Here is a 230,686-nt window from a genome sequence, read left to right on the forward strand (position 1 = left end):
GGTTGTGCCATCACTTACGGTTACAGTACCATTACCATTATCGGTTACCGTTACTGAGGTGCCGTCTACTCCATCTTCACCATCTGTTCCGTTAGTAACTATTACATCGTTTGTACCATCGCTTACAGTTATAGTACCATTACCATTATCGGTTACTGTTACAGAGGTTCCGTCAATACCGTCGGCACCATCTGCACCTACTAATGAACCTAAAAAGTCTTGTTCTGATCCTGAGTGCCCTGCTGCTAACCATTCTTCGTATGCTGATGTTCCATCTTGACCTGCTGGTCCTGCCGATAAACTAATAACAGTTTCATTACCATTTTCATCTCTATAGGTAATGGTACCGTCACCATTATCTTGAATTGAAGTTATTGTTTCAAGATTACCAATGTCTATTATGGTTGTGCTTCCTGCTTCATCTGTAAAAGAAAATGTACCGTCATTATTTTCAACAACAGTCGTTAGTGTTTCTAGATTCTGTACGATTTGCGTTAAATCTAATTGTGTAACTGTACCATTCTCATCGGTATAATCGATATGCGTGTTATCTGCGTTAAGTGCTAAACTCGTTATAGTTTCTAAATCACTAATATCTATTACAGTTAGATTGCCTTCTTCATCTGTAAATGTAAAAGTACCATCACTGTTAGCTACAATCGTAGTTAAGACTTCAAAATGTTTAATTACATCTTCAAGATCTATACTCGTTACCACACCATCTTCATCCGTGTATTCTAATGTGAAATCTTCTGTATTAAGCCCAAGGTATGTTAAATTTTCAAGGTCAGACATATTAATTACATGATCATCTCCATTTTCATCTGTATAGGTAAATTCATTATTTTGAATATCCCAAAACACAATATTATCTGGCAAATCATCTTCTACCATTAACTTATTCCAACGCCCTTCAAACCAATAATAATATCCAGGACTTAGCGTTGAAGAAGTATTTGTGTTATACACCAATAAGCTTTCAATATTCCCTGCTGAAATGGTTGTTTGATCGGTAACACTAGTTAGTGGCAATTGCGGTATTAAGATCCCACGATTTCCAGATACAATTTCTAATTGAGTGGATGGATTAGGCATATCGGTACCAATACCTACTTGCGAATAAATAAGATTACTTGTAATTAAAATAAGTAGTAATAATAGTTTTTTCATGAATTCTGATTGTTTTGCCTTAAGGCTTAAATACTTCTATTTTTAAAATGAGAGTTATACTGTTTAGGTTAAAAAATTGAAAACAAATGATAAAAAACGAAACAGTATATTAGAGGGATACGCATTAATTATGCAAAATTAGATTATCAATGAAGGTTATACGAATTGTACAATAGCCATTTACCGTAAAACAGATAGTGTGCAAACAATTGATTTTGTTACAGTTACATATTTGTTCAGGAAAATGATGTATTGCACTCTAATTTTGAAGGCAATTCATAAAAATAATGAGGATACAGGTAAATTATTTTAACTATGAAGAATATACTCCTATTGAGAAAGGAGCATTATACACCTGACAGTATGGAAGAAAAATTAGTCCGTATTAGCTTTTAAGTCTTCAATGAATTTTGAAGGACAAAGCCCTGTAATATTCTTAAAACTAGCAGAAAATTTACTGTGCGAAGAAAAACCAGACTCTTCAGCTAGATAACTTATCTTATAATTTAAGTACTCGGGATTGGTTTTTAACTTTTCGACAATATACTTAATACGCAATTCATTGATATAACTATTGTAATCCGTATGTTTCTCAAATTTAAGTATCGCTCTCAAATATTTAGCATTAGTATTTAACTCACCGACTAAAGTTGATAATGACATATTTTTATCTAAAAACTGATTTGATGCTTCAAAGACTTCTAATTTTTTTAGAAGTTCTTTTTTTGTTTTTTTAGACAAAAGAACTTCTGCAGAGTTATCATTACCGTCAGCAGTATTAATCTTAAGGCTGTGAAATATGTTTTTTCTATTATGATATACACCAAGAATTAATAGTAAACATAACCCTCCAATAATAACATAAAACTTAATATTAGAAGTCACCTGTTTAGGCTCTCCTTTTAGCATATTATAAGCACTATTTATCATGTGCTTTTTTTTAAGCGTGTTTTCAGTTAAAACAGCATCATATTTTGCATTGTAATAAACAACACTATCTAAGTTTTGTTTTTGTTTATAATAATCACCTAAATCCTTATATATTTTCTCTTTTAAAGACCCATGATTGCTTTTTTCAGAAATAACTAAGGCTTTATTGAGAAAGACACCAGCACTGTCTATGGCCTTAGATTGTAGAAATGCAAAACCTAACCTTCTATAAATTAAAGCTGCCCATAAAGAGCTCCCAGCGTCTGCTTTATTTATTAGCATGTTAGCTCTAGACAAATGCATCATTTCTTTTTCTACTTCTCCAAGTTGGTTATAGGAGCGTGCAATCATTTCTTCTACATTAGCTAAAGTGAAGTGTTTGAGTTGGATATTGTCTTCTTTTTGATAAGCATGGGTCGCCAACTTAAGATGTTCAATTGCTTTTTTATAATTTTCATCAACCAAATCGTATTCTGCCATTTCCTGATAACCCAAAGCCCTGTACTTTATGACTTGTTCTTTATCTGACATTTGCTCACTGGCCTCTATGCCTTTATTTAGGAATTTTTTTCCCTTATCTAAAAAACCAATTAGTCGATATTGGGTTGATAAAAACCCATATATTCTAGATTTAAAATTATAATCTTTTTCAGCTATAGCAATTTCAAGCGCTTGTTGTGCATACATAATAGCTTCACCTCGTTTCTCTTGTTTCGCTAAAATATCTGCAGTAAGCATAAGCGATTTTAACTTTTGCTTTACATTTTTAGAATTAATGAATAAAGAATCCGACAAATGCAGCGCTTTAATCGGATTGGAAGAAGAAATATTTATGGCAATGTCATAAAATATAGAATCAAATGCCTTAGATGACGTTTCTTTTTGAGAAAAAAGAACTAAAGGAACTAAACACAGGAAAAAGAACCGTTTTTTCATTAGTGATTATTTGAAAATCTAAAATTTTCAGCAAATGTAAAACAAAATCAGGTTTAATTAAAGGTTTTCCTACAAACAATACTGTATGCTTACTCCAGAACAAACTGCTGTAAATCAGCACTATTTAAGACTTATTCATAAGACTGTCTAGAGTTACACCTGACTATAAATTCAATTATAGAAAACAACTTTCAATAATTTGAGTTATCATTCTAGCAAGAACCCTATAAACCACAAAAAAGCCACTACTTTCGCAATAGTTTTGTTTGCTTTAGTTTTTCTTGTTTATTCTTAGAGAAAAGCATCCTCCTCCATTTAAAAAATCACTATTACCTGAATGTAACACTAAAACTATTCAACGGTTGAACTTTTATAATTTTTTAATCCTGCTTGCATCCATTCAAAATAGTCATCGGCATTTGGAGTGTAGCCTACCGGGTTTACAAGATTTTCCTCATCGTGATCCATCAGCACATAGAAAGGCTGGGTGTTGGCTTTATATTTTATGGTTTGCATCTCACTCCATTTCTGCCCAATGTATTTAAGCTGCTTTCCTGGGCGCAACTGAGACTCCACGATATCGCCTTCTTCCAACTTCCGTTTATCGTCGACATATAATGAAATCAGCACGACCTCATTCTTCAAGACGCTCAAAATCTTAGCCTTTGGCCAAACGTTCTGTTCCATTTTTCTACAATTCACGCACGCCCAACCTGTAAAATCAATCATCACTGGCTTATCCACTTTTTTGGCATAGGCCAAGCCCAGGTCATAGTCGTTGAACGCCATGATATCGTGCGGTGCTAAAAGGTGAGCTCCTTCTGGAAGCTCCTCATGGTTTGCAGCGGAACCTGCCGCTACTTTAGAATAACCAACACCATAAGGTGATTCGCTATACTCCAATGGTGGTGGAAACGCACTGATTAAGTTCAGCGGCGCTCCCCATAATCCTGGAATCATGTAAATGGTAAAAGACGTCACTAGCAATGCCATCATCAAACGTCCCACCGAAATATGAGCGAGAGGCGAATCATGCGGTAATTTGATCTTCCCAAAGAGGTACAATGCCAAAGCCCCAAATATAGCAATCCAGATGGCTATGAACACTTCTCTTTCAAGGATATGTAGTTGCAGTACTAAATCTGCCTGTGATAAAAATTTAAAGGCTAGTGCTAGTTCTAAAAACCCTAGGACGACTTTGACCGTGTTCAGCCAGCCTCCAGATTTTGGTAACGAATTCAACCAACCCGGAAATGCTGCAAACAAAGCAAAGGGCAGTGCAATGGCCAATGAAAACCCGAACATGCCTACAATAGGTGCCATCCCTCCTTTTGAGGCGGCTTCAACCAATAAAGTTCCAACGATTGGTCCTGTACATGAAAACGAAACGATAGCAAGGGCAAGGGCCATAAAGAAAATGCCAACAAGTCCACCTCTATCAGCTTGCTTGTCCACTTTATTAGCCCATGAATTGGGTAGCATGATCTCAAAGGCACCCAAAAAGGATACTGCAAATACCACTAACAATAAAAAGAAGATGACATTAAACCATACGTTGGTGGCCAATGCGTTGAGCGCATCTGCCCCAAAAATAGCGGTTACACCTGTGCCCAACAGCACATAAATAACTATAATGGCTAATCCATAGATAATGGCATTCTTAATCCCTGCCGCCTTAGACTTGCTCTGTTTCGTAAAAAAGCTAACGGTCATCGGAATCATAGGGAAGACGCAAGGAGTCAATAACGCTGCAAACCCTGATAGAAAAGCCAAAATAAATATAGCCCAAAGCCCTTTGTCCGATTCTTCCTCGCCTTGTGGTGTGTAAGTGTTATCAAGGGTGGTCTCAGAAAAATCAAGATCGCTATTAGCGTCTTCCTTATCTGCGCCCTCTGTGTTCTGGATGTTAAAATTAAAATCAATGTATGTTGGCGGTAGGCAGCGTTGGTCATCACAGACCATAAACTCTACTTCACCTTTTACCATTGACAGTTCAGCATTTAAAACTTTGATACGTTGTCTAAATTGAGCCTTGTCCTCAAAGAATTTGATCATCATGTTGAAGACAGGATCATCGACGGTATGCCCTTCGCCTTCCAAGGTCTTGCCGACTAATTCAAAAGCTTCTGATTTGGCGAATGTAAAGGTAGTGGGTATTGGTCCGTCCTCAGGAACCACTTGCGAATAGAGGTGCCAACCACGGTCTATGGTCGCGGTCATAATCAGGTCGTATTCTGTATCTGAAATTTTCTCAATAGTGGTGAACCATTTTACGGGCTCCAATACTTGGGAATAGACAGTGACAGATAAAGTCAATGTTAATAATGTAAGTATATATTTCATTGGGTTATGTTTGAATTTAATCTAATGAACAAATAGATAAAAGGAAATAGTTGAAATAAAAGTTGATGTTAAAAAAAATCACCTCAAAATAAAACTGAGGTGATTTTGAAATTAACTCAAATAATAATTAAAAAAAACAAACTATATTTTTATTGCAGGCTGATTTTTGGCTACTAGAATATAATCCATATAAATGGATAAAGCCTCTAACTGGTTGGTTAATTCGATAATTGTGAAGTCACTATTCATCTGATCTTTTAGGATAGAATAAAAATCTTTCCAGGGTGTTTTGTTTTGGACTTCATTTAGAATAATTTCCTCTTCATAATTATCTCCCCATTGTCCTGAATCCTCATGCAAAATAACTCCCGATATTAAATTTAAAGAAGTCTCTTCTTTTAATAGTTTTGCCATTCTGGGATTGTCGTCGTATAACGGTTTATAATATAAATGATCTCTTCCTACAAGCATTAAAAAATTCCTTTCTTCCGAACTGTTTAGGTACTGAACAATATTCTGTTTTATGTCTTCTTCCCTTGTTCCACCATAACCTTCAGCTCGATTTAACATGAGTTGACTCAACACTTCACCATCCTCCTTTTTAAGCAGTCCAAATAACTCCGTTTTTTGTTTTTTCAGTAACTCCTTTGTGCTTTTCACAAAAGCTTTACCTTCTTCAGATGGATGGCCTATGGTATATGTTTTAAAAAAACTTTGATCTTTTATTACAGACAATAATGAATCAATTGACTTTGGCAACCCTTTTTCTTTATGTGGTTTTAAAATATTGTACAAACTATAACCGAAGGTCCGTGTTCTATCAAAATCAACTCCAACGACTTTCAGAGGCACTTCCTTTGTGGAATTAAAGGCGTATATCTCTTTCCATGCTTCCTTCCATGATGTATAAAATCCGCCATAAATTGTATATGCTAAATATTTTTCATCTCCTGATTCTAAATATTTATTATAAAAATAGGCTTCGGCAGGTCCGAATTCAATAAACAACGTTCTCAAACCTTTGTTTTCATACAGCGATTTGATTAGCTCGGGGTAAATGGTTGAAGCTACAGAAGAAGAGTGATTTTCTCCTAACAACAATAAATTTTTACCTTTCTCATTTTTGAAAAATGAATCAAAATAGTGTTGATTCTCAATTGTAACTTGACCAACTACTAAACTGGTTGACAAGATGAAAATGAATCCTATAAAAAGTCTTAAATACATCGCAATAGGGTTAAAGTTGGTGTTTGTCAAACAATTTTAAAAGCATAGGATCTGATGGAAATGGTGCCGTGGCATCAATAACTTTTCCTTCAGGATCTAAAAAAATAAATCTCGGAATCATTTTTATATTATAGGTTTCTGAAAGTATATCGTGTGTTTCCTTACTGGCAATTAATTGATGACCAGTAAGAGATTTTTCTTTAACAAAATTCAACCATTTCTCATGATCTTTTGCCTTGTCAAAAGATATACTAACAAATTGTATATTCTTACCATGATATTGCTTTTCAACCTTTTGAAGACTCGGAATTTCCTTAATACAAGGACCACACCAAGTTGCCCATAAATCAATATAAGTATACTTACCTCTAAAATCTGATAAAGAAACACTTTCTCCTTTAGTATTTTCAAATTTAACATCAGGTGCCTCACTTCCTTCGAGCATACCTTCTAAATGTGTGAATTTTTCCCGAACTACCTTTGCCATTTCTGGATAGGGCGAAGAAGCGTCAAAAGCATTGTAAAGTCTATTTGAAAAATCACTAGATAAAGAATAAGCCATATACTCATACCTTACCTTTTCTGGAAGTTCATTTTCTAACCAATCATAAAACTCTTCAGGTTCGGATTCCTTCTCTATATATAGGTCATACTTTTTCTTCAAAAACGCTTTAAGAGAATAAAAGTATCCAATGCCATTTTCACTAATACTGTAGTCTAAATTCACATCTTTTAAAAAGTCAAAATAATCTTCTGGCAAATCAGGTTCCTTATTATTGTTGTAACTCGAGTTTATACTTGGATAATTGATTTTAGAACTAATTAATGTTGCATAGTTATTGATTTCATAAAACCTTATTAATTCTTCACTGAGATTATATTTGGATTTATAATCATTGAGAAAATCCATTTTTTCATTATATAGCCTCTCTGCATTTTGTTTAAAATCATTTGGTTCTCTTTGACTAACATCATACCAATTTTTGAGATATTTATGTTTATAATCGTTAAATGTTTCTTCTTCTGCAATTGCAAATAGAATATCATCTGTGGAGTCTCCTGTAATATTTAAGGTCTCTTTTATATCATCAGCATCCACAGCCACATTCATACTATCACCTTGTTTTAAATAGAGATACAACATCTTAGAATCAAAAGTTCCTGTTTTAACAATAGAGTCTTTTCCGTCTTTAGTAGTGAAACTAAATTCTTCAGTTATAGGTGTTCTTCCAAAAGAAAACCAACCTTTGAGGGGTTCTTTTGACTCCAACCTCATTTTAAACTTCCCTACACTATCAAACTCAACAGGATGTTGCGTTAAATTTTGTAAAAAATCATAGGCATAATATGAAAAATTCAAAGTTGTGTCCTTTACGTTTTCAACCTGTCCGGTTACAACTATTGCGTTAGATTTTATTGCTTTTTTCTCCTTCTTTTCACAAGACACGATTAATATCAATGTTAACACAAGAAAAAATAAGTTGTTTTTCATTTTTAAATTATTCATAAATTAGTTGTTTTCAGGATTATAAGGGCTCTCCTCCCAATTTGCATTAACAATATCCAAATCAACACCTTCTTGTCTAAACATCGCATCTACGAGATCGTATTTTTGTCTTACCATTGGATAAAGATTAAAGATGCTATCTTTCGTACTATTTGGGGTTGTTGCGGCCCATGCTGCAAATAGGTCAAAATCTTGTTGGTGTGATTTGATTAGGTTTTGGTTATCCGTTAAAAACCCTTTTTCATAGGCTGAATCTAAAGAGTTGACTTGCCAATAATAAACAGCTGCATCCGTCTTTATATCTACAAATGGTTGATAAAAGGAATTGGTGTTTGTTGCATCATTACGGAATATGTTAGAAAGCCCATAGTAGAACGTTTGTTTAAGTTTTGTGCTATCCATTTCTTCATTTTTTAAGCCTCCAACGGTCAAATCTCCATTGGAATTATACCAAAGCTTTGATATGTATTCATAGCTATTATAAGAACTAGTTCCTACAATTAAATCATTTTCAAATAAATAGAAATTTCGTGGTACGAGGTTTCTGTTGTCAAGGGGAAGTTCATTTATAAATTCATCTTCAATCATATTGATATAGATTATTGCAGCAGTGGTATCAGCAGGCAATCTTTCTGCTGAAATATTCAGACCTTCTTCTGAAACTAAATCTTCATACATCCTAGGGTTTGTAATATCGGTATACACCACAATACCAAAATCATCGTATAAGCTTAAAATTCTATCATTTAATGGACTTCCTGAAACAAGATTTGCAGGCAACTCATTTGGAGCTACATAGTCTGCTTCAAGAGGCCCTTCTTTGCTGCACGCAACGATACACGCCACTACGACGACGAGTAGAGATAAACGAGTAATATTTGTAATATTTTTCATAATGAATATATTTTATCTTGGATTTTTTTGCATCAATGGATTATAGTCAAGTTCTATTTGTGGGATCTGTAATATATACCGTGGATCATTATCAGAAAGGATATAGGTCTCATTATCATAACTGTGGATAATTTCAGGCATACCATAACGCCTCAAATCATACCATCTATGGAATTCGCCAAAGAGTTCTCGACGTCTTTCATCCCTAACTACATTTATAACTTCTTCTTGACTGTCATAAACTTGAGTAGTATATTTATAATAATCTGGATTTGCATCAAATGACGCATCAAATTTAGTTCTTCTAATAGTGTTAAGGTCTGCCAATGCTTGATCTTGCTGGTTTAACATTGCGTAAGCTTCTGCTCTATTTAAAAAAGCCTCCTCTACCCTGAATCCACGAATAGGTTCTCCCAAACGATTTGGAAACGGTCTGTTTTTAAAATAAGCTCTTCCCAAAGGTCCTTTCACATACGTAAAATAATATAACCTTAAATCGCCTGGTTCATATAAATCTGTGAGATCATCTGAAATTGCAAGTGCTCCTGGGAAAAAGACATAATAGTACATTTCATTTGAACCATATTTAAATAACAGATTTGAATTTCCATCATTAAAATAATGTGTTCCTTGACCATATCCCCAACTTGTTTGGGCAAAATTTATAGAGTTTGTTGAAAGATCAAATAATGTATTATTAAGTCCTATAGTTTTATCTGCAAACAAAATGACATCTTGATACCTTTGTTGGTATAGCGCAACCCTAGATGCCAATAAATTAGCAGCAACAGGTGTTATTTTGTAAACAGATGTGACACGTTGATCATTCTCTTCCATTAATTGAATACCTGCTAAAAGGTCATTATTAATTTGATCATAAACTTCCTGTACTGTGTTTCTTACATAAGACTCTGCCTGTACTGTGGGATCCAATTTGAGAGGCACCCCCAAATCAGAACTAGCTGTACTCTCACTATATGGCGCACCATAAAGATTAACAAGTTTAAAATAAGAAAACGCCCGTAGCACCATTGCTTCACCTTTAGTATAAGCTATTTCCTCAGCATTTCCATCTGCACCATCCACATTGTCTATAACAACGTTGGTATAATATATTGTTTGATAAAAGTTTTTCCAAGCCTGATCGTAGCCATTTAGCATGGAACTATGCTCATGGGTATCCTCGAATGTGAAGGGGTGCAACGCATATTCTCCTCGATCAATGTTTAAATATCTTATGTCTTGATCGTCAGTCATCATTTCCACATAATAATCTAAAGCTACAATGGTTCCATAATCTTTCGTAGTAGGATATGCAAAATTTAATAATTCTACATAATCACTAATTGTTTGTGGCTTCAATTTATTTTGAGGCTCCTCCTCTAAAGCCTTATCGCAGGAAGTCATTAATAGGACTAATACTGGTATAATTTTCTTTAAAATAGATTTCATAATATTATGTTTAATTAAAATGTCACATTAAAACTCATCAAAAATGAAGTTGGGATAGGTAAAGATTTGTATGGGAAAGTTTCTGGATCATACCCATCTAAACCTTCATCAGCAAACAGCAATAAATTGTTACCTTCAATTTGAATATAACCTCTTGTTAACTTTAAACTTTTGAGCATATTTTCTGGTAAATTGTATTGAAGTGTCACATTACTTAAGCGTAAATAGTCTCCTTTAATCACTCTAATATCACTCTTGTTCCAATAGTACTTATGATTATTAGCTCCTGTTTCATTTTGAATATGCGGAATATCAGTAAAGTTTTCATCTCCTGGCTCTCTCCAAGCGTTAAGAAGTTCCCTATTCAAATTTTGATCCGGAGAATACATCCATGACGTTAAAATTTCTTCTTTTCTGAAATAATTACCAAATCCATAGGTCATGAGCGCTGAAAGTCGAAAATTTCGAAATTCAAAGAGATTGCTAATTCCTCCTTGGTATGGAGCTTCTATTGGACCATTATACACCAGGTCTTCCATACCAAATTCTAGATCTCTTGAAGAGGTTGTTGTCTCACCATTCGCAAGATTAAAATGAGCGATTCCATTTTCATCCAAGTGACTGTAAGAAACTGAATAAAGCGCATTTAAAGGTTTTCCAACAATGGCTGCATCAGGTTTATAAGGAAATGGGGATAACATTCTTGACACATTTGGATCTATATTTACTTTCTTAACCTCATTTTTATTATAGGCAAAATTTACTGTGGTACTCCAATTAAAGCCAGGTTTAGCATTACGAATATTCCTAGTTGTTAACCCAAATTCAACTCCTTTATTAGAGACATCAGCAAAATTAATAGGCAATGATGAAAAACCGTTGACTTCAGAAATTCTAGTATTAGTAATCAAATCTTTACTATACCGATCATATACGTCAATTGCTCCCTGAATTCTATTATTTAATATTGCAAAATCTAACCCAATATTGGTACTATATGTTTTCTCCCATCTTAGATTGGGATTCGCTGGAGAAGCTATTGTCAATAAATCTAAGTCTGACCAATATGCAGGATTTAAAAATGACGCTACAATTTGAGGCGTATTTTGCGAATTGGTGGACCCTTGTAACCCATATGAAGCACGGATTGATAGATTATCGAATACACTTTCTTTAAGAAAATTTTCTTCCATCACATTCCACCTTCCTGAAACAGACCAAGCAGGCTCCCATCTATATTCTGGACTTGAACCAAATAAATTTGACCCATCGAAACGCACATTACCATTGATGACATACTTATCATATAGAGAATATGTTAATACACCAAAATATGACGCAGATTTAGTAGTATAGTCTCTAATTTTCAAATAAGGTGAACCAGCCAACTCTTCACCGATATTCTCACTGGTAGCAATGACACGTCCTCTATCATGCAAATAGCCCCATCCAACTGTATTATCACCTCTGTAATTATTAACGCGGTATTCTCCTCCTGCGTAAAATTTAAAATAATTCACATCAGTTTCAACTGGAGTATATTCCACAGCCATTCGCGTCATATAATATTCCTGAAAATTAGAATTAGAAAAAATAACACCGCCTCTAGGCAAATTACTATCTTCTGGCGCAGGTTCTCCATAATTAGACCTTCTTATCCCAGCGACTTGATTTGTCTCTTCTGTATAGTATGTCTCATTTAACTGATTACTATTGGTAAAATTAAATACTCCAAAAAATTTAAGGTTATCAAGAGCATCATAATTAATGGATAGTCTAGTAGTATTACTGTTTGTTTTAGTTTCTTGGTTAGAATTATCATATTCATTCATAATATTGAACAAATAAAAATCACTGTGCCCTCGGTACATGTTATAGCTTCCATCATTATTATAAAGCGGGAATGTTCTACTGGTGTTTATAGCATAGTTAAAAGGGGTCGGAGTAACTCTCGTAAAATTCGATATTCCTGCAGGAACATAGCTATAAGGATATGAAGATCTGTTTGTATTAAAAGTAGATAAATATAATTCTACATTCAATTTCTCGGACAATTTTGCATTTAACTTAACTGAACCGTTGTAGCGTCTATTTGTAGTCAAAACATCTGTTCCTTCTTGATTCAAATAAGATAATGACGCATAATAATTAACATTCTTACCACCACCTGAGATATTAAAATCAGTTGATAAACTTACGGCATCTCTAAACAGCTCCTTAAACCAATCTGTATTAGACGTTTGCGCTAAACGCACTTCATCTTCAAATTGTTGCCAATTTTGTAAATCTCTATTTTTATACCGTGCATATGCCCCTGCAAGTCCAACAGAATTGATATTGGCATCAGCGTTATAATATTGTAATCCAGAATCAAAGTAATACTGTTCTATGCCAATCCGCTCTTTAGAATTCATGAGGTTAAAGTCACTATAGCGCGGTCTCTGAGTAACGCTTGTACCGATGTTAATATTAATTACTGGTTTCCCTTCAATGCCTCTTTTAGTTTTAAGTACAATAACACCACCTGCTGCTCTAACTCCATAAATTGCTGATGCAGAAGCATCTTTTAGCACCGTTATAGACTCTATATCTTGGGGATTTATACCTGACATGGAGTTTCCAATACGATTTACTAAGTCTGGAGTATTCAATTCTGCTGGCGTTAATGGCACTGGATCTTCCAAAACTACACCATCAACAACCCACAAAGGAGACGTGTTTCCCGTTAATGTAGATGTTCCTCTTATTTTAACAATAGGCACAGAACCAACCTCACCCGAGGTTTTTGCAACTGCAACACCGGCGATTTGACCTTGGATCATATTATCAATTTGAGGATTCCATGCTGGGATATCCTTTGTTTTCACAGTACTTATTGCCCCTGTGTTTTTTTTCTCAACAATAGTATTGTACCCTGTTATGATAACTTCACTCAAAGACGCAACATCCTCCACTAGAATTACGTCAATGTTATGCTGGTCCTTCACTTCGATAGTTTGAGTAAAAAAACCAATAGAAGAAAAAACTAAAGCATCATTAGAATTCGCTTTTATAGAATATTCACCATTAAAATCAGTTGAAGTTCCTATATTCTTATTTTTTACCAAAATAGTAACTCCCATCATCGGAACCCCATTTTCATCTACTACTTTTCCTGTTACCGTCACAGCTTGTCTCAAGTTAGAAGAACTCTTCTCTCTCTTTTTTACAATCACTGTACTCTTAGAAAACTCAAAAGTCAAATTACCTGGAGTCAAACTTTTCTCAAGTAGTATGCTTACTTTAATGATGCCTTTTTCGAGAGGTACTTGAGGAACATTTTTTATAAGATCATTTCTATAAACAAATTTTAAATCCGTTTGTTTATTTATTAACGAAAAAATCTTTTCAATGGATAACGATTGATCGGAATCTATAACGATATCAACATCTTGAGAAAATCCTAGTTTCGGACTTAAACTAAAGACTGTAGTACAAAACAGAAAGATAAACGTTTTCATCATTACCGTTAAAAATCTTCGTTTATGACAAACGAAGAGGTTGGTCATTTTAATTTTCATAAATTTGCATGGAGTTAGTTAAACATTATTTTAATTAATTCTCTTTAAAGGGATTTAGCTACTGCTGTGGAAGGTGCTGGCTTTATTCCTTTTTTATTTTATGATTATCTTTTTATCATCTATTTTAAAATCCATTTCTCCTGTTTTCTTAATGTTATTTAGTAATTCTTCAATATTATCACTTCTGTTTAAAATTCCAGAAAACACAATATCTCGGTTGTTTTCATTTTCAAATAACACTTCTACATCGTACCATCTCGATAAGGTCTTCATCATATGTCCCAAGGACTCCTTGTCAAACATGAAATAACCGTTTCGCCACGATGTTTCATAGGCAACATCTACATTTTTTACCGTTAAGCTATTGTTTTCTATATTTATTGCACATTGTTGCCCCGGATTCAATAATTTCTCTCCAAATTCTGACGTCACAGCTACTTTGCCTTCTACCAACGTACTGTATATAGTATTTTCATCTTCATAAGCCTTAACATTAAACTCTGTACCAAGTACAGTGATTTCCTGAGATTTTGTAAGCACATTGAAGGTTGCCCCCTTATGTTTACTACTTGGTGACACATCAAAATATGCCTCTCCATAAACTAATTCGATATTACGAGGTTTGCCCTCAATAAAACGCACAGGGTATTTTATTTTTGATTCCGAGTTCAACCATACTTGGGTACCATCAGAGAGTTCAACGAAATATTGACCACCTCTTGGAATTGTAAGGTAATTATATCTGATTTCAGCAACATTTGCTTCTTTTACAGGTGTATTATATGATACTTTTTCGCCTTTTACGACCATATTGCCTTTTGAAAATTTAGAATCCTTTTCCAAGGGCATTTGTGTACCGTCTTCCAATGTTAAAATCGCCTTATTTGATCCTGGTTGTATATTGGAAGTCACTATATGATGTTCCAATGATTTTTCAGAGGAAAGTTGCTGCGTTACAAACGGAATTGAAATAAGAAGGACAATAGCCGCTGCCACTGCATATTTCCAATTGGAATTCTTCTTTTTCCTTACTAATAACTTAGTTGAAAGTTCGTTCCAAGCTTTTTCAACATCAATATCAATATCCTCTATATCTTTTGAGTAATTATTTTTGATTCTGCTAAAATACACCCTATGAAGGTCAGACTCCTTGAGCCATGAATCGAAAATAGCCTCTTCCTTTTTTGAAAGCGTATCGTTTAGTTTTTTGATAAGAATTTTAAACTCCATAATGGTCTATTTATTCGGGGCTTTACTATAAAGACAACGAAAATTTAAAAAAGGGTGACATTTTTGTTAAAAAAATGTGAAGTTATTATTAAGTAAGACTATTTGTAGTGAATTTATAGGTATAAATCTAATAATACAAGCACACACATGATAGATTCGCTAATTTTCAGTTTAGCTCTTTTTAACTGTGTTTTTACGGTATTAATGGAGATATCCAATTCGGCAGCAATTTCTTTGTACTTGTAACCATGCAAAAATTTAAGCCTTACAATTTGCTGCATTTTATCAGGAAGTGAATCTACTATTTTGAGAACTTGATGATAAACAATTTGCTTGTCCTGATCTGAAGTAGTATCAAAAACATGTTCAGTTATGAGTGCAATATTAAAATCCAGAAGGTCAAAATTATCAGTAATTTTCAAGGATTTTAAATAGTTTAGACATCGGTTTCTAACCATTCTATATATATAACCCTGAAGTGAGGATTCTATATTTATCTTTTCAGGTTTTTCCCAGATGTAAACAAAAACATCCTGAACCACATCTTCACTTGCCTGTTTGTCAAACAAATACCCATTGGCATATATAACTAAATCTTCATAATTTTTATTGAAAAAAATTTTAAAAACCTGACGGTTTCCTTTTTTTATTTCATTTATGATAAGATTCATTAGTTCAGAGGGGATTTTGGAGTGTAAAACAAATCTATAAAAAAGAAATTTAATGATGTCTACCCTTTATGAATAACAACAAGCCTTATATAATTATATCGGAGTTTATTTCATAACCTGTAAGGTTGTTTTAAGACATTTTGAATCTTAAGCCACTGACCTAACAGACAACTGTCTGTCAATAATATCATTTATATTTGAAAGACAAACCCTAAAAATCGCACAACAAAACAAACTATGAAACTCGTTCTTACTCTTACATTTTTACTGTCTATACTAATTATAGATGCACAAGCGTATATTAGAGAAGGCAAAGGCGATTATAACCGAGTAGTTTACACTTGGGACGGCAAATACTTAAGGCAAGGTAAAGGCAGTTACAATACGGTTCTATTCACTTTTGATGGTAAATACCTCAGACAAGGCAAAGGTGATTACAACACCGTTTTAGCCACTTGGGATAACAAATATCTACGCCAAGGAAAAGGCGACTATAATACAGTGCTTTACACATGGGATGGCGAATACATAAGGCAAGGCAAAGGCGACTATAATACCGTTTTATATACTTGGGACGGCAAATACATACGTCAAGGCAAAGGAAAATACAACACGGTCTTATATACGGCAACAGACGTAATCCCTATTGCAATATTGATATTTATTCAATAGTGTTGTTCTTAACTACTTTGTGTATATCACCTTTTAACCACTAGAAAGCTAGTTGTGTCTTTTTAAAACATAGCATAGATTGCTCTGGTTGTTTTTGTTGCTTTAATAAGTACCACACCCAATTGTGGTAGCACTCACTATAGATACAAGTATAGCTGATCACTTAGCAGCTATTAGTTTTACACCTGAAGAAATTGCCAAAAGTATTAAGGCCGAAATGCTATAGTTTAGTATGACCTATCACCCTGACTTTAGACAAGCCATTGCAAGAAGTTACCAACCTTTGTAACGATAGCATCGTACAAAACGATTTTAACTGGCCTCACGATTTTGATCTTAAAAAATGGCATCAGAAATGTTAACGTAGTTAATGGAAGAACCTATCATTCTAAATGATAAAATTTTTTAGCCTAATAGCTAGGCCAAGCACAATTATTCCCCCTAAAAAAAAGCAATCACTATTTTGGTGTTGTCACACCTAATAATGATTGCAAGATAAATACACCCTAATTAATCCCCTAAAAAGTATCTATCAATTTATCTTATTTAGAGTATTTCGTACAAATTACGATCACGAAATTTCTAATATGTATATCCATAATTCAGTCTCCTTTGACATCTCAGCAATTTACTACCACATAGATGTATCTATAAAATAGGTACGTAAATGACCTCAACCTGTAAACTTAATAGCCGTCTTATTATTTTTTTTGGCGAGATCAAAAGTCCATAACACTCGTAAAATTTCCTAAAATTAACGAGGTAGTAAAAGGGTAGTTTTGAAAAAAAACCAGCCCTCAATAACCACTACCCACTAGGTAGTAGAACATTAAAATACTGTATATCTGACACTTATTCATTAGCTGTTTCTTTTTAAAAAGTGAACGGTTTTAGCTTTAAAAATTATGGTGTCAAAATTTTAATATTAGAATTACTTATAAGAGCTAAATAAAAAACAACACATCCGTTATTAGCCCATCCATTTTGTAGGTATAAGATGACGTAATTTTATGAATAGGTTATATCTTTGCAGCTCATCCCCAAGATAATTAACCCATTTGATACGTTATATTTTATTAATATTTTCGTTCGTGTTATTTCCTATTCAAAGCGGAAATAGTCAAAATAAGTTTCAGGACGACCAATATCATTTAGCGGAAGAAGAACTTACAGCAGAGGATCAACGCATTCTTAAATGTGAGCATATTATCTATAATCCGGAGTCTTCAAATAAAGACATCTACAACGCATATTTAGAAAAGTATATTATATATAAAGGCTTATTTAACTACACGCAAGCCATAGAAAATCTAGAGCTAGCTCGAAATGTAGGATTATTAACCAACGACAAAGAAAAGGTTGAAACACGATACAAAGTTGAACGCTTGTTAGTACACTTTGATTTACTTGAATTTGACAAGGTTATTGAGATGATGCCAACAATTTCTGAAAGCAACATAAAATATCTCGATGTAGAAACCCAAGGCTTTTACTACTCCGCTTTAGCTTATATGGATATTCGCCAGGAAAACTATGTGGAAGGCGACCAATATTTAAACAAAGCTTTAAAAATTTTAGAAAAAGGTGCTCCAAAACACCTACCGTTAGTATACAGAAAAAAAATAAGCCTCTACAAAAAACAAGGATTACACGATAAGGTTATTGAAAGTTTTGACAAGGGTCTGTATTATGCCGAAAAGTATAAAGTAGATATCTATATCATTGCGATGTACGATGACATTTCTTTTTATTATTCTGAAATAGGTGATTTTGAAAAAGCCCTTGAAGCGACACGTGAAGTCGGAAAATTAGCAACTAAATTTAACGGCAACAATAAAAGCGGAAGGCTTCAACTATTAGAAAAAAAATTACTAGAACAACGTCGTAATCGCGAAAATGAAAATCAAAATAAAATTCGAAAGATTTATGGCGTGCTCATCACTACACTTGTCATTACTTTGTCCTTACTCTTTTATTTTTATAGCGTCGCAAAACGCAAGCGAAAAATTGCTGAATTAGAAATTAACAGCATTCGCAGCGATTTAGAACGGGTAACCCAAGAGTTAAATGAATCCGGACAGAATAAAATAAATCTCAACAACTACGACTTAACCGATCGGCAAAATCAGATCATTGCATTGGTAAAACAAGGCAAAACAAATAAGGAAATTGGAGCAGATTTATTTATTTCAGAAAACACTGTAAAGTATCACCTAAAAATTATTTACGATATTTTGAAAATTGGAAGTCGTACAGATCTGTAGGTTTTCCTACCTAAAGATGAACACATCCATTGTCAGTACTATAAATACTAAACCAGATACCGTAACAATTTATGATTTTAAAAATTTTAATAAACAGATGTAAAAGCATAAAAAAACTGCCTTTAAAAAGCAGCTAAAAAAAACGACTCTATAATGACCTAAAAAATTATATATCAAAACTTTAGATATTTATTAGAGTCCAATTATTTTAATACTTATATTAGTTGAAAAATACTGAGTTTAAATGATGCCATCGTTTGCAAAAAAAGAACTTGCATTTTCTTTTTTTTCTTTTATTATCCTCAACGTAATTATTCTAGCCATTTGGAGTATATCTATCAACGTTCAAAAGTTAGCTTTAAAAAATCAGGTTCAAATTACGGGAGAGATTTTAACTAAAAAATTCAATTCTATTGTAAATCGTGACATTCAGCGCTTAGAAAACCTAAAACATCGTTTAGAAAAAACCGATGGCCGATATTTTGAATACTGGGAGCATGATGCCGAAATGATTTTAGAACAAAATCAGTCCTTTAAATTTATTGAATGGATTGATAGTTCCATGATTATTAGAAAAATAAATCCACTTAAAGGTAATGAACCCGTTATCGGATTAGACATTTCTAAAATAGAGTATCGAAAAGATGAATGGCTAAAACACAGTAAAGATAGTTCTACCAACATAACCCCTTGGGCAAAACTTACGCAAGGAGGAGATGCTTTTTTAGTGGATGTTCCCGTCTTTTTTAAGGACAAATTTCAAGGAACTATCACAGCCGGAATGGATTTTGAGAAAAATCTAGACGACTTCGCTTATAATATGCAAGATTATGGTATTCAAATTACAGACGGTAAAGGCTCTGTATTTTACAATCACAATACAGTTTTAGAAGATAATTTAACTTTAGATTACCACTATTCTAGTACACTTACTATAGACCAGCTAGATATGCAGGTATGGGATATAACAGTAACACCAACATCATCGAGTTTTTTTTTAGATAAGAGCACTTCCTTATTAAACATGCTCTATTTTGGTATTGTTTTATCAACACTAATGAGCCTTATTATTTATTTCTACTTAATAGCAAAAAAAGAAGCCAAACGCACTATTGCTATTAATGAAGAATTAACAAAAACTAATAAAAAACTCTACAAGGAACGAAATAGAGCAGAAAAAGCATCACAAGCTAAAACTGCATTTTTATCCAATATGAGTCATGAAATACGCACGCCTTTAAACGCTATTCTAGGTTTTATACAATTATTAAAACACAACAATCTAAAGGACACCAATCAAGCCTATTTAGACTTAATGGATAAGTCGTCTAAAAACTTGCTCGCTTTAGTGGATGATGTCTTAGACATTGATAAAATTGAATCTCAAGAAACAAAACTCAATATTGTCTCCTTCAAACCTTCAGAGGAATTAAAAGCTATTGTCAGTCAGTATGCTTCTGATTATAAAGAAAAGAATTTGTACTTAAATTTAGAGTATAGCGCTAATCAAAATATGACCGTAATCGGAGATGAAGGAAAATATAACCAAATCATAATAAACCTCTTAAAAAACGCCTTAAAATTCACAGGCACAGGTGGCGTTCATATTCGTTATAAAGAACATCTCGATAACAAAATATTAAAGGTTTGTATTACCATTAAAGACACAGGAATTGGCATTCCGAAAGAAAACTTGTCACGCATTTTTGAGCGCTTTACACAAATAGATTTTGGATTAAAGAAAAAACATTCTGGAAGTGGCTTAGGACTTTATATAAGCAAAAGTCTTGCAAAACTTATGGGTGGAAACATCACTGTAGAAAGTGAATTAGAAGTTGGGAGTGAATTTATCTTTAAAATTCCTTTTCCTATTTCTGAAACAATCAAAGAAAACGAGGTATCACTTAACCTTAGTACTGAAGTACTAGAACGCATTAAAGTTTTAATTGTTGATGATAATAAGATTAATAGACTAGTTCTCACAAAAATTTTAGAGCAATTAGGAATTACACCCGATGAGGCTAATAATGGTGAGGAAGCCATAGACAAAGCCACACACAATGATTACCAATTAATTTTAATGGACATTCATATGCCAGTAATAAATGGTTATGAAGCAACAAAAAAGATTCGCAACACAAATAAAGATATATTAATCATAGGTTTATCTGCCAATGTCACTAAGGAAGCAATCAGTCAGTCTTTAAATGTTGGTATGAATGACTATTTAACAAAACCGTTATCTAAACAAAAGCTGATTACATTATTAAATCACTATTTTTCAAAACGCTGAAAACGGTAATTATATAAATTCAAAAAACATAACTTATAAAACACAAAAAAGCCACTATTTCTAGTGGCTTTGTTTGCTCCTCTTCTAAGACTCGAACTTAGGACCCTCTGATTAACAGTCAGATGCTCTAACCAACTGAGCTAAAGAGGAAGGTTATTTTTCGCGTTAGCGAGCGCAAATATATATACTATTTTCATTTCTACAAAACGAAATATTATTTTTTTTGTTAAAATCTAAAAAACAATCAATTTGTCATGGCTTTAAAAATATCATTACCATTGGCAAACAGCACTAAAGCGATTAAAATAAAGAATCCAATAACTTGTGCACGCTCTAAAAATTTTTCGCTTGGCTTACGTCCCGAAATCATTTCATACAATAAAAACACAACGTGTCCGCCATCTAATGCCGGAATAGGCAATAAGTTTAATATCGCTAACATTATAGATAAAAAGGCTGTTAAACTCCAGAAGTCTTGCCATATCCATTGGTCAGGGAACACATCGAAAATAGCTTTAAAGCCACCAACGCCTTTGTAAGCTCCTGTACTCGGTGTAAAGATTTTTCCTAATTGATCGAAGTAACCAGAAACTTGCTCACTAAACTTATCTACTCCACCTCCAAAACTTTCTAAAAACGTATAATCCTTATGAATAATATTAAAATAACCTAACTCTGCAAATCTTGAGTTATGTGATGCAGGGAAAATTCCAACTTTACCATTCGCATCAATCTTTAGGTCTCTATTTATTTTTTCGTCATCTCTCAAAAATGTAGCGTTTACAGATTGATTTTTATAGTCATCTAATCGCGATTCTACCTGATCAAAATAACGTAATTCACGTCCATTAACAGACAACAGAATATCTCCTTCTTTTAAGTCTGCACCAGCATTTACTGATGAATCTGGTACACTACCAACCATAAACGGAATTCTTAACTTAAAGGTTCCATTTTTTCGTTCTGCTGAGGATAGCTGACCTAAGAAATCTTTTGGTAGTACAATTTCTTTCTGTTTACCATCTCTTTCAATAGAATACTTTTCTCCATTTACTAAGTTTTTTCTAACGTCATAATAGGTATCAACTTTTTCGTCGTTAATTGCTAATATTTTATCTCCATTTTTAAAACCGACATCTAAAAGTAGTTTGTTCTCTATCCAAAAACCATCTTTCATACTATCTGAAGTAACATCGGTATCTCCATAAGTAAATGAAATAGCGACGTAAATAAAGTAGGCCAAGATAAAGTTCACTGTAACACCACCAAGCATAATTATTAAACGTTGCCATGCTGGTTTAGAGCGAAACTCCCATGGTTGTGGTGGTTGTGCCATGGCTTCCTTATCCATGCTCTCGTCAATCATTCCCGCAATCTTTACGTAACCTCCAAGCGGTAACCAACCAATACCATATACAGTATCACCTATTTTCTTTTTGAAAAGTGAAAACTTCACATCAAAAAAGAGGTAAAATTTTTCGACTTTGGTCTTAAAAAGTTTTGCAGGTATAAAGTGTCCAAGCTCGTGCAGTACAATAAGCAAAGATAAACTGAGTAAAAATTGAGATATTTTTATAACAAATTCCATGTAATTATTTTCAAATTTCGATTTGCAAAAGTAAGATATTTATATCAAACACATATTTAAATAAACCTTAGCATTCAGTTAAAAGGCTAACGTTTCTAATTTTTTATAATTCTTCTATTAATGATATTGTCTTTTGTTTGAATTTGCACGAACAATACACCTGATGCTAAGGATTTTAAATCCACTTCAGTTGCCCAACCTTGTTGCAGCAATAATTGGCCTAAACTATTGTAAATTTTAATCGTTTCAATCGCTATATGTTCGGGTTTTTCAATGTGTATAGAAGACGATGTAGGATTGGGATATATAGTAATACCTGTATTAAAATCTAAATCTGAGGTTCCTAAGGTTACGGCATTATTTTTTGAAATTAAATGATAATCCGGATCAAATAACACCTCTTGAACCGTGAAATTTACAGTTTCAAAAAATTCCTCATTATTAACAGTGTGGTCTAAAACTACATCTAAAGTTTCATCTAAAGTTCCTAAAATCCGAATAGGTACGCCAGCTTCAAAAAACGAAACAGATGAATGGCTCTGCGTTTGCGAAAGTGTTAATTGCAATTGATTAGCATCCTGATTCCAATTTACCGAATAACTTGGATAGCCTTGATTATAAATCCAATCGTTAAAGAATTCATCCAAATTTTGACCTGTAGACAATTCCATAACATCAATAAAATCTTGGGTTTTAGCATAATCGAAAGCTAATTCTGGTGCGCTTAGATAGTCTTGTAATCCTTGATAAAAATCAGTATCACCAAGTTTTCGACGCAATTGATGTAGCACCATCGCTCCTTTATTATAACTTAGTCGACTACTAAAAATCCTGCTAACACTTGTAGTATCTTGATCTGTAAGATATACAGCGCCATCTGGCTGCGACGTAATATTACTTACCGTCTGCTGTCTCCATGTTTTAAAACTTGCCTCACCATCCATATCTTCTATAACCAAACCCGCTAAATAGGTTGCAAAACCTTCATTTAACCAAATATCTTTCCAACTGCCACAGGTAATTTTATTCCCAAACCATTGATGTGCTAACTCGTGTGCAATAAGTCCTCTAGTAAAAGAACCCATAAACGAAACAGTAGTGTGCTCCATACCTCCTCCCCAACTAAATTGCGCATGGCCATATTTTTCGTCTGCAAACGGATAGTCTTCAAATAAATCTATAAAAAGGTTCATAATATCAACGGTAACGCCTGTATTTGACTGTGCGTAAGCTAAATTTTCTGGGTACACATAATTTACAATATCAAAAGGGTTTCCATTATTAGTCACTTCATGCGAATACACATCATAATTTGTTACTGCGATAGCAATTAAATACGCCGGAATTGGATGTCTATGTTTAAAATGAGTTGTTTTCTGTCCGCCTACAACGTTTTGGCTCTGTTCTAAACCATTAGATACTGCTACATATGTTTTATTCGATGGATTTAATTCTGGTGTGGTAATGTAAACATCAATAGAATCTATTTTATCAATTAAATCTTGTTTACATGGCCACCAACCCTTGGCACCATAAGGCTCAGAAAGTGTCCATATAATAGGATCATTATCTCCACCATGAGTCGTTTGTTCAAAAGACCCAAAACCAGAACTTATAGGATTCCCAGTATAACTGACGGTTAAGGAATCTAATACTCCTTGCGACTGTGTTATTGGTAAGGTAATTACCAATTCGTCATTAGTATTTTGAAGATAACTTAAACTTGTACCACGTTGTAAAACTTGTGAAACCGTCATATTATCAGCCAAATCAAACGTAATTTCTGTCATGTCTTCTTTGGCTTCAAAATAAGTAGTAATATCACCCGAAATTTCAACAATAGAAGGATCTACATTCAATTCTAGTCGGTGATATTTTACATCGTAATTACCTGTATTAGCATTCTGATTATTCATCATTTGACGTAGCGCTGTTTCAGCTTCAGAATTACGAATTGCGTTTAAAGTTTCACTATAATCTTGAGCATGTAATTGCACAGCACAGATTACGGTTATACATGCCAATAATTGTTTCATAACGATTCCTTTTAATGTTAAAAATAAAGCTTTTATTGAGATTCAATCGTATTTTTGTATTTCAACTTAATTATAAATATTTATAATGTCATTTCTTTCTTTTTTTAAAGGGTATAAAAAATTCGGAATATTCTTCGCTATTCTTTGTGTAGTCATCCTGACTATAATTTATAATGTTTTAAACGTTAAGCAACCATTAGCAGTGTATCAACCTGGAATGGTAAGTGAAGAATTAGTAGATAGCGCTATTCAATATCAATTAAAATACCATAAAATAGCTGATTTCAGTTTAACCAATCAAAACGGTGAAATAGTAACGCAAAATAATTATAAGGATAAAATTTATGTTGCAGATTTCTTTTTCACTACGTGCCAAACTATTTGTCCAATAATGACAGATCACATGGTGAAAATACAAAATGAAATTATTAATGATGACGAGGTAATGCTATTATCACATTCTGTAACCCCAAAAATCGATAGTGTTGCTCAATTAAAAAAATACGCTAAAGAAAAAGGTGTTATTGATAGAAAATGGAATTTAGTAACAGGCGATAAAAAGCAAATTTATGAACTCGCTAGGAAAAGTTATTTAGCAGTTAAGACCGATGGTAATGGCGATGCCTATGATATGATTCATACAGAAAACTTTATGTTAATTGATAAAAAACGTCAAATTAGAGGCTTTTACGATGGTACAAATCCAGAAGATATTGACCAATTATTAGAGGATATTGAAACCCTAAAATATTTTGGCGGTTCTTAGAAAATCATCCTACTTTCAAATATTCATCGACTAGCTTTATACACTAAAAAAAATCACTTACTTTTGCTTCTTTAAAATTAATCTAAATAAGAATAAGGTTGACTTTAGCTGATTTAAAACGCGGACAACAAGGTATAATTACAGATGTATCATCTATACACATTCCATTAAAGCTTCTCGAAATGGGTTGTTTACCTGGTAATTTGGTAGAACTTGTTCAGGTTGCACCTTTTGCAGACCCCATGTATCTTAATATTAATGGTAGTCATTTAGCTATTAGAAAAGAAACCGCTATTCATATTTTAATTGAAACTACAAATGAGTAAGCAAATCAATGTAGCCTTAATTGGGAATCCAAACACTGGAAAAACATCTGTTTTTAATGCGCTTACTGGATTAAACCAAAAAGTTGGAAACTATCCTGGAATTACAGTCGAAAAGAAAGAAGGCATTTGCAAATTGCCACGAGGTGTTAAAGCACATATCATAGATTTACCAGGAACGTATAGCTTAAACGCCTCTTCTTTAGATGAAAATGTAGTTATAGAATTGCTTCTCAATAAAAATGATAAAGATTATCCTGATGTTGCTGTTGTTGTAAGTGATGTTGAAAACTTAAAGCGAAATCTGTTACTATTCACTCAGATTAAAGACTTACAAATTCCTACAATTTTAGTTATTAATATGTCTGATAGAATGGCATACAAGGGCATTTCGTTAGATATCGAATATTTAGAAAAAGAATTAAACACTAAAATTGCCTTAATAAGTACTCGGAAAAACAAAGGTATTCAAGAGCTTAAAGAGTTAATTACACACTATAAAGAGCTTTCTTCAGAACCTTGTTTAAACGCGTCTACTATTGATAAATCGTATTTTGACAACTTACGTAAAGCATTTCCTAATCAATTGTTGTACAAGCTTTGGTTAGTGATTACCCAAGATGTCAACTTCGGAAAAACAGACCGAAAAACCATTGAAGCTGTTGAAGACTTTAAAACCAAATCTAATGCAGACTTAAAACGACTGCAACAAAAAGAAACCATAAAACGGTATCAATTTATAAATGAAACCTTAAAAAAAGGGCAAACTATTGACCTAAATTCGGCTAAAGATTTACGAATAAAACTAGACCGTATTTTAACGCATAAAGTTTGGGGTTATTTAATTTTTGGAGTCATTTTATTATTAATTTTTCAAGCCATTTACGATTGGTCTAGCGTACCCATGGATTTTATTGATAGTTCTTTTGCTTCCTTAAGCGAGTGGACTAAAAACACTTTGCCAGAAGGTGCTTTTACCAACCTATTAGCAGAAGGTATAATTTCTGGGCTTGGTGGTATCGTTATTTTTATTCCACAGATTGCGTTTTTATTTCTGTTTATTTCTATTCTAGAAGAAAGCGGCTATATGAGTCGTGTGGTATTTTTAATGGACCGCATTATGCGACGGTTTGGTTTGAGTGGAAAAAGTGTAGTGCCTTTAATTTCGGGTACTGCTTGTGCCATTCCTGCGATTATGGCAACACGTAATATTGAAAGTTGGAAAGAACGCTTAATCACCATTCTAGTTACTCCATTCACTACGTGTTCGGCTAGATTACCTGTTTACCTTATCATCATTGCGTTGGTTATTCCTGAGGGTCGTTTTTTAGGGTTTATAAGCTACCAAGCACTAACTTTAATGTTGTTATATCTTATTGGTTTTGGTGCTGCCGTTGGCTCTGCGTGGATCTTAAACAAGATCATGAATTTTAAAAGTAAGAGTTTCTTCGTTGTAGAAATGCCGAACTATAAATTGCCTTTATTTAAAAACGTAGCATTAACGGTTATAGAAAAAACAAAAGCATTTGTCTTTGGTGCTGGTAAAATTATATTAGCAATTTCAATTATACTTTGGTTTTTAGCATCTTATGGCCCAGGTGACAACTTCAATAAAGCCGAAAGCATTGTCACTGAAAAATTTGCTTCCGAAAACTTATCTGAAGACGAATTACATCAAAAAATAGAATCTCACAAACTAGAACATTCCTTTATTGGTATCGCAGGTCATGCGATTGAACCAGCCATTAGACCTTTAGGTTACGATTGGAAAATTGGTATAGCCATAGTGAGTTCTTTTGCTGCACGTGAAGTGTTTGTTGGTACACTAGCCACCATTTACAGTGTGGGTAGTGACGAAGAAGAAACCATTAAAAATAGAATGGCTGGCGAAGTCAACCCAATTCTTGGTGGTCCTTTGTTTAACTTTGCTTCTGGTATTTCGTTGCTGTTATTTTATGCCTTTGCGATGCAATGTATGAGTACACTTGCGATTGTAAAAAAAGAAACTAACTCATGGAAATGGCCAATGTATCAATTAGTAATTATGAGTGCTTTTGCTTATATTGTAGCATTGGTGGCTTATCAAATTTTGATATAGACCTAGCAGGTTTTAAATTATGTATATATGAATACCATTATTCAAAACATATTAGTCTTTACAGCATTGGCATTGGCCGTACTATTCTTAATTCGAAAGTTTTTTTGGTCGCCTAAGAAAAAGTCGTCAAAAGCTTGTGGTGGAGATGATGGCTGTGGGTGTCACTAAAAAGGACGCAGTGCTATACTCTATTTAAGCGACTGTATTATCTAGATCTTCTTCAAATACAGATTTTTAGCGACACTTTGAGACACTACAATTTCAGAATCGCCTAAAGCTAACTTTAGAGAATTATCAAATGGCTCTTTGTGTATCACTTTAATTATAGTACCAAGCCCAATATTATTACTATCTAAATATTTTAAAAATTTTGAAGATGTATCATCCACTCCAATACATTTATAGGTCGCACCAACTTCACTTTTAGCTAAAACAATTTTTTCAATATAGGTAAATTTACCTTCCTTATCTGGTATAGGATCACCATGAGGATCGTAAGTAGGATACCCTAAAAACGCATCTAATTCGTCAACCAACTTATCGGAATTAATGTGCTCTAAATGCTCAGCAACTTCATGAACCTCATCCCAAGAAAAATTTAATTTTTCAACTAAAAACACCTCCCATAATCGATGACGTCTAATCACTTTTACCGCACAAATTCGACCAGCTTCAGAAAGGGTAGCTCCCTGATAAGGAATATGTGTTAACATGTTTTTATCAGCTAATTTCTTTACCATGTCAGTAGCCGACGATGCCTTGGTATTCATTTCCTCAGCTAAGGCATTTGTAGATACACCATTTTTAAATTGCTGTTCTAAATGATAAATCGCTTTTAGGTAATTTTCTTCTGCTAAAGTCACAAGTTTTTAATTTACACAAAGATATATTTTTTTTATTAAAAACATATTTTTAGCTTTGCCTAAAATTTTAATTATATAACGCTAAATAAAAAATTACAACTACATGAAATACTTTACCCTCATAAGCTTATTTATGGTCACTTTAGTTTCTGCACAAGATGATAAAACAACAATTTCTGGTCAGATAACAACTGAAGGAGTACCAGTTCCCTACGCTAGTATTTATGTTAAAAATGGCACTCAAGGAACCGATGCCGACGAAAACGGTAACTACAAAATGACCATTAAGTCTGGAGACTTAACATTAGTAGTTAAATCTCAAGGTTACCGTACACAAGAAAAACAAATTACCTTAGTTGCAGGTACTGACCAAAACATCAATTTTGAATTAACTGAAGATGTTCTCGGTTTAGACCAAGTTGTCGTTAGTGCCACAAGAAATCGCATCAGTAAGAAAGAAGCTCCTGTGATAGTTAAGGTGTTAGGTCCTAAACTTTTTAATGCCACACAATCAGCAAATTTAGCAGACGGTTTAGGTTACCAACCTGGTGTGCGTTTAGAAACCAATTGCCAAAACTGTGGTTTTACACAAGTGCGTATGAACGGTCTAGAAGGACAGTACACACAAATCCTAGTGAACAGTCGCCCTGTATTTAGCGCCCTCAATGGCGTGTATGGTTTAGAGCAAATTCCTGTTAGTATGATAGATCGCGTAGAGGTTGTCCGTAGTGGTGGCTCAGCATTATTTGGCTCAAATGCTATTGCAGGTACGGTTAATGTTATTACGAAAGAACCTGTAAATGACAGCTGGGAAATCAACTCTTCTTTAGCATTAATAGATGGCGAAACTGCAGACAGAAGCGTTAATATCAACGGTTCTGTGGTGAGTGAAGATTTAACGAGTGGTGTAACTGTATATGGTATTTTACGTAGTCGTGATGCTTATGATGCCAACGGAGATGGTTTTAGTGAAATCACCGAATTAACCAACAACTCGTTAGGAATGAAAACCTTTTTAAAACCTAATGACAACAGTAAAATTGGTTTAGATTTTTCGGCTATACACGAATATAGACGTGGTGGCGACAAATTAGAATTATCACCGCAATTTACAGATGTTACAGAGGAGCTTGAGCACAACACTGTTTTTTCGGGTATAGATTACGAACTTTTTAATGATGAGCGTACACAAAATTTAAGCGTTTACTCATCTATACAATATACGGATAGAGGTAGTTATTACGGCGGACTTGGTGGCGGAAGAACCGCAGAAGATTCTATCGCAGCAAATAACGCCTTTGGAAACACTAAAGATATAGCCTTTGTTGCTGGCGCTAAATACAACCATACGTTTGGTAACAATGATGTGATCACCACTGGAGTAGAATATCAATTAAACGACACTGATGATGCTATTATTGGCTATAATCGTCTTGTGGACCAAAAAGTAAATAGCCTTGGAGTTTACGGCCAATACGAATGGAAACCTACAGATAAATTTTCTGCACTTCTTGGAGCACGTTTAGACCATGTCAACGTAGATGGGTATTACACCATTGAAGCTATTGAAAGTACTTCAGATGTTTCAGAAACGGTTATCAGTCCAAGACTTACTATCCTTTACAACTTTACAGATGCGCTTCAATTTAGAGGTGGTTACGCTCGTGGATTTAGAGCACCTCAAGCATTTAATGAAGATCTTCATATTTCTTCAGTTGGTGGTGAACAACGTTTCGTCATATTATCAAACGAACTAGAAAGTGAGTATTCAAATGCCTATACAGCTTCATTTGATTATTCAAAAGATTTCAATAAAACACAAACCAACGTATTAGTTGAAGGCTTCTATACCACATTAGAAAACCCATTTACTATTGTAAGTACAGGTGCTTCTTTATCTAACGGTTCTATTTTAGAAGAAACTAGAAATGGAGCTGGAGCTTATGTTGCAGGAGCTAATATTGAATTGAGTGTGTCACCAAGTTCAGAATTGTTTTTCCAAGCAGGTGTTACATTACAAAAATCAATTTATAAAGAAGATCAAGTACTGTTTGAAGCCGATGGCAGCATTCCTGGAGAACAAGATGTGATTCTTGATGAATTTGTAAGATCACCTAATACCTATGGATTTCTAACTACTAATTGGCAAATGAGCGAATCGCTTAAATTAGATGTCACAGGAAATTATACAGGGTCAATGATTGTACCGCTTGTAGTAAGTGATTCTGGATTTGTAACCTTAAATGATACCGAATCGTTTTTTGATATGACCACGAAACTAACCTATCATTTTGATCCCATCGATAATTTTCATGTAGAATTAAGTGGAGGTGTTCAAAATATGTTTGACAGCTACCAAAGTGATTTTGATAGTGGTGCAGGAAGAGATTCAACTTATATCTACGGACCTAACCGACCAAGAACATTTTTTATCGGACTTAGATTTGGCGACTTTTAAAACCCGTGAGTATGAAACATGCGTTTTTAACATTAGTATTCTTCCTTATTTCTCAGATGGTATTATCTCAGGATAAAACAGAAATTCAGTGGAAAACATGGACAGAACTAGAAAAAGCAATTGAGCAAGAACCAAAACCAGTATTCATTTATTTTAATGCTGAATGGTGTGTCTATTGTAAAAAATTAGATCGCGAAGTCTTTACAAAGACCGCGGTTATAAAACAGATAAACCGTGATTACTACGCCTTAAAAATGGATGTTGAATCCTTAGAAACTATTGTTTTTGATGGCGTCACCTTCACCAACAAACAAGCGAAAACAAAACGCAATGGCATACACGAGTTGCCATTGCTTTTAGCATCTCAAGATGGTGAACAAGTAACACTGCCTGCAACTTTAATCTATAATAAAGATTTCGGTATAGAACAACAGGTTTACAATTATTATACCTCTAAGCAATTATTAAATATGCTTAATTAAACCTATCAATGTTACGTTAAACAGTGGCATTAACAGCATAGTAACCAAGTAACTGTTACTATTTTTTTTTCATATTCTAAGAGTTAGACAGTACCGCTTTTTTTAATCAAAAAGCGGTTTAGCTGTCTATCAATTAAAACATATTACTCATGAGCGACATTTCCCTCAACGATATTGAAAATTACTGGAAGACTAAAACAAAAACTTCTAATAAACTCTTTGAAGAAAAACAATTCAAAAAAGCATTAATAGGCTATAAAAATGCGCTATACAGGTCTGAAATTTTAAATAACCACCCATCAAACTGTAAAAAACTAAAAATTCCCTTTACTCAAATATATCTCATATCCTGTAATAACCTTGTAAACACTTACAAAGCATTAGGGAATCTATTAGAAGCCGAAAACATCTTAAAACGAAAAGTCATTTTTCTATTACATTTTAAAAACTCAAAATATACAGATAATGACATACTAGAATCAGAGTTGAGACGAGCTTCTATAGCCTACTTTAATTTTGTAGAACAACTAGACCCATCTAAAAATAAGCAAACGCAATTCTATAAAACACTACGCTCTAAAATTATGCCCTAAAAATAATATGAGAGTATAAGGCCATAAATATCCAAACGCTATTAATTCCGATTTATCTGCATTTTAATTTTTTGAAATTGCTTCTAAAGTTAATCTCAAGTATTTCTATTTTTAGTACTTTCGCAATAAATATTTAGATGTATGAAAAAAATAATTTTCCTATTAGCTATCACATTCACTTTCACAGCTTGTAAAGACACACCTAAAGCAAATGGAAAACTAAATATAGTAACTACAACAACCATGATTACAGATTTGGTACAGAATATTGGAGGAGATGTAGTTAATATTCAAGGCTTAATGGGAAGTGGTGTAGATCCACACTTATATAAAGCAAGTGCTGGCGATGTTACTAAATTGGTGGATGCAGATGTTATTTTTTACAATGGTTTACACTTAGAAGGTAAATTAGTTGAGGTTTTTGAAAAAATGGGAGATCAGGCTAAAACACCTATTGCATTAGCAGACGAGCTCGATAAAAGCACACTTATAGGTTCAGATTATTTTGCTTCAAATTACGATCCACATGTCTGGTTTAATATTGAATACTACAAACAATTTGCAGAAAAGGTCAGTTCTATTTTAACTCAAAAAGAACCCGATTATGCGACAACTTTTGAAGACAACAAAAAAGCTTACATTGTTAAACTTGAAGAACTTCAAAATAGGATAATACGGATAATTGAATCACTTCCTAAGGAAAAAAGAGTTCTAGTTACCGCACATGATGCGTTTAATTATTTCGGAAAATCTTATGGATTCGAAGTGGTCGGTTTACAAGGGTTATCTACAGCTACTGAAGCAGGAGTGCAAGACGTTCAAAAATTAGCCGCATTTATTATTGAGAAAAATATCAAAGCGATATTTATAGAAAGCTCAGTACCCAAACGAACCATCGAAGCGTTACAAGCTGCGGTAAATTCGAAAGGTCACGATGTAAAAATTGGTGGTACCTTATACTCCGATGCACTTGGAAACGCTGGCACAGTAGAAGGTACCTATATTGGAATGTTTGAATATAATGTGAATACTATAGTGAATGCCTTGAAATAAAATTCCTGCGAACGCAGGAATCTCAAGAAATTTAGTTCGATTTTAAAATGGGAAACAAGTCAAAGGAAAATATAAAACATAGTAGCCCTAATGATAAGACACCTACTTCCGCAGGAGTTATTGCCGTAAAAGTAGATGACCTTACCGTTGCCTACAACTACAAACCTGTACTTTGGGATATTGATTTAGAAATTCCAGAAGGTGTTTTAATGGCCATCGTTGGTCCCAATGGAGCTGGTAAATCGACACTCATAAAAGCCATTCTTGGCATCTTAAAACCTATTGCAGGAAGCGTAACTATTTACGATAAACCTTACGACAAACAACGGCAACTCGTTGCTTATGTACCACAAAAAGGCAGTGTGGATTGGGATTTTCCAACCATTGCATTAGATGTGGTGATGATGGGAACCTATGGCAGTTTAGGTTGGATAAAACGTCCTGGTCAAAAAGAGAAGAAAGCAGCACTAGAAGCCTTAGAAAAAGTAGGCATGTTAGCTTTTAAAAATAGACAAATAAGTCAGCTATCTGGAGGCCAACAACAACGTATATTTTTAGCAAGAGCTTTAGTACAGAATGCAGCTATCTATTTTATGGACGAACCGTTTCAAGGTGTAGATGCGACCACAGAAATAGCGATTATAAACATATTAAAGGAATTACGAAAAGCAGGAAAAACCGTGATTGTTGTGCATCACGATTTACAAACCGTACCCGAATATTTTGATTGGGTGACCTTTTTAAACGTGAAGAAAATTGCCACAGGACCTGTAAAAGACATCTTTAATGATGATAATTTAACGAAGACTTATGGGATTAATTACCAAGTGAGTATTCAGGAGTAACTGTCATTCCTGAGAAGGCAGGAATCTAAACAAGAAAACAAAAGTATAAAAGTGGATTCCTGCCTTCGCAGGAATGACAAAACAAAATAAACTAATGCGAAACGGGAGATTCCTGCGTTCGCAGGAATTATGGACATCACAGAATACATAAAACTCGTCTTCACAGACTACACCCTTAGAACCATTACACTTGGAACCACCATCCTCGGTGCGGTTACAGGAATGTTAGGAAGTTTTGCTGTACTCAGAAAACAAAGTTTATTAGGCGATGCTATTTCGCATGCGGCTTTACCAGGCATTGCTATTGCGTTTTTAATTACTGGTGCAAAAGACAGTAACACTTTACTTATTGGAGCCTTAATTAGTGGCTTAATCGGGACGTTTTGGATTAGAGGTATCGTCACCAAAACCCATTTAAAATCAGATACCGCTTTGGGTTTAATTTTATCCTTGTTTTTTGGATTTGGGATGTTGTTATTAACCTTTATACAAAAACAACCCAATGCCAATCAAGCCGGTTTAGACAAGTATCTTTTTGGGCAAGCCGCAACCTTAGTAGAAAGTGACGTTTGGACGATGGCCATTGTAACAGGACTTTGTTTAGCTGTAATGCTCACCTTCTGGAAAGAGTTTAAAATTCTATTGTTTGATGCCGATTATACCAAAACACTCGGTTTCAATACTAAATTCATAGATATTCTTATTACGAGCTTTATTGTTTTAGCCATTGTTTTAGGCTTACAAACTGTTGGAGTGGTTTTAATGAGCGCTATGCTTTTAGCCCCTGCTGCTGCTGCTAGGCAATGGACAAACAGCTTATCAATGATGGTGTTTTTAGCGGCTATTTTTGGAGCCTTTTCGGGAGTCTTTGGTACTGCCATTAGTGCGAGTCAAGATAATTTATCTACAGGGCCTGTAATTGTTTTAGTGGCTGGTGTTTTTGTAGTGTTTTCATTTATATTTTCTCCTAGTCGTGGCTTATTATTTAAACAAATTCGTTTTATTAAAAATCGTCGCGATTTACAGCTGCACAAAACGCTTGCGTTTATGCATCATATTGCGGCAACACACGACGATATTTCGCATCCGCATACCATAAAACTATTAAATAATTTTCAAGGCTATACTAAAGGTACACTTCAAAAATTGGTAGATAAAGATTATGTACATCTCAATGGAAATATGTGGAGTTTAACCAAAACTGGCTTTGAGGCTGCCTCCAATTTATACACTAAACAATCCACCGAAGATGAGTAATGCACAACTCGAAATACAATTGATTGCTGGTTTAGTTGCTGTGGCTTGTGCCATTCCAGGAACATTTTTAGTGCTGCGAAAAATGGCCATGATTAGCGATGCGATTAGTCATTCTATTCTACCAGGAATCGTGGTCGGGTTTTTTATTACACAAGATTTAAATAGCCCACTATTAATTCTTTTAGCAGCATTAACCGGAATTATAACCGTGGTTTTAGTCGAGTACATTCAAAAAACAGGCTTGGTTAAAGAAGACACTGCCATTGGATTGGTATTTCCTGCTCTGTTTAGTATTGGTGTGATTCTTATTGCTAAAAACGCCAATGATGTGCACTTAGATATTGATGCCGTTTTATTAGGTGAATTGGCTTTTGCTCCTTTTGATCGCTTAATAATTGGTGGCACTGACGTTGGACCGAAATCGCTTTGGGTGGTCGGTACTATTTTATTAATTACAATTACACTCTTATTCCTGTTTTTTAAAGAGTTAAAAGTGAGCACGTTTGATAAAGGCTTGGCGGCTTCTCTTGGCTTTTCACCAGCCGTTATTCATTACGGATTAATGTCGGTGTCTTCTGTAACAACTGTTGGAGCTTTTGATGCCGTTGGTGCCATTTTAGTCGTAGCCTTAATGATTGCTCCCGCTGCTGCGGCTTATTTACTCACTACCAATTTAAAGAAAATGCTCGCTTTAGCTATAAGTTTTGGAATATTTAGTGCCATTTTTGGGTATTGGGTAGCCCATTGGTTAGATGCTTCTATTGCAGGATCCATAACAACGGTTCTTGGATTGGTATTTTTATTGGTGTATCTGTTTGCGCCTTCTAAAGGTATTATAGCAGTGATGTACAGAGAAAAACAGCAACGTACCGAAGTCTCTTTACTCACGTTTTTATTACACTTAAAAAACCATGATGAAGTTGAAGAACGCCACGTCAATCACCTTTATGAACATATAAATTGGCAAAAAGTACGTGCTAAAACCGTGCTCGATTTAGCCCAAAAAAATAATATGATTCATATTGATAATCAAGTGGTTTCATTAACCGAAAAAGGTGATGAATTTACCTCAAAAGCAATTGATTATATTATTACAAATGAAGATGCACAGATTGAAGATATGAAAGATGATTTCTTTTTGTTTAGAGGGTAAATTTTATGTATCTAAATCTAATTAGCATAATATTGAAAGATTCAACGCTTAATACCGACTTAGCTCAATATTTCAAATCATCATGAAACTTTTAAATTATTTTACCGGTAAAAATGGATTAATTATCTTAGGATTTATTGTCCTGTGTATTTTCATCTACAACAAGTATAAAACACAGCGCTACTTTAAATACATTGAAAAACGAGAGAAAGAAAAAAAGAGTAAAGAATAACTGCTGTTTTACCTTTTAACTAAATCCCAACAACCACTGACAACAGGTAGATTGAAGCTATAAAGGTTAATTTCTTAGTGTTTATAGGGTAATTTAACATTCGATTTCAAATTCAAGTTCGATTTCGATTTACAACTCCCTTACTTAAACCCACGCTCCTTCTGTATATGCTCATAAGATTCTTGCACCTGTCTAAACTTAGCTTCGGCACCTTCGCGATGTTCTTCACCTAAATGACCAACACGATCTGGATGGTATTTTTTCGCCATTGAACGGTATGCTTTTTTAACCTCAGCATCCGATACAGATTTATCAATCTCAAGGATTTTGTACGCATTATCGCTACTGTTATAAAACATAGCTTTAATACTTTCAAAGTCCCTATTACTGATTCCTAAATATCCCGTTATGGTGTAAATCTGACGTAATTCGTCTTCTGTAACAATCCCATCAGCTTTGGCTATTCCGAATAAAAAATGAAGCAATTGTAAACGCGATGCATGATCCATCATTTGCTTAATCTGCAAACATACTTGACGCGTAGATATATTTTGTTTATTAATACGCTTAAACAATTCAAAGGCCTTATTCGCGCGCTCTTTCCCATACATATTAGAAAACTGCTGACGCACAAAATCGAGTTCGCGTTGGTCTTGCTTACCATCCGCTTTTATAACTATAGAGGCTAAAATTAATAGGCTTACTTCAAAATCACCAGACTGTGTTCTTGGTCTAGATGTGCGTTGACCGTAGTCTCGTTGCTTTCCTGCTTGGCGATCACCTAGTAAAGGTGTTCCACTATCCGTTAAATTATCAACAAAACTACCTAAAGCCAATCCTATAATAGCACCAATTGGACCACCAAACGACCAACCTAAAGCACCACCAACCCATTTTGCAAAACTCATATTATATTTTAATTTTATAAAGCTGTAAATATACTATATGTAAGTGGGATGAAAATGTAAATTGTTACGTTTTGTACGCAACCTTTTCTATAAAGAGACATCTTACAAGCAGAACCAATACAGTATGTCTATGAAATCTTATATGTCTATTTTATTCTTATTACTAATCACATACAATTGTGATCTTAGTGACGATTCGCAGCAAAATACAAATCCGACACTTCATGGTACTTGGTCTTTAGTAAATGTTTCTGGTGGTTTAGCAGGTGTTGACGATGATTTTGAATCTGGAATAATAACTTGGGATTTTAAAACTGAAACCTCTGAAATTATAGTTACCAATTCTAACACTTCCGAAGTCATACATAGTGGCTACCCATCAGGAACTTACAGTTACGAAGTGATATCTACAGAGAACGATATCACAATAGCTATTGAAAATACCTCTTTAAAACTTGAAATCTTAACCAATTTTCAACTCATTTTAGACGAAGGCTTGGCCTCCGACGGTTTTCAATATACCTTTAATAGATAGTTTTATTTTACATCCCATTGAAAAGGACAATAGCGCCATTAAAACTGCCAACCATTTCGTTAAGCCTGCGCACTATTTTTCATTATCTTTGTAGTCCGATAACTATCGGAACAAACATAAGAATTAATTAAAAATAAAAAATATGTATCCAGCAGAATTAGTAAAACCAATGCGTGAGGATTTAACCAAGGTTGGTTTTGAAGAATTACACACCTCAGAAGCTGTAGATAATGCCATTGCAAAAGCAGGCACAACTTTAGTGGTTGTAAACTCTGTTTGTGGTTGTGCAGCAGCAAATGCAAGACCAGGTGCTAGTATGAGTTTACAAAACGCAAAAAAACCAGATCATATCGTAACTGTTTTTGCAGGTGTAGATAAAGACGCGGTTGATGCTGCCAGAGCACACATGGTACCATTTCCTCCAAGTTCACCTTCTATGGCATTATTTAAAGATGGAGAATTAGTTCACATGTTAGAGCGTCACCATATTGAAGGACGTCCTGCAGAATTAATTGCAGAGAATCTTAAAGACGCTTATAACGATCATTGTTAAAATAAAAGCTTGGAATATCAGGCTTTACCGAAGCTGTCATTTTTAGTTGGTTTAGAAACATTTTGTTTCAAATTCACTTAAAATGACAGTTTTTTTATTCTATACATTTTATATTTTTGTATCATGAGAAAACTACTAGCCTATCCGCTTTCTGTGGTATTTTATTTATGCTTTGGATTAACCTTGGTTATATTTCATGTCATCCAATGGATTAGCTTTAATGTATTTGGTTATAAAGCACTTAAAATTAGTGTAGATTGGCTTCAATTTTTTATAATGCGCTGTCTCAACCTTTTAGGCACTAGAATATCATTTTACAATCCTTATAAAATTAGTACAGATCGCCCTTTAATAATTGTTTCTAATCATCAAAGCATGTTTGATATATCACCTATCATGTGGTATATGCGTAAGCACCATGTAAAGTTTGTCTCTAAAAAAGAATTAGGAAAAGGCATACCAAGTGTATCCTATAATTTGCGTCATGGCGGATCGGTTTTAATAGATCGCAAAAATCCGAGGCAATCCTTAGCAGCAATGATGACTTTTGGTGACTATATTGAACAAACCAAAAGAGCAGCTGTTATTTTTCCTGAAGGCACACGAAGCAAAACAGGAGTTCCAAAACCATTTAAAACCAAAGGCTTAGAAATGCTTATTAAAAAAGTACCTTCTGCCCTCATTGTTCCTGTAACCGTAAACAACTCATGGAAGATGTTACGCTATGGAAATTTCCCAATGGGAATAGGAAATCATATGACATTTACTGTGCATAAGCCCTTAGAAATTATTAACTTTACAAATAAGGTCGAATTAATTCAGCAAGTTGAACAAACCATTGTTGAAGCTATCGAAAAATAACCCTTTAAAAAAAACATCAAATATGTCGTTGAAAAATGTAAGATTGGAAGTGATGCAGCATCTCGAAAAAGATGTACAATCCCTAATTGAAAAATACTTAATTCCTGTTGAAAAAATCTGGCAACCTACAGACTTTTTACCAGACCCTACAAAAGAATCATTTTACGAAGAGGTCAAAGAAATTAGAGCCTTATCTAAAGAATTGCCTTATGATTTTTGGGTGGTGTTAGTTGGAGATATGATTACCGAAGAAGCACTTCCTAGCTACGAGTCTTGGCTTATGGATGTAGAAGGCGTAGACCAAATAGAACGAAATGGTTGGTCTACATGGCTTAGACATTGGACAGGCGAAGAAAATCGACATGGCGATGTATTAAATAAATACTTGTACTTATCTGGTCGCGTAAATATGCGAGAAATTGAAAAAACCACACAATATTTAATAAATGATGGTTTTGACATTGGTACGGGAAGAGATCCTTATAAAAACTTTGTTTACACCAGTTTTCAAGAATTAGCGACGTATATTTCTCATAATCGTGTGGCTAAAATTGCCCGACAAAAAGGGAATAAGCAATTGGCTAAAATGTGTAAAATTATTTCGGGCGATGAGATGCGTCACCACCATGCATATTCTGAGTTTGTTGAGCGTATTTTTGCCGTAGACCCTAATCAGATGATGATGGCGTTTCACGATATGATGAAACGAAAAATTGCTATGCCAGCACATTTCTTAAGAGAATCTGGTGAAAGTATAGGAACAGCTTTCGAAGAGTTTTCTTATACAGCCCAACGTATTGGAGTCTACACCTCAAACGACTATGTAGATATTCTTCAAAAACTTATTGACCGTTGGGACATTGGAAACATGACAGGCTTAAACGATGAAGCGGAAAAAGCGAGAGATTATTTAATGAAATTACCTCCTAGAATGTATCGTTTGTCTGAACGTATGAAAATTCCTGAAAACTCATATCAGTTTAAGTGGGTAGATCCTGCGTAAAATAGTCTTATGCATAATAAAAGTAAATTAATTGCTTCCACAATTGCTTTTGTAAAACAAGAACTAATTGATGCTGAAGGAGGACACGACTGGTTTCACGTAGAACGTGTGTACAAGAACACCCTATTAATTGCTAAAACTGAGCCGGTTGATATTGAAATTGTAAGTTTGGCTGCTCTTATGCACGATATTGCAGATTCTAAATTTAATGATGGCAACGAAGCCATTGGCCCCAAAAAAGCACAACAATTTTTACTAGAGAATGATGTTGATAGTTCGGTAATTGAACATGTTACTCAGATTATCCAAAATATGTCGTTTAAAAATTCCTTGGATGTAAATACGGCGTTTACTTCAAAAGAAATGGAAGTCGTCCAAGATGCAGATCGCCTAGACGCTATTGGAGCGATTGGTATTGCCCGTTGTTTTAATTATGGAGGTTATAAAAATAGAGCGCTTTATAATCCCGAAATTGAGCCCAACCTCAACATGACCAAAGCGCAGTATAAAAACTCAGATGCACCAACAATCAATCATTTTTATGAAAAATTGCTATTGCTAAAAGACCAAATGAATACTAAAACAGGCAAACGCATTGCTTTAGAACGCCATAACTATATGGAAGGCTTTTTAAAACAGTTTTATGCAGAATGGGACGGTATAAAATAGAACGTTTAGCTCTCTTTAGCAACTTCTAAGGCTGTTAACTTATATTCAATAACAGCCATCTCTTCACCATAATGAATGAGTTCATCAGCCGTTAAATTTGTATTCGAGTTAACGGCATCTAAAATATCTTGGCCTTTTTTAGAATAGTATAGTATTGCGGTATTTATTTTCTTACCCATAATAATTATTGAACCATTAATTTTAATTCACTTCTATATTTAGAAGCACTTTTTCCTGTAAATTCTTTAAATAATTTATTGAAATGTGAAAAATTATTAAAACCGCACTCAAAGCTAACATCTGCAATACTCATCTGACTTTCCGACAGTAATTTTGTAGCGTGTACAATACGATATTCATTTACCAGCTTTGTGAATGTTTTACCTGTCACTTTTTTAAAGTAGCGACAAAACGCAGGAACCGTCATATTCACCTTGTCTGCAATTTCATCTAAGCTAATATGCTCGTTAAAGTTTTGGTTAACGTGCTTAAAAACAACATCAATTTTAGCACTGTCCTGTGGTTCCGTTTCAAAAGCAAAACCGTCTGCGTTTAACAATACATAATCTTCAGATTTTGCTAAACCATGTAATACCTCTAATAGGATTAAAATCTTTTTAAAGCCTGTTTTTTCATTTAGCTTTTCGATTTTACACCCAAGTTTTTGTTTCGTTTTTACACCAAAAAGAATTCCTTTTTTAGAACGCTCAAATAACTGATTAATCTTTTCCATTTCTGGAATATCGAAAAAATGATCCCCTAAAAATTCGGGTTTAAATTGTACCAAAGTTTCCGAACCATTTATAGTTAATCGATCTGTAAAACCATTATGTGGCAAGTTTGATCCTATTAATAGCAGTTGACTATTATTAAAGTAAGAGAGGTGATTACCTATATGTCGTTTCCCTTGTCCTTTATTAACATAAACCAATTCTATTTCTGGGTGAAAATGCCAAAATGGCTTTTTTTCACCTTTATAAGCATCAATTTTATGTTTTCTTACCAATATGGAGCTTCCAAATTCTGGACTTATTTTTTCTAATGTAGGTTTTCTATTATTCATAGTTTATTAATTAAGGCAAAGTTAAGTCTATTCAATTTTAAAACCTATAGCAAATTACCAATAATATACACTATTTTAACCTAATATGATAATTATATCGCCCATAAGGATAATTATGTATATAAATGTGCCAAAATCCATGTTTTATGGAAGCTAAAACCAAGATACCTTTGTCATGTAAAATCATTTAAACTGATCCCTTAAAAAATCAGTGTAATCCAAAAAATGAAACATTATGAAAACATTATTTAAACACATTTTAGTATTAGCGGTGTTGTTAGGAACATGCACAAGCTACGCAAATGCAACATTAGAGGTTTTACCTACCTTTAATAGTGTTAAAAAAGGAAACTCAATTTCTGTTACAGATGCTGTTGGAGAAGTCATCTTTAGCGGACTTATTAATTATGATGGAAATATTAGTCGTCTTTACGATTTTTCACAATTAAAAGATGGTATTTACACTATTGAAGTAGAAAAATCTTTTGAAATAGAAGTGAGCATTGTTGAAATTAAAAATCATAACGTTAACTTTCTTAACCAAAGAAGTGAAAAGATTTATAAACCTGTCTTTAGACTTGAAAAAGACCGACTTATAATTACCAAATTAGCATTAAACAATCCATCAATGGGTGTTGAGATTTATTATGGCGATGAGTTAATTCACACAGAATCGATTAATGAAAGTGGTGATATATTAAATAGAATCTACAAACTAGATCATAGTATTAAAGGTGACTATACTGCAGTCGTTACATCTAACGATAGAGTATTTGTTCAAAACTTCAGTCTATAGATTAGCTAATAATTATATTAATAAAAGTGGGCTTCTAAGAGCCCACTTTTTTTTTGTTGCAAATACTCTACTTGGTTTTCTTTATGAAGTAAATGTATCGACCAATTTGCAAAGATCCATTTGTATATGGTTTTAAAATTTATAATAATTAGGACTCTACCTCTAAAAATTACAGTTTAAATAATATATGATTTTTAAGTAACCGCAATACATCCGTTTTGTTTATAAAACCCAAACCTATGGCAAATTACCACCAATATATACTATATTAACACATACAAACACACATTGCGTCAATAAGGTTAATTTTGCATATAAATATGCCAAAATGGTTGTTTTCTAAGGTGTAAATCTGCTCTAAATTTGTATCAGTAAATCATTTAAAGCCGGAGCATGAAAAAATTGCTATAACCCAAGTCACAATTCCAGCTTTAAAAACAAAAATTATGAAAAAGATATTTAAAAGCATTTTAGTTTTAACAGTATTATTAGGAACATGTACAAGTTTCGCAAATACAATAGAAGAGGTTCCACCATCGGCTACCATGGTTAGTATAGGAGATTTCATTTCTGTATCTGACGTTTACGGAGAAGTTGTTTACAGTGGGCGTATTAACCACAATGGCTTCATGGAAAGCTTATACGATTTTTCTCAATTAGAAAATGGTACGTATACTGTTGAAGTGAACAAGGATTTTGAAATAGAAGTTAACTCTGTTAAAGTACAAAATCATATTGTTACATTTTTAGACACTACGAAACAAAAGATATTTAAGCCTGTATTTAGGTCAAATGCATCTCAAGTAATTATTTCAAAATTAGCCATTGATACTAAAGAAATGGTTGTGGAGTTATATTTTAAAAATGAGCTTATCCACACTGAGACTGTAAAAGGAAATGAAATTTTAACTCGAGTTTACCAATTAGACGAAACTCAAAAAGGTAACTACACTGCAATCATTAGAGCAAATGATCGAGTGTTTGTTGAAAATTTCAAAATTTAGATTATTGTTTATTTATTAGTTTATTTAGTTAAAAGTGGGTTGTAGAGAGCCCACTTTTTTTTTGTTTAAAATAGTTTGGTGAGGCATCATTCATAAAAAACTTTAATTCCTCTTTATTCTAATTCTACTATGCTGTACATTATATAGCAGCAAGACTTATTTTCCAGGAAACTCAGCCTTACGCTTCTCTAAAAATGCCGTTGTACCTTCTACAAAATCTTCCGTTCCAAAGCATTCTCCAAACTGTTTGATTTCTACTTTGTAGCCATCTTTTCCGTCTTTGTAATTCGCATTAATAGCTTTTATGGCTTTTCCAATGGCAACCGATGAATTTCGCATAATTTTACTTGCAATTTTTTCGGCTAATGGTACTAATGCTTCTAGTTCTACAACGTGATTTACCAAGCCGTAATTCAAGGCTTGGTCAGCATTGATCATACCAGCGGTCATTACCATTTCCATAGCTCTTCCTTTACCAACTAATTGTGGTAAACGTTGTGTGCCTCCATAACCTGGAATCACTCCAAGTGATGTTTCTGGTAATCCCATTTTGGCGTTAGTACTTGCCACTCTAAAATGACATGCCATGGCTAATTCTAATCCTCCACCTAGCGCAAAACCGTTAACCGCAGCAATAACAGGAGTGCTTAAATTTTCTACAAAATCGAACAATAATGCTTGTCCTTGTGCTGCTAATTTTCCACCTTCGTCAACACTAAAATCCGCGAATTCGCTAATATCTGCTCCTGCAACAAAAGCTTTTTCGCCACTTCCTGTTATGATGATAACTTTGGTATTATCATCTGAATCGGCTTCATCAAAAGCATCATGCAATTCTTGAATGGTGTCTTTATTTAAAGCATTTAACTTCTTTGGTCTGTTGATGGTTATGGTTGTGATGCCATCGCTGTATTCTGAAATAATAGTATTATAAGACATTTTTGTTTGATTTTTAAGACTCTTCTAGACTTAGTCTGCGCTCAGCACAAGCTTTTCTCAGAGTAACAATTTATAATTATTTATTTTATAGTCGCTTCTTGCACAGGAAATGAAACCGTAAAAACAGTCCCTTTTCCTAATTCCGTTGTAAAGGTAATACTTCCATTATAAGTTTCTACAATGTTCTTTACCATGGCTAATCCTAATCCCATTCCACTAGATTTGGTAGTGAATTTTGGTTCAAATATTTTATCCTTAGTATCTTCAGCAATACCAGAACCATTGTCTTTAATTGTAATATTTACATGGTCTCCTTCCTTAAATACACGTACTTCAACCTTCGGACTTTCAACATTATCTGGTATAGCTTGAATCCCATTTTTAACCAAATTAGTTACCACTCTTATTAACTGAGTTCTATCGAATTTAGCTATGATTTTTTCGGATGAAGACTGGAATTCAATATAGTCTTCATTAAAAATATCAAGCGCCATTTTTACAATTTGCACCACATTAAGAACTTCACTTTTTTGAGCAGGCATTTTAGCAAAATTAGAAAATGCAGAAGCAATAGAACTCATGGTATCAATTTGTTGAATTAACGTGTTGCTATATTCGTCTATTTTTTCATGAATTTTTTCATCTTCAGGATTAAATTTACGTTGAAAACTTTGAACCGTCAATCGCATTGGTGTTAACGGATTTTTAATTTCGTGTGCAACTTGTTTTGCCATTTCGCGCCAGGCTTGCTCTCTTTCGTTGGTTGCCAATACTACAGCACTGGCTTCAAGCTCATCAATCATGCTGTTATACGAATTAACAAGCGTTTCAATCTCCTCACTAGACGATTCAATTTGTATTTTTTTGTTTCGTTTTTCTAGTCGTGTTTCATTCATTTTATCACTTATGGTTCTAAGTGATTTGGTAATGTATTTAGAAATAAAATAAGCAATAATAATAGCAACTAAAATCAATACGATATACGCATAAGCCAAGCGCATTAAAAATTCTTTTAATTCTTTATTAAAAAAGTCGTCATTTTCTAAATACGGTAAATTTAATATGGCAATGGTCTTAAATTTTTCATCCATTATATAGGTATATGACGATTGAAACGTCTGACCTGCGACATTGTTTTTCACCACATAGCGATGTTCTAAAGTATTAGATAATGTATTTAATATTTCTGCATCTAAACAAAGATCTGAAGAATCTCTTTGGATGGTTCGTTTCGAGCTTTTTAGTAATTGTCCGTCTAAATCATACAGGTTAATTTGTAGATTGTGAATGGCATCGATTTCAAATATTTCATCTTTAAAAATTAAATGAATATTTTCTGTTGAAACAGGGTATGTTGTTTCTCTTATAACAAAATCAATACTTTGTTTAATCGCTTTTTCCTTACGCTCTAATCGTTCACTGTGATATTCCTTGGCTTCTTCGCTATATTGATAAATAGTAATTGCAGCAATCAGAACCGACGCTACAAGCACCAACAGTATCATAGCCAAATTTATACGAGCTCTTAAGGATAGGCGTTTATTAATCATCTAAATACGCTTGGTACGATTTTTTTTATTCTAAATTCTAAGTTTTAAATATAGCAATAATCAATCCAAAAGTGCGACGCACAAATTTCAATTTACAAAAAACAAAATTTCAATAGATTCCTTTTGTAATTTGGAATTTGAATATTGGAATTTTTATTAAGCATCCGGATTTTTAGAACGAACATTTTTATATAGTTTGAAGCCCAACATGATTAGAATTCCTAACACGACCAAACCAATAATTCCAAAAATCCAATCGATAGAACTTTTAAGAATTACTAAAAACACCACCGCAAACAAAATAAATGTTGCACCTTCATTCCAAATACGCATAAAACTAGAAGTGACTTTAACCTCATCATTTTGAAGTTGTTTGTAGTACAAATGTGTTTTATAATGATAAATAAACAGTAAAAACACAAACAGTAATTTAACGTGCATCCAACCTTGCTGAAACCAACTTGGCATTAATATCAGTAACAAAACAGCGAATACAGTGGCTAAAATTGCAGAAGGCCACGTAATAATAAACCAAAGCCGCTTTGCCATTAATTTTAGTTGTTTGCCTAAAATTTCTTTTTCAGGTGATGGTTTATGAAAGGCTTCAATTTGATATACAAATAATCGTGGAATGTAAAACAAGCCAGCAAACCATGTAATCACAAATATGAGGTGAAGCGCTTTTATATAGTTGTAGTATTCCATATTACAAAAATCGTGATTTTATGTGGTTTTGGACTGGGTTTTACCAATCTAATTTTGGTATAGCCACTGTTATTATTTGAACTTATCTTAAACTGTCGTGCTCATAATAAGATACGACGACAATCGTTTAATTTGAACTTATAAACTGTGCCGATAGGTACAGCAAATAGGTAAAAACAAGTACTTACGTTTGTCTAGCGTGCCTTTAGGTACGCCATATATTTTGCTTAAAGGCACAATTGTAAACCCTTGTTATTATTTACCAATATGTTGTCCTTAACAGGACACTTCAAACGCTTAAATATACGTTCGTACATCTTGAAATTAAAAATCAGTCAATAATTTTAGGATCTAAATTCACCTTAATTTCACGATACAAGAAAAATCCTGTTACAATAGTTGATAACACATCTGAAATCGGAAACGCCATCCAAACACCCAAAGCACCAAAATAATTTGGCAGTATAAAAATTAAAGGAATAAAGAAAAACCCTTGACGTGTTAAGGTTAATAGCAACGCAGGAATAGCTTTACCTACCGCCTGAAAATACGCTGACCCAATTAACTGAATCGCCACAATTGGTGTTGCTGCAAACACCCAACGCATGGCTGGAGGTGTTTCAATAAGCACCTTAGCATCTTGAGTAAATAATCGTGTAATAAACTCAGGAAAAACCATTAAAAACACAAAAACTATAGTAGCTAGCAAAGCGGCATATTTTATGGCTGTTATTATAGATGCTTTAACGCGTTCAAATTTTTCGGCACCATAATTAAATCCTGCAATAGGTAAAAATCCTTGTGTAATTCCATATATTGGAAATAAAGCAAACATCAGCATTCTACCAACAATGGCATAAGCGGTCACTGAAGTTTCACCTCCTAAATCGAACAGAATGTTATTCATTAATAAATAGGTAACACTAACAATCGCTTGCCTTGTTAAAGTCACAAAACCGAGTGCACCAATTTCTTTTACGATTGGTCTATCTAATCCAAAGTGTTTAAAATTGATTTTTAATTCGGAATGTTTTGAGAGAAAAAACCAAAGCACAAACAAAAAACACAAAACATACGAAATGGTTGTTGCCCAAGCTGCTCCAGCCATTCCCCAATCAAATATTTTTATAAAAAGAACATCTAAAAGTAAATTCCCTACAGACGGAAACATCATGGCATACATCGCAAATTTGGGTTTGCCTTCTGCTCTAATAACGGTATTTCCCATCATACAAAGCGCTAAAATTGGCACTCCGTATAATACAATTCTGTAATACACTTTTGCAGGTTCGAAAATGCCCCCTTTTCCACCAAATGCTGGCACAATTTCATTGATGTAAACTAAACCAAAAATTACAAAAATTGAAGTAATAAGAATGGTTAACGTAATTTGGTTCCCGAATGTTTTTAAGGCTTTTACGGCATTATTAGATCCCAAAGCTCTAGAAATAATGGACGAACCACCAATACCAATGGCCATACCAAGTGCCGCAATAAAAAATGAAACAGGAAGCACCACATTAATCGCTGCAATAGCTGTTGGACCTATCCAATTGCCCACAAAAATAGTATCTACTAAGATGTTAAGCGACATCACCAAAATACCAATAGATGCTGGTACGGCTTGCTTTATCAGTAATTTCCCAATAGGCTCATTACCTAAGGCTTCAGAAGATACTTTGGCCATTACATGGTTTTTGTTTTAGAAGTCGCCCATTCCTCAACCATATTGCTAAGCACTTCTGCGAAATCATCTCGCTCATTAAGACAAGGAATCACTGTAAATTCTTCGCCTCCCATTTCGTGAAAAATTTCTTCGCCTTCCATAGCAATCTCCTCTAAGGTCTCTAAACAATCACTGACAAACGCTGGGGTGACGATAGCCATTTTTTTAATACCCTCTTTGCCCATTCTTTCAATGGTTCGGTCTGTGTAAGGTTGTAACCAAGGGTCAAAGCCAAGTCTAGATTGAAACGTAGTGGAATAGGTTCCATTTTTTAATCCTAATTTTTTAGCCACATTAATAGTGGTAATTTCACATTGATGACGGTAACAAAATTCGTGTTGCTCACTTCCCATTTTAAAACAGCACTTACCATTCATTTTGCAGTTGCCATTGGTAATGTCACTTTTACGGATATGGCGCTCAGGCACCCCGTGATAACTAAAAAGTACATGTTCGTAATCTAAATCATTTAGAACTTCGCCTATACTTTTTGAAAGTACGTTAATATAATCTTCACGTTTGTAAAACGCAGGAGTTCTTGTAATGGTAACTTCAGGAAAAAACTCAGCAACCAACTCATCAACCTTTACGTCAATGGTCTCTGTTGTTGCCATTGCAAATTGCGGATATAACGGCAGTGTTTTTATTTCAGTACAACCTTTATCTACCAATTCTTGTAGCCCTTTTTTAATGGTCATACTTCCGTAACGCATGGCCAATGCTACAGGATAATCTACTTTTTTCTGTACTTTATCTTTAAGGCGTTCAGACAACACAATCAATGGCGATCCTTCGTCCCACCAAATTTTCTGATACGCTGCTGCCGAAGCTTTTGGTCTGGTATTTAAAATAATACCTTTAACCAAAAGTGTACGTGCCCAAAGTGGAACATCTATAACACGTTCGTCCATTAAAAATTCTCCCAAATACTTTTTTACATCCTTGGGACTTGGACTATCTGGCGAGCCTAAATTGACTAATAAAATTCCTTTCATGTCTAGTGTTTATTGTTTAGTTAGGACACATACTGTTAGCTAATAAACCTTGCGTTGCGTGATAAAATCTTAAATCTGTTGCATTCATGCCGAATGTATTTCAGTTTGCTTACAAGAGATTTACGGTTTTCAATTTCAACTGCAAAAGTACAACACTAATTGTAATACTTTATAATGGTTGGCATGGATTTAAACGTTAATAAATATGAAATATCTATTTGCAATTAGCGTTTTTTATCGACTTTTATAAAATCCACACAGCTGTTTAAAGGATTTAAATATCTTTACAAGCCTTGATTGCATTTTATTATGAAGAAACTCCTATCTATTGCTTTTACATTAATCACCTTAGTTGCCTTTTCGCAACAAAAGTACCAGAGCTTACTTTGGAAAATAACCGGAAACAATCTTGAAAAACCATCTTACTTATATGGCACAATGCATGTTAGCAAAAAAGTGGCTTTTCGTTTAGACGATGTGTTTTACAAAGCTTTAAATCAGAGTGACTGTATTGCTTTAGAATCGGACCCAACCACATGGCCAGGTTTTAACTACGAAATGATGCTTGGGCAAATGGCATCGTACAGTAATTATAACAACGATTTTTACACCAATCTTTTTAAGCTAACGCACCCTGAAGAAATGGCGATTAGAGGTTCGGTACGTATGGATAATAATGCTGTTAACGCGTATTTATACAGAAAAAGTAGTGCTTCAGATAATTTTGAAGAAGAGACGTATTTAGACATGTTTATTTTTCAAGCCGGAAAGAAGAACAATAAAAAAATATACGCTTTAGAGGATTTAGAAGAATCGCGATATTTAACCACAAAAGCAGCTTATAATGCCAATAAAAAGGAATTAGATCCATGGGTTCAGAAATTATATGCTCAAGAAAACGCCTATTTAATTCAAGAAAACCTCTATCGCGATCGTAATTTAGATTTATTAGATTCTCTTGGAGCTAGTGTAAATACCGAATTCTTTAGAGAGAATATGCTTTATATTCGAAATGAGAATATGGTTGTTTCTTTAGAAAAATTAATGCCAACCAAATCCGTATTTGCAGGTGTTGGAGCAGCACATTTACCAGGCGAACACGGCATGATTAATATGTTGCGTCAACGCGGTTATACCGTAGAAGCCTTAACCTCTGAGCAAACCGATTATAGTAAAACAGAGAAAACAAAACTAGACAGTCTTTTTGTAACACCAGAACTACAACAACATAGCACACCAGATGGGTTTTTAAGCATCAATACCTACGACGAGCTTCGTGAGTTTTCCTATGGAGGACAAAAATATTATTTAGATCCAGATATGACTAATGGTGCTTATTTAACCTTAAATAGAATTAGTCGTTTTTCGTATTTACCAAACGAAAAAGAAAATATTACTCTTAAAGAAATTGATCATTTATTGTACGAAGACATTCCTGGAGATATCATTAAAAAGGAAACGCTAACACAACCTTATCCGGGTATTAGCATTGTTAATAAAACAAAAAAAGCAGAGTTTCAGAAGTATCATATTTATGAAACGCCTTTAGAAATTATCATTATAAAATTTGCGGGTCGTAGTGATTTTGTTTTGAAGCATGAAGATAAAATATTCAATTCTATAGCGTTAAAAACTCCTTCAGAGAAAACACAATTATTTGTATCACCTGAGAAAAAATTTCAAGTCGATTTTCCTGAATATTACATTTCTAGCAACATGAATAACTTTGGAAAAAAGTTGGTGGAAGGCTATAAAAATAACGCGTATTATTTTGTTGAAGAAGCCGTTTTAAACGACATCACCTATATAGAAGAAGATAGTTTTGAAGCTAAATATTTTCATCATGCCTTATATAAAAATTACAAGTTAACTGAAGCTGAAGGAGGTTTTAAAGCAGGTGATTATAAAACCTATGAGTCCAACGCTATTTTAGACAAAGACACTGACAAAAAACTACACCTAAAAACCATTGTAAAAGATGGTAGCTACTATTTATTGGGTTACGTTGGCACCAATGAAAATGATAAATCTGCATTTTTTAAGTCCTTTAAATTCAATAAAACCGACTATTCCGGTTTTGAAAAAGTAATAGATACATCCTTACATTTTTCGGTAAAAACCAATGGAAAAGCCCCTTTACCAAATCCGTATGACTACAATTATAATACTGGTAAAAAAGCAAAGGATTACGAACAAACCATAAATGAAACGGTTTATTCTACCTATGCGAATGAACAAATTTCGGTATCTAGAACCAAGTTTCACGATTTACAAATGTTTCATAACGTCGATAGTCTTTGGAAGAATTTAGAAGAGAAAATCAACTACAGAGCACGTTATTATAATGATGCAAAAGCATTTAAAATTGCCAATCGCAAGTCTTCTAAAACCGATAATGTTTATACCAATAGTTTTAGTTACACCGATTCTGCAAGTGCCAAACAGGTTTTAGTGAAAAACATTTTGAAAGAAGGTGTCCTTTTTGAACTTAAAACGTTAGTAGATTCTATAAGTGGTCCTTCAAAATTTGTAACTGAATTTTATGAGACGTTCACACCAAAAGACACCTTGTTAGGCAAAAATGTATTAACCGATAAAAGCAAACAGTTTTTTGAAGCTTTAAGAGCCAATGATAGTTTAGTTTTTGAAGCTTATAACCTCATTAAATTCAAAAAGCACAATAGTAAAGATATTGTTTCTGTGCTCAAGGATTTTGAATTTAACAAAGAGCGTTTAGACATCAAATCACATTTGGTAGAACAACTCATTACTATAGATTTAAAGAACAATTTACCGTTTATAAAGCAATTGTATCACGATAGTTATTCCGATCCACAAACCCAAACAGCCATATTAGAAGGTCTTTTAGATTCTAACAAAAAAGGGAATTACAAAATTGCACTAGACCTTATGGAGCGCGATTTGCCCTTAGGTAGCGTAAGTGGCATGTTTTACAATTATAATGGTAAAGATTCTTTAGAATTAAAGGCTTCCTTATTTCCTAAAATATTACAATACAGTACAATTTCAGAATACAAACAACCACTTTACACTTTATTGGCAAAGGTGAAAGATAGCGGATTTGTAAAACCAAAAACCTATAAAAAATATAAAAACCAGCTGATTAATGATGCTAAAATTGAAGTAAAACGCAATTTAGGAAACTCTAATAATTACGGTTATAATTCGTATTCCTATAATTTAGCGACCTATGTACGCTTAATTTTTCCGTATAGAAATGAGCGCAGTGCAAAAGATTTCTTTGAAAAACTATTGAATGTAGAGGACACCAACGCCTTAGTAAAATACTATGTATTGCTAACTAAAGCCAAAGAAACCATACCAACAAAACTTACCGAAAAACTCGTAGAAGATGAGGAGAATCAATACTTACTTTTAGAGGAGCTAGACGAAGCTAAACTATTAAGTCAATTGAAATCTATTACTATTAATCAACAACAATTCGCCAAATCTAAACTCTTATCTGATGCCAATTTTGAAAAAGAAAAAGACTCTATTCAGTTTCTCTTTAAGCGCGATTTTGTAACCGATAAAGGCAAAAACGCGGTGATGTATTTCTTTAAAATAGATAAAGACGATGAGTACTCTGGAAAGACTGAAGCTTTACATTACATCTCTTTTATTAAGCCAAAAGACCCAAAGCAACTGGTTGTAGATTATTATTCTAAATCTGAAAATTATGGTACTTCCGTTGATAAAACTAAAGAACTAGAAGAGCAATATACTGAGATTCTCAACTTAGCGATTTACAAGGATAGACAACGTGTAACTGCTAGTGCTGGCGATGGGTATTATGATTATTAGAGATTTATGACGACGCCTGGATATACTTTTTAGGCGTCGTCCCAAATTTCTTTTTAAAAGCCGCAATAAAATGGCTTCCTGTACTATAACCGACTTTTAGCCCGACTTCATTCACATTATAATCGCCAGATTCTAAGAGTTTACGAGATACTTTTATTTACACGATTACTCATTCACTAACTCAACGTACTACATTTGTCCACTTAACGAAAATAAACTAACTTTGAGTTATGGAACCGAATATTCAAAATGCAAAAATTGAACTCATACAATGGTTAACAACGTTGGAAGATAGTTCTTTAATTCAAAAAATTATGGATTTAAGGAAAAATGAAACCAAAGATTGGTGGAATGAAATATCTGATGCTGAAAAAGAGTCAATTGAAATTGGATTATCTGATGCTGATAATGGAAAATTGAAATCAAATTCTGAAGCCGAAAAAATTTATGGAAAATGGTTATAACATTCTTTGGACTGACCATGCATTAAGTGAATTGGCTAAAACCTATGAATATCTAGAAATACATTTCACAAACCGAGAGTTAATAAAACTCTCAATTGAGATTGATAGAACTTTGAAATTAATCTCAAAAAATCCCAATTTATTTCCTTTATCCGAATCACTTGGAATCAGAAGAGTTGTGATTAAAAAATTTAATACTATCTATTACCGGGAAAATAAAAATAATGTTGAAATTCTTTCATTTTTCTCGAATAGACAAAATCCTAACAAAAGAAAAATATAAAAACGGCATCAACTCGAAGCCTGAATATACTTTTTAGGCGTCGTCCCAAACTTCTTCTTAAAAGCCGCAATAAAATGGCTTCCTGTGCTGTAACCGACTTTTAGTCCGACTTCATTCACATTATATTCACCAGATTCTAAGAGTTTACGAGCCACTTCCATTTTATAATCAAACAGAAAGCTAAAAACCGAGTCGCCATAAATCTGTTTAAAACCTTCTTTTAGTTTTTTTAAGCTTAAACCTATCTCATCAGCTAATTCTTGTAATGTCGGAGGTTCAGCCATATTGGCGATGATAATATCTTTGGCTTTTTTCAGTTTCGCCACATTCACTTCATCCACCAAAAACGGACATTGCTCAATATCTGCGTCTTCACTTCGATTAAAAAACAGACTCAATAGTTCATAAGCTTTACCTTTAAAATATAAGGGCTTAATAGAATTGTTAAGATTAAAACTAATCAGCTGATTTAAAACCACAGCCATCGATGGTGATATTTTTCCGTCTTTATAGTATTTTTTATCCTTATTATCATCTGTTAAAAACGTCACATAATTCGCATCTTCCGAAAACAAACCATGAAATTTTTTGATAGAAATCACTAAAGAAACCAACCAAGAATGTGGTTTTAATTCTAAATGAATTGGTAAATCGCGCTGTGGATTGTAAAGTAACAAGGAGGTATCTTCATCAATATTTAAGGTATAATTTCCTTGATTAAATAGAAATCCAGCCGTTCCCTTATTACAAAAATGAAACTGAATATAACTGCTATCGATCTCGCGTTCAAGAACTTTAATATCGTCCGTTTCGTTTTTACTTGTTAACACAATAAAACCTTCTTCAATATTAATTTCATCAAAAGTACCTTGAGCGTTACTTTTTAAAGCTGATTTTTCTAATTTCATTTCAATATTATTTAGATTGATTCTAAACAAAGACCATGAAAAGCCTTGATTTCACTACAAAAATATGATATTTATCACCTTTTATCGAAAAAGCACAAGAAAAAACCACAATCGATACTTAAAGTTCTTCTAGCGTTATTTTTTTATGAATATCAAAATTACATTTGCGCTGTTCCTTTCCTAAGTCAGGTAAACGAGTAAAGCGACACATGCCAAACAGAAGTAAATATTTTTACGCTATAGGTCTCAGCTATAAAAAAGCTGATGCGCGCGTACGTGGTCATTTTAGTTTAAGTGATGATGCAAAACAAAACGTTTTGTCTCAAGCCAAACAAAATGGAGTAGAAAGCCTATTGGCGATTTCTACATGTAACAGAACTGAACTTTACGGTTTTGCAGAACACCCTTTTCAGTTGATTCAGCTATTGTGCGATAACACAAAAGGAACCGTTGAAGAATTCCGAGAGGTTGCCTACGTTCATAAAAACAACGACGCTATAAACCACATGTTTCGTGTAGGTTCTGGTTTAGATAGTCAGATTCTTGGCGATTTTGAAATTATTAGTCAACTTAAATTTGGTGCAAAAGCATCTCGTAAAGTCGGTTTATTAAATTCATTTACGGAGCGTTTAGTGAATTCTGTAATTCAGGCGAGTAAACGCATTAAAAACGAAACGGAATTATCTTCTGGTGCAACATCTGTGTCTTTCGCCTCTGTTCAGTACATTATGAACAATGTTGAGCAAATTTCAAAAAAGAATATTCTACTCTTCGGAACAGGAAAAATAGGCAGAAACACCTGTGAAAACTTAGTAAAACACACTAAGAATCCTCATATTACTTTAATCAACAGAACAAAAACAAAAGCTGAAGAAGTTGCTGGTAAATTCAACCTGATTGTAAAAGATTACGAGAATTTAAAAGGGGAAATTAACGACGCTGACATCGTAATTGTTGCTACAGGAGCTCAAAATCCTACGGTTTACAAATCTTTAATATCTACTGAAAAACCGCTGTTGATTCTAGATTTATCCATTCCTAAGAATGTAAATGAAGATATAAGAGAACTCGATAATATTACACTCGTACATTTAGATGATTTAGCAAAAATCACAGATGATACTTTAGAAAAACGAAAAGCATTTATTCCAAATGCAGAAGCCATTATATCCGAAATTACTTCCGAGTTTAATGCGTGGTTAGACACTTTAAAATTTGTACCAACCATTCAGGCTATAAAACATAAATTGACAGATTTTAAAAATTCTGAATTCAATACACAACGCAAAAAATTGTCCGATTTTAATGAAGATCAAGCCGAATTGATTACCAATAATTTGATTCAGAAAATCACCAATCAATTTGCACACCACCTAAGAGAAGACAGCAGTTCTTCAGACGAAAGCATTGAGCTTATCAAAAAAATATTTCAGTTAGAAACTACCGATAATGTCTAAGATAATTCGCATTGGCACACGCGACAGCCAGCTCGCTATGTGGCAAGCAAAAACCGTTCAATCTCAACTTGAACATTTAGGTCATAAAACCGTCCTTGTTCCTGTAAAATCAACAGGAGATTTAGTGCTCGATAAGCCCTTATACGAAATGGGAATTACAGGAGTTTTCACTAAAACTCTAGATATTGCCATGCTAAATGGTAGTATTGATATTGCAGTGCATTCATTAAAAGATGTACCAACCATTTTACCAAAAGGCATAGTACAAGCCGCAGTTTTAAAACGAGGAAACATTAATGACACCTTAGTTTTTAAGGATAACGAAGAGTTTTTATCCGCTAGAGACGCCGTCATCGCCACAGGAAGTTTAAGACGACGCGCACAATGGCTGAATCGTTACCCAACACATACAATTGTTGGTTTGCGAGGCAACGTCAATTCAAGATTAGAAAAGCTTGAAAACAACGAAGATTGGAATGGAGCCATTTTCGCCGGAGCAGGTTTAGGACGTTTAAATCTTACACCAGAAAATTCAATTAATTTAAGTTGGATGATTCCTGCGCCAGCACAAGGTGCTGTGATGGTTACGGCTTTAGAATCTGATGAGGAGACAAGAGCCATTCTTGCAGAAATTAATGATGAAATAACTCAAATTTGCACCTCTATTGAGCGCGAGTTTTTAAACCGTTTAGAAGGAGGTTGTTCTGCACCAATTGGAGCCATTTGTTATATCAACAAAGAAGAGGAGGTCAATTTTAAAGGTATTCTTTTAAGTACAGATGGCACAAAAAAGATTGAAGTTACTAAAGTGGTTCCTTTTGGAAAACATGATGAACTAGCCGAATTCTGTGCTGATTATGTTATTGGAAAAGGTGGCAAAATATTAATTGATGAATTAACGCAAGGTGATAAAGTCACTAATATTTATTCCACTAGAAAGTTAACCAATGATCAGTTAGCAAAGTTTCATGACGATGTAGTGGCTCAAAGTAATGATGCGGTAAAAATCAACCCTAATCGCCTAACAAAAAGCGTGGTTAGGAATGAAATTGAAAACGTCATTATTACGAGTAAGAATACAGTAGAATCGCTGCTTACCAATTTTTCAGCCGTAGAATTACAATTCAAGAATATTTATTGTGTCGGAAGAAAAACAAAGCGTTTAGTTGAAAAACGCATTGGAAAAGTGAAACATCATGAAAATTATGCTAAAGATTTAGCCGAACACATGGCTGAATTTATGGATGGCACAGAAGTAACGTATTTCCATAGTAATTTACGATTAGATACTATTCCTGAAATATTATCAAAAAACAACATCAAAGTCAACGAAATTGAAGCTTACGAAACTAAGTTTGATTCCGAAAAAGTAGATGGTGATTTAGATGGTGTCATGTTTTACAGTCCATCTACCGTTCAAAGTTTTTTACAGCAGAATAAAGCAAAAGGTATTGCATTTTGTATTGGAGAAACAACAGCTACAGAAGCAAGGAAACATTATAAAGATGTTAGAGTAGCTAAAATTCCGTTGGTGGAGAGTGTTGTGGAATTGGTCAACGCGTTCTATGAGTAGAACTGTTGTCATTCCTGCGTAGGCAGGAATCCAATAAATATAAAGTCTAATTAAATAGATTCCTGCCTTCGCAGGAATGACAGAAACATGATAAAAAACGATTTATTCCTTAGAGCATTAAAAGGCGAAACCGTAGAACGTCCACCAGTTTGGATGATGCGTCAAGCGGGACGTTATTTACCTGAATTCATGGAAATTAAGGCAAAGTACGATTTCTTTACACGCTGCCAAACACCAGAATTAGCGAGTGAAATTACCGTACAACCGATTCGTCGTTATGGTATGGATGCAGCTATTCTGTTTTCGGATATTTTGGTCATTCCTCAAGCGATGAATATTGAGGTGCAGATGAAACCGAATTTTGGGCCTTATTTACCAAATCCAATTCGTAATCAAAAGGATGTCGATAATGTTATTGTTCCTGACGTTAAGGAGAGTTTAAACTATGTTTACGAAGCCATTAAAGCTACGAAAGAAAAACTAAATGACGAGATTCCATTAATTGGTTTTGCAGGTTCACCATGGACAATTTTATGTTATTGTGTGCAAGGTCAAGGGTCTAAAAACTTTGATAAAGCGAAAGAATTTTGTTTCACAAATCCGATTGCTGCTCATGGACTATTACAGAAAATCACCGACACAACCATTGCCTATTTAAAGGAAAAAGTAAAAGCAGGTTGTAATGCTGTGCAAGTTTTCGATTCTTGGGGAGGCATGTTGTCGCCTGTGGATTATCAAGAATTTTCTTGGCAATACATACAACAAATCATTGATGCTTTAAAAGACGATGCACCAGTTATCGCCTTTGGAAAAGGCTGTTGGTTTGCCTTAGATACGATGGCAAAATCTGGGGCTTCAGCTTTAGGTGTTGATTGGACGTGCTCTGCACAAAACGCAAGATACTTATCAGGAGGAAACATTACCTTACAAGGTAATTTTGACCCAACTCGTTTATTTTCACCACCTGCAGAAATCAAAAAAATGGTGACTCAAATGATTAATGATTTTGGTAAGGATAAATACATCGTTAATTTAGGTCATGGCATATTACCAAACATTCCTTTAGAAAATGCTAAAGCATTTATTGATGCTGTAAAAGACTATAAAGCAGAGTAAGTTTAATATCTATTATTGTAACTTAAAGCCTGTTTTAGCGTCTTTTAAGTAATCATCATCAAAAACAATAATATGATCAAGAACATATTAAAAGCTATCCAAGCTTACACTGGTACATTAGCTTTAATTTCAAAATTAAAACTTTGGAAATACTTCGCGATTCCCATCATCATTAGTGTTGTGACGGCATTTCTCATAGGATTATCCGCTTATGGATTATCAGATAATATTGGTCGTTTTATCGCTAAAATTTGGTTTTGGGATTGGGGAAAGGAGACCTTTACCTCTATTTCAATAGTTATTGGAGGTATTATCGTTATTGCTGTTGGTTTAATCCTTTACAAACACATCATCATGGCATTTTCTGCGCCATTTATGAGTCCGGTGTCAGAAAAAATCGAACATCATTTAACAGGAATAAAACCACACAATCACAGAAACACCACGTTTCAAGAACAACTTTGGAGAGGGATAAGAATTAATATTCGGAATTTAGCAAAAGAATTATTGGTTACGATTCCTATTTTACTTTTAAATTTTATCCCATTAATTGGAAATATCGCTTCGTCTGTTATATTATTCTTAGTGCAATCCTACTATGCTGGTTTTGGTAACATGGATTACACTTTAGAACGTCATTATAAATACCGTGAAAGCATCAATTTTGTAGGAAGACATAAAGGCATTGCCATAGGAAATGGCATGGTCTTTATGCTATTTTTATTGATACCTGTAGTCGGTGTAATTTTAGTTTTACCAATGAGTGTAACGGCTGCATCCTTAGGAACGGTAAAGCTATTGCAAGATGAAAACCTTATAGATGGAAACCATTCTACTTTAGAACAGTTTAGTTCCTAATCCTGCAAGGTTTCCAAAACCTTGTAGCTTGTAGGTATCTAATAAAAAATAAAATTAGTAACCTTAGAAAAAGACAATTATTACCTTATATTAAATCGTGGAATAAATGGCGAAACTATATTTCAAGATTAAAATAATATGACCTATTTTCTAGTTTATTTAAGGCTTATACAAAAGCTTATACTAAGAATCCTAAGTTTGTAATCCTGTAAGGTTTCCAAAACCTGACAGGTATATACTAGCAAGCATATTATCAACTAGAATAACAATCATAAACTCAATTATGGAAAAACTAACAATAGGACATCATTTTCACATCTATAATCGAGGCGTTAATAGCGCCAACATTTTTAACAGTGAAGAAAATATGGCATATTTTTTAACTTTAGTAGAAAAGTACCTTTCCGAATCTGTTGATATTCTTAGTTATTGCTTACTTAATAATCATTTTCATTTGATTGTTGAAATAAAAAATAACGATGCCTCACAAGCTTTTTCAAATTTATTTAATGCTTACAGTAAAGCTTTCAATAGACAGAATTCTAGAACAGGCACCTTATTTGAGCGTCCTTTTAAAAGAAAACGTATTGAGGACGAAGACTATCTTAAAAACCTCATTCTATACGTTCATAAAAATCCGGAAAACCACAAAATAACAGCGAATTTTTCTACTTATAAGTTCTCATCATTTCAAAGCTTTTTGTCAGATAATAAAAGCTTAATACATTCAAAAAAAGACTATGTAATTTCGTTGTTCGAAAACTTAGAAAACTTTAATTATATGCATCAAAATACTACTCAAAAAGACCTGTCAGGTTTTGGAAACCTTACAGCAGATTTAGAGGTAAAAGACAAATTCTTCAACTACATACATCAGCTACAAGACAGTATAACCTCAAAACTTGAAGCAGTAGACGGCAAAGCCAAATTTCAAGAAGATGTTTGGGAACGTCCAGAAGGTGGAGGTGGAAGAACACGCGTTATAGAAAATGGTGCTGTTTTTGAAAAAGGAGGTGTCAATATCTCTGGTGTTCACGGCAAATTACCAGACTCTATGCAAAAATACTTTGGTGTAGAAGATGCCGATTTCTTTGCTTGCGGCCTAAGTTTAGTGCTACACCCAACAAATCCAATGGTGCCAACCGTTCATGCGAATTGGCGTTATTTTGAAATGTATGATAAAGACGGCAATATTGTGGACCAATGGTTTGGTGGCGGACAAGATCTAACGCCTTACTACCTGTTTGAAGAGGACGCAAAACACTTCCATCAAACCTGTAAAACGGCTTGCGACAAGCATAACCCAGAATTTTATCCAAAATACAAAGCGCGTTGCGATGAGTATTTCTACAATGCACATAGACACGAAGGTCGTGGGATTGGTGGATTATTCTTTGATTATTGCAAAGCCACAGATGCTATGAGTATGCAGAATTGGTATGATTTTGTCACCGAAGTTGGTGATAGTTTCTTAGAAGCCTACGTCCCGATCGTTGAAAAACGAAAAGGCTTAGACTACAGCAAAGCACAGCGCGATTGGCAAGAAATTAGAAGAGGCCGTTATGTTGAATTTAATCTCGTACATGATAAAGGCACCTTATTCGGATTAAAAACTAATGGACGTATTGAAAGTATCCTAATGAGCTTACCACCACATGTACAGTGGGTGTACGACCACCATCCAGAAGCTGGTAGCGAAGAAGAAAAGTTGATTAAGGTGTTACAAAAGCCTGTAGATTGGGTGTAATTAATTTAAGACCTCGCAGGTTTTTAAAACCTAGCAGATCTATAAGAGTACGATAACCATGAACTGTCATTGCGGAAACAATAAAACCTACCAAGAATGCTGCGAAGTTTTCCATCTTAATAATGGAAAAACCGAAACAGCTGAACAATTGATGCGTTCTAGATATTCTGCTTTTGTCCTTGCCAATGGTGATTATATAATGGCAACGCATCACAAATCTACACGCCCCATAAAAGAGAAAAAAGCCATTCAAAAATGGGCCAAATCGGTACAATGGATTCGATTAGACGTTTTAGAATCATCCAAAGGAATGCAAAACGACACCGAAGGCACCGTAACCTTTAACGCTTACTTTTTTGAAAACGGAAAAGTGGATGTTATCCATGAAAAATCGGCTTTTGTAAAAGAGAATGGGCAATGGTTTTATTTGGGATTGAGTAAATAAAGAACTAAAATGATGAATCATACTTAACCTAGCAGGTTTCAAAAACCTTGCAGGTCTAAAATTATAAAACTATCCTATATCATTTGATTGTTGAATAAAGACATTTTTCATGATAATAATTTTACACCCCTAAAGTCCCCTCAAGGGGACAATTAATAAAAAAATCTTTTAGATTTTTTTATTCGCAACAGTGAGACTGTCCCCTTGAGGGGACTTTAGGGGTGTTTTCAAACCTATTTCCAAACCACAACCTCTTTGGTCACCTCTTTAAACGCATTATATACGTGATATAATCGTGCTTTCAATAATAATTTTCGACCTTCAACACTTCGTGTAAAAAACAGTTTACTCTTTCCTAAATAATTAGTCCAATAGTTTTGAAAAATAAGAGCGTTTTCTTTCTTATCCCCAAACATTTCAGGAACCGGATAGAAATTTTCAACATCAAAACGCTTTCTAAATATGTTTGTTTTTATTATTAGATATCTTGGCGATTCAACAGGTTCTATAAGTTCACTTAAGGCTTTAGCGAATAATGAATTTTCAAGTGCATTGGCACCCACCAAATTACAAACCACATCACCTTTGCCTAATAAATGAGAAGTCACGCTTATGTGCTTTCGGTTTGAAGTGACATAACCCAATTCGTCCAACGTATCGAGAATCGCTAAACCCATTTTACCAATCTTTTTATAGAGGTAACCATGACGTAGATACAGCTTTACTGCCTTATAAAATTTATAACCAAAAGTGCCCACTGCTGCTGCTAAAAAAGCATAGATAAAGTAATAAACACCACGTTGTAAAATGAGGTTAAAACTATGCACTATAAATTCAACATAAAACAGCATCATGGTAAAAAACAATTCCACCACAAAAAACCGAAGTGCGTCAAAATAACAAATTTGCTTTTGCTTTTTAAAAGGTCGTTTTCCCTGATGTAAAACTTTAACTTCCTTGGTTAGTTTAGTGCCTTTTCCGATGGCATTATTCCATTTTTCGGTAATTAAAATCCGATTTGTCGCATGTTTTATGGTGGCTTCGTTTAATGCTTCAATCGATTCCACAGGAATTTCATCAGGAATATTTAAGCGTTCAAAACCATTAGCTATAAACGGAATGGTACTGTTGGTAACGCCAACAAAGGCTTCAAAGCGTCGTTTTAAGGTATCTACTTCTCGTCCACCATCTAAATTTGTTGGATCTACACAAGCCAAGTGCCAAATGTTTCCTGTTTTGTTAGGTGCATTGGCATCTTTTCGGATGGCTCTTCCTCGCATTTGGTTAGACGATACAAACGAGCCAATGAAAGACGCTAGAACCAAGCTGTTGATAGATGGCGCATCCCAACCTTCGCCCAACAAGGATTTCGTGCCGATAAGTACATTAATGTGTCCGGCTTCAAAAAGCTGTGTGATGATGCTAACAATAGAATTTTCAGGTTTCCCTTTGGGGTTGACCAACAAAAACGATGCATCGGTTTGCAATGGTGAAAATGAAAAATTATCCAAAGATTCAATCGTTTCAAACGCTTTTAAAATCGATTGATGAACAATCACAACACTGCCCGAAAGTACCGCTAATACTTCAGGACGAGAACAATAATATCTAACATATTGAAAAATAGGAAGCACGCCAATTTTGTTAATGTCCGCTATGTTTTCATCAGTCGTATTTAAAAATTCCTTCCGAATATAATCGGTAAGAACAACACATCTTAAATCGGATTTTAAACTTTCGCGTTCAGCTTTGACAATACTGACGATGCTTTTAAGTTTACTCGGACTATTAGATAATGATTTATACAACAATTTTTTGCCTATAAAATCGACGGATTTTCGTTCAAAAACATTGAGTCGTCTTAATCGTTTTTCTAAAGTTGCAATGTATTTTTCCTGTTCAATTAAGTGTTCTCTATCGGAAACTAAGATATTCTGAAATAAAATACCCAACCAATACAAATCGAGTTCAGGAAACTGAATCATTTCTTGTTTTTCAAAGCCTAAAACTTCTAATTTTTGATGATCGATTTCAAATCCACAAGCGTACAAAAATATGAGAATGGCAGAAAAATAGTCGGTATTAGAATAGAGTTCGTCTAAATGCCAATTCGGGTTTTTATAAAAACGGTGTTCAATTAAAAAATCGATGAAGGTGTCATCTTTTACTAATTCGTCTTTAAAATCTGAAATATCGCGTCTAAAATCAACAATAAAATTGATTTCTAAATCCTCAGGTTTTGAGAAGTATACAAAGTCTTGATGAGGACTTAAATCGCCTTCACGCACCAAATCTGGTACTGCAATTTCATCATCCACCTCGCCACAGAGCGTAAAATATTTAGACACCTCTGCTCTACTACTATCGTAAGGTGGTGTTGCCGTAAGTGCCACGATATAAAACTCAGAATTCCGTTTTAAATCCATTAAGCAATTCCACCACGCATTTTTTAAATGATGGGCTTCGTCTAAAACTAAAGTTTCAATATTGTGTTTGTTGAAGAATTGGTAATAATCGTTTTTATCTTCAAACGTTTTATAAAAGGCATGTAAAGATTGATAGGTTGAAAAGGTTACATCGCTTGGCGATTTAATATCGAATGAAAAGGCTTCAAAATCACAATTCTCAGTAAAAAAGTTTTGTAATCGGTCTTCCCATTGGTTTCTAATGGTCAATGTTGGAGCTAAAACAAGCGTTTTCTTTCCTAATTTTCTAACAATTTCTAATCCTAGAATCGTTTTTCCAGAACCAGGTGGTGCAATCACATGAAAATGATTGTCTGCAATATGGCTATTAAACTGTTTTAAAAGTTCGGCTTGGTAGCTTCGCCAAGGAAAAATAAATTCTAAATCATCTAGGGATTTGAGCACTCAGAAATGGGTTTAAATCGTTAACTTTGTATTTGATAAAAGTAATCATAATCCTCATACATAAAAACCTGTCAGGTTTTAGATACTGAATTAACTTCAGCACAACACCTAACAAGTCTAAAACACATAATCATGTTTCCATTACGAAGAAATAGAAGACTAAGAACTAACGCGGCTATTAGAAGTTTAGTTAGAGAAAACCACATTACTCCAAATGATTTTTTAGTACCACTTTTTGTGGTTGAAGGTAAAGGCGTAAAAGATGAAATTCCGTCTATGCCCAACTATTTTAGGTACAGTTTAGATTTACTTGAAAATGAAGTCAAAGAATTATGGAGCTTAGGTTTAAAAGCGGTGTTACTCTTTGTAAAAGTTCCGGATAATTTAAAAGATAACAAAGGTACAGAGGCATTAAACTCAGATGGATTGATGCAACGCGCTATTAAAACGGTAAAAAATGCTTGTCCGGATATGATAGTGATGACAGATGTTGCTCTTGACCCTTATTCTTCCGTTGGCCACGATGGTATTGTACAAAACGGGATGATTATTAATGACGAATCGGCCGAAGTGCTCGCAAAAATGGCCTTAACACACGCTCAAGCGGGTTCTGATTTTGTAGCGCCTAGCGATATGAACGATGGAAGAACGTTACAAATGCGTCAATTACTAGAACAAGAAGGCTATAAAAACACTGGTATTATGGCTTATACTGCAAAATACGCATCTTCGTTTTATGGCCCTTTTCGCGATGCTCTTGATTCTGCACCTGTGGATTTAGTTGATGTACCGAAAGACAAAAAAACCTACCAAATGGATTTTGGTAACCGAATTGAAGCGGTTAGAGAAACTTTAATAGATATTGAAGAAGGTGCCGATATTGTGATGGTTAAACCAGGCCTTTCCTACCTAGATATTTTAAGAGACATTAAAAATGAAGTGGATGTGCCTGTGGCCGTATATCAAGTATCTGGTGAATACGCCATGATAAAAGCAGCTGCAGAAAAAGGGTGGTTAAATCATGATCAGGTAATGCTAGAAACTACGATGGCTTTTAAGCGTGCTGGTGCCGATATTATTACCTCTTATTTTGCTAAAGATGTTGTGAAAATTATTAATGGGTAAAAAATTATTCAAGCCTTTAACGTCTTACTATTTACATCAAAAAATCTAAAAATACTTTAAAAATAAGCTAATCAACACTTAATTTTTGATTGACAATCAATCCAATTTTTATATATTTGATTTTGAATCGTTAGAAAAACACTAAAACTGATTTACAATCGAAAAAATGGATAAAATTGACAAGAAAATAATAAAAATGCTTTCTGCAAACGCTCGAGAGTCTTTTGCGAACATCGGAAAGTCGGTAGATTTATCGGCACCTGCCGTTGGGAAACGCGTTAAACAATTAGAGGAAAAAGGATTTATTTTGGGGTATTCACTTCGAATTAACCATGATAAATTAGGCCTCACTACAAGAGCTTATATCAATCTAAAAATTCATCAATCTAGCACTTTAAGAACGGCCTATAATCAAATTAAAACCTTTAAAGAAGTACAACGTTGCGACCGAGTTTCCGGAGAAGACAGTCTGTATATTCTAGCTTATTTTAAAAACAATAAAGGTTTAGTTACAATGTTAGAACGCATTTCACAATATGGTGTGCCTAATACCAGAATCATTTTAGAGAGTTAATGTTTGCTAGACTAATAATTCTATATTATTTATCAGCAAAAGGATTCCCACTGAACTTTACAAACTCTTCATGAGTTAATAACTCTCCTTCAAAAGGCTGTTATACACTATCTTTAATGGTTTCGAGACGATACGTTACCTTTCCTTTAAGTTGAGCAGATAAGCCATATGAACTTAGTATAACGAGTATTAAAAATATGCTCTTCATGGTTTAATTTACAAAATATTTCAACTATTTATTTCTTGTTATAAAATTTAACTTGGTAATAACTAAAAAAATAGCGCACCTAAAATTAGTATTCATTTTGTAACTTTGTGTATCTAAACTCTAAAACATTAATGGGCTTACTCATTTTTTTCGCTGTCATTTCCATCTTCTTTTCATTTTTATGTTCAATTTTAGAAGCTGTTCTTTTAAGTATTACTCCAACTTTTCTTAATCTTAAAAAAAAAGAGGGTAAATCTTATGCTGTTGAATTGGAAGAATTAAAAAAAGATGTTGATCGACCACTTATCGCCATTTTAACCTTAAACACTATTGCGCATACGGTTGGTGCCATCTTAGTTGGTGTACAAGCTAAAGTTGCCTATGTAGAATTATATGGCAGTACAGAACACAGTATTTTAGGCATTAATTTTACGGAAGAATTAATGGTTGGACTCGTGTCTACAATAATGACGATTCTTATCTTAGTTGCTTCAGAAATTATACCTAAAACCATAGGAGCCACCTACTGGAAGCAATTATCTAATTTTACCGCAAAGGCTTTAAACGTTCTAATTTTTCCTTTAAAATGGACAGGTATTTTATGGCTACTTCAATTAACTACAAAACTAATTGGTGGTCAAGGCCATGGAAGTGTTTTAAATAGAGAAAGTTTTGCCGCAATGGCAGAAATAGCGGAAGAAGAAGGTGTTTTTGAAGAAAACGAAAGTAAGGTTATTAAAAACCTACTTAGCTTTAAGGAGGTTCAAGCCAAAGACGTTATGACACCTCGTACAGTAATGAAAACGGAAAACGAAAAAATGACGGTTGAAGCATTTTTTAAAGCCAATTCTAATATTCGATTTTCTAGAGTTCCTGTCTATACAGATGACGCTGATAATATTACTGGTTTAGTTTTAAAAGCGGAAGCATTTAAAGAAATGGCCCTTGGTAATGGTTCTAAATTATTGTCGGAAATTAAACGCAGTATCATTATTGTGAATCGTAATTTACCTATTCCTACTTTATTTGAACAATTATTAGAAAGCCGAAATCACCTCGCCTTAGTCGTCGATGAATACGGAACTGTTAGTGGTTTACTGACAATGGAAGATGTTATTGAAACACTTCTAGGACTCGAAATTATGGACGAAAGTGATAATGTTTCTGATTTACAACTATTAGCACGAAAAAGCTGGGAATCTAGAGCAAAACGTTTAGGAATAATAGAAAATGATAATTTAGAGAAATAAGCCGCATCTTGGAACCGTCCATTCTACAAACCTGTTATATTGAAACACCACTTGGACACGCTAAAATTACAGGTAACGAAAACGGTATTGCTTCAGTTTCAATATTAGATACGCAAAAAGAATTATCAGACAGCATTCCAGAATCGTTGTTAGATTGTGTTATTCAGCTTAAAGCATACTTCAACGACACCCGAAAAACGTTCGACCTAAAACTTAATCCAGAAGGTACAACGTTTCAGAAAAAAGTATGGAAACAGTTAGAAACTATTCCTTTTGGTAAATCCATCTCGTATTTAGACTTATCCAAGCAGTTAGGTGATGCTAAAGCCATACGAGCTGTAGCTAATGCCAACGGAAAAAACCCGCTTTGGATTATTGTTCCTTGCCATAGAGTTATTGGAAGCGATGGCAGTTTAACAGGTTATGCTGGCGGATTATACAGAAAACAATGGCTGCTTAATCATGAAAGTGACTACAAACAACAAATGCTTTTTTAAGATTACTTTTACTATATTTAGTTCCTAAACCCGTCCTATGAAATTTATAAAAACATTATTAAAATGGCTCATCGGCATCATTGCCATGGCTGTTATCGCGGCATATATTTTTGATTTCGATTATATCTTAAAAGGGATTCGCGTGGTATATTTCACTGGTCATAGCTCAGCTTTTATTGATGACCATCCATATTTTGAAAATGATACCATTAAAAAAGGAACACATACTGATGCTTGGCCATTACACAAAAACTATAATACTGTAGAGGCGACGCAAGCCCTAACAGATATTAACACAGAACTTGGTACAGTTGCATATCTTATTATTAAAAATGACAGTATTTTTTATGAAAATTATGCTGAAAATTATAGCAAAGACTCTAAAACCAATTCATTTTCTATGGCTAAAAGTATCACAACGTCGCTACTTGGCAAAGCCATTATGGACGGTTACATTAAAAATTTAGACCAACCTGTAAGTGATTTTTATACCGAATTTAAAGGCGCAAAAACAACCGTTGGAGATTTATCTTCCATGGCTTCTGGATTAGATTGGGTAGAATCTTATACAAGTCCATTTTCAATAACAGCTAGAGCAAATTATGATGACGATTTAGCCGAAACCATATTAAACCAAAAGGTTATAAAAACACCAGGCAATGAGTTTGAATATTTAAGCGGAAGCACACAATTATTGGGAATGGTTATTAAAAAAGCTACAGGAAAACCATTAGCAGATTATCTTTCCGAAAGTTTTTGGCAACCGCTTGGTGCTAAAAGTGATGCCTTGTGGCAATTAGACGATGACGAGAACAAATTAGCAAAAGCTTTTTGTTGTATTTCTAGTAATGCACGCGATTTTGCACGTTTTGGTAAGCTTTACAAAGATCATGGACAATGGCATGGTAAACAAATCTTAGATTCAACGTTTGTGGCCAAAGCAACCACATCTCGATTTAATGGTCAACCTTATGGCTATGGCTTTTGGATTAGTGATTATAATGGGAAACACACCTTTGCTATGCGAGGAATTTTAGGGCAATATGTAATTGTTATCCCTCAAGACAATTTAATGGTCGTGAGATTAGGTCATCACAGAAGTTCTGAGACCATAAATTCTTTTCCTTCCGATTTTTATGTTTATATTGATGAAGCTTATGAGATGATGGGTAAATAAGCTTTAATACCTGACAGGTTTTAAAAACCTGTCAGGTCTAACACATAAACAAAAAATGATTAGCAAACTCAACCTAGAAAACATCCTCTTCTTAGATATAGAAACCGTTCCGGAAACGGAACATTTCTCAGATTTAGAAGCTGCTAAACAAGACCTTTGGGAAGCCAAGTCACGCTATCAAAGAAGGGAAGAGTATACAGCTGAAGAATTTTATGACAGAGCTGGCATTTGGGCTGAGTTTGGTAAAATCGTCTGTATTTCGGTTGGCTATTTTAAGATGGAAGGCGAATCTAGAACCTTTAGAGTGACCTCATTTTATGGTGATGAAATCAAAATTCTAAAGGATTTTAAAAACTTATTAATCACACATTTTAGCTCAAACAAACATTTACTTTGTGCACATAATGGTAAGGAATTCGATTTTCCGTATATCGCAAGACGTATGATTATCCACAACATAGAATTACCATACAAATTGAATCTCTTCGGAAAAAAACCTTGGGAAGTACCACATTTAGACACCTTAGAACTCTGGAAATTTGGCGACTATAAATCGTATACCTCGTTAAAGTTATTGACCAATGTTTTAGGCATTCCTTCACCAAAAGATGATATTGATGGTAGCGAGGTTTATCGCGTGTATTACAAGGAAAAAGAAATAGATCGCATTATTATCTATTGTGAAAAAGATACCATTGCTGTCGCGCAGATTTTCTTACGATTGCGTGGAGATGAATTGCTACATGATAATGAAATAAAACATGTGTAATTTTGTAATCTAGATTCAAACTTTATTTATGGCAAATTTAATAGAGGTCCAAGGCTTAAATATCTCATTTTTTAAGCATCAACTTGAAAAACAAATTATAAGTAACATTTCGTTTGAAATTAAACCAAATGAAATCGTAGCTGTAGTTGGTGAATCTGGTTCAGGTAAATCTATTTCGTCGTTAGCATTAATGGGTTTATTACCTAAACAAATTTCTAAGATTACCGCTGGCTCTATTTTGTTTGAAGACAAAAACCTGGCTAACCTTTCAGAAAAAGAGTTCCAATCTATAAGAGGTAACGACATTGCCATGATTTTTCAAGAACCTATGAGTTCTTTAAATCCGTCGATGCGTTGCGGTAAGCAGGTGGAAGAAATCTTGAAACAACATGTCAAATTAACGGATTCGGAAATAAAATCAGAAGTTTTAAATCTTTTCGAAAAAGTAAAATTGCCTAATCCAAAACGGATTTTTAAAGCCTATCCTCATGAAATTTCAGGTGGACAAAAACAACGTGTTATGATTGCGATGGCAATTGCGTGCAAACCAAAATTGTTAATTGCTGACGAACCTACAACAGCATTAGATGTCACCGTTCAAAAAGAAATTTTAGAGTTATTGAAAACCATTCAAACTGAAACCAAAATGAGTGTGTTGTTTATCTCACACGATTTATCATTGGTGTCTGAATTAGCCGATCGGGTTTTAGTAATGTATAAAGGTAAAATTGTAGAACAAGGCACAACTGACACTATTTTTAATCATCCAAAACACAACTATACCAAAGCGCTGATTAACGCAAGACCGTCTACAGATTATAGGTTAGAGCAATTACCAACCATTTCAGATTTTATGGCAGACGAGGTTAATAATGCCATTATTTCTGATGCTGATAGAGCAGAAAATCATAAAAAACTGTATGCTAAAGACCCGTTATTAGAGGTGATTGATGTTGAAAAAACATACTTTTCTAAAACAGGATGGTTTACAAAAGAGCAAGAATTTAATGCTGTTGATGGTGTAAGTTTTAAAGTGTTTCCTGGTGAAACTTTAGGCTTGGTTGGTGAGTCTGGCTGCGGAAAATCGACTTTAGGGAATGCAATTTTACAATTAGATAAAGCCACATCTGGACGTATTTTATATAAAGGAAAGGATATAACTAACTTAAGCCGTTCCGAAATGCGAACGATGCGAAAGGATATTCAGATTATTTTTCAGGATCCATTTGCCTCTTTAAACCCACGCTTAACTGTTGGAAATGCGATTTTAGAACCCATGAAAGTTCACAAAATTGGAACTTCAAATCGATTACGAAAAGAAAAAGTTATAACTATATTAGAAAAAGTAGGCCTAGATGCTTCGGCCTTTAATCGTTATCCTCATGAGTTTTCTGGAGGACAACGACAGCGTGTCGGTATTGCAAGGACAATTGCTTTAGAACCTCAACTTATTGTTTGTGACGAATCGGTTTCGGCATTAGACATTTCTGTACAAGCACAAGTTTTAAATTTATTGAACGCGTTAAAAGCACAATTTGGCTTCACCTATATATTTATTTCACACGATTTAGCAGTTGTAAAATATATGGCAGATCAATTATTAGTAATGAATCAAGGAAAAATTGAGGAAATTGGAGACGCAGATGATATCTATGCATCGCCAAAACAAGCTTACACAAAAAAGCTTATTCATGCTATTCCGAAAGGATTATAGCATGAATACTCTTTTGGCTAATTTAAAAACATTAGATACTAACTCAAAAGTATCTTCTAATACTGAAAATTCTTGATTTTCATTTAAAGTAGGTTCTGGTAGATTTGATTTAGTTTTCATAAGCAGTAATTCATGGTAGATTTAGGGGCAAAAAGGTAAATTTCGGTTTATGTTAAATCAGGTTAATAAATTAGTTTTTGTTTGGGATTACAATATGAAACATAATTTCAATTAATCAGCCTAAATACATTATAAATCGATGAAATACATTATTTTTTAACATTTAACATATTATATAACGATTTTTCGCACAAAAAAGCCGCTAAATATTAGCGGCTCTGATTTTTGTATTACCGTATTACCTATAATTTCATTTCAGGAATATCTCCTTCAATAATTAATTCACCTTCTGTAGCCTTTTTGATATCTTCGACTGAGACACCTGGAGCGCGTTCTAAAAGTTTAAACCCTTTTGGTGTTACTTCTATAACCGCCATGTTTGTTACTATTCGCTTTACACAGCCAACACCTGTTAATGGTAAAGAGCATTTTTTCAGCAACTTAGATGCACCTGCTCTATTAGTATGCATCATGGCTACTATAATATTTTCAGCACTAGCGACTAAATCCATTGCTCCTCCCATACCTTTAACCATCTTTCCTGGAATTTTCCAGTTCGCTATATCACCATTTTCTGACACTTCCATAGCTCCAAGTATCGTTAAATCAACATGTTGAGCTCTTATCATTCCAAAACTTGTTGCCGAATCAAAAAATGATGCTCCTGGCAATGTTGTTATCGTTTGTTTGCCTGCGTTTATAATATCTGCATCTTCTTCTCCTTCAAAAGGAAAAGGCCCCATTCCTAAAACGCCATTTTCACTCTGAAACTCTACTTCAATATCATCTCTTACATAATTAGCTACTAATGTTGGAATACCAATTCCTAAGTTAACATAGTAACCGTCTTTTACTTCTTTTGCGATGCGTTTCGCTATTCCGTTTTTATCTAACATAACTATGCTTTTTGTCTTACCGTGAGTTGTTCAATTCGTTTTTCATAATTTTCTCCTTCAAAAATACGCTGAACAAAAATGCCTGGAATATGAATTTGATTGGGATCTAATTCACCAACTGGCACTAATTCTTCAACCTCAGCAACTGTAATTTTTGCTGCGCCACACATTATTGGATTAAAATTTCGCGCTGTTCCTTTAAATATTAAGTTTCCGGCAGCATCGCCTTTCCATGCTTTAATAAAAGCATAGTCGGCTTTAAAAGCGTGTTCTAACACATACATTTTACCATCAAATTCTCGTACTTCTTTTCCTTCTGCGACTTCTGTTCCGTATCCTGCAGGAGTAAATATGGCAGGAAAACCAGCTTGTGCAGCTCTACAGCGTTCTGCTAGTGTGCCTTGAGGTATTAATTCTACGTCTAACTCGCCCGAAAGCATTTGACGTTCAAATTCATCGTTTTCGCCAACATAAGATGAGACCATCTTTTTGATTTGCTTTTGATGTAATAATAAACCTAAGCCAAAATCATCGACTCCAGCATTATTTGAAATACAGGTTAGTCCTTTTATATTACGTTTTACGAGGTTGGCAATGGCATTTTCTGGAATTCCAGATAAACCAAAACCACCAAACATAAAGGTCATATTATCACTGACACCCTCAAGGGCTTCAGAAATATTGTTCACTTTTTTATTAATCATATTTAGAAATATTTTGCTTTTTAAAAATACAAAACTATGTCCTAAAGTTATAATTAATAGTCATAAAATAAGGGTGTGACTTTTAAGGGTTCTTAGAAATCGAACTCTATATTTTCAATAGCATCTGACTCATCGATAATATCTCCTTCATCTGTTGCTGTGCAGTCTATATCAATTTTTAAATTTAAAGGTTTTTCAAATTCACCTTTAGATACATTTAAGGTTTCGTCTGCATAACAAGCTTTCATGTACAAGCCCCAAATTGGCAATGCCATTGTAGCTCCTTGACCGTAAGTAATCGTTCTGAAGTGAGCTGCTCTATCTTCTGCACCAACCCAAACTCCTGTTACCAAGTTGGGCACCATTCCCATAAACCATCCATCACTTTGATTTTGTGTGGTTCCTGTTTTTCCAGCAATAGGGTTTGTTAATTCATACGGATAACCAGTCATTACCTCCTGATACATTTTATTGTATTTATCAACACCTTTAGTCCTTAAACGACCACCTGAACCTGCTTTTGTAACCCCTTCTAAAAGATTTACCGTTACATAAGCTACCTCTTCACTTAAAACATCTTTACTTTCTGGTACAAATTGATATAAAATGGTTCCATTTTTATCTTCTATTCGTGTCACCATTACTGGTTTATTGTAAACTCCTTTATTGGCAAAGGTAGAATACGCTGCCACCATTTCGTATACACTAATATCAGGTGTTCCTAAAGCAATAGCTGGTACTGGTAAAATATCTGAAGTAACACCTAGTTTATTCGCCATTTCAACAACAGGTTGTGGTCCAACCTCATTCATTAAACGTGCTGTAATAGTATTTGTTGAACTCGCCAAAGCATCTTTTAGCGATTGCTCACCAGAATAATTACCATCCGAGTTTTTAGTGGTCCAAGGCTCTGGGTTTCCAAATTTATTGGCTTCAATAGTAATAGGTGTTCTTGGAAATTTATCGCAAGGAGATAACTGAAGCTGATCAATTGCTGTAGCATAAACAAAAGGTTTAAAAGTTGAACCCACTTGACGCTTACCTTGCTTTACCATATCGTATTGGAAATGTCTATAATTCATTCCGCCTACCCAAGCTTTTACATGACCTGTGTGCGGATCCATAGACATCATACCTGGTCGCAAAAATGACTTATAGTAACGCATAGAATCTAAGGGTTTCATAACAGTATCCACCTCACTGGCTTCACCATCTATCCATTTAAACACAGTCATGTCTGTTGGTTCGTAAAACGACGCTTCTATTTCTTTATCTGATTTTCCTTGATTTTTTAGAATTCTCCAACGTTCACCACGTCTCATTCCGTCCTTTAATAATTTATCAACTTCAGAACTACTAAGTTCTAAAAATGGTGCTGTTTTATTACGGTCAGGTGTGTTCTGATGATCAAATTCTGCCTGTAACCTTGGCATATGCTGCCCAATGGCATCTTCTGCATATTGTTGCATGCGAGAATCTATCGTTGTATAGATTTTAAGTCCATCTGTATATAAATCGTATTTAGTACCATCTGGTTTTCTGTTCTCTTCTTTATTTGCCCATTCTTTCATAAATCCTCTGAGGTATTCTCTAAAATAAGTAGCAATACCTTCTCGATGCGATTCTGGTGAGTAGTTTAAATCTAATTCTGTTTTTTGAAGTGAATCTTTAACCTCTTCGGTGATATAATCATATTTAGCCATTTGAGCTAAAACAACATTTCGTCTGTTTCTAACACCAACAGGATTTTTATGAGGCCTAGGATTATATAGTGAAGAATTCTTAAACATCCCAACTAACATCGCAGACTCCTTTGTATCTAAATCTCTTGGTTCTTTACCAAAATAAATACGAGATGCAGAACGAATACCATCTCCATTATTACCAAAATCATAGATGTTAAAATACATCGCAATAATTTCATCCTTTGTGTATTGGCGCTCTAAACGGATGGCTAACACCCATTCTTGAATTTTTTGTATGATAGCATTTGTAGTGCTCTCTTTATCTCTAAAGCCAATAAACAATTGCCTTGCTAACTGTTGAGATATTGTACTTGCACCTCCTTTTTTACCTAAGTAAACAAAGGCTCTCAAAGTACCTCTTCCATCAATACCTGAATGATTATAATGACGCACATCTTCTGTTGCGATTAGCGCATCCACTAAGTTTTTTGGTAAATCTTCAAATCCAATTGGTGTTCTGTTATCGTCAAAATAAAATTTACCTAAGGTTTGATTATCTGAAGAAATAATTTCCGTTGCTAAGTTTGTTTCAGGATTTGCTAATCTAGAAGGGTCAGGCATATCACCTAACGCACCCCAAGATGCCAATAAAAATATGGACACTACGGCTAGAATGCCACCTAAAAATACGATCCAAAACCAACGTACGTACTTTGAAAAATCTAAAGTCTTTGTTTTAGATTTCGTTGTTTTCTTTTTTGCCATCTTCTCTATTTTTGAGCCTTTTCTACTCTAAAACCAATTTCAGTTATACCTTGTAAATTTTCTACACCATTAACAACACCATAGTTTCGCATGGCATGTTGAATGTTAACCGTATACTCACCTTCTTCATTAAATGCAAACGGTTCTTTATAGCCTCTATACCACAATTTATTCTCTTTTAAATCTGAAAATCCGGTACCTAAAAGCTCACCATTTGGTGCTGCCATTTTATATTCTAATGTATCTTTAACCACCTTTCCGTTAGGATAGTTCATCTCTACAATAAGAAATAAATTACTAAACTTATAAGCGTCAGTATTTCTTAAATTAACATACAAATTATATCCATTTAAAGTATCTGGTGCTTTAAAGTTAAATGTTGCGATAGAATCTTTGTTCCATTGATTAGGAACCGATGCATACTCGTCAAACACAGCGTCGGAATCGCAACTTGTAAATAAAAGACAGCCGACAACAACCAAAAACAACTTATTAGTCTTTCTTAGTATTTGCATTGGATTTGGCTTTTGGTTTTTGATTACGGTTTCGATTTTGAGTTTTATTCTTGTTGTTGTTTTTGTTGTTTCGGTTCTTAGAATTTCTTTTGTTCCTATTATTTTTACGTTTCTTATTCGATTTTGGATTATCGAAACGTGTTAAACTATCTTGACCTACAACGTTCTCAAACTCGTTTTTAGTGTCTTGTATATGCTCAGCAGCATATTCTTCAAGACTTGTCACTTTCTCTCTTTTCTTGTTTTTTGCAATAATTTCATTGGCTTGCGCAGTGGTAATAATGTGCCAATTCATCCACTCACCTTCATAAGCATACCACATTAAACCCTTGAAAATATCGGTTTTTTGGCAAACTGCATTTCCTTTTTCAGTGTACAATTTAGTGTCAGATTTCGGAAATGCTTTTAGTGCATCTAAATACGAATCTAATTCGTAATTAAGACAACATTTTAACTTTCCGCATTGACCTGCAAGTTTTAAAGGGTTTAAAGATAATTGTTGGTAACGTGCCGCTGAAGTGCTTACCGATCTAAAATCGGTTAACCAGGTTGAACAACATAATTCTCTACCACAAGAACCGATACCACCAAGTCTTGCAGCTTCTTGTCTAAAGCCAACTTGTTTCATCTCAATACGTGTTCTGAACTCGCGTGCAAAGACTTTTATTAACTCTCTAAAATCCACACGTTCTTCTGCTGTGTAATAGAAAGTAGCTTTACTACCATCTCCTTGAAACTCAATATCTGAAATTTTCATTTTCAGATTTAAATCTATAGCAAACTGACGTGCTTTTACCTTCATTGGCTCTTCTCTATCTCTAGCCTGTGACCAAACATCAATATCTTTTTGTGATGCTTTTCGGTATATTTTTAAAACATTTTCTGTGTCGTCAAGCTTTACTTTTTTGCGCTTCATTTGTACGCTTACCAATTCGCCAGTAAGTGTAACCATTCCGATATCGTGACCAGACTTTGCCTGTGTTGCCACAATGTCTCCAATGCTTAATGTAAGATTTTCTGTGTTTTTATAATAGTGTTTTCTGCCATTTTTAAAACGTACTTCTACACCGATAAAGGGTTCTTGTCCGTTAGGAAGCGACATGTTGGCTAACCAATCAAAAACAGTTAATTTATTGCAGCTATCTGTACCACAAGTTCCGTTGTTTTTGCATCCTTTTGGTTGGCCATCTTTACCAGTTGTACAACTGTTACAAGCCATAAATAATATATATGTTAAATCTAAATTCCGAATATGAACTAATCCGTTTTCTTCGTACTCTGTAAAGACGTACTTAAGCTAAAACGAAATAAAATCAATTCATAAGTATTAAAAATCTAGATATAGGATTCGTAAATAATTAATGAGTAAAGATAATATTATTTATTGAGTTATCTAAAGTCTGCTTTGATATTGCGAGCTGTTGTTGCTCTATGATAGAAAAAAATTGATGTTCACATTGAGCGCGGTCCAAAAAACTATAAAAAATAACCGTATAGATTTCTCGACTGAGCTCGAAATGACATTTATCTATTTTTTAGATGTCATCGTTTCAAAAATATTCCGCAGGTCTTTTTTATAAGGCAAATGATCTGCGCGTCCTTTTTTGAAAATATCGTTACTATTACCTTGGCCTTTTCGCAGTGCTTTTTGCTCTTCGTAAGGCAATTGATTTATTTCCATGCAGTTAGTTGAACAGCAATTTTCCATTTTTGCTTTACACTCATCACACTGAATAAATAGTAAGTGACATGCTTCATTAGCACAATTGGTATGTAAATCTGCTGGCTTTCCGCATTGGTGACAATTGGCAATAACATCATCTGAAATTCGTTCAGATCGTCTTTCGTCGAACACAAAATTCTTGCCTAAAAATTTATTTTCCAATCCTTTAGCTTCAATTTGTCTGACGTAGTTTATGATTCCGCCTTCAAGCTGAAACACATTTTTAAAACCTTTATGCTTATAATACGCACTCGCTTTTTCACAACGAATTCCACCAGTACAATACATCACTAGTTTTTTATCTTCTTTATGTTCTCTTAAGTCTTCTTCAATTAAATCTAAAGATTCTCTAAACGTATCGACATCTGGAGTAACGGCATTTTTAAAATGACCTATTTCACTTTCGTAATGATTTCTCATATCTACCAAAACGGTGTTTGGGTCTTCTATGAGTTCATTAAATTTTTCGGCATTAACGTGAACCCCTTTATTAGTGACATCAAAGGACGCATCGTTTAATCCGTCTGCCACAATTTTATTTCTGACTTTAACTTTCAGTTTTAAAAAGGCAAAATTATCGTGCTCAATAGCAATATTTAATCTTACGTTTTCTAAAAAAGAAATAGTGTCTAAGTGGTTTTTAAAGGGCTCAAAGTTTTCTGCTGGCACAGAGAGTTGGGCATTTATACCTTCATTTGCCACATAGATTCTTCCTAAGACCTCTAATTGATCCCAAGCAAGAAACAGATGATTTCTAAAAATTTCGGTATTGTTAATTTTGGCGTACTTGTAGAAAGAGATGGTTAAGCGTTCTTTTCCCGCTTGTTCAATAAGTTCTGCTCTTTCTTTAGCACTTAAGTTATTGTACAGTTGCATGCTATACTAATTTTAAGGTTAAAGAATTAGTTGCAAAGGTATTGTTTTTACTGAAAATGATTTAAAAAAAACATAAAAAAGCACCTTGAATACATTCAAAGTGCTTTACTAAATTAACCTATCAACTTAAAACAAATAATACGCTAATCTACACCGGCTTTACAGTTACTGAGGAAAAAACAAACGGTAACTGAAACACCTAATGCTTTACTAACCTTCTTAAAAATCTGAATATTTTAATTTTAACTAAAACATTTAGAAAAAATTCGCTACGCAACTCTAAAGCTAACTTCAGAGTTGATTGTAGCGTTTTTCATAGCAATTATTTCCTTTTTCATTTAGTAGATGTAAAAAGTTAAAAAGGGTTGCGTCATAAATTAAAAAAAAATAGTTCTCATTTAACGATTGGCTTCTTCTCTCTTACAAACAGCCTCAACACCTTTGAGTATTTACATGATTATACGACTGATTATCAACACAAAAAACAACAAATAATTCAAAACAGTTTATTTCAATACACCGTTTTTAATCAGGTCCTCATAAATTTTAACACAAAAGCTTTTATTTTTATTTGGAATGAATAAAAATAAGGATACTTTTGTCAAAAATTTTTAGGTGTCTCAATTCAATTTATACGTTGTTTTATTAGGGCTATTTTTAAGCTATTCTGCTTTTGGTCAAAATGGAAATTTTTACGGAAAAGTAAAATACGATTCTAACGAACCTGCTGTCGCAACATTTATAGCTCTAAAAGGTAATAGTATAACCAAAGAAACCAACTCTAATATCAATGGGTCTTTTACGTTTAAGGACATTCCTTATGGCGAATACACCATTTTATTTTATTCACTAAACGACCAACCGAAAACCGTTACTATAACATTAGACTCAAAAAACAAAGAGGTCAATGTGACTCTAGAGGTTGCGGCTTTAGATGAAGTTTTGGTGAGATCCAAAACTGTTCAGCAAAAAATTGAAGAAAAAGGTTTTGCCGTTAACGTTATTGAGACTAAAGATGCTGCCATACAATCCATACAAGTTAACGAATTGTTAGACCAATCTGCAGGTGTCAGAGTGCGTCAATCTGGTGGTTTAGGTTCTCATGCACATTATAATTTAAATGGCATGACCGGGAATTCTGTAAAAGTTTTCATTGATGGGGTTCCCATTCGGAATTTTGGACCGTCGTTTTCTTTAAATAGTATTCCTCCATCGTTAATAAAACGTATTGAAGTTTACAAAGGTGTTGTTCCTCCGCATTTATCTGATGATGCCATGGGTGGAGCTATTAATGTGGTATTAAATGGCATTACCAAAAATGAATTAAAAGCATCTGTTTCTGCTGGTTCTTTTGGAACCTACAGAGCTGATGTAAATGGCGGTTTCAGAAATAATAAAAACGGATTTACTGCTAGAGGATCTGCCTTTGTAAACTACGCAGACAACGATTATGAAGTTTGGGGAGATCAAGTTGCTGTAGCACTTTCTGCAGGAACTCCAGATGTTTACATCCGAGCAAAGCGTTTCCATGATCGCTATAGGTCTCAAGGAGGAAAAGCCGAATTTGGTTACACGCATGTTCCTTGGGCAGATAAGCTTTTAGCTGGTGTTTTATTGTCTAATATGGATCAACAAATTCAAACTGGTGCCACCATGGAAATTGTTTATGGTAACCGATTTACCGAGCAAAACACCAATATGTATAGTTTAGATTATGCAAAAAAAGATATTATTAAAAACCTCGATGTGAGTGCTTTTGCGTCTTATTCTCGTCTTAACAGAAAAACTATAGATACCATTGCTACGCAATACAGTTGGTTAGGACATCCTACGAGTTATTATAACGATCCTGATGTATGGGCAACTGGAGCAGAAGCAGGAAATCCAACCCTTCAAAAAGATATTGATCAAACCATTAATACACGGACAAATGTTGCTTACCATCTCAATGATAATAACACTGTTCAGTTAAATCATTTACTAAACACCTTTACACGAGATTCTGACGACCCAATGCTGCCTGCTGCTGAAAATGCACTACGAGAAGAACGCGAATATTTAAAATCTATCTTAACGGTTTCTTTTGAAAATAAAGCTTTTGATGAGAAATTGAGAACTTCGGTTTTTGGTAAATCTTATTATATGAATAGAACTTCAAAATTACGCACACGAAGTTCAAATTCATCAACTGCCACAATATCTATTGAAGAAAACACTATTTCCTCTAATGAATTTGGCTTTGGAGGCTCAATTTCATATTCATTCTCTCCAAAACTTACTGTATTTGGTTCTGCCGAAAAAGCCATTCGGTTACCAGAAGCCAATGAAGTCTTTGGAAATGTAGCCGCAAATTTAAATGCTTCAATAAATCTAAAGCCAGAACATAGTAACAACTATAACCTCGGTTTTACATACGATAATTTACAATTTAAAAAACATACGTTTGGAGTTACTGCTAATGGTTTTATTAGAGATACAGACGATTTAATTATGCAACTGCCAACAGGTAGTAACGAAGAATTCTTTGCAAACTCTAATGTTGGGAAAATATATACTGAAGGTGTTGATTTAACTCTAAATTATAACTACAACGAAGCACTTTTCTTTAGTGCTAATACCTCGTTCTTTAATGCTAGAGATTATAATGTGACTTATGATGTTAATGGAAATCCAATTACACCAAGCTATGAAAGACTAGCCAACACACCGTATTTTACAATGAATTATAATTTAAAATTCAATACCAAAAATCTTATTCAAAAAGGATCTACACTATCTAGCTATACTAATTTATTATATGTACATGAATTTTTTAGAGGTAGCAGTGTTCTTGGTGGATCTGGAAAAACAATAATTCCAAGCCAAGTGTCTTTTGATGCTGGTTTTGCTTATACATTTCCCAAAAACAAAGTCTCATTTAGTTTTGATGTAAAAAACATTTTAAACAATCAATTATTCGACAATTATGCCCTTCAAAAACCTGGAAGAGGGTTTTATGGGAAACTAACATTTTCAATTTTATAATTACTTTTAATTTAATACTTATGAATTTTAAAAACCTATTTCGTTTTACCTTTATTTCAGCCCTATCTTTAGCTACGTTTTCATGTAGTGAAGATGATGTACCAAGCTCAGGACCATCTGAATCTAATTACAGACCATATCACTTGGTTATAGGTTCAAGTCCTACAGGAGAATCAGAAACTTACACTCAAGGAGTCACTGTTGAAGACCTTAATAATCCTGACAAAACATTTACATTTAGTGGTTTTGGTAAAGAAATACCATCAACTCGTACAGCAAGATTATACACATCTGATGATGGCGAAACGGTATACAATTTAAATTATGGTGGTGGTGATATTGCCAAGTATGATTATGTCAGTGGACAAAACTATGATTTGCTTTTAACAACTGATATCCAAGCCGTAATGGGAACTGCATATCCACGTTGGACAAAAATCGATGAGAACTACGCGATGTTACATAACGTCACTACCGAGAACATTTATGAAAATCCTGAAGACGAGACTTCTCCCTACATCAAAACTACAGCCACAGTAACTTTGGCTCGTGTAGACTTAAATACAATGACCGTTTTAGAAAATTCATCATTTGAATTCCCTTATAGTGAAGATGAATCTACTGAAGGTATTTATGCTTTCCGTATTGATGCACCAGTAATTACTAATGGAAAATTATACTATGGTGTTGCGAAACGATTTTATGATGCTTTAACAGGTGAAAGAGGTACAATGGTTTACGATAATATTGAAACCTTGGTTGTAGATTATCCTTCTTTAGAAAATGAAACTACAATTACCTCAACTTTAGCCCAAGGTTCTACTAATGGTTATAGAACACCAGTTTCTCATAAAGATGAAAGTGGAGATACATACCAATTAGTAACCAGCGGAGACGCTTCTATTATGAAAATAAGCAATGGTGCTTATGATACGGCTTATGGTAAATTTGATATAAAATCATTATTAGGTTATAATGCTGAAGCAAATACAGGATGGTTTTACGTTGGCAATGGTATTGGATATGTACCTGTATTAAACACAGATTTAGGTGATAATGCAAGTTCTAATTGGGATATTGTACGTATTGATGTGTACAATAAAACAGCCGTTAAAATGAATATTCCATTAGATTTATGGTTACGTCAGTACCAATGGGCAAGTGTTATTGATGGCAAATTATATATGGCATTAGCATCCTTAGGAGGTGTTGGTAATGTTTATATTTTTGATCCTAATTCTACAAGTCCAGATGGTTATACCACAGGTGCAACTTTAGAAACTGGTACAACAGATGCTTCATATATTGGACTATTTTAAAACAGTCTAACGCATTAAATAGTAAAACCAGAGCATGAATTTGTTCTGGTTTTTTTGTGTTTTATAATCTAAAATAATACCTATTCATTTTTAAAAATTAAAAAAAGATTACCTGCATTTGTAGTAATTTGAAACAAGAAATGTTATTAATTAAAATAAGTGGTATTTTTGAATATTAATTAATTAAGAATTCTTAGAAAACAGAACATATGAGTAATGAAAAAGACGCAAAATTAAAAGCCTTAAAATTAACTTTAGACAAGTTAGATAAAGCTTACGGAAAAGGAACAGTAATGAAAATGAGCGACCAAGCTGTGGTAGATGTTGATGCGATACCTTCAGGCTCATTAGGATTAGATATAGCTTTAGGCGTTGGTGGTTATCCTAGAGGACGTGTTATTGAAATATATGGTCCGGAATCATCAGGTAAAACAACCCTAACACTTCATGCTATTGCCGAAGCTCAAAAAGCCGGTGGTATTGCAGCATTTATTGATGCAGAGCACGCTTTTGACCGTTTTTATGCTGAAAAATTAGGTGTAGATATCGATAATTTAATAATTTCTCAACCCGATAATGGTGAACAAGCATTAGAAATTGCAGATAACCTAATTAGATCTGGTGCTATTGATATTGTAGTGGTCGATTCTGTTGCGGCTTTAACACCAAAAAGTGAGATTGAAGGTGAAATGGGAGATTCTAAAATGGGCTTACATGCGCGTTTAATGTCTCAGGCTTTAAGAAAATTAACGGCTTCAATTAGCAAAACAAATTGTACGGTGATTTTTATTAACCAATTACGTGAAAAAATTGGTGTTATGTTCGGAAACCCGGAAACTACAACAGGTGGTAATGCCTTAAAGTTTTACGCTTCAGTACGTTTAGACATCAGACGATCTACACAAATTAAAGATAGCGATAGTAACGTAATGGGTAATAAAACCCGAGTTAAAGTCGTGAAAAATAAAGTAGCTCCACCGTTTAGATTGGCGGAGTTTGATATTATGTATGGAGCTGGTATTTCTAAAGTTGGAGAAATTTTAGATCAAGCTGTACAGCATGAAGTCGTTAAAAAGAGTGGCTCATGGTTTAGCTATGGAGATACCAAACTAGGACAAGGTCGTGATGCCGTTAAACTTATTATTAAAGACAATCCAGATCTTATGGATGAGTTAGAGGAAAAAGTTAGAGCACTGATTAACGACCCTAAATAGAACATTGAAAAAAATCCTGATTAATTCAGGATTTTTTTGATTTCAGACGCAACCCTTTTGGCTTTTCTACATCTATAAGTTGAAATTGATTATTTTTAATTATGAAAAGATATACCATTTTAGTCTTAGTCTTTGGCTTTGTCACTGCATTTACATCTTGTAGTCTCGAAAATGATAGTAATTATGTTGGTAACGAAATTATACCAATAGAAAGTGTAGAAATACCAGATCACTTTCTTTTTGGAGAAAGCTACGAAATTGAAATAACATATAATCGTCCTTCAACCTGTTATCGGTTCTATAATTTTTTATACGAAATTAATGAGAACGAACGTACTGTTGCAATAATTAATTCGGTGTATAATAATTCAACTTGTGTGCAAGAAGAAGAATCGGTTACAGTAACTTTAAATTTTCTGGTTACAGAAACAGAAACTTATCTGTTTAAATTTTACCAAGGCCGTGATGAAGAAGGTGAAGATCAGTATTATTTAGCAGAAGTACCTGTTCTTGATGAAAGACCTACTTCTGACGCCATATTATTAGACTAATTATTAATTAATTCCTTAACTAATGTGAGTTTAGACAAGCTCATACAAAATTGTATTAATAAAGATGTACAAGCTCAAAGCCAATTATACAAGCAGTATGCAAGTAAGTTATTTTCGCTTTGTCTTAAGTACTCAAAAAATTATGCACAAGCAGAAGATAACCTGCATGATGCATTCATAACTATTTTTAATAAAATAGAGCAGTATAATAATAAAGGGTCTTTTGAAGGTTGGCTAAAACGCATCGCGATTAACACCTCATTACAACGCTACAGACAAGATGTCGGTGTTTATGATATAGTTAACGAAGACCATATTGAAGATGTTTCTGTAGTTATTAATGATGATAATGTTAGTATTGATTTTTTGTTAAAAATCATACAAGAATTACCAGACAGATATAGATTGATATTCAATTTGTATGTTTTAGATGGTTATTCTCATGTTGAAATTAGTGAGTTAATTCAGATTTCAACAGGCACCTCAAAATCAAATCTAGCACGCGCAAGAAAGATTTTAAAAGAAAAAATAGAAACCTACAACGCGAGTTCAAATTCGCAGAGTATATAAAAATGAGTCACAAGAAAAACATAGATAGGCTTTTTCAAGAAAAGTTTAAAGATTTTGAAGTTGCACCAAATGATGCACTTTGGGAACGTATAAACGACAGTCTTCCTAATAAAAAGAAAAAACGCAGAATCATTGCGCTTTGGTGGCAAGTTGGTGGAGTTGCAGCTGCAATTGCACTACTGTTTACTATTGGTTATGCTGTTTATAATTCAGACGACAATAATAATCAAGAACTTCCTATTGTAAATACTGAAGAGGTAGAAAGCCCAATAGAAAAGGACAATTCAAATACGTCATCTCGTAAAAATCAAAACGAACTTAAATCAGTTACAGGTGAAACCACTAAGATGGTCGATTCTAAATTAGGTGCTGAACAAGAATCAAAAGTAAACGATTCTGAAACTAAAACACCTCGTAAATCGAATAGTTCAAAGCCATTAACAACACCTAAAAATTCGAATCAAACATCGAACACCGTTGCCAACACCACTAATGAAGAAAAATTAGACACTACTCAGCAACAAAACAATACATCTACAGGTGCTAATAAGGCTTCGCGTACAAAAGTTGCGCAGCAAACCAAAACGTCTAATACTAATTTAAAAACAGACACTAAAATACAGTTGGCATCTGAGGTAGAACAGAAATCTGCAATTAAAAAGCATATTGAGGATACTAAAACTACTGTCGTAGAAAACGCAACACCCAAAAAACAAAACGCTGAGACTATTAATTCAGAGACCAATAAAACAAACCCTACGGAGCCTGAAAATTCAATTATTGAAATTCCAGAGAAAGAAAGCATGGAAAATGCTATTGCAGAGCATAACGAAACTATAAGTGAAGAAGAAAAAGAAGATGATGAAAGCAGGTGGAGCATTGCGCCAAATGTTGCACCTGTTTATTTTAATTCCTTTGGTCAAGGTTCTTCTTTAGATAAGCAATTTAACGAAAACTCTAAAGGTTCTGATATTAATATGAGTTATGGTATTGCAGGTAGTTATGCTATTTCCAAAAAACTAAAAGTTAGAGCAGGTATTAACCGTGTTAACCTTAATCAAACTACTGCTGATGTGTATGCGTTTACAAGTCCAGAAATGGCTTCTAGAGGTGTCGATGCTTCATTTAACAATATTGCATTTAGCGAAGGAGAGCACGTATCGCTTATGAGTGCTAAAATGATGAATAGATCCTCTACACCAGAGCTATTTAACACAAAGCTTGCTGGTAATATAGATCAGCGTTTTGGATTTATAGAAATACCCTTAGAATTAGAATATAGAGTATTAGATAACAAATTTGGAGTTAATGTTATTGGCGGATTCAGTACTTTCTTTTTAAGTGAAAATGAAATTTATGCTGATATTAATGGAGGCTCATCATTAATAGGAGAAGCTAATAATATTAATGATACAAGTTTTAGTGCCAATTTTGGTTTAGGCATGGATTACAGCCTTTCAAAACAATGGAATATAAACCTTGAACCCACATTTAAATATCAAATAAATACCTTCAATAATACAACAGGTGATTTTAAGCCTTTCTTTATTGGAGTCTATACAGGATTACGTTATAAGTTTTAAGTTAGGTTATTGCAAGTTATACGCTATGAAAATGCAATGATGATTAAAGCCACTCTTATTTAGAGTGGTTTTTTTTGGTTATAAGACTTGTGCTTAATTCATCCCAAATTATAGTCCTTGTTGTTTTATTTAAAGCTTTTGTATCTGCAATTTCCAATCCATTTGTTGGAATAAACGGTAGGATTTTAGCACGCATTCTACCAGGACTTCCACTAAAAAAAGTATAGGAAAATCGCTTTTTATTATCGTAGAACGTAATTGGTACTACAGGTATTTGATGATTAATGGCTAATCGAAACGCACCATCTTTAAACTCGTCTAACAGAATATGTTCTTCTGGTACTCCGCCTTCTGGAAAAATACAAATGCTTACACCTTGTTTTAGTCGTCGTTGTGCTCTTAAAAATACAGCCTGCCTACTTTTAGCACTCGATCTGTCAACTAATATACAAGTCCGTTTATAAAAGAATCCGAATAAGGGGATTTTGGCTAACTCTTGTTTTCCTACAAAAACAAAAGGGTTTTTTACAGCCACTAGCATTAGCATAATATCTGCCATAGACGTGTGGTTAGCAACAAACATGTAACTTTTATCAGGATCTGGTATTTCTTCTCTCTTAATTTTATATCCAAACCCCATACCTATTAAAATAAACTTAGACCAAATACGAGCGAGTTTAAAAAAGTAAGAATACCATTGCTCTCTTGAGATAGAAATAATCAACAACGGAAACAGTACAATAATTGGAATAGCAACCAAAATATAGAACCAAATGCGATATAAAAGCCAAAATGGATATTTAAAAAATGCCATAGCACCAAAACTAGTTAATTAAATTAAATGACTTCTAATAGTTCTGCTAAAAAATTTACCTTTGTTTTTTAATTGAAGTTGAATTTAAAGAGATACCTGCTTCCGCAGGTAATGTTATGGCAAGAATACTAACAGGAGTACAAAGTACAGGAACACCACATTTAGGAAACATCTTAGGTGCAATTTTACCAGCAATAGAAATGGCAAATGACGCCAAAAACGATTCGTTTTTATTTATCGCAAATTTGCACACATTAACGCAAATAAAAAATGCTGAGGAGTTAAGAAATCATACCTATTCTGTTGCTGCTACTTGGTTGGCCTGTGGCTTAGATATTGAAAAAACGGTGTTTTATAGACAAAGTGATATTCCGCAAGTCACAGAATTATCTTGGTATTTAAGTTGTTTTTTTCCGTACCAACGTTTAACCTTAGCACATGGATTTAAGGATAAAGCAGATCGTTTAGAAGATGTAAATTCTGGTTTGTTTACTTATCCAATGCTTATGGCTGCCGATATTTTATTGTATGATGCTGAAATAATTCCGGTTGGTAAAGACCAATTACAACATATTGAAATGACTCGTGATGTCGCGTCTCGTTTTCACGCCAAAATGGGAGACACTTTTGTACTTCCTAAAGGAAAGATACAAGAAGATGGCATGCTTATTCCTGGAACAGATGGTGAAAAAATGAGTAAGAGTAGAGGTAATTTTATCAATATCTTTTTACCAGATAAAAAATTACGTAAAAAAATAATGTCTATTGAAACGGATAGCACACCTCTTGAAGAACCAAAAGATTGGAAAACCTGTAACTGTTTTGCTATTTATAGTTTATTGGCTTCAGATGCTCAAATTGTAGAAATGAAAGCCAATTATGAAGGTGGAAATTATGGTTATGGTCATGCCAAACAAGCTTTATATGAATTAGTTGTTGAGCGTTTTGCAGAACAACGCGAACGTTACCATTATTATATGGATAACCTAGACGAAGTCGATGCTGCATTGGCAAAAGGAGCTGCAAAGGCTAAATTAGTTGCTGATGATGTCTTAGAGCGTGTTAGAGCAAAGGTTGGTTACTAGTCGCTTCGAGTAATAAAATAAAAAGCCCTCAGTTAAAAAATAATTGAGGGCTTTTTTATGTTTAACGACTTCGATATGTTAGTTAACAATCTTTTTCGTTACGGTTATATCACCTTCTAAAGTTATAGACGCTAAATACACACCTCTAGAAAACTGGAAGTTTTCACTAAGTGTATTGCTATAACCGTTAGAACTATAGGATACAACCTGTCTTCCATTAATATCATAAACGTTAACCGCTTCTATTTTTGCGTTAGACTGAACATTTAACATGCCGTCTTTTACAAAAGCAAAAGTACCAAGCATCACATTATCGTCTATAGATAACGTAGTAACATAACGTAAGTTAAATCTATCGTTAGTTTCACCTTGAACTCCTGTAAAAGCATATGGAGATTGTCTAAGATCGTGCTCTAAATTAAGTAATGTATCTTCGAGATATATACCTTGCGCATCATTAACAAACACACTTCCCTGCAAGTCTCCAATAGCAATTTTGTAAGCCCCTTCTGTTGGTAGCTCAACTCCTAAAGGCACCACATCGGTATCCACGAAAGGAATTGGACGTCCTTGAATTACCATTTTTGCGTTATCTACAATAGAATATACTCGCATACTTTCTTCATCAGAATACGCATCATAAAGTCTATCTTTTCCTAAAGTTGCTCCAGCAACATAACCTACTAAGGTACTTACAGAAACGTTGGCATCATTAATTAGGCTTAACCACATTAATTGTTTTCCTGCATCTTGTGTACTTGGAACTGAGGTATGACTGGAGCCAATAAATTGTGAATTATCATGAGCTACTTCATTGTCGTCATATCGCATTGAATTTGTAAAGGTAACTTCACCTTCTGATGCATTATCGTCTACTTGTACAAAAAAGCCTTGACCAGAACCAATAAAGCCATCTGTAGTAGCCGGAGGATTAGCTCCTGTAAGGTTGTAGCTCACAAACTGTTGTCCGTAATTATAATTTAAACTTTGATAAGCTGAGCTACTTAAAGGGTTTTGGTTTGCAATAGCCATGTTATTCGCCCAGAATTTTATATGACCTTCTAATCTGGTGTTATCTGCTAATAATTGATTAGCATCAATAGCTGAAGGGTATGGGTTTCCTAAAAGGTTTCTGTGTCTAACTTCAAGGTTAGGCTGATTTCCTGTAGATTTAAAAACATTTACTGAAATATCACCATTATTTGGCCTTCCTACAAAATTTGCTGTATAATCAGATGGAGCTTCTACAGCATATCCGATACCTTCTGTCATATTAATAGTTATTGCAATCCAATCTCCAGCAACACCGTTTGTATTAACAGTATTAACATCCCATTTAAACCCATCTGAAACCATAGGGCTTGCAAGATCTTCCATATCGAAATTAGCCACAGGTGATGACCATAATATAAAATCACTAGCATCTAAATCATTAGCTTCACGTTTTACTCTGATATTACCAGAATTTTCATTGGTACTTACAATTTTAGTTTGAATTAAACTCGCACTATCCTCTAAAGTTAATGAGCCTCCAGATTCTACAGTAACAGCGCCGTAAAGTTTAAGTGTTGATTCAGAAGGAATGATGACATTACTACCAGAAGGTATTAAACAATCACAACCTTCAATATCTCCAGCTTCGTTATAATTTGAAGAAAATACTAATCCTCTATCTTGTGGCTCTACTGTAATTCCTGCATTTTCATAAACTAACGGTAATTGCCATTCAGAACCATTCCAATACACTGGTGTTCCACCAATTGATAAACTTACAGGTACCACAACAGATCCAAAATCATTGGTTACTCTCAATTTATAGCTACCTAAACTTTCTTCATTAATAGTCCCAGGAATTGTATATGTATTAGAAGTAGCACCAGGAATTGGCTCATTATACTTAGACCATTGATAAGATAAGGTTTCCTCTGGCGCACCAGTAGCACCACCAGAAACCTCAGCTGTAGCTGAAAATGTAATACTAGAATCACTTGGAAAATCACATACAAATCTCGCTAATGGATATTCTGTAACTACAGGTGTTTTTATATCAAAAGACCCTCTGTTATACGCTAAAAACCCAAGATCTGCTGTACCACCAGCAACCATATTTAGGTTATTAATATTTGTGATATTAGCGTCATTGATTTCAAAATCTTCAAATTTAAATGCTGCCATTCGTAATGGTCTTTCTTCATTATTAGAAAAGGCTCTACTTTTAGGTGTTGCAATACCGTAATTAACCCCAGGATTAAATTTATATAAATCTAATCTCCACTTGGTTAATAGCGCATCACCGTCATTTTCATTTTGATCTCTAATGGTTAGTTTTATAGGTCTACCAACAACGTTCTTTTCAGCATCTGCATAATAATAAACATCTGTACTACCTGCCTGCGCTATTTGCGTAATTAAAAAATCTGGTATATCATCTTCTAAGGCTCCTAGTTGCCCTCCACTACTGTAAAATTCCACATCGGCAGTAGCGTTAAAATTGGTAACACCTGTACCGATATCTAAACCGTTTACACCATCAGTAATAGCGTCATACACTGTAGTACCTTCTATTTCTGAAGATGTTATAGCAACTCCTTCTCCAACTTCACCATCTATCATATCTGCCATAGCTAAATAATTGCCTGGGTGTGTTATACCATCAACACCATTAGTTGTGTAAGCATAGAATAACTGAGAACTAAAAGTTACTCCATTATCTGTAAGTAACTGATCGTTAACACCTGTAGAATAGGTAACACCATTGTAAGTAAACGCGAGTAAATCATGACTAGTATTTGGTTTTAGACTATTATTATCTGGGTCTGCTTTCCACTGTGAAGATCTCCAAAAGCCATTATAAGTAGTGAATATTTCCGTTATTTTAGTGACGTTACTCGTCTCTCCATTTCTTAATTCCTTTGCTGTAGGACTCACATATTCGACAGTATGCCCTGTAGCAATTCCGCCTAACACAAGTTCCCCAGAAGTATCTGATGATCCTGTATGTGATATTTTAAAACGCATTTCCGTAGCACTTAGTAACGTTATACTACTATTAGATACACTAATGCCATTAATACTAATTGAGGTACTTTCTGTAAAGCCCGTTCCTAATACTGTAACTTGAGAATTGGTTGTAATTCTTGAAGGAGTAACTTGAGAAACTGTCTCTGATTGTGCCAACACGCTATTTGAAACTGTTAACAATAATGCTAAAACTGTCCATTTGACTATTTCAAGCGGTTTTAAATTTAAAGTAATTTTTTTATTCATAATAGAAGGTTTAAATAAAGGGCATAGTCGCCTATACCCTTTAAATTTTTTAAAGGTTAAAATTTAGTTTAATTAAAAATGAGATAGATTATATTTAAACCTAGGGAAGTCTAAATTAGAGTATTTAGTTTATTAATTTCTTAGTTACTATACTGCCATTATCTAATTTGATAGCTACTATATATACGCCTTTAGCAAAATTAAAATCTGTGCTAAAAGTATCTCTATTATCATTTGACATGTGACTAACAATTTGCTTACCATTTATATCATATACCTCTACAGATTTTATGGTGTTTGAAGACCTAACAAACAACATGGCATCATTGATGTAGGCATATGTGTTTGTATTAGATACCTCATCTATAGAAAGTGAAATCGAAGGTGTATATCTTAAAACAAAACGGTCATTAAAGATACCTGCCTCACCTGTAAATGTATAAGGAGCAACTCTTAAATCGTGAACCTCACCAGTATAAGTATCTTCTAGATAAATGTCTTGTTCTTGCGCTTCAAATAGGCTTCCTCTTACATCAGCAATAGCAATGTTATAGATACCGTTTTGTAATAACTCCAAACCTAATGGTACTATATTGGTATCTACAAATGGTAAAGGAAGGCCTTGTATTACCATTTTTTCTTCTTCTGAAATTAGAGAATAGAGATTAAACCCATCACTATTTGCATAAGCATCGTAAAGTCTGTCTTTTCCTTCAGTAGCACCATCAACGTAACCTATTAGGGCTGTAGAAGCTAGATTAGTTTCATTTGATAAGTTTAGCCAAACTAATTGTTTTTCAATACTTATTGAAGAATCTTCACTATCTCTGTAGAAACCTGAATTATTATATCCGTTTAATGTAGCCTCATCATAACGCATCTTATTGGTAAAGGTTACCGGAACGGTATCATCAGTTACTTTTACAAAAAAGCCTTGTCCTGAAGCAATTTTCAAATCATCATTATATTCCTCATCAACCTCTATCTCATCTGTAGGTGGATTTGAAGATCCCGTAGCGTTATAGGCTATATATTGATTTCCATAGTTCAATGCAAAACTTCCGTAAAAAGGGTCATCATGTATACTACTTGGCGCACCTTCGTGTTTCCATAAGTACACGGCACCTTCAATATTAGTATTCCCCGTTAAGAATTTTTCTGCATCTATTGAAGACGGGTATGGGTTTCCTATTAAGTTCCAATGGGTATCTTCAGGATCCATTCCATCTGAATCACTGGTTTTTTCAACAGGGAAATCAATATCACCATTATTTGGCACTCCTTTAAAAGTAGCTAGGTAATCGCCATCTGCAGGCACTCTTGCAATATAGCCTCTTCCAGTAGACATCGAACTTGTTGCTGGCGCAACCCAGTTTCCTACCCCTTCATTTGTATTCCATTCAAATTTTAATGTGCCAGGTATAGCAGTGAATGGAGCATTGACAACAGGTGATGACCAATATACATAGTCATATTTTTGTAAATCGTCTGCCTTACGTTTTACGGTAATAGGGCCTTTATTCTCTACATTTTCATGATTAATCTGCACTAAACTAGCATCGTCTTCTAATGTGAAGGTTCCCTGTGGGACAGCAGGTACGACTACTACATCATCAATATCCTTTATCTCTGCTATAGCAGGTTCTATAATAATTTCATTGTAAAGCGTTAAAGTTCTTTCTGAAGGAATAATCACTGTTTTATTAGGCTGAACAGTACAATTACACCCTACTAAATCAACATCTTTATTATAATCCTCTGAAAACACTAAATTTCGATCTTTATCTTCAATTGTAAATTCACTATAAATTGAAGGTTTTACCCAATCACCAGCTCCTGAATCTGCCGAGTTATCCCAAGTGAAAGGTATTCCTCCATCTTTAACTGTAAAAGGAACATCTATAGCTCCATATGTATTAGATATTCTTACTTTATATATTACACCTTCAATAAAAGACTGCGGAAGTGTTTCTAATAACGTAAAGTCAGTTGAAGTTTCCGTATCAATAGCACTGTAACCCTTATACCATTGGTAATTAATTGCCTCATTCGAAATAATATCCGCTTCCTCTGCTGGAGTTAAACCCTCAAAATCAGTTGTAAATCCGCCTTCTACACCACCCAATGCTTCAAAGTTTAGATCAGAATTCATAGGGAATCTACAAATATATCGTGACAAAGGCGCTTTTTCTACTATAGGTGCTTTTATATCAAAAGCCGCTTTATTATAAGCTATAAAAGCCATATCCGAACCACCTCCAGCTCCTACGTTAATGACATCAATATCTCCTATATTAGATGAAGTTATACCGAAGTCATCAAGCTTGAACGCCACCATTCTATACGGTCTGGTTTCAGTATGACCAAAAGAACCACCCGCTGATGTAGAAAGGTCATATGATCGACTAAGATCCATTCTATATAAATCTAAACGCCATTCAAAAAGCCTTTTGGGATTAGAATCACTATTTGAAATTCCTAATTTTATAGGAGTTCCAACAACATTACCATCTACATCCGCATAATAATATAAATCAAAACCTCTAGGATCTGCTATTTGGGTTATTAACAAATCTGGAACATCATCTAAACCACCAACATTCCCATTACCACTATAAAATTTAATCTCTGCAGATTGGTTAAAATTGGTAATTCCTGTTCCCATACCTAAACCATTTTCACCATCAATAATAACATCTAAAACCGTCGCTGTTACATTTTCATTATAAAATCTACTATCTTCGAATCCGTCTATTAGATCAGCCGTTGCTATAAAGTTACCACTATGCGGATTACCACTTACACCATTTGTAGAATAAGCTCTAAATTCTTGACTTATATATTCTGTAGGATCATTGATATCTGCAATACCAAAAAGTGTTAAATTTGCTTCTAATACATCTTCCTGAACCCCTGTAGAGAAAACAATATCTTTCCCATTATAACGCATCTTAAAACCTAATAAGTCATGATTTGCATTTGGCATAGTTTCATTATCAGATGAATCAAACCAATCAGATCTCCAAAAACCATCATCATAAAGTCCATTTCCATTAGAATCACCTTTATCCCAATTAGTATAAACTTCTTTTACTTGATATTCGTGATTGTTATTAAGATTAATAGTTTTATGATAAACGTATGAAATATCACCATTAACACCTGAATCAAAACTAATTGAAGTATCCGAACCAAAACCAATTGTTCTATTTAATTCATTACCTGGGGTACCAGAATGATATTGTACTTCAATTTTTATTTCATTAGGGCTGACATAAAAAGTATCATAAGAAAAACCAGAAATATCAAGAGAATCTGCATGACTAGCAGTAAAACCTGTACCAATAACGGTGATTACCCCATTTTCAGCTACTCTTCTAGGTATAATTTCGGTTACAACAGCTTGTGAAAAAGACAAGACACTAAACAAAAGCATAAATGCAGTTAATAGTCTTTTAGACATTAAAAAAGAAAAAACAGTGTGTATAATTGTTTTCATAGGTTTTGTATTTTAGTTATGCATCTTAAATGTTATGAATTGTTATTACTTTTTAAGACTGGGTCTTTACAGAAATAACACTTCTATGTAAATTTGGGTTAGGCCACGCAAACATATATTGCTTTATGTGATAACTAAAATAAACTAGTTAATGTGTAAGCTAAATTCTTTGAAATGCATTACATCACAGTGTAACTCACACAAAAACTGTATTTTAAATCTTACAAGAAGAAGGTGTTGGGCAAGATCTACTAATTGTTTCTAGATTATTTCAAACAATTTTCCTGGTAAAGGCCTAATGACACCTTTTAATTCCATGTTTAGTAAAATACCTGCCAATTTATACGTTGGCATTTCACAACGTAAGGCTATGACATCTAACAACTCTTTGTTATTGTCTTTAAGGAAGTTATAGATTATTTTTTCATCGGGATCTAATTCTACAAATAGCTGTTGTTGAATGGCTGGTTTTTTATCCGATTCCAAATCCCAATTTAACATATACGGTACATCTAAAGGATTTGATAGTAAATGGGCTTTCTGAAATTTTATTAAATTATTACAACCTACACTTTGGCTATCCGTTGTTCGTCCTGGAACAGCAAACACTTCCCTATTGTATGAATTAGCAATATCTGCAGTGACTAAACTTCCACCTTTTTCGGCAGATTCTATAACAATGGTCGCTTCGCTTAATCCAGCGATAATACGGTTACGTTTTAAAAAATTATTTCTATCAAAGGCATCTGTACTCCAAAAATCGGTGTAAAATCCACCATGGTTTTCTATATCTGCCACATACTTCTTGTGTACTTTAGGATATATCTGATTAAGACCATGAGCCAAGCAACCTATAGTTTGTAAATTGTGCTTTACGGCAGCTTTTTGCGCTGTGATATCTGTTCCGTAGGCAAAACCAGACACTATAATTGGGTTAAATGGAGACAAAGCTTCTACTAGCTTTTCACAAAACGAAATACCACTTGTCGTGATTTTTCGAGCACCAACAATACTGATAATACGTTGCTGTTTTATATTAATATTTCCCGACTGGAATAAAACTATTGGTCCATCAATACAATGCTTTAAACGTTCTGGATAGGTGTCTTCGGTGAAATAATGTGTAATGATGTTGTTATCTTTTATGAACTTTAATTCTTGTTCGGCGTCTTCGAGATGAATTTTATCAAACAAACCTTGAATGGTAATGCTTCCGATTCCATCAATTTTTAAAATATTCGATTTTTTTTCATTTAAAACCGCTTCTGCAGATCCGCAATGATTAATCAACTTTTTAGCCGTTGTTGCTCCAATTTTTGGAACATGTTGTAACGCTAATGCATATATAAGTTGTTGATCTGTCATTGAAAACGAAGTAGTTAAAGATAATATTCCTACATACACGAATATAATTATTTAATTCTGAACAGATTATAGTTTCATTAAAGAAGTCCATAAATAATATGATTACTGCATCGCAAAAATAATTGTCTTGAAAAGCCATTACTCGTTATTATATTAAAACTAAAAAAAGGTTCTCGATACATCCCGACCAAAATGTCGAAAGACTCGAACTGACGAACTGATCCCTATGCCTGAGATTTAAATACAAATCACTTTACTTTTGAGCTGTAAACACCAAATTACATAAATATTTTAGACACAAATTCATAGTAAATCAAACACATAGAAAAAAATCTATTTTGATGTTAATAAATAAACGAAACTTCACTTCGTTCAGAAATAAAAATTTTTAACTTTGTCTTCATATGCAGTTAGAGACTTACATTAGCGACCTTTTATACCGATACGATTGTGTTACTGTTCCAGAATTTGGAGCATTTTTGACACAACGTGTTTCGGCAAAAATTCATGAAACCACACATACGTTTTACCCTCCAAAAAAAGCCTTGTCTTTTAACGAGCAATTACAACAAAACGATGGTTTATTGGCTAACTATATTGCTGAGGTTGAAAAAATACCATACGCAACAGCGCTAAATAAAATCTCTAGGCAAGTAAGATCTATTAAGTCGTTTTTAGTTGAAGGTGAAACTATTCAACTAAAAAATATTGGTGAAATGGTTTTAAACACCGATGGAAAGATTCAATTTGATCCATCTAGTCATATTAATTATTTGACGGATGCCTTTGGACTATCGCACTTTTCTTCTTCAGACATTTCTCGCGAAGTTTACAAGGAAACCGTAGAAGTCATTGAAGAAACTGCACCAATTGTATTAACACCAGAAAAACGTTCTAACCGTAACTGGTTAAAATATGCAGCTGCAGCTGTTGTTTTATTAGGTATAGGCACTTTTGGTGGTACAACGTATTACAACAACACCATTGAAGATCACAATCAATTAGCACAAGAGCAAGCCAATGAGCAACTCGATGCTAAAGTGCAAGAAGCCACTTTTGTGATTAGTAACCCATTACCTGCGGCAACATTATCTGTTAAAAAACAAACTGGAAATTACCACATTGTTGCTGGTGCTTTTAGAGTGGAAGCTAATTCTAAAAAGAAAGTCAACCAACTAAGAGAACAAGGATTTAAAGCACGACAAATTGGTGCCAACCGCTATGGACTGCATGAAGTGGTTTATGCTAGTTTTGAAACCAGAGCTGAAGCACAAAATGAACTTTTTAAAATTCGTAGTGAGCACAACCGTGATGCTTGGTTGTTGATTAAGAAACTTGACTAGGTTCCTTTCTGACACGAATTACATTAATTGACACAACGTTTTACGGCTTTACGACTTTGCGTGGAATAGAATTACACAAAGATCCATAGAGGTTACACAGAGGTTCGCGGAGTTTACACGGAGATTCACAGAGATAAAAGTGTTAATAATTTGCGGCTTAGCGACGTTGCGTGGAATAGTTCTACACAGAGACCGATAGAGTTTACTCCGAGATTCACTGCGAGAAATTTGACCAAGCTTACTTAGAAACTTTAATAGATTGATCTAATCTTTTTATTCGCCGAACTTTTTTCACTTTTCACTTTTTACTTTTTACTTTTTACTTTTTACGCACAATAATACTCCTTCATCCTAAAATCGCTTTATCTTTGCACAAATTTTAAATTTCCTATGCCATCTAGAACCGCATTTCAGTCTAAAACCATTGTTACCGATTTGGTATTACCAAGCGAAACTAATCCTATCAATAACTTATTTGGTGGTGAACTATTAGCTCGTATGGACCGAGCAGCTAGTATTTCTGCCAGAAGACACTCTAGACGTATAGTTGTAACTGCATCTGTAAATCATGTGGCCTTTAATAGAGCTGTACCGTTAGGTAGCGTTGTAATGATTGAGGCTAAAGTATCGAGAGCATTTTCATCTTCTATGGAAGTATATATGGATGTTTGGATTGAAGATAGAGAGTCTGGCGAATGTATTAAAGCCAACGAAGCCATCTACACCTTTGTTGCTGTAGACGAAACAGGACGACCTGTTAGAGTACCAGAATTGGTGCCTGAAACAGAATTAGAAAAACAACGTTTTGACGCTGCTTTACGTAGAAAACAATTAAGTTTAGTCTTAGCAGGAAAGATGAAGCCTGAAGATGCAACAGAACTTAAAGCACTTTTCGAGTAGTATTCTGACTGTTCTATTGTCTTGCCAACCAAGATTCAGGATTCAACTTTAGATTACTTTTGTAAATTCTAAAATCAAGAAGAGTTTCACCCGTTATTTTGTTAGTAAACACTTCACCTATAACTTGACCTGTGGTAATTTTATCTCCTTTTTTTACGTAAAGTTTTGAGAGATTATGGTAAATGGTTAAATAGTCTCCATGCCTGATTAATATCGTAGGATTTCCTCGTTTCATCACATGAATTGAAGACACCACACCATTAAAAACGGCTTTAACTTCTGCATTGGTCTCAGTCGCTATTTTTACACCAGAATGGTTAACTTCTACCGAACTATCCGTTAACGAACGTGTTTTACCAAATTTTCCTTTAATGACACCTCTAGACACTGGCCATCCTAATTTACCTTTGTTGGCAGCAAAACTTGAGGCTAATTTTTTAGCTTCAGGTGTTAACACAAATTTTCCGGTAGACGATTTATTACCTGCTTCTTTATTTGATGCAGCAATAGCTTCGGCAATTAAACGGTCTATTTCTTTATCTAATCGGTCTGCTTCTTGCTTTTTTGTTTTTATCTGTAAAGCAAATTTGCTCATATCAGACTTTATTGAAGCCATTAAAGCTTCACGTTCTTTTAATTCACCTTCCAATTCGCGTTTAGCAACTCGATTTTCTTCAATAAGCTTTTGCTTATCTTCTTTTTGTTTAGACAACTGAATATTTAACTCTTGTAATTCTTTTGTTTTAACCTTTATGGCTTCCCCTTGCTCTTTCTGATAATCTCTATATTGCCTTATATATTGCAATCGTTTATAAGCTTGCTGAAAGTTGCGCGAGGAGAGTAAAAACATCACTTTACTTTGTTCAGATTTGCTTTTATAAGATTTTACAACCATTGCAGAATAGTCGTCCTTTAATTCTTGTAGTTGCGTTCTTAAGCTAGTGATTTCTTCTTGATTAGCATTAATTTCGCGCGTTAACAAATTGGCTTGTTCGTTAGTAATTCTAATTAAATTTTTTCTAACGTTTACCTTATAATTAATGTCTTCAATAAGCGTAATTGCAGACTTTTCCTCTTTCTTTTTGGTGAATAGTAATGCATTGATTTGCTTAATCTCTCGTAGCTTTTGTTGACGTTGTGCTTCTAACTCTTTTTGTCTGTCACTTTGAGCGTACAGTGAAAAGCAGGACAATAAAAGTCCAAATACTAGAGTAATATAAAACCGATTGTTAGTCATTATTTGATTTCAATTTCTTTATAACCTGAAGGAATATTAAACGGAAAACGCACTTCACCGTCCAAAGATACCGATTTAAACTCCATGGTAATAGCAACTTCGTCAGTATCTTCTACGGCTATAATTCTTATGTTTTCTGGCACAATTTGCTTATCAACCTTTTGATACGACGAATAATCAACTTGAAGCATTCGTTTTTTTAACATTTGTTGCATTTGTAAGCTATCCATTTTAAAATGTGAAGGGTTAATTAAATAAAATAACTCTATTAATGCATTTTGATCTTTTGGGTTAATTGCATAAGAATTATTATTTACTGAAACCTGATAAGGTTCGTCATCAAGATCGTAGATAGCCTGACCTAAAAGGATATTTTGTACTTTCATGAAATCGAGATCAATACCTACAACATCACTGAGCAGTTTATAGTCTCCATCAAAATATTCGTTGTCTAATTTATTATAAAACTTCACTTTGTCTGGAGTAATCATCATACGTGCCATGCCTAATATAGATTCACTTAACCATATCACTTTATCCTTTTCCATTCGCAAAGTAAAGCCAGCTCCTTGTGAATTGTTATTCTGAGAAATATCGATTTTTACTCTAGCTTTCAAAGTTTTAAAGTCAACCTCATTCTTTTGGTGTTGTTTAATCACTTGTTTTGCTGAAAGTTTATCACTAGCTTCTCCAGAGGCTATAACACGTTTTGCCGAATTACAACTAAATGCAACGGTTATTAAAAAGACACTTAGTGTCCATTTTATATGTCTATGTACTTGAGGTAACTTCATTAATTATTGAGCTTTTAGGGCTTTTGCCTTTTTAGCAAACGTTTCAGATTTACTAATATTATTTAAGGCTTTGTGTGCGATGCTTAATTCGGAATAAAAGTCAGCCTCCATACTTGGGTTATCAATTAAAAAATCTAATCCCATTTCTAAATTATCAATCGCCTTTTTAGGTGCGCCCAAATTATTATTTGCCACAGCATTTACTAAATATAAAATAGGTTGCGCTGGATAAAGTTCTAAAGCCTGCTCACTATCTGTTATAACCGCATTATAATCCTTTAAATCTAACTGAAGTAATAAGACGTCTTTAATTAATTTAAAGTCGTTAGGGCTTTGCTTTAAGGCTTCTTTAAAATTTGAAAGTGCTTTTGCTTTATCTCCTGCTTTTAAATAGTATTGTCCTAAGTCGCTATGCGTTTGTGCGTCTTTGTTGCCATCAATAAGGGATGTAATATCAATTAAATCGGTTTCATACTCAGGGTTTGTAGCCACAAAAGCGACAAAATCCTTAAGAACTTTAGCTTTAGCATCTGCATTTATTTCTGGGCTTGTTAAAACCGTTTTTACAGAACTAATAGCGTCTTCTACCTTGTTATCTTGAAGATAAAATTTATACAAAGCCAAGTGCACAAATTTAGAATCTGGCTTTACTTTCAATAAATTTTGTGCGGCTTTAAAAGCATTCTTTTTATCGCCTGTTTGGCTGTATCTGTAAATGAGTTTTAAATGATTGTCTTCGTTATTAGGATTGTTAGCAATACGCTGTTCAAGGTTTTCAATACGATCATCTGCATTTCCCGTAATGCTATAAATATCGTTACGCATGGCATCTCTAGACTCGCTTAAACCGAACTCTTCATCTAATTCGTCTAATATATTTAAGGCTTGCTTATATTTCTCTTCTCTAACATAAAGTGCCGCTAAATCTTCTTTATAATCTGGATGGTATTTTACCAACTGCTTTATGGTTTTTAACGCATTTCTAATATCATCTTGCTGAAAATACACATCGTAGAGCTCATCTAGAAACCAAACATTATCGGGTTGCATATCGATGGCTTTTTTTAAGTTTTCTTCTGCAGCACCAAAGTTTTTGAGTTTGTTGTAGTTTTTTCCTAACTCGAAATAAATTACTGGCTTACTACTGTCTAAATTCAAACATTTATGAAGTGCATCAACAGCTCTACCGTAATTCTCAATGCCTTTTTGCTTTAAGGCTTCAAAAAAGTGTTCTTGAAATTCATCTTCTACATTGCCTAAGTCGTCATCTGGTCTTTTATTGAAATCGACTTGGGCATGCGCCATCTGCGGAATGAAGACTATTCCGAGCAGAAGCATTATTATGTAGCATTGTTTTTTCATCTGTTGTTCACTTTGATACCGAGCCTCTCATTTTAATAGAGGCTTAGACAAGCTCAGCATAACCTAATCACTGACAAAAGTTATTCCAAAAACTAAATTTAACTAAAAATAAAGCAGTTTCAGCTTTTGCAAAGATTTTATTCTATAACAGTATAATCACCAATACTAATCTTAGTAAACTCGCCATTGTACTTTACATGATTTCCAATCATAGCCTCGTCTAAATTAGCGTTTTTAATAGTCGTTTGGTTTTGTATTAAGCTATTTTTAACGGTTGAATTTTGAATCACACAATCCTTACCAATTGAAACATTTGGTCCAACTGTTGTGTTTTTTAAAACTGTCCCTTTTCCTATGTAACATGGTTCTAATACTGTTGAATTTTCTAAAACAACAGAATCATCAACTAATTGCTCTTCGTTATCTGATGTTAAAAAACCTAACATTTTTGCGTTAGTGTCTAGTGTCACGGCTTTATTTCCACAATCCATCCACTCGTCAACGGTTCCTGTTTTAAAAATGCGTCCATCTGCCATCATGCGTTTTATACCATCGTTTATTTGGTACTCGCCACCATTCATAATGTTTTCGTCTAAAATCTCTTGCAATTTCTCTTTTAAAACAGCTACATCTTTAAAGTAATAAATACCAATAACGGCTTGGTTACTTACAAAGGTTTCTGGTTTCTCTACAAGTTCAACAATATTTTGGTCGTCATTTAATTTTACAACACCATAAGCTTCAGGATTCTCTACAGATTTGGTCCAAATAACACTATCTGCTGTTGGATCTAAATCAAACTCAGCTCTAATTAAAGTATCTGCATAAGCAATTACAGCAGGACCAGACAACGATGGTTTTGCACTCATAATAGCATGACCAGTTCCTAGAGGTTGATCTTGTCTATAAATAGATGCTTTTGCACCTAAACCTTCTGCTAATTCAGTTAAACTAGCTACTACATCGTCCCCAAACCAAGCAGGATCGCCTAATACAAAGGCAATTTCTTCAATGGGTTGTTTTAAAACTTTAGCAATATCCTTTACTAAACGATGTACTATCGGTTGACCTGCAACAGGAATTAAAGGTTTTGGTACGGTTAAACTGTGTGGTCTTAGGCGAGATCCTCTGCCTGCCATTGGTACTATTATTTTCATCTCTATGCCTGCGAAAGCAGGTATCTTTTAGGTTAAACTTAATTCCTTTGAATCCCGATAATTATCGTGAAGGAATCTCTTTATTTTGTTCTTAATTTATTATAATTTAAATTCCAGTTGGTGCTTAAATCTGACCAACTAGGATTCATTTCTACTATTAATTCAATTTTCCAATCTCTTTTCCATTTTTTGAATTGGTTTTCTCGCTTCTCAGCTTTACTTCCATCTTCAAACTCTTCAAAATACACCAACATATCACAATTATATTTTGCTGTAAATGACTTTGGATACACTTTTAATTGATGTTCTTTTACTCTTTCTTCTATATTATCCGTTACTCCGATATAAATTACTCCATATGGCTTGTTTGCCATTATATAGACATACCAAAGTTTCATTCTTATTTATTCAGAGATTCCTGCCTTCGCAGGAATTAGTTATTTAGTTCCAGTACTTCCAAAACCACCTTCACCGCGATCAGTATCAGATAAAACGTCAACCTGCTCCCATTCTGCACGTTCGTGTTTGGCAATAACTAATTGTGCGATACGCTCTCCATTCTGAATCTCGAAATCCTCATTAGACAAGTTGACTAATATTACACCGATTTCACCTCTATAATCCGCATCAATAGTGCCAGGTGCATTTAAAACTGTGATTCCTTTTTTTGCCGCTAAGCCACTTCTTGGCCTTACTTGTGCTTCAGTTCCTATTGGTAATTCTATATATAGACCTGTACCAACAATACTGCGTTCTAATGGCTTTAAAATTCTAGGTTCCGATAAGTTTGCTCGTAAATCCATACCAGCAGATGCGATGGTTTCGTAATGCGGTAAATTGTGAATTGATTTGTTTATTATTTTAATTTTCATAAGTCATTTTTGTCTGTTCGAACGCAGTCGAAAACTATGTAAAACTCTAACCTCAATAACACCCTCTCGTCTGCGCTCGAGAGGACAGAATAATTAACGTTTTAACACTTGTTTTAATTCCTTCTTTTCAAGTGAAATAACCAGTCCCAAAAATACAATTAACATTGCAATTCCTATAATATAATTCTCGCGATAGTTATAGAAAAACACAAATGAAAACACTATAGATACAGAAAGGTATGCGCCTATTTTTTTCAAGTTATAAGGAATTGGATAGTGTTTTTTTCCGAAGTAAAACGATAGCAGCATCATAATTAAATACGCTGAAAGTGTTGCTATGGCCGAACCTTTAAAACCTATAATTGGAATTAAGACTACATTTAATACTAAAGTTGTAATAGCACCAAGTATTGAAATATAAGCGCCATACTTAGTACGATCTGTTATTTTATACCACACCGAAAGGTTGTGATAAATACCTAAACAAAAATTGGCTAAAAGTATAAATGGAACAATCCACATGGCTTCGTAATAGGCTTCACTTCGAATTATAAAAGGTTTTAAAACATCTGCAAAAACAACAACGCTTAAAAAGATTACAGAACCAAGGGCTACAAAATATTCTAAAATTTTAGCATAATTTTTTTGTGGATTATCTGTTTTAGAATGGCTAAAAAAATACGGTTCTATTCCTAAACGAAAGGCGGTTGCAAACAAGGTCATGAATAAAGCCAGCTTGTAACATGCCGAGTACATGCCAATTTGTTGATCAGCAATATCATCTGGTAATAAGTACTCTAATAAAATACGATCAAAGGTTTCATTAACTGAGTAGGCAATGCCAGCAATAAGCACTGGTATGGCGTAACGCATCATATTTTTCCAAAGAACGGTATCGAACGTAAACTTAAGTTTTGTATAAAATGGAAGTAATAATAGTAATGTTAGTCCACTTGCAATGACGTTGGAAATAAAGATGTAACTTATTTCAAAATCCGGCTTATAAATACGATCGAAAACAGAATTACTTTCTGCTAAATCTTTTAAGTATAGCAATAGGAAAACATTGAGCCCAAGATTTACGGCAACATTTAATATTTTAATAATAGCATAACGCATTGGTTTTGCTGTAGCGCGCAACCAAGCAAATGGAATAATAACCAAAGCGTCTAATAGCAAAATAATAAAGACTAAATTGAGGTACTTAAGCTCAATATTTATTAGACTAGAAATTTGATGTCTCAACAGAAAGGTAATTCCGATCAACCCAAAAGAACTGATTATTAATGACATTGCAGAAGTGCTAGTTACTTTTTCTTGATGGTCTTCTTTATTGAAAAACCTAAAAAAAGCCGTTTCCATGCCGTATGCCAAAACAACATTAAATAACACAAAATAAGCAAAGATGAATGATACACGTCCATATTCTTCTACTGAGAGTACAGCTGGATCCGTGTAAAGTGGAACTAAAATAAAACTTAACATTCTAGGCAGTACAGTAGCTAAGCCATAAATAAATGTCTGTTTAAAAAGTGATTTGAATCCGCTCAATGTATTTATCTTATTGAGTTCAAAAGTATTGAAATAATTTGAGACCTTATGACTTTCAAAACATCAATAATTAAAACATTAGTTGACACAAACACTAGAAATAAAAATAAAAACAGGCTTTCTTTTACGACCAACTTTAATTCCTACAACGCATTCTATAAATTGAATAGGTGTTACCTTAAAAGGTGTGGATTAATCGCGTAGTGCTGTTATTGCTTTTGGACTAGAATAGTAAAAAGTGACGGATAAAGCGCGTGGCAAAACAATGACGAAAGTTGACTTTCTTAGGCCTTTCCTATTGTTATTGGTTAAGATGTAACAAACGACAACTATAGGTTTTATAACATTTTAATTTAAGTCATAAAAAAACCTAACTCGTTAAAGTTAGGTTTTATAATATTCTTTATGAGACACTAAGACTAAATTCAATGTATCATAAGCTACATTTAATTATTTAAAGCTTCAGCACCACCAACAATCTCTAAGATCTCATTAGTAATAGCCGCTTGACGTGCTTTGTTATAAGTTAACTTAAGTTGATCTCTTAATTCTGTTGCGTTATCTGTTGCTTTATGCATCGCTGTCATACGTGCACCATGTTCTGACGCAAAAGAATCTCTAATCCCTTTATATAATTGTGTTTTTAACGACTTAGGGATTAATTCTTCTACAATTTCTATTTTAGAAGGTTCAAAAATATAATCTAAAGTAACGTTTTCATCAGTTTCTACAGGTACAATTGGTAAAAACTGTTCCGTCATTACTATTTGAGTTGCTGCATTCTTAAAGTGATTATAAACGATTTCAATTTTATCGAACTCACCTGTTTCAAATTTTTCCATTAGCATTTCTGCTATCTCAGAAACATTATCGAACGTTAAGTCGTCGTAAATTTCACTTTTGTTTGCTATAACTCTATCTTGTTTTGCAAACGCATCATTGGCTTTTTTACCAATAGCTAAAATCGAAACATTTTTAGTGGCGTAAACATTATTAATCAAATTACTCGTTTGTTTAATAATATTAGAATTAAAAGCACCACATAAGCCTCTATTAGATGTCACAGCCACAATAAGTACATTTTCAACTTCGCGTTGCTCTGCATACTTACTTCCAGTGTTTTCGTCTAAAGTTGCACTTAAGCTCTGAAGCAATTCCGATAACTTATTAGAATAAGGGCGCATTGCAGTAATAGCATCTTGAGCTTTCTTTAACTTAGCAGCAGATACCATTTTCATGGCACTAGTAATCTGCATCGTTGAAGATACCGATGATATTCTGTTTCTAATTTCCTTTAAATTCGCCATAATCTGTTTTTCTCATTACGCATTAAATGCGTCTTCAATTATATTAACTCAAACATGAGATTCCTACTTTCGCAGGAATGACAACTATGCTCTATACTTCGCTGAAAGTTCCTTAGACACATTCGTCAACACATCAATAACCTCATCAGTTAATTTTCCTGCCTTAAGCGTGTCTAAAGTATCTCTATGCTTTGCATTTAAGAACTCTAAATAATCGCGTTCAAATTCTTTTACTTTCTCTACAGGCACATCTTTTAATAAGTTCTTAGAACCTGCATAAATGATAGCCACCTGATCTTCTACTTTAAAAGGATCATTTTGCGCTTGTTTTAGGATTTCAACATTTCGCTTACCTTTATTAATTACGTTTAAAGTAACGGCATCTAAATCAGAACCAAACTTAGCAAACGCTTCTAATTCACGATACTGTGCTTGATCTAATTTTAACGTACCAGATACTTTTTTCATAGACTTAATCTGTGCATTACCACCAACACGAGATACAGAAATACCTACGTTAATTGCTGGACGAACACCAGAGTTAAATAAATCACCATCTAAGAAAATCTGACCATCTGTAATAGAAATTACGTTGGTAGGAATATATGCTGAAACGTCACCTGCTTGTGTTTCAATAATTGGTAAAGCTGTTAATGAACCACCACCTTTTACCATTGGCTTTAACACCTCTGGAAGGTCATTCATTTCTTTAGCAATCTCATCGTTATTGATAATCTTAGCAGAACGCTCTAATAATCTTGAGTGTAAGTAAAATACATCACCAGGATATGCCTCACGTCCTGGTGGACGTCTTAATAATAAAGATACCTCACGGTAAGCAACGGCTTGTTTTGATAAATCATCAAATACAATTAACGCTGGACGACCAGTATCTCTAAAGTACTCTCCAATAGAAGCTCCTGTCATAGGTGCCCAAACTTGCATTGCTGCAGGATCTGAAGCGTTAGCCGCAACTATTGTAGTGTAAGCTAAAGCTCCTTTTTCTTCTAAAGTTTTAGCAATTAAAGCTACTGTAGAAGCCTTTTGACCTACAGCAACATATATACAATATACAGGTTCACCTGCATCGTAAAATTCTTTTTGATTTAAGATCGCATCAATACAAACTGCTGTTTTACCAGTTTGACGGTCACCAATAACCAACTCACGTTGTCCTCTACCCACTGGAATCATAGCATCAATTGCTTTAATACCTGTTTGTAATGGTTCTGTTACTGGTTCTCTATAGATAACACCAGGTGCTTTACGCTCTAATGGCATTTCATAAGTATCTCCAGTTATTGGACCTTTACCGTCAATAGGATTACCTAAAGTATCTACAACACGTCCAACAATACCTTCACCTACTTTAACAGAGGCGATACGTCCTGTACGTTTTACTGTAGAGCCTTCTTTAATTCCAATTGAAGTTCCTAAAAGTACAATACCTACATTATCTTCCTCAAGGTTAAGAACGATACCTTCTGCACCACCTTCAAATTCGACTAATTCACCATATTGTGTATTAGCTAATCCATATGCACGTACAATACCATCACCTACGGTTAATACTGTTCCTACTTCATCTAATGAAGCACCTGCTTCAAAACCTGAAAGTTGTTGTTTTAAGATTGCTGATATTTCAGCTGGTTTTACTTCTGCCATCTTTGTTTAGATATTAGACGTTAAATGTGAGACGATAAACGTCTACGCTAACGCTTTTAATTTAATGTAAATTCTCTTTTTAATTTATCGAGTTTGTTTGCAATACTAGCGTTATACTGAATATCTCCAACTCGTAATATGAAACCACCTAAAATGTTTTCATCTATAATATTTTCTACTTCAGCGTCTTTTCCTGTAAGTTCTTTAACTTTAGCTAATACTTTCGTTTTTAACTCCTCTGTTAATGGAACTGCTGTTGTAACTGTTGCTACTTGGCTACCTCTTAGTTCATCGTATAACTGAATATAACTTATGGCAACATCATTTAATAACGCCAATCTTTTATTAGCAATTAAAGTATCTATTAAATTAGTGGTTGCATCATTAGCATTTTTGAAAACTGCTAATAATACCTCCTTTTTATCTGTAGATCTTACAACAGGACTTTGAAGCATTTGATTTAATTCTCCGCTCTCAGCAATAGTGTTTTTGATTAATTTCATATCACTATTTACCGCTTCTGCAGATTTTTGATCTGTTGCTATGCTTAAAACCGCTTTAGCATATCTTATGGCTGCTCTTGATCCTGACATATTTATGCCCACGATGTGGGTGACTTTTAATTATACTTCAATGATTATCGATTTGAACTTACGCTCAACGATACTTTAATTTAACTTTGCCTCACCTAACATAGACTCAACTAATTCTAATTGCTTGTCTTTATTAGATAATTCATTACGCACTACTTTTTCAGCGATATCTAAAGATAAGCCTGCAACATGACTTTTTAATTCTGCCATTGCTACTTTCTTTTCGGTTACAATAGCTTCTTGAGCTTGAGTAATCATTTTATCAGCTTGTGCCTGAGCCTCTTCTTTAGCATCAGCAATCATTTTGTTCTTCATTTCACGCGCCTCTTTCAACATGCTTTCACGTTCGTTACGCGCTTCTTGTAAAATACGCTCGTTATCCGCTTTAAGATTTTCCATCTCTCTCCGTGCGCTTTCGGCAGATGCTAAGGCAGTTTTTATACCTTCTTCTCTTTCCTCAACAGCTCCTAAAATAGGTTTCCAAGCAAATTTTCTTAATACAATAAGTAGTATTATAAAAGTTACTAACGACCAAAATACGAGACCAAGTTCTGGTTTAATTATATCCATACTGTTTTATTTATATAACTTAAGTTTTATTCTATATGACTAATTAGGTCAAAAAACGATTCTCTATAGCTCTAGAGAATTAAAGTAAAAACACAGAAGCAGCCAACCGCTACTTCTGTATCTTAGTCTTCTTATCCTTGTAATAAAGCAACAACAACACCGAATAATGCAACAGCTTCAATAAAAGCTGCTAAAATAAGGGCTGAAGTTTGGATTTTTCCTTGGATTTCTGGTTGGCGTGCCATAGCTTCCATAGCTGAGCTACCAACTTTTCCAATTCCCATTCCTGCTCCAATTACTGCGATACCAGCTCCAATAGCTGCGATTCCTGTAATAGTCATAATATAAAATTTAAATTAGTAATATTTAGTTTAATGTGCTTCTTCTGTTGCCATTCCAAAATAAAGGGCAGACAATATTGTAAATATATATGCTTGTATTGCTGTTACTAATATCTCGATAATAATAATAAACAATGAAAAACCTACTGATATTGGCGCTACAGCATAGCTCTTAAATATAAAAATCAGAGACATTAATGCCAATACAATAATATGACCTGCTGTAATATTAGCAAACAGACGAATCATTAGCGATATAGGTTTAACAAACATCCCAACAATCTCTATAGGCATTAAAAATATTTTCATCGGCACCGGAACTCCTGGCATCCAAAATATGTGTTTCCAATAATTTTTATTACCGCTCAAAGTGGTAATTACAAACGTACACAATGCCATAGCGCATGTAAATGCAATATTACCTGTAAGGTTAGCACCATTAAGTATTGGAATTAATCCAAAAATATTATTTATCCATATAAAGAAAAATACGGTTAACAAATAAGGCATAAAGCGCTTATACTTGTGCTCACCTATCATAGGAATAGCAATGTCGTCTCTGACAAAAAGAACTAAAGGCTCAATAAAACTAGCAATACCTTTAGGAACATTCTCTCCAGATTTTTTATAGTGTTTTGCGGCCGTCATAAAAATAAGTAACAGTACTATAACTGACACCCACATCATAAAGACATTCTTGGTCACTGATAAATCTACAATTGGTCTCGAAGCATTTGTTGGATGGTGATCTGCATCATAAGCAACCGCCGTTTCACCTTCGTTAAGCACGTATATCTTCTCGTGCACGTTAGCGAATTTTTGGCCATCTTTTTCTACAACTACATTTCCATTATAGTCATACTCAAATTCAGAGGATAAAAAGGTTGTAAATCCTTGATCTGTATAAAGAATTATAGGCAAAGGAATATTTATATGAGTTTCATTCTCCTGCCCCTTATGTAAGGTGGCAATATGAAAACCATAAGCATCCTTAACGTGATGCAAAATCATTGCTTTTGAGTCAAACTTTTCTGAATCTCCTGTGTCTTCACTCTGCTTAGCAAAACTGAAGCTAAAAACAGTTAAAAACAAAACAGTAAAAAGGGTGCGCTTTAAGGTGCTTAATGTCATTATTTACGGCTTTAAAATACCTTCTTTTAAATTTCATGCAAATGTACGTACATTAAATGAATTGACAAACAATAATTTTTCTATAATTTATAATTACTGTTTTACTATGGAAACCGTTGATTTATAAGTTTTAAAAAAACAAACTTTAGGACTTTTGAAGAAATTTAACTAAGCCTAAAACCTCAAAAAACAAATACAAGAAATACGGGATGAAAAAATTGAAAACATCTGGCACTTTGTTTTCAAAATCCGATAGGATTAATGGTAGTAAAAATAATATCGCTAATAGCATCTTAAAAAGTGTCATTCCCATAAATAGAATAAAAACATCTTTCATTCCAGTGGAAAATTTGTAATTGACTACTGTGTATACTATTAAGGTCACGATGACGTGAAAGGTATAAATATGCCAAACAGGAAAAAAGAAAGTAGTGTCTTTTGCAAAGTGAAACAAAAGATAAGCGTGAATACCAAATAATAACACACTAAGTCCAACTAACTGCAAAACAAATGCTATTTGTCTCTTTTTAAAATCCTCCATTTTTAATCTACTTATGAGCTTGCAATAATACGTCTTATAACATAAACCATTGACAAAATTACGGAAGATAATGACAATATTAAAGTGTATAATTTATGCTCATTAGGAAAGTATTCATCGAGTTTTACTCCTATGAATGTCCCAACACCGATAATAATTACCATCTGAATTGCTATGCTAGAATAACGAGCATAAGAATTAAGATCGCTCTTTTTAGTTTTGGGCTTTTGCGGTTTGTTGTGATTTGCTTGGCTCATTAGATAAAGATTTTACAGTGCCTTTCATACTACAAGTAGCGTTAAAAGTTGCTCCAGGCTCTACAGCCAACTTACTTACATGTACTTCACCTTCAATATGAGCTGTAGTCTTTAAGGATAATGTACCAGACAAAATAAGCTTCCCTGAAAACTTACCTTCAAAATCAGCATTTTCTCCTTGTAAAGTTCCTTTAATAAAGCCCGACTTACCAACAACTATTTTGCCAGAGGTTTTTACATTACCTTCAATTGTTCCATCGATTCTAAATGGTCCTTGGCTCGCAATATCACCTACAATTTTAGTGCCTTGCGCTATTATATTTTGTTGTGTACTTGTTTCCATAGTTCCGTGTTGTTTAGATTTTTTATTGTCTGAGGAAAACATAATAAATTAGTTTTAAATTACTGCAGCTTTAAATACGCATTTAAGTTTTTATGTCGTTGAATAATCGCATAGTTTGGTGATGAAATAGCAAAGTATGGCCGCGTTATTTTTGGTTTAATGACACGCCCTCTTTTATCCTTTTCTTCTGACTTAAGCAATTCACCAAACCCATTGGCTCCATTTATACTTGTTAGACCATGAACCACCACAAAAGTGGTGTTTTCAGTGTAAAGATCTTTTGAAACTGTAAGATCAAAGTAGTCGATTTTTGCAACTTCTTCTTCTAAAGTCTTTATAAATGCTTCAATATCTTCACCCGAATTATTTTCAAATTGAAATATGACATTAAATTTGTCAGTATCATCATCTGAAATAAATTCTTTCTTCTCTAGCACAGGAAGTGCTTCGTTTATAATTTCTTGAGCCCTTTTGCCTTCGTCAGTATTAGCATAAGTTAATGCAATATAGTTAATACCTTCTTTGTAAGCTTCAAAACCATAAAGTCTTCCTTTTGCCGATGCTTTTAAGATTTCAAACTTAGGTACAAAATCACCACCTTCAAATCGCTTTATCTGTGCTTCTGCTTCTGTAATAACAGCTGCATATTCTTCGTTTTCAAATTGTTTATAAAGGGTTGTGTAAATGAATTCTGGACTGTTTTCATCCTTAGACAATTCCGATTGTGGATTTAATAATATCTCCGCGTAGCGCGACTCTGGATAGTCTTGTATAATAGCAGACTTCATTGCTTCTGCTTTTTGGTTTAAACCTAATTCTAGATAAATTCCGTACAAATTATATTTTGAAGGTAAAATTAAACGGTCTTCAGGTTTATTTTCCAATAGGTTTTCGAGTTTAGACTTTGCCAACAGAAACTCTTTAAACTTTTCTTTATAAATAATTCCTAATTGGTAATAGGCAAAGTTGCGCTCTGTAGCAATACTATCTATTTCCGTTTGTTCTGTTGGTAAGGATGCTAAATAGGTTTCAGGATTAAAACGAACATCTTCTATTGTTTCGCCTGTTTCCTCATCTTCTTTAGACGTATTTACAATATCTGCACGCTGACTAGAATGTCTCCAATTATCTTGTAGCTTACGATCTCCCCAAAGCTTTAGGAATTCATTTTTTCCATAAGCTACTGTCGTTGCATTATAAAAATAAAAACTACTACTTGCGCTCGCTCCTGAGGCTTGTAGCGTTCTAGAGGTTCCTGGAGGTCGTTTTGAAGCTTGTGATGCTACGGCCCTGCCTTTCTGCTTTAGATTTCCAGCTGTTGGCGCTACTTGCCTTTTTTGTCTTTCTAAAGCTTCTTCTTGTTGTTTTTGTTCTTCTAATGCTTGTAAACGAAGTGCTTCAGCATGTTTTGTATAAATCGCTAATTGTTCTGATTTTGGAAGACTTACCATCCTTAAAATACTATCATTAGTTTGAGCTATGCCTTCGTAATAGATAACGTCGTCAAGATTTTCGCGCTTTCTTTTAATAATTCGGTATGGTTTTGAATTTTCAACCATTGCCGTCATTGTACTGTCGTAATAGGCTCCAGCGGTTTTATAAACGTTTCTATCAAAATACATATTCCCTAAAGTTTCATAACTAAGTGCCCTAAGGTGCTTGTCTGAGGTTGTTTTTCTCAGGGATTTATTATAGTATGCTTCGGCAAGACTGTCTGTTGTATTAGTGCGATGGTATTCTGCAATGCGGTAATATATTTTATCTAAAAACGGTCTGTTCTCTCTATTTTCTTCTAATTCTGTAAGGTATTCTTCAAATTCAAGTTGGTTACCGTTTAATACATCAAAATTATTTGACTTTTCTATATGTGCATTAATGTAAAATGATCTTGGGACCTTACGATGCAAGTCTATGATGGCGTCAAATTCAATATTAGCACTGTCTTTTTTACCAAACTCATTATATAACTGTCCTTTAATAAAGTGGTATCGCGCTTTTTCTCTTTTAACTTCAGTGTTTTTTGCTGCAATATCGAGCTGAGCAATTGCACTATCTTTAGATTTAATGTTGATATACGCTTGTGCTAAAGTTGCTGTAGCATCTGCCAAATCTTGCCCTTCAATGTCTTCTTCTTTTAATAAACGTTTTAGTTTTTCAATGGCTCCAGCATCATTATCTAAACGCATGTTTGTTTTTTCGCGCCAAATTTTAACTTGGTTGATTTTATCGCTCGTTGGATATTTATTTAAAATATTGTTAAACGCAGCCATGGCTGGCACAAAACGTTGATCGAAATAACGCGCTTGACCTAAAAGTAAATAAGCTTCGTCTATTTGAGGATTTTTTTCTTTTCCGTCGATATTCATGCCATGTACCTGAATCGCTTTTATGGCTTTTTCTTCGGCACGTTCAAAATCTGCATTTTTTGTTTGTCCTGGCAGAAAGATATCTTCGGACACATTCATACGCTCCACAGGTAAAAGCTCCCAGAAGTTTTCTGTAAACTCATTATTAACGGCATCTTTTCCACGCTCTAAAGCAATATTGCCATTATAAAGCACATTGTATTTTGTGCCCATAGCATGAAATTGTCGGTTTATAAATTTATCCTTTTTACGTGAACAGCTTTGAGTAAGCATCACCACGCAACATAGCGATAATATGAATTTGTAATAGGTTTTCAAACGTTGGTTCTATTTGGTTAATAGATAACTGAAAAACACCTTGTTTAGTGTGTTAGATGGTAAAAATAAGGATCTTTTTGAATTTGAGGCTGAAATTTATAAGATATTAGACCGCTTCACTGTTAGAATCCAGAATAAAGCTTGATTGTGGTTCATTTGTAATTGATAAAATCGATTGAAAAATAATATTCTCGCGAAGGCGGAGAGATGCAGGGACCTACTCTTGCGTGAAATAAAATGGCATGAAAATGATTTTCATGCCGTTGTTATAATTTTAAAAAAAAGAAAAAGAATTATTCTTCCTCTTGCATTGCCATTGCAGTGCCAGAAAAATGTGCTTCCAATTCCTTTAATGTTGCAGGATTGGTTTCTAAATCTTTAATCACATGTCCTTTTTCTAACACAACGATACGTTCGCACACATCTGTAACATGCAATAGATCATGACTAGAAACTAATACCGTAACACCTTTTTTATGTGCTAAATCTCTGATGATTTCTTTTAATCGGATTTGAGTGGTTGGATCTAAATTGGCAAAGGGTTCGTCTAAGATGATCACTTCAGGATTTCCGATTAGTGCCGCTACGATTCCGGCTTTCTTTTGATTTCCTTTACTTAAATCCCTAAGGTATTTTTTTTGATTTAAAATTTCGCCATGGAAAAAATCTTGAAACTGCGTTAATAAAGCGTCAACATCTGCTTTGTTTTGGCCGCGTAATTCGCCAATAAAATAAAAATATTCTTCTGGTGTTAAATAACCGATTAAAAAGGTTTCGTCTATAAATGCAGACGTAAATGGCTTCCAGTCTTCACTTTCATTAACCAGTACATTATTATTTTTTATATGTCCTGTGGTAGGCTGAATTAAATCTAACAACAAACTAAAATAGGTTGTTTTTCCTGCGCCATTATTGCCCACAAGTCCAAAACTTTGACCTTTAGGAATCTCTAAACTATCGATTTTTAAAACCGTATTGCTATTATATGTTTTTGATAAGTTGGATGTAATAATCATAATTCTAATTGTTTTGTTTGTAAGCCACTAGTGTTTTATACTTTTCAGATTTGTAAATCTTCTCGATAATACTAAATACCTTATTTTTAAATAATAAACCTATAAGTCCTGTTATTGCTACCAAAGCAAAGCCTAACACTTCGCTGTAAGCAAAATGACCTATGGCATAAATTACCATGGGTAACACCAATTTAGGAATGGTTAACAGCAACGTCTTTACATTAAATGATTTTTTATCTCCGAACGCCTTTTTTGCAGAAGTTAAATCTATCGGTGTTTTTATATACGCTCCTCCCCAAAGGACCATATGAGAATTAACTCCAATATTATAAATAGCACCTACAACAACAGCTGCATAAGCTTGCCAACCAAAGTAGAGATAGAATGAGGCAATAATTGTTGTGAAAACCGTAGCAATAACCATAAGATACCATTTGGATTCTAAATATTCCTTATATCTAATATTCTGACTCATTAAGAGCGGATAATAAGCACTATCCCAGCTCGGCACAAATTGACCGAAACTAAACAGAAAACCACCCGACACAAAAATACCTGCAAAAATGCGCCAAAAAGGACCGTCGTAGACTTCTATACTTCCTGTAAAAAACAACAAGCCATAGAAAATAAAGAGAAAGCTCATAAAAATGGTCATTTTAGAACGTTTGTTACGTTTTATGAGCTTAATATCATTTTTTAGAAAGGTTGAAATGCTACCGAAACGATTTAAATAATCCATAGTGTCCGTTTCCGCGATATCTACTTTCTTAGCTAAACCAGCATCTAAATAGAAGTTTTCTCTAAAATATTTGAATGCCATTTTATACAATACAAAAGCCAATACTATTGGGATTACAGCTAAATAAGGCTGATTATAAAATGCTGAAAAGATTGGTGCTGTGAATTGCGTCACATCAAAAATATTGAAATAAAGTAGTCCTCCTAAAATTGCTATGACACCAATTACAGCGAAGAAAACAACATCTTTACTATTGACAAAAATATTTATGAAATTGTTACAATACACAAGTGCAAGCATCGCTAAATGCCAACCCAACACATTTATAAACGGATGACCTTCTATGATTAAAACAATTGAAAAAGGAATAAAAAAGAAAGCATGCCAAATGTTGAAAAATGAAATCATTGTTTTATTGATTCCGAATTTAACAATTTGATCCTTCTTTAATGGTAAATACAATAGCGGTTTAATATTTACAATAGGCATTTTTTGTAGAAAATACTTAAAAACCAAATCGAAAATAAAATAGAAGATTAAAAATTGGTTGATGATTTTTAATGGTTCTGGATCAACCATTTCTTCAATAAGATAATAGGCGCCAATACCTGCTCCTAAAGCATATAATAACATAAAAAACGCACCAAAAACCATTAATATTTTAAGTGCTAAGTTGACCTGAAATGAAGCAGAGCGCGTAAACGCTTTCCATTCTAGATTTATAAATTGTTTTATCATAGTGTAATGATGGGTTGGTTTACCTAGTAAGTATTAAAAAAAGGAGATTTGTTACAAACAAAATTCAGGATAGGTTTCGTTGAGTAGTTTTTCCGCTTTACTTGGTAAGACTTCAAAGCTGATATAGCTGATAATTACGAAAGCAGTAAATGCTAATGATAAACCGACAATAAAGTAAATGTTCGTTATAAAACCCTCTGGTATTCTATATACATTATATAATTGCGACATAAAAACCATTGACGTTACTCCAGATTGTCTAAAAATAATTTCTTCTAGCATCCATTTTTTGTTCGAAATTTCCTTTCTACGTCTAAATTGTCTATTAAGTTGGATACCTTTATAAATGGCCCAAATTATTATAATACCATAAAAAACCAAGGCTAAAATTGGCGTATAAAAAGTAGAGAAAGCCAAATAAAACCCTAAAAACAAACTTAACGTTGCAAATATTTGTGGTAACGCAAACCAATTTTTAAGTTCATTCCATAAATAACGCCTATAACGTTTATTCATCGCTTTAGCCCGTTGTTCAATAGCGTCCATAAAACCACAGACACCAAATTTCTTGAAAGCTTTGTTTTTAGCCTCTTCAAAACTGAGTTTGGGTTGATTTTGCCATTGGGTTTCAATATCATTAGCTAAATGATCTACGGGTTCGGTTTGTAAGTCGTAATGCTCCACAAAATGTTGTCTTGTGAAAGCGTAGAGATCTTGTATTTGAGGTTCTGTTAGTTTCATTTATAAAAACTTGAGACTAAATGATTTTTTATTCTCTTCATACACCTTCCGATATACATCAATATTAGTTCTTATCATTGGATAAAATAAACATGCAACAACTACAAAGAAGCCATCAGGCATACTTGCAGCATTTTCGTAATTTTCCTTTAAGATATAATAGGAAAGATTATACATGGACCAAACTAACATCGCAGAACTTGTTGCCATTGCAAAATTCAAGGATTTTCTAGTAGACTTATCTTTAAAAGTATAATATGCTGAATAAATAGTAGGCAGAATTAATACCAACAAACCAATAAGAAAACTTAACTCTGGTTTAATTTGATAGATTGTAATAAATGACAAAATAACTGCGATGTATTCTAACCAAAATTTAAAGGTTAAAAATTTAGTTTTAAGATGGTTCCATGTCATTTTTCGGTATTTCCTACCAAGTTCTTTCTGCTTATTTCTCGTAAATTTCTTAAATCCAATATTACTCTGATACAATCCTTTTTCAAAAATTCTGTCCTTTGAAACACCGAATTCTATAAATTGATTTCCAAATCCTCTATGAACTTCGAGCAATGCTTCATTGAAAGAAATACCATCATTTGCCATTTTATCTTCTACAGCAGACACAATGTGGTCTAATAATTCTAAACGTACATCCCAAAACTTAACCTCATTTTTAATAAGGTAGTTGTCTATGAATTTTATTTCTTCTTTTGTTAGTTTCATTTTAGACTACACTTTTAAATCGGCTTTCATAATCCATAAATAGCTTTATGCTTATTATAACCAAAATCATCACTAAAGTTAGCGATAGGCTTGCACCACCAATTGTCCATAACAAATCACTTGTTCCGTTGATGTCTTTTGTTCTACTAATAAAGATATAAGGCAATTGGTAAAAAGCTAAAAAAGGAAATGCCAAGCGTTCTACTACTGAGAATCTTTTATTCTGTTTACACCTTGATAAACGACGTAGGTTAGGATAAATCCAGTCAATCCAACGAGCGGAATTATAGAAATAAACAGCCTAAACGTTTCTATGGAATAATTTTGAAATAAGATATAAAACCCAAGACAAGATGCTAAAAAGAGTATAGGTGTCAGTGGACTTTTAAGCTGCTGAACAAAGGTTTTCCATATTTTTTTATCAGCCAATTTTAAAAATTGTTTATTATCATTTAAGAGTTGTGCTTTGTGTTTAACCATGTAATCTTTGAAAATATCATAAAAGCTTCTCGTATCGCCAGCTTCAATTTGGTTTTCAATATCAGAGGCTACGTGATCTACCATTTCCATTCTAATGTCAGCAAAAACCACATCAGAATTCTCTAGATACGTATCTATAAATTGTATGTCTTCTTTTGTTAGTTTCATTTTAAGTTTTAATACCTACAAGGTTTTAGATGCTAAATCAAGTTCAGCACATGCCTTGCAGGATTAGTACTTATGCCAATTTTGGATTTACTAAAGCTTGCATCGTCTTTATATATTCCGCTAATTCTTCCAATTTATTCACGGTTTCTTTGGTTCCGGTTTCAGTGAGTTTATAGTATTTACGCAATCGGTTATCCACTTTGGCGACTTCAACATCTAACAAACCTTCGGCTTCTAACTTATGTAACGCAGGATATAAGGCTCCTTCTGTGATTTTTAGTTCACCTTTTGTTAAAGCCTTTACCTTTTGGGTAATTTCGTAACCATACATTTTATCGTGCTCATTCAATAGCTTTAAAATGATGGTGGTTAAACTTCCTTTATATAATTTTGAATTGCTCATCGTAAAACAAATATATACATAATTTTCTTATGTATAAGACGCTTATGTATGTAAAAAACACCTGACAGGTTTCAAAAACCTGTCAGGTCTATGGAAGAATAGTTATCTTTGCACAAAATTTATTTTTTAATGTCACAATTTCATTCACTCACTATAAAGTCAATTGATAAAGTAACGGATAATTCTGTTGCCATAACCTTTGATATTCCTGAACATCTTAAGGAAAAATTCAGCTTTAAAGCCGGACAATATATTACCTTAAAAACCACTATTAATGGTGAAGACATCCGAAGAGACTATTCAATTTGTGCGTCACAAAGTAGCGGAAATGTAACCGTTGCCGTAAAAGCTGTTGAAGATGGAACGTTTTCAGTTTACGCCAACACCATTTTAAAAGTTGGTGACGTTTTAGACGTTGCAGAACCTAATGGTCGTTTTATATTTGAAGCCAACGAAGCTAAAACCCGAACCATAGCTGCCTTTGCCGCTGGAAGCGGAATTACACCTGTGCTTAGCATCGTAAAAACCTTATTAGAAGAAGAGCCTTTTAGTAACTTCATCTTAGTTTATGGTAACAAAACCTTAGCTGATGCGATGTTTATTGACGACCTACTTGAACTAAAAAAACAATACAAAAATCGCTTTCATGCGCATTTTATATACAGCCAGTCGCGAGAAACTGATGCCCTTTTTGGTCGCATTGAAAAAAGTACGGTTAACCTCATCGTAAAAAACAAATATAAAGACGTAACTATAGACAGTTTTTATCTCTGTGGACCAGAACAAATGATTCAAACGGTAAAAGATGTTTTATTAGAAAATGGTGTAAAAGAAAATGCCATTAAATTTGAATTGTTTACAGCACCTGTTGATGCAGATTCTGAAGAGGCTGGTGATTTACCTTCAGGTCAAACTAAAATTAAAGTTTTGGTGGATGATGAAGAATTTGAATTCAACATGTCGCAAGAGCAATCTATTCTTGAGGCAGCTTTAAAACAAGATATTGACGCGCCTTATTCTTGTCAAGGTGGAATTTGTAGTAGTTGTATTGCTAAACTTACAGAAGGTGAAGCTAAAATGCGACAAAACAATATTTTAACAGATAGCGAAGTTGCTGAAGGCTTAATTTTAACCTGCCAAGCGCATCCTACTACGGCAAATGTTGTAGTGGATTATGATGATGTGTAAAACAGACGTTAGACCGCTTCGCTTTTAGATCATAGACTTATAGACCTACTAGGTTTTGAAAACCTAGTAGGTCTTATTTATTTTGAAAAGTTGGGGATTCTACGCTTAGTTCTGAATAACAGATTCTACTTTTTCAATTACACTTTTAACAGAAACACTACTTGCTGCATTTTCATAACCTTCAGGGAATTTATTTCCGTAAATTGAAGTAGGAATTAGTGGAAACTGTTCTCTATTTGCCGTTAACGCAAAGTCATTTGGTTGATTAAAAGGCGCAAATCCAGCAAAAGGATGCGTCACTCCCCAAATGGTGATTACTTTTTTACCCAACATAGCTGCCATGTGTGCATTGCCAGAATCCATAGCTAACATAACATCTAAATTAGAAATGAGTACTAATTCATCTTTAAAATTTAGTTTTCCTGCTACGGATTTCACAGTATTGAATTTGCTTTCAACCTGGTTTAATAATTCTACCTCTTTGCTTCCACCACCAAATAAAATGATATTGTAATTTTTTGAAAGTTCTTCAATAACACGTTCCATTTTAGCTAAAGGATACATCTTACTGTCGTGTGCTGCAAAAGGGGCAATTCCGATGGTTTTGAAGTCCTTTTTTGAAACAAACACCTTTAGGTTTTCGGTTAATGGTTTTGGTTCTGAAAATACAGGTTGTGATAAATCTACGACATAACCCAAAGCTTCAAAAACGTCTGCATAACGTTGGTGTGTGGTTTTTAACTGTTGAAATGTTTGTCCAGAAGTTAATGCCTTTTTTTCGGCTCTCCCTTTATCTAATTGCACTACTTTTTTTCCGAAGAAAAAGAGTTTTAGAATTTTACTCCGCAGCACGTTGTGTACATCTGCAACAGCATTAAATTTTAAGGCTTTTAATTCTTTTGATAGTTTATAAAGCCCAAAAACGCCTTTGTGTCTGCCTTTTAAATCGGCTTCATAAACACTTACGTTTACTAAATCTTGAAAAAATGGCTTAAAGAATGCTCTGGTAACTACTGTAACTTTTAACTCTGGATACTGACTAGTTAATGCTCGTAACACAGGTACAGTCATTGCCACGTCTCCCATTGCGGAAAATCTGAGGACTAGTATGTGTTTTGGTTTTGTAGACATAGTTTAGGTATGTCATATTGAGCGCAGTTGAAATATCTATAATTGAGATTCTTCACTTTGTTCAGAATGACAAAAGATTATTATTGTCCTCTTAAAACAGGATTTAACTCATCGTCATTATACATTTTCATTTGCTTGTAAACTTTCATGTACTTATCACCATTTGAGATATCGTTAAGTAAATCGTCAATGGCAGTGCTTAAATCTTCACGTTGCTCTAACAATACATCTAATTTCTTTTGACAAGAGGCTTTGTGTGCATTACTAGCATCTTCCCTTACTGTTTCTAGATGCATGTGGTAAATTTTTAATGCTAAAATTGAAAGCCTATCTATGGCCCAAGCCGGACTTTCAGAATTAATTTTGGCATCTGGTTTTACGGTTACATCTTTGTATTTATCTAAGAAATAACTATCAATGTATTCAACCGTATCTGTTCTATCTTGGTTAGAGGCATCAATCATTCTTTTTAACGTTAAAGCCGCAACAGGATCTATGTTTGGATCTCTAATAATATCCTCGTAAGCCCATTGAACAGTGTCTATCCAAGATTTTCTGTATAATAAATGTGCAATAAGGTCTTCCTTTTTATCATACTTATTTGTAAAAGGCTGATCTACGGTATTTAAAACTTTATAGGTTTTAATAACCTCTTGAAATATGGCGTTTGCTTTTTGTGAAAACATAATGAATTCGATTTATTGTTTACAAATATAGTTGGAATTATTAACTTTAACGACTGAACAAATTTCATAATATGCAAATTCATAACCTGTCTAAGACACCTTCAATTTTAAATACTTTTATGTCTGAATTAAGAGATAAATCCGTTCAAAAAGACAGTATGCGCTTTCGGCGAAATATTGAACGTATTGGTGAAATTTTGGGTTACGAATTAAGTAAATCACTTCAATTTAAGGCTCAAAATATCGAAACACCTCTTGGAACTTCTGAAACGGTTTTGCATCATAATGATATTGTCTTATGTTCTATTTTAAGAGCTGGTGTTCCGCTTCATAATGGTTTACTAAACTACTTTGATGCCGCAGAAAATGCTTTTATTTCAGCTTATAGACAACACAAACACCATCCAGAAAGTTTTGAAATTGTAGTTGAATATTTAGCGTGTCCAAGTTTGGAAGGCAAAACCTTAATTTTAGCAGATCCCATGCTAGCTACAGGCCAATCTATGGTGGCTACTTACGAAGCATTAAAACCATTTGGCACACCTAAAGATATTCATTTAGTTAGTGTTATTGGTGCACAACAAGGTGTTGAATACGTTGCCGAAGCTTTTGATGCCGATGTAAAACTATGGATTGCTACCATTGATGACTCCTTAAATGAAAAAGGGTATATTATTCCAGGATTAGGTGATGCTGGTGATTTAGCCTTTGGAAACAAATTACAGCAGTAAACCTATTATTGGCGTGATTAATAAGAGTACAATAAAAACTTCTTTAAACCAACGTTCTGAAATCACTTCGATATAATTTGCCATAATTATTGAAAACGGAGCAAATAAGAATAAAAACTCACTTCCATTTTTAACCGGAGCAATAACAGCAATCAAAATAGCAATAACAGAAGCCCAAGAAATTAAAAAATAAGAGGGTTTTAATTTCTTGTTTTTATCTGGAATATTTTTAAAAAAATAGATGAGTGTCCATATAAGTGCTGTAAACAAAATGGTTAGTTTTAGAATACTTTCTTTACTATCATAAGCCGTAAAATCTAAACTAGCATAACGTTTAAAGTTTGAAGGTCTTATATATTCATCGTACACTACAATATTATATGCCACTAATAAAATAGCAACTGTTGCAACGCCAATAAAGGGAATAATAACATTCTTAAAATCGTTTTGAGAATGATATATAAGTGCAACAATCACTAAGGCAAAAAATAAAATTGCCCAGAAATAGAATAATGATGCTAGTACAATCCAAAATCCGGCATCGAATAACTTCTTTTTAATATAAAGATTAGAATGTAAGCTTATTAAACGCCTTAAAGCAAAAACTATAAATAAGTTAGCTAGCAATAAATCTAAATGTGCCATCGCTTCTGGAAACAACCCAAATAGCAGTCCAAAGGTCATTAAGGCATAACTATTTCTTTTTGACAATTTATTTTTTGAGACAATAAAATCGAGCAGAAAAAGCAAAAACATGGTAATTGCCCACTTAAAAAGCGTTGTTAAAACACTGTTTAAGTCCGAAAAAAGCGAGGTATAATTTGTGATTACAAATAGCAGCGAAACATAAACAGCAACAATAATGAAGTTTATAGGTTTAGATTTACTAAAAATTCTTGTAATCATTAACTCTTTTTGTATTTTTGCTGTTCAATCCCAATTCAAAAATAGAATTGGTGTAAATTTATAAAGTTATGACTGATTTCTTTAACGGAATAGCGGATTTATTTGTAAATGTATTACTTGCTCCTTTTGATGCACTTAAAGCATTAGAGTTAGAAAGCTGGTTTTCTGCTAACATTTTCTCATGGGTATTTTTGGTAATTGGTATAGTAGCATTTGTATATTGGATGCTACAGCTTAAAAAATTCAATGATAATAATGAAGAAGATAAAAGTATTTCTTCTCACTCTTATCTTTAAACCTCTAATTTTTTCTTTTACCTAAGAAATTCACATTTTGCACACTAATTTTATCGTTTTTTCGAAACGTAGTTTACTATGTTAAGAAAACTCAAATTCATTAGTGTATAAAAGCCAAACTTCTCGGTTGCAAATAGAAAACCTAAAGAAGTTTATAAATCGAAACCAATATCCTTACGATAATACATCTTATCAAAATGTAGATTTTCTATATTTTGATAAGATTTTTTTATGGCTTCATGGTAGGTATTGCCATACGATGTAATTGCCATAACGCGACCACCAGAAGTGACCACCTTTCCGTCTTTTTCAACGGCTCCTGCATGAAAAACTATAGACTCTGTGATGTTTTCAATACCTGTGATTTCTTTACCTTTTTCGTAAGCTTCAGGATAACCACCAGAAACTAACATTACCGTTGTTGCCGCACGCTCATCAATTTCAATAGCAACCTGACTTAACGTTTGATTTGCCATAGCGTCAAAAATTTCAACAAGATCTGTTTTTAACCGTGGCAATACAACTTCCGTTTCAGGATCTCCCATTCTCACATTATACTCAATCACTTTTGGATCGTCACCAACTTTTATTAAACCAATAAAAATAAAACCAACATAGGGTAAGTTATCTTTCTTTAAACCTTCAACCGTAGGTTTTACAACTTGGTTTTCAATTTTATCTAAGAATTCTTGTGTTGCAAATGGTACTGGTGACACTGCTCCCATACCACCTGTATTTAACCCTGTATCTCCTTCTCCTATGCGTTTGTAATCTTTTGCAGTAGGTAGAATTTTATAATCTTTTCCGTCAGTTAGTACAAAACAGCTCAATTCAATGCCATCTAAAAATTCTTCAATCACCACTTTAGTGCTTGCATCTCCGAATTTAGCATCTACAAGCATACTTTTTAGTTCGTCTTTAGCTTCTTGTAAATCATTTAAGATTAAAACCCCTTTTCCTGCCGCTAAACCGTCTGCTTTTAAAACGTAAGGAGGTTTTAAAGTCTCAAGAAATTTGTAACCGTCTTCAACATTAGCTTTTGTAAAACTTTCGTAAGCTGCTGTTGGAATGTTATGACGCATCATAAATTCTTTAGCAAATTCCTTACTGCCCTCAAGTTCTGCAGCAGCTTGTTGTGGTCCAATAACAGCAACATGTTTTAGCGCTTCATCTTCTAAAAAGAAATCGTGAATACCTTGTACCAATGGATCTTCGGGACCTACAACGACCAAATCGATGTTATGTTCTAATACAGCAGATTTTATCGCTTTAAAATCTGTAACACCAATATTTAGGTTTGTAGCAATAGCTGCTGTTCCTGAGTTTCCTGGCGCAACAAAAAGTGCCTTACAACGATTACTTTGAGATAATTTCCATGCGAATGTATGTTCTCTTCCGCCAGAGCCAAGTACTAAAATATTCATAATCTTGATTTGTTTCGTCAAAAATAATTGGTTTTAAGTTTAAAAAACAATTATTTTACCAAAGAACTGAACAATATGATAAGTTCATAATCTTAAATGCGAAAAACAACTTGCGAATATTCGATTTATCTTTAAAACTAAATGGCTTTAACATCGATAAGGCAAGGGCTGCTTTAGCTGACATTCAGGCTAAAACTGATGCTGAATTTGAAACCTATATCAATGCGCAAAAAAAACGCATTATTTCTTATCATTTAGAGCACAATTCGTTTTATAAAGCATTAGGAAAAACCGTTGATGTTAACGATTGGAATTCGGTTCCTATTATTACAAAAAAAAACTTACAACAACCTTTAGAGCAACGACTAAGTGATGGTTTTACTCCAAGGAATGTCTATGTAAATAAAACATCAGGCAGTTCTGGCGATCCATTTATTTTTGCCAAAGACAAATGGTGTCATGCACTCACTTGGGCGGAAATTATGAATCGGTTTGGGTGGTATGGTATTGATTTTAATAGTTCTAAACAAGCCCGATTTTACGGTATTCCTCTCGATAAAAAAGGTTATTACAAGGAGCGGTTGAAGGACTATTTTGGTAACCGATTTCGATTTTCTGTATTTGATTTGAGTGATGCTGCTTTTGATGAAACCATCGCTAAATTTAAAACCGACACATTTGAATTTATCAACGGTTATACGAGTCCGATCGTACAATTCGCTAAGTATTTGAAGCAAAAAGACCTCCTTTTAAAAACAATTTGTCCGTCGCTTAAAGTATGCATTGTCACTTCCGAAATGCTCTTTGATGACGATAAGGCTTTAATGGAAAAACAATTTGGTGTGCCTGTAGTTAACGAATATGGTGCTTCGGAACTCGATTTAATTGCATTTCAGAACACTGACGATCAATGGCAAGTAAATAACGAAACTTTGTATGTTGAAGTTTTAGATAATAATGGTGCCGTTTTACCTTATGGTGAAGAAGGACGAATTGTAATTACGTCTTTATACAATACCGCACATCCGTTTATAAGATATGATATTGGTGATATTGGGAGTCTCTCTGAAAAAAGCACAATACGCAAACCTATTCTTAAAAAGTTAGTAGGAAGAACTAATGATATTGCTGTTTTACCAAGTGGAAAAAAAGCAGCAGGATTAACCTTTTATTATATAACAAAAAGCGTGATTGAAAACGACGGTAATGTTTCGGAATTTATAATTGAGCAGTTAAAATTAGACCATTTTATGATTCGTTTTGTAAGCCGTATTGAACTTTCAAAGGCTAAAAAAGATATTATTATCGCAGAAATGGAGCATTATCTAGAATCAGGAATTTCGGTTAGTTTTGAACGCGTTGAACAATTAAAGCGTACCAAAGCTGGGAAATTGAAACAATTTATTTCGAAATTATAGGCTTAATTAAACGTTTTTTCACAAATAAGTGTTCAAATAAAAACTGTATTAAATAAAACAAAGATTTTATAAACGAAAAACCTATACCTTTTCTATACACATTGAAGTTATGCTTTAATAGATTTGTTTTATTTGATGACAATGAGCCTTCAGTAATCCTATAATAGGCAATGGTTTCTTGAATTCCAATAGCAGGTTTATCACTTCTCTTTAACGCTTCTAACCACAACAACCAGTCTTGTCGTTTTTTTAAATCTTTAGTATAAATTTTGCCCAATTTTTCACTATTGTACATTCCTGTAAGGTTTCCTATATAATTTGCTTTAAGAAGTTTGTCATAAGTTAAACAACTTAAGGCATGCACCTTTTTGTTTAAGGGTTTGTTTTCAGAATTTATCCATTCATAACTTCCAAAGCTCACGTCTGTAGTATTGCTAAGCAGTTGGTTGACTTGCAATTCTAATTTGTTTGCTTTCCAAAGGTCGTCTGCATCTAAAAAAGCTATATAATTTCCGGTGGCCATTTTGGATCCTAAGTTTCGTGCTTCTGCTGCGCCTTTATTCTTTTTATGAACCACTAATTTAATTCTTGAATGTGCGTCTACATATGGTGTTATCACCTTGACCGATTCGTCAATAGAAGCATCGTCTATTAAGAGCAACTCCCAATTTTGATAGGTTTGATTAAGTACACTGCTTATGGTTTTTTCTATAACCTTAGCATTGTTATAAATTGGAGTTATTATAGAGACTAGTGGTTGCATGTATTGCTTTAATACGCTTTATCGTCGCCTTTAATGGCGTTAATAAAAGTTTGTATAATAATTTTCATATCGAGAAGAATTGACCAGTTTTCGATATAAAAAATATCATACTTAACTCTCCCTATAATATCTTTATCGGTTTCTACTTCCCCTCTAAACCCACTAGTTTGAGCTAAACCCGTTATACCTGGTTTTACAAAATGCCTAACCATAAATTTATCTATTTTTTTGGCATACATATTTGTGTGGCTTACCATGTGCGGTCTTGGACCAACAACAGACATATCTCCAAAAAGAACGTTGAAAAATTGTGGTAATTCATCTATACTTGTTTTTCTAATAAATTTACCGATTTTGGTTACACGTTGATCACCTCTTGTAGCCTGGTATAAATGAGCATCTTTGTTGGGCATCATGGATCTAAACTTGTAGCAATCAAATTCTTTGTAATTAAAACCGTTTCGTGACTGTTTAAAAAACACAGGACCTTTTGACTCTAACTTTATTAAAAGACCTATTATGGGTGTTAACCAAGATAAAATAAAAATAATAACAAAACTTGAAAACAAAATATCAAAGCCGCGTTTTATAAAGGTGTTTACGGAATCTTCTAATGGGATATTTCTTAGCGTAAGAATAGGGATATAATCGTAATATTCATATCGTAATTTCTTAGCGTAAATCTCCTTACTATCTGGAATAAACTTTAAAATCTTAAGATTGTTATCTGCGAAATCAACAATCTCTGCAATTTGAGAATTACTTAATTCTGAGATTGAACAATAAATTTCATCTATTCCTTCGGTTAGTATATAACTAAAACAGTCTTCTAGAGCATGTTCTTTATTCTTAAAATTAAAGGTCTTTTGGTGGGAGTAACCGTATTCTGGGTTCTTATTAAAAAAATTATCTAATGCGATGGTTTTTTTGTTTAAACCCAAAATGACTGTTTTCCTAAAATTGCCACCAAAAGAAGTTCTATACTTCTGCAATAAATAATATATAGTAAACTTAAAAATTGTAATAAGCAGAAAGCACAGTAGTGTGTATTTTACAATTGGAAGAGGATATATGTTTAATTCATAATATATACCTGAAAACGCAAAAACCAAAAGCAGATATAAAATAAATTGTTTTACAATGAGCGATAAAATATTTATAGGCCTAGTATATCTATAGACTTCATAAAACTTTGAGTATACAGACAATAACACCCAACTTATAGAAATAATTGTTGAAAAAACAATTTCATCCTTTCCTTTAAGCAAATACAATATAGCTACACCATTAATGATAGTTAAATCAATGATGTAACAAATAGGTCTTAAATAGCCCGAATATCTTCCGTGTTTAAATAAACTCAAATCGTTTAAAAATAATTGACAAAAGTAGTTTTTTTCCTGAGCTTATCGATTTTAAAAGTGAATCTATTTTTATTTAAATTTAAAATAAAAACCTAACATATGCAATATACGATATAATTGAACGTATTGAAAGTGACAGATGTTTAACGATAATATAATTTCCCCGATATAATTTCTTGTATTTTTAAATTTCTTTAAGTTGCTTTAACATATTAGACAAAATCTTTTGTTTTGAAAAATTTTCAATAACATATCGCCTAGCTTCTTCGCCTTGTTTTTGCAAATGAACTTTATCTATGGTTAAATTCTCCAATGCCTCTACTAATGCTAAACTATACTCTGAGAAGTATAAGCCTGCTCCAGAAGCGTCAAATATAGATTTAACTTCAGATTTACTATTACCAATAACTATAGACGGTTTTCCACTTGCCATCATTCCTAAAACCTTAGAAGGCATTACTGTATCTATAACTTCTGGTTTTTGAAACAATATATGTACATCAGCACTACACAATAAATCCGATAATTCTTCAAACGGAACTGGTGGATAATAATTGACATTATGGAAGGGTTTTATATTACCACAAACCCATTCTTTTTTAGAACCATCTCCAACAATAACAATTTCATAGCGTTCTTCGTTAAGATCTTTACAAAACTGTATAAAAGTGAGCCAATCTTGTTTGTCTCCAATATTTCCCGAATATAATATTTTGGTCTTTTTAGATTGTAGATATTGATGCGTTTTAGACGTTGAAGGATTAATGGTAGCATCATCAATCCAATTTGGTAAAAAATACTGTTCTGTTTTCGTTTTTTCAGAGAGCCTATTTAACATACTATAACTAATAGTACTTACAAGATCTGATTTAGAAAACAGCCATTTTTCTAGTTTAAAAAGTATTGAGAAAATTATGTTCTTACTCTTTCCTACACCTGTTTGTAAAGCCGCATCAAATTCAAAATCTTGAATGTGTGTCCAGAGTTTTGCTTTAAATCGTTTCTTTTGAATATAGCCTAAAAAAACAGAGGTTGTAAAAGGCACAACTGAAATTACCAAATCACACTCTTTGATTTTAAAAAGGTTAAATATAGATCCAATTGTAAAATCTGAAAGATGAATAATTCGTTTTAAAAAAGTTGGCTTTTTGGGCACATACTGTTTATATCTTAAAACCGTTGTTCCGTTCAACTCTTCTTTTAGAAATGTTTTTTTTTGCTTGTATTCTTTAGAGATTTCCCATTTTGGATAGTATGGAAACGCAGTGATAACTGTAACATTATAACCAGATTCTCTTAAGAAATCAACCCACTGTGTAGAATATAAACCTATAGCGGTATCTTCTGGAGCGTAGTTTAGACTAATGAAGGTAATATTTTTAATTTTCACTATTTAACTTCTATCTTTAAAGGGTTTTGCTGGATGTCCTTTACAAACCATATTAGAGGGTAAATCTTTAAAAACACTACTGCGTGCACCTACAACTGTAAAATCACCAATAGCTACATCTGGTGCCACATACACGTCAGTCGCTAACCAACATTTATTGCCTATTGTTATTTTCTTAGCATAAATATCAAAATTATCAGAATTATAATGATGAGAACCCGTGCAAATATAACTCCTCTGAGAAATTACAGTATGAGATCCTATTTTTATTTCTCCTAAAGAATAAAGAACCACTTCATCTCCTATCCAGCTATAATCTCCAATTGAAATTTTCCATGGGTAGGTAATTTGTACAGATGGCCTTATAATAACATTTTTTCCAATTTTTGCTCCAAATAACCTTAATAAAAAACGTCGCCAACCATAAAATATCTGAGGTGATAATCTAAAAAACGTCGCTTGAACAATCCACCATAATTGAACAGTAATAGCAGATTTCCCTCTAAAACCTTTAGGTGTTTCGTATGTATTAAGGTTTTGATAATGACTCATTGATTACTTCCTTTTTATATGGCAAGAATACGAATAAATTAAAAAACAATGCTGTTATAATTATGCCGTTTTGACGTTCTAATAAGCTTTCGAATATAAAACAAAGTATGATGTATAAAAATATACAAAGTGCGCGTTTGCTGTTCTTAATTTTGAGAAAGATATATGATAATATACATAAAAAAAACAATAAACCTATATATCCTGATATTAGTGCTATTTGCAAATATTGGTTATGCACATTATATTTAAGTACATAGGTTAACTCCTCATATCCATTTTCTATTAAACTAGTTCCTATTAAATCTTGAACACTCCCTAAGCCATAACCAAAAAATGGTGATTCGGTTGATAGACTTGCACCAATACGCCACAATATACTTCTTATTCCTGTTGAAGTATTAGGGTTATTTATAAACTGATCTAAGTTTATAATTTCTTCAAACCTTATAAAAAGAAAGTTATCAAACAAATAAGATACTCCAACAACAATTAACAAAACCACAAAGGAATAACCCAAAAACATTTTGTTAAAAAATGATTTTGAATTTGAAATAACCATAAAAAGCAAAATAATAACTAGGCTAATTATGTTTCCTTTTCTTGATAAAAAAAGTAATGTAAAGAAAATAGTTACAAATAGGACTATATTTAATAGAGATTTTTTGCTTTTAAAAAGAATTAATATTAATGCAATACCAAAATAAAGAGAGATATAAATTGGATGGTCTTCATAGCCCCAAAAATTATTGGATATATATGAGTATATAATATATATATCAGAAATATCTAAAGATATGCTATAAATAAAAATAATAACACAAAATAAGCCGCAAGAAATTGTAAAAACCTGTATAAATACATCTGTTAACTTCTCATAAATAGTTTTAGGCACTAATGCAAAACTAATTGGCAGAATTAAAAAAGGTAACAGCCTAATTAGCAGTTGAGTTGCTCTATTAATATCGGTTGTATATAAAACGCTTACAGCAAATAATAAATAAATAGAGGTACTGATTATAATTTTTTTCCAATTAACCTCACTTTTATCAATTAGGTATAAGTTAAATAAAGAGGTTAGTAATAATGGTATAAGTAAAAATGGTTTAACAATAAATGGTACAATAGGAAAAATCCCTAATAGTGAAAAAGCAATTATATAAGGCGTTTCTAATTTCGTTTTGAGCATACTATTTATTAATAAAAACTACTATTATAAACTATAGACAGGTAGCTAAACGTCTTCAAAAATTTTAAGAATTCCATGAACAAAAGCATCTTCTGTATATAACTCTTGAGCTTGTTGCATATTGTAAATGCCTGTTTCTTTAACCCATTCTAAATTCTTTGATAAATATTCTAATTGTTTATAAATGCTTGATGCCTCTCTTTTTTCCACAAAGACACCATTTTTTTCTGAACATATATCTGGAATTCCTGCGTGTTTCGTTGTGAGTATAACATTACCAAAACCCATTGCCTCTATAATTGAAATCGGTTGTCCTTCCATAGAATAATAGGTAGGTAAACAAAATACATTTCCCCAACTAAGAAGTTCAGTTTTAGCTTCTTTTTGCACCACTCCTAGATATTCGAGATTTTCTATATTATCCATTTTCTCTAACAAATCTTGACCATCTTTAGGAATATGACCAGCAATTTTAGCCTCAAAAGGAATTTTATTTTTATTTAATGTTTCTAGCGCTCCTAGTAACTCAACGATACCTTTTTCTTTCATTAAATTACTTAAATAAAAGATTCTCAGCTTATCGTGTTTTTTTTGCTTTAAAATTTCTTTTTTAGGAATGATTAATGAATCTTGAATAAAGTTATGCTGAATATAAATTTTATCATCTGGTAAAAACTCTTCTAAAAGATTTCTGAGAGATTTTGATAGCACTATGCCTCCGTTGTATCTAGAAAGCACAAACTTACTAATACGTTTCTTAAAAGCGCTCATATCTTCATAAGAACGTTTTAAAAAACCTCCCTTAACATGTACAACCGTTTTTTTTCCTAATAATCTAGAAAGTAGAACAAATGGAGCATATTTAATAATTCCAAAAAAAGTTTGCCCAGTTGTGCAATACACAACGTCTGATTTAAAAATTTTGTAAAGGCTAAAATAACTTTTAACAAAAGACAATTTTCTTATATCCCAAGCTCCAACTTCAGCATCTATTTTTTCACCACCAGCTGTGTTAACAATTTCAGCACGATGTCCTTTTTTTATTAACCCCTTTTTTAATACAAAATTAGACAAGCTAACCCCAAAAAGAGGAGGTGGAAAAGGTCCTAAGATTAGTATTCTCATCTTTTAATTTTAATATTAGAAAATATATTTAACATCATCATAAAAATCATTGCGTAATATAAAAAACGAACGCTAGACCTTAAATTATATTCAAAACTGAAAGGAATAAAGGCCGAAGTAAGCAAAAATAAAATAAAACCTGCACCTATTTTTTTATTCATAAATAATTTCTGAATAATACGTTCTGCATGCGAAAAAATCATTCCTACAGTAAAATAAAAAAAGAAAGCAATTGTTGGATACGTAAAAATCTCTCCAATACCTGAGTAAGGAGCATAATGATTGATTCTTAACTTCTTGAAAATTAAATACCAGTCCGTTAAAAACCCTGGTGCAGGATTTAAACTGGTAAATAAATAATCATAATTAACAGGGTTTTTAGCAAGTGTTCTGAATGTTGCAAAAACACCAAAGACTAAAGTATAATATAAATTAAAAAAGGTGTTTTTAATAATTTCCGAAGACCCCGAAAATGGCAAATACAAATAAGGGCCTAAACCATGAGTATCATTGAACCTCAAAGAAAGGTTGTAGCCAAAAAATAAAATAATAAATGGTATGCCAAATACCATATAATAAAACTTCTTCTTTTTGTTAAGAAAGAGAATAAAAATCACAAAGAAATAAACGAGCAAATATATAGTTGCCATTCTAGACCCAAAACCAATACAGAGTAGCGTAACAAATAGCGCTATGACTCGAGATAAAGTTCTCTTTTCTTTATATAATAAGCTACCTGTAAATATTAGAAACAGCAGCGAGTATTCTAGCAGCATCACTCCTAGTTTATTGTAATCTACTGCATAAGTAGCTCGTATAAATATTTCTTTTCCGTATAGCATAGCTACTAGAATAATTTCTAGAACCGTTAATGCCAGTGCTATATTAACAAGGGAGTTTGTCTTTATTGGTGGTAATTCAATTTTTAAATCAACTTTAAAACCTCTGTTTTTACGAACATTAAACGCGTACTTATAAAAGAGGACACCTAAAGAAAAATATATTAACATTTTAACAAATACATCTATGGATAACCAAAGCTGAGAATCAACGATTCTGTCTGTACCAGCTATATTAAATTTCCAATCATAGGGCATCCAATAGTGATAGGCTACAGATAATACAATAGACAATATGAAAAAAACATAAAAAAGAACCAATGGAGAAAATAAACTAAACTTAGTTCTTCCTGCAACATAATACAAGCATAATATTAGAAAGAACCATATCATAAAAAGGAAGTTTTTATACTCATTTTAAGTCTTACAATATAGGAAGCTACTGCTTGAAATAAAAAATTTCCGATTGCAAAACCAATAGCCATTCCTAAGGCTCCATAACTAAATGACAACACAACACCTAAACCTAAAGCTAAAAATATAATTATAAAATAGTATTTAACGTAGTGTTTTATTAGCCCACACATCTCGAGAACGTTATCTGCTTGCCCAAAAAACGTGGACATTGTATAGCCTAAAGAAATCGTCAATAAAATAAAGTATGAATCTTTAAATTCTGACCCAAATAACCCTAAAAGAAACTTACCAAAAAATAATATAACTATAAAAATCATAGAGCTTATAATGAAACCAACTCGTGTAGATTTTCTTATATCAATTTTAAGTTTTTCTGGCTCCAAAGCATGTTTTGCAAAAACAGCAGCATAGGTGGATTTTAATGCTTCAGAAACTATCATAATCAACATGGCAATTTTAAGACATATATCATACTGGGCTACTTCAGAAGGGTTGCTAATAATTGATAGTAAAAACCGATCTCCCCAAAGAAAGAATACCGTAATGTATGATTTTAATAATAAACCATTATTGTAAGTAAAAAAATTATCTGGGATTTTGAGGTCCTCTATATCTTTTGAAATTATAAACGATTTACTAGTCCAAAACATTGAAATAACTAATATTACAACAATAGAAGCAAAATGAGCTAGATAAATAGAATTAGAGTCTCTATAAGAAAACAGATAATATAGAATGACAAAAACAAGTAGACTAATTAAAATTCTGCCTGCAATATTTAAAAATGCAAATTCTATTATTTTCGATATTCCCCTTAATTTTCCTGAATTCAATAATACTTTCACATAAAAAGGCACAGATAAAATGAATAAAATAATCGAAAAATTATTCCCGCTTATTTGGTTGGTGAAGTATAAAAAAGCAATTATTCCCGCACATACCGCAATTGAAAGATAAATAACTTTCCACTCAACTAAACCAATCCATTTTGGTATAATCTTAGATTTAAATTCAGAAAAAATCTTTACAAAATGAATATCAACTCCAAGTTTTAAAAACACGCTTAATAACATAAAGATAGATAAACCATAGACGTAATTTCCATAGTCTTCTTTTGAAAATAAATGTATAACTAAAATTGAGAAAACATAATTTGAAATAACAGAGATACCTCTAATCAAGATATATAAGAAAGACTTCTGCTGATTTTTATCTTTTAATAAGCTATATATCGACAAAAAACGATTCGATTTTAATAAAGGCATTAAGTTTTTATTTAATTAAAAGTTTAATTACACATTTTGTTTATTTAAATACCAATTATAAGCTTTTCTTATACCTTCTTCTAATTCAATTTTATGTTTCCAACCTAGACTATTTAGTTTTGAAACATCGGTAAGTTTGCGCATGGTTCCATCTGGTTTGTCACTGTTAAAAACTAAAGACCCCTTAAATCCGATAACCATTTTTATAGTTTCGGCAAGCTCTGCTATAGACACATCTTTTCCTGTGCCAATATTGATATGTGTGTTTCTTATTTCTTTTTGTCCTGCCGTGTAGGTATCGTTAAAGTCTCTATTTTCCATCAGAAATATGCAGGCATCTGCCATATCTTTAGACCATAAAAACTCACGTTTCGGTTTTCCTGTTCCCCAAATTTCTACACTGCTTTTAGAGACTCCAAATGATTCTAAATAAGCATTAGATTCTTCAATAGTACTAAAATTCGTATCTTTTAAAACCGCTTCAGTATTTTCTTCATTTAGAAGTTTAGCCAAATGAATTTTTCTTATTAATGCTGGTAATACATGAGACTTCTCTAAGTCAAAATTATCATTTGGACCATACAAATTAGTAGGCATAACCGAAATAAAGTTAGTACCATACTGCAAGTTATAACTCTCGCACATTTTTATACCTGCAATCTTAGCAATTGCATAAGGCTCATTGGTGTATTCTAAAGTATCTGTTAGTAAATAGTCCTCTTTCATTGGTTGCGGACAATCTTTAGGATAGATACAGGTGCTTCCTAAAAACAAAAGATTCTTAACTCCGTTAACATAACTCTGATGAATTACATTATTCTGAATCATTAAATTCTCATAAATAAAATCTGCCCTATAAACATTATTTGCAATGATACCTCCAACCTTTGCTGCAGCTAAAATAACATATTCAGGCCTTTCTAGTTTAAAGAACTCTTGTACCTCAACTTGATTACTTAAGTCTAACTCTTTATGAGTTTTAGTAATAATATTTGTATAACCTTTAGATTGTAGGTTCTCTAAAATAGCACTACCTACAAGACCTCTATGACCTGCAACATAAATTTTAGAATCTTTGTTCATGTTGTTATTCAAAATAATTTTTTATTCTATAACCACCATCCTTTAAATATTGCTGTTTTTGCATTAATTGAATATCGCTAGACATCATGTCTTCTACCAATGCAGGCAAATCGTATTCAGGAATCCATCCTAACTTCTCTCTTGCTTTCGTAGCATCACCTATTAAAAGTTCGACCTCTGTTGGCCTAAAATATTTTTCATCAACAGCAACAACTTCCTGTCCTATTTCAATTTGATATTCTGGGTTGTTGCAACTTATTACATAACCTTTTTCTTTAGCCCCTTCACCTTTAAATTCTAAATGTACTCCTACATGCGCAAAACACATTTTTACAAAATCTCTTACGGTTGTCGTTTTTCCGGTTGCGATTACCCAATCCTCCGGTTCATCTGCCTGAAGAATCATCCACATCATTCTAATATAATCTTTAGCGTGTCCCCAATCGCGCTGAGCATCAAGATTTCCTAAATAAACTTTATCTTGAAGACCAAGTGCAATTTTAGATGTTGCTCTAGTTATTTTACGAGTAACAAAAGTTTCACCTCTAATTGGAGACTCATGATTAAATAAAATACCATTACACGCATACATACCATAAGCTTCTCTGTAGTTTACAGTAATCCAATACGCATACATTTTAGCGACTGCATACGGACTTCTAGGGTAGAAAGGTGTTGTTTCTGTTTGTGGCACTTCTTGCACCTTACCATAAAGTTCTGACGTTGATGCCTGATATATTTTTGTTTTCTTTTGCAGTCCTAAAATCCGTACGGCTTCAAGTATTCTTAAAGTTCCTATACCATCTGCATTAGCCGTATATTCAGGAATCTCAAAAGAGACATGTACATGACTCATTGCGGCTAAATTATATATTTCATCGGGCTGAACTTCCTGGATAATCCGTATTAAATTAGTGCTATCTGTTAAATCACAATAATGTAAAATAAAATTAAGATTCTCTTCGTGTGGATCTTGATACAAATGATCTATTCTATCTGTATTAAATAAAGAAGATCTTCGCTTCAATCCGTGTACTATATATCCTTTTTTAAGGAGAAACTCGCTTAAATAAGCGCCATCCTGTCCGGTTACTCCTGTTATTAAAGCAATTTTTTTCATTATCAAATATGGTAAATACTTTTGTTTTTTTTAATTGAACTAATACACAAAGGTAATTCTTTTGAGGGTTTTATTAGAATAATGACACTTAACTTCATTAAGCTTGCATCTCACTTAATATTTCCCTTAAACTAATTTGCCATGTATTTAGCTTTTTAAAATTTTCTTCTGTTTTGTTAAGAGATAGAACACTATACTGTGGTCGTTTTGCAAGTGTTTTAAACTTACTTGTTGGCAAAATTTGATCACTATTTCCATACGGTAAATTTTTTGCTATTTCTTGGGCAAACCCATACCAAGTTGTACTTCCATTAGCTGTAAAATTATATATACCATAAGGAACTTTATCTGAAGTAACTAAATATAAAATAAATGATGCTAAATCTAAACAACTCGTTGGTGTTCCTTGTTCTTCTGTAGTAATATTTAAAGTACTTCCACTTTTCAATTTACCAACAATAGTTTTTACAAAGTTTTTACCATGTAAAGAATATAGCCATGATGTTCTAATGATATAATACTCATTTAATTGTTCTTGAATATACAATTCTCCTTGTAACTTTGATTTTCCGTATTGGTTAATAGGATTTGTCTGATCAGTGGTAGTATAAGGTTCATTGTTTTCACCATCAAACACATAATCTGTTGAGATATGTATGAGTTTTACTTGAAACCTATTACAGACTTCTGCAATATGCTTTGCACCGTCTGCATTAATCAAATAAGCGTCTTCATTATTCGTTTCTGCACCTTCAACATTAGTATATGCAGCACAATTGATACAATAGTCAAAATCTGAACAAGCAAATAGTGTTTCTAACTTAGTTTTATCGGTAATATCTAAATCGCTGCGTGAGTAAAAATGGAAGTCAATAGTGCTACTATCGGTAAAATCTTTTATGGTTTTACCTAATTGACCGTTTGATCCTAATACAATGACTTTTTTCATAGAATGGCTTTACTAAACTTTGGCAACTCCTTATCCTTATCTGAAATAATTAAATCTTGCGCTGAAAGTTTCCAATCTATCCCTAATTCTTCATCATTAAAAATAATACCACCTTCTGATTCCTTATTATAAAAATTATCGCATTTATAACTAAAAATGGTGTTATCTTCTAATACCAAAAAACCATGAGCAAAACCTCTTGGTACAAAAAACTGTGTTTTATTTTGCTCTGAAAGTTCAATAGTTACATGTTCTCCAAACGTTGGCGACTTGGGTCTTAAATCTACGACAACATCTAAAACGCTTCCTTTTATAACTCTTACTAACTTTGCTTGAGCAAATTTGCCTGTTTGATAATGCAAGCCTCTAAGTACACCTTTAGATGATTTTGACTCATTATCTTGAACAAAATTAACGTCTAGACCAAGCGCTTTTTTAAATGATTTTTGATTGTAGTTTTCTACAAAATAACCGCGTTTGTCTTCGAAAACTTGAGGTTCTATAATAAAGCATCCTTTTAGTTTGGTTTCTTTTGCAATCATATTATTCAGATACTAAACTTAATAAGTGTTTTCCATAGCCGCTTTTTGTTAACGGCTTCACTACGTTTATAAATTGTTTTTTATCAATATAACCCATTCGGTATGCAGCCTCTTCAATAGATCCAATTTTTAAGCCTTGACGCTCTTCTATGACTTGTACAAATTGTGAAGCTTGCATTAAAGATTTAAACGTTCCTGTATCTAGCCAAGCTGTTCCCTTATCTAAGACACTCACTTTTAATTTTCCTTGGCTTAAGTACATTTTATTAACGTCTGTTATCTCTAATTCACCTCGTTTGCTAGGTGCTATGTTTTTTGCAATCTCTACAACTGCGTTATCATAAAAATAAATCCCTGGAACAGCAAAATTAGATTTTGGTTTTTCGGGTTTTTCTTCAATGGATATGGCAACGTCATTTTCATCGAATTCAACAACACCATAACGTTCTGGATCGTGAACATGATAGGCGTAAATAATACCACCTTCAGGATCGTTATTCTGTTGTAATAAATCTGCTAAACCTGTGCCATAAAAAATGTTATCACCTAGAATTAAAGCCACCTTATCATCGCCAATAAATTCTTCTCCAATAATAAAGGCTTCTGCTAATCCGTTGGGTGATTCTTGTACAGCATATTCAAAATTACAGCCGTAAGATTTTCCATCTCCTAATAGCTTTTTAAATAAGGGTAAATCTTGAGGTGTAGAAATAATTAGAATATCGTTTATACCAGCCCACATCAATGTAGAAACAGGGTAATAAATCATCGGTTTGTCGTAAATAGGCATTAATTGCTTACTTACGGCTAAAGTTAATGGGTGTAATCTTGTACCTGATCCTCCTGCCAAAACTATTCCTTTCATCCTCAATATGTTTTTTGAAAAATTGATATTCAGTTTTCAATAAAACTGATTTTCTATTTAGTTTTTATATTTATTTGCGTACCACTCAATGGTTTTTACTATGCCGGTTTCAAAATTTTCATCTGCTTCCCATCCTAATTCATTTTCAATTTTTGAAGCATCAATAGCATATCTAAAATCGTGTCCTGGACGATCTGTCACAAAAGTTATTTGCTCAGAATACAAATTATCTTTAGGTTTTAATTCATCTAAAATATCACAAATTTTATGTGCTATATATAAATTATAACGCTCATTTTTTCCACCAATATTATAAGTTTCACCTGCTTTTCCTTTCTGAAATACTAAATCAATGCCTTTACAGTGATCTTCAACATACAACCAATCTCTGATGTTTTTTCCATCACCATAAATAGGAATAGGCTGATTGCTCAACGCTTTTCTGATGATGGTAGGAATTAGTTTTTCATCGTGTTGCTTTGGACCGTAATTATTACTACAATTGGTAGTTACCACATTCATTCCATAGGTATGAAAATAACTTCTCACAATAAAATCTGAAGATGCTTTAGATGCACTATATGGACTGTTTGGCGCATAAGGTGTTTCTTCAGTAAATAATCCTGTTTCACCTAAAGTTCCATAAACTTCATCAGTCGATATATGATGAAATCTATTGTTCTCACAACCTTCTTTAAAAGAAAACGGAGAATCCATCCAATGATTTTTAGCGATATTTAATAAATTAAACGTCCCATAAACATTAGTGTTAATAAAGGCATCTGGATGCTTAATAGAGTTATCTACATGAGATTCTGCTGCAAAATGAATGACACTCGAAAAATTATAAGTATCAAATAACTTTTCTATAAGTTCTGAATCACAAATATCTCCTTTAATAAATTTATAATTAATGTTTTCCGTAAGCTCAGTTAAATTAGAAAGCTCACCTGCATAAGTGAGCTTATCTAAATTAACAACTGTAATATTCTTATAATGTTTTAAAAAATAGACTATAAAATTTGAACCTATAAAACCCGCTCCACCAGTAACCAGTATGGATTTAGAATCATTCATATTCTTTAATAAATTTAAATGCTTTAACAGCCAAAAAGAATACTAGAATAAGAATTATTGCTATAACAGGAAATAGAATAAAATAACGCTGCGTTACACCTTTATCTTTACTTCCTAGTCTATCAAAATTAGAAACTATATCAAAATACGTATCTTTTTCAGCTGTGCTTTTATTTATATTATTTAAACTTCTTCTAATTTCTTGTTCTTTTAAAAACAAGTCATATTCTTTCGTTATTGATTTTTCTTCTTGAAGTGGAATACCAGCAGTAAGTCCAAACGAAATATCTCTATTTTTAGATTCGTTCTTTAGTACTTCCAAATATGTATTTTGAATACTATCCAAACGCGAAAGCTCGGTTGTAAGCGTTAAACGCTCTATAGCGACCAAGGAGTCTCTAATCTGTTTTTGGTGTTTTGAAAACTCATTTTCAAAAGTCTTTCTAAATCCTTCATTAAGCTTATGAAAAATATCTTGCTCATACGCATATGCAGTAATAGTGTAAATACTACCCGATAATACATCTCTATTATTTACGTAACTTTCGTAGGTTAATTGCTCAACCAAAGAAGTGTCAATCGATTTTAGATATTCGTCATATTCAACAAACAAATCATTTTGAGTTACAGGTCCAGGCTCTAGCTCAAACCCTTTTAATTTGCTCGCAAATGATTCATCAATTTCAAAGATTTTAGACAGTTCACTCCCGCTGTTTGATTTTGCTAAAGCATTAAAATAATCTATATCTCTTACTAATTGATATTTTGAATCAAAATGGGTTTCTACAACCATACTAGATAGGTACAAAGGCTCTTTAGATTTCTCAAAAATAACACCTAGAACAATTGCAATGATTACAACGCCTACAACGATTTTAAAATAGTCTATTAGTGGTTTTATAGTGTAGATAATAGCAGAGAAAATCCCCTTAAATATACTACCTATAAAAGCAAATAATTTTTCAAACAATCTACCGATTGCATTAAATAACTGACCTAAATCAACCTCTTCATTCTGAGGTTGCTGTGGTAATTTCTCACTCATGTGTTATGAATTAAATATTTGTTCTAGTATTTTTTTTGTAATGACGTATGTTGGTTTAACACCAGAAGTTCCTAAACCTCCAGATGCTAAAGTGCCACCTGTTTCTAATGGATTATCACTAGCATAATAGGCGTACCTTACTTTTACATCTTCGTTGATGCTTCCTCGTACTCTAGAGGCGGCTTGTATGGCTTTTTGGTAATGCGCCCCTTCCATTTCTAAACCTATGACATTCCATGTCGATTTTTTAAAGAACTTTAAAATCTCTTTATTTTGAAGCGATGTCCCTAAAACAGTCACCATTGTACCTTCAAAAACAGAGACTCCACAGTCTAATAAATCATTTTTGCTTAGTTCATTTTTAAACGGATAATTATCGGCTGTACCTTCAAAAATATGTGCATTAGGAATCATAACATCACCTTTTCCTCCTTCTAAAATGCCCGCTTTTCCCATTATTGAAATCGACTTCACATCTAAGTGTACACTTTTCCCATTGACATTAATAGGTTTTAATAATTCGTCTAAAGTCTCATAAGCTTGCTCTCCAAAAGCATAATCCATAACGAAAATAACAGCTTTATTCGCTTTAGCTTCTTCAAGATATTTGAATTCTGTTTTAGAAAAATCAATTTTATCTGAATCAAAAATTTGAATATCTATATTAGTACCAGACGAATCTTTTATATAGATCATTCCATTTTGCAACGCAGATTTTTCAACTTTATTACGTAATAATGAATTTTTAGAATCACTTAACGCTTCGTACGTTTGAAAAATATCCTTTTTAGCATCAGCTCCTTTTAGCGTTCCTTTAGCAAACAGTGAATTCATAACACTGTGCATATTAGCACTAATAATATGAATAGGTCGTTCTAATAAATCGTTTTTATGCAAAGCCGCCTTAATCGTATCTGCCCATATTTCACCATGAATATGATGTCCTAATCGTTCTCTTAAAACAGGACTAAAAGTTATAGTGCGTTTGTTATTATTAATGGTTTCTTCTATGGCTAATTTTCCCAACCAATACACAATGTGCAATAAACGTTCTGGTTGACTTTCAGTTGCAAACTTAGGATATGCTTCAGTGAGTTCATTAAACGTTCTCCCTAAAATATTAGCCGTATGTGTAATCGCTATTTCACGTTCTTTTTGTGTCAGTTTTTTTGTTGCAGTTACCGCATTTTCTAATTTTTGCCAATCTCTAACTGTGGTCCCTTCTTCATCTATAAGAACACGTTTGCTAATTTTATGAGACTCAACAAACAGAAACGTAAGGTGTGTTAGAATATCGTAAATCTCAGAACGGCCTCTTGTGATTTCAATGTTCATTTGCTCATCATCAATACGATAGCAGTTTCGTCTTCTTTTTGGTGGAATTATAGCTTTAAAATGTGAATTGGCATAACCTTCATCACTTGTAAGGTTAATAAATGTACACTCTTCTATACCTTGTGGTAATCGATCTACGACATAAAGTAAACCTTCTAGTTCTGCTTTTTCTTCTCCAATAGAACCATAGATTTCTGGACGTAGAAGCAATAAAGCCTCGCGCAATGTTTCACCAGAAACACCCATAGGTTTGTAAAACCCGCGATTAAACAGGTGTCTCATCGTAATATACATGCGTTCTATGGCACTAGAGCTCTCCTGAGCCCGCGTACGTCCTTGTTTCTTTTTATTTGTAATCATAATCTTAAATTGACCTACAAATATAGGCTTATTTGATTAATTTTAGTTGATGCATACGATCTGCAATTTTTCTGTCGTTAGCAAGTCTTGGAATTTTATTTTGGCCTCCTAGTTTTCCTATCGATTTCATATAGGTTTGAAAGCCGTCTTTTTTAATTTTTGTCACCTTTAATGGTCTAAGAACTTTCCCTTTAATCAAATCTAAATAATAGCTGTTTTGTTGTTGTAAGGATTGTTCTAATGCTTCTATTAATTCCGCTTCGTTTTCTGGTTCGTTTTCAAACTCAATTAACCATTCGTGATATGGTAAGCCTTCTTCCGGACTTATTTGAGGTGCAACCGTAAACTCATTTACCGAAATTGAAGTGTTTTCTGTAGCTTCTTTTAAGGCTTGTTCCACTTCTTTTCCTATCACATGCTCTCCAAAGGCAGAAATAAAATGTTTTATGCGTCCGCTTACAATCACTCTATAGGGTTTTAGTGATGTAAACTGAATAGTATCTCCAATATTGTAGGCCCAAAGTCCTGCTGTAGTAGAAATAATCATGACATAATTTACGCTTAACTTTACATCTGCAATGGTAATCCGTTTTGGATTCTCATCAAAGAAATGCTCGGCTTCTACAAACTCGTAAAACATACCAGAATTGAGTTGCAGCAACATCCCTTTTTCCCCTTGTTTATCTTGAAATGCAAAAAAGCCTTCACTAGCAGGATACAATTCAATACTATCTACTTTTCGACCTATTAAATTCTCGAATTTAGCTCTGTAGGGTTCGTAATTAACTCCTCCAAATATGAAAAGGTTGAAGTTTTTAAAAAGATCACCAACGTTTTTTCCTGATTTTTCAATCAGTTTTTCAAAGTACATTTGTACCCAAGATGGAATACCAGAAATGATACTCATATCTTCATTTATAGTTTCATCTACAATGGCTTCAACCTTAGTTTCCCAGTCGTCTATACAGTTGGTTTCTAAACTAGGTAATCTGTTTTTTTGAAGATATTTAGGGACATAATGTGCTACAATTCCTGATAACCTTCCGAGTTTAATACCGTTTTGTTCTTCTAAAATAGGGCTTCCTTGAAGGAAAATCATTTTACCATCTACAAATTTTGAATTGCCTGTTTCATTAATATACATTAGAATGGCATTTCTTGCCGCTTCAACATGTGTTGGCATGCTTTCCTTGGTAATCGGAATGTATTTTGCTCCTGAGGTTGTACCAGAGGTTTTTGCAAAATAAATTGGCTTGCCTTTCCAAAGTATATCTTCTTCTCCAGCCACAACACGTTCTACATAAGGTTTTAATTCTTCGTAATCTCTTATAGGAACATTGTTTTGAAAGTCTTCATACGTTGTAATGGCATCAAAATTATGATCTTTACCAAAAGCGGTATGCTTAGCTTTAGAAATTAAATTTTCAAAAACGTTTTGTTGCGTTTCAATAGGTTTAGATGACCATTTTTGAATACGTTTTGCTATAAATTTAGCAAAGGGTTTAGAAAGAGCAGCTTTAAATGAAGGCATTATTCAAAATTGATAAAATTAGTTGGGTCTATAGAATATCCTTTACTCCATAATTCAAAATGAAGATGTGGACCTGTAGTTAGTTCACCAGCATTTCCAGACATAGCAATAACTTCACCAGACTTTACAACATCTCCTTGTGTTTTAGTGATTGCCGAATTGTGTTTATACACCGAAATTAATTCCCTGTTGTGTTCTATAATGACCACATAACCGGTTTCTACGGTCCACTCGGCAAAAATTATAGTACCATCTGCAGTGGCTTTCACTGGTGTGTTAACTGGCACCACAACATCTACAGCAAAATGTTTTTCTTCTAAGTTATAACCTTCGGAAATCGTACCATTTACAGGTGGAAATAAAATGTAACTCGATTGATCTCCTGCTACTTCAAACAAATTATACTTATCTTCTTTGGCTACTTTTTCTCTTAAAAGCGAATCTTCTCTATTTGTTGGTACTTGTAAAATATCGAGATCATTTTTTGCTTCTTCGATTATAGAATCGCGATTAAAATCTAAAGTTGCAACATCACCTGTTAATACTTTTCTTATAGATGCATAGTAACGTTTATTCAATTCTAATTCTTGAACCAACGAATCGGTTTTGTAATTGAGGATTGTAGCTTTCTTTTTCAGTTTTGCCGATGAATAACCAGGTATATACTCTCTTAACGGTGTAAAAGCGATTAACAATACCGTGAAAAATACCAATGAAATTGCAGAAAGCGATGATAATATAAAAACGTTTAATCGTGTTAACTTAATGGCAAATCGTTCTTCAAAAGTATCCTCATTTAGAATAACTAAACGGTACTTATGAAGTAATTTTTTTGTGAATTTCTTTTCTTTTATTTTCTTTTTTGCCATCAAAACAAAATTAGTTAAAATACTCAAATAGTCTCATGATAAAGTCTTAAAGTTGCTATAACAACGCTATTATTAAACTATAATTACTTAACTTTGCAGTCTAAATTAAAAAATTATGAATTTAAGCATTATACCTTTATTTGTTGGTCCATGGCAGTGGGTTATTATAGGGCTTGCAATTCTTTTATTATTTGGTGGTAAAAAAATTCCGGAATTAATGAAGGGATTAGGAAGCGGAATTAAAGAATTTAAGGACGCTAGCAAAGACGAATCTGCTGATACTAAAGAAAACAATAACTAAGTAAAATGGGCTTTGACCCATTGAGAATAAAAAAGGTCATCTTAAACTATTATGTTTTTAGATGACCTTTTTGGGGTTTAATAACGACGTGTTATTGTATTAGTTTATAGTTATCGATTTAATAATCGATTCTAATTCAAAAATATAATCTCTTTTGTTCAAAGATGGTGCATAAACATATCCATCAGCAATGAGGTAACGGTTGTTTATTTTATCTTCAATAGCATAGGTTACAAAAGGGCCTGCCATAGTGAAACCTCTCATTTCCCACATACCTCTTACTTCAAAGGCTGGTTTGTTGTCTATTATGGTTTCAAATAGCGATGGTGCATAAGCATCTTCAACAGCCATATAAATGCCATCTTCACCCGGAATTTTAGATTTGGTAATCTCATCTCTCATTTTAATAATATCAACAATGGTACTGTCGCTTACCGAAATAGTTTCAAAAGGCACTTCGTAAAACATAAGCTCCATTGTTTTGGTATTTGAAAGGTTTTTACGTACCCAGAAAAAACTATCATCAGATTTACTAATCCTATAGGCAGATGGTATGTTGATCGTTATACCTAATTTTGTTTCCATGGCTGTATCATCTAACAATGATAGTTTTATTCGCCTTTGCTTTTCTTTTACCTCTTCTTTAGTAAATGCATCGATTATTTTGGCTTTATTTTCTTTAAGTTGCGCAATAATCTCTTTGTCTGTTTTACCGCCAACTACAGCAACAGTTTGCGGCTTGGCAAAAGCATTAGTTACAATTTTAGTGGTAGATTCTATATCTCCTTTTTCAATTTTAAGAACAATTCTATTTCGTGCGGCAAAACCATCGAAAACCTGAGTAGGAATTTGTCTCATGCTAAAAATAGGCTCATCTGTTGGTAGTCCATTTAAAGGTGCAGCAAAAATATTTCGAACCTCTTCGCCTACTTCTCCTTCCCAAACAATATTATCAGCAACAATAGAAATTGTATTTAAATTACCATTAGAAGCCGGTAAATAAATCGTTTTATCTTCTTTTTTATCTCCACAGGCTAATAACAACACACAAAATAATACAGTGTAAAGTGATTTCATAAGTTTATAATTTTTGTTGGTTTATTATTTAGACACAATTAGTGTTTTTCCAATTTTGAGTTTATTACCACTAATATCGTTCCAATCTTTAATATTTTGAACAGTAACTCCAGAAAACTTTTGAGAAATAGACCAAAGTGAATCTCCAGACCTTACTGTATAGGTTTGTTTTCCTTCTGCATTTACTACTTTTTTAACTGGTGCAGAGGCATTGGACACACCATGGTTTCTAGGAAAAATAGTTAATCGTTGACCTATTTTTAAGTTGTTACTCCTGAGTCCATTCCATTGTTTTAGCTGACTCACTCTAACACCATACTTTCTAGCAATTTTTCCTAAATAATCTCCGTTTCTTACACGATATCTTATTTTAGTTTCGGCATTAACAACTTTTGGTAATTGTTTTTCACGCTTAGCAAATTCCGCATTTGCATACGCATAAATTTTATCTTCATGAGTTACAAATGTACCAATTGCTTCACGTGGCAAACGCAAAGTATAGGTTTTACCCTCCACCTTTGGGATAATATCTAATTTATACGCTGGATTTAAAAACTGTAATTGTTCAATTTTTATACCTGTGGCTTCAGACACATGACCTAACGAAATCATTTGTTTTACATGAACTGTATCCGTTTGTATGAGCTGAAAAGGCGGTCGCTCTGGCTTAAATCCGTGTTCTTCAGCATATTCAAAAATATACATAGTGGCTAAAAATGCAGGTACATAACCAGCCGTTTCTCGTGGTAAATTATGACGAATATTCCAATAATTTTTAGATCCACCAGAGCGTCTAATTGCTTTATTTACATTACCAGGTCCTGAGTTATAAGCCGCTAAAGCTAAATCCCAATCGTTAAAAATACGATAGACTCTATTTAAATATTCTGCAGCTGCTGTGGTAGATCTAATGGGATCGCTACGATCGTCTACATAACTGCTGACATCCAAGTTGTGTTCTTTTCCGGTGCCATACATAAACTGCCAAAGCCCTGTTGCACCCACTCTAGAACGTGCTCTTGGTTTTAATGCAGATTCTACAATCGCTAAATATTTCATCTCTAAAGGGATGTTGTGATTGTCAAATTCTTGCTCAAACATCGGGAAATAAAAGTGACTTAAACCCATTAACCGCTCTAGCGAATTGCGCCTGTGTTTTAAGTAACTTTTTATAACACTCTCTAGAGAAGTATTGTATTCTACATTAAACGGCGTTCTTGCATTAAGACGTGCTAATCTTGCTTTTAATGTATCTGTTGGAAGCTCTGGATAGTCTACGGGCTCATAGTCTAATTCAGTAACGGATTTGTAAATCGTATCGAAAAGCGAGTTACTATACAGTTCATCTAACCATTTTTTATCGAGTTCTGCAGCTTCTGGTAAGTCTTTAATATTGGTAATATCTAAAGAATCTATAATGGCCTCAATCTTATTGTCAGATTGAAAAAGATTGCCGTCTAAAACAGAATCTTTTGTTGATACAACTTCTGAAGATTTTTTTACAATACTATCCGTTTTGGTTTGTGCCACCACAGTAGCTCCAAAAACAATTGTACCAAAAAATAATATTATAACTCGTAGCATATTAAAACAACATTAATTTAAATCTAAAATATAGGTTGGTTAATTAGGAGAAAAATAAAAAAATGAGAATGTTTAGAATGTAGCTCTCCTTGAATCCCTTCTTTTAACAACTCTCCTGTAGTGGTATTTATTGTTCCCACGTCTTGCCTAGCATCTCCTTCTGCAACATATTCAAAAGCATTATCAATACCATTATAACGCAAAAGTATACGACCTAAAAAAGGATAACCAACACGATTAAGTTTAGAAATATTGACTATTTTTTTCGCCTTTTAGCTCAATATTGCAGCGATTCCAGGTAAGGTCTTACCTTCTAAGCTTTCTAACATAGCTCCACCTCCAGTACTTACGTAACTTACTTTGTTTTCAAAACCAAATTGTTTCACGGCTGCAACAGAATCGCCTCCACCTACTAAAGAAAACGCACCATTTTTGGTTGCATTTGCAATAGAATCACCAAGCGCGATAGTCCCTTTAGAGAACGTTTCTAATTCAAAAACACCTAAAGGACCATTCCATAGTATCGTTTTACATTTGTTTACAACGTCATCAAAAATCTCTCTAGATTTTGGTCCAGCATCTAAACCTTGCCATCCATCTGGAATTTGAGTTACATCACAAGTTTGCGTATTTGCAGTATTACTAAAATCATCTGCTGCGATAACATCTACTGGTAAATGAATTGTAACTCCTTTTGCTTTGGCTTGCTTTAAAATATCTAAAGCCAAGTCCATTTTATCATCTTCACAAATAGAATCTCCAATTTTTCCACCTTGTGCTTTAATAAAGGTAAAGGTCATTCCTCCTCCAATAATTAAATGGTCTACTTTATCTAAAATGTTTTCTATCACTGTAATTTTAGAAGATACTTTTGCTCCACCAAGAACTGCTAACACGGGTTTTTCACCATCCTCTAAAACTTTTTTGATACTCTCAATCTCTTGAGCTAAAAGGCTTCCAAAGCATTTGTTATCTGGAAAAAATTCTGCCACAATAGTTGTAGAAGCGTGGGCTCTGTGCGCTGTACCAAAGGCATCGTTTACATAGATATCTCCTAGTTTTGCTAATTGTTCGGCAAAATCTTTATTTCCATCTTTTTCTTCTTCATGAAAACGTAAATTTTCAAGCAATAATATTTCACCAGGTTGTAATGCGTTAGCCTTTTCCTCTGCTTCAGATCCTACACAATTGCTAGCAAATTTCACTTCTACTCCTAAAATATCTTCAATTTTAGGAATGATATGTCTTAATGAAAATTCATCTTGCACACCTTTTGGACGTCCTAAATGCGACATTAAAACACAACTTCCGCCATCTTCTAAAATTTTTATGATAGTTGGTTTTGCCGATATAATTCGCGTTGCATCAGTAACTTGAAAATCATCGTTTAATGGTACATTAAAATCTACGCGTATTAATGCCTTTTTATCTTCAAAGTTAAAATCGTTAAGTGTCTTCATTTTTTATTTTTGATTTTGAAACACAAATATAAAGATTAGAAACAGAAATTTTTTATATAGTTTTGCTTTATGCAATTTTCTAAGGTTTTAGGACAAAAACATATTAAAAATCATTTGACTACAAGTGTAGATGCTGGCAGAATTGCCCATGCACAATTATTTGTTGGTCCTGAAGGTTCTGGTACGCTACCAATGGCGTTGGCTTATGCGCAATATATATTGTGTGGCAATACGAATGGCGAAAACAGTGGTGGAAACGAGTCTTGTAATTTAAAGTTTAAGAATTTTTCGCATCCAGATTTGCACTTTGCCTTTCCGGTGACAACGAGCGATAAAGTAAAAAGCAAGCCCGTTTCAAAATATTATATCGAAGAATGGCGCCAACTTTTAGACCAACAACCATACGGAAACCTTTTTGACTGGTACAAACTTTTAGGTGTAGATAATAAACAAGGCCAAATTGGTGTAGATGAAGCCCTTGAAATTGTAAAAGCATTAACCTTAAAGTCTTATGAAGGTGGCTCCAAGGTGATGATAATTTGGATGGCCGAAAAAATGAATATAGCGAGTGCAAATAAGCTATTAAAGCTTATTGAAGAGCCACCTGAGAATACCATATTTGTGCTTATTGCTGAAGATGAAGAACAAATTATTAGTACCATTAAGTCGCGTTGTCAGATTTTGCACTTTCCTCCTTTGGCAGAAGACGCTATAACGGAAGCTTTAGTGAGAAATTACCATATAGAAGAATCGGTTGCCATCAAAATTGCACAACAATCTAATGGAAATTATAATAAAGCATGTGATTTAATTTATCACGATAGTGAAGATATTCAATTTGAAAAATGGTTTGTATTTTGGATTCGTTCAGCATTTAAAGCGCGAGGAAATAAAGCTGCCATTCACGATTTAATTTCGTGGTCTAATGAAATTGCTAAAACAGGACGTGAAACTCAAAAGAAATTTCTCAATTTCTGCTTAAATTATTTTAGACAAGCATTATTACTTAACTATAAGGCTGAAGAATTAGTTTATTTAGAGCCAAAATCTGAGGACTTTAAACTCAAAAACTTTGCACCTTTTGTACATGATTCTAATATCCTAGAGATTTCGGATGAATTGCAAGATGCGATATATCATATTGAGCGTAACGGAAATTCTAAGATTGTACTAACAGACTTATCCATTAAATTAACCCGTTTATTGCACAAAAAAAGCCAAGCGTCTTAGGCTTGGCTTAGTAAAATCTAAATAAATATTAGATTATTCTTCTGTAGATGCTTCCTCAGTTGCTTCTTCTTTTGTAGCATCTTTTCCGTTATATTCTTCGTTTATGGCATCCGTTACTTCATCTGTAATATCATTAACATCTTTACCATACAATACACTTCCGGCTTGGTTTTTTCCTAATATGAATGTGTAACCATTTTTCTCCCCATAAGACTCAACAAACTTGTTCATTTGAGAAATTACAGAATCCATTTCTGTACGAAACATTTGTTCCATTTGCTGTTGTTGCATTTGCATTTGTTGTTGAATTGGTTGCCACTTCTGAGAGAATACTTGTGATTCTTCTTGTTGTTTTTGTGGCGACATAGAACCCAAACGCTGTTGAATAGATTGCATTTCCATTTGATAAACCTGAGCAATACTATCTCTTCGTTTCGTAAAGGCATCATTTTGCGTTTCAAACTTCTTTTCGATGTCGATTTTCATTTGATAGGCATCACTCACTTCACCGTTATCAATAAATCCAATTTTTTGTTGTTCTTGACAAGATGCTGCTGCAATCAAAACTGTTAAACCTAAAATTATTTTTTTCATTTTATTTCTGATGTTTAATTATTAATGAAAGCTATAAACTTTCATGGTTATGTTTAAATTTAATTTTTGCAAATGTATAAAAGATAGTGCGTGTTACGTGGAATTTTTTAACTATTGATGTTTTCAATAGTGATTAATAAATATTATTCCTAAAACCTATTAAAAATGACGCAAAATAAAGCGTTTTAAGGGCGTTTTAGTTTTTTCTGTTGTTATAGCTTGTTCATAACTATAACATAAAGACAGATGCTTTCAATTTAAGAATTAGTGTTCCTTAGCACGTAAATATGCGAAGAATACTCTCCTGATCGCTTGGCTTTGCGATTTGACTGCCATCCTACCCAAAATGCCTTAATCGGATTCATAAAACCAGATTTATATTTTTCAGAAAGTAAACAGACATAATAGGCATCAAATGTCATTGGTAAGGTTTTTACCAATTGCATCTGTTCTTTTTTAAATAATTCTGAAATAGATCTTTTTGAAAAATGCCATAAGTGTCTCGGCACATCATATGCTGCCCAAAAGTTTTTATAGAATTCCGCATCATAACTTTTATAATTAGGAACTGCAATTACTAAAGTGCCATTTGGCTTTAATAATGTTTTAAATAATGCCACGTGCATTTCTAAATCTGGCAAATGTTCTAACACATGCCAAAGGGTAATTACATCAAAACTATTGGGTTTTAGTTTTACTAACTCTTCGGTTTCAAAAACAGCATTATTGGTTTTAGAATTCGCAATTTGCCTTGCACTTTCGTTAGGCTCAATTCCTGTAATCTTCCAATTATCTTTTAAAGCTGTTTCTAAAAAATCACCTGTTCCACATCCAATATCTAAAAGTGATTTTGATTCTGACTGAAACGAATTGATTAATTTCAATTTACGTTTTAGGGAAATTTCTCTCACTTTATGATACACCAATTCTAATAAATTTCGCTTCGTATCTGTATGCGAAATGTAGTCTTCACTTTTGTAATATTCAGACAATTTTTCACCTTTCGGTTGCGGAAACGTTTCTAGCATATCGAGTTCAGAATTATGTAATAATTGAAACTCTTCTTTAGAAACAGAATGGTCTTTTAGTGTTAGATATGTTGGGTTTTGTTTTGGCACGGAAAAAGTATGTTGGGTTTAATTAGATTCAATGATTATCTCTTCTATCTCAGTTTTAAAAATTGCCGTTTCATCCCAAAACTTATCTTCTGTAAAAATATCAACAACACGAATTGCTTTTGGTAATTTATCATAATCCCTAACAACAAAATCGAAATAGAAGAAACAATCACACGAAGTTAATGGATATTGTCCATCTTCAGAATGAGGTCGGTCTAATGTTACAATCAATGTGTCATTTTTCTCAGTAATGTTTTTGAAATAAGCTTGTTCCCAAGAACAATTTAAAACATAACCTAATGATACTTTCAGGTTTTTATTTTCAATTTTTTTAGTGAGAATTCCTATTGAATCTAAGCCATAATCGCTTCTACACTCAGATACTCGAAATTCTTCTACTCTTTCATTAAGAGGCACCTTTTCTTGTTTGGCACAACTAACAATAAAATTAAAACCAATAATAAATAGCAAATATTTTTTCATCCTAACAAAAAACATCTGTTTCAATTTACAAACATAATGCACCAAATTTTCGAACAATATAATTGTAAACTTTTTATAATAATTCATTCTTCACTAACACCCCTAAAGTCCCCTCAAGGGGACAATCGTTCTAAGAAACTTTATAGGTCTAGGATAAAAATCTTATTTCAAATTGAAGAATGAATTTTTCAATGCACTCAATTCTGATTTGGTAAATTACCCCCTTTGATGGGTGTTTTTCAATCCTTTTTTCATAATTGTTTCACGTGGAACATTAAAATTTCAATCATGAAATCCCTGCTTTCGCAGGAATTAACGTCCCAAATAAACCAACAAAACAGAAATATCATTAGGTGAAACTCCACTAATTCGTGAGGCCTGAGAAATGGTTACAGGTTGAATTTTATTTAATTTTTGTCGTGCTTCAATACTCATCGATTTCAATTTTGAATAATCAAAACCTGAAGGAATCTTTAAGTTTTCTAATCGATTTAATTTGTCTGCATTGTTCTTTTCCTTTTCAATATAACCAGCATATTTTACTTGAATTTCTGTTTGCTCTATAACTTCCCTATCCAAATTATGAGATTGAATATAGTCTTCCACAGCTTCAAATTGTCTAACATCATCTATCGTAATATTGGGTCTTGCATACAATTTAAACATCTTATCCTGCTGCTTAACCGGTGACGAATTTTTAGATTCTAGCACAGGATTTGCTTCTTCTGGAGTCACACTTGTGTTTCTAAAAAACTGAACAAAAGCATCCGATTGTGATTGCTTTTCTTCCATCCGTTTTAAACGTTTTTCTGAAGCTAATCCTAAATCATATCCTTTTGTAGTTAATCTAAAATCGGCATTATCTTGTCTTAATAAGGTTCTATATTCTGCCCTTGAGGTAAACATACGATAAGGCTCTTCCGTTCCTTTCGTTATTAAATCATCTATTAAAACACCTATATAAGCTTCATCTCTTTGTAATGTAAAAGCCTCCTTTTCTTGCACTTTTAAACTTGCATTTATTCCTGCCATCAACCCTTGAGAAGCGGCTTCTTCATATCCAGTAGTGCCGTTTATTTGTCCAGCAAAATATAAACCCTCTACTAGCTTTGTTTCTAAAGTATGCTTTAATTGTGTTGGCGGAAAATAATCGTATTCAATTGCATATCCAGGTCTAAAGAATTTTACATTTTCAAAACCTACAACAGAACGTAATGCTTTAAATTGCACATCTTCTGGTAAGGATGTAGAGAACCCATTAATATAATATTCGCATGTATTCCAACCTTCAGGTTCTACGAATAATTGATGTCTATCCTTGTCTGCAAATCGATTAATCTTATCCTCTATCGAAGGACAATAACGCGGTCCAACACTTTTAATTCTACCATTAAACATAGGTGAACGATCAAACCCTTCGCGCAACAAACCGTGTACTAATTCACTTGTATAAGACATATGACAAGAGCGTTGTTCCGTTAAAGGTTTTGTGGTATCTAAATACGAAAACTTTTCAGGGATTTCATCACCTGGCTGTTCAATCATTTTAGAAAAATCTAAGGATCTTCCATCGACTCTTGGAGGTGTTCCTGTTTTCATTCTTCCTGATTCGAAACCAAGATTTACAAGTTGTTCCGTAATTCCGGTTGCTGCTCTCTCTCCTGCTCTTCCCCCTCCAAAATTCTTATCACCAATATGAATTAAACCATTTAAAAACGTTCCATTGGTAAGTACAACCGTTTTTGCTTTCACTTCAATTCCCAATGATGTTTTAACACCAACCACCTTATGATTTTCTACAAGCAGTCCTGAAACCATTTCTTGATAAAAGTCGAGATTTTTAGTGTTCTCTAATAACAACCTCCAGTCTTCAGCAAAACGCATTCTGTCAGATTGTACCCTTGGACTCCACATAGCAGGTCCTTTAGATTTATTCAGCATTTTAAATTGAATAGCAGACGTATCTGAAACAATACCGCTATAACCACCAAGCGCATCAATCTCTCTTACAATTTGTCCTTTTGCAATACCTCCCATAGCAGGATTACAAGACATCTGAGCAATGTTTTGAAGGTTCATTGTAATTAATAATGTCTTACTTCCCATGTTTGCAGCAGCCGCTGCAGCTTCACTTCCAGCATGTCCTGCTCCAACTACAATAACATCATAAACTTCATTAAACATATCTTAATTTCTTTTTGTTCCACGTGGAACACTTATTTGTAAAAAAACTAGCTTGCAAATATACAATGAAAAGCTAGCTTCTAATTTCGTTTTTCTAAGTAGTAATCTTCTTTGAAACGCATCAGTTTTTCATCGCTTTCTGACTTATCTTTATAACCACAGTAATGCAAAATACCGTGAATAATTACACGTGCCATTTCATCTTTGAAACTCGTATTAAACTCTTGAGCATTTTCTTTAACACGATCTACAGAAATATAAATGTCACCATGTAGTTCTTTTCCTACTGAGTAATCGAAGCTAATAATATCTGTTAAGGTATCGTGATTTAGGAAATCGACATTTAATTGATGTAAATAGTCATCTGAACAGAAGATGTAATTAATCTCACCTTCCTTACAGTGTTCCTCTAAAATCGTCTCGGTAATCCATTTAGAAAAATCACTTTCATTTTCTAAATTAAAATTGGTTTCGTAGTTAAAACTAATCATCGCTCTGCTTAAAATACTGTTGAATCTTTTTCTTATAATGATTCTGCAAAGGTAGTGCTTGACGATTTAAAATTTCAATGGTATTAAAATATTGTTTCGCCGTTGGTATTTGACTTGGATTTGTTTGATTGAATTCTTTTGTATTCGTTTCAGACTTACGTTTAGAATCTTGACCTTGCATAAAGGTTGCATTCTCTAATTTTAATAACTGATGTTGCAAATCCATCATCTTCTGAAGCGTTTGATTTGTAAACCCAGAGTTTAGCAAATCGAGTTCAATATCCTCCATTTGTTTAATCAATTGACCAGCCGACTGAATCTTTCCATCTTTAACTAATCGATCTTCTAAAGCTTGACGCAATTGTTGTTGTTGCTGATATATTTTAAAGAGTTCACCATTTTGTTCTTCACTTCCGCCTTCACCATAACCATCATTTTTTTCACCTTGTCCGTCGTTACCTTCACCTCCATTTTGGCCATCTTTACCATTTTTTCCATCCTTTCCACTTTGGTTTCCTTCACCATTCTGTTTTCCATTCTCACCAGATTGTCCTCCTTCACCTTGTTGACCTTGCTGTTGTCCTCCTTTACCGCTTTCACCACTTTGACCTTCTTTACCAGATTTACCTGATTCTCCAGGTTTTTCACCTTCACCCTCTTTACCTTCTTCTCCTTCAGATCCTGGTTTTTCGCCTTCATTTCCTTCTTCACCTTCCTTACCTTTTTGGCTCTTCTTTACACCTTCCTCCATTTGTTTGTTGAGTTCTTCTTGACTCATTATAATGTCTGGTAACTGTTCACCACCTTCACCCTGACCAGGTGATGGATTCATAGACATTTCCATATTATCTAAAACATTACTAAGAAAGTTAGCTAATTCATTTGTAGCCGTTACAGCATATTGCTGCGCACCTACTCCTTGATAAAGTCTGTTTTCAGTTAATAAATCAAGCGCTTTGTCTATATTAAAATAGACGTCTGTAATCTGAGAATTTACTTGTTCTGAAATTTTGGGTTGCCTTAATGATAAGGCAAATAAACTATCGTCAATGTGTTCAAAATGCGATCTTAGATTACTTTGTTCAATAATGTATTTTCCGTACTTGTTATTATTAATACCTATACTCTCAAAAGTATTCATAAGGTCTTCTTGATCAAATGAATAGCGTAACAAATTCTCTAATATTTGACGTAATGCATCAATATCTTCCGCCATTTGCTCACCAGAACCACCACCTCCACCAGACGATTTCATCATGTCGCTCATTTGCTTCATCTTTTTAGCCGCTTTCTTTTGTTGTTCTTTAGCCTGTTCTTGCTGCTCATGAGCTTCTTGTGATTTTCCTTTAGATTGGTTGTCTTCTTTTTTTTCTAAGGCTTCTTTAGCTTCCTTTTGATCGAATTTTATTTCATCTTCTAAAAACTCATCTCTCGGAAGGTTCATTGGCTTTTGAAGTTGTCTATCTTCACGTTGTAACTCTTCAATATCCTTTTGAAGTTTATCAAATTCCTCATTCAATTTTTCTTGAGCCTCTTTAGTATTATCCTGCCCTTTTTCTGACAATTTTTCTTGTTCTTCAGCCAATTTTTCTAAAGCATTTGCTACTTTTTCGGCCTTCTTCATCATGTAAAAACGCTTTGTCAACTCTAAGAGTTGTTTCATGCTGCGTTTCTTATTTTTATTTTGCTTGGCTAATTCTTCAAGCTTTTGAGTGAACTCTTCTTTATTAATTTTATCCTGTAATTTTTCGAGCTCTTCGAGTAACTTTTCGTCTTTTTTTAGTTGCTCTTCATTTTCTTTTAATCGTTCCTTTAAGTCTTCTTTAAATTGATCCTCTTCTTTATCTTCGTTTTGAAATTCTTCTAAATTATCTTGCAGTTTCTTGTTGAAATTTTTCATCAACTGTTCCTGATTTTTCTGACGTTTTAAAAACTCTTCAAATTTCTTCTTGTCATTAAAATTTAGCTTTTCTTTTTCCTTTTGAGTTTTGGAAATTTCTTCAAGCTTTTTGTCTTGTTCTTGAAGTTTATCGTAAGTTTTACTAATATCTTTTATGGTTTCGTTTTGTTCATTGAGTTGCTTCTGCTCTTCTTCGTCTTTAGTTAGTTTTCGGTAACTGAATGTTGCACTTTTTGTGCGTTTATAATTATTAAGGACATCATTATCGAACACCTCAAAATAGAGTTGGTAACTCACTCCGTCTTCTAAATTAAACTGATTTGGAAAGGCACTTACAAACTCACTAAAATTAGATTTTGAAATCGCAATGGGTTCAACTACTTTTTTAGATTCATCTTCTGTTGGATAATACACCAATTGTAGCTTCGTTAAGCCATAATCATCGCTCGCTTGTCCATAGAAATAAAGGCTTTGTTGATCTATGGAGTCCTTTTGAACTTTAAGCTTCATTTCTGGATACGTATCCTTAACCACATTAATGTTATACGCTAAATTCTCGTAATCTTTTAAGTCATCATTACTTGTGGTAATGCTATAATTGTAATTCTTAAAAAGTCGTTTGGTAGTTTCAAAATTCCCTTTGTCATTGGATGTAAAACGCAAGGTGTCTTCAGCATAAATTTGAACTCCAGTTGTAGATTTTGTCTTTGCTTTCCAAGTGACATTTGTGCCTTCTGGAATAACAGCAGAACCTGTACTTTTTAAAACCTCATCTTGTTTTTTGGTGTGTGATGGATAATCTAAAACCATTTCGAAATTGACCAAATTTGGTGTATTAACCACAGTCAGTTTGTATGGTTTGGACGTGATATCATTTGCAGATAATGTAAATTCTACAGCTTCTTTTGGCAGACTGAAAGTGTATTGAAATTCACCTGGTGCAACTTGTTGTAAAAAGTAAGATTGACCGTTGAATTTAATTTGTGCATTCTCAGGAATGACGTTTCCTGCGGTTGACACATTCAACTTAAAGTCTTTATTTTCTATTGCTTGTAAATTATCATTCAATACAAAAAACTGAAATGGTGCTGGTGGCTCGTAGGCCGTTTTATAATTTACAACGCGTTCGTAACTGTCGCTAAACCAGTTAATTTTTCCTGTGGCGAATGATAATAATAAAATGGCAATAGGAATGGCTGCGTATTTTAAATATTTGGTATTCGACTTAAAATTAATGGCTGACTTAAACGGAATAGGTTGTAATTCTTGCGACTTCTGTTCTATACTGGCAAGTAATAAATCCGATTGTTGTGGATTTTGATTTAATTGAAGAACATTCAACAATTTATCGTTGACTTCTGGAAAATGACTTCCTATTAATTTAGAGGCTGTTTCAAAATTGATGCCTTGTCGTAGCTTGAATAAATGCGCTAATGGAATGGCTATAAATTTTACGAAAAGTGCTAATTCTACAGCGATGAATGTCCAGAATAAAATTGTTCTTGCTGTTGGGTTTAACCATAGGATGTATTCTACAAATAAAGTAATCATAAGGTACAATAAACCAGCAGCGAAAAATAGTATGACGCCTTTTAGTAGTTCATTGGTGTAATACCGTTTTATGAACTGTTCTAGTTTTTGTTTTATGGTTTCGAAATTACTCATTTATTATTTTCTCTTATTTCTCTGTTCATTTTGTCTTGATACAAAACGAACCAAAAAATCAAAACGATTTATTAGGAAATTGCAAGCACCATTCGCTGATGAATTAATACGTTTTGTACTTTATAAAATTTACGTTCCAATCCTTGATTTTGTAAATTAACAACGATTTTGGCTCATTATTTCTGAAAATCGTTGTGTCCGACTTTGTCCGAACTTTGGTATTTTACAATCTTTTTATTTTCGTTTATTAAGTTAGTACATTAAGTGTAATTTTCTAACATTGCTTACTCTAGTCCTTCTCTGTTTCTGTATCTCTTTTTTCTAATGTTTCAATACACATTTCTCATAGCTCAGAACTCAAAGCTAAAGACTCAGTACTAACGACTCATAGCTAATAACTGCCTAAACTACGATTTTATTTTAAATGCAATTTCGGGAAAATTGGTAAGATTCTGTTAATTTAGAGGATTTTAGTGTTAAATTGAGTGGAAATTGAACTTTACACACCTTAAAAAAACCGTTTCCAGTGTTTTCAAGATTAATAAAATTCCATGAAAGACCTTAAATACATCGCTGCGTTTTCCATTCCTGTTATGGCATTTTTCGGTCTATATTTAAAAGGTTATTGGGTTTGGGCAACACCTGTTTTTGCGTTTTTATGTATTCCTATTTTAGAACTTATTTTTCCAGTAGATACTGATAATTTAAAGCCTGATGAAGCCGACAATAAATTAAAACAAAAACTGTTTGATTGGTTATTATATTTAAACCTTCCTGTTGTTTATGGTTTAGTTATTTATGGCTTATTTACCACATCATTTTCAGTGTTGCAAACCTATGAATTTGTCGGTATTATCTTTTCCGTGGGAATTGTTTTGGGTGTCAATGGTATTAATGTGGCTCACGAACTTGGTCACAGACAAACCACCAACGAACGATATTTAGGTAAAGCACTACTTCTACCCGCTTTTTACATGCACTTTTATATTGAACACAATTTTGGACATCATTTACATGCCGCAACTCCTGAAGATCCTGCGACTGCTAAATATAACCAGAGTGTTTATTCCTTTTGGTTCACATCAACTCTAAGACAATATTTTAATGCATGGAAAATTCAACTAAAATTGCTTAAAAACAACAAAAAACACTTCTTTTCGCTTAAAAATGACATGTTTTGGTATGTTTTTCTTCAAATTAGCTATGTCATAGTAGTTGTTGTCATTTTTGGAATTTCAGGTTTAATATTCACCATTTTTGCAGGAATTGTTGGGTTTATACTTCTCGAAACCGTAAATTATATTGAACATTATGGTTTATTGCGATTAAAAACAAAATCTGGACGGTATGAGCGTGTAAAAGAAATACATTCTTGGAATTCTAATCATGTTATTGGCAGAATTGTGTTGTACGAATTAACCAGACACAGCGACCATCATTATAAAACGTCTAAAAAATATCAGATTTTAGATTGCCATGATGAAAGTCCACAAATGCCTTATGGTTATCCAACGTCTATGGTGTTAGCCATGGTGCCTCCATTATGGTTTAAGATTATGAATAAGCGCGTACCTAAGACTATGATAAGAAATTAATTTGCGATCTAACTAAAAATCGTCTTGATTTATGTTCTGAAATTCAAGCTGAAATTTTCACTTATTTTATTCATTTTGTCTTGATACAAAACGAATCAAAAAATCAAAACGATTTGTTAGGAAATTGCAAGCACCATTCGCAAATACATTGGTATTTCATATTCTTTGTATAATTAAGAATTCAAAACCTTGATTTCTTAAATCAACTTTAATTGTTGTTCATTATTTCTGAAAATCGTTGCGTCCGACTTTGTCGGAACTATGGTACTTTACAGTGATTTTGACTACTTTTTTTAAAGTACAATTCAATAATAATTCTGCTAAAATTACTCGTCATTACGCCTAACTTAGTCTTAATTCTCACTACAAAAACTCAAAATTAACAGCTAGCTAAACTGCAATTTTATTTTAAATGTAATCTCAGTAAAATTGGTGAGATTCTGTTTATAAGTGCTGTATTTGGTAAAATAGCTGGAAAATAAAAAGAATATAGATAATAGACCAGCAAAACATAAATTTGAAATTCTTAATCGTATTTTTTATAAAATTTAAACTGAGTCTATATTCTATTAGTCTAATATCTAATTTCTAACCTCTTTACTCTTTTTTCTTTGTTCTAAAATCTTATCAAACTATCTTTGTGCATTAATGATTTTCTGAAATAAATTCAGAATAACAAACCCTTTGAGAGTTTACTATTATGTCTAAAAACGTACGTGTGCGCTTTGCACCAAGTCCAACAGGACCATTACATATTGGTGGTGTTAGAACCGCTTTATTCAACTATTTATTCGCTAAAAAACACAATGGTGATTTTGTACTAAGAATTGAAGATACCGATCAAAACAGGTATGTTGAAGGTGCAGAAGATTATATTGTTAAATCCTTAAATTGGTGTGGCATTACTGTTGACGAAGGTCCTGGAACAAACGAAAAATTTGGACCATACAGACAAAGTGAACGCAAGCATTTATACAAGCAATATGCGGATGAATTAATTGCAAAAGGCAAAGCCTATTATGCGTTTGATACCGCTGAACAATTAGATGCTGAACGCAAAGCTCATGAAGCAGAAGGCAAAACCTTTATTTATAATTGGCATAACCGTGAAAAAGGACGTTTAGTTAACTCGTTAGTGTTAACAGAAACAGAAACTAAAGCTAAAATTGAAGCCGGTGATGATTATGTGATTCGTTTTAAATCGCCTCAAGATGAAACCTTACATCTTACTGATATTATCCGTGGAAACATATCTATTGATACCAATGTTTTAGACGATAAAGTTTTGTTTAAAAGCGATGGCATGCCAACCTATCATTTGGCGAATATTGTTGATGATCATTTAATGGAAATTACACATGTGATTCGAGGTGAAGAATGGTTACCATCTTTAGCCTTGCATCAATTATTATATGATGGTTTTGGTTGGAAAGCGCCTGAATTTGCGCATTTACCATTAATTTTAAAACCAACAGGTAAAGGAAAATTAAGCAAGCGTGATGGTGATAAAATGGGATTCCCTGTGTTTCCATTAGAGTATACAGCACCAGATAAAACCGTTTCAAGAGGTTATAAAGAGGATGGTTATTTTCCGGAAGCTGTTGTTAATTTCTTAGCGTTTTTAGGATGGAATCCTGGAACAGAACAAGAGATTTTTAGCCTAGAACAATTGATTTCAGAATTTGATTTAGGAAAAGTACATAAAGCAGGTGCTCGTTTTGATCCGGATAAAACCAAGTGGTTTAATCATCATTATATGCAACAGCAATTAGATTTAGATTTAGCGGAACAGTTTAAAGCCCTTCAACCAGAATTGGCAGAAATCGATATTAATTATATTGCCTTGGTTGTTGGTTTAATAAAAGAACGCGCAACGTTTGTTCAAGATTTTTGGGACTTAAGTCATTTCTTTTTTACCGCTCCAACGTCTTATGATGAAAAAGCGTCTAAAAAAGCTTTGAAAGATGAAACTCCAGCATTGCTTCAAGAGGTTATTAACATTGTTACAAGAACCTCAGAATTTACAGTTCAGAATTTACAAGCCAAAACAAAAGGCTGGATTACTGAAAATGAAATTGGTTTTGGAAAAGTAATGATGCCATTACGATTGGCTTTGGTAGGTGCATTACAAGGTCCTGATGTATTTGATATTATCTTTATGATTGGAAAGGCTGAGACTGTGAAACGTATTGAAGCTTTAATGAAGACCATTTAAAAACGACTCTTTTCCATTTACATATAAAAGCTCGTACTAAATACTTTTAACTTAGGACTTGTGCTTTAAATAAGTTATTTTTAAACGATTATATTATTAATTTAAATAACAAGTTATGGGTGATTTTTTCTTAGTTCCAATTATAGTATTGGGTGTTTTTATTGTGATTTCAGGTCTGTTTGTTGTAAAACAGCAAACTGCTGCAATTGTAGAGCGTTTTGGTAAATTTCATAGTATTAGGCATTCTGGATTAAAACTTAAAATTCCGTTAGTAGACAAAATTGCCGGACGATTAAGTCTAAAAATTCAACAACTCGATGTTATTATAGAAACGAAAACTTTAGACGATGTTTTTGTAAAACTAAAGGTTTCTGTACAGTATAGAGTAATCAAAGAACGTGTCTATGATGCTTTTTATCAGTTAGATTATCCGCATGAACAAATTACAAGTTATGTTTTTGATGTCGTACGTGCTGAAGTACCAAAAATGAAATTGGATGATGTTTTTGTTAAAAAAGACGATATCGCCTTAGCTGTAAAAGCAGAATTAAATGATGCTATGATGGAATACGGATTTGATATTATAAGAACATTAGTAACTGATATTGATCCAGATCCACAAGTAAAAATAGCTATGAACCGTATTAATGCGGCAGATAGAGAAAAAACAGCGGCACAATATGAAGGTGATGCACAGCGTATTCTTATTGTTGAAAAAGCAAAAGCTGAAGCTGAAAGTAAGCGTTTACAAGGTCAAGGTATTGCAGACCAACGACGCGAAATTGCTCGTGGTTTAGAAGAGTCTGTTGATGTTTTAAACCGTGTTGGTATTAACTCGCAAGAAGCCTCTGCTTTAATTGTTGTAACGCAACATTATGATACATTACAAGCCGTAGGACAAGAAACTAATAGTAACTTAATACTATTACCTAATTCACCACAAGCTGGTAGCCAAATGCTAAACGATATGGTGGCTAGTTTTACAGCAAGTAATCAAATTGGTGAGGCTATGAAAGCTCAAAAAGAGAAAAAAAAGAATGATGAATAAATTAAAAAGATTAGTACTATTTGTAAGTATAGCAACAAGTCTAAATGTAGTTTCTCAAACTAAAGCTGATGCATTAAAAGATGCTAAAATTACATCTACGGCAACCTTAGAAATGGATTATAAAACCGTTCTTAAACACACGCTTCCGTCTGTATTAGACATGATGGGAGGCAAAGACGCAGCTTTAAAAGTTATTGAGGCTACTTTTGAAGGTATGAAAGCACAAGGTTTTGTGTTTGAAAAAGCAGATATTATTGGTGTATCTGACATAGTTAAAGAACAAGGACAGTTTAGATGCGTTGTAGAAGGTTACAACCAAATGGTAATGTCTGATCAACGTATTTCTTCAAAAAGTTACCTTTTAGGAATTTATAATGAAACCGATAATTACTGGTGGTTTATAGAAGCCAAACAATTACAGAATGACGCTTTAACACAACAAATTCTTCCTGATTTTAAAACCTCATTAGAGATTCCGGAAGACGATTTAAAAATGGAACCTATAGACGATTAATAAAAAAACCTCGAAAATTATTTTCGAGGTTTTTGCTTTTAAGAAGTACATCAGTTTGTTATAAAACTTCTGGTTTTACGCTCTAATGTTTTTCTTTATATTTATCTCTAATTTCCTTTAGCTCATTGAGGTATTTCTCTAAATCGTTTTTATCTAAGCTTGCTTCGTTATTAGAACCGTTAGGTAATGTACTTCTAGTTTCGCTTAAATATTTTTGAAGCTCAGGGTAATTGTCTTCAATATCTCTAGTGACTGATGAAATTTCTGCTAATATATCTGTGTTTTTCATAATTTAATCGGTTTAGCCTAATATACAAAAATACACAGCGAATAGCTCTCAATGAAATGTTAAATCTCAGCTGCTTCAGCTACTAAAACATCATTTTTATCCGCTTTTGCTTTATCTATAAACTCATTAATAGCGTCATTTTTCTCTAAGCCATTTTTAAGCAACACCTTTAACGCAATTATAGTAACGATACGTGTACCTGCTTTTTTTACAGCTGTGCCAAATAACGGCTCTAAATCATCGTACGAAACCTCTTTAGCTAGCTCTTGTATCTCTGCCTTAACTGTTTGTTGCTTTTCATCAGATAATTTAGTGTATTTCTTTCCAAATTGTTGAATAACACTAATAGCTGAGCGTTTCTGCTGTTGTGGTTTAGGTTTATTCTGATTGTTTTGAGGTTTAGGTTTTTGTTTTGCCCAACTATCTCTTAGTCCAACCGTTTTATTAAATACCAATTTTTCTGCTGTAGAATCATCATCGACATTAAAATAACCTAAACGCTGAAACTGGAACCGCTCACCTACTTCAACTTCTGCTAAACTCGGCTCCAAATAACCTGTTTTTATAGTTAAAGATTTTGGGTTTATAAATGCCATAAAATCCTTATCCTTTTGGCTATCTGGCGACTCGTGCATAAACAAACGATCGTATTCTCTAACTTCGGCTGTAATGGCGTGTTTTATAGATACCCAATGCAAGGTGCCTTTTACTTTTTTAGAGGTGTCTTCATCATAAGTACAATGGATTTCTGTAATGTTTCCATTGGCATCTTTAACCACTGAATTCGCTTTGATGATATACGCGTTTTTTAATCGAACTTCACCACCAAGTTTTAACCTAAAATACTTACTCCCTGCTTCTTCTTTAAAATCGTCTTTTTCGATATAAATTTCTCTTGAGAATGGTACTTTTCTATAACCAGCGGATTCATCTTCTTGATTATTTTCGGCTTCTAACCATTCCTCTTTGTCTTCAGGATAGTTAGTAATCACTACTTTTATAGGATCTAAAACCGCCATAACACGATTAGCTATTTTGTTTAAATCTTCACGAATACAAAATTCTAAAAGTGATACATCAATGACATTTTCGCGTTTAGCAACACCTACTTTTTCAATAAATTTTCGAATAGAATTTGGTGTATAACCACGTCGACGTAAACCAGAAATCGTTGGCATACGTGGATCGTCCCAACCCGATACAATACCTTCTTCCACCAAACGCAATAATTTACGCTTGCTCATTATGGTATAACTGAGATTTAAGCGTGCAAATTCGCGTTGTTTTGGAGGCATTGGTAACTTGTCTTTAGCATAATCATAAACATGATCTCTAAACCAATTATAAAGCTCTCTATGCGGTTTAAATTCTAATGAACATAAACTATGCGACACTTGTTCTATATAATCGCTTTCGCCATGCGTCCAATCGTACATTGGATAAATACACCAATCGTCACCAGTTCTGTGGTGTTTTGCAAACATAATACGATACATAATAGGATCTCGCATTAACATATTTGGATCTTCCATGTCGATTTTAGCACGCAATAAATGTGTACCAGCTGGAAATTTTCCGGCTTTCATACCTTCAAATAATTCCAAATTTTCTTCAACACTACGATTCCTGTATGGACTATTGGTTCCCACTTGTGTTGGTGTCCCTTTTTGTTCTGCCATCACTTCAGACGATTGCGAATCAACGTACGCCTTTCCATCTTTTATCATTTGAACTGCCCACTCGTATAACCTCTGAAAATAATCAGACGAGTACAATTCATTTTCCCATTGATAACCTAACCACGAGATGTCTTTTTTAATAGCATCGACATATTCTTGCTCTTCTTTGGCAGGATTGGTATCGTCGAATCTTAAATTAACAGGTGCATTATAAGTTTCACCTAATCCAAAACTAATACCAATGGCTTTGGTATGACCAATGTGTAAATAACCATTTGGTTCTGGTGGAAAACGAAAACGTAGCTTCTCTTTTGGTAAACCGTTTGCTAAATCTTCTTCTATGATATGCTCAATAAAATTGAGTGATTTTTTTTCTTCTGACATCTTTATAGGCATTAGGTAATAGGAATTAGGAATGAGACAAATATCCTACATCACTAAATCGTGGGTAAAATTAAACAAAATGTAACATTTATTCATCATTTTAGACTGATAGTATGAACCAAAAAACGATTATAGATTATGAATTATAAATGTCCTAAATGCCATAATACAACTTATGAAATAAGCGAAATGAGAGCGACAGGTGGAAGGTGGTCTAAAATATTTGATATTCAGAATAAGAAATTTAGCTCTGTAACTTGTAAAAAATGTAGTTATACTGAGTTTTATAAGGCTAAGACTGGTGCTTTGAGTAATATTTTTGATTTATTTACGAATTAAGTTAGCAGGTTTATGAATATAGACTTAAGACCGCTTCGCTGTTAGAACCTAGAATAAAGACTTATTTAGTGGTAACTGATAAAATTTTGTCTTTATTTGATTATTATGATTTTAACTCTTTCTCATGAATGTTACTTCGACTACACTCAGTGACCATAACCGACGTCGCTCAAAGAAATACGCGTAACATTCAAATTAGTAGAAAGTAAGGCAGATTCATCAAGAAATTAATTCCTCATAATTTATGAAAATTTATTTTAAAATAGGTGAGGTTTTAAAGAAGCATAAAAGAATTTTTAAATAATTAACATCTATTTATCAATGAGTTACAATTTAGTCTTTGTTCTAGGTTCTAAAAGCGAAGCGGTCTAATATCTTTTATATTATTTTTGCCATATGGGAATAATAAAAGTTGAAAATATAAGGGTATTTGCTAACCATGGTTGTTTAAAAGAAGAAACAGCAATTGGTAGCGATTATCGCGTAGATTTAAAAGTAAAAGCGAACTTAAAAACATCTTCAAAAACGGACGAACTCAGTGATACTGTAGATTATGTGTTTTTAAATAAAGTCGTTAGAGACGAAATGGCTATACCTTCTAAACTTTTAGAGACGGTTGCTAAGCGTATTTTAAACCGTGTTTTTAAAGAATCTTCTATAATAACAAAAGCCACAGTTGCAGTGAGTAAAATAAATCCTCCAATTGGTGGTGACGTTGAGATGGTTACAATTAAAATGAGTCAAAAGCGAAAAAAGCAAACCTATTTAGGCTAAAACATATATAATTTTTATATTTGCGCTCTCAATAAATTTATTGGGATTATTAATAAGGTGTCGTGGCCGAGTGGCTAGGCAGTGGTCTGCAACACCATCTACAGCGGTTCGAATCCGCTCGACACCTCAAGAAAGAGATACTGAAAAGTGTCTCTTTTTTTATTTATACCTTTTTATAAAAACGTAATTAAGGATAGCACTATCTATAACGATTCACTCGAAACTTTTGGAGATACAACACCTCAGGAAATTTATTATTAATCAATAGGATTAACCTTCTCAATCTGCTCAATACTCTTTTCATAAACCTCAGGAAAAAGGCCTTGAACTAAAAGAAAAATACCAAAGACTAAAATGACTAAAGACACAATTTTCTTAGTCTTAAAAACGCGCCTTGGTGTTAATTTACTACGTAATCGTTTTGCTGCGGCAATTTTTACTAAATCTGATAAAAAATACGAAATTAACATCGTTGTAATAAAGATCGTTACCCCATTTTCAGAAGTTGTAATAGACGTCCCAATTACAATAAAACCTAACCAACCTAATAGCACTCCAATGTTAATAAAGTTGAGTAAAAATCCTTTTACAAAAAGTTTACCATAATCTTTCTTTGGCAGTTGAATTCTATGATGTTCTCTTACAATTGATCGGAACGATTTTGAAGTTTTTATAAAGCTAATTAGCCCGTAAACAACAAGTAAAACACCTCCAAAAACCAGTAGTTTAGGATCATCTTTAATTTTATCTAATAGTGAATCCGTGCTAAAAAGGATGACAAAAATAAAAACAATATCTGCGAAAATAACACCAAGATCAAAGACAACAGCACTCGTAAAGCCCTTTGTAGCACCAGTTTCTAGTAATACAAAAAAAACTGGACCAATGGTAAAGGCTAAAATTATTCCGAAGGGAATAGCTGTTAAGATATCGTCTAACATGTAAAACTTGCGGTTTACACAAATGTAAGAAACTCAACGGAAATTACATACGTTTTATTTTTCCGCCTAGGATAGTGCTTTCGTCAACTTGTTTGGGTTTTCCGTAAATATACACGTTACCACCTGCTTTTATCCTAACATTTGCGTAGGCTGTTGCATGCACATACGCTTCACCACCAGCATTTATACTGATTTCTGTTTGTTCAGTAACAAAATCTTCACCATTTAAATTACCACCTGTATAAATTGAAATATCTTGATTTTTAGAAGTTCCTGAAACATTAATAATACCTCCTGTTACTGCTCTTAGATTAGCGTACGTTGTTTCTAATGCTGCTGTAATTTCTGCACCTTCTTGTACTCTAAGATCTAACTCATATTGTTTAATAGGTTCTTTAACAGTTACTTTTGCTCCTTCGTTGGCATCAATTTCATCAACTGACGTATAATATAGCAATACAACCGTATCGTTTCCATCATAGCTTTCTCTAAGATTCATTCTTATTTTAAGTGTTCCGTTGTTATTTACAACTTCTACATCCTTTTGATTTTTACCTGAAATAACGACTTTATTTTCATCAGAAGCCATCATTTTAAGGTTAATTAAATCGAACACTTTTACGGTTGAAAATTCACCTACAGCCTTTTCAATTGTTGCTTGAGAATGACCAATACTTCCTAATGAAAATGCTATAATTAAGATGATATATTTCATATATAGTTAAATTTATTTTATGACAATTATCTTTTTACTGAACATCCATTTTAATTGAATTTGATCTCCAGATTGTTTTTTTACAATACGTCTTTGTGGTGTTAAAATTACAGTAATCACTGCAGATAAAACGGCTAAAACCATTTGATTGATATCTACAAAAATAGCTTGAATGCTAAATCTTACCATGATATATATAACGGCAAATATTAAGAAAACGTATAATCCTGCTTTTGTACTTGTCTTCATAATTAAACGGCAACTTTTACGGCTGTTCCAGTAATTGAAACAATTAATGTATTTGTAGTTGATAGTGTTTCAATATCTATTTGCACACCTACAACAGCATTAGCACCAATAGCTTTAGCATTATCTTGAAGTTTTTGAAACGCTTCTTCTTTAACATGTTCTAATCCTTTAGCATAGGCTTCATAATATTTTTGCGAACTGAAAATATCCTTAAAAGACATACTTTTTCCTTTGTAGGAATGTGTAGAATTAAAAGAAATACCAGTAACTATACCTAAATAATCTATGATGTTATGATTTTCTATTGAATTGGTTGTGGTAAGAATCATATATGGTTATTTATTTATAAGTATTGTTTTAAGTTAAAATATAGCAGTTTATAAAGAAAGGTTCTCGATACATTTTATTCATTCTTCATAAAACACTCGAACTGACGTTATTTATCACTTCCTTTAGGTTTACCTACCATATAAAAATCTAAATGTTTTTTAGTTAAATCTGCATTCTTAACTTTTACAATAACCTCGTCACCAAGCTGGTACATGGTTCCTGTGTTTTTACCCATCATAGCGTATTGATCTTGATCAAACTGATAGTGATCGTCTTTCATATCTCTAACACTCACCATACCTTCACATTTATTAGAAATGATTTCTATATAAATTCCCCAATCCGTGACTCCAGAAATTACACCCAAAAATTCTTCGTTTTCATGATCTTGCATAAAACGAATCTGCATGTATTTTATAGAATCGCGTTCGGCCTTAGTCGCTAAATATTCCATATTACTAGAGTGTTTACATTTCTCTTCGTAAATGTCTTGATTTGCCGATTTTTCACCATCTAAATACTGTTGTAAGAGACGATGTGCCATCACATCTGGATAACGACGAATTGGCGACGTAAAATGACTGTAATAATCGAATGCTAAACCGTAATGACCAATGTTATGTGTGGTATATTCGGCTTTAGACATGGTTCTAATTGTTAAGGTATCTACTAAATTTTGTTCCTTTTTACCTTCAACATCTTTTAATAAATTATTTAAAGAGGATGAAATACTACCTTTATCTTTAAAATTTAATTTATGTCCAAAACGTGCCACTACATTTTGTAATTGTGCCAGTTTCGATTGGTCTGGCTCATCGTGAACACGGTAAACAAATGTTTTTTCCGGTTTTTTCTTTCCGACAAATTCAGATACTTTTCTATTGGCTAATAACATGAATTCTTCAATCATTTTATTAGCATCTTTACTCGTTTTAAAGAAAACTCCAACCGGATTTGCATCCTCGTCTAAATCGAATTTTACTTCAACTTTATCAAAAGAAATGGCACCTTCTCGCATTCGTGTTGAACGCATTTTTTTTGCCAACCTATCCATAACTAAAACCGCTTCTGCTATATCTGGTTTGGTTTTATACTCTTTTCCTGTTAGAGAAACTTCTTTTGGAATATTAAGCTTTATGAGATCTCTCGACTTCGCTCGAGATGATAAATTGTACTTTGGATTATTTTCTATGATGGCTTGTGCTTCTTCGTAAGCAAAACGCGCATCAGAATACGTAACAGTTCTTCCGAACCATTGGTCTTTAATTTCGCATTTATCATTCATTTGAAACACGGCAGAAAAGGTATATTTTTCTTCATGTGGACGTAACGAACAGGCTCCATTAGATAACACTTCTGGCAACATAGGAACAACACGATCTACTAAATAAATAGATGTTGCACGCTCGTAAGCTTCATCGTCTAAAATAGTTCCTGGTTGTAAATAATGTGAGACGTCTGCAATATGAATTCCTACCTCATATAAGCCATTATCTAAGACTTTAAAAGATAATGCATCATCAAAATCTTTAGCGTCTTTAGGATCTATGGTAAAGGTTAAATCTTTACGCATATCCCGACGTTTTGCTATTTCTTCTTCTGTAATTGATGTATCTATTTTATTAGCAAAGGCTTCCACCTCGTGAGGGAATTCTAATGGTAAACCGTATTCTGCCATGATAGCATTAATCTCTGTACCATGTTCTCCAGGTTTTCCTAGAACCTCAATCACTTTTCCGTTTGGTGAATCTGCTTTTTCTGGCCAATCTTCTAAAGATACTAATACTTTATCTCCATCTTCGGCCTTTAATGTTTTATTGATAGGTACAAAAATATCTGTGTACATTTTGCCACTATCGGCAACTACAAAGGCAAAATTCTTTTTATCGTGAATTTGAATGGTCCCCACATATTCTGTGCGTGCACGTTTTATAATATTGGTAATTTCTCCTTCTTGTTTACCTCTATGTTTTCTTCGATACGCGTAAAATTCTACTTCGTCACCATCTAAAGCTTTATTAATATTATTAGAGGCGATGAAGATATCTTCTTCAAAATCATCTGAAATAATATAGCCATTTCCTTTAGAAGCCAAATCTAAAATACCAGTATGATATTCGGTATTTACAATGGCTTTAAATTTGCCACGATCTACTTCTTCAATCTCTTGTTTGGCTTTAAGTTGTTGAAGTTTTTTTATAATTTGATTGCGACTACTGGCATCATTTACACCGAGTTTAGCTGCAATTTGTTTATAGTTAAAAGCTTGATTTCTATCTTTTTTTAGAATACCTAAAATGGTATTTGTAAGGTTGGAAATCTTATTCTTTGATGATTTCCTTTTTTTCTTTTTTGTCATTTAATTTGTAATCATATTCATTTCCTATAAGTGATAGGAATTCTTATTTAAAACTTAATCAAGGCGAAGAGAGGTTATTAAGTTTACACAAAGTTACGTTTTAATTTTTTAATAGTGTTTAGGTAGTGTTAAATTAATGAAAAAACGCTGTAAAATCTACAGCGCTTTTATTTAAAGTATGTAATAAAAACTATTCTATGATTAGCTTTTTAGAGGCTTTTCCTTTATTTGTATCTATTTCTACAACATATAAACCAGAAGCTAATTTAGACGTATCTACAACAGATTTTTTAGACGTTAAAACCTGTTGACCTAAGTTGTTGTAGATAGTTACATTTTTTAGTTCTGTAGTGTTATTTAATTGAATGGTAAACTGATTTTTCGTTGGGTTTGGGTATATTTTAAAAGATTCTAAAATATTATTTTGTGTAGATAAAGCTGATTCACTGATATCATAGACTCTTACATAACTATAACTAGCAGGATATCTTCTTATATTAATGGCTAATATACTTCCATCTGATGATAAACTTACTGCACTTCCTACAAAATAATTAGGTACATCCTCATATATATCTGTACCTATTTGTATCCAAACATCTTCTATATTTTTATATATTCTTATTTTACCTAAATTAGAATTACTTCCATCAATAGCAGGTGCGCCAACAGCCAATATTGAACCATCAGAACTTAAACTTATAGAACTACCTAATTGATCGTCAACAGCTTCTCCATCTATATCCACACCTACTTGAGTCCAAATATCACCTATATTCTTAAAAATTCTTACATGTCCTGAATTAGAACCATTTCCATCATTTTTAGTGGCAGCAATAGCTACTATGGAACCATCTGCACTTAATCTTACAGAACTACCTGATTCGTCATAATTAGCTTCACCATTAATATTAGAACCTATTTGTGTCCAAACATCACCAATATTTTCATAAACTTTGACATAACTTGAATAATTACCATAATAAGAATTGCCTGTTGCACCAATAGCTAACACAGAACCATCAGAACTTAAACTCACTGATTTACCAAAATTATCATCTTGATTTTCTCCAAGTATTATATTACCAACTAATGTCCAAACATTTTCTATAATTTTGTAAACTCTTACTAAACCATAATCAGTACTTCCATATTCAGGAGCTCCAATAGCAAGGATTGTTCCATCAGAACTTAAACTTACTGATTTACCAAATCTTTCGTACCAAGAACTACCTTCAATATCTTGTCCTACTTGTATCCAAACACCTCCAATATTTTCATAAACTTTTACATGACCTGAACCTTCTCCATTACTATCATTACCATGTGCACCAATAGCTACAATTGTTCCGTCAGAACTTAAACTTATGGAAGTACCAAACATATCCCAACCTGCGTCACCTTCTATATCAGTACCTATTTGCGTCCAAATACCTTCAATATTTTCATAAATTCTTACATGACCAGCATGAAAACCATTATCATGATTACCAGGTGAACCAATAGCTAATATTGAACCATCAGCACTTAAACTTACTGTATCACTTAGACTTTGATTATGATCTTCACTTTGAATATCTTCACCTATCTGTACTTGACCAAAATTTATAAAAGGAATTAAAAATAATAAGAATAATAAGTTTTTCATTTTTTATAAATTTAATAGCTAAACAATTTATTAAAATTATTAAATTTTTTCTAAAAATTGTAGTTATCAACATATATATACATATCATCTTTTTTCTTTTAAAATTTAAAAAATAAAATAGTGGTTATTATAGTCTGTTAATAGTTGCTATAACTTTTTGACGTTTTATTTTGAATACTCATAGTTTACAATTTACTACCTTTTAGTTAACATTAAATTTACTTATAACTGCTTCATTTTTAAGTGAAACTAAAAAGCTATTAACAGGTGTTAATAACCGATGTTAATAGAATTAGCTGATATGTTTATTTCAAAATCTTGTTCATTTCGTTACAAATGATGTTTAATAACTCTCTTTAAAAAAATGGTTAACTAATTTGGTAATCTCACTTGTATTTTTGTTTGAAAAAATAAGTGGATAAACCTAATTTTTGTTTTCAAGAGTTGTGAACAGTTATTAACATTTAGTTATCATTTTAAGTTGTACTTATCAACACTAATTAATAACGCTTACTAAAATCATGATTATCAAAATTAAAACTTATGAATAAGTAAACCATTATTAGTTATGCCTAGTTGTAAGCAATTATTAACTTTGATGTCTAATAAGTAAAGACCATATATTATGACCATCTCAATAGGAAACGATCACGCAGGACCAGATTATAAATTTGCCATCGTAAAGCATTTAGAAGCCAAAGGACACACCATAACGAATTATGGAACGGATAGTTTAGATAGTGTAGATTATCCAGATTTTGTACATCCTGTAGCTAAAGATGTTGAAGATAAAAATGTAGATTTTGGTATATTAGTTTGTGGTAGTGCCAACGGTGTGGCTATGACAGCTAATAAATACCAACATGTAAGAGCTGGTGTGTGTTGGACCAATGAAATTACAGAATTAACACGTTTACATAATAATGCAAATATTATCTGTATTCCAGCACGTTTTACCTCTATTCCACAAGCGATTAAAATGGTAGATACCTTTTTAGAAACGGAGTTTGAAGGCGGTCGTCATCAAAACCGAGTAGATAAGATACCTCTGTCGTGTTAACTATAAGATATCAATTTTAAATTGATATAAAATGAGCCACTCACACTCACATAATCATTCGCACACTCACGATTTAAATGGTCGTAACTTATTAATTTCTATTATTTTAAACATTGCCATTACAGCTGCTCAAGTTGTTGGTGGTTTATTGTCTGGTAGTTTAGCGTTGTTGAGTGATGCCCTTCATAATTTTAGTGATGTGGTCTCTTTAATTATAAGTTACATTGCTAATAAACTTGTAAGAAAAAAAGCGTCTTTAAAACGCACCTTTGGTTATAAACGTGCCGAAATTTTAGCCGCGTTCATTAATGCTTCTACTTTAATCATTGTTGCTATACTTCTTATTGTTGAAGCTGTAGAACGTTTTCAAAATCCACAACAAATTGAATCGAATTTAGTCATATGGTTATCTGTAGTTGCCATTTTAGGAAACGGTTTTAGTGTCTTATTATTAAAGCAAAACGCAGATGATAATATGAATATGAAAAGCGCCTACCTTCATCTTTTAACAGATATGATGGCAAGCGTTGCCGTTTTGGTTGGCGGATTATTAATGATGTTTTATCAAATTTGGTGGATAGATAGTGTGTTAACCTTTGCGATTGCCATTTATTTGGTTGTTATGGGTTGGGATTTATTAAAGAATTCGTTTAGAGTACTTATGCTATTTACTCCAGAAGCCACTTCGATAAAAGCTATAGTTGATGATATACAAACTATTAAACCTATTAAAAACGTGCATCATGTGCATATTTGGCAATTAAATGAACAAGAAATTCATTTAGAAGCCCATTTAGACTTTACAGAAGATATAACCTTGTCTCAGTTTGTTGTTATACTTCAACAAATAGAAGAACTAGTGTTTAATAAGTACGATATTAACCATATCAACATTCAACCAGAATTTGGAAAACTAGGTGATAAGGATATTATTGTTCAAGATTAAATGGTACTAAGACAAAACATTTTATGCTAGAAATAAAAGTAAAAACCTTTAACGAATTAACAACTCAACAACTTTACGATCTTCTACAACTACGAAGTGAAATCTTTGTCGTGGAGCAGGATTGTGTGTATCAAGATATAGATGGAAAAGATCAAAAAGCACTTCATGTTTTAGGCTATAAAAATGACGTTTTAGTGGCTTATACACGTGTATTTAAACCAGGTTTTTATTTTGATGAATCTAGTATTGGTAGAGTCGTGGTGCAACAAAAAGCGAGGAAATTTAAATATGGTTATGATATAATGAGAGCCTCAATAGAAGCCATTAAAACGCATTATAATGAGGATATTATTAGAATTTCTGCCCAAACCTATTTAAAAAAGTTTTACAATACTTTAGGATTTTTTGAAGTAGGAGAGGAGTACCTAGAAGATGGTATTCCGCATATAAATATGATTAAATCTTAATTATTTTTTTTCGTAAATACGTGTCACTAAAATTTCTACACGTCTATCTAAGTGAGGTTCACCTCCAAGTGGTGCTTTTCTACGCATACCAGAAAATTTCATTCGGTAATGTTTAACGCCTTTATCTACTAAATAATCGTAGATAGATTTTGCACGTGCAACAGATAGATTACGTTTTTTTGTTTTACGATCTATCGCATCTCTTTCACCTTGTGTACAGCATACATGGCCTTCAATAGTGAAATAAACATTAGTACGTTCTACTAAAATTTCAGCAATTCTATCGAGTATAATTTTAGATTCTTTTGTTAAGTAGCTATAGCCAGTTCTAAATAATAAGTTTTCTAATAGAATTTTATCACCTTCTTTTAAATCACCTTTTAATAAATCTTCAGCCTTGTTTACAACAGGTTTTTCTTCTTTAGGTTTTGGTGGAAATACTGGAGTTACAATGATTTCTACTTTACGGTTTAAACCTCGTATTTTGTTAAGATCATTTTCTTTAATAATATTGACTAAAATTTTACCCTTTCCGTCGACATTAGTCATTTTAGTCTCATCAAATTCATTATTAGAAAAGACTTCTTTTATGGCATCTGCTCTATTTTGAGATAAAACGAGATTATAATTATCACTACCTCTATCGTCAGTAAAGCCGTAGATAGAAATTTTTTCTATATCGACATCTTCAATTTTAGATAAAAATAATAATAATCTACTGTGTTCAGTTTCAGGAATATCGTGCTGATCGGTTTCAAAATACACCTCGTGCTTCAATTCTTTTTGAGCAAAAGAAAGTTGAAAAAATAAGCATAAGAGGATAATTAGGGGTTTCATGTTTCTATTATAATTTTCTTACTTATAGAAAATAGTTGTGACGCTAAATATAAATAATTTTAGTGCTATCTCAAAATACTTGCATATTGTGAAGGGTTATTAAGAATACTTAAAGCTTTTTTAATTTCTGTATTATTAGCAGTGTAATAAGTATAAAGGCCTTCACTATAAAAATAACGTTTAATTATTTCGTCTGTAAGTAACGATTTTAATTGTGTTTTATTGTCGTCAATTGCATTTTCTTTATACGATTTTAAAGCTTCATTTAAAGCGTTAAATTCTGAATCAATTTCCGTTGCAAGTGCTTCTTCCTTAGCTACAATAAGTGCATTATGTAAGGCAGTTTCAGTTTTAGTTTCAAAATTAAAACCACTTGATTTTATATAATTTTTAAATTTTTTAAAGTCTGAATCTTGAAGTGAAAAGCTTTTTAAATCTTTAATTTGATGATTGTAATAATAATCGGTTGCATAGTTAAACACTAAATTTTCATTCGATATTGCTTTGGTAATTGGTGTTTGTTTGGCAAATTCTACTTCTATATCTGGTTCTACACCTCCTCCATCAAAAACAGAGCGTCCATTTCTGGTTTTAAATGCATTGTAATTTTCTTGTAATGTTCTTATGGCTTTACCATCTTCATCACGATTCCAATAATCTAAAGCTTGAATACAACGACCAGATGGTGTATAATATCTAGAAATTGTAATCTTCATTTGCGTTCCGTATGTCAATGGTTTAGGACGTTGTACTAAGCCTTTTCCAAAACTTCTAGTACCAACAACCACAGCACGATCCATATCTTGTAAAGCTCCTGAAACTATCTCGCTTGCCGATGCACTTTTACCATCAATTAAAACCACTAATGGAATTTCGGTATCAATTGCTTCGCGCTGAGTATAATAGGTTTTATTGTATTTTTTTACTTTAGATTTTGTGGTGACAACTAACTGATCTTTGGGTACAAAAATATTTGTGACGTTAACCGCCTCGTGCAATAAACCACCAGGATTACCTCTTAAATCTAAGATTAATTGCGTGGCTCCTTGATTTTTTAAAGCTTTAATAGCTCTTAGTGTTTCCAATGATGCTTTATCATTAAACTTTCTTAGTACAACATAACCGGTTTTTTCATCGACCATTGAGTAGTGTGGCACGGCTTTAATTTCTAAAGACTCTCTAATAATTGTTACCGTATTGGTTTTGCCTTGTCTGTTATAGGTTATAGAAACTTCTGTTCCTGCAGAACCTTGCAATAAGTTGGCAGCATCATCTTTAAAATCGGCAACATTAACGTTATCTACTTTTATTATTTCATCTCCAGCTTTAAGTCCGGCTTTATCGGCTGCATAATTTTGGTAAGGTTCTACAATAACCAATTTATCTTCAAGGGTTAATACTTTTGCACCAATCCCTGTATAATCGCCTGCATTATTAATTCTAGAGGCTTCTACGTCTTGTTCGTTATAAAACTGTGTATAAGGATCTAAATCGTCTAACATGCTCTTAATAGCAGTGTCCATTAACTCACCAGGATTGGTATCATCTACATAGTTCATATTAATTTCCTTAAAAAGCGTGGTAAATATTTCTATTTGCTTAGCAATTTCAAAAAAATCGTTTTTAAAGGCTGTTGTACCAAAAAAGATAAGTACAGCTAAAACAGGAATGAGTAGTTTTTTACGAAGCAGTTTTTTCATGTGTCAGAAGTATTTGGATCTGATGGTTTTACCAAAAGTTCATTTTTAGCTAAAAATTTTTTAAACAACAATTTGATGCTACGATCTAGTTTATCAAAAGTTGTTCCATCTTTACTAAGATACAAAATCATAAACGCATAAGAATTAGAACTTGTGTTAAAGTATAATGGTTTATTAAGTCTGTATGCTTCACGTAGCAAGCGTTTAATACGGTTTCTAGAAACTGCTGTTTTATGCAATCGCTTACTAACAGAAACACCTGTTTTTAATGGTGAGCCATCTTCAAATTCGGTTTTAAGATACACCAATCTAAGCGGGTAAGCCGTTACAGCTTTGCCTTCGGTAAAAAGTTGTTCTATGAGCTTTTTACTTTTTAGTTTGTCTTTTTTTGAATAGTTAAAGGTCACTTTTAGTTCATCAGGTTTAACAAAAATAAAAAACCGCATCAACATGATGCGGTTTTGATCCATTTATATTACAGTGTTTACTTAATTGTAAACACATTATTATTTCTATCAACATCTGCCATCATCTGAGAATTATCAATTTCAACAGATTTTACAGCTTTTTTAGCATCAAAAGTATAGGTTGGTATTGCCCAAGCCCAATCGTTAATTATCGTCGCTGAGGTTGGCTTTTCGCCACGCATCATTTGTAACGGAATGTAAAAATCTTCTGTTGTTCCATCTGTATAAGTTACCGTAAGATCTATAGGCATTGGCATTAAACCAATGCGTTCTAATGTTATGGTCTGACCTTCTACGGCTTTTACACCATAATCTATAGTGTTTGTGGTTTGTGTAAAATCTATAAAGTACCAATCCAATTCAAAATCTGTAATGCGTTCTGCAGTTCTAATGATATCGAATGGTTTTGGATGCTTAAATTTAAAATCTTGATAATATTTTTTAATGGTTTTATCTAAGTTGTCATCACCTATAACATAACCTAATTGTGCTAAAAAAACAGCACCTTTACTGTAAGCCGCTGCTCCATAAGCTCGGTTTAAAGCATAACGGTCAGAGTGTGTTGTTAAGGGTTGCTCAACACCAGAATTTGCAAGCGCTATATAACCTTTATAAGCACTAGCAAGCGGCTTAGGGTTTTTGTTTTCACGAAGTGAGTTTATCGCTAAATTAGAAATATACGTGGTAAAACCTTCATCCATCCATTCGTGTTTAGACTCGTTAGTAGCTAAAATAAATTGAAACCATTTATGTGCTAACTCGTGAGCTGTAACACCTAATAAACTACCATATTCACGTTCACCTGTAATAAGTGTACTCATGGCATATTCCATACCTCCATCTCCACCTTGAATCACTGAATATTGATCGTATGGATAGTCTCCAATGTTTTCACTAAAGAATGTCATTAATAAAGCGGTATCAGCTTGTAACTTTTTCCAATTGTCTAAATATTTTTGTGCTAAAGTGCTCTTATAATAAAAGTGAAGTGTTGGACCATTTGGCATTTTCAACGAATCATGTATATAATCTAAATCTGCAGCCCAAGTAAAATCGTGCACTTTTGGTGCTATAAAATGATGTGTTTTCTTTCCAGATTTTACCGTTGGTTCTCCTTGTCGATATCCTGAACCACCAACAATGTAATCTTCATCAATAGTTAATTTTACATCAAAATCTCCCCAAACACCATGAAACTCTCTTCCGATATATGGATCTGCATGCCAGCCTTCATCATCATACTCAGCTAATTTAGGATACCATTGAGACATAGATAAAGCGACACCTTCTGAGCTATTTCTACCAGAACGACGAACTTGAACAGGAACCTGTGCATCAAAGTCCATTTCAAAAGTTACTTTTTCTCCAGGTTGAATAGGTGCATTTAATTGTACTTCTAAAACAGTTCCTACAGTTTCATAAGAAATAGATGTTCCGTTTTGTTGTAAAGAATTTACTTTTATGTAACCAATTTCATTGGGTTTAAGTTTACTTATACGATCTCCAACACGACGATCTGGATCGGCGATAGTACGAGAGCGTACATCCATTTCACTACCGGGTTGAAAAGCATTAAAAAACAAATGGTAATACACACGATTCAGCACATCTGGTGAGTTATTGGTATACACCAATTTCTGCTTGCCTTTATACTGGTAGGTATTAACATTCATATCAATTTCCATAGCATAATCGACATGTTGTTGCCAATAACTACTTGTAGACGTATTCGTTGTTGTAACCGCTTTGATTGGCTTTTCAGTAGCACCACAAGAGGTTAATATTAAAATTGAAAAAAGGTTAATAATAAAATATCTCATAAAAAAAGGGTTTTCTTATTATAATTTTGAAGCCATTATTAAGGCATTATACGCATTAACTATTTTACCAGTTGTAGATAAATCTGAAAATGATTTTACGTTAGATGAATCTCCACCAACAACCACTTTAGTTGTAATAGGTAAACCAGATTCTAAAATGACTTGTTTAACTTGTGCAGCCGTTAATTTTGGATAGTAAGAACGTACTAAAGCTGCTACACCAGCAACTGCAGGTGCTGCCATTGATGTTCCACTTATACTTTTATATTCATTTTCTGGAAATGTAGAATAGATTGCAGATCCTGGTGCAAAAACATCAACATTCTTTTTTCCGTAATTAGAAAATCCTGAAACAATATTAGAACCATATTTAGAAGTTAAAGAACCGACTCTAATATAGGTGTTAGAAACTTCAACAAAATTTACATTATCATCAGGGAAATTAGGCTCTACATCAATATTTTCACTTGAGTTTCCTGCTGCATGTACAAATACAACATCATTATCTGATGCGTATTTTATAGCATCTCTAACCCATTCTGCATGTGGAGAAAATGATTTACCAAAACTTCCGTTAATAACTTTAGCTCCATTATCTACAGCATATCTAATGGCTAAAGCAACATCTTTATCGTACTCATCTCCGTTTGGAACAGCTCTAATAGACATAATTTCTACATTATTAGCAACACCATTAACTCCTAAACCGTTATTGCGTTCGGCTGCTATAATACCTGCAACGTGTGTACCATGAGATTCCGATTTTTTAACAGGTTTTACATTTCCGTTACCATAACCTATATCTGATAAATCATTAATATCATCACCAGTTGTACGACCAGAAAAATCTTTATTCAAGTTAAAATTTAAACGTTCATTTATACTCACTAAAGCCTCATTAATTTCAACTTTAGCATCTGCTAAAGTAAGGTCGCTTGCATGCATTCCATTTGCGATTTGAACAGCCTGCATTATGGCTTGATCTTCAGTTTCTATAGCGTTAACCTCTTCAATTGTATAATCACTTTTACCAAAGTGTTTTGTTAACGTTTCATGTGCACCATTTACAGCTTGTGCAATTTGGTCGTATTGCATTTTTCTACCGCTCCACATTTGGTAATCTTCCTCATATTGAGCTTTTGCTGCATCATAACTTGGATTAGACGTGTCACCAGAAGCTAAAATACGTACAAACTCTAATTGCTCATCATAGGCATCTCCTAAGAAATTCCAACCATGTACATCATCTACATAACCATTGTTATCATCATCTTTTCCATTATTAGGAATTTCGTCTTTATTTGTCCAAAGAACTCCGTTTAAGTCTTCATGATCGATGTCTACACCAGAATCTATAACCGCTACGATTACACTTTTACCTTTCTTATTTTTAATGATTTCGGTATAAGCTTTATCAACACTCATACCTGGAATAGTATCGTTTACAAGATCTAAATGTCCCCAATTCTTAGCTTCAGCATCTGTTAATTCTGTAACTTTTAGTGGAGCTGTATCTATGTTTTCAATTGGTGTAGAAAGGATTTCTCCTGTACTACCACATCCTAAAAATAATGTTCCTGCAAATCCTAAATAGGCTATTACTCTATGATTAAATTTCATGTTTTTTGTATTGTTTTTTTATGCTTTTAGTTAAATAGTTCGTTTGTTGTATATGTGTCGTTTAGTCGCACTCCTTTTTCAGTGTGCTTAACGGTTATAATTTCGTTATGTGCATCGTGTTCTAAGAACAAATAAAAGTTGTTATCTGCTGCCATGTTTAAAAACAACTCTTTTTCGTCTAGTGTTAACAAAGGTCTGGTATCATAACCCATTACAAATGGCAGTGGTAAGTGACCAACGGTTGGCAATAAATCTGCCATAAAACAAATGGTTTTTCCTTTGTATTGTATCATAGGAATCATTTGTTTATCGGTATGACCATTGGCAAAAAACAGATCAAATCCTAAGTCACAATTTTTTAAAATATGCGACTCTGGAACATCAGTAAATTTTAATTGACCACTGTCTTCCATTGGTAAAATATTTTCCTTAAGAAATGAAGCTACTTCACGTCTATTAGGTTCTGTTGCCCATTTCCAATGATCGGCATTACTCCAGAAATTAGCATTTTTAAAAGCAGGCTCATATCCTGTTCGATCTTTATTCCATTGAATACTGCCTCCACAATGATCAAAATGAAGATGCGTCATAAACACATCTGTTATATCATCGCGATGAAACCCATGCGACGCTAAGGATTTGTCAATAGAGTCATCACCATAAAGAAAATAATAACCGTAGAATTTATCGCTTTGTTTATTGCCCATTCCGGTATCTATTAAAATAAGGCGATTACCATCTTCAATTAACAAACAACGTGCTGCAATATCTATCATATTGTTGTTGTCTGCCGGATTGGTACGTTGCCACAAAGATTTCGGAACAACACCAAACATAGCACCTCCATCGAGTTTAAAGTTTCCAGATTGAATAGGGTATAACTGCATTGGCAAAAATTTTGTAAAGTTTTGCAAAGTACTAAAAGCTTAAAGACTAATTGTTGTTAGCCTTAATAAATTAGAGGATATTTAACAATTAAGACTTATATATTCGCTTTTCTATTCTAAAAAATATTTACTTTTAGAATGACAAAATGAATTAGCGATGAAACAGATACCAAAGTCTCCATTAAAAATGAAGAAAATTAAGTTGTTGCGTTTTGGTCGGGATTTTAAACCCGATCAACAAGTTATCTTACGCGACTACTTAGCCATAGAACGAACACGTTTAGCTAACGAGCGAACGCTTTTGTCTTATATCCGATCTTCGCTGTATTTATTGTTAGGTGCTATTGCGTTATATCAACTTAAAGAATTTGCGAATTTTCAATACTTAGCGCTTACAGCAATTATATTTAGTGTGGTCTTTTTTATTATTGGCGTTTACAGGTTTACCTTATTAAAGAAGAGTTTAAAACGGGTGTATTATAAATCTGAAGAAAAAGAAGAAGCACAAAAGAAAGAGGAATAACGAGAACACACAATCTTCACACGATTTAATTTGAAAGGATCTATAAAAATAGAATTTAGTACTTTCACGCAAAATGTAAATAGATGTTAGAATTAGCAGGAATTATAATCCTTGGAATATTAGCACAATGGGTCGCTTGGAAATTTAAAATTCCGGCAATTTTACCCTTAATATTAATAGGATTATTGGTTGGACCGATTGCAGCTGAGTTTTTAAGTGAAGATAAAACCAAGTGGATAGAACCTATTTGGAATGGCACAAATGGACTATTTCCAGGCGATAGTTTGTACTACTTTGTATCGCTTGCCATAAGTATCATTTTATTTGAAGGTGGATTAACCTTAAAACGTTCCGAAATTAAAAATGTAGGACCTGTTATTACCAAATTAATAACTGTCGGTTCTGCTATTACCTTCTTTGGAGCTGGTATTGTAGCACATTATACCTTTAATTTAAGTTGGGATTTATCATTTCTGTTCGCAGGTCTTATTATTGTTACAGGACCAACAGTGATTACTCCTATTCTACGAAATATTCCACTTAAAAAGGATGTCTCAACCGTTTTAAAATGGGAAGGTATTCTTATCGATCCTATTGGCGCCTTAGTGGCCGTTTTAGTCTTTGAGTTTATAAGTGTTGGAGGAGATAGTGGTTTTACCAAAACAGCTTTAATGGAATTTGGTAAAATTGTATTATTTGGTACCACATTCGGATTTACATTTGCACACGCTTTAGCCTTTGCTATTAATAAAAAATTGATTCCGCATTATTTATTAAATGTGGTATCACTTTCAACAGTACTACTTGTTTTTGTTGAATCAGAATTATTTGCGCACGAATCTGGGTTACTTGCTGTGGTTGTTATGGGCATGGTTTTAGGAAATAGTAAATTAGACAACCTTAAGGAACTGCTTTACTTTAAAGAATCGTTGAGTGTATTATTGATTTCAATTTTATTTATTCTTTTGGCAGCAAACATTGATATTGAAGACTTAATGCTGCTATACACTTGGGATACGGTTATACTTTTTGCTATCGTTGTCTTTGTTGTAAGACCATTAGCGGTTTTTGTAAGTACGCATGGCTCTAAACTTAAACTCAACGAAAAAGTATTTATAAGTTGGGTTGGTCCTCGTGGTATTGTAGCAGCTGGTATCGCTTCACTTTTTGGAAGCAAATTAATGAAACAAGGTGTTGAAGGTGCAGAATACATTACTCCTTTGGTCTTTATGATTGTTTTAGGAACTGTTTTATTAAATGCCACAACAGCACGTTTATTTGCAAGATTAGTTGGTGTGTTTTTAAAGAAATCTAATGGAATTTTAATCGTTGGAGCGTCAAAATTATCGCGATTGTTAGGACATTATTTAGTTAATAATGGTAGGCATGTTGTATTAATAGATAGCAATCAAAATAATATAGATAAGGCTGAAGAATTAGGTTTAGAAGCCTTAAGCAGTAATATTTACGCAGATACCTTGTCAGATAATATTGAACTTAATGATGTAGGTTATATTATGGCTATGACGGGCAACTCGGACATTAACGCCTACGTTATTGAAAAATTTAGTAAAGACTTTGGTGAAAATGGCTCGTATAGATTGGTCACTTCAGATGAGATGAATAATCCTGAAAATAGCCCAAAAGAAGGTCTGTTTTCTCCTACTGATGACTATATTAATTTAACAGAGGTCATTCGTAAATATCCTGCTATTCAAGAAATAGATATACATGATGTAGCGCACTATGAAGGTTTAATGGAAATGGCAAGTAAGGATAAGTACATTATTCCATTATTTATAAAAGATGATGAAGGCATGCTTCATATTATTTCTGTACATAATACAAGAAGCGATATTGTAGGACAAAACTTTATGTTGGTGTATTTAGGGAAGCCTTTTGATGTTGAAAAGGTATCTACTGAAGATTATTCAGCGCCTCCGACAGATTCAATTTCTAATTAGAATGAATTAAAAGAACTAATTAAACTAAAAAAGATTCCTACAATAGCAGGAATCTTTTTTGTTTATAAATTTTGAGGTTTTAGCTAAAAATGACCGTTAATCATTCAGTTTTAAAACCGCCATAAATGCTTGTTGCGGTATTTCTACATTACCTACTTGGCGCATACGTTTTTTACCTTTTTTCTGCTTTTCTAATAACTTACGTTTACGAGAAATATCACCACCATAACACTTAGCAGTTACATCTTTACGCAGTGCTTTTACGGTTTCACGTGCTATAATTTTAGCACCAATGGCAGCTTGAATAGGAATATCGAACTGTTGTCTTGGAATTAATTCCTTCAACTTTTCACACATCTTTTTACCAATATGATGGGCGTTGTCTGCGTGAATTAATGCTGAAAGCGCATCTACCGGTTGTGCATTTAATAACACATCTAAACGTACTAGTTTAGACACCTTCATGCCAATTGGAGAATAATCGAAAGAGGCATAACCTTTAGATACGGTTTTTAAACGATCGTAAAAATCGAAAACAATTTCGGCTAATGGCATTTCAAAAATTAACTCAACACGTTCTGTGGTTAAATACGTTTGATTTACAATCATACCACGCTTCTCAATACAAAGACTCATTACGTTACCTACAAAATCAGCCTTAGTAATAATGGTCGCTTTTATAAACGGTTCCTCAACACGATTAATAGTCGTTGGTTCTGGTAAATCACTTGGATTATTTACAATAAAAGGAACGTCTGGTTCTTTATTGGTATAAGCATAATAAGACACGTTAGGAACCGTAGTAATTACAGTCATATCAAACTCGCGCTCTAAACGTTCTTGAATGATTTCCATGTGTAACATGCCTAAAAACCCACAACGGAAACCAAAACCTAAAGCAGCAGAACTTTCTGGCTGAAAGACCAAAGAGGCATCATTAAGTTGTAGTTTTTCCATAGAGTTTCTTAACTCTTCATAATCTTCCGTATCCACCGGATAAATACCAGCAAATACCATGGGTTTTACATCTTCAAAACCTTCAACAATATTAGTGGTTGGATTAGCAAAATCTGTAATAGTATCACCAACTTTTACTTCTTTCGCTGTTTTTATTCCTGTAATTAAATAACCTACATCACCTGCTTTTACACTTTGTTTTGGAATTTGATTGAGTTTTAAAGTCCCTACTTCATCGGCGAAATATTCCTTATCTGTGGCGACGAATTTAATTTTTTGTCCTTTTTTAATTTCACCATTAAAGACTCTAAAATAGGTTTCAATACCTCTAAATGTATTGTAAACAGAATCAAAAATCAGCGCTTGAAGCGGTTCGTCCACATTACCTTGTGGTGCCGGAATACGTTCAATAATAGCTTTTAAAATGTTTTCGACACCAAAGCCTGTTTTTCCACTAGCGTGAATCACTTCTTCAGGGTCGCAACCCAAAAGATCAACGATATCATCAGTAACTTCTTCAGGATTAGCACTTGGTAAATCTACTTTATTCAATACCGGAATGATTTCTAAATCATTCTCTAAAGCCAAGTATAAATTAGAAATGGTTTGTGCTTGTATGCTTTGTGCAGCATCAACAATTAGTAACGCCCCTTCGCAAGCAGCAATAGAACGAGAAACTTCATATGAAAAATCAACGTGACCTGGAGTATCAATAAGGTTAAGAACATATTTTTCACCATCGAGTATATAATCCATTTGTATGGCATGCGACTTAATAGTAATACCACGTTCGCGTTCTAAGTCCATTGAGTCTAAAAGTTGGGCTTGTTGTTCGCGAGCAGTTACAGAACCTGTTGTATCTAATAGTCGATCTGCTAAGGTACTTTTTCCGTGGTCAATATGTGCAATAATGCAAAAATTACGTATGTTTTTCATGTCTCTTTTCTAAGGCAATAACTAATTGGCAAAAGTACATGAAATTTTTCATTTGAATTTTTTTAAGTTTTCAAATTATATAAATTTTATGGGCTAACGAAATGGTTACTGAGGTGAAGCTAAATTTTAGACGGTTTAAGGTTGTTAATTTAAGATTTTACTAAAGTAACAGCGTTGATTTCTTGTGCTTTACCGCATCAAATACAATAATTAAAAACATTTACAATTACGGAAAAACCTCAGTAAATTGTAAAAAACTATTTATATATTGCATGCAAACCTATTTTATGCTTTTTCGCTTGCGCCTCTTTTGCTGTGTCGTTATATCAATGCTTTCACATGTAGTGTTTGCTCAAGACTATTCTGTTTCTGGCCGTGTAATTGATGCAAATAACAAGCCAATTGAATTTGCAACGGTTGTTATTTTAACAGAAAGTGAAGGTGATTACTTAAAAGGAACATCGACAGATGACACAGGTTTTTTTAATTTAAGTAAGCTCTCAGAAACCACGCTTTATCTCAAAATTAGCTTCATTGGTTTTGAAGAATTTCATCAAAAAATTGTCCTTACAGGTCATTTAGATTTAAAAACCATTCAGCTTAATGATATTCCAGAAAGTTTAAGTGAAGTCACAGTAGTGGCTAAAAAACCAACCGTTACCCGTAAACCTGACCGCTTAATTTTTAATGTTGAAAATACCGCTTTATCAGAAGGTTCTACGCTAAGTGTATTAAAAAATACGCCAGGCATTATTGTGTCTGAAGGGAGTATAAATATAAAAAGCGCACCAGCTGCAGTGTATATTAATAACCGACGCGTGCAGTTGACTTCAGATGAACTTATGAGCTTATTAGAAAGCGCACCAGCAAATAGTATAAAATCAGTTGAGGTGATTACAAATCCGCCTGCCAGTTACGATGCCGATTCAGGTTCTGTGATTAATATTATAATGAGTAAAAATTTGGTTACAGGCTATAGAGGCTCTGTGTTTACTAACTATACACAAGGTGTTTTTCCAAGATATAATGCTGGTACTAGCCATTATTTCAAAAATAATAAGGTGAACTTAAATGTGAACTATAATTATACCAATCAGAAAATCAACAGAGCGCATGATGATACGGTGAATTATTTAGACAATTCAAATGAAATTGAACAAATTTGGGACTCTAACACCAATAGAAATTCCTGGACCGAAAACCATAATCTTAATCTTAATTTCGACTATTATATTAATGACAAAAACACATTGAGTCTAACTAGCACAGGACTTTATACGCCAAATTTTAAATATAAGATTAAAAACAACACAGCTATTACGGATGAAAATTTGAATTTCTTATCACGTTTTACAGCCGATAATTTGTCTAGAGATAACAAATTCAATATTGGTACAGATTTAATTTTTAGACACGATTTTGATAATAGTGCAAGTCTAACATTTAACGCTCATCATACCATTTATGATTACGAACGAGATCAAAATGTACTAACCAATAATTTTGATACTAATAACCAATTTGATGGTAGTTCTGAGTTTAACACCAATGCCAATCAAAACACCAATATTATGACTGGTAAAGTGGATTACAGTCTACCGATTAATGACAGCTCTAATTTTGAGGTTGGTGTAAAATACTCTAATGTAAATACGGAAAGTGACATTACCAAATTTGATATTATTGGTACATCTGAAATAATAGACGTTAACAATACAGACGCGTTTAAGTATGAAGAAAATGTCTTTGCAGCTTATACGAACTATGTAAAATCTTGGAGTAAGTGGAATTTTAATCTAGGATTAAGAGTAGAGCAAACTAATGTTGAAGGAGAATCTTTAACCTTAAACGAAACTAATACGCAAGACTATTTAGATTGGTTTCCTAATGCAAGTGTATCGTATCAATTATTAGAAGATGTAAGTATTTATGGAACATATAAACGCAGTATTGAAAGACCAAGTTATACGGACTTAAATCCTTTTACATTCTTTTTAAATGAAAATACAGTGGTATTAGGAAATCCTAATTTGATGCCCATGTATAGAGATCATTATAAAATAGGAACTAACTTTTTAGAACACTTTACAGTAGAAGCGTATTATATGGATTTCGATGGCGATATCGTAGAATTACCACGACAAAACAACGCTACAAATACCATTGCATATACACCAACAAATCTCGAGAAAAAAATAGAGTATGGTTTCGACTTTGTTTTCGATTATTATCCAACCAATACCTGGAACCTTTATTTTGTGACGTCTTTCTATAATATTTCCGAAGAATCTAATTTTGGTGAAGGCTTTGTAGAACAAGACCAATGGTCTAATTACAGTGTTTTGTACAATAGTGTAGCGTTCTTAAAAGACCAAAGTTTAAATATGAGCTTGGCTTTCACTTGGGTTGGTAAAAACTTACAACAATTTCAAACAGTTGAAGATCGTTTGGTTTCAGAGTTGAGTATTTCAAAATCTATTTTTAAGAAAAAAGGAGTTATTTCTTTAGCAGTCGAAGACTTTTTTAATCTACAAGACCAAGAAACATCCATAAGGTATTTAAATCAGTCAAGCTCTAGTATTGTTGATAGCGATAATAGATATATTAAATTAGGCTTCCGTTATAACTTTGGAAACACCAAATTAAGCACCAACGAGCGTGCAACGAGTGCAGAAGAGCGTCAACGTCTTAAAGACATGCAGTAGTAGATGGATAAACTTCTAAATCACTTTACAGGATTTTTGCAATGGCGACATTAGGTATAGCATTTTTATAAAAATACACTTTAGTGCGAGTTCATTTGTGCCGTTAGGTACAACACCTAAATAAAAGTAGTTTTAGGCTGAAATATTGTTGTGCCTTTAGGTACAATATATCGGTTTAAGACACTTTGTTTCGTTCAAATGAAGTTAGTTAATCTTGCCATTCTGCGATAAATAAGTTCGTATCTCTTCCTCCACCATTATTTCGATTAGAAGAAAACACCAAATATTTTCCATCATTAGAAAACACCGGAAAAGCATCAAACGTTTCGCTATGCGTAATGCGTTTTAAATTCTTTCCATCGATATCAATCATATATAAATTGAAAGGAAATCCACGTTCAGATTCAAAATTAGAAGAGAATAAAATTTTCTCACCAGAGGGATGAAAAAATGGACTCCAATTCGCATTACCCAAATCCGTTAATTGACGTAAATCTGAACCATCGGCATTACAGATATACAATTCCATTTGTGTTGGTTGCACTAAGCCTTCAGCCAATAAGTCTTTGTATTCTTTAATCTCTTCTTCCGTTTTAGGTCGCGAAGATCTAAAGATTAATTTAGAACCATCTGGCGAAAAGAAGGCTCCACCATCGTAGCCTAATTCGTGAGTAATTTGTTTAACGTCACTACCATCAATATTCATGGTGTATAATTCTAAATCTCCACTTCGAGTTGATGTAAATACGATTTTATCACCTTTTGGAGATACGGTTGGTTCGGCATCATAACCTACTTCATTAGTCAATTGTTTTACAATATTACCTTCTAAATCGGCTACAAAAATATCGTAGGTATCATAGATTGGCCAAATATACTTTCCGTTTCTTTTCATTGGAGTTTCAGGGCAATTGTCATCACCAAGATGTGTAGAAGCATAAATGATATGCTTATTATCTGGCATAAAATAAGAACAGGTTGTTCGCCCTTTCCCTGTACTCACCATTGGCGGAGCAATACTATCTGTAAAAGTTTGGTTAGCGTCCATTATAAACATTTGATCGCACTCCACATCCCATTTCACATTGTTAGATTGAAACACTAACTGTTTATCGTCAAAACTCCAGTAAGCTTCTGCATTATCACCACCATAAGTAACTTGTCTTAACGATTTAAAATGCGTTTCTTCAGGATAGATTAACGAATCATATTGTTTTGTAGCTCCCGAAGTTGCTTCAGTCGCTGTATTGGTTTCATTTTTACAAGACGAAAACGTAACGAGTAGAATTAAAATTGCAATGATTCTGTTCATAATAAAGAATTATAATAAGTGATATTTAATGCCTAATTTTGTGTAAAAGTAAGACTTATAGGTGAAATATCCGACGAAATACAACGGATTAATAGTTTCGTGTTTTATGACAATATAGGTTTCTCAAAAACATTTTAAACACTTATTCTAAAATGAAAAACGTATTAATAGTAGTACTACTTGCAGGATTTTTATCTTGTAAAAACGAACCAAAAGTTGCTGAAAATAACATAAGAGAAGATGTTGCATTTTTAGCCGATGATAAATTAGAAGGACGCCAAACAGGTACACAAGGTGAGGTTATGGCTTCTGAATATCTGATAAAACGTTTTAAAGACATTGGTGTGCAACCAAAAGGAACAGAGGGTTATTTACAATCCTTTTCATTTAAGCCTAAAACAGATCCGCATAACGAAGTTGAATTTACAACCAATGCAGACAGCACCATTACGGGTCATAATGTTATTGGTTTTATAGATAACAATGCGAACACGACGATTGTTATTGGAGCACATTACGACCATCTTGGTTTTGGAGGCGAAGGTTCATTATTTCGCGAAGCAGAAAAAGCCATACATAATGGAGCTGATGACAATGCCAGTGGAGTGGCAGTGATGCTAAATTTAGCAAGTCGATTAAAAGTAAAGAATGATCAGTCTGAGGTTAAGGATAAAAACAACTATCTATTTTTAGCGTTTTCTGGTGAAGAAATGGGACTTTTAGGTTCTAACTACTTTTCTAAAAACCCAACGATTGAAGCAGCGTCTATAAACTATATGATAAATATGGATATGGTTGGACGAATGAAAGCCGATAGTACCTTAGCGGTTTATGGCACAGGAACGTCTCCACTTTTTAAACAAACCTTAAAATCTAACAATGATAAATTCAAAATTGTTGAAAACGAAAGTGGAGTAGGACCAAGTGATCATACCTCTTTTTATTTAATAGATATTCCGGTGTTGCATTTCTTTACGGGTCAGCATGAAGATTACCACAAACCATCTGATGATTTTGATAAGTTGAATTATGAAGGGATGGATTTAATTTCAGATTACATCTTTAATATTATTAATGATTTAGATGATAACGGTGAATTAGCCTTCCGAAAAACAAAAAATGAAAGTGAAGAAACACCGCGTTTTAAAGTCGGTTTAGGTGTGGTTCCAGATTATTTATACGACGGAAAAGGCATGCGAATAGATGGCACACGAGAAGATACTCCGGCCTTTAATGCTGGTTTACAAAAAGGAGATGTAGTTATTAAATTAGGCGATAGTACCATTACAGATATGATGAGTTATATGCGTGCTTTATCTGTTTTTGATAATGGAGACGAGGCCGCTATTACAGTGAAACGTGGTGAAGAAGAAATTGATACGAAGGTGAAGTTTTAAGATTTACACTAGCATATTTAATATATGAATTGACCTCACAGGTTTTTATAACGTGTGAGGTCTTTTAATAAAAAACATTAGTTTTGCATCAAAATATATACACTTGGTTAAAATAGGCGACATAGAATTACCAGATTTTCCATTGCTTTTGGCACCTATGGAAGATGTAAGCGATCCACCATTTAGAGCACTTTGTAAAGAGCAAGGAGCCGATGTGGTGTATACTGAGTTTGTGTCTAGTGAAGGTCTAATCCGTAACGCAGCAAAAAGCGTTATGAAATTAGATATTTACGAAAAGGAACGGCCTGTAGGCATTCAGATTTTTGGTGCCAATATGGAAAGCATGTTGCAAACCATAGATATTGTCGAAAAATCGAATCCAGATATTATTGATATTAATTTTGGTTGTCCCGTAAAAAAAGTCGTATCCAAAGGAGCAGGAGCAGGTATTTTAAAAGATATCTGTTTAATGGAACAGTTAACGGCAGAAATGGTAAAACGTACCAATTTACCGGTGACCGTAAAAACGAGATTAGGTTGGGATCACGATTCTATAAAGATTGTTGAGGTTGCTGAACGCTTACAAGATGTGGGCTGTAAAGCCATTGCAATACACGGTAGAACCAGAGCACAAATGTATAAAGGAGATGCCGATTGGAAACCAATTGCAGAGGTGAAAAATAATCCTAGAATGCATATTCCTGTGTTTGGAAATGGTGATATCACATCGCCTGAAAGAGCCATGGAAATGCGAGATTCTTACGGTTTAGATGGAGCCATGATAGGTAGAGCATCGATAGGAAATCCATGGTTTTTTAAACAAGTCAAACACTTTTTCGAAACAGGAGAGCACCTCAAACCAATTTCGTTAGCAGAACGTGTTGAAGCCGCCAGACGTCATCTTCAAATGGCAATAGATTGGAAAGGTGAAACGCTAGGAGTTTTTGAAACCCGAAGACATTATACCAACTATTTTAGAGGCATTCCACATTTCAAAGAGTACCGCATGAAAATGGTCACTAGTGACGATTCTAAAGATGTATTTGCAGCTTTTGATGAAGTCTTAGATAAGTTTTCTGATTATCAGTTTGTGTAGGAAGCGGGAAGTTGGAAGTGTGAAGCTTGAAGATTCTCGCTAAGTCGCAAAGTCGCAAAGCTGGATGAATAGGGTTGTGTAAATTATTTAAAAGTCTTGTCTTTTTTCCTCCGCGAAATTCTGTGAAACCTCCGAGTATCTCAGTGCAATAATTAATCTCTCGCCAAGCCGCAAAGTCGCCAAGTCAAACGAACAGATTAATTAAAATTAGAGTACTTCATGTCTACCTTTTCCCCCGTGCATGTCTGTGAAATCTCCGTGTATCTCAGTGTAATAATTATATCTCGCAAAGCCGCCAAGTCAAACGAACATATTAATGAAAATTAGAGTACTTCATGTCTACATTTTTCCTCCGAGCATCTCTGTGAACACTCAGTGTAATTCGTGTCTGCCATTTTCCTCAGTGAACCTCTGTGCATATCTGTGTAATAATCCATTCTAATTGAGTCGAATTGCTAAAAATAAATTGGATAAAATTCGTGTAGCACGTCTCTAAACTTAACTCTTAATCAACCCTTGAGTAATCCGCTGAGAAGCAATTTTAGAAGCCACAATTCCCAAACCAAAAATAGTACCCAAAACAATAAGCACATTTAAAACATTAATACGAACAGGATACGCTAAATCTGGAGTCAACATAACGAACTCAAAAGACTGTTGTATAAACACAATAAGCAATCCAAGACTAACACCAATAAGACCACTAACAACCGTCATTAAGCTACCTTGAAGAAAGAAAATAGACCTAATCGCCTTAGTTTCTGTTCCCATATTAAACAAGGTATTTAAAGATTTCTTCTTGTCTAAAATCATCATGATTATCGCACCAATGACGTTGAATAATGCAATGATAATGACCAATGTAAAGATGAGGTAAATGGCGAGGTTTTCGGTATTCAACATTTTGAATAAAGCGTCATTTAATTCGGCTCTATTTTTTATGTTGAATTTTCCTGTGAAGGCGGCTTCAATTTCAGACCTTATAAGATCTTCATTCGCTTTAGGATTCAATTTAATCTCAATGGCACTGAGCTGCTCGTCTTTATAATTTAGTAATTGTTTTGCGAGTTTAATATCTGAAAACACATAATTATTATTCAACTGCTCGTTAATATCAAATAGCCCTACATTATTCACATAAACCGAATTATAATAGCCTTGAATCGAAGTAGCCTGACCTTTACCAACCTTAGGCACATAAAAGGAAAGTGGTTTTAGGTAATCGAGAACACCAAAAGACAAATTATTAGAAATTCCCCAACCAGAAACAACCTCATTACTATTAGCTGTAATCCAATTGCCTTTGGTGACCATTGAATCAATGGTGGTAACATTTAAGTAGTTTTCATCTACTCCCTTTAGCGTCGCAATTTGATTTTTGTTTTCAGATTTAATAAAAATGCGTTCCTCAATAATTTCAGAATATGCTGAAATCCCTTCAATTTTTAAAAGGGAAGCCTGATCATTTTCAGTCCATTGAAACGACTTGCCTTCCGATGGAATTAGTTTTAAATCCGGATCTACAAATGTGGAGAAATTAAGACTATAATCTTTTAAACCAGCGAAAACTGAAAGGACAATAAAAAGTGCAGCTGAAGCAATAATAACACCTCCAGACGCAATTAAGGTCATTATATTTATAGCATTATTACTGCTTTTAGAAAACAGATATCGTTTTGCTATATATAAAGGGAAATTCACTTAAGATTTTTTACGCTTACCTAATAAATCTGGGTTTTCGAGCGGATTATCTTCACCTTTAAGAGAACGCTCAATACCGTCTATATATTCTAAAGAGTCATCGATAAAAAACTCTAATTGCGGCATACGTCTCAATTGATGACGCGTACGTTGTGATAATTCGTGTCTAATCAATGGCGTATTAGAACGGATACCTTCTAATAACGGTTTCGCTTCTTTATTCGGAAAAATACTGAGATAAACCTTGGCCACAGACAAGTCTGTAGTTACATTTACCTTACTCACTGAAATAATAACACCACGCAAACCACCATCTGTAGCTGCCTTTTGTAATACTTCTGCTAAATCTTGTTGGAGGATACCTCCTATTTTTTTTTGTCTTTGTGTATAGTCTTCCATAATAATCGATCTCACTAATCATCTGCAAAAGTAGCAGTTATTTAAGGATTATCTTATTTTTGGGAGTAAATTATTAATGAGGTTTCCGTTTATGCGGTTACTTAAACAAGAAATCTTTTTTAATAAAAGGAATAATAAATAAAAAGATACCCGTTTTCGCGGGCACTAAGGATGAAAAAAATAGAACATATTGGAATCGCAGTAAAAGACATAGAAAAATCGAATACCCTTTTTAAAGCCTTATTTGGAGAAGAACATTATAAAATTGAAGATGTAGAAAGCGAAGGAGTAAAAACGTCTTTTTTTAAATGTGGACCCAATAAAATTGAATTGCTTCAGGCCACCAATGAAGAGAGCCCGATTGCAAAATTTATTGAGAAAAAAGGGGAAGGCATGCATCATATTGCGTTTGCCGTTGATGATATTGAAGCAGAAATAGTGCGCTTAACGAATGAAGGTTTTACGATGATTCATAAGCAACCAAAGCGTGGTGCCGATAATAAACTCATAGCTTTTTTACATCCAAAATCCACAAATGGAGTTTTAATTGAGTTGTGTCAAGATATAAAGGATTAAAACGGTTTATTTTTCTTGTAGAGTTTTAAAATATGTAGTAATATTGCACTCGCTTTAGAAATGAAGTGATTGACAATTGTCAATGGTCCTATAGCTCAGTTGGTTAGAGCACCTGACTCATAATCAGGTGGTCCTTGGTTCGAGCCCAAGTGGGACCACTTTTAAAATCAAGCACTTACAATTTTATTGTAGGTGCTTTTTTATTTTGCCTGCAACATATCGGCAACATTTAGTAGATTTGAAGTATGAACACATTTCAACCTACAGCAATTGTAAACCTTCAAAACTTTATACACCCAACTAATGTTGAGCGTTTGATAAATAAGTTCATTAAAAAGCATATTAACGAAGAAGAGCAGCCTTTAAATATTGATTACTCTAAAGGGATAATAAGTTATTATAGTGCCATTAATAATGAGGTTTTAGAAACAAAATTTGAAACTGAATTAAATGAGTTGCTTTGGAAAATTACTAATGATATTAAATCTGAAATTGACCTATCAAATGTTAAGCTGAACAATAAAGAGAAGTTCAAATACTGGAATACTATTCTAAATTCATTTGAATACATTGAAGATGATAATTTTGAAGTTATATCTACTTTTCCCATTTGCTTAAAACCTTCAGAAGAAATTAAAGACTACTTAAAAAAGAAATACCAATTTCCATTAGAATTGGAAAATAATGAAGTTTCGTACTTCACTTTAAAGCCAAAATATTCAAGAAAAGATTTACAAAAAATCTATGATTTCATGGATGATAATTTATTTATAGATGCTGATGAATATAGTTTTGAAGACTTTTATTCTGTTTTGAATTATATTGAAATTAAAGAAACAGTTAGATTTAATACCAGTACAGAAAACATAGTTTGCCTGTTCAATGAAATGTCTAATCTATTTATAGATTTGACTAGAAAAAGAATAGAAGAATCTGAAAGGTTTAAAACCAAATCAGGAGCTATTTTATCTGTAAGCAACTATGAAAGTACTATAAATAGAATAAAAAATAAAAGTAATTCAGACCTCGATAAAATTAGAGCTTTCTTTTCTGAAAACTTCCCAAAATAACCTCACACATTACCTCACACGATTCTCACAGATACTGACTTTCAGTTTTAATATCCTCTAATATTGCATCAGAATCAGATGCCTAAATTTTATGCTAGCAAGGTGTCATAAAATTATGAAAGATGGAAAATACAGAGAATGTAGAAAATCTTCAAAGAGCACAAATGATTGCTTATAAGGAGATACTGAGTTTTAAAGAAGCATTGATTTACTTAGATGTAAGTGAATCCTTTTTATACAAATTAACACACAAGAAAGCTATTGAGTTTACCAAACCAAATGGAGGTAAAATCTATTTCAGAAAGTCAGATTTGGATAATTGGATGTTACAGAGTATATCAGAAAGCAAAAGAGTTTTAGAGGAAGATGTTTTTAATCATTTAAAAAGAAATGGTAATGGAAAGAAGATTAATTGAAAAGCATATTTATAATAGGCTTCCTGAAGAATTAATAACACTAACAGAACAATTTGAAAGCAGAGAAAAAGACATTGTATTGTTGTCAAGTTTAGGAGTCTTAAGTAGCTGTTTGCCTAGTGTTAATGGGATTTATGATGGAGATTTTGTTTACCCTCACCTATATCTAATGGTAATTGCACCAGCAGCATCTGGAAAAGGAGTTATGAACTATTCAAGATTGTTAATAGAACCAATTCACGATAAAATTTTTAATGAAAGTAAAAGCCAATTTTTAATTTGTGAAGAAAGTAATAAAAACAAGAAAAGTGAGTCTGATAAATGCCCTGACATAAAAGTGAAAATTTTGCCAGCTAATATAAGTAGCGCAGAAATGCATTCATTTTTAGATTCAAGTAAGCATGGATTACTTATAATGGAATCAGAGGCAGATACCTTGAGTAATATGCTTAAAAACGACTGGAGTAATTTTTCTGATGTTTTAAGAAAGGCGTTTCACCATGAGCCAGTATCTGTTAGTAGAAAAACAGATAAAGTGTTTGTTGATATTAAGGAGCCAAAACTATCTATGGTTATAAGTGGTACACCAGACCAATTGAAACCCTTGATAAAATCCAGAGAAAATGGTTTGTTTTCGAGGTTTATGATTTACAATTTTGATGAAATCACAGATTTTAAAGATGTGTTTGCAGCAAAAACAAAAAACAATAAAGTAGTATTTGACGAAGTAGGTAAAGATATATTCAATTTGTATGGAGAATTAGTAAAACTTGAAAATCCAATTGAGTTCAGTTTCACAGACCAACAAAAGGAGAAATTTTTAAGCATTATTAGACCCATAAGAACAGATATTGTTAATAACCATTCACAATCGTTCATATCAAATTTACACAGACATGGTTTAATTCTCTTTAGAATTGCAATGATATTAACAGTTTTAAGGAATAAATCAAATATCAAAAAAGAAAGTAAGTTGTTTTGCTCAAATAATGACTTTTTAGTTGCTTCACAATTAATGAAAACCTTGTTAAGGCATTGTCAGTTTACCTTCAACTCTATTGAAACAGGAGATTTATCGTTACAAGATGAAAACATATTGGATGACTTAAAATCAATTTTCACGAGGCAAGAGGCAATTGATGTTGGGGTGAAATTTGGCATACCTACAAGGACTATAGATGATAAGTTAGTCCAGTGGAAAAAGAGAAAATACATTTTTAAGCAAAGTAGAGGTAAGTACAAAAAACGAATGTAAGTATGTAATTACTGCAACTACTGTAATGACTGCCTCTATTCTGAGGCAGTTTATTTCAAAATTTAAAACAAAAAATATGATAAGAGCAACAATCAAATTGATGCTTGATGGGAAACCTATGGCTAATGGCAAGTATGCTGTTTACTTAAGAATACTAAAAGACAGAAAACGTAAGAAAATAAGTTTAGGACTGTACTGTAAAAAGGAACATTTTATAAACGAATCATTTACAAAACACCATCCAAGCTATCAAACAGAAAATGAAATGCTATTAAAGTTAAAAGCTAGAGCATTAGAGATTATAAGGTCATTTAAACTGAACCAACAGGATTTTAATTTGGAAGAATTTGAAGAAGAATTCAGAACAACCAAAAGGGATAAAGAAGTTAATGTCATGGATTTCTTTAATGAAATTATTGACGAAACAACTAGAGCAGGAAACATAGGTACAGCTCAAGCTTATAAGGACACCAGAGATTCAATAATCAAATATAAAGGAAAAGGGGTTAAATTTAGTAGTGTTACACCCATATTCTTGGAGAAATATGAAGTCTTTTTAAGAGAAAGAGGTAGTAAAGGTGGTGGAGTAGCATTTAAAATGAGAATGTTTAGAGCGTTATATAATAAAGCAAGGAAAAGAAAAACCATCCCAAAAGAACCCTATCCTTTTGAAGATTATAAAGTATCTAAACTTAAATCTGAATCTAGAAAAATTGCTTTGTCAGTTGAAGAGTACAAATTAATCAAAAATCTGAATGTTTCAGAACATCCACTTTTATTAGAAGCGCACAATTATTTTATGTTTTCCATTTATTGTAGAGGTATGAACTTTCATGATATGGTTTACTTAAAATGGTCAGATATACAGAATAACCGAATCTATTATGTAAGGTCAAAAACAAAAGGGAAATTAAATTTAGAAATTATCCCACCAGTAAAAGACATTCTAGATTATTATAAGAAACAAAATCGACCAACAGACTATGTGTTCCCAATTCTATTAAGTAATGATTTAACACCACAACAGATAGCAAACAGGAAACATAAGGTGCTTCGAAGATATAATTCAAAACTAAAAGAGATTGCCTCATTAGTAGGTATTAATAAGAAACCTACCTCTTATGTGGCTAGACATAGTTTCGCAACTATTTTGAAGATGGTTGGGACACCCATTGAGAAAATTACGGAAATGATGGGTCATGGTGATGTTTCTATTACTATAGCTTATCTAAAAGAGTTTTCAAATGAAGATTTAGATATAGAAAACAGGAAATTTATAGACCTATAACTTATTACAAACATTCATTTTACAACAGGCTAATTTCATTTCGGATTAGCCTGTTTTCATATAAATATTAATCTTTAAATAATTTTATTATGCAATTAAGAAAATCAGAAAGAAAACAAGCCAAAATTAAAATGGCTTTACAAGGGAGTAGTGGCTCTGGAAAGAGTTTAAGCTCTCTTTTACTTGCTAAAGGACTAACTAATGACCAACTGGACAAAGTGGCTGTAATAGATACAGAGAATGGCTCAGCTGACCTTTATGCTCACATAGGGAACTACAATGTATTGCCATTACAACCACCTTATACACCAGAGAAATTTATTGAAGCAATAGAGGTTTGTGAAAAGGCAGGAATGGAAGTAATAATTTTGGATTCAATCTCGCAAGTATGGGATGAACTTATAGATTACCATTCAAAATTGCCAGGCAACTCTTTTACAAACTGGAATAAAGTAACACCAAGGCAAAAAGCATTCATCAATAAGATTTTACAATGTGATGCTCATGTTATAGCTACAATGAGGACTAAACAGGACTATGTGCTCCAACAAAAAGATGGAAAATATATTCCTGAAAAAGTTGGATTAAAAGCTGTACAAAGAGATGATGTTTCTTATGAATTTACCATTGTATTTGATATTGACATAAAACATTTTGCAACTGCAAGTAAAGATAGAACTAACCTATTTTCAGGTAGACCAGAATTTATGATAAATACTTCTACAGGAAAGCGCATTTTAGAATGGTGTACTTCACCTGTCAAAGAAGAAGATGTAAAACAGAGAATAGAAGAATGTTTATCTGTCAGTCAGTTAATGGAACTGTATAAAGAGCACCCAAGTTTTCAGTTGCCATTGAAAGCTTTGTATCAAGATAAAAAAGACCAGTTAGAACAATTAGTTAAACCAGAAAATTTTAGTCAAAATGGAAATAGTATCAGTAGCAGAGCTTAACAAGCAACGTAATGGAGTAATTAATATTCCTGAAGGTAATCCTGAAATTGTGCATCATTTGCAAATACCTTCAGAAAAGAAAGTATATCAGCAAAATCCATTTATAGAGGCTAACACAAAAGAGGTTAGCCTTTCTAGCCTAAAGAATGATTGCATTATACCTGTTTTCAGTAAGGATAACGAAAAAACTTTAGCACATCAAGAGTTTATAGAGATAGCTCAAGATTGTGTTGGTAAAGTGTTTTCACATCACACTATTGAAGTGCCAGAGGTTAGAGTTTCTCATCAAATTAAAGGTAGAACTGCTGATGCTATTTACAAACCAGTAAAAGAGCTTTTAGAGCATGAAAAAACTCAGTATTTTGAAAGAATGGCATTTATCATTAGAATACCATCTATTACAGAAAACATAAATGGTCATGATGTGTCATTGACAGTTGGAGGTGTAAGAGCTTACAACCAAGAAAACCTGTATAACAGAAAAACTTATGAGAAGTTTAAATTCTTTATTGGGTTTAAAAATATGGTGTGTTGTAACCTATGTATTTCTACAGATGGTTATCAAGATGAAATGCGAGTAGGGAACTATTCTGAATTACAGTCTAAAATAATGGACTTAATAGAAGGGTATAATGCACAATCTCATTTACAGGAAATGAAACAACTATCTCAGCATAATTTATCTGAACAGCAATTTGCTCAGCTTATAGGTAGAGCAAGATTATATAACTTTTTACCTAAAGAGGAAAAGATTCTAATTCCAGAATTGATGCTTAATGATGGACAGATTTCTACAGTAGCTAAGGACTATTATTTAGATGATAGCTTTTGTAGAAATGAGAATGGAGATATTAACCTTTGGAATGTATATAATCTATTCACAGGAGCTAATAAGAGCTCTTATATAGACTCTTTTCTATCAAGAAATGTCAATGCCTTTGATTTTACTCAAGGTCTGGCAAATGCTATCAATGGTGATTCTAAACATCGTTGGTTTTTGAGTTGAGTGAGACCCAATCTTTATTAATTTAGAGGTTGGGTTATTTTAGTTTATCAACGCTTTCTTTTGAGTAGAAATAAGAGTTTCCTTGTTTTTTAAATTCAAGTTTCCCTTCCATTCTATAGTGCATTAATTCGCAACTTTTTATCTTTGCAGTTGTTATTACTTCTTTACTTGAAAGCCATTTAGGATTATTACTCATTTATATGTATTTGAATATTGCATTAATAAGTTAGAATTAATAAAAAATATCAAGAAAGTTTTCAAGTTAATTATTAATAAATAAAAGTTATATTGACTTTAGAAGTTTATATAACTAATTTTGAAAGATTATAAAATATTATGATAAAAATTAGAAGTAAAAAAGTTGAGGGTATAATTTCTGAAATTATAGACCAATATACATATGCTGATACATCAGATAGGCCTTGGATTATAGGCTTTAGTGGAGGTAAAGATTCTACAGTATTATTGACTTTAGTTTGGATTTCTTTACAACGAATAAAAGAAACTCTACCATACCCATATCAATTGAGAAGACCAGTTTACGTGGTGTGTAATGACACTATGGTTGAAAACCCAATTATATCTAGTTATATTGACGATGTACTAGTTAAAGTTGAAGAAGGTGCTAGAGACCAAGGAATTCCTATTATAGTTAAAAAAACAGTCCCTAAGTTAGAAGAATCCTTTTGGATTAATGTTATAGGAAAAGGTTATCCTGTACCTAATAATACTTTTAGATGGTGTACAGATAAGCTTAAAATTAGACCAACATCTAATTTTCTTTTGGAGCAAATAGATGAGAAGGGAGAGGCTGTTGTTTTACTTGGAACGAGATACGAAGAAAGTGCTACACGTGAAAGGTCAATGAGAAAGCATGAAGTTGAAGGCAAAAGACTTTCTAAACACAATACGAATGCTAATACCTATGTTTATGCACCAATTAAAGAATTACAGCTTGAAGAAATATGGTATATAATTAATACGGTTAAGTCTCCTTGGGGATTTGATAATTCAATATTATTTCAAATCTATGCGGATGCTAGTGCAGATGATTATGAGTGTCCAACTGTAGTTACAAATAAAGCACACTCTTCTTGTGGTCAAAGTAGATTTGGTTGTTGGACCTGTACAGTTGTAAAAAAGGACAAATCTATGTCGGCTTTAATAGATAATGGTCAACATTGGATGCAACCTCTTTTGGAATTTAGAAATAGTCTTGTTGAAAATAGAAATGTTAGTGAAAATAGGTCTACAACTAGAAGAAATGGAATGCCAGCTGTAGATGAAGATGGTCATAGGTCTGGAAATTATGAAATACATTATAGAGCAAGGATTTTAAGAGAGTTATTAGAGATACAAAAAAGAGTGCAATTAGAAAGGCCTCATGTAACCCTTATCACAAATCAAGAGTTAATTGCTATTCAGGTAATGTGGAATAGAGATTTAGAATTTGATTTCACTGTGGGTGAGATTTATAAAAAAATATACAATAAAGATATTAGTACCAATAATATCAAATCATTAGATGATACAGAAAGAAGAATCTTAAAAGAGGTTTGTAAAGAAGATACTTCATATTATCATTTAATAGATAATTTAATAACGCTTCAAGAAACAAAGACTCTAATGATTTCTAAATATGGGTTGCATAATGATGTTGAAAATAGAATTGAGTCTTTTGTTAATGAAAATGAATTATGAAAATAAGTAATATAAAATTAAATAACTTTAGGATATATAAAGGTGAAAATGAATTAAACCTATTATCTAAAGGAGATAAAAACATTAGTCTTATTGCAGGAAAAAATGGTTTTGGTAAAACAACTTTTTTGACCTCATTGATTTGGTGTTTTTATGGAAAACTTATGACTCAAGTAGAGGATAAGTATAAAAAGGATATTAAAAACATTGGAGGCTATGATAATTATTTGTTGTCTTTAGTAAATAGAGACAGTAAAGATGAATCATCTGAAACTGCATTTTCAGTGGAGGTTGAGTTGCAAAATTTATTAATACCTTCAATACCATGTAGAACGGTAAATATTAAAAGAGTTTATAGTTTAAAAACTAATCAAGAAACATTACAAATCCTTATAGATGGAGATGAAAATGAACTAACCAAAGATGTAGGTTTTGAAGTTTTTATAAATGATTTTATCTTACCTAGAGAAATAGCTAAGTTCTTCTTTTTCGATGCTGAAAAAATAGTATCACTTGCAGAAGCAAAATCTAAATCAGAATTAAGAAGTTTAAGTAAAGCATATTCAGAAGTCTTAGGAATTAAGAAGTATGAAGAGCTTAAAAACAACTTAGAATCACTTTTAACTAAACTTAGAAGAAGAGGTGTTTCAGACCTTGAAGAATATAAACTTAAAGAGTTACTTGCTGAGGAAGAAGAATTAGAAAAACTAATTAATCATAATCAAGATAAGCAAGGTGAAATTGATAAGCATCTCGTTATTTTAAAATCTGAAAGTGATTCTTTGCAAGAAAAGTTAATTCGTGAAGGAAATTCAATCACATTAGATGAGTTGAAAGAACTCAAATCTAAGCGTGACAACTTAAAAGAAGAATCTGCAAGTATAAAACAAGAATTAAGAAAACTATTGGACCTAACGCCTTTAGTTATTGCAGGTAAACATCTTGGTAAGTTATATAATCAGCTTGTATTAGAAAATGATGATTTATATGGTGCTTTAACAGAGAAACTTCTGAGGAAAGAATTAGAATCTTTTTCAACAAGTATTTTAACTAACCAAGACTTATTAAGTTTAGATGCTTCTATTAAAAATAAAATTGAAACAGCTATAAGCAATTCAATGAAATCTAAGTTTAAGAAAAAAGATTCTAATTCTAAAGTAGGAAAGGTTTATTTAGAGTTTAATGAAGAATCTTTTAGAGAATTTGAAGCTATATACAATAACATTAAAACAACGTTTTTAAGTCAATTTAATGATATAGTTAAAAAAGAGAAAATCAATAGAGCTTTAATTAGTAGAACTAATAATAAAATTAAGCAAGGAGAGGCTAGAAAAGATAATCATTTAGCTAAACAATTTAGAAATGCAAAAGATAATGCTGATGCTAAAATTGAAACTCTCTTAATTGAAAAGAATGACCTTTTAGAGCAAGTTGGTGGATTAAGACTGAAATTAACTTCACATAAAAAAGTGAGGTCTGAATATGAAAAGAATTTTAATTTAGTAGAAACTGATAAAAAGAAATATGATGTCACCCAAAAGCTTTTAGTTAAAATTAATGTGTTAATTAAAAGAATTAAGGAGGATAAAAAATACTCTTTACAAAAATCTATTTCTTTAGGTTTAAAGAAGTTGATGCATAAGAAAGACTTTATCTCTAATGTTAGAGTCAATATTATAGATGATGTTATGGACATTGACTTGTTAGATAAAAAAGGATTAGTAATAGATAAGGATTCTTTGTCTAAGGGAGAACAGCAGCTATATGCTACAGCTTTACTAAAAGCTCTTGTTGATGAATCTGGAATTAAATTTCCTGTATTTATTGATAGTCCGTTACAGAAGTTTGATAAACATCATTCTAAAAACATTATTAAAGAGTTTTATCCATCTATTTCTGAACAAGTAGTTCTGTTCCCGTTATTGGAAAAAGAGTTGTCAGAAGCAGAATATGAGCTTTTAAAGCCTAATTTAAATAAAGCTTTCTTAATTCATAATACCGATAAAGGGTCTGAGATTATTTCAACTCGTGTAAATAATTTATTTAAAGAATTTAAAAAAGAGAAAGATGTTTACACATATTAGAACTAGTAAAGAAAATAGAGAGGTTGTAGCCAAGCTAACAAGAAGGTTAAATCTCGGAGCTGAGAATGTTATAGCTAGAATCTCATTAGCACATTCTTTATCTACAGAAAGAAAAATGAAGTTGACTGACATTGAGAATTCTGGAGGAAAAGAATATAGCAAAGCTGTTTTATTTGGGCACTACTTAGATTATTATTTAGGTATGGTTGCTTTACATTATGGTATTCATATAACTGATAAAGACCTCCCTAAGTATATAAAAATGCATATTGATGACGGACTTCAATTGTTAAATGAAGAACTGAATAAAAGGTCTAATATTGATGGTTATGATTTTTTGGTAGAGAAGATTGAAATAGGTCTTAGCGAATTAATAGATTCTTAGTAATGTAAAGCAATATTATGGAAATCTGAGGTAAGACTTTTACAAAAGTATTACCTCTTTTTTTATATTAATTAAATCAATTTTTCATTGTAGAATACAATGATTTCTTTAATTCAATATGTTAGTTTTAGTAATTAGATAGTGAAAATTGCGCAAGCCATATCTTTCAATAATGTTTTTCTGACACCTAATTCTGAAGTAGTCCATTGTGTTAAAGTTCCAATATCTAAATTTAAGCCAATTGATGAAGCCTGAAATATTGGTAGTTTTATTGCAAAAGAATCATTGCTTCCGGTTTCATTATCTGCTGACCCCATAAAAGTTAAGTTTTCTAGAGAGTTTTTTAAAGGTTCTAGTGTTGATTCTAATACATTGCCAGAAGCATTTCTAGGATATACATGTTCAATAGTTGTACTTGTAAAGTCATAAATTCTTGTTTTATCTAAGCATTCTGGAGTGTTATTTGCGCCTTGTTCATACCATCTTTTGTAGTGTTCTAACGTCATAAGTAAATATTTTAAAGGCTTGTTTCCGCCTCCGACTTTGTATGCTAATCCATCAAGTCCAGCTCTAAATTGAGCTACAGTTACTTTACTACTCATTAAAGCGTTTAAATCAGCTCTTAAGGTAGAAACATTATAAGTTGTAACATTTGCTCTTATTAATAAGCAATGACTATGAAAAACTGATACCGCTGCTTCTATATGGGCATTTGATATTACTTTGTATTTGAATAAAAACAATTCTAGTATTTGAGTTATCTCTGAAAACTTCCTTTCTCCAAGATGATAGGACGCAAGCAATAAAGGCAAGGAGACTGTCAGTCCAAGTTCACGAATCAATAGATTTAATCGGTTTCTATCCCATCCAGTTATTGGTCTACTACTTGTTGAAAAGGGCCATGTGCCCATAGAAATTTTTCTTGCAATTTTAATTTCATCTAAAATTTTCCTAGAAGCTTCAAGTATATTGTCGGCATCTTGAATTGTTATAGTAGTATTGCTATGTTGTGGATAGAAATAAGAAAGAGAGTCATCAAATAAGGTGTTTCTACCTGCTCTAACTCCTTTATGAGATTGATAAATCCATCTTAAGTAATTTTCTGTAGATTTAGATTTCTCCATTAGAATTTGGTCCCATTTAGATTCTGTAGAATCTTGTTGAGTTGTATACCCTTCTAGTAGTTCTAATGTTTTTGCTCTTAATAAATCGCCTTCAGTTAAACTTTTTCCTCTATCATTCAAAACTTGAAATAATTTGTAAGCTTCTTGTGTATCATAAGTAACGATATGAATAATTGAAAAATCACTATCCAGAACAAGCTGAAGAATTTCTAATGAATCTAACTTATCCACAATTGAAGAAGTAGATGGAATTAATGAATTTATTTTAGAAATTAAACTTGTATAAACTAATTCAATCTTTCTATGTGATTCTCTTGTAGGTGTTGGGTCTAAATTTCTGACAGTTTCCTTGAAAAACTGCATATCAGCTTTTGAAAGTATTAGTGATTCTACAATGTGGGTTTGTCTATTAACTTCTTGACTAAATTCAATAAATCTTTTTGTAAGCCTGTCTATTCTACTTGATATTATACCTTCATTTAAGGTGTCACCATTACTTATAGCATCAACAAGTATGTTTTTATATATTTTTATAACAGCTGCTACTGTTAAAACAAATGTTGCACATCTTTGTTGCCCATCCACTAACTCATGTCTTTTTTGATTTACGACTCCAGTTACCGTACTCTCTACACTAACCATACCTCCAAAAAAATGGTTCATAGGAGTTCCATTTTTTCTTTTTGTAAATGCTTCTTCCAAATCTTTCAGATAATCTTCAAGTTCTGAAGCTTCCCAAGCATAGCTCCTTTGATATTTGGGAACTCTAAACATAGGAGAATTGTTGAAAAAAGTTCCTACTGCTGCGTGTACTGGGTCTACTCTCATAACTGATTGTTGTATAAGGATGTAATTTATGTTTTTAGTTTTTTAACTATTCTTTTTTTTTAGATATATAACCACAATTAATTTGCAGAAGAATTCCTTTCGTAAATTTCTAAAAAGAAATCATCTGAATAATTAAACTTGGTCTCAAAGCCTTGTGTTTCTCTTAATTCTAAAATATGTTTAGCTCCACCTTCTGCATGTTCTCCAATAATTGTTAAAAGCTTACGTGAGTTAAGTATTTCCTCTGCTGTCTCGCCTTTTATTTTTCCTAATGCCATTAATAAAAGACTATTTGCAATTCTCTCAGAAGAGTTAGTAATTGTTTGAAATTTAAATGAAGTTTTATGCTTCAAATCAGCTCCTTTTAATGTTTTTTCATTTCTAAAACCTATAATAGCTGCCCAGGCAAAAGCTTGCCAAAGCATTGAGAAAAACTTGTCATCTTTTTTTGTGATATTAGAGCCTTTCTCTTCTTGCCTGCTAAATAAGTCCATTATTTTTTTACAATTGTCTCCATAATGAACACCTTTACTGTTTATTTCTTGTGATAGTTTTTCAGTCATAATTATTTTTTTGAGAAATTGAAAACATTAGATTTTTTATTCGTCCTTGAATTATCTTCATCCTCATTTATTAATTCATTCGTGACTATATAAAAGTTAGAAATATTAGCTTTTGCAACTAATTCACTTATTTGTTGGTTACTAAACTGAACATAATCCTTTGACATAATTATCATTTGTTCAAATGAATCACTAATGTTAACTGTTAAGTTGTACGTGTTTTGATAGTCTAAATCTGAAGTAGGCGCGTCTGCAATAAGTGGGTAAGATTTATTCATTTTTTTAGCACTCAAAGATAAAAATGAATTTGCCACAGCTAAATTACTAGCAACTTCTTCCCCTGCATTTAGATTAGAAAGAAATTCATCAGTTTTTTTGTCAGCAATACGAATTCCATTTTTTGTTATAACAATAGTACCTTGTTCTTTTTTTCCTAAATAGAGAGAATATAGTCTATTGCTTTCTATTTCTATTTCAGTTATTAGCTTATCATAAGCTTTAGACTTCAATAGTCCAATAGAGTCAACAAAAAGCTTTATGTAATTTTTCGCTTTCTCCTCTGCACTAGCAGGTTTACCATCTGATTTGCTAAATAAATCACTTTTTTCATTTAATTCTTTTAAGTTTTTTTCTAATATGCTTATAGCATTAATATTATCTTGTAAATAGCGTGTTTTTTGTTTAACTTCTTTATTGTATGTATGTAGTTGATTTGTTAATCTACTAGCAGTATGAGCACCATCATCTAGCTGACCTCTGTTCTCACTCCCTATTTCGGTATATAAATTATCAATTTTTTTTGCAAGAGAATTACGTTTTTTAATAAGATTTTTTTTCTTTTTTTCTACAATATCAATCTCATCATTAATCTTTGGTAGTTCATTTGTGATTCTTCTTTTGGCTCTATTTAATTCTTGATAATTATCACTAAGTATTCTATTTTTTAAATTAACTTCAAAGTCATTCATCCTTTTTTTGAGAGCATCATATGGTTCTGTATCTTTTTCAACTGGTCTTTCACAGATATAACAAACACTATCTTTAAGCATTCTCTCTATGTATTCAGGACCAGGTAGGTTAATTGGTATTGGGTTTTCTGTCTCACTCATATCTTGGATAAATTGATTCAATTTATCTAAGTTATTTTGAGATTTTAAAATTGCTTCTTCACAACCATTCAACATCCATTTTGATATTAAATCATCTTTAGTGGAATGTTCTATAAAGTCAATTTCATTTTTTGTTTGTAAAAGTTGAGATTCTAAATCTACTAATGTTGATTTGAATTTAATAAAATGGTCAAAACCAGAAAGTTTATCTTCAATAGTATTTATTTTATCCTCTAAATCATTAATATCATTTTCATAGATTAGCTTACTTTCATTTTTCGATTTGAGCTGTTTCTGGACTTCAAAAATCTCATCAATGATTTTGTCCTGTTCTCTAGTTATTTTATTACCCTTCTTTTGCTCTCTATAAATTTTCTGACTAATATTTTCAAAAGATTTTTCTACTACTTTATGAAGTGAATCGTAAATAGGATAGTAAGATATTCCATCAATCGCTTTTCTTAATGTAATGTTATTACTAAAATCATAGAGCTCGTCCATAGTTTCACCTTGATACCACATGAATTTTCGAAGATTTGAAGGGAAAATATTATTTAAAAGACCTTCCAATTCATTTTTGTCAGCAAAATGAGTTTCACTATGAAAATTATATTCAATTTGTAACCCGGAGTTTGTCCAAGTTTTCAAAGATTCATTTTCTTTCTTATAGTTAATACTTCTTCGAAATGTATAGTTAACGTCATCAGAATCTTTATCATACCCAGGTTTAAAATGTGGAGCTAATAATTTAATCTCCACAATGGTCTCAATAGTATCTCCATCACTAGAATTGACTTTATAATAATCAGGACATAGAACAATATCATCCACAGTTTTCCATTTCTTTTTTTGAGTACTCTCTCCAATATTTGAATAGATTTGATTAAAAAACACCCAATAAAAAGCATTAAATAGTTGAGATTTCCCCCCGCCATTAGAAGCAGAAACAATATTAAGCCCTTTATCAAAAGTAAATTCAATTTCATCTAAGTAACAGAAGAAGTTTTTTATTTTAACTGATTCTATTTTCATTCGTCTAAACTTTTAAGATTATTTACTATTAAATTTTGGAATTGAGACCTAGCATCATTAATATCATCTTCAATTATTCCAATTTCTTTATTTTCAATTAGTTTTTCAAATGCTTTATCAATTAAACTTTCGTTTAAAGAATAATTCTTAATTCTCTCTTGAGAGTCTTTTTCTTTGATAATTGCATAAAACTCTTCTCTTAAGCTGTCATTTAAGGATTTCATATTTATCTATTTCTTCATTAATTAATTTGTACACGTCAACTCCATAATGCCTCGCTACATCTTCAATCAACTCTAGCGTTTCAATCTTGTTTTCTGATAGAGCAGCAAAGTTTATGAGTCTTTTTAACTCTGATATAAGTATGTTTTTTTCCGCATTTATTTGTTTTTCATTTGTTATGGTATGGTCAATTGGAGGTTTTACAATCATATCATATATAAAAGCGTGTTTTTTCTTATCGTGAGTCCTTAAAACTCTACCTCTCCTTTGAATGTATTGTCTTGGGTTTCCTGTACTAGAACAAAATATAGCATATTGAGTCCTTGGTACATCAACACCTTCATCTAAACATTTCATCGCTAACAATACATCTAAGTCACCTTTTTCAAATCGACCTAGAATATCCTCTCTATCATTTGTTTCTCCTAAGAATTTTCTCAGCTTAAATCCATATTTTTTATACAAAGTTGTTGCATAGGAGTCTATAATTCTTTCGGATATAAAATCAGAATCATTGAAATCTACCTTTTCATAATTATATGAATTTCCCTCAGGAACATAGATAAAACCAAATTTAAATTTATCAGAACCAATTTCATCTACTATTTTCAATAAGCAAGAAGCCTTGTTTTCTGCTTTATGAATTATTGACTTTCTTCGAATCAATAAGTTATTAACCTCTGGTAAATCTTTATACCTCCCAGTTTTCGAATCTATATACTGATAAAGCTTTTTTGTATAGACTTTATATTCTTCAAGCTCGTATTCTTCTAAATCAACAAATTTGGGATAGTAATAATATCTGCATAAAATCTTATCATCAATTGCAGTTTTCATATTATATGAAAAGGTGTAATCAGGACCAAAAGCATTGAAGAAATCGCATAGAGCAGATTCTCCAATTGGGTCGTACACTCTTTCAGGTGTTGCGGATAAGCCAATCCTGTTTACAATTTTATGAGGTAAAACCTCTAATAGTTTTGGGGAACCAAATGTATGCGCTTCATCTGCAATTAAAGTGAAATCTTTTAGTGCATCTTGAAAATAATTAGTAATTAAATGTTGAAATTTTGTACCTCGAAAAGTAGCATATGTGGCAATTATGCAAATATCTTCCTCAATGCCTAATTTAATTTCCTTTCCATATTGTTTCAAATCAGACAACCAATTGTTCTTACTAGAGCAAACAATAGTGTTTATGAAATTGAATTTATTAACTGTTTCGTTTTCCCATTGTTTAGCTAGTGCTATTGTTGGTACTAATACAATAAATTTGTAAAATCCAGATGAATTGTATTCTTCAATAATACAATTTAACGAAGTAATAGTTTTACCTGTTCCTGTAGCCATTGCAAATAAACCTTTTCTATTATTTTTTAACCAATTTTCATAGGCTAAAACTTGATATTTCCTTGGTTCTTCAAATGGGAATTTTGGTTTGTTTTTAATATCTTCTATAATAGTTTCAAAATGTATGCGCTTTCTTTCAATTATACCTTTTACTTTTTCACTATATCCATTCCCTTTTAAATCTAAAGAATCATCAAGTAAATCGGAAATGTCCTTATCTCTACCTATAGCATTTATAACTACTTCAATTTTCTCTTTATCAATGTAATTATACTCTGGATGATTTTGACTAAATATTCTTTCGAAATTTTCTCTTGCATCTTTAATTCTTCTTTTACTTATCTCGCCATTCCAAGGAGCTTCAACTTGAAAGCTTTCTGAGTTTTTTAATAAGGCTGATAAAGTAAAATTAATACTCCCTTCTGTAGTAATATAATCTATTCCATCATATAATGTCATGGTTTTACAATGAGCTAAATCAACATCGTTAAATTTCACAGGTAGTATTTGTAACCTTTTAGCTTTAAGTAAGTATTTCAAACAATCAAAAAAGTGTAAACCTTCTTGACTTAAATTTTTTTCAATCTCTGATAGGTTTTTAAAAATATTAATCATTTTATCCTCATTCCTGACTTCGGGATTTAGAATTAAGTTTTCGTAATCAGCAAGACTATAAACATGATTTGTAATAATCCTCATGTTTCCTCCTGAATAAAGAAACTCAGCAAGACTTTTTGAAAGAACTTTGATAGCATTTGAACTAAAGTATCCTAATAATAGGTCGATATTTTTTGAAACAGGAAAAGTTTCTTCATAAAATTCTAGAGGAATATTGTTAGAGTCAGAACTGTATTTAAAATTTTTAGGGTATGATAAATCCTTAAAATATTTAGGCATAGATATTCTTCTTAGTAAAAATTAAACAAGGCTTATTTAATAAAGTTTCAAAGGGAGTGCATAAATTTAACTAGAATTTTTGGTATAAAAAATTTTAAAAAATAATTTTTTTAGATGCTTGATGTGAGGGCTCAGTACCCTATGCAAAACCCCCACCCATTTCTGGGGATAGAGATTCCCCCACCACTTTGTATAGTGAAGAAAATTTTCTAGCAGGATAAATAAATTCAAGTTGATAGCTGTAATTTATATTCTATGGAGGATTGATTTTCTGTGTGGTGTACTACAACTCAAAAACTTTTAGAAAAATGGTTAGAATCGTAAAATACAAAGAGAGACAGAAAGAGGATGGAACATCATTCTTTGTTTTGGAACTGCAAGGAGGAATTGAAATGGTATTAAGCAAGGTTACAGGTAACTTCTATGCTACTGCAAAGCGTGCTTTTATACCAAGTACATTTGATGAGCAAACTTGTACTGGACTTATTGGAACAGAAATGCCAGGAAGCATCATTAAAGAGGAATGTGAGCCTTTTGAATATGTTGTAAAGGAAACAGGGGAAGAAATAACATTATCTCATAGATGGGTGTATGTTACAGAAGATGCTGTTAAGCCAAAACAAACTGCTGTTAAGTATGAGCAGAATGTTATTGCAAACTCTGATGTGTTTTCAAAGAATGGAATTCTTGAGCATGCAGAGTAAAAATATAAGCCTAGTCTATGTAAACAGATTGGGCTTTGTTTTTTGAGTTTTAAAATACCCTTACTTTATTATACTTGTTTGCTCATACCTTCATAAATAAAAGATAGTCTAGCTGTAGCTAGTTTACACTATTACTATAAGGATATATTATTAATCTTGAAGGTAAGAATAAGATAGTATTAATAGGTTTTAATTCTCTACAAAGAAAGAAAAGTACCAAAAGAAAGAAACTTCAAAGCTCTTTCCCTCAACCATATTTATATACTTTTTGCGAAGAATTGTTCTGAAGTGTTTCAGAAAGAAACTTCTTTGGCAAAGGTATATGTTCCAAAATTAAGATACAAGTAAATTGATAATTATTTTCCTAGGAAACTAAATTTAAAAACATGAAAATTTCAGAAATAAGTGTTTCATACTCAAATAACAGGAGTGATAGACTAAAAATAAGTAATAGTAAGCAATCTTATGATATTATAAGGGCTTGTTGGAGTGATTCTACTATAGAATTACAAGAGGAGTTTAAGATTTTAATGCTGAATAGGAGTAACCAGATTTTAGGTGTTTATCCGCTTTCTAAAGGAGGTGTTTCTGCTACTGTGGTAGATGCTAAATTAGTGTTTAGTGTTGCGCTTAAATGCAATGCTTCAAATATTATTATTGCTCATAATCACCCAAGTGGGAATTTAACCCCAAGTGAAGCTGATAAAAACCTCACTCAAAAGCTAAAACAGGCAGGCCAGTATTTAGATATAGTACTGTTAGACCACTTAATAGTAACTAAAGATGACTTTTATAGTTTTAGTGATAATGGATTGATAAAATAGTCCTCTTTTTTCCATTTCTATATATAGTGAATTGGAAAAAGTGGGACTTTTTGTCTTTTATTTATGTATGAAGGAGTGTGTGAGTAGCTTTTTTAAGCAAAAATCTACAATTTGTAAGTTGCATAGATTAGTATTAATAGCTAAAAATTGATTTTATCAGGGAGAATTTGGATTGGTAATTTTCTTCATTTTTAAGTTTGCTGTAATATTAATTTTAAAATTTAAAGTAATGGAGTATTTAGTATTAAGAGATATTCATTTAGATGCATTAGTTATAACAGTAAATGAGTACATTAAAAAAGGATGGAAACCTTTAGGAGGCATTAACTCCTATAGAGATAAATTCATGGGAGGAAATCATGAAGTTGCTTATTTGCAAGGTCTAGTTAAATAGATTCTTTATTTTTATCACCTAATTTTACTAGGTGCTAAATAAGATATTTAAAAAAGTAAGCTCTCTTCCAAAAAGAAAAGCAAGTGTGTTATATGATAATATACTTGTTTTTTTATTAGGTGATGGGGACAGAGAAAAAGCAGTAATTAAGTTTAGAACTTTAAGAGTTGAAAGTGATTCTGAAGAAGCATTTCATGAAGCTTTTAAAAAGGAAGTTAATTATGAATTTTTTAATGAACTGTTTGCGCTTTTAGACTTTAGCACTATTTCAGTGTTAATAAGAAGTATTAAATCAATAAAAGAACAAGCACCAGAATTAAAAAAACTAGTGACCAACCAAAAAGGATTGGATAAACTGTTAGATGATAAGAATGGATTAAGGTCTGTTTTGGTTAAAACTATTTTCTCTAAAAAGAAAGGTGCTTTAAATGAAGAGCAGTTAATGACTTTGATTTTCAAAGAATTCTCTATCTCTAAAGAGAAAATCGCAAAAGAGGAGTTTGGTGTTGACAAAAAAACATTTAATAACTGGTTGGAGAAAACAGGGCTTTTTGAAGAGAGTTTTTATTTACCACTTTCTAAAAGAGGTAAGCAAGGTGTTTTTTTAAATGAGTACGTCTTAATATTTGAAACATTGTTTTTGGCTAGAGAAGAAGGGAAGTTAGATTTTAATAACAATATAGATACTTATATAAACAGATTAAATCATAAGATGTCTTACCTAAAAGATGATATTGCTGATATTTGTAATTCAGATACTAAAACTCAAAAAGGAGTTTTAAGAAAAGTAGCTTATTATAACTTTATAGATAAGTTTCCCTACAGCCTAACAAGAGAGTTTGTTGAGAAAATGGGCTCAGAGCTTAATTACTAATTCTTCAAGGGAAACCCCTAGATTATCCGCAATCTTTTTCAGAGTATATAAAGTAGGATTAGTTCCTCCAGCTTCTAATCGACTTAAATTAGATTTTTCAATATTACATTTAGCAGCAAGGTCTTGTTGAGGCATGTTAATTTCCTCTCTCAACAATTTAACTCGCTTACCAATTGCTAACTGAAGTTTCTCCTTGTCATTCAACCTAAAACACGTTTTATCTAGTTGTCAAAAATGATAATTAAGTGTGCTGTTTTGGTTATCATAAATGATAAAATAAGTATGTTTGTTAATTATAGATTGATACAATATGAAACTAAATATTTCAAGAATTACAGAGAATAAAGACTCTTTGAAGTCTAAAGAAAATGTTGTTTTAGAGCTTTATGAGGATAAAGATAATTTTATCGACTATGAGTTTAAAACCTCTAAAAACAATGATAATAGGCTGGTTTTTGTGAATACAAACCATAGAGATATGCTAAATAAACATTTGATATTTGAGCATTTTTATGTTGTATTATTGGTGCTTTTAGTTGTAAGTGGATTAGCACTATTTAGTGATAGTATTTTAATGATATTACTTTCATTCATAGGACTTATTTATGTTCCTTTTAGGTTGGTGTCATCTAGTGAAGTGCCTTATAAATTAGTTTTTGATGGTCTTAATGTTTATGAATTGAATCATACAGGTAAGAGAGTACTAGAGTTCAGTCCAACTAATATAGAAAGTTCAGATTCTGATAAGTTTGAAAATGACTTTATCTTTTTCAGCACTTCAAGGAGTGATAAAGGAAGGAAATCAATGATGATATTTGAAGGGAATACTTCTGAAGAAAGGTACTTGTTTTTAGAGTTTTATAGAAAATTCAATTTTAAAAATTCCATAAAAAGAGTAAGTTAATATGAGGTTTAAAGAGATAATAGAAGAATTAGAAGCTCTATTAACTTCTGAAGGTTTTTGTAGTAGAGATGAAGTTGCTTGGTGGTTGCTTAAACATGAAGAAAGATATATTGGTTTAAGTAAAATTAAAGATACTTTAGAAGCTGAATTTCCTGACAGAAACTTAAGAGAGCATAAATCTTTTATAATAGAATTATTATTTACAGAGCTATACGAAGGTATAGATAAGAGTTTTGAAAACACAAAACCATTTAGTAAAGAAGAGGTATATCTAAATGATATTCTAAATAAAATTAAAACGTCAACAAATGGACTTAATAGGAAAGATAAAAATTTTAAATGGGACTCAAATCCTAGGTGATAATGGCTTTAGAAAAAGAGAGGTTGTTATTACTACAGAAGAACAGTATCCACAACATATATTAGTAGAATTTATCCAAGATAAATGTGACTTACTGGATAGATTTGTTGTAGGTCAAGAAGTAAAAATAGACCTTAATTTAAGGGGTAGAGAGTGGGTTAATCCTGAAGGTGTAACTAAATACTTTAATGCTATTCAAGGTTGGAGAATAGAACTTATAAAAAGTCAAGAAGTAATGCCAAACCCAGTCCTTGAATCAGAACAAGCAAGTTTTATAGATGACCCAGATAATGACTTGCCATTTTAAAAAAAAAACAATTAACCAATAAATAATAAATTATGAAGAATATATTTTTAGCATTAATAGCCATTTTTGCATTTACAGCTTGTTCAAGCGATGATGACAACCAAGAACAAGAACAGCAACAAATTAGTCAGTCTCATATAATAGAGTTTACAACAGGTACTCTTGAAAGTTGGGTGTCAGTAGGGTTAACAACTATATTAACTTTAGAAGATGGTACTCAATCAACAATTAATTCAGATTTCGATTATACTCAAAATATAGTAAGCGTAGAGATTCCAGAGAATACAGCAAGTTTTGAGTTAGATTTTTATATAGAAGATTCATCAGAAGCTGAAATGCGCTTTTATGGTTCTGAAAATAATACTACAGTACATCAAGAAATAATAAATCAACAAACTTTTGAATTTCAATACACTTTTAATTAAATTTACTCGTTACAGAAGTTGCAGTAATTACAGTGTTACATAATAAAGTTATTGTTTGAAATCTGCCTGCAACATTTCGGCAACATTTTATCAGAATAATGCAATAATTTGAAATTAAATGAAAATGAGTTTATAGCTAATAGCTGAAAATCAGACAAATGAAGCTAAATGAAAAACATTGATAAGTAACTTAATGTGTCTCATAATCAGGTGGTCCATGGTTCGAGTCCATGTGGGACCACAAGTAAAATCAAGCCTTACAGAGATGTAGGGCTTTTTTATTTTCATGAGATGATAATAATAAGAGTGATAGTTGTTTTATAAAGGTATCATGATCTATCCTTCCTTTAATAGGATATTAAGTGATAGCGTATCTATATTTTAAACTCTGAAGAATACTTCCAAAATAACATTTTAATACCCAAATAGACCAGGCAACCACAAGCTTAATTCTGAAAAATACGTAACCAATAGTAAGGAAATAATCATGGCTGCAAAAAGCGGTAAAAGTGGCTTAACCACTTTCTCTATGGTTGTATTTGCCACACCGACTCCTACAAATAAAACCGATCCTACAGGTGGAGTACAGAGGCCTATACATAAATTTAGAATCATAACGATCCCAAAATGTACGGGATCCATGCCAAGCTTTTCAACAATAGGTAAAAATATTGGAGTAAATATGAGCACCGCAGGTGTCATATCCATAAATATACCGACAACCAATAATATCAAATTAATAATTAGTAATATCACTATGGGATTATTGCTTGCTCCTAATAAAGCTGTACTAATATCATTGGGAATATTCTCGTAAGACATTACCCAAGACATGCTCGTAGATGCACCAATCAAAAGCATTACAATAGCGGTGGTGCCGCAAGCTTCTAACGATATTTCTGGTAAATCGTTAAAGGTGATTTCCTTATACCAAAAGCCTAAGATTAACGTATAAAGAACAGCAATAGCAGATGCTTCCGTGGCTGTAAAAATACCGGCCACAATACCTCCAATCACTACAACAAGTAACATTAAACTAGGAAAAGCTCTAAAGAATGTACGTCCAACGTCTTTTAAAGAACTCTTCTTACCTACGTTATAGCCTTTCTTTTTTGCCCAAAAAGAGGCCACAATCATAAGAAATAATCCTGTTAAAATCCCAGGAATATAACCTGCTAAAAACAAGGCAGCGATGGACACACCTCCACTTGCCAATGAATACACAATGAGCACATTGCTTGGTGGAATTATTAATCCTGTAGTTGAAGATGTAATGTTTACGGCTGCTCCAAATTCTTTTGAATAGCCTTCCTTTTCCATTTCGGGTCCTAAAATACTTCCCATAGCAGATGCAGATGCCATGGCTGATCCTGCTATGGCTCCCATTAACATGGCAGCAATGACATTGATTAACGCTAATCCACCAGGAAGCGCACCGACAAGTGTTTTGGCAAAATCTATTAAACGATGTGCAATACCACCTTTATTCATAAGTTGGCCTGAAAGCACAAAAAAAGGTATGGCTAATAAGGCAAAACTATCTAAGCCTGTCGCCATGCGCTGGGATACAGTGGTCAGCGCAGGAAGTATGGCTATACTTGTCATCATCGTTAATAATGATGAAATGGCAATACTCCATCCTACAGGCACACTTAGTAGTAATAACCCAATAAAACTAAATACTAAAACGAGTATAGGTAAATATTCCATTATAATTGTTTGTTTATAATATCAGAAAGTTTGTAATAAATCATCAAGATGCCACTAATAGGAATTATCGCATAAACCACAGCTAATGGAATTTGTAATGCAGGCGAAGACTGTTTTAAAGTAAAGGTGATATATACTAATCGTAGTCCTCCAATTACTAGTGCAGCAAGGCAAAAAACAATAATAATCCAATTGATAACAACTTTTAATTTTGTTTGTCCTTTTTTATTCAATCGTGATGGCAGCAAATCTATAGCAACGTGTAGACGCTTTCCAGAAATATAAGCAGCTCCTAAAACACCGACCCAAATCATGAGATATCGTGCTAATTCATCTGTAAATGAACTTGGTGTGTCCATGGCAAATCGTGTAAATACTTGCCACAATACGTTTATAACCATCACTCCCATAATTATGGCGAGTGCTGTGCCCAATACCTTATCCACTTTTTTTCTTAATTTCATAATTATTGGCTTTCTTGAATTCGTTTAATGAGGCTATACACCTGTGCATCATTTTTATAAGATTCATAAATAGATTCTACCTTATTCTTAAAAATCGTTTTGTCTGGTTTAACAACGGTAACTCCCGCTTTTTTTACAGCTTCTAAGGCTTCTAATTCTGCTTTTGCCCATAATTTTCGTTGATACTCTACGGAAACATTTACAGCTGATTGCAACCATACTTTTTCTTGAGCACTCAGGGTTTCCCACAAATGCGTACTGATAATTAATACATCTGGAATGGTAGTATGCTCGTCCAAAGAAAAATACTTGCAAACTTCATAATGTCTTGAAAGATAAAATGTCGGTGGATTGTTTTCTGCACCATCTACAACACCTTGTTGTAAAGCGGTGTATAATTCTCCCGAAGATATTGGAGTAGGAGAACCACCAAGACTTGTAACCATGCGCATGGCTGTAACGCTTTCCATAACTCTGATTTTTAAGCCTTCTAAATCTTTTGGTGTTTCAATAGGTTTTTCTTTAGTGTAAAAACTTCGGCTTCCGGCATCATAATATCCTAGACCTTTTAGCCAATATTTTTGTCCTCCATCCAATAGTTCTTTCCCAATAGTACCATCTAAAACATTAAACGTATGTTCGCGATCTTTAAAAATGAATGGAAGTCCAAACACTTTCATATCTGGTGAAAAATTTTCCATCACTGCCGCAGATACTTTGGTCATATCTAAACTTCCTATTTGAAGCAACTCTAAGCATTGACGCTCAGAACCTAATTGCTGGTTAGGATAGATTTCCAATTTTAATTTTCCTTTGGAATTTTTGTCAAGCTCTTCACCCATACGTATCATGGCCTTGTGTACAGGGTGATTTGTGTCTAATCCGTGAGCTAATTTTATTGTTTTATCGCTTTGTAACGTTTCACAAGACGTAAAAGTCATTAATAATAGAAATGAAATAAATATTGGAGCAATTGTTTTCATTGAAATCATTTTAAATTAAGCTTTCACTTTTTTGACGATTGACGTTCTATTAAATTAGAATCCATTATGATCGTTTGTGCGTCTAATGCATCATTTTCTTTTGTTATTTGCCTTAAAAGTAATGCTGTAGCAGCCTTACCTATTTCAATTCCTGGCTGATTAATTGTGGTTAAAGCAGGATTAATAACTGTTGAAATTGGTTCATTACTAAAGCCAACAATTGCAATATCCTCAGGGATTTTAACACCGTTACTGGTTAAATATTTTATGGCTCCTATAGCAGCCACATCGTTTGCAGAAAATATACCATCTACGGGATTTGGTAGGGCTAATAATTTCTCGGAATTTTTCCTACCATCTTCTTCCATTAATTTTGATGGAAATACAAGTGCTTCTTCAAAGGGTAGACCATGTTTTGAAAGGGCATGCTTATAACCTTTAAATCTGTTTTTATAAATTTCTAGGTTTTGCGGACCAGAAAAATGAGCAATATGTTTACATCCTTTTAAAATGAGATGTTCTGTCGCTTCAAAACCACTATTAAAATCGTCAATTAATACATTAGAATAATTAGGAATGTCACAATGTCTATCAAAAAAAACGAGTTGAATACCTTGCTTTTTTAAGACTTCTAAATGCTTATAGTCTTTGGTTTCCATTGAAATGGACATAAGCACACCGTCAACACGTTGACCCATAAGCGTGTTTATAATTTTTTTTTCACGATTGAATTGCTCTAAAGATTGACAAATAATAACCGTGTAGCCAGCTTCATATGCGGTCTCTTCAATACCACTAATTACAGATGAAAAGAAATGACGCGAAATTCTTGGTACAATAACTCCAATGGTATTTGTTTTACTTTTTCTTAAACTAGAGGCTAAATGGTTGCGTTGGTAACCCATTTCTGTAGCCTTAGCTAAAACAATATCCTTAGTTTTTTGTATCACTCTTGGGCTATCGTTTAAAGCTCTAGATACTGTAGAACTATCGAGATTTAAGGCCTTAGCAATATCGTGTATGGTAACCTTATTGTTTTGCATTTTAATATTATTTAGTACCTGCTAGATTACGTTTTTTACACTTGTAATCAAGGAACATGATGTAACAAATATATGATATTCAAAATACAATCGATTGTATTTTGAATATTTTTATTACTTTTACAAAAATTAACTTAAATATATTTGGCAATGACAACTCACTATCAAACACGATATGCGGCATCACCACAAGACGTGAAAAATTACGATACGAATAGATTAAGAGATGAATTTTTGATTAGTAACGTTATGGAAGATGATGCTATAAATTTAGTCTATTCTCATTATGATAGATTTATTACTGGTGGAGCTGTTCCAGTAAAAAATGAATTAAAACTTGAATCTATAGAGCCCTTAAAAGCAGATTATTTTTTAGAACGACGCGAATTAGGAATTATAAATGTTGGTGGCAAAGGCACTGTTTCTGTCAATGGTGTAGCTTATCATTTAGATTATAAAGAAGCATTATACATAGGTAGAGAAAATAAAGATGTTAGCTTTAGTAGTGAGGATGCTACAAATCCGGCAAAATTTTATTTAAACTCTACACCTGCTCATAAAACGTTTCCAACTAAAAAAATTAGTAGAGAAGATGCCGAAGTGGTAGAATTAGGTGCTTTAGAAACAGCAAATGCCAGAACAATTAGAAAACTAATTGTAAATAGTGTGGTTGAAACATGCCAAGTACAAATGGGTATGACCGAATTGAAAACGGGAAGTGTTTGGAATACCATGCCAGCTCATGTACACGATAGACGTATGGAAGTTTACTTTTATTTTGAGGTGCCAGAGGATCAGGCTGTCTGCCATTTTATGGGAGAACCTGAAGAAACAAGACATATTTGGATGGCCAATAACCAAGCTGTAATTTCTCCACCTTGGTCTATACATTCAGGCTCAGGAACGAGTAACTATATCTTTATTTGGGGTATGGCTGGAGAAAATTTAGACTACGGAGATATGGATCACTGTAAGATCAATGAGTTAAAATAATTTTTTAAAAACAGCAATTATGTCAATTAACTTATTTGATTTAACAGGAAAAACAGCATTAATAACTGGAGCTACGCATGGTTTAGGAATGGCAATGGCTAAAGGTATTGGAAATGCAGGTGCTAAAATTGTTGTAAACGGAAATTCGTCACAAGCAAAATTAGATGACGCTGTTGCAACTTATAAAGAATCTGGTATTGAAGCCTACGGTTACCTTTTTGATGTTACAGATGAGGTCGCTGTAAAAGAAAATATTGAAAAAATTGAAAAAGAAGTTGGTTCCATTGATATTTTAGTCAATAATGCAGGAATTATTAAACGCACTCCATTGGTAGATATGGAGGTGGACGATTTTAAAGCGGTTGTTGATGTTGATTTAGTGGCACCTTTCATTGTTTCTAAGCATGTTGTGAAAGGAATGATTGAAAGAAAAAGTGGAAAAATCATTAACATTTGTTCCATGATGAGTGAGTTAGGTCGAAATTCTGTTGGTGCTTATGCGGCTGCAAAAGGTGGACTTAAAATGCTGACACAAAATATGGCTACAGAATGGGCTAAACACAACATTCAAACCAATGGAATAGGTCCTGGGTATTTTGCAACAAGTCAAACAGAACCTATTAGAGTAGATGGTCATCCTTTTAATGATTTTATTGTTAATAGAACACCATCAGGAAAATGGGGAGACCCAGATGACTTACAAGGTGCAGCTATATTTTTAAGTTCTAGAGCTAGTGATTTTGTTAATGGTCAAGTTGTGTATGTAGATGGTGGAATCCTTGCAACGATTGGTAAACCAGCCAACGAAGATTAATAAATCTAATATTATTATGAAAATCATAAAAAAACCTATTGCTTTAGTATTGATAGTTCTATTATGTGCTTGTGAGCAAGAGAAAAATAGTACCGTTATTAGCGTGAAAAACACATTAGATTTTGAACGCTCTTTTGAGACGGTAGAAATTGATATAACGTCATTAGATGCAGAAAATTCATCAAATATTGGTATAAAAGATGTGAATACAGGTGAGCTTCAAGTGACCCAATTAGTCGATAATGATGGAGATGGCTCTATGGATGTCATTTTATTTCAACCTAAAGTGGCTTCAAAATCTGTAGCTAAATTT

The 230,686-nt window shown here is 33.1% G+C and carries 203 protein-coding genes, 3 tRNA genes and 3 pseudogenes (1 of these 209 cut by a window edge); 89 read left to right on the forward strand and 120 right to left on the reverse strand.

The window, feature by feature from the left end; all coding sequences use genetic code 11:
• The 10 genes and pseudogenes from ITJ86_RS03205 to ITJ86_RS03250 form a co-directional block, all read right to left on the reverse strand.
• Positions 1-1,170, reverse strand: a pseudogene (locus ITJ86_RS03205) (hypothetical protein); the annotation flags it as partial.
• A gap of 375 nt (positions 1,171-1,545) precedes the next feature.
• Positions 1,546-3,036, reverse strand: coding sequence for a helix-turn-helix domain-containing protein (locus tag ITJ86_RS03210; RefSeq protein WP_195870177.1), 1,491 nt, complete (start codon positions 3,034-3,036; stop codon positions 1,546-1,548).
• 351 nt (positions 3,037-3,387) lie between these two features.
• Complete coding sequence (locus ITJ86_RS03215; RefSeq protein WP_195870178.1) at positions 3,388-5,379, reverse strand: protein-disulfide reductase DsbD family protein; 1,992 nt, start codon at positions 5,377-5,379, stop codon at positions 3,388-3,390.
• A 141-nt stretch (positions 5,380-5,520) separates the two neighbouring features.
• Entirely contained in the window at positions 5,521-6,636 is a 1,116-nt protein-coding gene (locus ITJ86_RS03220; RefSeq protein WP_195870179.1) for a TraB/GumN family protein, read from the reverse strand.
• Positions 6,617-8,113: a TlpA family protein disulfide reductase gene (locus ITJ86_RS03225; RefSeq protein WP_195870180.1), complete on the reverse strand. Its 1,497-nt coding sequence runs from the start codon at positions 8,111-8,113 to the stop codon at positions 6,617-6,619. Before ITJ86_RS03225 ends, ITJ86_RS03220 begins: the two co-directional genes overlap by 20 nt.
• Positions 8,114-8,116: 3 nt before the next feature.
• The gene (locus tag ITJ86_RS03230; protein ID WP_195870181.1) at positions 8,117-9,007 is read right to left on the reverse strand and encodes a hypothetical protein; all 891 of its coding nucleotides are present in this window, start codon (positions 9,005-9,007) and stop codon (positions 8,117-8,119) included.
• A 12-nt stretch (positions 9,008-9,019) separates the two neighbouring features.
• Positions 9,020-10,459, reverse strand: coding sequence for a RagB/SusD family nutrient uptake outer membrane protein (locus tag ITJ86_RS03235; RefSeq protein WP_195870182.1), 1,440 nt, complete (start codon positions 10,457-10,459; stop codon positions 9,020-9,022).
• 14 nt (positions 10,460-10,473) lie between these two features.
• Positions 10,474-14,019: a SusC/RagA family TonB-linked outer membrane protein gene (locus ITJ86_RS03240; protein WP_195870183.1), complete on the reverse strand. Its 3,546-nt coding sequence runs from the start codon at positions 14,017-14,019 to the stop codon at positions 10,474-10,476.
• 93 nt (positions 14,020-14,112) lie between these two features.
• Entirely contained in the window at positions 14,113-15,249 is a 1,137-nt protein-coding gene (locus ITJ86_RS03245) for a FecR family protein (protein WP_195870184.1), read from the reverse strand.
• Positions 15,250-15,362: 113 nt separating this feature from the next.
• Positions 15,363-15,920, reverse strand: coding sequence for an RNA polymerase sigma factor (locus ITJ86_RS03250; RefSeq protein ID WP_195870185.1), 558 nt, complete (start codon positions 15,918-15,920; stop codon positions 15,363-15,365).
• 237 nt (positions 15,921-16,157) lie between these two features.
• On the opposite strand from ITJ86_RS03250, the gene ITJ86_RS03255 reads away from it, so the two are divergent.
• The 3 genes from ITJ86_RS03255 to ITJ86_RS03265 all read left to right on the forward strand — a co-directional run bounded on the left by ITJ86_RS03255 (position 16,158) and on the right by ITJ86_RS03265 (position 21,149).
• Entirely contained in the window at positions 16,158-16,592 is a 435-nt protein-coding gene (locus tag ITJ86_RS03255) for a hypothetical protein (protein WP_195870186.1), read from the forward strand.
• 1,091 nt (positions 16,593-17,683) lie between these two features.
• On the forward strand, positions 17,684-18,856 hold the full coding sequence (locus ITJ86_RS17510; RefSeq protein ID WP_195870187.1) for a LuxR C-terminal-related transcriptional regulator: 1,173 nt from the start codon (positions 17,684-17,686) through the stop codon (positions 18,854-18,856).
• Positions 18,857-19,100: 244 nt separating this feature from the next.
• Positions 19,101-21,149 (forward strand): response regulator, encoded by a 2,049-nt coding sequence (locus ITJ86_RS03265; protein ID WP_195870188.1) that lies wholly within the window; start codon positions 19,101-19,103, stop codon positions 21,147-21,149.
• A 76-nt stretch (positions 21,150-21,225) separates the two neighbouring features.
• Here the strand turns inward: ITJ86_RS03265 and ITJ86_RS03270 are convergent.
• The 3 genes from ITJ86_RS03270 to ITJ86_RS03280 form a co-directional block, all read right to left on the reverse strand.
• Positions 21,226-21,299 (reverse strand) — tRNA-Asn (locus ITJ86_RS03270).
• Between the two features lie 94 nt (positions 21,300-21,393).
• The gene (rseP, locus tag ITJ86_RS03275) at positions 21,394-22,737 is read right to left on the reverse strand and encodes an RIP metalloprotease RseP (protein ID WP_195870189.1); all 1,344 of its coding nucleotides are present in this window, start codon (positions 22,735-22,737) and stop codon (positions 21,394-21,396) included.
• Between the two features lie 95 nt (positions 22,738-22,832).
• On the reverse strand, positions 22,833-24,773 hold the full coding sequence (locus tag ITJ86_RS03280; protein ID WP_195870190.1) for a M1 family aminopeptidase: 1,941 nt from the start codon (positions 24,771-24,773) through the stop codon (positions 22,833-22,835).
• Between the two features lie 85 nt (positions 24,774-24,858).
• Between ITJ86_RS03280 and ITJ86_RS03285 the strand changes: the two genes are divergently transcribed.
• The 4 genes from ITJ86_RS03285 to ITJ86_RS03300 all read left to right on the forward strand — a co-directional run bounded on the left by ITJ86_RS03285 (position 24,859) and on the right by ITJ86_RS03300 (position 28,128).
• Positions 24,859-25,539: an SCO family protein gene (locus ITJ86_RS03285; protein ID WP_195870191.1), complete on the forward strand. Its 681-nt coding sequence runs from the start codon at positions 24,859-24,861 to the stop codon at positions 25,537-25,539.
• Positions 25,540-25,631: 92 nt separating this feature from the next.
• A complete protein-coding gene (locus tag ITJ86_RS03290; RefSeq protein WP_195870515.1) occupies positions 25,632-25,865 on the forward strand; it encodes a FeoA family protein in 234 nt (77 codons plus the stop codon).
• The gene (gene feoB / locus ITJ86_RS03295; protein WP_195870192.1) at positions 25,858-27,960 is read left to right on the forward strand and encodes a ferrous iron transport protein B; all 2,103 of its coding nucleotides are present in this window, start codon (positions 25,858-25,860) and stop codon (positions 27,958-27,960) included. Before ITJ86_RS03290 ends, feoB begins: the two co-directional genes overlap by 8 nt.
• 27 nt (positions 27,961-27,987) lie before the next feature.
• Positions 27,988-28,128 (forward strand): FeoB-associated Cys-rich membrane protein, encoded by a 141-nt coding sequence (locus tag ITJ86_RS03300; RefSeq protein WP_195870193.1) that lies wholly within the window; start codon positions 27,988-27,990, stop codon positions 28,126-28,128.
• A gap of 41 nt (positions 28,129-28,169) precedes the next feature.
• Here the strand turns inward: ITJ86_RS03300 and ITJ86_RS03305 are convergent, their stop codons facing one another.
• Positions 28,170-28,823 (reverse strand): metal-dependent transcriptional regulator, encoded by a 654-nt coding sequence (locus ITJ86_RS03305; protein WP_195870194.1) that lies wholly within the window; start codon positions 28,821-28,823, stop codon positions 28,170-28,172.
• Between the two features lie 103 nt (positions 28,824-28,926).
• Here ITJ86_RS03305 and ITJ86_RS03310 point away from each other — a divergent pair, with 103 nt between their 5' ends.
• The 7 genes from ITJ86_RS03310 to ITJ86_RS03340 all read left to right on the forward strand — a co-directional run bounded on the left by ITJ86_RS03310 (position 28,927) and on the right by ITJ86_RS03340 (position 36,664).
• Entirely contained in the window at positions 28,927-31,281 is a 2,355-nt protein-coding gene (locus ITJ86_RS03310) for a TonB-dependent receptor (RefSeq protein WP_195870195.1), read from the forward strand.
• Positions 31,282-31,292: 11 nt separating this feature from the next.
• Positions 31,293-31,763, forward strand: a complete 471-nt coding sequence (locus tag ITJ86_RS03315; RefSeq protein ID WP_195870196.1) for a thioredoxin family protein — start codon at positions 31,293-31,295, stop codon at positions 31,761-31,763.
• Positions 31,764-31,912: 149 nt separating this feature from the next.
• Positions 31,913-32,356: a tetratricopeptide repeat protein gene (locus ITJ86_RS03320; protein WP_195870197.1), complete on the forward strand. Its 444-nt coding sequence runs from the start codon at positions 31,913-31,915 to the stop codon at positions 32,354-32,356.
• A 141-nt stretch (positions 32,357-32,497) separates the two neighbouring features.
• The gene (locus ITJ86_RS03325) at positions 32,498-33,409 is read left to right on the forward strand and encodes a metal ABC transporter solute-binding protein, Zn/Mn family (protein WP_195870198.1); all 912 of its coding nucleotides are present in this window, start codon (positions 32,498-32,500) and stop codon (positions 33,407-33,409) included.
• Between the two features lie 47 nt (positions 33,410-33,456).
• Positions 33,457-34,254 (forward strand): metal ABC transporter ATP-binding protein, encoded by a 798-nt coding sequence (locus tag ITJ86_RS03330; RefSeq protein ID WP_230080208.1) that lies wholly within the window; start codon positions 33,457-33,459, stop codon positions 34,252-34,254.
• A 129-nt stretch (positions 34,255-34,383) separates the two neighbouring features.
• Entirely contained in the window at positions 34,384-35,511 is a 1,128-nt protein-coding gene (locus tag ITJ86_RS03335; protein ID WP_195870199.1) for a metal ABC transporter permease, read from the forward strand.
• Positions 35,504-36,664, forward strand: a complete 1,161-nt coding sequence (locus ITJ86_RS03340) for a metal ABC transporter permease (RefSeq protein ID WP_195870200.1) — start codon at positions 35,504-35,506, stop codon at positions 36,662-36,664. Before ITJ86_RS03335 ends, ITJ86_RS03340 begins: the two co-directional genes overlap by 8 nt.
• A gap of 372 nt (positions 36,665-37,036) precedes the next feature.
• Here the strand turns inward: ITJ86_RS03340 and ITJ86_RS03345 are convergent, their stop codons facing one another.
• Complete coding sequence (locus tag ITJ86_RS03345) at positions 37,037-37,804, reverse strand: TerB family tellurite resistance protein (RefSeq protein ID WP_195870201.1); 768 nt, start codon at positions 37,802-37,804, stop codon at positions 37,037-37,039.
• A 130-nt stretch (positions 37,805-37,934) separates the two neighbouring features.
• Here ITJ86_RS03345 and ITJ86_RS03350 point away from each other — a divergent pair, with 130 nt between their 5' ends.
• The 5 genes from ITJ86_RS03350 (at position 37,935) to ITJ86_RS03370 (ending at position 41,425) form a co-directional block, all read left to right on the forward strand.
• Complete coding sequence (locus tag ITJ86_RS03350; protein ID WP_195870202.1) at positions 37,935-38,339, forward strand: hypothetical protein; 405 nt, start codon at positions 37,935-37,937, stop codon at positions 38,337-38,339.
• 142 nt (positions 38,340-38,481) lie between these two features.
• Positions 38,482-38,892: a BrxA/BrxB family bacilliredoxin gene (locus tag ITJ86_RS03355; protein ID WP_195870203.1), complete on the forward strand. Its 411-nt coding sequence runs from the start codon at positions 38,482-38,484 to the stop codon at positions 38,890-38,892.
• Between the two features lie 123 nt (positions 38,893-39,015).
• On the forward strand, positions 39,016-39,753 hold the full coding sequence (locus tag ITJ86_RS03360; RefSeq protein ID WP_195870204.1) for a lysophospholipid acyltransferase family protein: 738 nt from the start codon (positions 39,016-39,018) through the stop codon (positions 39,751-39,753).
• A 22-nt stretch (positions 39,754-39,775) separates the two neighbouring features.
• Positions 39,776-40,756 carry an acyl-ACP desaturase gene (locus ITJ86_RS03365; protein WP_195870205.1) on the forward strand — a complete coding sequence of 327 codons (981 nt, stop codon included), beginning with the start codon at positions 39,776-39,778 and terminating at the stop codon, positions 40,754-40,756.
• Positions 40,757-40,765: 9 nt separating this feature from the next.
• Positions 40,766-41,425: an HD domain-containing protein gene (locus tag ITJ86_RS03370; protein ID WP_195870206.1), complete on the forward strand. Its 660-nt coding sequence runs from the start codon at positions 40,766-40,768 to the stop codon at positions 41,423-41,425.
• Between the two features lie 5 nt (positions 41,426-41,430).
• Here ITJ86_RS03370 and ITJ86_RS03375 read toward each other — a convergent pair whose 3' ends face one another.
• A complete protein-coding gene (locus ITJ86_RS03375) occupies positions 41,431-41,604 on the reverse strand; it encodes a hypothetical protein (protein ID WP_195870207.1) in 174 nt (57 codons plus the stop codon).
• 5 nt (positions 41,605-41,609) lie between these two features.
• Positions 41,610-42,488: an AraC family transcriptional regulator gene (locus ITJ86_RS03380; protein WP_195870208.1), complete on the reverse strand. Its 879-nt coding sequence runs from the start codon at positions 42,486-42,488 to the stop codon at positions 41,610-41,612.
• 235 nt (positions 42,489-42,723) lie between these two features.
• Here ITJ86_RS03380 and ITJ86_RS03385 point away from each other — a divergent pair, with 235 nt between their 5' ends.
• Positions 42,724-43,284 (forward strand): hypothetical protein, encoded by a 561-nt coding sequence (locus ITJ86_RS03385; RefSeq protein WP_195870209.1) that lies wholly within the window; start codon positions 42,724-42,726, stop codon positions 43,282-43,284.
• A gap of 446 nt (positions 43,285-43,730) precedes the next feature.
• Positions 43,731-44,288 carry a hypothetical protein gene (locus ITJ86_RS03390; protein ID WP_195870210.1) on the forward strand — a complete coding sequence of 186 codons (558 nt, stop codon included), beginning with the start codon at positions 43,731-43,733 and terminating at the stop codon, positions 44,286-44,288.
• A gap of 156 nt (positions 44,289-44,444) precedes the next feature.
• Here the strand turns inward: ITJ86_RS03390 and ITJ86_RS03395 are convergent, their stop codons facing one another.
• From ITJ86_RS03395 to hemH, 5 genes are all read right to left on the reverse strand, one after another.
• Complete coding sequence (locus ITJ86_RS03395) at positions 44,445-45,227, reverse strand: enoyl-CoA hydratase/isomerase family protein (protein ID WP_195870211.1); 783 nt, start codon at positions 45,225-45,227, stop codon at positions 44,445-44,447.
• An 80-nt stretch (positions 45,228-45,307) separates the two neighbouring features.
• Entirely contained in the window at positions 45,308-46,732 is a 1,425-nt protein-coding gene (locus ITJ86_RS03400; RefSeq protein ID WP_195870517.1) for a sensor histidine kinase, read from the reverse strand.
• A 201-nt stretch (positions 46,733-46,933) separates the two neighbouring features.
• Positions 46,934-47,482, reverse strand: coding sequence for a CopD family protein (locus ITJ86_RS03405; protein ID WP_195870212.1), 549 nt, complete (start codon positions 47,480-47,482; stop codon positions 46,934-46,936).
• 331 nt (positions 47,483-47,813) lie between these two features.
• Positions 47,814-49,169 (reverse strand): MATE family efflux transporter, encoded by a 1,356-nt coding sequence (locus ITJ86_RS03410; protein WP_195870213.1) that lies wholly within the window; start codon positions 49,167-49,169, stop codon positions 47,814-47,816.
• The gene (gene hemH / locus ITJ86_RS03415) at positions 49,169-50,203 is read right to left on the reverse strand and encodes a ferrochelatase (RefSeq protein ID WP_195870214.1); all 1,035 of its coding nucleotides are present in this window, start codon (positions 50,201-50,203) and stop codon (positions 49,169-49,171) included. The genes ITJ86_RS03410 and hemH overlap by 1 nt, the downstream gene beginning before the upstream one ends.
• Positions 50,204-50,512: 309 nt before the next feature.
• On the opposite strand from hemH, the gene ITJ86_RS03420 reads away from it, so the two are divergent.
• On the forward strand, positions 50,513-54,028 hold the full coding sequence (locus tag ITJ86_RS03420) for a TraB/GumN family protein (protein WP_195870215.1): 3,516 nt from the start codon (positions 50,513-50,515) through the stop codon (positions 54,026-54,028).
• Between the two features lie 4 nt (positions 54,029-54,032).
• On the opposite strand, the pseudogene ITJ86_RS03425 reads toward ITJ86_RS03420, so the two are convergent.
• Positions 54,033-54,185: pseudogene (locus ITJ86_RS03425) on the reverse strand (helix-turn-helix domain-containing protein); the annotation flags it as partial.
• Between the two features lie 73 nt (positions 54,186-54,258).
• Between ITJ86_RS03425 and ITJ86_RS03430 the strand changes: the two are divergent.
• Both ITJ86_RS03430 and ITJ86_RS03435 read left to right on the forward strand, forming a co-directional pair.
• Positions 54,259-54,492 carry a hypothetical protein gene (locus ITJ86_RS03430; protein ID WP_195870216.1) on the forward strand — a complete coding sequence of 78 codons (234 nt, stop codon included), beginning with the start codon at positions 54,259-54,261 and terminating at the stop codon, positions 54,490-54,492.
• The gene (locus ITJ86_RS03435) at positions 54,476-54,775 is read left to right on the forward strand and encodes a type II toxin-antitoxin system RelE/ParE family toxin (protein ID WP_195870217.1); all 300 of its coding nucleotides are present in this window, start codon (positions 54,476-54,478) and stop codon (positions 54,773-54,775) included. Before ITJ86_RS03430 ends, ITJ86_RS03435 begins: the two co-directional genes overlap by 17 nt.
• An 8-nt stretch (positions 54,776-54,783) precedes the next feature.
• Here the strand turns inward: ITJ86_RS03435 and ITJ86_RS03440 are convergent, their stop codons facing one another.
• A complete protein-coding gene (locus tag ITJ86_RS03440) occupies positions 54,784-55,683 on the reverse strand; it encodes a helix-turn-helix transcriptional regulator (protein ID WP_195870218.1) in 900 nt (299 codons plus the stop codon).
• 209 nt (positions 55,684-55,892) lie between these two features.
• On the opposite strand from ITJ86_RS03440, the gene hemA reads away from it, so the two are divergent.
• The 6 genes from hemA to ITJ86_RS03470 all read left to right on the forward strand — a co-directional run bounded on the left by hemA (position 55,893) and on the right by ITJ86_RS03470 (position 62,879).
• Positions 55,893-57,140, forward strand: a complete 1,248-nt coding sequence (gene hemA / locus ITJ86_RS03445) for a glutamyl-tRNA reductase (RefSeq protein ID WP_195870219.1) — start codon at positions 55,893-55,895, stop codon at positions 57,138-57,140.
• Entirely contained in the window at positions 57,133-58,713 is a 1,581-nt protein-coding gene (gene hemC / locus ITJ86_RS03450; protein ID WP_195870220.1) for a hydroxymethylbilane synthase, read from the forward strand. Before hemA ends, hemC begins: the two co-directional genes overlap by 8 nt.
• Positions 58,714-58,800: 87 nt before the next feature.
• Complete coding sequence (gene hemE / locus ITJ86_RS03455) at positions 58,801-59,829, forward strand: uroporphyrinogen decarboxylase (protein ID WP_195870221.1); 1,029 nt, start codon at positions 58,801-58,803, stop codon at positions 59,827-59,829.
• A 72-nt stretch (positions 59,830-59,901) separates the two neighbouring features.
• Positions 59,902-60,687, forward strand: coding sequence for an EI24 domain-containing protein (locus tag ITJ86_RS03460; protein ID WP_195870222.1), 786 nt, complete (start codon positions 59,902-59,904; stop codon positions 60,685-60,687).
• A gap of 808 nt (positions 60,688-61,495) precedes the next feature.
• A complete protein-coding gene (gene hemF / locus ITJ86_RS17330; RefSeq protein WP_230080224.1) occupies positions 61,496-62,434 on the forward strand; it encodes an oxygen-dependent coproporphyrinogen oxidase in 939 nt (312 codons plus the stop codon).
• Between the two features lie 58 nt (positions 62,435-62,492).
• Positions 62,493-62,879, forward strand: coding sequence for a YchJ family protein (locus ITJ86_RS03470; protein ID WP_195870224.1), 387 nt, complete (start codon positions 62,493-62,495; stop codon positions 62,877-62,879).
• A gap of 233 nt (positions 62,880-63,112) precedes the next feature.
• On the opposite strand, the gene ITJ86_RS03475 is transcribed toward ITJ86_RS03470, so the two are convergent.
• Positions 63,113-65,749: a DEAD/DEAH box helicase family protein gene (locus ITJ86_RS03475; RefSeq protein ID WP_195870225.1), complete on the reverse strand. Its 2,637-nt coding sequence runs from the start codon at positions 65,747-65,749 to the stop codon at positions 63,113-63,115.
• Positions 65,750-65,881: 132 nt separating this feature from the next.
• On the opposite strand from ITJ86_RS03475, the gene hemB reads away from it, so the two are divergent.
• The 7 genes from hemB (at position 65,882) to ITJ86_RS03510 (ending at position 73,063) form a co-directional block, all read left to right on the forward strand.
• Positions 65,882-66,874 (forward strand): porphobilinogen synthase, encoded by a 993-nt coding sequence (hemB, locus tag ITJ86_RS03480; RefSeq protein ID WP_195870226.1) that lies wholly within the window; start codon positions 65,882-65,884, stop codon positions 66,872-66,874.
• A 166-nt stretch (positions 66,875-67,040) separates the two neighbouring features.
• Entirely contained in the window at positions 67,041-67,448 is a 408-nt protein-coding gene (locus ITJ86_RS03485; protein ID WP_195870227.1) for an Lrp/AsnC family transcriptional regulator, read from the forward strand.
• Positions 67,449-67,787: 339 nt separating this feature from the next.
• A complete protein-coding gene (locus ITJ86_RS03490) occupies positions 67,788-68,906 on the forward strand; it encodes a CNNM domain-containing protein (protein ID WP_195870228.1) in 1,119 nt (372 codons plus the stop codon).
• An 8-nt stretch (positions 68,907-68,914) separates the two neighbouring features.
• Entirely contained in the window at positions 68,915-69,403 is a 489-nt protein-coding gene (locus tag ITJ86_RS03495; protein WP_230080209.1) for a methylated-DNA--[protein]-cysteine S-methyltransferase, read from the forward strand.
• A gap of 37 nt (positions 69,404-69,440) precedes the next feature.
• Positions 69,441-70,580: a serine hydrolase domain-containing protein gene (locus tag ITJ86_RS03500; protein ID WP_195870229.1), complete on the forward strand. Its 1,140-nt coding sequence runs from the start codon at positions 69,441-69,443 to the stop codon at positions 70,578-70,580.
• A gap of 55 nt (positions 70,581-70,635) precedes the next feature.
• On the forward strand, positions 70,636-71,349 hold the full coding sequence (locus ITJ86_RS03505) for a 3'-5' exonuclease (RefSeq protein ID WP_195870230.1): 714 nt from the start codon (positions 70,636-70,638) through the stop codon (positions 71,347-71,349).
• Positions 71,350-71,377: 28 nt separating this feature from the next.
• Positions 71,378-73,063 carry an ABC transporter ATP-binding protein gene (locus ITJ86_RS03510; RefSeq protein WP_195870231.1) on the forward strand — a complete coding sequence of 562 codons (1,686 nt, stop codon included), beginning with the start codon at positions 71,378-71,380 and terminating at the stop codon, positions 73,061-73,063.
• Positions 73,064-73,425: 362 nt separating this feature from the next.
• Here the strand turns inward: ITJ86_RS03510 and ITJ86_RS03515 are convergent, their stop codons facing one another.
• From ITJ86_RS03515 to trhO, 6 genes are all read right to left on the reverse strand, one after another.
• The gene (locus ITJ86_RS03515) at positions 73,426-74,079 is read right to left on the reverse strand and encodes a CoA transferase subunit B (RefSeq protein ID WP_195870232.1); all 654 of its coding nucleotides are present in this window, start codon (positions 74,077-74,079) and stop codon (positions 73,426-73,428) included.
• A 2-nt stretch (positions 74,080-74,081) separates the two neighbouring features.
• Positions 74,082-74,783 carry a CoA transferase subunit A gene (locus tag ITJ86_RS03520; RefSeq protein WP_195870233.1) on the reverse strand — a complete coding sequence of 234 codons (702 nt, stop codon included), beginning with the start codon at positions 74,781-74,783 and terminating at the stop codon, positions 74,082-74,084.
• Positions 74,784-74,875: 92 nt separating this feature from the next.
• Entirely contained in the window at positions 74,876-77,233 is a 2,358-nt protein-coding gene (locus tag ITJ86_RS03525; protein ID WP_195870234.1) for a penicillin-binding protein 1A, read from the reverse strand.
• A gap of 5 nt (positions 77,234-77,238) precedes the next feature.
• Complete coding sequence (locus ITJ86_RS03530) at positions 77,239-77,748, reverse strand: gliding motility lipoprotein GldH (protein ID WP_195870235.1); 510 nt, start codon at positions 77,746-77,748, stop codon at positions 77,239-77,241.
• Complete coding sequence (locus tag ITJ86_RS03535) at positions 77,726-78,967, reverse strand: PSP1 domain-containing protein (RefSeq protein ID WP_195870236.1); 1,242 nt, start codon at positions 78,965-78,967, stop codon at positions 77,726-77,728. Before ITJ86_RS03535 ends, ITJ86_RS03530 begins: the two co-directional genes overlap by 23 nt.
• Before the next feature lie 309 nt (positions 78,968-79,276).
• The gene (gene trhO / locus ITJ86_RS03540) at positions 79,277-80,347 is read right to left on the reverse strand and encodes an oxygen-dependent tRNA uridine(34) hydroxylase TrhO (protein WP_195870237.1); all 1,071 of its coding nucleotides are present in this window, start codon (positions 80,345-80,347) and stop codon (positions 79,277-79,279) included.
• Between the two features lie 615 nt (positions 80,348-80,962).
• Between trhO and ITJ86_RS03545 the strand changes: the two genes are divergently transcribed.
• The 6 genes from ITJ86_RS03545 (at position 80,963) to ITJ86_RS03570 (ending at position 88,608) form a co-directional block, all read left to right on the forward strand.
• Positions 80,963-83,371 (forward strand): TonB-dependent receptor domain-containing protein, encoded by a 2,409-nt coding sequence (locus ITJ86_RS03545; protein ID WP_195870238.1) that lies wholly within the window; start codon positions 80,963-80,965, stop codon positions 83,369-83,371.
• Between the two features lie 20 nt (positions 83,372-83,391).
• Positions 83,392-84,690: a hypothetical protein gene (locus ITJ86_RS03550; protein WP_195870239.1), complete on the forward strand. Its 1,299-nt coding sequence runs from the start codon at positions 83,392-83,394 to the stop codon at positions 84,688-84,690.
• A gap of 209 nt (positions 84,691-84,899) precedes the next feature.
• A complete protein-coding gene (gene recA, locus ITJ86_RS03555; RefSeq protein ID WP_195870240.1) occupies positions 84,900-85,904 on the forward strand; it encodes a recombinase RecA in 1,005 nt (334 codons plus the stop codon).
• Positions 85,905-86,005: 101 nt separating this feature from the next.
• Complete coding sequence (locus ITJ86_RS03560) at positions 86,006-86,455, forward strand: hypothetical protein (protein ID WP_195870241.1); 450 nt, start codon at positions 86,006-86,008, stop codon at positions 86,453-86,455.
• A gap of 24 nt (positions 86,456-86,479) precedes the next feature.
• Entirely contained in the window at positions 86,480-87,025 is a 546-nt protein-coding gene (locus ITJ86_RS03565) for an RNA polymerase sigma factor (RefSeq protein WP_195870242.1), read from the forward strand.
• Positions 87,026-87,027: 2 nt separating this feature from the next.
• Entirely contained in the window at positions 87,028-88,608 is a 1,581-nt protein-coding gene (locus tag ITJ86_RS03570; RefSeq protein WP_195870243.1) for a hypothetical protein, read from the forward strand.
• A gap of 55 nt (positions 88,609-88,663) precedes the next feature.
• Here ITJ86_RS03570 and ITJ86_RS03575 read toward each other — a convergent pair whose 3' ends face one another.
• Entirely contained in the window at positions 88,664-89,422 is a 759-nt protein-coding gene (locus tag ITJ86_RS03575; protein WP_195870244.1) for a lysophospholipid acyltransferase family protein, read from the reverse strand.
• A 116-nt stretch (positions 89,423-89,538) separates the two neighbouring features.
• Here ITJ86_RS03575 and trpS point away from each other — a divergent pair, with 116 nt between their 5' ends.
• Positions 89,539-90,507 carry a tryptophan--tRNA ligase gene (gene trpS / locus ITJ86_RS03580; RefSeq protein WP_195870245.1) on the forward strand — a complete coding sequence of 323 codons (969 nt, stop codon included), beginning with the start codon at positions 89,539-89,541 and terminating at the stop codon, positions 90,505-90,507.
• Positions 90,508-90,585: 78 nt separating this feature from the next.
• On the opposite strand, the gene ITJ86_RS03585 is transcribed toward trpS, so the two are convergent.
• From ITJ86_RS03585 to dprA, 3 genes are all read right to left on the reverse strand, one after another.
• Positions 90,586-93,774 (reverse strand): T9SS type A sorting domain-containing protein, encoded by a 3,189-nt coding sequence (locus tag ITJ86_RS03585; RefSeq protein ID WP_195870246.1) that lies wholly within the window; start codon positions 93,772-93,774, stop codon positions 90,586-90,588.
• Between the two features lie 124 nt (positions 93,775-93,898).
• Positions 93,899-97,273 (reverse strand): T9SS sorting signal type C domain-containing protein, encoded by a 3,375-nt coding sequence (locus ITJ86_RS03590; RefSeq protein ID WP_195870247.1) that lies wholly within the window; start codon positions 97,271-97,273, stop codon positions 93,899-93,901.
• 261 nt (positions 97,274-97,534) lie between these two features.
• Positions 97,535-98,638: a DNA-processing protein DprA gene (gene dprA, locus ITJ86_RS03595; RefSeq protein ID WP_195870248.1), complete on the reverse strand. Its 1,104-nt coding sequence runs from the start codon at positions 98,636-98,638 to the stop codon at positions 97,535-97,537.
• Between the two features lie 404 nt (positions 98,639-99,042).
• Between dprA and ITJ86_RS03600 the strand changes: the two genes are divergently transcribed.
• Entirely contained in the window at positions 99,043-99,981 is a 939-nt protein-coding gene (locus ITJ86_RS03600; protein ID WP_195870249.1) for an HU domain-containing protein, read from the forward strand.
• A 390-nt stretch (positions 99,982-100,371) separates the two neighbouring features.
• On the forward strand, positions 100,372-100,881 hold the full coding sequence (locus ITJ86_RS03605) for an acyl-CoA thioesterase (protein WP_195870250.1): 510 nt from the start codon (positions 100,372-100,374) through the stop codon (positions 100,879-100,881).
• A 13-nt stretch (positions 100,882-100,894) separates the two neighbouring features.
• On the opposite strand, the gene ITJ86_RS03610 is transcribed toward ITJ86_RS03605, so the two are convergent.
• The 24 genes from ITJ86_RS03610 to ITJ86_RS03725 form a co-directional block, all read right to left on the reverse strand.
• Positions 100,895-102,118, reverse strand: coding sequence for a murein hydrolase activator EnvC family protein (locus ITJ86_RS03610; RefSeq protein ID WP_195870251.1), 1,224 nt, complete (start codon positions 102,116-102,118; stop codon positions 100,895-100,897).
• The gene (locus ITJ86_RS03615) at positions 102,118-102,912 is read right to left on the reverse strand and encodes a DUF4292 domain-containing protein (RefSeq protein WP_195870252.1); all 795 of its coding nucleotides are present in this window, start codon (positions 102,910-102,912) and stop codon (positions 102,118-102,120) included. Before ITJ86_RS03615 ends, ITJ86_RS03610 begins: the two co-directional genes overlap by 1 nt.
• A 3-nt stretch (positions 102,913-102,915) precedes the next feature.
• On the reverse strand, positions 102,916-104,274 hold the full coding sequence (locus ITJ86_RS03620) for a tetratricopeptide repeat protein (RefSeq protein WP_195870253.1): 1,359 nt from the start codon (positions 104,272-104,274) through the stop codon (positions 102,916-102,918).
• Positions 104,275-104,411: 137 nt separating this feature from the next.
• Positions 104,412-105,431: a sugar phosphate nucleotidyltransferase gene (locus ITJ86_RS03625; protein ID WP_195870254.1), complete on the reverse strand. Its 1,020-nt coding sequence runs from the start codon at positions 105,429-105,431 to the stop codon at positions 104,412-104,414.
• Between the two features lie 80 nt (positions 105,432-105,511).
• On the reverse strand, positions 105,512-105,829 hold the full coding sequence (locus ITJ86_RS03630) for a GIY-YIG nuclease family protein (RefSeq protein WP_230080210.1): 318 nt from the start codon (positions 105,827-105,829) through the stop codon (positions 105,512-105,514).
• Between the two features lie 39 nt (positions 105,830-105,868).
• Positions 105,869-106,303: a dUTP diphosphatase gene (gene dut / locus ITJ86_RS03635; RefSeq protein ID WP_195870255.1), complete on the reverse strand. Its 435-nt coding sequence runs from the start codon at positions 106,301-106,303 to the stop codon at positions 105,869-105,871.
• A 93-nt stretch (positions 106,304-106,396) separates the two neighbouring features.
• On the reverse strand, positions 106,397-107,854 hold the full coding sequence (locus ITJ86_RS03640) for an oligosaccharide flippase family protein (protein WP_195870256.1): 1,458 nt from the start codon (positions 107,852-107,854) through the stop codon (positions 106,397-106,399).
• 446 nt (positions 107,855-108,300) lie between these two features.
• Positions 108,301-109,161 carry an ATP synthase F1 subunit gamma gene (gene atpG / locus ITJ86_RS03645; protein ID WP_195870257.1) on the reverse strand — a complete coding sequence of 287 codons (861 nt, stop codon included), beginning with the start codon at positions 109,159-109,161 and terminating at the stop codon, positions 108,301-108,303.
• A gap of 84 nt (positions 109,162-109,245) precedes the next feature.
• Positions 109,246-110,826 (reverse strand): F0F1 ATP synthase subunit alpha, encoded by a 1,581-nt coding sequence (gene atpA / locus ITJ86_RS03650; RefSeq protein WP_195870258.1) that lies wholly within the window; start codon positions 110,824-110,826, stop codon positions 109,246-109,248.
• Positions 110,827-110,882: 56 nt separating this feature from the next.
• Entirely contained in the window at positions 110,883-111,419 is a 537-nt protein-coding gene (gene atpH, locus ITJ86_RS03655) for an ATP synthase F1 subunit delta (RefSeq protein WP_195870259.1), read from the reverse strand.
• 75 nt (positions 111,420-111,494) lie between these two features.
• The gene (locus ITJ86_RS03660) at positions 111,495-111,989 is read right to left on the reverse strand and encodes a F0F1 ATP synthase subunit B (RefSeq protein WP_195870260.1); all 495 of its coding nucleotides are present in this window, start codon (positions 111,987-111,989) and stop codon (positions 111,495-111,497) included.
• Positions 111,990-112,120: 131 nt separating this feature from the next.
• Positions 112,121-112,330, reverse strand: coding sequence for an ATP synthase F0 subunit C (gene atpE / locus ITJ86_RS03665; protein WP_195870261.1), 210 nt, complete (start codon positions 112,328-112,330; stop codon positions 112,121-112,123).
• A gap of 30 nt (positions 112,331-112,360) precedes the next feature.
• Positions 112,361-113,464: a F0F1 ATP synthase subunit A gene (atpB, locus tag ITJ86_RS03670; protein WP_449663650.1), complete on the reverse strand. Its 1,104-nt coding sequence runs from the start codon at positions 113,462-113,464 to the stop codon at positions 112,361-112,363.
• 142 nt (positions 113,465-113,606) lie between these two features.
• Positions 113,607-114,002: a hypothetical protein gene (locus tag ITJ86_RS03675; protein ID WP_195870263.1), complete on the reverse strand. Its 396-nt coding sequence runs from the start codon at positions 114,000-114,002 to the stop codon at positions 113,607-113,609.
• Between the two features lie 11 nt (positions 114,003-114,013).
• Positions 114,014-114,259 (reverse strand): AtpZ/AtpI family protein, encoded by a 246-nt coding sequence (locus tag ITJ86_RS17590; protein ID WP_195870264.1) that lies wholly within the window; start codon positions 114,257-114,259, stop codon positions 114,014-114,016.
• A complete protein-coding gene (locus tag ITJ86_RS03685) occupies positions 114,216-114,644 on the reverse strand; it encodes a bactofilin family protein (RefSeq protein ID WP_195870265.1) in 429 nt (142 codons plus the stop codon). The genes ITJ86_RS17590 and ITJ86_RS03685 overlap by 44 nt, the downstream gene beginning before the upstream one ends.
• A 17-nt stretch (positions 114,645-114,661) precedes the next feature.
• Positions 114,662-117,241 (reverse strand): type IX secretion system periplasmic lipoprotein PorW/SprE, encoded by a 2,580-nt coding sequence (porW, locus tag ITJ86_RS03690; RefSeq protein WP_195870520.1) that lies wholly within the window; start codon positions 117,239-117,241, stop codon positions 114,662-114,664.
• 338 nt (positions 117,242-117,579) lie between these two features.
• A complete protein-coding gene (locus ITJ86_RS03695; RefSeq protein WP_195870266.1) occupies positions 117,580-118,302 on the reverse strand; it encodes an ABC transporter ATP-binding protein in 723 nt (240 codons plus the stop codon).
• Positions 118,303-118,306: 4 nt separating this feature from the next.
• Entirely contained in the window at positions 118,307-119,779 is a 1,473-nt protein-coding gene (locus tag ITJ86_RS03700; protein ID WP_195870267.1) for a DUF5687 family protein, read from the reverse strand.
• Between the two features lie 51 nt (positions 119,780-119,830).
• Positions 119,831-120,520 carry a hypothetical protein gene (locus tag ITJ86_RS03705; RefSeq protein ID WP_195870268.1) on the reverse strand — a complete coding sequence of 230 codons (690 nt, stop codon included), beginning with the start codon at positions 120,518-120,520 and terminating at the stop codon, positions 119,831-119,833.
• Positions 120,521-121,243, reverse strand: coding sequence for a hypothetical protein (locus ITJ86_RS03710; RefSeq protein WP_195870269.1), 723 nt, complete (start codon positions 121,241-121,243; stop codon positions 120,521-120,523).
• 1 nt (position 121,244) lies between these two features.
• Positions 121,245-121,439 (reverse strand): hypothetical protein, encoded by a 195-nt coding sequence (locus ITJ86_RS03715; protein ID WP_195870270.1) that lies wholly within the window; start codon positions 121,437-121,439, stop codon positions 121,245-121,247.
• A gap of 8 nt (positions 121,440-121,447) precedes the next feature.
• On the reverse strand, positions 121,448-121,891 hold the full coding sequence (locus ITJ86_RS03720; protein ID WP_195870271.1) for a hypothetical protein: 444 nt from the start codon (positions 121,889-121,891) through the stop codon (positions 121,448-121,450).
• 70 nt (positions 121,892-121,961) lie between these two features.
• On the reverse strand, positions 121,962-122,294 hold the full coding sequence (locus ITJ86_RS03725; protein WP_179337539.1) for a PadR family transcriptional regulator: 333 nt from the start codon (positions 122,292-122,294) through the stop codon (positions 121,962-121,964).
• Between the two features lie 129 nt (positions 122,295-122,423).
• Here ITJ86_RS03725 and ITJ86_RS03730 point away from each other — a divergent pair, with 129 nt between their 5' ends.
• Positions 122,424-123,482, forward strand: a complete 1,059-nt coding sequence (locus ITJ86_RS03730; RefSeq protein ID WP_195870272.1) for a ferredoxin--NADP reductase — start codon at positions 122,424-122,426, stop codon at positions 123,480-123,482.
• Between the two features lie 105 nt (positions 123,483-123,587).
• Here ITJ86_RS03730 and ITJ86_RS03735 read toward each other — a convergent pair whose 3' ends face one another.
• Complete coding sequence (locus tag ITJ86_RS03735; protein ID WP_230080212.1) at positions 123,588-124,613, reverse strand: glycosyltransferase family 9 protein; 1,026 nt, start codon at positions 124,611-124,613, stop codon at positions 123,588-123,590.
• 80 nt (positions 124,614-124,693) lie between these two features.
• A complete protein-coding gene (locus ITJ86_RS03740) occupies positions 124,694-125,299 on the reverse strand; it encodes a DUF4254 domain-containing protein (protein ID WP_195870273.1) in 606 nt (201 codons plus the stop codon).
• 71 nt (positions 125,300-125,370) lie between these two features.
• Here ITJ86_RS03740 and upp point away from each other — a divergent pair, with 71 nt between their 5' ends.
• Positions 125,371-126,030 carry a uracil phosphoribosyltransferase gene (upp, locus tag ITJ86_RS03745; RefSeq protein ID WP_195870274.1) on the forward strand — a complete coding sequence of 220 codons (660 nt, stop codon included), beginning with the start codon at positions 125,371-125,373 and terminating at the stop codon, positions 126,028-126,030.
• Here upp and ITJ86_RS03750 read toward each other — a convergent pair.
• A complete protein-coding gene (locus ITJ86_RS03750; protein WP_195870275.1) occupies positions 126,019-126,936 on the reverse strand; it encodes a DUF6427 family protein in 918 nt (305 codons plus the stop codon). The genes upp and ITJ86_RS03750 overlap by 12 nt on opposite strands.
• 68 nt (positions 126,937-127,004) lie before the next feature.
• Between ITJ86_RS03750 and ITJ86_RS03755 the strand changes: the two genes are divergently transcribed.
• Positions 127,005-127,232, forward strand: a complete 228-nt coding sequence (locus ITJ86_RS03755) for a DUF6341 family protein (protein WP_195870276.1) — start codon at positions 127,005-127,007, stop codon at positions 127,230-127,232.
• 152 nt (positions 127,233-127,384) lie between these two features.
• On the opposite strand, the gene purD is transcribed toward ITJ86_RS03755, so the two are convergent.
• A complete protein-coding gene (purD, locus tag ITJ86_RS03760; protein ID WP_195870522.1) occupies positions 127,385-128,656 on the reverse strand; it encodes a phosphoribosylamine--glycine ligase in 1,272 nt (423 codons plus the stop codon).
• 110 nt (positions 128,657-128,766) lie between these two features.
• Between purD and ITJ86_RS03765 the strand changes: the two genes are divergently transcribed.
• Entirely contained in the window at positions 128,767-130,074 is a 1,308-nt protein-coding gene (locus ITJ86_RS03765; RefSeq protein ID WP_195870277.1) for a phenylacetate--CoA ligase family protein, read from the forward strand.
• On the opposite strand, the gene ITJ86_RS03770 is transcribed toward ITJ86_RS03765, so the two are convergent.
• The 18 genes from ITJ86_RS03770 to ITJ86_RS03855 all read right to left on the reverse strand — a co-directional run bounded on the left by ITJ86_RS03770 (position 130,058) and on the right by ITJ86_RS03855 (position 149,754).
• Positions 130,058-130,837 (reverse strand): glycosyltransferase family 2 protein, encoded by a 780-nt coding sequence (locus ITJ86_RS03770; protein WP_195870278.1) that lies wholly within the window; start codon positions 130,835-130,837, stop codon positions 130,058-130,060. The two genes, ITJ86_RS03765 and ITJ86_RS03770, sit on opposite strands and share 17 nt — an antisense overlap.
• Positions 130,838-130,845: 8 nt before the next feature.
• Positions 130,846-132,201 carry an exopolysaccharide biosynthesis polyprenyl glycosylphosphotransferase gene (locus ITJ86_RS03775; protein WP_195870279.1) on the reverse strand — a complete coding sequence of 452 codons (1,356 nt, stop codon included), beginning with the start codon at positions 132,199-132,201 and terminating at the stop codon, positions 130,846-130,848.
• 184 nt (positions 132,202-132,385) lie between these two features.
• On the reverse strand, positions 132,386-133,591 hold the full coding sequence (locus tag ITJ86_RS03780) for a WcaI family glycosyltransferase (RefSeq protein WP_317190616.1): 1,206 nt from the start codon (positions 133,589-133,591) through the stop codon (positions 132,386-132,388).
• A gap of 3 nt (positions 133,592-133,594) precedes the next feature.
• Positions 133,595-134,143, reverse strand: coding sequence for a putative colanic acid biosynthesis acetyltransferase (locus tag ITJ86_RS03785; protein ID WP_195870280.1), 549 nt, complete (start codon positions 134,141-134,143; stop codon positions 133,595-133,597).
• Positions 134,121-135,332 carry an O-antigen ligase family protein gene (locus ITJ86_RS03790; protein ID WP_195870281.1) on the reverse strand — a complete coding sequence of 404 codons (1,212 nt, stop codon included), beginning with the start codon at positions 135,330-135,332 and terminating at the stop codon, positions 134,121-134,123. Before ITJ86_RS03790 ends, ITJ86_RS03785 begins: the two co-directional genes overlap by 23 nt.
• Positions 135,333-135,377: 45 nt before the next feature.
• Positions 135,378-136,406 carry a glycosyltransferase family 4 protein gene (locus ITJ86_RS03795; RefSeq protein WP_195870282.1) on the reverse strand — a complete coding sequence of 343 codons (1,029 nt, stop codon included), beginning with the start codon at positions 136,404-136,406 and terminating at the stop codon, positions 135,378-135,380.
• 47 nt (positions 136,407-136,453) lie between these two features.
• Positions 136,454-137,689 (reverse strand): O-antigen polymerase, encoded by a 1,236-nt coding sequence (locus ITJ86_RS03800; RefSeq protein WP_195870283.1) that lies wholly within the window; start codon positions 137,687-137,689, stop codon positions 136,454-136,456.
• On the reverse strand, positions 137,686-138,978 hold the full coding sequence (locus ITJ86_RS03805) for a lipopolysaccharide biosynthesis protein (RefSeq protein WP_195870284.1): 1,293 nt from the start codon (positions 138,976-138,978) through the stop codon (positions 137,686-137,688). The genes ITJ86_RS03800 and ITJ86_RS03805 overlap by 4 nt, the downstream gene beginning before the upstream one ends.
• 27 nt (positions 138,979-139,005) lie before the next feature.
• On the reverse strand, positions 139,006-140,061 hold the full coding sequence (locus ITJ86_RS03810) for a GDP-L-fucose synthase family protein (RefSeq protein WP_195870285.1): 1,056 nt from the start codon (positions 140,059-140,061) through the stop codon (positions 139,006-139,008).
• 4 nt (positions 140,062-140,065) lie between these two features.
• Complete coding sequence (gmd, locus tag ITJ86_RS03815) at positions 140,066-141,181, reverse strand: GDP-mannose 4,6-dehydratase (protein ID WP_195870286.1); 1,116 nt, start codon at positions 141,179-141,181, stop codon at positions 140,066-140,068.
• 97 nt (positions 141,182-141,278) lie between these two features.
• Positions 141,279-142,130 carry a dTDP-4-dehydrorhamnose reductase gene (rfbD, locus tag ITJ86_RS03820; RefSeq protein ID WP_195870287.1) on the reverse strand — a complete coding sequence of 284 codons (852 nt, stop codon included), beginning with the start codon at positions 142,128-142,130 and terminating at the stop codon, positions 141,279-141,281.
• A complete protein-coding gene (rfbC, locus tag ITJ86_RS03825) occupies positions 142,127-142,672 on the reverse strand; it encodes a dTDP-4-dehydrorhamnose 3,5-epimerase (protein WP_195870288.1) in 546 nt (181 codons plus the stop codon). The genes rfbD and rfbC overlap by 4 nt, the downstream gene beginning before the upstream one ends.
• A 1-nt stretch (position 142,673) precedes the next feature.
• The gene (rfbA, locus tag ITJ86_RS03830) at positions 142,674-143,537 is read right to left on the reverse strand and encodes a glucose-1-phosphate thymidylyltransferase RfbA (protein ID WP_195870289.1); all 864 of its coding nucleotides are present in this window, start codon (positions 143,535-143,537) and stop codon (positions 142,674-142,676) included.
• Positions 143,538-143,594: 57 nt separating this feature from the next.
• Positions 143,595-144,614 (reverse strand): dTDP-glucose 4,6-dehydratase, encoded by a 1,020-nt coding sequence (gene rfbB, locus ITJ86_RS03835; protein WP_195870290.1) that lies wholly within the window; start codon positions 144,612-144,614, stop codon positions 143,595-143,597.
• Positions 144,607-145,659, reverse strand: a complete 1,053-nt coding sequence (locus ITJ86_RS03840; protein WP_195870291.1) for a hypothetical protein — start codon at positions 145,657-145,659, stop codon at positions 144,607-144,609. Before ITJ86_RS03840 ends, rfbB begins: the two co-directional genes overlap by 8 nt.
• 3 nt (positions 145,660-145,662) lie before the next feature.
• Positions 145,663-147,354 carry a DUF6909 family protein gene (locus ITJ86_RS03845; RefSeq protein WP_195870292.1) on the reverse strand — a complete coding sequence of 564 codons (1,692 nt, stop codon included), beginning with the start codon at positions 147,352-147,354 and terminating at the stop codon, positions 145,663-145,665.
• A 28-nt stretch (positions 147,355-147,382) separates the two neighbouring features.
• The gene (locus ITJ86_RS03850) at positions 147,383-148,885 is read right to left on the reverse strand and encodes a GH3 auxin-responsive promoter family protein (RefSeq protein ID WP_195870293.1); all 1,503 of its coding nucleotides are present in this window, start codon (positions 148,883-148,885) and stop codon (positions 147,383-147,385) included.
• The gene (locus tag ITJ86_RS03855; protein ID WP_195870294.1) at positions 148,885-149,754 is read right to left on the reverse strand and encodes a M23 family metallopeptidase; all 870 of its coding nucleotides are present in this window, start codon (positions 149,752-149,754) and stop codon (positions 148,885-148,887) included. Before ITJ86_RS03855 ends, ITJ86_RS03850 begins: the two co-directional genes overlap by 1 nt.
• Before the next feature lie 115 nt (positions 149,755-149,869).
• Between ITJ86_RS03855 and ITJ86_RS03860 the strand changes: the two genes are divergently transcribed.
• On the forward strand, positions 149,870-150,055 hold the full coding sequence (locus tag ITJ86_RS03860) for a Sec-independent protein translocase subunit TatA/TatB (protein WP_195870295.1): 186 nt from the start codon (positions 149,870-149,872) through the stop codon (positions 150,053-150,055).
• 99 nt (positions 150,056-150,154) lie between these two features.
• On the opposite strand, the gene ITJ86_RS03865 is transcribed toward ITJ86_RS03860, so the two are convergent.
• The 3 genes from ITJ86_RS03865 to ITJ86_RS03875 all read right to left on the reverse strand — a co-directional run bounded on the left by ITJ86_RS03865 (position 150,155) and on the right by ITJ86_RS03875 (position 154,176).
• Entirely contained in the window at positions 150,155-151,132 is a 978-nt protein-coding gene (locus ITJ86_RS03865; protein WP_195870296.1) for a DUF4837 family protein, read from the reverse strand.
• A gap of 24 nt (positions 151,133-151,156) precedes the next feature.
• Positions 151,157-152,716, reverse strand: a complete 1,560-nt coding sequence (locus ITJ86_RS03870) for a LysM peptidoglycan-binding domain-containing protein (protein ID WP_195870297.1) — start codon at positions 152,714-152,716, stop codon at positions 151,157-151,159.
• 272 nt (positions 152,717-152,988) lie between these two features.
• Complete coding sequence (locus tag ITJ86_RS03875; protein ID WP_195870298.1) at positions 152,989-154,176, reverse strand: phosphoglycerate kinase; 1,188 nt, start codon at positions 154,174-154,176, stop codon at positions 152,989-152,991.
• 69 nt (positions 154,177-154,245) lie between these two features.
• On the opposite strand from ITJ86_RS03875, the gene ITJ86_RS03880 reads away from it, so the two are divergent.
• Positions 154,246-155,406 (forward strand): DNA polymerase III subunit, encoded by a 1,161-nt coding sequence (locus ITJ86_RS03880; protein ID WP_195870299.1) that lies wholly within the window; start codon positions 154,246-154,248, stop codon positions 155,404-155,406.
• Positions 155,407-155,439: 33 nt separating this feature from the next.
• Here the strand turns inward: ITJ86_RS03880 and ITJ86_RS03885 are convergent, their stop codons facing one another.
• From ITJ86_RS03885 to ITJ86_RS03910, 6 genes are all read right to left on the reverse strand, one after another.
• Positions 155,440-156,000, reverse strand: coding sequence for an OmpH family outer membrane protein (locus ITJ86_RS03885; protein WP_195870300.1), 561 nt, complete (start codon positions 155,998-156,000; stop codon positions 155,440-155,442).
• A gap of 257 nt (positions 156,001-156,257) precedes the next feature.
• Positions 156,258-157,118, reverse strand: coding sequence for a class I SAM-dependent methyltransferase (locus ITJ86_RS03890; RefSeq protein ID WP_195870301.1), 861 nt, complete (start codon positions 157,116-157,118; stop codon positions 156,258-156,260).
• 18 nt (positions 157,119-157,136) lie between these two features.
• The gene (locus ITJ86_RS03895; protein WP_195870302.1) at positions 157,137-157,589 is read right to left on the reverse strand and encodes a hypothetical protein; all 453 of its coding nucleotides are present in this window, start codon (positions 157,587-157,589) and stop codon (positions 157,137-157,139) included.
• 324 nt (positions 157,590-157,913) lie between these two features.
• Positions 157,914-159,785 (reverse strand): tRNA uridine-5-carboxymethylaminomethyl(34) synthesis enzyme MnmG, encoded by a 1,872-nt coding sequence (mnmG, locus tag ITJ86_RS03900; RefSeq protein ID WP_195870303.1) that lies wholly within the window; start codon positions 159,783-159,785, stop codon positions 157,914-157,916.
• 80 nt (positions 159,786-159,865) lie between these two features.
• The gene (gene ybeY, locus ITJ86_RS03905) at positions 159,866-160,276 is read right to left on the reverse strand and encodes an rRNA maturation RNase YbeY (protein WP_195870304.1); all 411 of its coding nucleotides are present in this window, start codon (positions 160,274-160,276) and stop codon (positions 159,866-159,868) included.
• Positions 160,269-163,841 carry a DUF4175 family protein gene (locus tag ITJ86_RS03910; RefSeq protein ID WP_195870305.1) on the reverse strand — a complete coding sequence of 1,191 codons (3,573 nt, stop codon included), beginning with the start codon at positions 163,839-163,841 and terminating at the stop codon, positions 160,269-160,271. The genes ybeY and ITJ86_RS03910 overlap by 8 nt, the downstream gene beginning before the upstream one ends.
• Before the next feature lie 551 nt (positions 163,842-164,392).
• Here ITJ86_RS03910 and ITJ86_RS03915 point away from each other — a divergent pair.
• The 4 genes from ITJ86_RS03915 (at position 164,393) to ITJ86_RS03930 (ending at position 169,213) form a co-directional block, all read left to right on the forward strand.
• Positions 164,393-165,436: an alkane 1-monooxygenase gene (locus tag ITJ86_RS03915; protein WP_195870306.1), complete on the forward strand. Its 1,044-nt coding sequence runs from the start codon at positions 164,393-164,395 to the stop codon at positions 165,434-165,436.
• Positions 165,437-166,136: 700 nt separating this feature from the next.
• Positions 166,137-167,651, forward strand: a complete 1,515-nt coding sequence (gltX, locus tag ITJ86_RS03920; RefSeq protein ID WP_195870307.1) for a glutamate--tRNA ligase — start codon at positions 166,137-166,139, stop codon at positions 167,649-167,651.
• Positions 167,652-167,766: 115 nt separating this feature from the next.
• A complete protein-coding gene (locus ITJ86_RS03925; RefSeq protein ID WP_195870308.1) occupies positions 167,767-168,699 on the forward strand; it encodes an SPFH domain-containing protein in 933 nt (310 codons plus the stop codon).
• Positions 168,692-169,213, forward strand: coding sequence for a hypothetical protein (locus ITJ86_RS03930; RefSeq protein ID WP_195870309.1), 522 nt, complete (start codon positions 168,692-168,694; stop codon positions 169,211-169,213). Before ITJ86_RS03925 ends, ITJ86_RS03930 begins: the two co-directional genes overlap by 8 nt.
• An 82-nt stretch (positions 169,214-169,295) precedes the next feature.
• On the opposite strand, the gene ITJ86_RS03935 is transcribed toward ITJ86_RS03930, so the two are convergent.
• Both ITJ86_RS03935 and ITJ86_RS03940 read right to left on the reverse strand, forming a co-directional pair.
• Positions 169,296-169,502, reverse strand: a complete 207-nt coding sequence (locus ITJ86_RS03935) for a hypothetical protein (RefSeq protein WP_195870310.1) — start codon at positions 169,500-169,502, stop codon at positions 169,296-169,298.
• Positions 169,503-169,561: 59 nt separating this feature from the next.
• Entirely contained in the window at positions 169,562-171,565 is a 2,004-nt protein-coding gene (locus ITJ86_RS03940; RefSeq protein WP_195870311.1) for a glutamine--tRNA ligase/YqeY domain fusion protein, read from the reverse strand.
• A gap of 138 nt (positions 171,566-171,703) precedes the next feature.
• Between ITJ86_RS03940 and ITJ86_RS03945 the strand changes: the two genes are divergently transcribed.
• The 3 genes from ITJ86_RS03945 (at position 171,704) to ITJ86_RS03955 (ending at position 172,805) form a co-directional block, all read left to right on the forward strand.
• On the forward strand, positions 171,704-171,904 hold the full coding sequence (locus tag ITJ86_RS03945; RefSeq protein WP_195870312.1) for a zinc ribbon domain-containing protein: 201 nt from the start codon (positions 171,704-171,706) through the stop codon (positions 171,902-171,904).
• A 396-nt stretch (positions 171,905-172,300) separates the two neighbouring features.
• Positions 172,301-172,678 carry a dihydroneopterin aldolase gene (gene folB / locus ITJ86_RS03950; protein WP_195870313.1) on the forward strand — a complete coding sequence of 126 codons (378 nt, stop codon included), beginning with the start codon at positions 172,301-172,303 and terminating at the stop codon, positions 172,676-172,678.
• 56 nt (positions 172,679-172,734) lie between these two features.
• Positions 172,735-172,805 (forward strand) — tRNA-Cys (locus tag ITJ86_RS03955).
• A 130-nt stretch (positions 172,806-172,935) separates the two neighbouring features.
• Here the strand turns inward: ITJ86_RS03955 and ITJ86_RS03960 are convergent.
• From ITJ86_RS03960 to ITJ86_RS03985, 6 genes are all read right to left on the reverse strand, one after another.
• Positions 172,936-173,619 (reverse strand): LysE family translocator, encoded by a 684-nt coding sequence (locus ITJ86_RS03960; RefSeq protein WP_195870314.1) that lies wholly within the window; start codon positions 173,617-173,619, stop codon positions 172,936-172,938.
• Between the two features lie 43 nt (positions 173,620-173,662).
• Complete coding sequence (locus ITJ86_RS03965) at positions 173,663-174,334, reverse strand: head GIN domain-containing protein (RefSeq protein WP_195870315.1); 672 nt, start codon at positions 174,332-174,334, stop codon at positions 173,663-173,665.
• A 12-nt stretch (positions 174,335-174,346) separates the two neighbouring features.
• On the reverse strand, positions 174,347-174,583 hold the full coding sequence (locus ITJ86_RS03970; protein WP_195870316.1) for a hypothetical protein: 237 nt from the start codon (positions 174,581-174,583) through the stop codon (positions 174,347-174,349).
• Between the two features lie 2 nt (positions 174,584-174,585).
• Entirely contained in the window at positions 174,586-174,912 is a 327-nt protein-coding gene (locus ITJ86_RS03975) for a YbjQ family protein (RefSeq protein ID WP_195870317.1), read from the reverse strand.
• Positions 174,913-175,019: 107 nt separating this feature from the next.
• Positions 175,020-177,272 carry a ribonuclease R family protein gene (locus tag ITJ86_RS03980; RefSeq protein ID WP_195870318.1) on the reverse strand — a complete coding sequence of 751 codons (2,253 nt, stop codon included), beginning with the start codon at positions 177,270-177,272 and terminating at the stop codon, positions 175,020-175,022.
• 190 nt (positions 177,273-177,462) lie between these two features.
• Positions 177,463-178,920, reverse strand: coding sequence for a T9SS type A sorting domain-containing protein (locus tag ITJ86_RS03985; RefSeq protein ID WP_195870319.1), 1,458 nt, complete (start codon positions 178,918-178,920; stop codon positions 177,463-177,465).
• A gap of 625 nt (positions 178,921-179,545) precedes the next feature.
• Between ITJ86_RS03985 and rpiB the strand changes: the two genes are divergently transcribed.
• Genes rpiB through ITJ86_RS04000 form a run of 3 tightly spaced genes read left to right on the forward strand, consistent with a single transcriptional unit; the run spans position 179,546 to position 181,393 of the window.
• A complete protein-coding gene (gene rpiB / locus ITJ86_RS03990; RefSeq protein WP_195870320.1) occupies positions 179,546-179,980 on the forward strand; it encodes a ribose 5-phosphate isomerase B in 435 nt (144 codons plus the stop codon).
• Between the two features lie 31 nt (positions 179,981-180,011).
• The gene (locus tag ITJ86_RS03995) at positions 180,012-180,926 is read left to right on the forward strand and encodes a cation diffusion facilitator family transporter (RefSeq protein ID WP_195870321.1); all 915 of its coding nucleotides are present in this window, start codon (positions 180,012-180,014) and stop codon (positions 180,924-180,926) included.
• A gap of 23 nt (positions 180,927-180,949) precedes the next feature.
• The gene (locus ITJ86_RS04000) at positions 180,950-181,393 is read left to right on the forward strand and encodes a GNAT family N-acetyltransferase (protein WP_195870322.1); all 444 of its coding nucleotides are present in this window, start codon (positions 180,950-180,952) and stop codon (positions 181,391-181,393) included.
• Here ITJ86_RS04000 and ITJ86_RS04005 read toward each other — a convergent pair whose 3' ends face one another.
• From ITJ86_RS04005 to ITJ86_RS04030, 6 genes are all read right to left on the reverse strand, one after another.
• Complete coding sequence (locus ITJ86_RS04005) at positions 181,394-182,230, reverse strand: OmpA family protein (protein ID WP_195870323.1); 837 nt, start codon at positions 182,228-182,230, stop codon at positions 181,394-181,396.
• Between the two features lie 65 nt (positions 182,231-182,295).
• The gene (locus ITJ86_RS04010) at positions 182,296-183,930 is read right to left on the reverse strand and encodes a S41 family peptidase (protein ID WP_195870324.1); all 1,635 of its coding nucleotides are present in this window, start codon (positions 183,928-183,930) and stop codon (positions 182,296-182,298) included.
• A complete protein-coding gene (rnpA, locus tag ITJ86_RS04015) occupies positions 183,927-184,376 on the reverse strand; it encodes a ribonuclease P protein component (RefSeq protein WP_230080213.1) in 450 nt (149 codons plus the stop codon). Before rnpA ends, ITJ86_RS04010 begins: the two co-directional genes overlap by 4 nt.
• Before the next feature lie 38 nt (positions 184,377-184,414).
• On the reverse strand, positions 184,415-186,217 hold the full coding sequence (locus ITJ86_RS04020; RefSeq protein WP_195870325.1) for a M1 family metallopeptidase: 1,803 nt from the start codon (positions 186,215-186,217) through the stop codon (positions 184,415-184,417).
• An 18-nt stretch (positions 186,218-186,235) separates the two neighbouring features.
• Positions 186,236-187,837: a S8 family peptidase gene (locus ITJ86_RS04025; protein ID WP_195870326.1), complete on the reverse strand. Its 1,602-nt coding sequence runs from the start codon at positions 187,835-187,837 to the stop codon at positions 186,236-186,238.
• 26 nt (positions 187,838-187,863) lie between these two features.
• On the reverse strand, positions 187,864-188,724 hold the full coding sequence (locus ITJ86_RS04030; protein WP_195870327.1) for an MBL fold metallo-hydrolase: 861 nt from the start codon (positions 188,722-188,724) through the stop codon (positions 187,864-187,866).
• A gap of 157 nt (positions 188,725-188,881) precedes the next feature.
• On the opposite strand from ITJ86_RS04030, the gene ITJ86_RS04035 reads away from it, so the two are divergent.
• Positions 188,882-189,247: a DUF202 domain-containing protein gene (locus ITJ86_RS04035; RefSeq protein ID WP_225035952.1), complete on the forward strand. Its 366-nt coding sequence runs from the start codon at positions 188,882-188,884 to the stop codon at positions 189,245-189,247.
• An 83-nt stretch (positions 189,248-189,330) separates the two neighbouring features.
• Complete coding sequence (locus ITJ86_RS04040; protein ID WP_195870328.1) at positions 189,331-191,211, forward strand: cation:proton antiporter; 1,881 nt, start codon at positions 189,331-189,333, stop codon at positions 191,209-191,211.
• A 96-nt stretch (positions 191,212-191,307) separates the two neighbouring features.
• On the opposite strand, the gene lepA is transcribed toward ITJ86_RS04040, so the two are convergent.
• Entirely contained in the window at positions 191,308-193,104 is a 1,797-nt protein-coding gene (gene lepA / locus ITJ86_RS04045; RefSeq protein WP_195870329.1) for a translation elongation factor 4, read from the reverse strand.
• Between the two features lie 329 nt (positions 193,105-193,433).
• Here lepA and ITJ86_RS04050 point away from each other — a divergent pair, with 329 nt between their 5' ends.
• Positions 193,434-195,809, forward strand: a complete 2,376-nt coding sequence (locus ITJ86_RS04050) for an outer membrane beta-barrel family protein (protein ID WP_230080214.1) — start codon at positions 193,434-193,436, stop codon at positions 195,807-195,809.
• A 208-nt stretch (positions 195,810-196,017) separates the two neighbouring features.
• Here the strand turns inward: ITJ86_RS04050 and ITJ86_RS04055 are convergent, their stop codons facing one another.
• Positions 196,018-197,121, reverse strand: a complete 1,104-nt coding sequence (locus tag ITJ86_RS04055) for a TolB family protein (RefSeq protein WP_195870330.1) — start codon at positions 197,119-197,121, stop codon at positions 196,018-196,020.
• Between the two features lie 152 nt (positions 197,122-197,273).
• Here ITJ86_RS04055 and ITJ86_RS04060 point away from each other — a divergent pair, with 152 nt between their 5' ends.
• Positions 197,274-198,518 (forward strand): M28 family peptidase, encoded by a 1,245-nt coding sequence (locus tag ITJ86_RS04060; protein WP_195870331.1) that lies wholly within the window; start codon positions 197,274-197,276, stop codon positions 198,516-198,518.
• Positions 198,519-198,621: 103 nt separating this feature from the next.
• Positions 198,622-199,614: a tRNA dihydrouridine synthase DusB gene (dusB, locus tag ITJ86_RS04065; RefSeq protein WP_195870332.1), complete on the forward strand. Its 993-nt coding sequence runs from the start codon at positions 198,622-198,624 to the stop codon at positions 199,612-199,614.
• A gap of 498 nt (positions 199,615-200,112) precedes the next feature.
• Here the strand turns inward: dusB and ITJ86_RS04070 are convergent, their stop codons facing one another.
• Positions 200,113-201,315: an ABC transporter permease gene (locus ITJ86_RS04070; RefSeq protein WP_195870333.1), complete on the reverse strand. Its 1,203-nt coding sequence runs from the start codon at positions 201,313-201,315 to the stop codon at positions 200,113-200,115.
• Positions 201,316-201,714, reverse strand: coding sequence for a 30S ribosome-binding factor RbfA (gene rbfA, locus ITJ86_RS04075; RefSeq protein WP_195870334.1), 399 nt, complete (start codon positions 201,712-201,714; stop codon positions 201,316-201,318).
• A 171-nt stretch (positions 201,715-201,885) separates the two neighbouring features.
• Between rbfA and mce the strand changes: the two genes are divergently transcribed.
• The 8 genes from mce to ITJ86_RS04115 all read left to right on the forward strand — a co-directional run bounded on the left by mce (position 201,886) and on the right by ITJ86_RS04115 (position 208,278).
• The gene (mce, locus tag ITJ86_RS04080) at positions 201,886-202,290 is read left to right on the forward strand and encodes a methylmalonyl-CoA epimerase (RefSeq protein WP_195870335.1); all 405 of its coding nucleotides are present in this window, start codon (positions 201,886-201,888) and stop codon (positions 202,288-202,290) included.
• Between the two features lie 84 nt (positions 202,291-202,374).
• Positions 202,375-202,448, forward strand: a tRNA-Ile gene (locus ITJ86_RS04085).
• An 87-nt stretch (positions 202,449-202,535) separates the two neighbouring features.
• Positions 202,536-203,360, forward strand: a complete 825-nt coding sequence (locus ITJ86_RS04090; protein WP_195870336.1) for a hypothetical protein — start codon at positions 202,536-202,538, stop codon at positions 203,358-203,360.
• 122 nt (positions 203,361-203,482) lie between these two features.
• On the forward strand, positions 203,483-203,776 hold the full coding sequence (locus ITJ86_RS04095; protein WP_195870337.1) for a helix-turn-helix domain-containing protein: 294 nt from the start codon (positions 203,483-203,485) through the stop codon (positions 203,774-203,776).
• On the forward strand, positions 203,757-205,031 hold the full coding sequence (locus ITJ86_RS04100) for a DUF3987 domain-containing protein (RefSeq protein WP_195870338.1): 1,275 nt from the start codon (positions 203,757-203,759) through the stop codon (positions 205,029-205,031). The genes ITJ86_RS04095 and ITJ86_RS04100 overlap by 20 nt, the downstream gene beginning before the upstream one ends.
• Positions 205,032-205,107: 76 nt before the next feature.
• Entirely contained in the window at positions 205,108-206,319 is a 1,212-nt protein-coding gene (locus ITJ86_RS04105) for a site-specific integrase (RefSeq protein WP_195870339.1), read from the forward strand.
• Between the two features lie 89 nt (positions 206,320-206,408).
• The gene (locus ITJ86_RS04110; RefSeq protein ID WP_195870340.1) at positions 206,409-207,272 is read left to right on the forward strand and encodes an AAA family ATPase; all 864 of its coding nucleotides are present in this window, start codon (positions 206,409-206,411) and stop codon (positions 207,270-207,272) included.
• Positions 207,244-208,278 carry a DUF3871 family protein gene (locus ITJ86_RS04115; RefSeq protein ID WP_195870341.1) on the forward strand — a complete coding sequence of 345 codons (1,035 nt, stop codon included), beginning with the start codon at positions 207,244-207,246 and terminating at the stop codon, positions 208,276-208,278. The genes ITJ86_RS04110 and ITJ86_RS04115 overlap by 29 nt, the downstream gene beginning before the upstream one ends.
• 34 nt (positions 208,279-208,312) lie before the next feature.
• On the opposite strand, the gene ITJ86_RS04120 is transcribed toward ITJ86_RS04115, so the two are convergent.
• Entirely contained in the window at positions 208,313-208,474 is a 162-nt protein-coding gene (locus ITJ86_RS04120) for a hypothetical protein (protein WP_195870342.1), read from the reverse strand.
• Between the two features lie 140 nt (positions 208,475-208,614).
• Between ITJ86_RS04120 and dndC the strand changes: the two genes are divergently transcribed.
• Genes dndC through ITJ86_RS04135 form a run of 3 tightly spaced genes read left to right on the forward strand, consistent with a single transcriptional unit; the run spans position 208,615 to position 212,448 of the window.
• A complete protein-coding gene (gene dndC / locus ITJ86_RS04125; protein WP_195870343.1) occupies positions 208,615-209,979 on the forward strand; it encodes a DNA phosphorothioation system sulfurtransferase DndC in 1,365 nt (454 codons plus the stop codon).
• Positions 209,976-212,063, forward strand: coding sequence for an AAA family ATPase (locus ITJ86_RS04130; RefSeq protein ID WP_195870344.1), 2,088 nt, complete (start codon positions 209,976-209,978; stop codon positions 212,061-212,063). Before dndC ends, ITJ86_RS04130 begins: the two co-directional genes overlap by 4 nt.
• A complete protein-coding gene (locus ITJ86_RS04135; protein ID WP_195870345.1) occupies positions 212,047-212,448 on the forward strand; it encodes a DndE family protein in 402 nt (133 codons plus the stop codon). Before ITJ86_RS04130 ends, ITJ86_RS04135 begins: the two co-directional genes overlap by 17 nt.
• A gap of 134 nt (positions 212,449-212,582) precedes the next feature.
• Here ITJ86_RS04135 and ITJ86_RS04140 read toward each other — a convergent pair whose 3' ends face one another.
• The 5 genes from ITJ86_RS04140 to ITJ86_RS04160 form a co-directional block, all read right to left on the reverse strand.
• Complete coding sequence (locus tag ITJ86_RS04140; protein ID WP_195870346.1) at positions 212,583-214,400, reverse strand: DUF262 domain-containing protein; 1,818 nt, start codon at positions 214,398-214,400, stop codon at positions 212,583-212,585.
• Between the two features lie 77 nt (positions 214,401-214,477).
• Positions 214,478-214,963, reverse strand: a complete 486-nt coding sequence (locus ITJ86_RS04145; protein WP_195870347.1) for a hypothetical protein — start codon at positions 214,961-214,963, stop codon at positions 214,478-214,480.
• Between the two features lie 2 nt (positions 214,964-214,965).
• Positions 214,966-217,104 carry an AAA family ATPase gene (locus tag ITJ86_RS04150; protein WP_195870348.1) on the reverse strand — a complete coding sequence of 713 codons (2,139 nt, stop codon included), beginning with the start codon at positions 217,102-217,104 and terminating at the stop codon, positions 214,966-214,968.
• Complete coding sequence (locus tag ITJ86_RS04155) at positions 217,101-217,328, reverse strand: hypothetical protein (RefSeq protein ID WP_195870349.1); 228 nt, start codon at positions 217,326-217,328, stop codon at positions 217,101-217,103. The genes ITJ86_RS04150 and ITJ86_RS04155 overlap by 4 nt, the downstream gene beginning before the upstream one ends.
• Positions 217,312-219,573 (reverse strand): DEAD/DEAH box helicase family protein, encoded by a 2,262-nt coding sequence (locus tag ITJ86_RS04160; protein ID WP_195870350.1) that lies wholly within the window; start codon positions 219,571-219,573, stop codon positions 217,312-217,314. The genes ITJ86_RS04155 and ITJ86_RS04160 overlap by 17 nt, the downstream gene beginning before the upstream one ends.
• 308 nt (positions 219,574-219,881) lie before the next feature.
• Here ITJ86_RS04160 and ITJ86_RS04165 point away from each other — a divergent pair, with 308 nt between their 5' ends.
• From ITJ86_RS04165 to ITJ86_RS04180, 4 genes are all read left to right on the forward strand, one after another.
• Complete coding sequence (locus tag ITJ86_RS04165) at positions 219,882-220,277, forward strand: hypothetical protein (RefSeq protein ID WP_195870351.1); 396 nt, start codon at positions 219,882-219,884, stop codon at positions 220,275-220,277.
• A gap of 386 nt (positions 220,278-220,663) precedes the next feature.
• Positions 220,664-221,101 carry a JAB domain-containing protein gene (locus tag ITJ86_RS04170; RefSeq protein ID WP_195870352.1) on the forward strand — a complete coding sequence of 146 codons (438 nt, stop codon included), beginning with the start codon at positions 220,664-220,666 and terminating at the stop codon, positions 221,099-221,101.
• 229 nt (positions 221,102-221,330) lie between these two features.
• Positions 221,331-221,495: a hypothetical protein gene (locus ITJ86_RS04175; protein WP_195870353.1), complete on the forward strand. Its 165-nt coding sequence runs from the start codon at positions 221,331-221,333 to the stop codon at positions 221,493-221,495.
• A gap of 31 nt (positions 221,496-221,526) precedes the next feature.
• The gene (locus ITJ86_RS04180; protein WP_195870354.1) at positions 221,527-222,369 is read left to right on the forward strand and encodes a hypothetical protein; all 843 of its coding nucleotides are present in this window, start codon (positions 221,527-221,529) and stop codon (positions 222,367-222,369) included.
• On the opposite strand, the gene ITJ86_RS04185 is transcribed toward ITJ86_RS04180, so the two are convergent.
• Entirely contained in the window at positions 222,352-222,573 is a 222-nt protein-coding gene (locus tag ITJ86_RS04185; protein WP_195870355.1) for a helix-turn-helix domain-containing protein, read from the reverse strand. The genes ITJ86_RS04180 and ITJ86_RS04185 overlap by 18 nt on opposite strands.
• 106 nt (positions 222,574-222,679) lie before the next feature.
• Here ITJ86_RS04185 and ITJ86_RS04190 point away from each other — a divergent pair, with 106 nt between their 5' ends.
• Genes ITJ86_RS04190 through ITJ86_RS04205 form a run of 4 tightly spaced genes read left to right on the forward strand, consistent with a single transcriptional unit; the run spans position 222,680 to position 224,366 of the window.
• Positions 222,680-223,273, forward strand: coding sequence for a hypothetical protein (locus tag ITJ86_RS04190; protein WP_195870356.1), 594 nt, complete (start codon positions 222,680-222,682; stop codon positions 223,271-223,273).
• A gap of 1 nt (position 223,274) precedes the next feature.
• Positions 223,275-223,634, forward strand: coding sequence for a hypothetical protein (locus ITJ86_RS04195; protein ID WP_195870357.1), 360 nt, complete (start codon positions 223,275-223,277; stop codon positions 223,632-223,634).
• Positions 223,582-223,941, forward strand: a complete 360-nt coding sequence (locus tag ITJ86_RS04200) for a DUF3127 domain-containing protein (protein ID WP_195870358.1) — start codon at positions 223,582-223,584, stop codon at positions 223,939-223,941. Before ITJ86_RS04195 ends, ITJ86_RS04200 begins: the two co-directional genes overlap by 53 nt.
• Before the next feature lie 32 nt (positions 223,942-223,973).
• A complete protein-coding gene (locus ITJ86_RS04205; RefSeq protein WP_195870359.1) occupies positions 223,974-224,366 on the forward strand; it encodes a hypothetical protein in 393 nt (130 codons plus the stop codon).
• Between the two features lie 414 nt (positions 224,367-224,780).
• Here ITJ86_RS04205 and ITJ86_RS04210 read toward each other — a convergent pair whose 3' ends face one another.
• The 5 genes and pseudogenes from ITJ86_RS04210 to ITJ86_RS17595 all read right to left on the reverse strand — a co-directional run.
• Positions 224,781-226,076, reverse strand: a complete 1,296-nt coding sequence (locus ITJ86_RS04210) for a TRAP transporter large permease (protein ID WP_195870360.1) — start codon at positions 226,074-226,076, stop codon at positions 224,781-224,783.
• Positions 226,076-226,540, reverse strand: a complete 465-nt coding sequence (locus ITJ86_RS04215; protein ID WP_195870361.1) for a TRAP transporter small permease — start codon at positions 226,538-226,540, stop codon at positions 226,076-226,078. The genes ITJ86_RS04210 and ITJ86_RS04215 overlap by 1 nt, the downstream gene beginning before the upstream one ends.
• A 2-nt stretch (positions 226,541-226,542) precedes the next feature.
• Entirely contained in the window at positions 226,543-227,523 is a 981-nt protein-coding gene (locus tag ITJ86_RS04220) for a TRAP transporter substrate-binding protein (RefSeq protein WP_195870362.1), read from the reverse strand.
• A gap of 23 nt (positions 227,524-227,546) precedes the next feature.
• Positions 227,547-228,428 (reverse strand): LacI family DNA-binding transcriptional regulator, encoded by an 882-nt coding sequence (locus ITJ86_RS04225; protein WP_394370111.1) that lies wholly within the window; start codon positions 228,426-228,428, stop codon positions 227,547-227,549.
• A pseudogene (locus ITJ86_RS17595) lies at positions 228,423-228,575 on the reverse strand (LacI family DNA-binding transcriptional regulator); the annotation flags it as partial. The pseudogene ITJ86_RS17595 and the gene ITJ86_RS04225, both read right to left, overlap by 6 nt.
• A 141-nt stretch (positions 228,576-228,716) precedes the next feature.
• Between ITJ86_RS17595 and kduI the strand changes: the two are divergent.
• The 3 genes in view from kduI to ITJ86_RS04240 are tightly spaced (at most 19 nt apart) and all read left to right on the forward strand, a layout consistent with a single transcriptional unit that may run on beyond the window.
• The gene (gene kduI / locus ITJ86_RS04230; protein ID WP_195870364.1) at positions 228,717-229,559 is read left to right on the forward strand and encodes a 5-dehydro-4-deoxy-D-glucuronate isomerase; all 843 of its coding nucleotides are present in this window, start codon (positions 228,717-228,719) and stop codon (positions 229,557-229,559) included.
• 19 nt (positions 229,560-229,578) lie between these two features.
• Positions 229,579-230,373 carry a gluconate 5-dehydrogenase gene (locus ITJ86_RS04235; RefSeq protein WP_195870365.1) on the forward strand — a complete coding sequence of 265 codons (795 nt, stop codon included), beginning with the start codon at positions 229,579-229,581 and terminating at the stop codon, positions 230,371-230,373.
• 16 nt (positions 230,374-230,389) lie between these two features.
• Positions 230,390-230,686, forward strand: the start of a protein-coding gene (locus tag ITJ86_RS04240; RefSeq protein WP_195870366.1) for a DUF4861 family protein. 879 nt of this gene lie beyond the right edge of the window; 297 of the gene's 1,176 nt are visible here — the first part of the coding sequence; it begins with the start codon at positions 230,390-230,392; its stop codon lies off the right edge, out of view.

This window comes from Winogradskyella marina (assembly GCF_015645385.1).
Lineage (GTDB): Bacteria > Bacteroidota > Bacteroidia > Flavobacteriales > Flavobacteriaceae > Winogradskyella > Winogradskyella marina.

Excerpts from the sequence above, each read along its gene's own strand:
- ITJ86_RS03210 (WP_195870177.1), bottom strand. The coding sequence starts at position 3,036 with ATGAAAAAACGGTTCTTTTTCCTGTGTTTAGTTCCTTTAGTTCTTTTT.
- ITJ86_RS03215 (WP_195870178.1), bottom strand. The coding sequence starts at position 5,379 with ATGAAATATATACTTACATTATTAACATTGACTTTATCTGTCACTGTC.
- ITJ86_RS03225 (WP_195870180.1), bottom strand. The coding sequence starts at position 8,113 with ATGAATAATTTAAAAATGAAAAACAACTTATTTTTTCTTGTGTTAACA.
- ITJ86_RS03230 (WP_195870181.1), bottom strand. The coding sequence starts at position 9,007 with ATGAAAAATATTACAAATATTACTCGTTTATCTCTACTCGTCGTCGTA.
- ITJ86_RS03235 (WP_195870182.1), bottom strand. The coding sequence starts at position 10,459 with ATGAAATCTATTTTAAAGAAAATTATACCAGTATTAGTCCTATTAATG.
- ITJ86_RS03240 (WP_195870183.1), bottom strand. The coding sequence starts at position 14,019 with ATGAAAATTAAAATGACCAACCTCTTCGTTTGTCATAAACGAAGATTT.
- ITJ86_RS03245 (WP_195870184.1), bottom strand. The coding sequence starts at position 15,249 with ATGGAGTTTAAAATTCTTATCAAAAAACTAAACGATACGCTTTCAAAA.
- ITJ86_RS03250 (WP_195870185.1), bottom strand. The coding sequence starts at position 15,920 with ATGAATCTTATCATAAATGAAATAAAAAAAGGAAACCGTCAGGTTTTT.
- ITJ86_RS03255 (WP_195870186.1), top strand. The coding sequence starts at position 16,158 with ATGAAACTCGTTCTTACTCTTACATTTTTACTGTCTATACTAATTATA.
- ITJ86_RS03265 (WP_195870188.1), top strand. The coding sequence starts at position 19,101 with ATGATGCCATCGTTTGCAAAAAAAGAACTTGCATTTTCTTTTTTTTCT.
- rseP (WP_195870189.1), bottom strand. The coding sequence starts at position 22,737 with ATGGAATTTGTTATAAAAATATCTCAATTTTTACTCAGTTTATCTTTG.
- ITJ86_RS03280 (WP_195870190.1), bottom strand. The coding sequence starts at position 24,773 with ATGAAACAATTATTGGCATGTATAACCGTAATCTGTGCTGTGCAATTA.
- ITJ86_RS03285 (WP_195870191.1), top strand. The coding sequence starts at position 24,859 with ATGTCATTTCTTTCTTTTTTTAAAGGGTATAAAAAATTCGGAATATTC.
- feoB (WP_195870192.1), top strand. The coding sequence starts at position 25,858 with ATGAGTAAGCAAATCAATGTAGCCTTAATTGGGAATCCAAACACTGGA.
- ITJ86_RS03300 (WP_195870193.1), top strand. The coding sequence starts at position 27,988 with ATGAATACCATTATTCAAAACATATTAGTCTTTACAGCATTGGCATTG.
- ITJ86_RS03310 (WP_195870195.1), top strand. The coding sequence starts at position 28,927 with ATGAAATACTTTACCCTCATAAGCTTATTTATGGTCACTTTAGTTTCT.
- ITJ86_RS03315 (WP_195870196.1), top strand. The coding sequence starts at position 31,293 with ATGAAACATGCGTTTTTAACATTAGTATTCTTCCTTATTTCTCAGATG.
- ITJ86_RS03320 (WP_195870197.1), top strand. The coding sequence starts at position 31,913 with ATGAGCGACATTTCCCTCAACGATATTGAAAATTACTGGAAGACTAAA.
- ITJ86_RS03325 (WP_195870198.1), top strand. The coding sequence starts at position 32,498 with ATGAAAAAAATAATTTTCCTATTAGCTATCACATTCACTTTCACAGCT.
- ITJ86_RS03330 (WP_230080208.1), top strand. The coding sequence starts at position 33,457 with ATGGGAAACAAGTCAAAGGAAAATATAAAACATAGTAGCCCTAATGAT.
- ITJ86_RS03335 (WP_195870199.1), top strand. The coding sequence starts at position 34,384 with ATGGACATCACAGAATACATAAAACTCGTCTTCACAGACTACACCCTT.
- ITJ86_RS03340 (WP_195870200.1), top strand. The coding sequence starts at position 35,504 with ATGAGTAATGCACAACTCGAAATACAATTGATTGCTGGTTTAGTTGCT.
- ITJ86_RS03345 (WP_195870201.1), bottom strand. The coding sequence starts at position 37,804 with ATGAGTTTTGCAAAATGGGTTGGTGGTGCTTTAGGTTGGTCGTTTGGT.
- ITJ86_RS03350 (WP_195870202.1), top strand. The coding sequence starts at position 37,935 with ATGAAATCTTATATGTCTATTTTATTCTTATTACTAATCACATACAAT.
- ITJ86_RS03355 (WP_195870203.1), top strand. The coding sequence starts at position 38,482 with ATGTATCCAGCAGAATTAGTAAAACCAATGCGTGAGGATTTAACCAAG.
- ITJ86_RS03360 (WP_195870204.1), top strand. The coding sequence starts at position 39,016 with ATGAGAAAACTACTAGCCTATCCGCTTTCTGTGGTATTTTATTTATGC.
- ITJ86_RS03365 (WP_195870205.1), top strand. The coding sequence starts at position 39,776 with ATGTCGTTGAAAAATGTAAGATTGGAAGTGATGCAGCATCTCGAAAAA.
- ITJ86_RS03370 (WP_195870206.1), top strand. The coding sequence starts at position 40,766 with ATGCATAATAAAAGTAAATTAATTGCTTCCACAATTGCTTTTGTAAAA.
- ITJ86_RS03375 (WP_195870207.1), bottom strand. The coding sequence starts at position 41,604 with ATGGGTAAGAAAATAAATACCGCAATACTATACTATTCTAAAAAAGGC.
- ITJ86_RS03380 (WP_195870208.1), bottom strand. The coding sequence starts at position 42,488 with ATGAATAATAGAAAACCTACATTAGAAAAAATAAGTCCAGAATTTGGA.
- ITJ86_RS03385 (WP_195870209.1), top strand. The coding sequence starts at position 42,724 with ATGAAAACATTATTTAAACACATTTTAGTATTAGCGGTGTTGTTAGGA.
- ITJ86_RS03390 (WP_195870210.1), top strand. The coding sequence starts at position 43,731 with ATGAAAAAGATATTTAAAAGCATTTTAGTTTTAACAGTATTATTAGGA.
- ITJ86_RS03395 (WP_195870211.1), bottom strand. The coding sequence starts at position 45,227 with ATGTCTTATAATACTATTATTTCAGAATACAGCGATGGCATCACAACC.
- ITJ86_RS03400 (WP_195870517.1), bottom strand. The coding sequence starts at position 46,732 with ATGATACTGTTGGTGCTTGTAGCGTCGGTTCTGATTGCTGCAATTACT.
- ITJ86_RS03405 (WP_195870212.1), bottom strand. The coding sequence starts at position 47,482 with ATGGAATACTACAACTATATAAAAGCGCTTCACCTCATATTTGTGATT.
- ITJ86_RS03410 (WP_195870213.1), bottom strand. The coding sequence starts at position 49,169 with ATGGCCAAAGTATCTTCTGAAGCCTTAGGTAATGAGCCTATTGGGAAA.
- hemH (WP_195870214.1), bottom strand. The coding sequence starts at position 50,203 with ATGAAAGGAATTTTATTAGTCAATTTAGGCTCGCCAGATAGTCCAAGT.
- ITJ86_RS03420 (WP_195870215.1), top strand. The coding sequence starts at position 50,513 with ATGAAGAAACTCCTATCTATTGCTTTTACATTAATCACCTTAGTTGCC.
- ITJ86_RS03430 (WP_195870216.1), top strand. The coding sequence starts at position 54,259 with ATGGAACCGAATATTCAAAATGCAAAAATTGAACTCATACAATGGTTA.
- ITJ86_RS03435 (WP_195870217.1), top strand. The coding sequence starts at position 54,476 with ATGGAAAATGGTTATAACATTCTTTGGACTGACCATGCATTAAGTGAA.
- ITJ86_RS03440 (WP_195870218.1), bottom strand. The coding sequence starts at position 55,683 with ATGAAATTAGAAAAATCAGCTTTAAAAAGTAACGCTCAAGGTACTTTT.
- hemA (WP_195870219.1), top strand. The coding sequence starts at position 55,893 with ATGCCAAACAGAAGTAAATATTTTTACGCTATAGGTCTCAGCTATAAA.
- hemC (WP_195870220.1), top strand. The coding sequence starts at position 57,133 with ATGTCTAAGATAATTCGCATTGGCACACGCGACAGCCAGCTCGCTATG.
- hemE (WP_195870221.1), top strand. The coding sequence starts at position 58,801 with ATGATAAAAAACGATTTATTCCTTAGAGCATTAAAAGGCGAAACCGTA.
- ITJ86_RS03460 (WP_195870222.1), top strand. The coding sequence starts at position 59,902 with ATGATCAAGAACATATTAAAAGCTATCCAAGCTTACACTGGTACATTA.
- ITJ86_RS03470 (WP_195870224.1), top strand. The coding sequence starts at position 62,493 with ATGAACTGTCATTGCGGAAACAATAAAACCTACCAAGAATGCTGCGAA.
- hemB (WP_195870226.1), top strand. The coding sequence starts at position 65,882 with ATGTTTCCATTACGAAGAAATAGAAGACTAAGAACTAACGCGGCTATT.
- ITJ86_RS03485 (WP_195870227.1), top strand. The coding sequence starts at position 67,041 with ATGGATAAAATTGACAAGAAAATAATAAAAATGCTTTCTGCAAACGCT.
- ITJ86_RS03490 (WP_195870228.1), top strand. The coding sequence starts at position 67,788 with ATGGGCTTACTCATTTTTTTCGCTGTCATTTCCATCTTCTTTTCATTT.
- ITJ86_RS03500 (WP_195870229.1), top strand. The coding sequence starts at position 69,441 with ATGAAATTTATAAAAACATTATTAAAATGGCTCATCGGCATCATTGCC.
- ITJ86_RS03505 (WP_195870230.1), top strand. The coding sequence starts at position 70,636 with ATGATTAGCAAACTCAACCTAGAAAACATCCTCTTCTTAGATATAGAA.
- ITJ86_RS03510 (WP_195870231.1), top strand. The coding sequence starts at position 71,378 with ATGGCAAATTTAATAGAGGTCCAAGGCTTAAATATCTCATTTTTTAAG.
- ITJ86_RS03515 (WP_195870232.1), bottom strand. The coding sequence starts at position 74,079 with ATGTTAGATAAAAACGGAATAGCGAAACGCATCGCAAAAGAAGTAAAA.
- ITJ86_RS03520 (WP_195870233.1), bottom strand. The coding sequence starts at position 74,783 with ATGATTAATAAAAAAGTGAACAATATTTCTGAAGCCCTTGAGGGTGTC.
- ITJ86_RS03525 (WP_195870234.1), bottom strand. The coding sequence starts at position 77,233 with ATGGCAAAAAAGAAAACAACGAAATCTAAAACAAAGACTTTAGATTTT.
- ITJ86_RS03530 (WP_195870235.1), bottom strand. The coding sequence starts at position 77,748 with ATGCAAATACTAAGAAAGACTAATAAGTTGTTTTTGGTTGTTGTCGGC.
- ITJ86_RS03535 (WP_195870236.1), bottom strand. The coding sequence starts at position 78,967 with ATGGCTTGTAACAGTTGTACAACTGGTAAAGATGGCCAACCAAAAGGA.
- trhO (WP_195870237.1), bottom strand. The coding sequence starts at position 80,347 with ATGCAACTGTACAATAACTTAAGTGCTAAAGAAAGAGCAGAACTTATT.
- ITJ86_RS03550 (WP_195870239.1), top strand. The coding sequence starts at position 83,392 with ATGAATTTTAAAAACCTATTTCGTTTTACCTTTATTTCAGCCCTATCT.
- recA (WP_195870240.1), top strand. The coding sequence starts at position 84,900 with ATGAGTAATGAAAAAGACGCAAAATTAAAAGCCTTAAAATTAACTTTA.
- ITJ86_RS03560 (WP_195870241.1), top strand. The coding sequence starts at position 86,006 with ATGAAAAGATATACCATTTTAGTCTTAGTCTTTGGCTTTGTCACTGCA.
- ITJ86_RS03570 (WP_195870243.1), top strand. The coding sequence starts at position 87,028 with ATGAGTCACAAGAAAAACATAGATAGGCTTTTTCAAGAAAAGTTTAAA.
- ITJ86_RS03575 (WP_195870244.1), bottom strand. The coding sequence starts at position 89,422 with ATGGCATTTTTTAAATATCCATTTTGGCTTTTATATCGCATTTGGTTC.
- trpS (WP_195870245.1), top strand. The coding sequence starts at position 89,539 with ATGGCAAGAATACTAACAGGAGTACAAAGTACAGGAACACCACATTTA.
- ITJ86_RS03585 (WP_195870246.1), bottom strand. The coding sequence starts at position 93,774 with ATGAATAAAAAAATTACTTTAAATTTAAAACCGCTTGAAATAGTCAAA.
- ITJ86_RS03590 (WP_195870247.1), bottom strand. The coding sequence starts at position 97,273 with ATGAAAACAATTATACACACTGTTTTTTCTTTTTTAATGTCTAAAAGA.
- dprA (WP_195870248.1), bottom strand. The coding sequence starts at position 98,638 with ATGACAGATCAACAACTTATATATGCATTAGCGTTACAACATGTTCCA.
- ITJ86_RS03600 (WP_195870249.1), top strand. The coding sequence starts at position 99,043 with ATGCAGTTAGAGACTTACATTAGCGACCTTTTATACCGATACGATTGT.
- ITJ86_RS03605 (WP_195870250.1), top strand. The coding sequence starts at position 100,372 with ATGCCATCTAGAACCGCATTTCAGTCTAAAACCATTGTTACCGATTTG.
- ITJ86_RS03610 (WP_195870251.1), bottom strand. The coding sequence starts at position 102,118 with ATGACTAACAATCGGTTTTATATTACTCTAGTATTTGGACTTTTATTG.
- ITJ86_RS03615 (WP_195870252.1), bottom strand. The coding sequence starts at position 102,912 with ATGAAGTTACCTCAAGTACATAGACATATAAAATGGACACTAAGTGTC.
- ITJ86_RS03620 (WP_195870253.1), bottom strand. The coding sequence starts at position 104,274 with ATGAAAAAACAATGCTACATAATAATGCTTCTGCTCGGAATAGTCTTC.
- ITJ86_RS03625 (WP_195870254.1), bottom strand. The coding sequence starts at position 105,431 with ATGAAAATAATAGTACCAATGGCAGGCAGAGGATCTCGCCTAAGACCA.
- ITJ86_RS03630 (WP_230080210.1), bottom strand. The coding sequence starts at position 105,829 with ATGAAACTTTGGTATGTCTATATAATGGCAAACAAGCCATATGGAGTA.
- dut (WP_195870255.1), bottom strand. The coding sequence starts at position 106,303 with ATGAAAATTAAAATAATAAACAAATCAATTCACAATTTACCGCATTAC.
- atpG (WP_195870257.1), bottom strand. The coding sequence starts at position 109,161 with ATGGCGAATTTAAAGGAAATTAGAAACAGAATATCATCGGTATCTTCA.
- atpA (WP_195870258.1), bottom strand. The coding sequence starts at position 110,826 with ATGGCAGAAGTAAAACCAGCTGAAATATCAGCAATCTTAAAACAACAA.
- atpH (WP_195870259.1), bottom strand. The coding sequence starts at position 111,419 with ATGTCAGGATCAAGAGCAGCCATAAGATATGCTAAAGCGGTTTTAAGC.
- ITJ86_RS03660 (WP_195870260.1), bottom strand. The coding sequence starts at position 111,989 with ATGGATATAATTAAACCAGAACTTGGTCTCGTATTTTGGTCGTTAGTA.
- atpE (WP_195870261.1), bottom strand. The coding sequence starts at position 112,330 with ATGACTATTACAGGAATCGCAGCTATTGGAGCTGGTATCGCAGTAATT.
- ITJ86_RS03675 (WP_195870263.1), bottom strand. The coding sequence starts at position 114,002 with ATGGAGGATTTTAAAAAGAGACAAATAGCATTTGTTTTGCAGTTAGTT.
- ITJ86_RS17590 (WP_195870264.1), bottom strand. The coding sequence starts at position 114,259 with ATGAGCCAAGCAAATCACAACAAACCGCAAAAGCCCAAAACTAAAAAG.
- ITJ86_RS03685 (WP_195870265.1), bottom strand. The coding sequence starts at position 114,644 with ATGTTTTCCTCAGACAATAAAAAATCTAAACAACACGGAACTATGGAA.
- porW (WP_195870520.1), bottom strand. The coding sequence starts at position 117,241 with ATGCTTACTCAAAGCTGTTCACGTAAAAAGGATAAATTTATAAACCGA.
- ITJ86_RS03695 (WP_195870266.1), bottom strand. The coding sequence starts at position 118,302 with ATGATTATTACATCCAACTTATCAAAAACATATAATAGCAATACGGTT.
- ITJ86_RS03700 (WP_195870267.1), bottom strand. The coding sequence starts at position 119,779 with ATGATAAAACAATTTATAAATCTAGAATGGAAAGCGTTTACGCGCTCT.
- ITJ86_RS03705 (WP_195870268.1), bottom strand. The coding sequence starts at position 120,520 with ATGAAACTAACAGAACCTCAAATACAAGATCTCTACGCTTTCACAAGA.
- ITJ86_RS03710 (WP_195870269.1), bottom strand. The coding sequence starts at position 121,243 with ATGAAACTAACAAAAGAAGAAATAAAATTCATAGACAACTACCTTATT.
- ITJ86_RS03720 (WP_195870271.1), bottom strand. The coding sequence starts at position 121,891 with ATGAAACTAACAAAAGAAGACATACAATTTATAGATACGTATCTAGAG.
- ITJ86_RS03725 (WP_179337539.1), bottom strand. The coding sequence starts at position 122,294 with ATGAGCAATTCAAAATTATATAAAGGAAGTTTAACCACCATCATTTTA.
- ITJ86_RS03730 (WP_195870272.1), top strand. The coding sequence starts at position 122,424 with ATGTCACAATTTCATTCACTCACTATAAAGTCAATTGATAAAGTAACG.
- ITJ86_RS03735 (WP_230080212.1), bottom strand. The coding sequence starts at position 124,613 with ATGTCTACAAAACCAAAACACATACTAGTCCTCAGATTTTCCGCAATG.
- ITJ86_RS03740 (WP_195870273.1), bottom strand. The coding sequence starts at position 125,299 with ATGTTTTCACAAAAAGCAAACGCCATATTTCAAGAGGTTATTAAAACC.
- upp (WP_195870274.1), top strand. The coding sequence starts at position 125,371 with ATGCAAATTCATAACCTGTCTAAGACACCTTCAATTTTAAATACTTTT.
- ITJ86_RS03750 (WP_195870275.1), bottom strand. The coding sequence starts at position 126,936 with ATGATTACAAGAATTTTTAGTAAATCTAAACCTATAAACTTCATTATT.
- ITJ86_RS03755 (WP_195870276.1), top strand. The coding sequence starts at position 127,005 with ATGACTGATTTCTTTAACGGAATAGCGGATTTATTTGTAAATGTATTA.
- purD (WP_195870522.1), bottom strand. The coding sequence starts at position 128,656 with ATGAATATTTTAGTACTTGGCTCTGGCGGAAGAGAACATACATTCGCA.
- ITJ86_RS03770 (WP_195870278.1), bottom strand. The coding sequence starts at position 130,837 with ATGCAACCACTAGTCTCTATAATAACTCCAATTTATAACAATGCTAAG.
- ITJ86_RS03785 (WP_195870280.1), bottom strand. The coding sequence starts at position 134,143 with ATGAGTCATTATCAAAACCTTAATACATACGAAACACCTAAAGGTTTT.
- ITJ86_RS03790 (WP_195870281.1), bottom strand. The coding sequence starts at position 135,332 with ATGCTCAAAACGAAATTAGAAACGCCTTATATAATTGCTTTTTCACTA.
- ITJ86_RS03800 (WP_195870283.1), bottom strand. The coding sequence starts at position 137,689 with ATGATATGGTTCTTTCTAATATTATGCTTGTATTATGTTGCAGGAAGA.
- ITJ86_RS03805 (WP_195870284.1), bottom strand. The coding sequence starts at position 138,978 with ATGCCTTTATTAAAATCGAATCGTTTTTTGTCGATATATAGCTTATTA.
- ITJ86_RS03810 (WP_195870285.1), bottom strand. The coding sequence starts at position 140,061 with ATGAACAAAGATTCTAAAATTTATGTTGCAGGTCATAGAGGTCTTGTA.
- gmd (WP_195870286.1), bottom strand. The coding sequence starts at position 141,181 with ATGAAAAAAATTGCTTTAATAACAGGAGTAACCGGACAGGATGGCGCT.
- rfbD (WP_195870287.1), bottom strand. The coding sequence starts at position 142,130 with ATGAAAAAAGTCATTGTATTAGGATCAAACGGTCAATTAGGTAAAACC.
- rfbC (WP_195870288.1), bottom strand. The coding sequence starts at position 142,672 with ATGATTGCAAAAGAAACCAAACTAAAAGGATGCTTTATTATAGAACCT.
- rfbA (WP_195870289.1), bottom strand. The coding sequence starts at position 143,537 with ATGAAAGGAATAGTTTTGGCAGGAGGATCAGGTACAAGATTACACCCA.
- rfbB (WP_195870290.1), bottom strand. The coding sequence starts at position 144,614 with ATGAATGATTCTAAATCCATACTGGTTACTGGTGGAGCGGGTTTTATA.
- ITJ86_RS03840 (WP_195870291.1), bottom strand. The coding sequence starts at position 145,659 with ATGAGTGAGAAATTACCACAGCAACCTCAGAATGAAGAGGTTGATTTA.
- ITJ86_RS03845 (WP_195870292.1), bottom strand. The coding sequence starts at position 147,354 with ATGATTACAAATAAAAAGAAACAAGGACGTACGCGGGCTCAGGAGAGC.
- ITJ86_RS03850 (WP_195870293.1), bottom strand. The coding sequence starts at position 148,885 with ATGCCTTCATTTAAAGCTGCTCTTTCTAAACCCTTTGCTAAATTTATA.
- ITJ86_RS03855 (WP_195870294.1), bottom strand. The coding sequence starts at position 149,754 with ATGGCAAAAAAGAAAATAAAAGAAAAGAAATTCACAAAAAAATTACTT.
- ITJ86_RS03860 (WP_195870295.1), top strand. The coding sequence starts at position 149,870 with ATGAATTTAAGCATTATACCTTTATTTGTTGGTCCATGGCAGTGGGTT.
- ITJ86_RS03865 (WP_195870296.1), bottom strand. The coding sequence starts at position 151,132 with ATGAAATCACTTTACACTGTATTATTTTGTGTGTTGTTATTAGCCTGT.
- ITJ86_RS03870 (WP_195870297.1), bottom strand. The coding sequence starts at position 152,716 with ATGCTACGAGTTATAATATTATTTTTTGGTACAATTGTTTTTGGAGCT.
- ITJ86_RS03875 (WP_195870298.1), bottom strand. The coding sequence starts at position 154,176 with ATGAAGACACTTAACGATTTTAACTTTGAAGATAAAAAGGCATTAATA.
- ITJ86_RS03880 (WP_195870299.1), top strand. The coding sequence starts at position 154,246 with ATGCAATTTTCTAAGGTTTTAGGACAAAAACATATTAAAAATCATTTG.
- ITJ86_RS03885 (WP_195870300.1), bottom strand. The coding sequence starts at position 156,000 with ATGAAAAAAATAATTTTAGGTTTAACAGTTTTGATTGCAGCAGCATCT.
- mnmG (WP_195870303.1), bottom strand. The coding sequence starts at position 159,785 with ATGTTTAATGAAGTTTATGATGTTATTGTAGTTGGAGCAGGACATGCT.
- ybeY (WP_195870304.1), bottom strand. The coding sequence starts at position 160,276 with ATGATTAGTTTTAACTACGAAACCAATTTTAATTTAGAAAATGAAAGT.
- ITJ86_RS03910 (WP_195870305.1), bottom strand. The coding sequence starts at position 163,841 with ATGAGTAATTTCGAAACCATAAAACAAAAACTAGAACAGTTCATAAAA.
- ITJ86_RS03915 (WP_195870306.1), top strand. The coding sequence starts at position 164,393 with ATGAAAGACCTTAAATACATCGCTGCGTTTTCCATTCCTGTTATGGCA.
- gltX (WP_195870307.1), top strand. The coding sequence starts at position 166,137 with ATGTCTAAAAACGTACGTGTGCGCTTTGCACCAAGTCCAACAGGACCA.
- ITJ86_RS03925 (WP_195870308.1), top strand. The coding sequence starts at position 167,767 with ATGGGTGATTTTTTCTTAGTTCCAATTATAGTATTGGGTGTTTTTATT.
- ITJ86_RS03930 (WP_195870309.1), top strand. The coding sequence starts at position 168,692 with ATGAATAAATTAAAAAGATTAGTACTATTTGTAAGTATAGCAACAAGT.
- ITJ86_RS03935 (WP_195870310.1), bottom strand. The coding sequence starts at position 169,502 with ATGAAAAACACAGATATATTAGCAGAAATTTCATCAGTCACTAGAGAT.
- ITJ86_RS03940 (WP_195870311.1), bottom strand. The coding sequence starts at position 171,565 with ATGTCAGAAGAAAAAAAATCACTCAATTTTATTGAGCATATCATAGAA.
- ITJ86_RS03945 (WP_195870312.1), top strand. The coding sequence starts at position 171,704 with ATGAATTATAAATGTCCTAAATGCCATAATACAACTTATGAAATAAGC.
- folB (WP_195870313.1), top strand. The coding sequence starts at position 172,301 with ATGGGAATAATAAAAGTTGAAAATATAAGGGTATTTGCTAACCATGGT.
- ITJ86_RS03960 (WP_195870314.1), bottom strand. The coding sequence starts at position 173,619 with ATGTTAGACGATATCTTAACAGCTATTCCCTTCGGAATAATTTTAGCC.
- ITJ86_RS03965 (WP_195870315.1), bottom strand. The coding sequence starts at position 174,334 with ATGAAATATATCATCTTAATTATAGCATTTTCATTAGGAAGTATTGGT.
- ITJ86_RS03970 (WP_195870316.1), bottom strand. The coding sequence starts at position 174,583 with ATGAAGACAAGTACAAAAGCAGGATTATACGTTTTCTTAATATTTGCC.
- ITJ86_RS03975 (WP_195870317.1), bottom strand. The coding sequence starts at position 174,912 with ATGATTCTTACCACAACCAATTCAATAGAAAATCATAACATCATAGAT.
- ITJ86_RS03980 (WP_195870318.1), bottom strand. The coding sequence starts at position 177,272 with ATGACAAAAAAGAAAAAAAGGAAATCATCAAAGAATAAGATTTCCAAC.
- ITJ86_RS03985 (WP_195870319.1), bottom strand. The coding sequence starts at position 178,920 with ATGAAAAACTTATTATTCTTATTATTTTTAATTCCTTTTATAAATTTT.
- rpiB (WP_195870320.1), top strand. The coding sequence starts at position 179,546 with ATGACCATCTCAATAGGAAACGATCACGCAGGACCAGATTATAAATTT.
- ITJ86_RS03995 (WP_195870321.1), top strand. The coding sequence starts at position 180,012 with ATGAGCCACTCACACTCACATAATCATTCGCACACTCACGATTTAAAT.
- ITJ86_RS04000 (WP_195870322.1), top strand. The coding sequence starts at position 180,950 with ATGCTAGAAATAAAAGTAAAAACCTTTAACGAATTAACAACTCAACAA.
- ITJ86_RS04005 (WP_195870323.1), bottom strand. The coding sequence starts at position 182,230 with ATGAAACCCCTAATTATCCTCTTATGCTTATTTTTTCAACTTTCTTTT.
- ITJ86_RS04010 (WP_195870324.1), bottom strand. The coding sequence starts at position 183,930 with ATGAAAAAACTGCTTCGTAAAAAACTACTCATTCCTGTTTTAGCTGTA.
- rnpA (WP_230080213.1), bottom strand. The coding sequence starts at position 184,376 with ATGCGGTTTTTTATTTTTGTTAAACCTGATGAACTAAAAGTGACCTTT.
- ITJ86_RS04020 (WP_195870325.1), bottom strand. The coding sequence starts at position 186,217 with ATGAGATATTTTATTATTAACCTTTTTTCAATTTTAATATTAACCTCT.
- ITJ86_RS04025 (WP_195870326.1), bottom strand. The coding sequence starts at position 187,837 with ATGAAATTTAATCATAGAGTAATAGCCTATTTAGGATTTGCAGGAACA.
- ITJ86_RS04030 (WP_195870327.1), bottom strand. The coding sequence starts at position 188,724 with ATGCAGTTATACCCTATTCAATCTGGAAACTTTAAACTCGATGGAGGT.
- ITJ86_RS04035 (WP_225035952.1), top strand. The coding sequence starts at position 188,882 with ATGAAACAGATACCAAAGTCTCCATTAAAAATGAAGAAAATTAAGTTG.
- ITJ86_RS04040 (WP_195870328.1), top strand. The coding sequence starts at position 189,331 with ATGTTAGAATTAGCAGGAATTATAATCCTTGGAATATTAGCACAATGG.
- lepA (WP_195870329.1), bottom strand. The coding sequence starts at position 193,104 with ATGAAAAACATACGTAATTTTTGCATTATTGCACATATTGACCACGGA.
- ITJ86_RS04050 (WP_230080214.1), top strand. The coding sequence starts at position 193,434 with ATGCTTTCACATGTAGTGTTTGCTCAAGACTATTCTGTTTCTGGCCGT.
- ITJ86_RS04055 (WP_195870330.1), bottom strand. The coding sequence starts at position 197,121 with ATGAACAGAATCATTGCAATTTTAATTCTACTCGTTACGTTTTCGTCT.
- ITJ86_RS04060 (WP_195870331.1), top strand. The coding sequence starts at position 197,274 with ATGAAAAACGTATTAATAGTAGTACTACTTGCAGGATTTTTATCTTGT.
- rbfA (WP_195870334.1), bottom strand. The coding sequence starts at position 201,714 with ATGGAAGACTATACACAAAGACAAAAAAAAATAGGAGGTATCCTCCAA.
- mce (WP_195870335.1), top strand. The coding sequence starts at position 201,886 with ATGAAAAAAATAGAACATATTGGAATCGCAGTAAAAGACATAGAAAAA.
- ITJ86_RS04090 (WP_195870336.1), top strand. The coding sequence starts at position 202,536 with ATGAACACATTTCAACCTACAGCAATTGTAAACCTTCAAAACTTTATA.
- ITJ86_RS04095 (WP_195870337.1), top strand. The coding sequence starts at position 203,483 with ATGGAAAATACAGAGAATGTAGAAAATCTTCAAAGAGCACAAATGATT.
- ITJ86_RS04100 (WP_195870338.1), top strand. The coding sequence starts at position 203,757 with ATGGAAAGAAGATTAATTGAAAAGCATATTTATAATAGGCTTCCTGAA.
- ITJ86_RS04105 (WP_195870339.1), top strand. The coding sequence starts at position 205,108 with ATGATAAGAGCAACAATCAAATTGATGCTTGATGGGAAACCTATGGCT.
- ITJ86_RS04110 (WP_195870340.1), top strand. The coding sequence starts at position 206,409 with ATGCAATTAAGAAAATCAGAAAGAAAACAAGCCAAAATTAAAATGGCT.
- ITJ86_RS04115 (WP_195870341.1), top strand. The coding sequence starts at position 207,244 with ATGGAAATAGTATCAGTAGCAGAGCTTAACAAGCAACGTAATGGAGTA.
- ITJ86_RS04120 (WP_195870342.1), bottom strand. The coding sequence starts at position 208,474 with ATGAGTAATAATCCTAAATGGCTTTCAAGTAAAGAAGTAATAACAACT.
- dndC (WP_195870343.1), top strand. The coding sequence starts at position 208,615 with ATGATAAAAATTAGAAGTAAAAAAGTTGAGGGTATAATTTCTGAAATT.
- ITJ86_RS04130 (WP_195870344.1), top strand. The coding sequence starts at position 209,976 with ATGAAAATAAGTAATATAAAATTAAATAACTTTAGGATATATAAAGGT.
- ITJ86_RS04135 (WP_195870345.1), top strand. The coding sequence starts at position 212,047 with ATGTTTACACATATTAGAACTAGTAAAGAAAATAGAGAGGTTGTAGCC.
- ITJ86_RS04140 (WP_195870346.1), bottom strand. The coding sequence starts at position 214,400 with ATGAGAGTAGACCCAGTACACGCAGCAGTAGGAACTTTTTTCAACAAT.
- ITJ86_RS04145 (WP_195870347.1), bottom strand. The coding sequence starts at position 214,963 with ATGACTGAAAAACTATCACAAGAAATAAACAGTAAAGGTGTTCATTAT.
- ITJ86_RS04150 (WP_195870348.1), bottom strand. The coding sequence starts at position 217,104 with ATGAAAATAGAATCAGTTAAAATAAAAAACTTCTTCTGTTACTTAGAT.
- ITJ86_RS04155 (WP_195870349.1), bottom strand. The coding sequence starts at position 217,328 with ATGAAATCCTTAAATGACAGCTTAAGAGAAGAGTTTTATGCAATTATC.
- ITJ86_RS04160 (WP_195870350.1), bottom strand. The coding sequence starts at position 219,573 with ATGCCTAAATATTTTAAGGATTTATCATACCCTAAAAATTTTAAATAC.
- ITJ86_RS04165 (WP_195870351.1), top strand. The coding sequence starts at position 219,882 with ATGGTTAGAATCGTAAAATACAAAGAGAGACAGAAAGAGGATGGAACA.
- ITJ86_RS04170 (WP_195870352.1), top strand. The coding sequence starts at position 220,664 with ATGAAAATTTCAGAAATAAGTGTTTCATACTCAAATAACAGGAGTGAT.
- ITJ86_RS04175 (WP_195870353.1), top strand. The coding sequence starts at position 221,331 with ATGGAGTATTTAGTATTAAGAGATATTCATTTAGATGCATTAGTTATA.
- ITJ86_RS04190 (WP_195870356.1), top strand. The coding sequence starts at position 222,680 with ATGAAACTAAATATTTCAAGAATTACAGAGAATAAAGACTCTTTGAAG.
- ITJ86_RS04195 (WP_195870357.1), top strand. The coding sequence starts at position 223,275 with ATGAGGTTTAAAGAGATAATAGAAGAATTAGAAGCTCTATTAACTTCT.
- ITJ86_RS04200 (WP_195870358.1), top strand. The coding sequence starts at position 223,582 with ATGGACTTAATAGGAAAGATAAAAATTTTAAATGGGACTCAAATCCTA.
- ITJ86_RS04205 (WP_195870359.1), top strand. The coding sequence starts at position 223,974 with ATGAAGAATATATTTTTAGCATTAATAGCCATTTTTGCATTTACAGCT.
- ITJ86_RS04210 (WP_195870360.1), bottom strand. The coding sequence starts at position 226,076 with ATGGAATATTTACCTATACTCGTTTTAGTATTTAGTTTTATTGGGTTA.
- ITJ86_RS04215 (WP_195870361.1), bottom strand. The coding sequence starts at position 226,540 with ATGAAATTAAGAAAAAAAGTGGATAAGGTATTGGGCACAGCACTCGCC.
- ITJ86_RS04220 (WP_195870362.1), bottom strand. The coding sequence starts at position 227,523 with ATGAAAACAATTGCTCCAATATTTATTTCATTTCTATTATTAATGACT.
- ITJ86_RS04225 (WP_394370111.1), bottom strand. The coding sequence starts at position 228,428 with ATGGGTTACCAACGCAACCATTTAGCCTCTAGTTTAAGAAAAAGTAAA.
- kduI (WP_195870364.1), top strand. The coding sequence starts at position 228,717 with ATGACAACTCACTATCAAACACGATATGCGGCATCACCACAAGACGTG.
- ITJ86_RS04235 (WP_195870365.1), top strand. The coding sequence starts at position 229,579 with ATGTCAATTAACTTATTTGATTTAACAGGAAAAACAGCATTAATAACT.